This is a genomic window from Mycobacterium sp., from assembly GCF_029961025.1.
Taxonomy (GTDB): domain Bacteria; phylum Actinomycetota; class Actinomycetes; order Mycobacteriales; family Mycobacteriaceae; genus Mycobacterium.
Genome location: NZ_JASBVP010000002.1, coordinates 114,318 through 345,003, shown reverse-complemented (window position 1 = coordinate 345,003; position 230,686 = coordinate 114,318). Strand labels below are relative to the sequence as shown.

Here is a 230,686-nt window from a genome sequence, read left to right as displayed (position 1 = left end):
GGGCGGCGCGCCTGCCGGGCCGCCTACCTCGACGGCAGCCTGCGCGCCGGCACCGCGTCCCCAACCGTATTCGCCGACCAGGCCCAGTGACGAGCCAATTGATGAGCATGTCCGATACCGATGTCCAGGTGAGTTCCCTGCCGGCAGGTCCGGCCGCCGGCGCCACGGGTGCTCCCGCACCCGCGGGCATGACGGTCGCCGAGCTACGGCGCTGGCTGCGCGAGTGGGTGGGCAACGCCACCGGCCAGTCGCCGGACGCGATCGACGAGTCCACGCCGATGGTGGAGTTGGGTCTCTCGTCGCGGGACGCGGTGGCGCTGGCCGCCGACATCGAAGACCTCACCGGCGTCACGTTGTCGGCGACGGTGGCGTTCCAGCACCCGACCATCGAGTCGCTGGCGACCCGCATCATCGAGGGCGAGCCGGTGGTCGCCGACAGCGCCGACGAGGAGGACTGGTCGCGCCTGGGGCCGGTCGACCGGGTCGACATCGCGGTGGTGGGGCTGGCCACCCGTTTCCCCGGGGACATGAACAGCCCGCAGGAAACCTGGCAGGCGTTGCTGGAGGGCCGCGACGCGATCACCGACCTGCCGGAGGATCGCTGGCGGGAGTTCCTGGGGGAGCCGCGCATCGCCGAGCGGGTCGGCAGGGCCCGCACCCGGGGCGGATATCTCAAGGACATCAAGGGGTTCGACTCGGAGTTCTTCGCACTGTCGAAGACCGAGGCCGACAATATCGACCCGCAGCAGCGGCTGGCGCTGGAGCTGACCTGGGAAGCGCTGGAGCACGCCAGGATCCCGGCGTCAAGCCTGCGCGGCCAGGCGGTCGGGGTGTTCGTCGGCGCCTCGGTCAACGACTATGCCTTCCTGGCGATGTCGGATCCGGCGGTCACGCACCCCTACGCGATCACCGGCAACGCCAGCTCGATCATCGCCAACCGGGTGTCCTACTTCTATGACTTCCGCGGCCCGTCGGTGGCGGTGGACACCGCGTGCTCGAGTTCGCTGGTCGCCACCCACCAGGCCGTGCAGGCGCTGCGCAGCGGGGAGTGCGACGTGGCCATTGCGGGCGGGGTGAACGCCCTGATCACCCCGGTGATCACCGTCGGATTCGACGAGGTCGGCGGGGTGCTGGCGGCCGACGGACGGATCAAGTCGTTCTCCGCCGACGCCGACGGATACACCCGCTCGGAGGGCGCGGGCATGGTGGTGCTCAAGCGGGTGGGGGACGCCCGCCGCGACGGCGACCAGATCCTGGCGGTGATCGCCGGTAGCGCGGTCAACCACGACGGCCGCTCGTCGGGCCTGCTGATCCCCAACCCGGATGCCCAGGCGGATGTGCTGCGCCGCGCCTACAAGGATGCCGGCCTCGATCCGCGCAGCGTGGACTACATCGAGGCGCACGGCACCGGCACCATCCTCGGCGACCCGATCGAGGCCGAGGCGCTCGGGCGTGTGGTCGGCAAGGGGCGTCCCGCCGATAAGCCGGCGCTGCTGGGTGCGGTCAAAACCAATATCGGGCACTTGGAGTCGGCGGCCGGGGTGGCCAGCCTGGCCAAGGTGGTGCTGGCCCTGGCCCACAACAAGCTGCCGCCGTCGATCAACTACGCCGGGCCCAACCCGCACATCGATTTCGACGCGCTGCACCTGAAGGTGGTCGACACCGTCACCGACTGGCCGCGCTACAGCGGCTATGCGATTGCCGGGGTGTCCAGCTTCGGGTTCGGCGGCGCCAATGCACACCTGGTGCTGCGTGAGGTGCTGCCCCGCGACGTCATCGAACGGCAGCCGGACGAGCCCGCCGTGACGGCGGGCGAGCCGGCCACCAAGGTGGGTGTGCGCTTCGACGAATACGGCGAATTCGCCGAAGAACAGCCGGCGTCCACCGAAGAGCCCGAGCTGCCCGGGCTGACCGAGGAAGCCAAGCGGCTCAAAGAGATTGCGCTCCGGGAACTCGAGGCCACGCAACAAGACAACCCTCCGCTGGTGCCGCTTGCGGTGTCGGCTTTTCTGTCCTCCCGCAAAAAAGCCGCCGCCGCCGAGCTGGCGGACTGGATGGAAAGCCCCGAGGGGCAAGCGTCCTCGCTGGAATCCATCGGACGGGCGCTGTCGCGGCGCAACCACGGGCGCTCCCGCGCGGTGGTGCTGGCCCGCAACCACGAGGAGGCGATCAAGGGACTGCGGGCGGTGGCCGAGGGCAAGCAGGCCCCGAACGTGTATTCCGCCGACGGACCGGTCACCAGCGGGCCGGTCTGGGTGCTGGCGGGTTTCGGTGCCCAGCACCGCAAGATGGCCAAGAATCTCTACCTGCGCAACCCGGTGTTCGCCGAGTGGATCGACAAAGTCGACGCCTACGTGCAATACGAGCGGGGCTATTCGATCGTCGAGCTGATCCTCGACGACGCGCAGGATTACGGTATCGAGACCACCCAGGTCACCATCTTCGCGATCCAGGTCGCGCTCGGTGAGTTGCTCAAGCATCACGGTGCCAAACCGGCTGCGGTGGTGGGCCAATCGCTCGGCGAGGCCGCCGCGGCCTATTTCGCCGGCGGGCTGTCACTGGCGGATGCCACCCGCACGATCTGCTCGCGCGCCCACCTGATGGGCGAGGGCGAGGCGATGCTCTTCGGCGAATACATCCGGCTGATGGCTCTCGTCGAGTACTCCGCCGAGGAGATCAAGACGGTGTTCGCCGACTTCCCGGGGCTGGAGGTGTGTGTGTACGCCGCGCCGAACCAGACCGTCATCGGCGGTCCGCCGGCTCAGGTGGACGCGATCATCGCCCGCTGCGAGGCCGAGGGCAAATTCGCGCGTAAGTTCCAGACCAAGGGCGCCAGCCACACCTCGCAGATGGATCCGTTGCTGGGGGAGCTGTCCGCCGAACTGCAGGGCATCCGGCCGCATCCGCTCACCATCGGGTACTTCTCCACGGTGCACGAGGGCCGCTACATCAAGCCCGGGGAGATCATCCACGACGTGGAGTACTGGAAGAAGGGTCTGCGGCATTCGGTGTATTTCGCCCAGGGCATTCGCAACGCCGTCGACAACGGCTACACCACCTTCCTGGAGCTCGCGCCCAACCCGGTGGCGCTGATGCAGGTGGGCCTGACGACGGCCGCCGCGGGGTTGCCTGAGGCGCAGCTGATTCCGACGCTGATTCGCAAACACGACGACGTCGACTCGATGATGCAGGCGATGGCGCAGCTCTACGTGCACGGTCACGACCTGGACATGCGCACCCTGTTTCCCCGCGCCTCTGGGGCCGGAGGCCCGGAAGATTTTGCCAACATCCCGCCGACCCGCTTCAAGCGCAAAGAGCACTGGCTCGACGCGCACTTCTCCGGCGACGGATCGCTGATCATGCCGGGTACCCATGTGGCGCTGCCCGACGGGCGCCACGTGTGGGAGTACGCGCCGCGTGGTGAAACCGATCTGGCTGCTCTAGTGAAATCCGCTGCCGCCCAAGTGCTATCGGATGTCCAGCTGGTGGCCGCCGAGCAGCGGGCGGTGCCCGTCGCGGGCGCGCGGCTGGTGACCACGCTGACCCGCCATCCCGGCGGGGCCGCGGTGCAGGTGCACGCCCGCATCGGGGAGTCGTTCACCCTGGTCTACGACGCCCTGGTGAGCCGGGGTGGTCCGGGCGGTGGCGGTTTTCCGGTGTTACCGGCGGCGGTGGGCGCCGGGGTCGGGATCACGTCCGAGGGCGCCTCGGCGGCAACGCCGCAGGCCGCGCCGGCGCCCGGGGAGCCGCAGGCCGAGACCCTGCACGACAGCCTCACGGCACGCCAGATGCCCGCCGGTTTCACCAAGTGGTCGCCGGATTCCGGTGAGACGGTGCACGAGCGGCTGGCCACCATCGTGTCGGCGGCGATGGGCTATGAGCCCGAGGATCTGCCGTGGGAAGTGCCGCTGATCGAGCTGGGCCTGGACTCGCTGATGGCGGTGCGCATCAAAAACCGCGTCGAATACGACTTCGACCTGCCGCCCATCCAGCTGCAGGCGGTGCGTGACGCCAACCTCTACAACGTGGAGAAGCTCATCGAGTACGCGATCGAGCACCGCGACGAGGTCCAGCAGCTGCACGAGTACCAGAAGACGAAGACGGCCGAGGAGATCGCCAAAGAGCAGGCCGAATTGCTCAGCGGCGCAATCAAACCCGTGACACCAGGGCCGACGGTGGAGGTGGTCGCGGCGGCCCAGGGGCCGACCCCGCCGCCGACGGGTGTGCAAGACACTGCAGCGCAACCGGTTCCACCGCCACCGACGGATCCGTCAGGCCCGTCCCCGCGGCCCGCGCCGGTGGGCGGCGAGCGGGACCACAATCAGCGGGCGGTGGCCGAGGCGCTGAGCTCCGACGTGCCCCCGCGGGATGCCGCCGAGCGGGTCACGTTCGCCACCTGGGCCATTGTCACCGGCAAGTCCCCGGGCGGCATCTTCAACCCGTTGCCCGAGCTGGACGACGACACCGCCGCCAAGATGGCGCAGCGCCTCGCCGAGCGCGCCGACGGGCCGATCACCGCCGAGGATGTCAAGGCCGCCGAAACCATCGAGGCACTGGCCGAGAAGGTGCGCGAACACTTAGAGGCCGGACAGCTCGACGGGTTCGTGCGCACCCTGCGGGCGCGCCCGGAAGGCTCCACCGCGGTGCCGGTGTTCGTGTTCCACCCGGCCGGTGGCTCGACGGTCGTCTACGAACCGCTGCTCAAGCGGTTGCCGCCGGAGACCCCGATGTACGGTTTCGAGCGGGTGGAGGGCCCCATCGAGCAGCGGGCGCTGACCTATCTGCCCAAGCTGGTGCAGATGCAGCGCGAGGGGCCTTTCGTCCTGGTCGGCTGGTCGCTGGGCGGTGCGCTGGCTTATGCCTGCGCGGTGGGGCTGAAACGGTTGGGCTGCGACGTGCCGTTTGTGGGGCTGATCGACACCGTGCGCCCCGGCGAGGAAATCCCGCAGACCAAAGAAGAGATTCGCAAACGCTGGGATCGCTACGCGCGCTTCGCCGAACGAAACTTCAACGTCACCATCCCGGAGATCCCCTACGAGCAACTGGAGCAGCTCGACGACGAGGGCCAGGTGAAATTCGTTCTGGAGGCGGTCAAGGCGAGCGGTGTGCAGATCCCGGCCGGCATCATCGAGCACCAGCGCACCTCGTACCTGGACAACCGGGCCTTAGACACCGTCCAAATCCAGCCCTACGACGGGCATGTCACGCTGTATATGGCCGACCGTTACCACGACGACGCGATCATGTTCGAGCCGCGCTACGCCATCCGCCAGCCCGATGGCGGCTGGGGTGAGTACGTCTCCGACCTGGAGATCGTGCACATCGGGGGCGAGCACATCCAGGCCATCGACGAGCCGATCATCGCCAAGGTGGCAGCGCACCTGAGCGCGGCGCTGCACCGGATCGAGGCGGCGCGAAAGGCCCGCGGGTGAGCACCAAGACCACCGCCGAGCTGCTGGCCGAGCTTCGCGAAAAGCTCGACCTGGCCAGGGAGCCCGGCGGCGAGAAGGCGGTGGCCAAACGCGAGAGGAAGGGTATTCCGAGTGCGCGGGCGCGCATCCACGCACTACTTGACCCGGGCAGTTTCCTGGAGGTCGGGGCGTTGGCGCGCACCCCGAATGACCCCAACGCGCTCTACGGCGACGGGGTGGTCACCGGCCACGGCAGGATCGACGGTCGGCCGGTGGGGGTGTTCTCGCATGACCAGACGGTGTTCGGCGGCACGGTGGGGGAGATGTTCGGGCGCAAGGTCGCTCATCTCATGGAGTGGTGCGCGAAGGTCGCCTGCCCGATCATCGGGATCAACGATTCCGGTGGCGCCCGCATCCAGGACGCGGTCACCTCGCTGGCCTGGTACGCCGAGCTGGGCGCCCGCCACGAACGGTTGACCGGGCTGGTCCCGCAGATCTCGCTGATCTTCGGCAAATGCGCCGGGGGAGCGGTGTATTCGCCGATCCAGGACGACCTTATCGTCGCGGTGCGCGACCAGGGCTACATGTTCGTCACCGGCCCCGACGTGATCAAGGAAGTCACCGGGGAAGACGTCACCCTCGACGAGCTCGGCGGCGCCGATGCGCAGGCCCGCTACGGCAACATCCACCAGGTCGTCGACTCCGAAGCCGCGGCGTTCGCCTATGTGCGGGAGTTTTTGTCGTTTCTGCCGTCCAACTGCTTCGACGACCCGCCGATCGTCAATCCCGGCCTGGAGCCGGAGATCACGCCGCATGATCTGGAGCTGGACTCGATCGTGCCGGACAACGACAACGCCGCCTACGACATGCACGAGATCCTGCTGCGCATTTTCGACGACGGCGATTTCCTGGACGTCGGGGCGCAGGCCGGGCAGGCCATCATCACCGGTTTCGCCCGGGTCGACGGTCGTCCGGTGGGTGTGGTGGCCAACCAGCCGATGGTGCTGTCCGGCGCGATCGACAACGAGGCCTCCGACAAGGCGGCGCGGTTCATCCGGTTCTGCGACACGATGAACCTGCCCCTGATCTTCGTCGTGGACACCCCCGGCTTCCTGCCCGGGGTGGCGCAGGAGAAGGGCGGCATCATCAAACGCGGCGGCCGGTTCCTCTACGCGGTGGTGGAGGCCGACGTGCCGAAGGTGACGATCACCGTCCGCAAGTCCTACGGCGGGGCGTACGCGGTGATGGGATCCAAGCAGCTGACGGCGGACCTGAACTTCGCGTGGCCCACCGCCCGCATCGCGGTGATCGGCGCCGAGGGCGCCGCGCAGCTGCTGATGAAACGCTTCCCCGACCCCAACACGCCCGAGGCGCAGGCGATCAGGCAAAGTTTTATCGAGAACTACAACCTCCACATCGCCACCCCGTGGATCGCCGCGGAACGCGGGTTCATCGACGCGGTCATCGAGCCGCATCAGACCCGCCTGCTGCTGCGCAAGGCGCTGCACCTGTTGCGCGACAAGCAGGTTCAGCATGTGCAGCGCAAGCACGCGCTGATCCCGATCTGAACCTCTCGGGGCCGATCAAAGCCTATGGGGCGAAGGCCCCGCCGACGAGTTCGTCGAAGCGCTCCAGCGCCTCGTCGTCGGGCGCGTCGATACCGCGCAGCGGCCCGCGTTCGGCCAGATACCGCTGCGCGTACAACCGGGCGAGCAGGTGTTTACGGTCGGCGTTGCGGGTGGCCCGCTCCCACGCCGCCTGCTCGATGAGCAGGGCACCGGCGTACACGTCCCCCATGAACTGGGCAAGCGGGAACAACCGCGCCTCGGCCACCCCGGACTCGAGTTTGCCCCAGGCGGTGATCGCGGCGGTGAGGTCTTCGATGCGCCGGGAAACCAGCCGGGTGGTGTCGTCGTCGTCGGACACCGAGACCGCGTCGTGCAGGCGGGCCAGCAGCGGCTGGTGCGCTTGGCTCTGCAGGATCCCCCGCCGCACGTCCAGGCACAAGATGTTGTCGGGCCCCTCCCAGATGGTGTTCACCTGCGCATCACGTAAAAGCCTTGCCACCGGCCAGTTTTCGATGTACCCATTGCCGCCGTGGATCTCGATGGCGTCGGACGCCGCGGTGATGCCCAGTCGGCACACCTTAAGCTTGGTCACCGGAACCGCGATGCGCTGACGAATCACCTTGGGCTGCTGGTGGTTGGCGAACCCGATCCCGTCGAACACCAACGCCTGGGCGGCCTCGACATCGACGATCATCTCGGCGAGCTTGCGCCGCATCAGCGGCTTGTCGATCAGCGCCGCACCGAACGCATGGCGCGCCCGCGCGTAGCACAATGACTCGACCAGTGCCCGGCGCGCGTTGCCGAGGGCGAACAGCGCGATGCCCAGCCGTGCGGCGTTGGTCAGCTCCATCATCCGTCCAAGCCCCTTGCCGTCGGCGGGACCGGCGTCGGCGCTCGGTTCCCCGGAGAGCAGGAATGCTTCGGCGTCGACGAACTCGATCTCCCCGGAGGCGACCGAGCGGGTGCCGAGCTTGTCCTTCAGGCGCCGGATCCGCACCCCGTTAGCGGAGCCGTCACGGCGGGTTCGCAGCACCAGGAACGCGGCCACACCGCGGGCCGAGTCGGGCGCGCCCTCGGGTTTGGCCAGCACGACGAAGACTTGCCCGTTGCAGTTCGACGCGAACCATTTGAAGCCGTTGAGCAGCCACACCGGGCCGTCGCGCCCGTCGGCGCGCCGGGCCGTCGTCTCCAGCGCCGCCAAATCGGAGCCGCCGGTGCGTTCGGTCAGCAACTGCGCGGTCTCGCCCTCCCAGTCCCCGCTGTCGAACCGGGCCAGCACGTAATCCCGCACCTCCGCCGGCGCGTAGGCGGCCACCAGCGATTTCACCATGTTGGCGCCGGTGCCCAGGGCACAGCCCATCCCGATGTCGGCCTGGTCGAGCAGGAAATTGGCGGCAAACAGCGCCAGCGCCGGGTTCACCCCGGCGCGCCGCGCCTCGTCGCGCAGCGTTTTCTGGGCATCCAGCACCGCGCGTTTGGACTCAAGGAACGACGGCGGCATCACCACCCGGCTGATGTCGTGGCCCCAACGGTCATAGCGTTCCAGCCGCGGCGGGTTGCGATCGGTCTCCTCAGCCCAGCGGGCGACCGGCCCGCCCATGAGTTCGCCGATGCGCTTCAGATGCGGCTCGGCGAACGCCAACTCGTCGGGCCGCAGGTAGTAGGCCATCATGAACTGCAGGCTGGGATCGGTGGTGTACCAGTTCAGGCCAACCGCTCCGCGGTAGTTCTCGGTGCGGTAGCGCTCGGATTTCTCCGCGGTGGTGAACGGCAGCCGGTCTACCGCCTCGAGGTCGTAGTCGCTCATGGCCGGAACTCCCAGATGCAGGTGCCTACTCGCGCCGTCGCTGCGAGCGTACCTTTCGGTTCCGGCGGGCCGACGGCGGCGCCGCCGGGGCCGCGGCGCGCCGGCACCCGGCATGGGCGCGGGCTACGGGCCGATGCGGATTTTGCCGGGCGACCACCAGCCGCTGCGGGTGGCGCGGCCCAGGTCGAGATCGGCGGGGTGCGCGGCGACGATGGTGTCGAAGCGCCGCAACGAGCCCCAATCCCGCCCCCAGTCCCGCGACAGATAGCTGGCCATCACGTGCGCCCGCAACAGCAGGTCGGTGATGCCCAAAAGCCCCCCGTTGACGCCGTCCTCCCAGGTGTCGGTGTCCTGTTTTTTCGCGGTGTAATCCGGGGTGATGCGGAATTTCGGGATCTCGGTGACGCCGTAGGCGTGCAGTATCGGGTGCTGGCACGGGAAGGCCAGCCCGACCGCCCAGTCCATCAGCACCGGCTGCTGCGAGCCCACGTATTCCTGGAGCGTGCGCAGTTGCGGCACCCGCGGCGGGGTGACCGCGATCCAGTCGTCCGGGGTCAGCGACAGATCCTCGGCGATCACGCGCACCGCGGTCGCGTCGGCGGGAATCGCGTCGCGGGCGAAGCGCAGGTTGCGCCATGCCCTGGGGTATTCGGCGGCCAGGTCGTAGGGCACCAGCCTGCCGGCCGGCAGCACGGCGCCGCCGGGGCCCGCACGCCCGTACTCCAGCGCCACGGTCTGTCCGGTGGTGTGCCCTTTCAGCACGCTGTTTCCGGTGATCGTGCCCGCCGCGGTGATCACCACCAGGGGATGCGCGTCGTCGGGCCGGGGCAGCCGATACCACGCGGAGGTCAGCGTGCTCTGCTGCTGGGGGCCGGTGGTGTAGGTGCCGGCCACCGGCACCCGCGCGGGGTCCAGGCCGTACGGCAGCGGCACCCTGGAACCGTTGATGCCCGGGGTTGTCAACCGCACCGGAGCGTCCCAGTCGAAGTCGGTGCCCGGTTGCGGTGTCTGACGCCGAATCGCTTCGGCGACGATGTGCTCCGGGACACCGTCGGCGGTGAACCCCACCGGGTTGACGCCACCCAGCGGTCCCAACGGCCCGTAGTGGCCGGGCAGCGGCGTCAAAAAGCCCGCGTTGGGGTCCGGTTCGACGAGCACATCGTCGGCGAGCCCGCAGCCGCCGGTGAGCGCCCGCACGTTGGCCCAGCCGTTGGAGTAGGTGGGGTATTGGCGCACCATCCCGGTCACCATCGTCGCGACGAACACCACGGTCATGAATCCCGCCACGATCGGCACCGGGGCGGCCGTCAGCGCCCGCGCCAGCGCGCCCTCGCCGCGGTCCCGCGGTGCGAAATGCAGCCAGACCGCGTACAGCGCGGTGATCGCGAAGAAGATGAAAAATATTGTGCTGATGGTTATTCCATCGATCCGCGGGATCGAGCTATTGAACGGCACGCCGTAGCTGGACACGTACCACCAACCGTTGGTGGTGGCAAAGCACAACGCCAGCAGGAACATCAGCGCCGCCAGGAAGGCCATCCGATTGCGCGACCAGCGCAGCACCGCCGGCGACACCAGCACCGTGGTCAGCGCCGCCATTGCCGCCCCCACCGCGGCGAACAGCCCGAAGTGATGCACCCATTTGGTCGGGGTGAACATCAAAAAGAACATGGTGCCGAAGATGACGCCCATCAACCGCCATGCCGGACCGCGGGCAACACCGGGAATTCGCTTGCGCCGCAACATGATGAACACCGCGGTGAACAGGCACAGCGCGGTGATCAGAAAGCCGAAGCGCCGCGACAGCGACCCGTCGACGGTGGGCAGGATCAGGTAGTAGTAGCGCAAATTCTCCGTGTACCAGGCCTGGCTGGGGCCGATCGCGCTGCGAATCCTGGTGGCTTCCAGCACCGTTGCCAGTGTCTGATCGGCGAACACCACGGTCAGCACCACCACGGCGGCGGCCAGCAGCGGGGCCACCAGCGGCCAGGTGCCCACCAGGCGATGGCGGCGCACCAGGATCCGTAGGATCGGGCGCCCGCCCGCCACCAGCGCAGCCACCGCGATCAGGCCGGTGGGCTGGATGCCCAGCGTGAACGCGGCGGTGATCACCGCCAGCGCCGCCGGGGTCATCCGGCTGTAGCGCATGGACCGCTCGATCAGCACATAGGTGACCAGCGATCCGAGCGCGATGATGGGTTCCGGGCGCAGACCGTTGTTGAACGGCATCCACGCGGTCAGCAGCACCAGGCCCGCCGCCCATGCCGCCGCCTTGCTGGCGGCTACCGCCGGGCCCAGCCGAGGCAGCACCTCACGCGACAGCAGCAGCCAGCACACCAGCCCGGCGACCAGGTCGGGTAGGCGCATCCAGATGCTGGCGTCGCTGACGTGGGTCATCAGCGCCAGCAGGTTGTAGTACCAGCCGAACGGGTCTTCGGGGCTGCCGAACCAGCGGAAGTAGTTGGACATGTAGCCGGCGTGGTCGGCGACCCGGGCCATGCCCAGGATGTAGCCGTCGTCGGAGGAGTTGGCGCCGATCACATGCCAGAGCACAAACCCGGCGATCACCGTGGCGTCGACCGCGGTGACACCCCGCCAGGTCGCCGGGATCAGCCGGCGCATCCGCCGGCCGTCCAGCCGGTCGAGGCGCCACAGGGCGATCAGCGCGACGATGGTCGCGGTAACGGCCAGCGCCATCGCGGTCAGCTTGAGCGCGCTGGGGTGGGTGGAGAACCGGGTGTCGATGGTCGCCGAGAGTGCCAGCCCGAACGGTGCCGGTCCGGTCAGGTCGGTGAACACCCCGACGACCTGCGGGCGCAGGTTGGGGTCGGCGAAGCCGGTGCGCAGGGCCCGGCCCGACGGGTCGGTCAGCCCCTCGAAGGTGGCGAAGGTGCCGGCGTGCGACGAGGTGACCTCGAGGCGCCGGCAGTGCGGGCCGGCGATCTGGGCCCGCGGCACGCTGGCGATCACCACGTTGCGGTCGGTGACGTCCACCCGCGACGCGGTGACAGTGACGAACAATCCGTTGAGACTGGCGTTCTTGCCCTGCTTGGGCGCGGTGCCCAGCAGCATCCCGCCCGCGGGGGGCAGCGCGCGCAGCACCCCGCACGGCACATCCACCGTCATCGCCACCGGTACTTGCGAGATCAACGGCGCCGTCACGTTGTCGAGCCGGCCGTGCTGGGGCCAGCGGAGCGTGGCGGTGGTCTGCACCACGGGCAGCAGCGGGGTCGCCACCGACAGCACGAACCCGATCACCCCGGCGATGATGGCCACCCGGCGCGTCGTCTGCACCCCACGGGTCGCCTCGGGGGCGATGCGGCGGGTGGCCACGCGGTCGACGGTGGTGCTCACGGCAGTGCTCGAATCGGGCCGCTGCGGGCCCAGCCGGGCACCGTGACCACGCCCCGCTCGACGATGGCGTCGGGCGCGCGCTCCGCGGGGACAAGCCGGTAGTACTTTTCCACCGATCCCCAGTCGCGGTACCAGTCACCACGCAGGTAGGTCGGGATCGTCGAGGTCCACAGCAGCTCCCGGGTGAACAGGAACGGCCCGCCTTTTTCGCCGGCCTGCCACAGGTTGGACGACGACGCCGTCTGCTTATGGTCCGGCAGGATGCGGTACTGCGGCAGTTCGGCAACCCCGAGATGCTCGGAGAACGGCCGCTGGCACGGGAAGTTCGCCGCGGTCGCGATGTCCATGAACACCGGGGCGCGCGACCCGATCAGGTGCTGCAGGGTTTCCAGCACCGGCACCCGAGGCGGGGTGAACGCGAACCACTGATCGGAGCTCAGGTTGGGATCCTCGGCGACGATGCGTGCCGCGTCGGCCTCCGGCGGCGCCCAGGCCAGCGGGAACCGCAGGTTGCGCCACGCCGGTGCCGGGCCGATGTCGATGGGCCACACCTGCCCCAGCGGCTGGACACCACCCGGGCGGGTGACGCCCCATTGCAGTTTCAGCGGCTGGCCGTAGGTGAAGGTGCCGTCGTCCTTGTAGGACCAGATGGAGCCGGCCGCCGCCACCACCACCAGGGGGCGGTCCGGGGTGCGCGGCGGCAGCCGGTACCAGGCCGAGGTGGCGGTCGCGGCCACGGCGTTCTCGCCGTAGCTGCCCATCACCGGGGTGCGCGCCGGGTCCAGCCCGAACGGCAGCGCCACCCGCGACCCGTTCGATCCCGCCGGCGCCGCCGCCGGGATCCAGCCGCCGGCGGTGCCCGCGGAGTCGCTGACGGCGGCGCTGGGCTTGTTGGGGGACGCGTCGGAGTTGACCAGCCCGGGTTTGGCGACGACCGGGTCGGAGGACAAGTCGTCGCTGACGCCGTTGGGGGTGAACCCCACCGGGTCCAGGCCGCCGAGCGGGCCGTACGGTCCGTATTTCTGGCCGGGAACCGGTTGCAGCAAGCCCGCGTTGGGGTCCGGCTCGGCGAGCACGTCATCGGCCATCGCGCACGCGGTGTTCGACAGCCCGGACTCCAACGCCATCAGGTTGGCCTTGGCGGTGGTGTACATCGGGTAGCGGAACACGGCCGCCTTGGCCATCGAGGCCACCTCCATGACGACCATGATCGTGGCCACCACCAGCAGCGGGGTGGACGCCAGCACGCGGTTGCGTCGGCTGTCTTTGACCTCGGTGTGTCCGGCGTAGTCCAGCCGGAAGTGCTGCCAGGCCGCCAGCAGTCCGGTCACGATCGAGGCGGCCAAAAACATCGTCGTCACCGGGTGGCTGGCGATGACGGGCTGGATGTCACGCCAGGGCACCCCGTAGTTGCCGACGTAAAACCAGCCGTTGATCCCGGAGGTGGCCCAGGCCAGCAGGAACAGCAGCGCGGTGATATATAGCGACAAGTTGCGCCGGCTGTGCAGCCCGACACGGGCCACGGTGAATGCGGTGACGGCGCCGAGTGCCCCGGCCAGCCCGGCGAACGCGCCGAATTGCACGGCCCACTTGGTCGGCGTGAACGTCAACAGCAGCAGCCCCACCGAGGTGCTGCCGATCAGCCGCCACGCCGGGCCGCTGGCCACACCGGGAATCCGGCCGCGGCGCAGCAGCACCACCAGCACGCCGAACAGGCAGAAGAACAGCACCAGCCAGGCGAACCGCCGGGACATCGACCCGTCTACGGTCTCGACCGTCAGGAAGTAGTAGCGCAGAAATTCCTGATACCAGGCGATCGTCGGCCCGACCGCGTATTTGATGCGTGCCGACTCGGCGACGGTGGCCAGCGTCTGGGCCCGGAACACCACGAGGGCGATCACCGACAACGACGCCGCCAGCACCGCCGCCGGCGCCAGCACCCCGTCGGCGGACCGCCGGCGCGCGACGATCGCCGCGATCGCCCGGGAACCGGTCAGCACCGGGGCGACCGCGACCAATCCCTGCGGCGCCAGGGTCGCGGCGAACACGGCGATCACGATCGCGGCCGCGGCCGGGACCAGTCGCCGGGTGGCGATCGCGTTCTCGACCAGCACCCAGGTGGCCAGCGTGCCGAAAGCGATCAACGGCTCGGGCCGAAGACCGTTGTTGAACGGCAGCCAGGCCGCCAGGAACACCGCGCCGGCGGTCCACACCGCCACCCGGTCGGCCGCCAGCCCCCCCTTCCCGGGGCCCAGCCGGCGCAGCAGGTAGCGGCTGACAAGCAGCCAGCAGCCGATTCCGGCGAGCGTGGCCGGGATCCGCATCCACACCCCGTGCGGGCTCACCGGGGCCAGGTGCGCCAGCACCGCGGGATACCAGTCGAACGGCGCTTCTGTGGTCCCGAAGAACCGGTAGTAGTTGGCGACGTATCCGGCGTGTGGCGCCGTTCGGGCGATGGTCAGGTTATAGCCGTCGTCCGAGGACGTGGCGCCGATGACGTGCCACACCAGCAGCGTTCCGATGACCGCCGCGTCGGCGAGCCGGGTGGCCGTCCCGACGCGCCGCCACCTGAGATGGCGGGGGGTCCGGTGGCCCGATCGCCGATCCAGCGCCGCCAGCGCGACGACGGCCGTGACCACCGCCAGTGCGCCCAGCCCCAGCACCGCCTTTTTGAGGGTGGTGGGCGCGACGATGAATCGGGTGTCGATATCGATGCGTGCGGACAACCCGGGTTGTGCGGGCACCCCGAGATCCGTGAAAATCCCGCCGACCTGTGGCTTTTTCTCCGGCGCCAAGGTGCCGGTGGCACCGGGGATGCCGACGAAATCGGCGCCGGCGCCGGCGGTGTCGGCCCAGATATGCAGGACGCTGCAGCCGCCCGCGGCGATCCGCGGGCGGGACGCCACCGCGGCCACCGTGTCCCGGAATGCCACCACGACCACATCCGTATTGGCACGCACGAACAGCCCGTGTTTGCCGGCCTCGAACCCGTCGGCCGGCAGCGTCGAAAGCACCAGGCCGCCGGCGGTCGGCAAGGTGGCGATCGCCGCGCAGGGCACCGAGATGTCCAGGGCCCGGGGGGCGCCGGACACCAAGGGGGCGGTGATACCGGTGACGAGCCCATCGCCGGTGGTGCCCTGGGGCCACCGTATCGTTGCGGTGGCCTGCTTGACCGGAAGCAACGCAACTGCCCCGCACAACACGACGCCGGAGATTCCGGCGATGACGGCAACTCGCCGCGCGATGCGCTGTGGCGATCGCTCGTTACCGTCGTGGGGCACGAAGGTCGATCGTAGGCGACGGTTTTAGCTCCGGTGACGATGCGGCCCGGCGGGCCGTTGAGGAGCCGGTGTCCCGCCTGGTATCGGCCGACGACGCCCATTTGCCGGCAGTTCCGTGCAAGACCCATTGGGGGTATGGGTATTTGCTATTTGCTGGATCAAACTGGATCAAACCGCTTGTCTCATGGGATAACCCATGCGGTGGGTAACGACCGCGCACAATAAGCGTCAGCGTCGAGAACTCCATCGGCTCGATCATCTCAACCGGCGGCACCGACACCCCGGTGTCGCTCGTCGGGGTATCTCGCCCGGGGCCCGGATACCAGGCGCGGGTTGACGTTTCGCACCCCGCCGTTGTGTCTGCGGAGCGTCGTGTCCGCGGAGCCCGGTCGTTTCGGCCGGTCATCGGCACTGACGGCGCCGACCACCGCGACCGTCCACTGCGACCAACGAGTAACCAACCATGCTGGGCCAAGATGCCGCCGGGAGCAATTGGCCGTATTTTTAAAAGGTGTATTTGTTTCGGGGGCGTATTTCGGTGGTCGGCAACGGGAGGTAGGGACGATGCCGGATCGGATGGCGAGTTCGGCCGCTATTGTGGTGTCGAGGCGGGTATGGACAAAATTGTTCGGTTTTGCTACCCGCGAGGATGAGGAATTGCGAAATGAGCGCTGTCGGTAGCCGCCGTACATCAGACGTCGAGCCCTTCGCGGTGGGCCGCCGCGGCGCACCGCCCCTGGGGATAGCTCGTGCGGGCTGGTGCCGCCGGCTGTGCCGCGGCGCGATGGCGGCCGGTGCGCTCGCGCTGACGGCGGTCCTGGTGGCGTCGTGTGCCGGGGGCAAGCATCCGGGTCATGGGGGTCCGGTCGGCACTTCTACCGTGCCGTCGGCCGGGGCGTCGGCCACCGGGCAGCCCGGTGGCACCGACGACGGTCACGGCGGCACCGGCTCCGGCCTGTCGGCCGCGCACGACGGATTCCAGCTGCAGCTCCTGCGCTCGCCGTCGGAGCCAGGACAGCAGGGTGAGCTCTCATTTCGCATCACCGGCCCCTCCGGGCAACCGCAAACCCGTTTCCAGGTCGAGCAGGAACGGCTGATGCACGTCTACGTCGTCCGCAAGGACCTCGCGGATTTCTACCACACGCACCCCGACATGACCCCCGACGGCACCTGGTCGGTGCCGTTGACCATCCGCAATCCCGGCCCGTACCGTGCGTTCACCGAGTTCGTCGCGGTGGGTGAGCAGAACCGGCCCCATCACCTCGTGTTAGGAACCGACTTCGAGGTCGCCGGGCGGTATTCACCCGAGCCGCTGCCGGCGCCGGCCCCGGAAACCAGCGTCGACGGCTACACCCTGGGGGTCAAGTTCGAGTCGGCGGCCGATATGCCGGCCATGTCCATGCTGATGATACGGATAACCCAGGGCGGCGCTCCGGTGACCGATCTCGAACCGTATCTGGGCGCCCTCGCCCACATCACGGCGTTCCATCAGGGGGATTTAGCGGCCGCGCATGTGCATCCGCACCTGCAGGCGCCCGGCGAGTTGATGTGTCACGTCAGCTTCCCGGAGCCCGGCCTGTACCGGTTGTTCATCCAGTTCCAGACGAAGGGTCAGCTGCGCACCGCGCCGATCACCGTGCGAGCGCAATAGTCGCAATAGTGGCGTGAGCGCCAACCGGTCGCAGATAGATATAGATACGGCACCACCGAGGACCGCGGTCCTCGGTGGTGCCGTTTTGGTTTTCGACGCTGTCAGGTGACCTCCGCGGTGTGCAGCCGCCCGAGCGCCAGGTGCCGGCGGCGATCGGTGGGCGCCAGCCGGCGCAGGGCGTGCTCGTGCAACTCGGAGTCATACGGGTTGACCTCGCCGAGGGCCAGGGCCGGCTCCGGGGAGTCGCTGGCCAGCACCGCGTCGCGAATCGCCACCTCCAACTGGTCACGCCAGGCGATGATGCCCGGCGCCTCCGACTGCGGCAGCAACGGGCCCGCGTAGCGCTGGACCGCCGCCGTGACGTCCCCGCGCGACAACGCCTCGAGCACCTCGACGGCGTCGCATTTCACCGGCGCCAGCAGCGCGTAGGTGCGGGCGGCCAGCGCGCCGCCCAGCAGCCGGCGCACATGGCACACCTCGCTTTTCAGGGTGGTGGCGGCCACCCACCGGTCGCCGTAGATTTCGGCGGCCAGCTCCCCCGGTGAAAAACCGGCCGGGCGCAGCGCCAGCAACGCCAGGATCTCCAGCTGACGCAGCGTGGCCCGCACCGGGCGGCCGTCGATCAGCAACTTCGACCCGCCCAGACACTGCAACTCCACCCGCGCGCCGCTCTCGTCGGCGCGCTCGTCCCAGGTGTCCCGCAGCCGGGTCTCGATCACCGAAGCCAACATGCGCACCGTGGTGAGCCCCAGCGCGTTGGCCCGATCCCAGACACTCGACAGATCGATCACACCTAATTGACGTCCGCACGGATCGTGGATGGGCGCGGAATAGCACACAAAGTCGTGCAGACGCTCCACCACATGCTCGGCCGAATACACCGTCGAGGGTCGATCGGTCCGCAGCGCCAAGCCCAGGGCGTTGGTGCCGGCCGCCTCTTCGGAAAAACAACCCCCGGGGACGAAGTTGACCCTTTCCGCGCGCCGTCGCATGAGCCGGCACCCGCTGGTCCACAAAATGGTCCCACCCTCATCGGTCACCGCGGCGACGTACCCCGCATCGTCGGCGATGCGCTGCAGCTCGTCGGCCAGCTCGGTCACCGGCTGGCGCAGCCGAGACTCTCGCCACCGTGACCAGATATCCAGGTCCTCCCGCACGGGGGCGCACTCGCTGGACGGGTCGATACGGCCGTGCAACAGCGACCATGAGTCGATGATGTCGGCGCGCAACATCCCGGCTACCGCGGGATCGGACGGTTCGCATTCGCCCCGAACCACCCGTTCCCAAATACGTTCCAGCTCCTTGCGCCGGAGCCCCGCCTCCGTCACCGTCGCTCTGCCTCCCATCCTGGGCGCCTGCTCACCACGCAACTGGCGTGACGCTAGTGTGAATTATGCCACACTAGGCCAACACTAGGCCTCACCTGAGGCCGGTCTCGGTCCGCAGGGAGACCGGCGGCAGCGACGTGGCTCGGGAGCACCGTCACCCGGGTACGCACCAGCCAACCTTCGTCCAACCTTAGCTTGCAATTCTGCTCACAGACGCAGCGCGTTGTGAGGCTGCGCACATACCCTACACAGGATATGTACAGGCCCGGAAGCACTGGTGCCGAAGGGTCGACAAGAGAAAACACAGGAAAGGGAAAGTAAGGAGTAGATGATGACATCTGGTCAAACTCTCCATCGGGACACGGCGAAGGGAGGTGCGCGAGGCGGTTCTGCGCCGGAGATGCCGGTGCGGCGAGGTGGGTCGATCCCGTCGATCCTGTTCGCTATCGGCTCGGTGAGTGCGCTCGCCCTCTTCTGGCGCTGGTACCAGCAGGCCTATGCGTTCAGCCACGGCCTGAACTCGCACGACCCTGGCTTCGGCAAGTACTGGCTGGGCATGGCCGCGGCCAACATGATCCTGCTGCCGATCGCGGCCGGGGTGTGGTACGTGTGGCTGTGGGCCTCCGCTCAAAAGTTGCCGAAGGACGTCAGCCGTAAGGAAGAATCCCGGCGGCTGTGGAACCTGTGGCTGCTGGTCGCGGCGTTCACCACGTCGGTGTACTGGGGCGGCAGCTACTTCGCGGAGGAGGACGCCTCTTGGCACCAGATCGTCATCCGCGATACCGCGTTCACCCCGAGCCACTCGGTGCTGTTCTACGGGGTGTTCCCGTTGATGATCTACATGGCCGGTGGGCTCTACCTGTACAGCCGCACCCGCCTGCCGCACATCTACGGGGGCAAGCGGTTCCCGGTGTCCTACGGGTTGATCATCTCCGGAACCGTGCTGCTGTTCTTCCAGGTGACGATGAACGAGTTCGGGCATTCGTTCTTCCAGCCGGAGGAGCTCTTCGCCGCGCCGCTGCACTGGCCGTTCGTGCTGTTCGGCTACCTGCTGGCCGGGACGTTCGCGATTTGGTTTGAGACCCTGCCGCGAATCATGCAGCTGGCCCGCCAGGAGAAGGAGCTGGCGCAAGCCGCTGCCGGTGCGCCGGCGGCAACCGCGGTGGCTGCCGCGCAAACCGGAGACGCCGCAGCGGCTTCGGCCCGCTAAGGCTATGTCTTCGTGCTGCCCGTGGGCAGCGGCCCGCGGGCAGCACGAAGACTCGCCACCCACAGCGAAAACCAACGAACCAGGACGTTTCCTGCGGGTTTGTCCATTGGCCTTGGCAACAAATGTGTATCCGTCCGTCCAATTCGAAGTGGAGTTTTAGGACATGACAACCACGGCAGAGCCGACCAAGCCTGCGCCGCCGGATCAAGCCATCACGATCGACTCGTTTCCGCTGCTCAGCCGGCGCTGGGATTGGTGCCTTCTCGCGGGTGCAGCGCTGCTTATCGCGGGGGCGTATCACCTCAACCAGATGCTGTTCGTCGGCGACTGGGGCTTTTGGGCGGACTGGAAGGACCGCCAGTACTGGCCCCTGCTGGTTCCCGCGCTCGGCATCATCGTTCCCGCGGCCGTCCAGTACATCGCGTGGAGCCAGCTTCGGATCCCGGTGGGGGCGACGCTGTGCGCCGCCTGCCTGTTCCTAGCGGTGTGGATCTCACGGTGGGGTAGCTTCCACCTCTGGTCGCACGAGCCGATGAACTACACCTGGGCGGAGAACTTCCTGCTGGCCGGCATATTGCTGGACGTCGTGCACGGCCTGACCCGAAGTTACCTCATGACGTCGGTGTTCGGCGGGCTGATGTGGGGGTTCTTCTTCTGGTTCTTCAACTTCCCGGCGCTCTCGCCGTTCCTGGCGCCGGTCGACCTCCACGGCTCGCTGATGACCGTGGCCGACACCCTGGGATTCCACTTCACCCGAACCCAGACCCCGGAATACCTGCGCATCGTCGAGGCGGGCCACCTGCGGGCCCTGGTGAGCAACATCACGATCGTGGTGTCGTTCTTCGCCGGCATGATGAGCGCGGCCGTCTACTGGGTCGGCTTCCTGATCGGTAAGTACCTTGCGGTCTGGCCCGTCGGCCGGTTCTTCAGCCTGATCAACGACTGAGTGAGGCGGACGACAATGATGACTCGTTTGCGGTCTTTCCGCCATCGGAGGGCTGTGGGAAGTGACGGGCCGAGGCGCTCCCGCGCCGGGTGGTTCGTGGTGTCGCTGCTGGCCACGGTCGCAATGATCGTGCTGTTCGCTCCCGCGGGCGTGGCGTCCGCGCATGGCGAGGAAAGCCAGCAGTCTTTCGAGCGGACGTCGACGATCATGTTCTACGACGTCAACTTCTCCACCAACGAACTGGACGTCAACCAGGAGTTGACGATCACCGGGAACCTGCGGGTGATGAACGCTTGGCCGGACCACACCATATCGCCGCCCAACCTCGCCTACCTCACGATCAACACCCCGGGAGCGGTGTTCACCGTCGAGGACCGCGAGCTCAACGGGATGTTCACCCCGCAGTCGGTGAAGATCCAGCGGGGCGCCACCTACCCGTTCAAGCTGGTGCTCAAGGCCAGGCTTCCCGGTCGCTGGCATGTGCATCCCGCGATGGCGGCGAAAGGGACCGGCACCCTGGTCGGCCAGGGCCAGTGGGTCACGATCCGAAACGCGGGCGGCCCGTTCACCGAAACCGAGACGCTGGCAACGGGCAAACAGATCAACCTGTTGACCTACGGCATGTCACGCGTGGTGACCTGGCAGCTGATCTGCCTGGCGGTCGCGCTGGCCTACGTGACCTTCTGGTTGTGGCGCCCGCTGCTGCAACGCGCGGTGGTGCTGCGCTACGGAGATCCGTCGGGCATGTTGCCTAAGCGCGACATCAAGGTGACCGCGATCCTGGGGGTGGTCGCACTGGTGGTCGGGATGGGCGGTTACTTCTACGCCAAGATCCACGACGGGCCGGAGGTTCCGATCCAGGTGGTGCGCGTGCAGCCGCCACCGCTGGCGCCGACGGCGCTGCAGCAGGGCCTGCAGACGTCAGTCAAAAGCGCGGTGTTCGACGACAAGGCGAAGACGCTGACATTGACGGTTGCCGTCAAAAACAATTCGAAGGCGCCGACGTCGTTTGACCACGTGCAGTTCGCCGACTACTCGCTGTACAACATGGACGCGGTGGCCAACCCGCCGGAAGGCCCGTACGTTGGGCGGGCGCGGGTCACCCCGAGTAGTCCGATCCAGCCGGGCGAGGCACGCACCCTGACGGTCACCATCAACTCCAAGGATCTGTCGTCACGCAATCTGCTGCCGCTCAACGAGGCCGAGGTGCGGGTCACCGGAGCGATGTTTTTCCGCAGCGGCGGGGAGCAGGCGGTGGCCGAGATCAACGAGTTGTCCACCGGCATCCTGCCGCAGTACGGGGGGGAGTGAGGCACCGATGCTGAATGCGGCCAACCTGGCGGTGGGTGTCACCTATCTCGCCCACGGCGGCGAGATGACCAGCGACGAGCTGGCCGGGGTGGGGTTCGGCATCGCGTTTGCGATGCTGTTCCCGGTGGCGGCGCTGTTCGTGGTGATGCGGCGGATCCGCAAAACCTCGGCGGCAGCGGAAAATCAAGCCAATCAAGCCGACACACCGAGTGTGCCGGCCGAACCCGACCGCGATGACGGGCACCGGCTTGAGCAATCGGCCGGACCGGAGCCCGCCTCGCGGGTCGGGACATCCGGACCAGGTTCAAAGGAGATCCTATGACTATCGGGTACACCGCGACCGACATCGGTGTCGTGGCGGGCGGCCCCTCGAACCTTGACGTGCTGTTGAGCCTCAGCGCGATGTTCTTTGCGCTGGTATTCCCGGTGGCCTTCATCGCCTTCGTCTGCCGGCGGGCGGCGCGATCCTACGGGCTCGATGGCCATCCGGCCGGCCCGGGACTGGGCGAGGTGAGCCTACACGACGAGTTGTGGAGGTTCATCGAAGAATTCGAACGCGGCGAGGTCACGTTGGCGTCGGTCGGGCTGGACGCGGGCCGGGGAGGCGAGTCCGGGGCCGCGACGGAGGCGCCCGAAGCATCGCCCACGCCGGATTGACTGTAAGTGCGCGGGTAGGGCCGGGCGTGGGGCGAAAGTCGCCACGCTAACGTGATGGACAGGGTCGGCGTTGACAACCACCGAGGGTGGTCAAGCCGGCCCTGTCGGCGCAGAAGCCAGATGACAGCGCCCGTGATTAGGCCCAGAAATACCCAGAAATACTTCGGGACCGAAACGACGATAAGAAAGGTGTGGGTATGCAGTGCCCGTTGACGGTCACCGACTTTCTCGACCGTGCGCTCACGGTGTATCCGCGCCGGATCGCGGTGGTCGACGAACCCGCGCAACCGGCTGACTCGTGGTGCGAGCTGAGTTACGCCGAACTTGGGCGCCGGGTGCGAAGCCAGGCGGCGGCGCTGGACCGGCTTGGCGTCGAGCGCGGCGGGAGGGTTGCCGTGGTGTCCCAGAACTCGGCGCGGCTGCTGGCGTCGTTTTTCGGGGTGTGCGGTTGGGGCCGGGTGCTGGTGCCGATCAACTTTCGTCTCACCGCCGAGGAGATCAAATACATCATGCATCACGCAGAGGCCGATGTGCTGATGGTGGATCCCTCGCTGAAACACCTGCTGGACGAGGTTGGCGCCCCGCACACCTTCGTTTTTGGCGAAGACGACGACGTGCTGTGGGGCGGGCCCGACGACCCGAAACCGTGGGATGCCGAGGAGTCGGCGACGGCGACCATCAACTACACCTCGGGAACCACGGCCGCGCCCAAGGGAGCCCAGATCACCCATCGCAACCTGTGGATCAACGCCGTGGTGTTCGGCTGGCAGGCCGGTGTCAACGACCGTGACGTGTATCTGCACACCCTGCCGATGTTCCACGCCAACGGATGGGGGCAGCCGTTCGCGGCGACGGGCATGGGGGTGCCACAGGTGATCCTGCGGAAGGTCGACGGGGCGGAAATCTTGCGCCGGATCGACCGCCACGGCGTGACGTACCTGTGTGCGGCGCCGGCGGTCATCGCGTCCATCCTCGACGCCGCCGGCAGCTGGCCCGGCGAGGTGCCCGGGCGCGGGCGGGTGCGGGCCATCGTCGCCGGCGCGCCACCGCCGACGCGGCTGATCCAGCGGGTGCGCGACGAACTGGGCTGGGAGTTCATCCAAATTTACGGCCTGACGGAAACCTCTCCGCTGCTGACCATGTCACGGATGCGCAGCGAGTGGGATGGCCTGGACCCGCTTGAGCAGGCCCGGTTGCTGAGCCGGGCCGGGGCGCCCGTCCTCGGGGTGAGTCTCACCTGCGCCGACGACGGGGAGATCCTGGCGCGGTCCAATCACGTTTTCGAGGGCTATTGGAACGCCCCCGAGGAGACGGCGGAAGCCCTGGAGGGCGGCTGGTTTCACACCGGGGACGGCGGTGCGATCTCCGAGGGGTATCTGACGATCGCGGACCGGAAGAAGGACATCGTGATCACCGGGGGCGAAAACGTCTCGTCGATCGAAGTCGAAGACGTGCTGATGCTGCACGAGGCGGTGCGGGAGGCCGCGGTGATCGGGATTCCCGACGAGAAGTGGGGCGAGCTCGTCACCGCGCTCGTCGTCACCAACCGGGAGGTCACCGCCGAAGAGCTGATAAGGCATTGCCGAGAGCATCTGGCCGGCTACAAATGCCCGAAGCGAATCGAATTCCGCGATGAGCTGATTCGCACCGCGACCGGAAAGCTGCAGAAATTCAAACTGCGCCAACCCTATTGGCAGGGACGTGAGCGCGCCGTCAACTAATTAGGCCTTAAAAAGGATTAGGGCTCTACCCGGATTCGATCAGTCGGCCAGGATCGCGGCGCAACAGTAGTTGTCGACCGGGTTCGCCGGCGGCACCGGTAACCCATGGCCGGCCAGCAACGCGCCGAAATCCGCACGGTCCAGCACCCGCCACCCGCAGCCCGCCAGGTAGTCGGCCACGTCGTTGCGTTCGCCGGGGCAGCTGAGGTCGTCGAGCTTGACGTCCAAACCGCATTCATACCATTTCTGGGTCGCGGCGCGGCCGGCCTGGCGCCCCTCCGGAGTGGCCCAGAAGATATTCGCGACCAGCCGGCTGCCGGCGGCGCTGAGCGCGGTGACGTTGTCGAGCAGCCGATCCTGAGCGTCCGGCGGCAGGTACGCCAACAGCCCTTCAACCGTCCAGGCAGTGGGTTCGCCGGTGTCAAACCCGGCGTGGCGCAACGCCGCAGGCCAGTCGTGCCGTAAATCGACCGGCACCGCCTGCAGCCTGGCCGTCGGCGCGGCGCCCAGCGCGGCCAGCGTGGCCGTCTTGAATTCCAGCACCTGGGGTTGGTCGATCTCAAACACCGTCGTGCCCGCCGGCCAGGGCAGTCGGTAGGCGCGCGCGTCCAGCCCGCTGGCCAGAATAACCACCTGGCGGATACCCGCCGCTGCCGCCTCGGAGAGAAACGCGTCGATATAGCGGGTGCGGACCGCCATCGCGTCGGTCAGCCGCTGCATTCCCCACGCCGCGCCGGGATCGTCGACCTCGGCGGCGCTCAATTCCCCGTTGGCCCAGCGCGTGAAAAAGTCGATGCCGACGGCGCGCACCAACGGCTCGGCAAAGGGGTCATCGATGAGCGGATTATCGGCCCGGGTGGCGCGGGCCCGTCCGGCGGCCACCATCACCGCAGTCGCTCCCACACTGGTGGCCACATCCCAGGTGTCGTTGTCGGTGCGTGACATTCCTTCACTCCCCGTGCCGTCAGGCTCGTGCCGAGCCTGGTGATATTACCAAGCGGGACATTGGGTCCGGCGATGCACTGACCGAAATCCGCATGCTGAGCCGGCAACGGCCGGCCCCGCCGACACTTATTGTCACTCACTGTCACAACTATGGTCACATCTACTGTCTACGTACCGAGATGGTAGTATCGCTGGAGCATTCCGGCGGGCCGACTCCGATTGGGAGGTAACCGTGTACGCTGAGCGTCCGATCACCGTGGGACCGGCGGGTCGCCTGGCCCGGCCGTTGGCGATCATCGCCGCCGTTGCGTCGCTGACCATCCTCGGCGCGTGTGGGCCGGCGCCTCATCCCGGGACGCATTCGGCAGCCGGGTCGGCCCCGCAACTTGCCGCCGGTAAGGCCGTTCCCGCTCAGCTGCAGTTCACCGCTAAAACCGTTGAGGGTCAGGAGTTTTCCGGAGCTAGCCTGCTGGGTAAGCCGGCCGTGCTGTGGTTCTGGGCACCGTGGTGCTCCACCTGCCAAAGCGAGGCACCGATGCTGGGCCGGGTGGCGCAAGCCCACCCGACGGTGACGTTCGTGGGGGTGGCCTCGGCCAGCCAGCTGCCCGCGATGCAGGAGTTCGTCAAGAAATATCCGCTGAAGTTTGTCCAGCTGGCCGACACGAGCGGGGCAGTGTGGGCGAAATTCGGTGTGACGGAACAGCCCGCGTTCGCGTTCTTGAACCGCGACGGGCGCATCGACGTGGTCAAGGGGCCGATGAACGAGGCTGAGCTAACCCAACGACTCACCGCACTCACCGGTACGTGATCGACACCGCCGCGCTGGGCTTCGCGCTGAGCGCCGGCATGGTTGCGGCGCTCAACCCGTGCGGTTTCGCCTTTTTGCCGGGCTACTTGACGATGGTGATCGCCGCCGGCGGCGCGGAGCGGTCCCGGCTCGCGGCGCTGACCCGGGCGGCCGGCGCCACGGTCGCGATGTCGGCGGGATTCGTCACGGTGTTCGGGCTCTTCGGGTTGGTGATCGCACCGGTGATCGCCTCGGCCCAGAAGTACCTGCCGTTCGCCACCGTCGTCATCGGGGTGTTGCTCATCGCCCTGGCGATATGGTTGCTCGCCGGCCGCGAGGTCAGCGTCGTGCTGCCCAAGCTGTCCCGCGGGACACCGACCGCGCGGCTGGGCTCGATGTACGGCTACGGAGTGGGCTATGCGGTGGCCTCGCTGTCATGCACGCTGGCACCATTCCTGGCGGCCGTCAGCACGAGCTTCAAGCAGGGCTCCGTGCTCACCGGCATGCTGGCCTTCGTTTCCTACGCGGCCGGCATGGCGATCACCGTCGGTGTGGCCGCGATCGCCGTCGCCGTGGCGGGAGCGTCGGCGGCCGGCGCCCTGCGGCGGGTGCTTCCCCACATCGGACGGATCGTCGGCGTGGTGGTGCTGCTCACCGGCCTTTATGTGACGTATTACGGTTACTACGAGATCCGGCTGTTCTACACCGACGCCGGCCCGCGTGACCCGGTGATCCGCGCCGTCGGCATCGTGCAGGGCTGGTTCATCCGGCGGGTCGGCGCGCTGGGGGCGTGGCCGTTGCTCGGCACGCTCATCATCCTGACGGCGGCCATCCTCGGATGGCGTGCTCTGGCCGGGCGCCGGGCGAGGAAAAGGTAACCGTCAGAGCCGGCAGACCAGCGCCAGCGCCATCGGGATCAGCAGCGCCAGGACCATCACCCCGGTCAACAGCACCCGGTGACGCCAGCGGGCTCCCCTCGGCGCGGGCGAGACCAGGCGCTGCGCGCGAGCCACGACCGCCAGATCGGCGGCGCCCAGCGCCGCCGACGCCGTCCGCTGCCGGCCGGCAAGCGCGAGCAGCCCCTCCAGCAACGGCCGCCACCCGTGACGGCGGGCGGCGGCATCGTCGGCGCACATCTCCAGCAGCAGGGCCACGGCGTCGGCGGCCGCGACGAACAGCGGCAGCCGCGACAGCCCGCCCGCCAGCGCCCGCAGCACCAGCAGCAACTCGTGGTGCCGGCCCGCCAGATGCGCCGTTTCGTGGGCCAGCACCGCGGCCAGCTGCCGGGAGTCGAGTCGATCGAGCGCCGCGGAGGTGACGACCACCGCAGGTGAGCGACCCGCCACACAATAGGCGGCCGGCTCGTCGGCGTCGATGACCACCACCCCCGCCGATCGGCGGGGCGGCCGATCAGGCGTGCGGCGACCGCGTGCCGGGAGCTGCGGTGGCGTAGAAGCCGCAGCCGGCGGGCGCAACGCAGTGCGACCGGGGCGGTGACGGCCAGCCCGGCCGCCAACAGGACCGGCATCAGCACCGAGCCGGCCTGCTCCGTCAGCCCCGCCCGGCCGGCGACGCCGAGCGCCCGAGGGCACAGCGCCGACGTCCGGTGCCACGTCACGCCGGCTATCGTCCCCGTGAGCAGGAGGGCCAGCGCGGCGAACCAGGCGACGATTGTCACGCTCACCGCCGTCAGCCAGACCCCCACCGCCAGCCGGGGATGCATACCGTTGCCGGTGGCTCGGCGCAGCAGCCGCGGGCCCGCCCAGCTCTGGGCGATCGCGTAGGCCGCCAGGCACATCGCCGCGATCACGTGGGGTTCCGACCATCGATCAGGCGACGCAACGTCGCCCGCACCCGCATCGACTCCTCCCGGCCGAGCTGGCTCAGAAAATGCGTCAGCACGAGATCGGGGTCACCACCGGCGCCGAACACCTCGCGCATCAGGGCTGCCGAATGTTCTTCGCGTGTCATGGTCGGCCAATAGTGAAACGCCTTGCCGACCCGACTGCGTTGCAGCCACCCCTTGCGGTGCAGGTTGTCCATGGTCGACAGCACCGTGGTGTAGGCGATCCGGCGATGCTCAGCCAGTTCGGTGAAAACCTCGCGCACCGTCGCCACCTCGCCGCGGCTCCACATCCGGTCCATGATGACCGCCTCAAGGTCACCGAATTGCCGCACGCGCACCGCTGCCTTACTCCCGAGTGTCGTAGTGCTCAACTGTTGCATGGTAGCCGCACCGGTACGCCGGGGCAGCCCGACCGGATGCTTCCGAAGCCGCCCGATCCACGCCACTGCCTGGTAGTTTCGGGGCATTCGCATCCTCGGGAAGGAGGATCGGGCGTCGGGGAATTCACTGAAAGGCAAGTTGGCAGCCGGCATTCCCACCGCGGCACGGTAGCGACCTGTTGTGCGCGAGGACGGGACCACTGGTGGCGGGCCGGGCAGGTGAGCAACCTGCCGGCCCGTTCCGGCAGGGCCCGGCGAACGTTGAGACTTGTAGACACTAGTGCGAAGGGGATCGACAATGTATGCCTACCAATTGAATTCGCATGGCAAGATTGTTTTTCCGTCGAACTGTTTTCCCGACTTCGACTTCTCCGCGTTCGACACCCTCGAGCAACTCGACGCGGTTATCCAGCGTGACTTCGACGCCAAGGCGCCGACCGGGACCGACATCCTCGAGCGCATTAAAACCGGTGGCTACCGGACCAAATACGAGCTGATGCGCGACATGGCCCTCAACCTGTTCTGGGCCAACCGCTATGCCATGACGATGTATGACGTCCGGCCGACCCGGTGGGCCGACGTGCCGCGTCACCGCGACGACGTCTTCGTGCCTATCCAGACGCCCTGGGAGGGCAGCGAAACGAAGGTGTCCGCCGTGTCGGCCGCCTACCCGAATCTGCCGGCGCAGTGGGACGCCGAGCGGGAGGACAGCATCTTCGCGATTCTCTACGATGTTTTCGCCCACCGCCGCAACCACGCGACCAGGTTGTCGGCCGTCCTGCCCACGGTTGGGCAACTGTTGGCCGACCCGAAGAACCAAACCCTGCGGCTGTCGAGCTATGACCCGGATTTCCGCCGCTACAGCTATGCCGAGATCATCGATTGCGATGAGGACGTGCCTGAGCTGGAGGCCCTGCACCGCTGGTCGATGGTGCTGCACAACCAGTATCCGTGGTCGCGCCGGCACGCGGCCCTGACCAGGGTCGAGGACTTGAAAGACGACGATTTCGTCGTCGTGTTCCATCCCCGCAGCCGTGATGTCCAGCTGTTTTTGTCCCGGGTGAAATCCGGGCAGGCTCCGAGGAAGACCACGCCCGCCGCCCGCGACGTGATCGCCCCGGTTCGGCCGTACCGGCCCATCGACGTGCGCAAGGACTTATCCGTGTACCCCCGCATCCAGGCCATCGCGGCGGTGCACGGTGAGCAGGTGTGCACTAACGAGGACATCATCCGCAACAGCGCCTATAACTGGTCGCCCATGTCGGCGGAGGAGATCGCGGCGAAAACCGGCATCGAGCAGCGCCGCTACACCTGGGACAGCCTCGAGGAGCTCGCGTTGCGCGCCGCTCGCTCGGCGCTGGCCCACGCCGGGGTGGGTCCCGGCGAGGTCGGGGCGGTCATCGTGTGCACCTGCACCAGCTCCCGGTTGATTCCGTCGATCGCGACCTGGATTTCCGGGCAACTGGGCATCTATCAGACGCACTGCTCATTCGACCTCGTCGCCGCCTGCGCCGGCCTGAGCTACGGGCTGGCCGAGGCCGTGCGGGTGCTGCAAACCGTGCAGCGGCCGGTGGTCGTGGTGTGCGCGGAAAAGTTCTCCGACAAAATCGGCAACGTCCGCCCGTCGCGGATGATCTTCGGCGACGGCGCCGCCGCGATCGTGATTGGCCCCGCACCCGACGGGTCGGCACCGGACATCGATTACATCCAGACGTATGCCAGCGGCCCGACAAGTCAGGTCAACTCCATCTTGTGGCCCAATCCGGCGTTCGCCAACAACATCACCGTCTACGGCCCCGAGGTAAAGGCGCTCGCCGGACGCTACCTCAAACAGATGCTCGACGACATCGCGGCCCTGCCCGACCCGGATGGGGCGGCGGGCTCGCTGCTCGACAGCGTCGAACTCATCATCCCGCACCAGGCGAACAAGACCATGGTGATCGACCTGGCGACCTCGGCCGGCGTTCGCCAAGATCGGCTCTACTTCAACATCGAACGAGTGGGCAACGCCTCCTCGGCGAGCATTCCGCTGGCGATACACGACGCGGTGCGCGAGCGGGTGATCACCAAGCCGAGCCGAATCTTCACCCCCGGTTTCGGTGCCGGCGCGGTTGCCGGCTACACCGTGATGCGGGTCGATCCCGCCGCCGTTGCTCCCGATGAGCAGCCGGCTTTCACCGCCGAGTGGGCGGTACCCGGGGAGGGGCACGCCGTGCCGGCCGCCACCGACGTGGCCGTTGCCTTCGGCTAGCTAGCCCGGCGTCAGCCCGCCAGCCGGCTCTCCGACCCCAAAAACCGGTCGACCAGCCGGGCCACCACGGCCGCCGGCCCGGGCTTTTGCAGATCATGTCCGGCCGCGACGGTAACTAGGCGGGCATCGGGGAGGCGGGCCGCGAGCAGCCCGCTGTTCGCCGGGGGAACCGCCCGGTCGCGATCGCCGCACACCACGAGCGTGGGTGCGCCGATGCGGCCGAGCAGGGGGATGCTCGACCAGGCGGCGATCGCGGCCGTCTGCCAGAGCACGCCCAGCGGGTCCGGCCTGGGCCAGGGCGTTGCCCGCCGCCGCGCCATCCAGAGCCGGACCAGGTCGCGGCCACGCCCCGGAATCGCCCCGGCGCCACAGGATGTCGCCATCAGTACCAGCCGTCTTACCCGGGTGCCATGACCGGCCGCCAGCTGCTGAGCGACGGCGCCGCCGTGGGAAAATCCGACAACATCAGCGCTGCCGATACCGACCGCGTCAAGGACCCGGGCCGCGATATCGGCCAGCATGGGCATCGGCAACGGGAGGATCGGGGTATCGCTCGCGCCAACGCCGGGACCGTCGTAGGTGATGACGGTTCGGCCGGGAAGCCGGGCGGCGAACCACGCCCAGCTCTGCATCGGTCGGGCCAACCCGTTGAGCAGCAACACCGGCCGACCCGATCCGCTGACCCGCGCCACGATACGCAGCCCGTGGGCCGACAGCACGAGCGGGTCCGCGCCACCGCTCGCCGGTGACCGGGTCACGCGGTTTCCCGGACGTAACTACCGGGGGCCTTGCCGAGCTCGGGATAGTCCTTGCTGCCGAGGTGATCGGGCGCGGCAACCAACTGCCCGCCGCGCTCGGCGATCCACTGCGTCCAGTCCTGCCACCAGGTGTCCTCCACCAATTGCGCATTGGCTTTCCATTCGGCCGGGTCGGCGGGCAGGCTGTCGTTTACCCAGTGCCTGGCCTTGGGGTGGGGGGGATTGACGATACCGGCGATGTGACCGGAGGTGCTGAGCACGAACCTGCTTTTGCCGCCCAGCAGCTGGGTCGTCTTGTACGCCGACGTCCACGGCACGATGTGGTCATCGACCGCCGACAACACGTAGGTGTCGATATCGACGCGGCCCGGGTCGAGGCGGATGCCGTTGACTTCGAATTCCCCGCGGGCGAATTCGTTGCGCAAGTAGCACGAGCGCAAGTACTCCGAGTGCATCCGGGCGGGCATCCGGGTCGAGTCGTCGTTCCAGGCCAGCAGGTCGAATGCGGGGGGTTTGTTTCCCAGCAGCCAGTTGTTCGCCACGTAGTTGAAGACCAGGTCGTTGGGCCGTAAAGCACTGAAGGTGCGGGCCATCGCCGCCGAGTCCAGGTAGCCGCGTTTGCGCATCTGCTTTTCCAGCCGCGCGACCGTGTCCGCGTCGGTGAACGCCCCCAGCAATCCCGGTTCGGTGAAATCGGTGTGGGTGTTGATAAAGGTCGCCGACTTGATCGACTCGTCACCTTGGGCGGCGTTGTAGGCCAGCCCGATCGCGGTGAGCGTCCCGCCCAGGCACACCGACAGGGTATTGACGGCGGGCGCGCCGGTGACCTCCCGAACGACCCGCACGGCGTCCAGCGGGCCCTTGAAGAGATAATCACGGAAACCGAGTTCGCTCATCGACTCGTCCGGGTTGCGGTAGCTGATGGCGAAACAGGTGTGCCCGTGCTGGACCGCCCACTCGATCAGGCTCCTGCCCGGCGCCAGATCCATGATGTAGTACTTGTTGATCCACGGCGGGCAAAACAGCAGCGGCGTCTGGTATGTGGTCGGCGTCTGCGGTGCGTACTGGATCAGCTCGATCAGATCGCTACGGTAGACGACGCTTCCCGGGGTGGCGGCCATGTTGACGCCGACCTCGAACCCGGACTTGTCCACCTGCGACGGCCAGCCGCCGTTGTGGCGGAGATCATGCAGGAAGTTCTTGAGGCCCCGGATGACGCTCTTACCGCCGGTGTCGAACGCTTTGCGGATAGCCGCCGGGTTGCCGGCGAACGTGTTCGTCGGCGCCAGCGCATCGACGAGAAAGCTTGCGGCCAAACGCGCCTTGGCTTCTCGCGCCCCACCCGCGTCCGCGGTGTCGAGGAGTTCGGTGACGAGCTGGCTGAACAACAGATACTGCTGCGCCAGCAGAAAGTACGCCGGGTTCTCCTGATAGGCCGGGTCGGAGAACCGCCTGTCGCCGCGGGGTATCGCTATCGGTCCGGGGGCGTCCCGGCCCACCGCGCGTTCGAGCGCGGCCCGCCATGCCCCGGCAGAACCCCACGCCAGCCGGGCGTGGGCGGCGATGAGGCTGGTGGGATGTTTCAGCGTCGTCGCGAACGCGGCCAGCAGCTCACGGAATAGGGAGGCCGGGTCGGTCACGAAGGTGACGTTTTCGGTGATTCCGATCAGGTCCTGCAGCGGACCCGAGCGGGTCGGCGCGTCCGGCGTGGTCATGGGCCTCCTTCAGTACGACCGGGTGGGCGGATTTCCGCTCGCCCCGGCGATGTCAGTATGCCCCAGCGATGTCAGTATGCCGCGGCCGCCACCGAATCCATGGGCGAAAGCGGGAATCCGGGCGATCCGATCAGCGCTCGGCGGTGTCATCGGTGGCCCGGTCGTTGTTCGCCTCGATGTAGCTGCGGTACACCGCCAGCAGCGCCTGCTTCTGCGACGCCGTGAGCCGCGGGTCGGTGCGCAGCGCGGTTTCGGTCGCACTATCGTCCGGTGGGGCGGATTGCGAAATCAAACCGGCCTGGGTGAACAGCGCTTCCGCGGAAAGGTTAAGCGCCTCGGCGATCGCTTTCAGCACCCGCGCCGAGGGCTCGGCCAATCCGCGCTCGATCTGACTGAGATAGGGGTTGGACACCGCCGTCATCGCCGAGAGTTCGCGCAGCGACAGATTGGCCATCTGTCGCTGCGCGCGAATGAACGATCCCAGAAGACTGCGGCTGTTCGCCGGCTCTTCCGACATCGCCGTCCTCTCGTGATCACGGTGCGGTGGCTACCACATGATTATGGCTCAGGCCTTTTCCGGGGTCAGCGCGTCCAGCAGGGACACGGCGAAATCCTTTTGCGCCGCAAGCAATTCGGCGGCAAGGTCGAAGCCGTACGCGGCCACCGCGGGCACGTCGGGCAACCCGGCCTTGGCCGGAAGCTCGGACAGGCTCGAGGGCACCTGGGGCAATTTCTCGGTGAATCGCCGAGTCACGTCCAAAGCCACGCTCTGGCTCTGCTTGACGACCGAAACCCACTGCTCACCGAGCTTCTGGGTAAGGTCGAGGATATCGATCGGGCTAGCGGTGTCAGCCATGTGTCTCCTTAAAGTAGTGGATGGAACCGACAGTGCTTACTATATCACGCAGATGCTAAATCTATCAAATCAGCCCGTGGCCGGCGTTACGGCTGCGGCCCGTTTCGGTGGCCCGGCCGCCGCTTCGATTTCGGGTTCGTGGTGCGGTTTGGCGCATAGGCTTGCCACATGGTTGCCAGTGACGCGTTGACAGTCAGCTTCCCCCGGCGAATTGCGGTCGTTAACCGGGGTGAGGCCGCGGTGCGCCTGATTCGGGCGGTGCGCGAGCTGAATGCCGAATACGGGTGTGGCATCAGGACTATCGCTTTGCACACCGACGCCGAACGCCGGGCGATGTTCGTCCGCCAAGCCGACGAGGCGGTGACCCTGCGGCGCAGGTCGACGGGCGTCGTCTACCTCGACCACGCCGAGCTGCAACGGGCGCTGCTGGAGTCCCAAGCCGACGCGGTGTGGGTGGGGTGGGGTTTCGTCGCAGAAGACATCGCCTTTGCGGAGCTCTGCGCGCGTTTGGGCGTCACGTTCATCGGACCGCCGCCGGCCGCGATGCGCGTCCTCGGCGACAAGGTGCAGGCCAAACTGCTGGCCGAGAGGGTGGGTGTTCCGCTCGCACCGTGGAGCGGCGGGCCAGTGAGCGGCTACCGGGACGCGGCCCGCCACGCGGAGGTCATCGGGTATCCGCTGATCGTCAAGGCCCGCAGCGGCGGCGGCGGCCGCGGCATCCGCAAGGTGTTCTCCCCCGACGAACTCCAAGTCGCCCTGCAGCGCACGGCGGGCGAGGCCGAGCGCGCGTTCGGCGACCCGGTGGTGTTCCTCGAACGCCTCGTCGCCGACGCCCGTCACGTCGAGGTCCAAGTCGTGGCCGACAACCACGGCAACGTCTGGGCGCCCGGGGTGCGGGACTGTTCGATCCAGCGCCGCAACCAGAAAATCATCGAGGAGTCCAGCTCCCCGGTGCTCACCACGGAGCAGGCCGGGCATCTTAAGGCCGTTTCCGCCGAGCTTGTCCGTGCGGCCGGATACCGCGGCGCGGGCACCGTCGAGTACCTCTACCAGCCGCAGCAGCGGGCCTTCACCTTCCTGGAGGTCAACACCCGGCTGCAGGTCGAGCATCCGATCACCGAGGTCACCACCGGAATCGACCTGGTGAAACTGCAGATTCTCGTCGCCGCCGGCGGCGCGTTGCGCGGCGACTGCCCACCCGAGTACGGCCACGCCGTCGAGGCCCGGCTCAACGCGGAGGACGCCGACAAGGGATTCGCGCCCGCGCCGGGAACCGTGCGGCTGCTGAAGTACCCGCTGGGTCCCGGGGTGCGCGTGGACACCGGGATCGCGCAAGACGACGTCATCCCGCCCGACTACGACTCGATGATCGCCAAGGTCATCGCGTGGGGCCGGGACCGTAACGAAGCGTTCGCGCGGTTGCGCGCCGCGCTGCGGGAGACGACCGTCGTCATCGACGGGGGCACGACCAACAAGGCTTTTCTGCTCGACCTGCTCGATCGCGACGAGGTCATCGGTGCCACGGCCGATACCGGCTGGCTCGACCGGACCGGCGTCGGCGTTGCGACCGGACCCGCGGCCACCGCGGACATCGCGTTGACGGCGGCCGCCATCGAAGCGTATGGCGCCGAGGAGAGCCTGGAACGGGCGGGTTTTCTGGCGTCGGCACGCGGCGGTCGGCCGCGCGCGACCCACACCATCGGCAGAACCGTCGAACTGAGCTATCAGGGCCAGCCCTACCGGCTCGCGGTGGGGCAGATCGGGCCGCACAGCTATCGCGTCGAGGGGGACGGCGGCGAACTCGTCGTCGACCTCGAGCGGCTCAGCGAGTACGAAAGCCGCCTTGCCGTCGGCCATCAGCGGTTCCACCTCGTCACGGTCGCGGGACCCACCGGCTACCTCGTCGAGGTGGACGGCATCGGTCACCGCATCAGCCGGGACGAAGCCGGCCTGATCCGGGCTTCGGCTCCGGCGGTGGTGGTCGCCGTGCCGGTGGCCGTCGGCGACGAGGTCGAGGCCGGCGCCACCCTCGTGGTCCTGGAAAGCATGAAGATGGAAACCGCGCTGCGCGCGCCATCGGCGGGGCGTGTCCGTGAGGTGCTGGCGAGCGTCAACAGTCAGGTGGACGCGGGTGCCCCGCTGCTGCGCCTGGAGCAGATCGGGGAGAGCGCGGCGGCACAGGCCGCCCCACGCGTCCAATTCCGCGCCCAGCCCCGGAAAAAGGATGCCGACCCGCACTCCGAAGCCCTGGCCCGCCTGGCCGAACTCCGCGCCCTGATCACCGGGTATGACGTGAGCGCCGAGCGTGCGGGTCTGTTGCTCGCCGAATACGACGCCCTTCGTGACAGCCTGCCCCACGACGACGCGGAACTCGTCGAGGCCGAGCTCGCACTGCTGGGCATCTTCGCCGACATCTGTGAGATTTCCCGCAACCGCCCGACGCTGGACGAACAGGACTCCGATGAGCGGGTGCACAGCCCGCGCGAGCACTTCCATTCCTTCCTGCGTTCTCTAGATGCTCAATTGGAAGGACTACCACCAACGTTTTGCGCGAAACTCGTTCGCGCGCTGCGGGATTACGACGTCCGCACCCTTGATCCGGGACCGGAGTTAGAAGAAGCGGTGTACCGGTTGTTTCTGGCGTTGCAGCGCATGGAGAACCAGGTGCCGGTGATCAGCGCGCTGCTGGGGCGCTGGCTGACCGCCGATGTGGTCTCGGCGTTACCCGCGGCGGTGGGCGAGGTGCTCGAACGGCTGATCGTCGCGACCCAGGTGCGCTACCCGGTCATCGGCGACATCTCGCGTAACCTGCGGTTCCGGTTGTTCGACGAGCCGCAGATCCGGAAGGCTCGTGAGCAAACCTATGACCGGGTGCGCGCGCACCTGCGGTATCTCACCGAGAATCCCGGCGCCCCGGACTACGCATCCCGCATCGACGCCCTGGTCGCAACCCCGGAGCCGTTGATCGACCTGCTGGCGCAACGTATTTCTGATCCCGGCCCGCTGCTCGAGGTGGTCACGCGCCAGTACTACGAGATCCGCGCCCTCGAGGACGTCAAGACCTTCGAACAGGCAGGTGACCAATTTGTTACCGGCAGCTATGAATTGGCGGGTGATCGGTTGCGCCTGGTGTCGACGGTGACCGACCGCGAGCGGCTGCCCGCCACCCTCGGCGCCATTGACGCGATGTGCGGTCCCGCCGCTGAGGATCTCGTCGTCGATATCTATCTCTCCTGGCCGGACGCGCCCACCGACGGCGACGAGTTGTCCACCGAGTTGCGTACGGTGCTGGTGGCGCATCCCCGCACGGCCGGTTGGCGCCGGGTGACCCTGACGGTCGTCGGTCGCCAGCTGCACCAGGTGACGTTTCGCCCGGGGCGCGACGGCATAGCGGAAGACCGGACCATCCGCGACATGCACCCGCTGACCGGTCAACGTCTCGAATTGTGGCGGCTGAAGAATTTCGACGGCACCCGCCTTCCCGCCGCGGAGGGAACGTATCTTTTCCACGTGGTGGCCAAGGACAATCCGGCCGATGAGCGCCTCATCGCGCTGGCCGAGGTTCGCGACGTCACCCCCCAGCGCAACGAGGCCGGCGAGGTGGTCGGAATACCGGCCATCGAGCGCACCCTCGCGGCGTGCCTGGACGGCATTCGCCGGGCGCAGGCTCAGCGGGGAAAAAGGCGGCTCGACAACAACCGCGTCGCGCTTTTCGTGTGGCCGGTGCTCGACATCCCCGCCGACCGGGCTCCGGTGATGGCGCGCCGCACGGCGCCCCTGACGATCAATGCCGGCCTGGAAGAGGTCAGCATCCTGGCACGCGTCAAGGACAGCCCCTCGTCGCCGCCCCGGCGGGTGGCGATCTGCTTTTCCTACCGTCCCGGTGCCGGTGTCGTGGCGAACGTGACCGAGCCGCCCACCGAGCCACTACCCCCGCTCGACGAGTACGCGCAGAAGGTGCAGCGCTCGCAAGCCCGCGGCACGGTCTACCCCTACGAGCTGGTCCCGCTGCTCACCGGTGGTGAGGGCAGTTTCGTCGAATACGACTTCGACACCTCGGGCGTGCTGGTTCCCGTCGACCGGCCCTACGGGCGCAACACCGCCGGCCTCATCGTCGGCAAGGTCTCGCGCCCGACGGACCGCTACCCCGAGGGCGTGACGCGCATCGCGCTGTTCGGGGACCCGACCAAAGCCCTGGGCACGGTGGCCGAGGCCGAATGCGCCCGGGTGATCGCGGCAATCGACCTCGCCGAGGAGCTGTCGCTGCCGGTCGAATGGTTCGCGTTGTCCTCCGGCGCAACCATTTCCATGCAAAGCGGCACCGAGAACATGGACTGGGTGGCGCGCGCGCTTCGCCGGATCGTCACGTTCACCCAGCACGGCGGTGAAATCAACGTCATCGTCGCGGGAATCAACGTCGGCGCGCAGCCCTACTGGAACGCCGAGGCGACGATGCTGATGCACACCAGGGGAATTCTGGTCATGACGCCCGACAGCGCGATGGTGCTCACCGGCAAGCAGTCCCTCGATTACTCCGGCGGGGTTTCGGCGGAAGACAACTTCGGTATCGGCGGCTATGACCGGGTGATGGGGCCCAACGGGCAGGCCCAATATTGGGCGCCCAACCTTCAGGCCGCGTGCGAGATTCTGTTCGCGCACTATGAACACACGTATGTCGCTCCCGGAGAACGTTTTCCGCGCCGTGCCGTGACGTGCGACCCGGTGGACCGCGACGTTCGGGACTTCCCCCACGCGCATCCGGCCAGCGAATTCACCACCGTCGGCGACATTTTCTCGCCCAGCGTCAACAAGGATCGCAAGAAGCCGTTCGACATCCGGACCGTCATGCGCGCGGTGGTCGATCAGGATCATCCGGTGCTCGAGCGGTGGGCCGACATGGCCGACGCCGACACCGCGGTGGTGTTCGACGCTCACATCGGCGGAATCCCGGTGTGCGTCATCGGCATCGAGTCGCGGGTCATCCCACGTAAGGGGTGGCATCCTGCCGACGGGCCGGACCAGTGGACGTCGGGAACCCTTTTCCCGCAGTCCTCGAAAAAGACCGCCCGCGCGATCAACGCCTCCAGCGGAAACCGGCCCTTGGTGGTGCTGGCCAACCTGTCGGGTTTCGACGGCTCACCGGAATCCTTGCGCAAGCTTCAGCTGGAGTACGGCGCCGAAATCGGGAGGGGCATTGTCAACTTCGACGGACCGATCGTCTTCACTGTGATCTCGCGCTACCACGGCGGGGCTTTCGTGGTGTTCTCCAACGCGTTGAACGAGAACATGGAGGTGCTTGCCGTCGAGGGATCGTTCGCCTCGGTGATCGGCGGCGCACCGGCCGCGGCGGTGGTGTTCACCCGCGAGGTCAACAAGCGCACCGCCGCGGACCCGGCGGTGCGCGAGCTGGAGGGGCAGCTTGCCGCCTGCACGGACGCGGCGATCAGCGCGCGGTTGCGGGTAAAGCTCTCCGCGGTCCGGGCGGCCGTGCGGTCGGACAAGCTCGGCGAGGTGGCAGCGGAGTTCGAAGCCGTGCACACCGTGGAGCGGGCCCGCCGGGTGGGTTCGGTTCACCGCATCATTCCGCCGGCCGGGTTGCGCCCGAGCATCGTGGCGGCGCTGGAGCGCGGAATGGCCCGAGTGAAAAAACCGTTTCCGGTGCGCTGACGCTATGAGATCCATCACGGCGCGTTAGGCATAATGTGGGGTAGGGCGTTCGCTCGCCTGTGTGGGGAGAAGGGAGCGGCGTGGGGCGATGGCCTCGGTGATCGGCCATGAGATCAACCGGCTGGGTGCGGGAGGTGAGCTCTCGGCACGCTGGCGTATGTCCCGGCTCCGCGGGTTGGTGACCGAACTGGCGGGGGAACTGCAGCGCATCGCCGACGACGGCGGGTTCGAGGTCGAGGTGACCGATGAGGCCGGGACCGTGCTGTGGAGCAGTGGGCACCTGCCGATGCGGTGGTGCGAGCGGCGTGCGGAAAACGTCGATGTCATCTCCGGTGGCCGCTTTTCACAGGGCGCGGTCGGTGCCGGCGCCGTGGGTGTGGCGGTGCGGACCGGGCGGCCGGCGACGGTGTTTTCGGCCCGGCGCGGTGGGCGGCGGGTTCCCGACCGGGTGCGCTATAGCGCGCCGATCCACGACCCCTATGGGCGCGAGCTGGGCACGATCGAGTTAAACAGCACCGGGAATCGGCCCAATGCGCTGGGGCCGACGGTAGCGCGCATGTTAGCCTCGGTGATCGAGACACGGCTGCGTGACACCTGGGACGAGCGTGACGACGAGAGCGGCGCGCGGGTGGAATTGGAGTGCCTGGGCGGGTCGAAGTTGCTGATCGACGGCCGCCCGGTGCACGCCACGCTGCGTCAGCTGGAGATCCTGGCATTGCTGGCGCTGCGCCCGGCCGGTTTTTCGCCGGGTGAGCTGGCCGCCAAAATTTACGGCGACCGGTGGGTGGCCGCCACCACCCTCAAAGCCGAGGTGTGCCATGTGCGCCGACTGTTGGGGGGCCGGCTGGCCGCCCGCACCTACGCGCTGCTGGCGCCGGTGAAATGCGACGCCGTCGAGGTGCTCGAGGCGCTGTCCCGTGGCGACGTCACTGCGGCGGTTCAGCGCTATGCGGGCCCGTTGCTGCCGCAATCGGAGGCGCCGGGCATCATCGCCTGGCGTGACCAGCTGGAGGTGGCGATCCGCAACGCGGTGCTGGCCAGCGATTCCCCGGAGCCGGCCCTGGCCCTCGGCGAGGTCTATCCCTACGACTCCGAACTGCACGAGCACGCCCTGCGTCGGCTGGCCCCCACCGATCACCGCAGGCACCTGGCGCTCGGGCGGCTCCACGCCGCACAGGCCGGCTGAAGCCGGGGAACCACCCGAATCCACCCGGGTAGCCGTGTGGTGGTCAGAGGGAAAAGAGGGGGAAGAGCGCGAACAGCACTAGCGTCACGGTGGTGACCGCAAGCAGGCCGTGCAAGAGGACGACCGCAACGGGGAACGACTGCTCCGGCTCGGCCGGTGTGCCTACGGTCTTCGGCTGCGCGCCTTCGGTCACCGCCTGGCGTGCGTAGTACGTCGCGGCCCAGCGCGCCAGCATGATGAAGCCCAGCGTCGCCACCAGAAGGAGCACCAGGGAAGCCGCCGCCGCGACCGCGGGGTTGCCGGTGACCAAGTAGGCGATCCAGATCAGCAGGCCCACCGCGGCCGACAGGAAATGCCCGAAAACCATTGACGGCGACAGCTTGGTGTTCTGGCCGTGGTGGCCGCCACCGGCCACCCACTTGGCGAGCATGTAGGAGCCGCCGAGAGCGGTCACTATCCAGGAGATCAGCGCTGCGATACCCATGATGTGTCCTTCCTTCTCTGTGGTCTTCTCGATAGGTCTCTATGGCCCGGCTGGCCCGGCTGATTAGCCAGCCGTGGTGAACCCTTGTGCCTGATCGGCCTCGCCCGCCACGCGCACCCCGTAGCGGTAGGCCAATTTGCCGCCGAGATACCCGGACACGGCCAGCCCGGCGAAGCCGAGCGCGTTGAGCGCCAGCGGCCCGACACCGACCGGGGCACCGGTGGTGTAGTCGCCTCGCCGCCACAAGAAGTTGACCAGGTAGGCGGTCGTAATGATCAGGTTTAGCGCCATGTGCGCCAGGCCGGTGCGAAACGCCGGTGTGCCCGACGGAATCACGACGAGGTCCAGAAAACCGATCATCGCCGCGGCGAACGCCCCCAGGATGCCGATCGCCAACAGCCATTCCGAGCCCTGCGTGAGAAATCCGGGATTGTCGGCGATGCGTGAACCCACGTCGAAGACGAGGCTGCACGCCCACGCCCCGATGGGGATCGTCACCGCAATCGGATGGAACGGGTGCCCGTAGGGACCGGCCAAAACGTTGCTGACCGGCCTTTTTGCATCGTGTAGCCGCGTGGCCATGCCCACCTCCGGGACCATTTGACCAATTAATGCTAGTTTTATTGGATGCGGCCGGTCAACAGCCGAAAAAACGAGCGGGACTCCATCCGGGCCGTCGCCGCTCTCGACGAGGGGGTGCGTCGGCGGCTGTTCGACTTCGTGCGCTCGGCGCGCCGCCCGATCAGCCGGGACGAGGCCGCGGCGGCGGCGGGGATCTCACGTAACCTGGCCGCCTTTCATCTGGATCGGCTCGTCGATGCCGGACTGCTGCGCTTTCGGTTCCGCCGTGAGGGCGCGCCGCGGGTGGGCCGGCGGCCCAAGGTGTACGAGCCGGTGGCCGAGGCGATCCGGATCAGCATTCCGGAACGCCGGCACGAACTGCTTGCCGAGATTCTGGTCGAGGCGGTGCTCGGTGAGAACAGCGACGCCTCGGCGCCGAAGGCCGCGGCCGATGCCGCTCGTCGGCGCGGTCATGCCGCGGGGGCGGCGCTGCGCACTGTTCTGCCGGCCGAAACACGGGAAGCCGAGCATGGACTGGAAACGGCCGAAAAGATCATTACCGATTACGGATTCGAACCGGATCGGATAAGCCCGCTCTGTGTTCGGCTGCGCAATTGTCCATTTCATCCGATCGCCCAGCGCGCACCCGAATTGGTGTGCGGGCTGAATCACGCTTTCATGCAAGGCATCCTCGAGGGGCTGGGCCTGACGACGGTCGCAGCCGTGCTTTCTCCTGGCGCCGGGGAATGTTGCGTCGAACTCCGCTGCGCGGTGAGCAAGAGCCCTGAATAGTATTTGAATAGTATTTGAATAGTATTGCGCCCTCAGGGTTTCGCTCCCGTTGCGGCGCCGAGGAATCGCACCACGGCGGCGATCGCCGGGGAGCTGAGCAAGACGGAATAGTGATCGGCGTCGACGTCGATCACGCTGGCATCAACGGCCCCGGCAAGAAACCGCGCGGCGTCGTCGCGCGTGACCACCAGCCCGCCGTCCGGTGCCATGGGCCGCTTTGCCCGGATCACCAGGACCGCGCAGGCCAATTGCTGCCACAGGCGATAGACGTCGTGTGCCGCCGCGTTCGCGCTATCCTCGGCCACGGCGCCCGGGTCGGTGCGCACCCGCACACCGTCGTCGAAGGGTTCGAGCTCCCACGCAAAGTAGTTGTCCCAGAACTCATTCCATTGCGCAATAATTCCACTGCCCCGCACGTAGGACAGCGCGGCTCCCGCTGACGGGTAGGTACGGCCCAGCCGGCTCACGGATTGCGCGACGGAGCGCAATGCAGCGGGTTCGGGCGTGCCGAGAGCATCGAGGAGCGCAAGCCGCCGGCACCGGCGCGGAAACCGGGCGGCCAGCATCATCCCCAGGAAACCCCCCATGGAGTGCCCGATCACGTCGAACGATTCCAACCCGAGGAGATCGGCGATCTCCGCCAGATCACGGACGTGGGAGTCCCAGCCATAGGAACCGGGCGGGGTGATTTCGCTGCGACCGCGACCGCGTAAATCCACGCTCACCACGCGGTGACCCGCATCCGTCAACGCCGGCACGAATCGGTCGAACGATCGGCAATTGGCAGACAGGCCAGGCACGCACAGAATTGTGCGATTAAGCGGGAGGCCGTGCGATTCCACATGCAGAACACCGGATGTCAGTCGAACCCGGGTGCTGGTCAAGGTGTCACCCACCGGTGCCCGGCGGCGGCAAGGGTGTGCGGACGGGAGCGTCTCACGGTGGGCCATTATCCGCCGCCATCCGATGGCGATCACCGGCTAGACTGAAAATACTGCACAGCAACCGCGATTCGGGCGGATGTCGAGATATCGATGGGCCACTTCTCGCGACGGGACGCGCCTGCGGGTCTGGGACAACGAGGGCAGCGGAGTTCCCGTGCTGATCTCCAACGGGCTGGGCACGCCGCACCACGCCTGGCCCGCCATCAACCGGCAGACCGATCGCTACCGGGTGATGACGTGGGACTATCGCGGTTTGGGAGGGTCGGACCGCCCCGCCGACGAGTCCCGGATCAGTATCGCCGACCACGCCGATGACCTCTTCGCGGTTCTCGACCACTACGGCGTCGACCGTGCGGTGGTGATCGGGTGGTCGGCGGGCGTCAACGTCGCATTCGAGGCCGCCCTGCGCGAGCCCCGGCGGATCGCCGGTGTGCTCGCCGTCGCCGGTGTCCCCGGGGGGACTTTCGAGGCGCTGCTGCACCCGCTGCCACGCTTTCTGCGCCCACGTGCCGGACGGGTGGGGGCACACCTGATGCGCTATCTGGGGCCGGTCCTCAATCGGCTGGGCGACGGCTTGCCCGGCACCCCCGAACATGGATTTGACCTCCGCGGAGCGCCGACGCTCGGGCTCGACCTGATTCACGGTGACATCCTGCTGCAGGTGTTGCGGCAATTCGCCAACCATGATTGGCCCTGGTATTCCCGCCTGGCCCGCGCGGTCGGCGACCATCCGCCCATCGACCCCGGTGCCATCAACATGCCGGTCACCTATGTGGCGGGCACCTGGGACGCGATCACCTCGGCCGAACGAATGCGGGCGGTGAGCAAGCAGACGCCCGGCAGCCGTTACGTCGAACTCCCGGCCACCCACTTCGTGCCGCTGCAGTTTCCCGAGCGCATGTCAGCCGAGCTCAACAGTCTGATCGCCCGATGCCGGCTGTGATGAGCGCAAAAAGTCGGCGATAACCGGGCCGACTTCCGCGACCCGATCCACCACACAGAAGTGCCCTCCTCCACGCACCCGATGCAGCCGGGCGTGGGGAATCCGGGAGGCAAGAATGTCGGCATTCTCCGGCGGGGCCACCGCGTCCGCGGTGCCGGTGATCACCAGGACCTGCTGGGGCAGCCCCGGCAGCCACGGCAGGCTGGACCACAGCCAAGTGGCCGCCATCCGCTGGACGAGCTCGTCTGGGCGCACACCGTCTGACCAGCCGACACCGAATTCGCGCCACACCGTGCGCGCCCACCGCCAAGCCCACCAGTGCGGCAGCAACCCGAGGGGGGCGGGCGGCGTATCCTGCGCCTCCTCCTGGATCGCCTGCCACCAGCTCAACGGGCTGCTCGGTATCGCGCCCAGCCCACAGATAGTGGCCACCAGGATCAGCCCCCGGACCCGCGCGGGCATGTCGTGGGCAAGTTGTTGAGCGACCATCCCGCCGAATGAGAACCCCAGCACGTGGGCGCACTCGATGCCCAGTTCGTCGAGTGCGTCGCTGACCAGTGCCGCGAATTCGGCCATCGTCAGCACCGGTCGCCAGTCGGCAACATCCGGCCGCCCGGGTAACGCCAACTCGATACGCTCGAAACCGTTGAGATATCGCTGCAGCGGTTGCCACGTCGCCGGGGATCCGGCGATTCCGTTCAGCAGCAGCACCGGCGGGCCGGCGCCGCTTCGCCGTAGCCACAGGCGGCGCCCGCCCACGCGGACGAACCCCGCCGATTCCGTCATCACGTCGCGAGCGGGTGACGACGGGATCGGATGCGCCGAGCGCGCGCACGGCTAGGCACTCACCAATTCCTTCACCGATGGGCTTATCAGGGCGTTTAACCGATAGTGGCACCGAACATGATAGACATGCCGGCGGCTATCACAGCCTGGGCCAAGGCCGAGTGACCCGGCGGCCCGCATTCGCTCGCGTGGGGCCGACGTTTCGGATTCCTGCGTGTCCGGACGACCCGGGACATCCAGAACACCGCCGCCAGCGCAAAGCCGAGGGTTCCGATCCAGTTCACCGCGCTGACCCAGCTGGGAGACGCACCGCCGGCGGACATGTTCATCCGGGCTATGTCCATGCCGGGCATCGGGGTATCCAGCGAAGCCCGATGCTGGGTGCCCGATCGGACCGGGAGCAGATGACCGTTCATGAGCGCATACATCCACGCCATCGCCAGCATCATCAGACCGTGATATCCGCACACCCCGCGCTGGGTCGCGGTGCGGGCCGTAGCGATGGCCGTCGCCGCAAACCACATGGCGGCGAGCAGGAAAAACACCGCGGGCCCGGTCGTCGGGAACCCCGCGCTCCAGGGCCAGGCCATCACCGCCATCGCCACCGCCATCACGAAATGCAAGCCATGGTCGACGACCGACGTCCACGGTCGGCGTTCGGTGAGGATCGTCAATCCGCTTTCGGCGGCTCCCAGCACGAACAATCCGGTGACCATCCAACGAAGCAACAGGTCATGGATCATCCAAAGTTGGCCGCTCTTGTCGGGTTTTTGGGGGAGTGATGCGCTTGAGAATCGCTTCCGAATCGGTGGTTGCCGTGCTTACTGTATCCAAGATCGATCTGATGCCCGGCTAAGACTCGCGCCCGAAGCGGCGCAGCCGCAGCGAGTTGCTCACCACGCTGACCGAGGAGAATCCCATCGCCGCGCTGGCGATGATCGGGTTGAGCAACCCCAGTGCGGCCAGGGGGATGGCGGCGGCGTTGTAGCCGAACGCCCACCCGAGGTTTTGATGGATGGTGCGCAGGGTGCGCCGGGAGAGCTCGATCGCGCGCACCACACCGTCGAGCCGGCCGGACATCAGCGTGATGTCGGAGGCCTCGATGGCCACATCGGTGCCGGTGCCGATGGCGATCCCCAGATCGGCCTGCACTAGTGCGGGGGCGTCGTTGACGCCGTCGCCGACCATCGCCACCCTGCGGCCCTCGTCTTGCAGCCGGCGAATCTCGCGCACCTTGTCGGCCGGCAACACCTCGGCCAGCACCCGCTCGATGCCGACCTGCCCGGCGATCGCGGCCGCCGTGCGGGCGTTATCCCCGGTGATCATGGCGACCTGCAGCCCCAGGGCGTGCAGCCGGCGCACCACCTCGGCGGCCTCGTCTTTGATCGTGTCGGCCACCGCGAGCACCCCCACAACCCGCCCGTCAGCCCCGACGAACACCGCGGTGCGCTCCTGCTCTTCGAGCTCCTCGGCCGCCGCGGCCAGATGCTCGGGCAGCAGGCAACCGTGCTCCTCGACCAGGGGGCGCCGCCCGACACACACCGGCCGCCCGTCGACCTCGGCGCGCATCCCCAGCCCCGCGCGGTTGGCGAACCCCGTGGCGGCCGGGATCTGCAGCCCCCGCTCGCGGGCGGCCGCGACGATCGCCGCGCCGATGGGATGCTCCGAGCCCGACTCCACCGCCGCGGCCAGCCGCAGCACCCGATCCGCCTGGTGCCGGTCATCGGCGATCACATCGGTGAGCCGCATCCGCCCGCGGGTGAGGGTACCGGTCTTGTCGAACACCACGGTGTCGATCTTCTTCGACCCCTCCAGCACCTCGGCGCCCTTGATCAGGATGCCCAGGTCCGCTCCCCGGCCGGTGCCCACCATGATCGCCGTGGGGGTGGCCAAACCCAGCGCGCACGGGCAGGCGATGATCAGCACCGCGATCGCCGCACTCATCCCACCCACCGGGTTGGCGGCGACCAGCGCCCACTCGGCGAACGTCAACGCCGCGACGGCCCCGACGGCCGGCACGAACACCGCCGAGACCCGGTCGGCCAGCCGCTGCACCGGGGCCTTGCCGGCCTGGGCCTGCTCGACCAGGCGCACGATCTGCGCCAGCGCGGTGTCGGATCCGACGGCGGTGGCGCGCACGGTCAGCAGCCCATCGGTGTTGACCGTCGCCCCGGCAACGTGATCCCCCACCGCTTTATCCACCGGCACCGACTCGCCGGTCAGCATCGACTCGTCCACGGCGGCGTGCCCGTCGATGACCTCGCCGTCGACGGGGATCTTCTCCCCCGGGCGTACCACCACCACGTCCCCCACCCGGACCCGCTCGACGGGCACCAGGCGCTCCTGGCCGTCGACGAGCAGCCGGGCCTCCTTGGCGCCCATCTCCAGCAGCTTGCTGATCGCCTCCGACGCTTTACCACGGGCCCGGGCCTCGAAGTAGCGGCCCAGCGTCAGGAACGCGATGATCAACGCCGCGGTGTCGAAAAACAGCGGACCCCCGGTGAACAGCTCACGGGTGGAGTAGCCGAACGCGGTCAGGGTGCCCAGCGTGATCAGCGTGTCCATGCTTCCCGCACTGAGCGCCAGTGCCCGCTGGGTGGCGACCCGGAGAAACGGCCACCCGGCCACGAACTGCACCGGTATCGTCGCGGCGAATGCCACCCACCGTGCCCACGGGTGTCCGCAAAAGAACATGGTCAAGGCAAACACCAGCAGCCCCAGGGGCCAGGCCAGCCACACCCGCCAGAACCACGCGCGCTCGTCACGCCTACTTTGCTCACGCGGAGACGGCGGGGTCTCGGTGACCGGTTCGAGGTGATAGCCGATGTGATCGATCACCTGCTGCAGCCGCTCGATATCCACCTCACCGGGCCGGTAATCGACGTGCGCGATGCCGGTGGCGAAGTTCACCTCGGCACCGGCCACCCCGGGCTGCTTGGCCAACGTCCGTTGCACGCGCGCCGCGCACGACCCGCAGGTCATGCCCTCCACCGCGAACTCGACCTGCTGCGTCGGGGCAAGGCCGCTCGCTTGGGCGTGCCGGAAAGCTTCGGTCACCATGCGGATTCACCCCTGGGAGGCGGAGCCGGGACGGTCCTACGGTGGCTTCGCCCACAACACCCGAGCGGACCATCCGGGCCCAGCCGCCTGCGATGCCCGAGGGTACCCTCGGGCCGGCTACTTTGCCGGGCGCGGGCAGGCATGCCGCTCCTTTCGTGCCGGTCTCGTGTCAGGGTTAGCTGGACAACGCTACGGGCAGCGGGTTGGCGTAAGGTTGGCCCCGGCTGCGCGGCGGCGCACCGGGCATCATCGTTCGAGATCGTTCGAGGTGGCCGGGCGGCCCGCTTAACCAACTTTTAACCAACCCTGTCCGGCGAGAATCCTGGTCAACGCAGTAGTGGGTGCTGCGCAAATTGCAGGGCATGTGCAAGCGAGGAGCCAAGATGATTTACGCCAAGCCCGGTACCGAGGGAAGCATTGTCGACTTCGCCCCGCGGTATGAAAACTTCATTGGCGGCAAGTGGGTACCGCCCGTCGAGGGCCGTTATTTCGAGAATCCGTCGCCGGTCGATGGCAAGACGTTCTGCGAGGTCCCGCGATCGTCGGCGGCCGACATCGACCTGGCGCTCGACGCCGCGCACGCTGCGGCGGACAAGTGGGGCAAGACACCCGTTGCCGAGCGGTCGAGGCTGCTGAACAAGATCGCCGACCGGATCGAGGAGCATCTCGAAGAGCTGGCGGTGGCCGAGACCTGGGAAAAGGGCAAGCCGGTGCGCGAGGAGCTGGCCGCTGACCTGCCGCTGACCGTCGACCAGTTCCGCTACTTCGCCAGCGTCATCCGCGCGCAAGAAGGCGGCATCTCTGAAATCGACGAAAACACCGTCGCGTATCACTTCCACGAGCCGCTGGGCGTGGTCGGCCAGATCATCCCATGGAACTTCCCGATTCTGATGGGCGCCTGGAAACTCGCACCCGCCCTGGCGGCCGGTAACTGCGCCGTGCTCAAGCCCGCCGAGCAGACCCCGGTGTCGATCCTGAAAGTAATGGAGGTGATCGGCGATTTGCTGCCACCGGGGGTGGTGAACGTCGTCAACGGCTTCGGTGTCGAGGCCGGCAAGCCACTAGCCTCCAGCCCGCGGGTGGCCAAGGTGGCGTTCACCGGGGAGACCACCACCGGGCGGCTGATCATGCAATACGCCAGCGAGAACATTATCCCGGTCACGTTGGAGCTGGGTGGCAAGAGTCCGAACATCTTCCTGCCGGACGTGATGGCGGCCGACGACGCGTTCCTGGACAAGGCCGTCGAGGGCTTCGTGATGTTCGCGCTTAACCAGGGTGAGGTGTGCACCTGCCCGTCGCGCGCGCTGATCCACTCGTCGATCTACGACGAGTTCATCGCTCGCTGCCTGGAACGCACCAAGGCGATCAAGGGCGGCAGCCCGCTGGACACCGACACCATGATCGGGGCCCAGGCCAGCAACGACCAGTACGAGAAGATCCTGTCCTACATCGACATCGGCAAGAAGGAAGGCGCCGAGCTCCTTCTCGGGGGCAACCCACGGCAGGTTCCCGAGTACCCGGGCGGCTACTACATCGAGCCGACGGTCTTCAAGGGCACCAACGACATGCGGATCTTCCAGGAGGAGATCTTCGGTCCGGTGGTGTCGGTGACCACGTTCGACTCCACCGAGGAAGCGCTGAAAATAGCCAACGACACCCTCTACGGGCTGGGCGCGGCGGTGTGGACGCGGGACATCAACACCGCCTACCGGATGGGTCGTGAGATCAAGGCCGGCCGGGTGTGGGTCAACTGCTACCACGAATACCCCGCGCATGCGGCGTTCGGCGGGTACAAGAAGTCCGGCATCGGGCGGGAAACCCACAAGATGATGCTGGAGCACTACCAGCAGACCAAGAACCTGCTGGTCAGCTACTCACCGAACAAGCTGGGGTTCTTCTGATGGCGACCGGCACGTCCCGGGTCGACATCACACCGGCCGCCGAGGCAGTGCTGCGTCGCCTGATCGAGCAGCACGGACCGCTGATGTTTCATCAGTCGGGCGGGTGCTGTGACGGCAGCGCGCCGATGTGCTACCCGCGGGGCGAATTCCGCGTCGGCGCTTCGGACGTGCTACTCGGCACGGTCGGCGCGGACGACACCCCGTTCTGGATGAGTGGCGACCAGTACGAGTACTGGAAACACACCCACCTCACCGTGGATGTCGTCGAGGGCCGCGGCAGCGGGTTCTCGCTGGAGGCCCCCGAGGGGGTGCGGTTTCTGATTCGGTCGAGGCTTTTGACCGACGAGGAGTTCGAGGCCCAGATCGCCGCGGCGTCGGCCGACCGCAGCGCCAGTGGGTGATCACGAGAGAGGAGCAAGATCGCGCGGCCACACCGTGGCCGGGTGGCAGCCGAAACGCACACCGCAAATCCCCGAGGCGAACCGTCTCCGCGGAAACGCTGGGCCAGCAGCCGGTGAGCGCTGGCCCAGCGTTTCCGGCCAAGTGGGACGAGTCCAGATAGCGGCACTTTCGTCGCGGCGGCGCAGCTGCGGGTGACCCGAGACGCGATGGGCACGATCCCGAGGCTCAACCGGCGGGCGCGGTTTGGCCCTCAACAGACAACGGGAAGTTCAGTCACCGGCGGGCCTTGAGGTCCGTGGGTGGGTTCGATGTGAGCCACAGCCGAAAGACTGTGGGCGGCCAAACCGGTGAAAGGAGAGCAACGGATGAAAACCAAAGCGGCGGTGCTGTTCGAGGGCGGTAAGCCCTTCGAGATCGTCGAACTCGACCTTGATGGGCCGCGAAGCGGTGAGGTGCTGATCAAATACACGCACGCCGGCCTGTGCCATTCCGATTTGCACCTCACCGATGGTGATCTTCCGCCCCGGTTCCCGATCGTCGGCGGGCACGAGGGCGCGGGAATCATCGAGGACGTCGGCGAGGGTGTCACCAAGGTCAAGCCGGGTGATCATGTGGTGTGCAGCTTCATCCCCAACTGTGGACGGTGCCGTTACTGCGCGACCGGCCGTTCCAGCTTGTGCGACATGGGCGCGACCATCCTCGAGGGCTGCATGCCGGACGGGACGTTCCGGTTCCATTTGGGCGATGCCGACTTCGGCGCGATGTGCATGCTGGGCACCTTCGCCGAGCGGGCGACGATCTCCGAGCATTCGGTGGTAAAAGTCGACGACTGGCTGCCCCTGGAGAGCGCGGTGCTGGTGGGTTGCGGGGTACCGACCGGGTGGGGAAGCGCCAACTACGCCGGCGCCGTGCGCGCCGGTGACACGACGGTGGTGTACGGCATCGGCGGGGTCGGGATCAACGCCGTGCAGGGCGCGAAGCATGCGGGCGCGAAGTACGTGATCGCCGTCGACCCGGTCGAGTTCAAACGCGAGACCGCGCTGAAGTTCGGCGCCACGCACGCGTTCGCGACGGCGGCCGAGGCGGCGGCAAAGATCACCGAACTGACCTGGGGGCAGATGGCCGATCAGGCCATCATCACCGTCGGCACCGTCGATGAGCAGGTGGTCAGTGACGCCTTCAACGCCATCGGCAAGGGCGGCACGGTGGTGATCACCGGGCTGGCGAACCCGGAGAAACTGACCGTGCACGTGTCCGGCTGCGTGATGACGCTTTACGAGAAGACGATCAGGGGTTCCCTGTTCGGGTCGGCCAATCCCCAGTACGACATCGTGAAGTTGCTGCGGCTCTACGACGCCGGTCAGCTCAAGCTGGACGAGCTGATCACCAAGAAGTACACCCTTGAGCAGGTGAACGAGGGCTATCAGGATTTGCGGGACGGCAAGAACATCCGGGGGGTCATCGTCCATGCCACCTGAGCCGAGCTACGCGTCGGGACCCGCGGATGTCCCGCTGCTCGGTGACACGATCGGTGACAATCTAGACCGCGCGTCGCGGGCGTTCGCCGCCCGCGACGCGCTGGTCGAATGCTGGACGGGCCGGCGCTGGACGTATCGGGAGCTGGTCGCGGAGATCGACGCGCTGGCACTCGGCCTCCTCGGATACGGGATTAACAAGGGTGACCGGGTGGGCATCTGGGCGCCCAACTGCGCGGAGTGGACCATCACCCAGTACGCGACGGCGAAGATCGGGGCGATCCTGGTCAACATCAACCCCGCGTATCGCGTTCACGAACTGGAGTATGTCCTCAACCAGGCCGGCGTCAGCCTGTTGATCGCGGCGGAGAAGTTCAAGACTTCGGACTACGCCCGGATGATCGATGACGTCCGGCCGCGATGCGCGGCGCTCGGACAGGTGGTGTTACTCGGGAGCGACGAGTGGCGGGCGCTGCTCGACGCCGGCCGGCGGGCCGACCCCGCGCAGCTGTCGCAGGTGGGCAAGACCCTCGGTGCCGACGACCCGATCAACATCCAATACACGTCGGGCACCACCGGGTTTCCGAAGGGCGCCACGCTGAGCCACCACAACATCCTCAACAACGCCTTTTTCGTCGGGGAGACCTGCGGCTACACGCAGGCCGACCGGATCTGCATCCCGGTGCCGTTCTACCACTGTTTCGGCATGGTCCTGGGCAACCTGGCGGCGACGAGCCACGGCGCCTGCATGGTGCTGCCGGCGCCGTCGTTCGACCCGCGCGCCACCCTTCAGGCCGTCCAAGACGAGCGCTGCACCTCGCTTTACGGCGTGCCCACGATGTTCATCGCCGAACTGGCCGAACCCGGTTTCGATGACTTTGACCTGGCCAGCCTGCGCACCGGAATCATGGCCGGCTCGCCGTGCCCGGTGGAGGTGATGAAACAAGTCATCGAACGCATGGGCATCACCGAGATCACGATCTGCTACGGCATGACCGAAACCTCACCGGTCTCGACGCAGACTAGCTCCGCGGATTCCATCGACCGGAGAGTGTCCACCGTGGGGCGGGTGCACCCGCACCTGGAGATCAAGATCGTCGACCCGCAAAGCGGGCTCACGGTGCCCCGGGGCACGCCCGGCGAATTATGCACCCGCGGATACTCGGTGATGCTGGGCTACTGGGAGCGGCCCGATTTGACCGCCGAGGTGATCGACGCCGCTCGCTGGATGCATACCGGGGACTTGGCGATCATGGACTCCGAGGGTTATGTGAGCATCGTCGGGCGGATCAAGGACATGGTGATCCGCGGCGGTGAGAACATCTATCCGCGTGAGATCGAAGAGTTTCTGCATACCCATCCCGATATCGTGGATGCGCAGGTGATTGGGGTTCCGGATCCCCGATACGGGGAGGAGCTCATGGCGTGGGTCCGGATCCGGGAAGGGGCCCCGCCGCTGACCGCCGAGGCCCTGCGGGCCTTCGCCGAGGGCAAGCTGGCGCATTACAAAATCCCGCGCTACGTCCACGTCGTCGACGCCTTTCCGATGACCGTCACCGGCAAGGTCCGCAAAGTCGAGATGCGCGAGATCGCGATCGAAATGCTCGGCCGGCGCCCGTCGTAGCTCGATCGCCCGGCGGCCGCCGGCCCCGGCCGCTTCTCGCCCGGCGGCCGGCTTTCAGAATCGCCTGGTCTCGGTGGCCGAGGTGCAGCTGCGGGCATCGCGTGAGCGTAGCAGTTGCGCGTAATAGTGGTCACAAACCCATAACAGCCGCTATGCTCCCAACCACGCCGAGTCGGGTGCTCGTGACCGAAACCCCGGCGCGGCTAATAAGTCGATACTGAACCAACCTCTAACCAACCTTGCGGTGCGAATGTGTGGCGCCGCGCACGGGGTGAGTTCGTGCCGACGCTGGTGCGATGACAGGATGGACGACCGGGCAACGAGTCGGTGGTCACCCGCCGAGACGGGCAAGGAGGGGACAGGTGCGGCATCACACGGCAGTGGGTGTCGGTGTGGGAGGCCTCCGATCGTGAGGGCACAGCGATGACGGCGCCGAGCGGGGCCGCCACCTATGCCGGTGGTCGGCTGAAGGAACCGGTCGCGCTGGTGGGTGGTTTCGCGCGGATGTGCGCGCTGACCGGCAAGGCGCTGTTCCGCTGGCCACTGGAATGGCGGGAGCTGGTTGAGCAGTGCTGGTTCCTGCTGAGTGTCACCTTGTTGCCGACCATCATGGCCTCGATTCCGCTGACCGTGCTCTTGACCTTCACGCTGAACGTGCTGCTCGCCGAGTTCGGCGCGGCCGATATCTCAGGTGCGGGCGCAGCCATCGGCGCGGTCACCCAACTGGGCCCGCTCACCACGGTGCTGGTGATCGCCGGCGCCGGTTCCACCGCCATCTGCGCCGACTTGGGCGCCCGCACCATCCGTGAGGAGATCGACGCCATGGAGGTGATGGGCATCGACCCCATCCACCGGCTGGTGGTGCCCCGGGTGGTCGCCGCGACTGTGGTTTCCGGCTTGCTCAACAGCCTGGTCGTCATCGTCGGGCTGGTCGGCGGGTTTCTCTTCAGCGTGTATCTCCAGCACGTTTCGGCGGGCTCATTCCTGTCCACGCTAACCCTGCTGACCGGGCTGCCCGAGGTGGTCATCGCCACGGTCAAGGCCGTGACGTTCGGGCTGATCGCCGGCCTGGTGGGCTGCTACCGGGGGCTGACGGTCTCGGGCGGCGCCAAAGGCGTCGGCACCGCCGTAAACGAGACCATCGTGTTGTGCGTGGTCGCGTTGTACGCGGTCAATGCGATTCTCACCACCATCGGCGTGCGGTTCGGGACGGCGCACTGAGATGGCCAACGCTCCCGTTCTGCGCGCACGCTTCCCGCGTCTTGCCGCCGGCCTTGACCACTACGCCGGAAGCCCGGCCAGGTTCCTGGACGCCTTCGGGCGGATGGTGTGGTTCTCCCTGGTGAGCCTGGGCCAGATCGCGTTCACGCTGCGCCGGTACCGCGCGGAGACGCTGCGGTTGATCGCTCAGATCGGCATGGGTACCGGCGCGCTGGCGGTTGTGGGTGGCACCGTCGCCATCGTCGCCTTCGTGACGCTGGCCGGTGCGTCGCTGGTCGCGATCCAGGGCTTCGCGTCACTGGGCAACATCGGCGTCGGCGTGTTCACCGCGTTTTTCGCCGCGCTGGTCAACGTGCGCATCGCCGCGCCGGTGGTCACCGGAATCGCGCTGGCGGCCACGGTCGGCGCCGGTGCCACCGCCGAACTGGGGGCGATGCGCATCAGCGAGGAGATCGACGCGCTGGAGGTGATGGGGGTCAAGTCGATCGCTTATCTGGCGTCCACCCGGATGATTGCCGTGATCGTGGTGATCGGCCCGCTGTACGCGTTGGCGATGCTCATGGCGTTCCTGTCCCCGCAGCTGGTCACCACGGGGTTGTACGGACAGCCCACCGGCACCTACAACCACTACTTCCGGACGTTTCTGCGGCCCGACGACGTGCTGTGGTCCTTCGTCGAGGCCGTCATCATCGCGCTGCTGGTGATGATCACCCACTGCTACTACGGTTACACCGCCGCGGGTGGCCCGGTCGGCGTCGGCGAAGCCGTCGGCCGGTCCATGCGCTTCTCGCTGGTAGCGGTGGTGGCAGTGGCCATGCTCGGCTCGTTGGCGCTTTACGGTGTCAACCCGAACTTCAACCTCACGGTGTAGGTGCCATGACGACACAGATCACCGCGGTACCGCAGCGAACCCCGCCGTATAAGACCGTGGCCGCCGTCGCGCTGGCGGTGCTCACCCTCATCGGCGTCCTCATCTATGTGCAGTTTCGGGGCGGTTTCACGCCGAAGGCGCCGTTGACGCTGGTGGCCGACCGGGCGGGCCTGCTGGTGGGCCCGGGGTCGAAGGTGACCCTCAACGGCGTCCGGATCGGTCAGGTGGCGAACATCGCCGAGATCGATCGTGACGGCAAGCCGGCGGCGAAGTTCACCCTGGACGTGTCACCGCAGTATCTGCCGCTGATTCCCGACAATGTGGTCGCCGCGATCAAGGCGACCACATTGTTCGGCGAGAAGTACGTGGCGCTGCACTCGCCAAAGCACCCGGGACCGCCGATCACCAGCGGCACCGTGATCGACGCCAGGTCGGTGACCACCGAGATCAACACGGTGTTTGAGACCCTGACCGCCATCGCGCAGTCGGTGGATCCGGTCAAGCTGAACCTGACGCTGGGCGGCGCCGCGGAGGCCCTGTCCGGGCTCGGCGACAAATTCGGCAACTCGCTGATCAACGGCGACAGGTTTCTCGACAACCTCAACCCGCGGATGAGCCAGCTGCACCACGATGTGCACCAGCTAGGGCGGGTGGTCGATGTCCTGGCCGACGCGTCTCCGGATCTGTGGAGCTTTCTGGCCAACATCAGCACCACGGCGCGCACCCTCAATGAGCAGCAAAAGGATCTGGATGCCACGCTGCTGGCGGCCACCGGTTTCGCCAACACCGGTGCCGACGTGCTGGACCGCAGCCGCCAGCACCTGGTGCAGACGCTGACCGAGCTGGTTCCCACCACCGGCCTGCTCGACACCTACAGCCCCGAGCTGTTCTGCACCATCCGCAACGCCGCGGAGGTGGCGCCCGCGGTCGCCAACACCGAAGCCGGCAACGGATATTCCGTCCGGGTGCACACCCAGGTCGTCGGCGGCCTGAACCCCTACGTCTATCCCGACAACTTGCCCCGGGTCAACGCCCGCGGGGGCCCCGGCGGGGCGCCGGGCTGCTGGCAGAAGATCACCCGCGATCTGTGGCCGGCACCGATGCTGCTGATGGATACCGGCGCCAGTATCGCTCCCTACAACCATTTCGAGATCGGCACGCCGTGGGCGATCGAATACGTGTGGGGCCGTCAGATGGGGGAGTACACGATCAACCCATGAACATCACTCCGAGCGCGATCAAACTCGCTGTTGTTTCCGTGGTGTTGCTGGCCTTCACCGCGATCACCGTGGTGGTGTTTGGCCAGGTCCGATTCGAGAACACCGTCGGGTACTCCGCGGAGTTCTCCTCGGCCAGCGGGTTGCGTCCCGGCCAGTTCGTGCGGGCCTCCGGAGTGGAGGTCGGCAAGGTCAAAAACGTGCGACTGGTCGACGGCGACAGGCGGGTGCGGGTGGACTTCGACGTCGACCGGTCGCTTCCGCTGTATCAGTCGACCACCGCGCACATCCGCTACGCCAACCTGATCGGCGATCGCTACCTGGAGCTCCAGCGCGGCACCGGCGAGGGCGCCGACCGGCGGTTGCCGGCGGGCGGGTTTATTCCGCTGGCGCGCACCGCCCCGGCCCTGGATCTCGACGCGCTGATCGGCGGTTTCCGGCCGGTGTTCCGGGCGCTGGATCCGCAGAAGGTGAACACCATCGCCTCGGCGATCATCACGGTGTTTGAGGGGCAGGGCGGAACGATCAACGACATCCTGGACCAGACCGCGCGGCTCACCTCCGCCCTGGCCGACCGGGATGAGGCGATCGGCTCGGTGGTGAAGAACCTGAACACCGTGCTGGACACTATCGTCAAACACGCGGGAGAGGCCGACGCGACCGTCGTCAAACTCGAGACGCTGATCACCGGGCTGTCGGATCAGGCGAACCCGATCGCACAGAGCGTGGCGAACTTAAGCGATGCCACCGGTCAGCTGAACGGCCTGCTGGCGGAGAACCGGCCCCTGCTGCAGAAGACGGTCTCATCCGCGCAGGGCGTCTTGCAGCCGCTGGTCGACCAGGCCGACCGCCTCGACGATCTGGCCCATAAATTGCCGACCGCGCTCACCCTCATCGGACGCAGCGCCGGCACCTACGGCGACTTCGTCAACCTCTACATCTGTGACCTCACGCTCACGCTGAACGGCCTGCAGCCCGGCGGCCCGGTCCGCACGGTCAGGCTTTTTCAGCAGCCGACCGGAAGGTGCACACCGCAATGAGGGCACTTGAGCCGGCAAACCGGGTGCGGACCGGGACCATTGCGATCATCCTGGCGGTGCTGGCCACGGCGGTGGGCCAGAGCTTCACCAGTGTGCCGATGCTGGCCGCGCAGCCCCGTTACTACGGGGAATTCAAGGATTCGGGCGGGTTGCACGTCGGCGACAAGGTGCGCATCACCGGGGTGGACGTCGGCACGGTGCAGGACTTGAAGATCGCCACCGGCCACGTGGTGATCGGGTTTACCGCCGGCGACCACACCATCGGCACCAAGAGCCGGTTGTCGGTCCGCACCGACACCATTTTGGGCAGGAAGCTGCTGGAGATCGAACCGGGCGGCGGTGAGCGGCTACGCCCCGGCGGGACGTTGCGGTTGGGTCAAACCACGACGCCCTACCAGATCTATGACGCGTTCTTCGACGCCACCAAGGCCGCCTCCGGCTGGGATATCAACACCGTCAAGCAATCACTGCACGTGCTGTCGCAGACGGTCGACCAGACCTATCCGCACCTAAGTGCCGCGCTCAACGGGGTGCAACGCTTCGCCGACACCGTGGGCAAGCGCGATGAGCGCGTTCAGCATCTCATCGGTGAGACCAGCAAGGTGGCCGGCGTGCTCGGGGTGCACGGCGAGCAGCTCAACCGGCTGCTGGTGAACGCCCAGACCCTGCTGGTGGCCATCAACCAGCGGGAACAGGCGGTGTCCGCGCTGCTGGGCAATCTGCGCGCGGTCTCCGCACAGGTTCAAGGGCTGATCACCGATAACCCCAACCTGAATACCGTGCTCCGGCAGGTGAACACGGTCAGTGACGTGCTGGTCAAGCGCAAGGACGATCTCCGGGCCGCGGTCACCGAACTCGGCCAATTCGTCGCGTCGCTGTCGGAGGTGGTGTCGTCGGGACCCTATGTCAAGATGGCGACCTACAACTTCATCCCGTCGTACCAGATGATGCAGCCATGGGTTGACGCCGCGTTCAAGAAACGTGGCATCGACCCGGAGGAGTTCTGGCGCAACGCCGGGCTGCCGGCGTTCCGCTACCCGGATCCCAACGGCACCCGGTTCCCCAACGGCGCGCCGCCGCCCGCACCACCGGTGCTGGAAGGCACCCCGGACCATCCGGGACCGGCCGTCCCGCCGGGAACGGCGTGTTCCTACGCGCCGGCGCCGGGCGACTTCCCGCGGCCGGGGAACCCGCTGCCATGCAGGGGCGTGGACACCGCGCCGTTCGGCGGCGTTTTCCCGGCGCCGATCGACGTGCTGACGTCGCCGCCGAACCCGAACGGCCTGCCGCCCACCCCGGGGATTCCCATCGCCGGGCGACCGGGTGAGCCGGCGCCGGACGTGCCGGGCACCCCGGTGCCGCTGCCGCCGAACGCGCCTCCGGGCGCGCGCACCGAACACCTGGCGCCGGCCGGACCGACACCACCGCTGTCAACCTTCGCGCCCATGCTGCCGCCGGGGCCACCTGCGCCTCCGGGGCCCGGGCCGCAGTTGCCGGCCCCGTTTATCACCCCGGAAGGGACGGGTGGCAGCGGCGTCACGGGAGGTAGCCAGAATTGAGCACGATCTTTGACCGCGGCGGGTTGCGGCGGTTACGCGGCAAGTCGGTCGTCGTCGCCGCGCTGGCGGTGGCGGTGGTTCTGGCGGTCGGTTTCGTGGCCCGGCTGGGGTATCAGAAACTGACGACCAACACCATCGTCGCCTACTTCACCCAGGCGATCGCCCTGTATCCGGGCGACCAGGTGACGATCATGGGCGTGCCGGCTGGCGCGGTCGACCGGGTGGTGCCGGCCGGCGACAAGATGAAAGTGATCTTTCACTATCAGAACAAGTACAAAGTGCCCGCGGACGCCTCAGCGGTGATCGTCAACCCCACCCTGGTTGCGGCGCGCAACATCCAGTTGGAACCGCCCTACAACGGAGGTCCGGTGCTGACGAACAACGCGGTGATCCCCCTAGAGCGCACCCAAGTACCGGTGGAGTGGGACGATTTACGTGACAGCATCAGCAAGACCGTTAAGGCGCTCGGGCCGACCCCGCAGCAGCCCAAGGGACCGTTCGGGGATGCCATCCAAGCCCTCGCCGACGGGCTGGCCGGCAAGGGTGAGGAAATCAACAAGTCGCTGAACAGCTTGTCCACCGCGCTGTCGGCGCTGCACGAAAGCCGCGGAGAAACCTTCGCGGTGCTGCGCGGCCTGGCCACATTCCTCAATGCGCTGCACATCAGCGAGCAGCAACTGGTGTCGCTGAACCACAACCTGGCCCAGCTGACGGCCAGCCTGACCCCGAACGACCACGCCGTCGCGGACGCGGTCACCCAGCTCAATGCCTTGCTTCCGGTGCTGCGCAAGTTCCTCAACGACAACGGCCAGGTGGCGATCCGCGACGTCAACAACCTGTCCGAGGCGACCACCCCGCTGGTGCAGCCCGACACCGCGAACGACCTGGAGACGTTCCTGCACGTCTTCCCGACGTTCGCGGCCAACGTCAGCAACGTCTATCACCCCAGCCACGGCGCGTTGACGATCATCCCGATCATCCCGGGGGTCAGCAGTTACGCGAATCCGTTGCAGTTCATCTGCAGCACCATCCAGGCCGGCAGCCGACTCGGCTATCAGGAATCGGCCGAGTTGTGCGCTCAGTATTTGACCCCGGTCTTAGACGCGATCAAGTTCAACTACCTACCGTTCGGCATCCTGCCGTTCAGCACCGCCGAAACGTTACCGAAAGAGGTCGCCTACTCCGAGCCGCGATTGCAGCCACCGCCGGGCTACAAAGACACCACCGTGCCCGGGATATTCGCACCGGACACCCCGCTGTCGCACGGCAACTTCGCACCGGGATGGGTGACCGCACCCGGGATGCAGGGGGTGCAGGTCAGCCCGGCCACCAGCTTCCTGCTGACGCCGGAGTCGATGGCCGAGTTGATGGGCGGACCGGATATCCCGCCGGTGCAATCCAACCTGCAAACCCCACCGGGTCCGCCCAACGCCTACGACGAATACCCGGTGCTGCCGCCGATCGGGTTGCAGGCCCCGCAGGTGCCGATACCGCCGCCCCCGCCCGGCCCGGAGGTGATCCCCGGCCCGGTGCCGCCCACGCCGGCCCCGGTGGCGGGTCCGCTGCCCGCCGAGGCCCCGACGGGAGTGGGTCAGTGACCGCCGGGGGCGGGGTGCCGTCACCGCGGGCGGTGGGCACCGGGCGCCGACTTCGTCGGGCCGCCGGGCGCGCAGTCGCCGTGCTGGCGAGTGCCCTCACGCTGAGCTCATGCGCCCAGTGGCACGGCATCGCCAACGTGCCGATCCCCGGCGGTCCGGGCACCGGACCCGGCTCCTACACCGTCTACGTGCAGATGCCCGACACGCTGGCGCTCACCACCAACAGCAAGGTCATGGTCGCCGATGTCTACGTCGGGCGGGTGCGGGCGATCACGCTGAAAAACTGGGTCGCCGTGTTGACGCTCGACCTGCAGAAGGGGGTGCGGCTGCCGCGCAACGCCACCGCGAAGATCGGTCAGACGAGTTTGCTGGGCACCCAGCATGTGGAGTTAGCGCCGCCGGCGGAGAACCCCTCGCCGCAGCTCCTGGAAAACGGCGACACCATCCCGTTACAGAACTCGTCGGCATTCCCCACCACCGAGCAGACGCTGGCCAGCATCGCGATGGTGCTGCGGGGTGGGGGCCTGGCGAATCTGGAGGTGATCCAGGACGAGGCCTACAAGATCGTCAACGGGCGCGCCGATCAGATTCGCACCCTGCTCGGCAGGCTGGACACCTTCACCGCCAGGCTCGAGGAGCAGGTCGGCGACATCACCCACGCGATCGACTCGGCCGACCGGTTCCTGGCGATGGCCGCGGAGCACAACAGCACCCTGAATCGGGCGCTGACCGAGTTGCCGCCGCTGGTGACCTACCTGGCGGACTCCCGCGGGCGGGTCATCGACGCGGTCGAGGCGCTGGGGCGGTTCAGCGACGTCACCGCGCGAATGGTCGGGCCGGCGCGGGCGCCGCTGCACCGCGACCTGGTGTCTTTGCAGCGTCCGCTCACCCAGCTGGTCCGGGCGGCGCCGTACGTGGTTCCCGGGCTGAAGATCGCCCTCACCGCGCCGTTCGACATCGACGCCGTTCCGAAGTCCTTCCGGGGCGACTTCTGGAACGTCTCGCTGAACCTCGATCTCACCTACGCCGCTCTGGACAACGGGCTGCTCACCGGGACCGGCTTCTCGGGAGCGCTGCGCGCGCTCGAGCAGTCCTTCGGCCGCGACCCGAACGCCATGATCCCCGATGTCCGATACACGTCCAACCCGAACGACGCACCGGGCGGGCCGCTGGTGGAAAGAGGTCAGTGAGCCGTGATCACCCCGTTCGTCAAGAAACAGCTCATCGTGTTCACCATCCTGGGGGTGATCGCGCTGCTGGGCCTGGGCGGCTACTACCTGCGGCTGCCGGCCGTTGTCGGTATCGGCCAATACACCCTGAAGGCCGATCTGCCGTCGTCCGGCGGCCTGTATCGCACCGCCAACGTCACCTACCGCGGCGTCACCATCGGCAAGGTCACCGCGGTGGAGCCGACGAAAACCGGTGTGGTCGCGACGATGAGCATCGACAGCCGCTACAAGATCCCGGTCGACGCGACCGCCAACGTGCATTCGGTGTCGGCGGTCGGCGAGCAATACCTGGATCTGGTGTCCACGGGCGCGCCGGGCAAGTACCTGTCGCCGGGGCAAACCATCACCAAGGGCACGGTGCCCGCCGAGATCGGGACGGCCCTGGATGCCCTGGAGCGCGGCCTGGCCGCGCTGCCGAGAAACAAGATCTCCCAGTTGCTCGACGAAACGGCGCGGGCGTTCGGCGGTCTGGGCCCGGCGCTGCACCGGCTGGTTGACTCGACGCAGGCGCTGGCCGGTGACTTCGCGAACAACACCGCCGACGTCGACGACGTCATCGCCAACATCGCCCCGCTGCTCAACAGCCAGGCCGCCTCCGGTGACCAGATCCGGCGCTGGGTGCACAACCTGAACCTCGTGGCCGCCCAGACCGCCCACACCGATCCGCAGCTGAAAAGCGTGCTGACCAACGCCGCCCCCACCCTGGACAACGCCAACGATGTGGTCAGCGGTGTGCGTGAGTCGCTGCCGCAGACACTGGCCAATCTCGATATCGTTGCCGGTTTGCTGATGCGCTACCAGAAGGGTGTCGAGCAGGTGCTGGTGCTGCTGCCACAGGTCCCTGCGGTCGCCCAGACGACGACGCTGGCATTCCCCGGTGAGGCCCGTGTTGACCTGGGGTTGGCGATCAACCAGCCGCCGCCCTGCCTGACCGGTTTCCTGCCGGCGCCGCAGTGGCGATCCCCGGCCGACACCAGCATCGCACCGCTGCCGGCCGGGACCTACTGCAAGATTCCGCAGGACACCAAGGGCAACGCGGTGCGCGGGGCGCGCAACATCCCGTGTGTCGATGTCCCCGGTAAGCGGGCCGCGACACCGCAGGAGTGCCGCAGCAACAAACCCTACACGCCGCTGGGCACCAACCCCTGGTACGGCGACCCCAACCAGATCCGCAACTGCCCGGCTCCGGGAGCACGCTGCGACCAGCCGGTGAACCCGGGCGAGGTGATCCCGGCACCGACAATCGACACCGGGTTGAATCCGCTTCCCGCCGACAAGTTACCCGGGACGCCGCCGCCGGTCAGCGATCCGCTGTCGCGGCCCGGGTCGGGCACCGTGGAATGCAACGGACAGCAGCCCAACCCGTGCGTCTACATCCCCGCCCAGCCGCCGGGCCTGGCCTTCAGCCCCCAGGCCGGCCAGGTCACCGGCCCCGACGGTGTGCGTTACTGGGTCCAAAACTCAGTCTCAGGAGACGACGGATGGAAGAGGATGCTGGCCCCGGCCGGCTGACACCTCGCGATGACGACGCGGCCACCGCCGCCGACGGCCTATCACGCCGGCGGCGGCGTTGGCTGATCGCGGTAGCGTCGGTGCTGACGCTGCTCGCTACCGGCGCCGCGGTCAGCGGGTTGATGCTGCTGCGAGCCCACCAGATCAGCACCGCCGTCGCCGCTGCCAACGCCGCGGCTATCACGGCCGCCAAAGATTGCATCGCGGCCACACAACCCGCCGACGTGACCGCGCTGCCCATCAGCCAGCGCAAGCTCGACGAGTGTGCCACCGGCGAATTCAAAACCCAGGCGGCGTGGTACAGCGCGATTTTGACCGAGGCCTACCAGGCGCAGAACCTCCATGTCCGGTTGCCGGGCATGGATGCCGCCGTCGAACGCACCAACGACGACGGCTCGATCACCGCGTTGGTGGTCTTTCGGGCCACGATTTCCCAGGAAGGCACGCCCGACCGGGAAAATAGCTACCGGGTGCGGGTGAAGATAGTACGCCAGGATGGGCAGTTCAAGGTCGCCAAGCTCGATCAGGTGGCCAAGTGACGGCGCTCGCAGCGGACCCGACGAGCGGCGGGGTAAACGACGGGGCGGCGCCGGTGTCGGCGCCGTGGACGGCGCGCGCCGGGGCGCTGGCCGTAGACATCCTGCCCGGCGCCGCGGTGTTGGTGGCGACGGTGCTGGTGGCGCTGGCGGTGCCGCTGCGCGGCGGCTGGTGGTGGGTGTGCGTCTCGATTGGCGCCATCGCGATGCTGTGGACGGCGATCAACCGGCTGCTTTTGCCGGTGATTCGCGGGCAGAGCCTGGGACGGGCCGTTTTCGGTGTCACGGTCGTGCACCGCAACGGCGGGGGCCCCGGACCGTGGCGGCTGCTGCTACGCGATCTGGCGCATCTGCTGGACACCGCCCCGCTGCTCCTCGGGTGGTTGTGGCCGTTATGGGATTCCCGAGGACGGACCTTCGCGGACATGCTGGTGGGTACCGAGGCGCGCCTCGGGCCACCGGGGACACCGGATCGCACCCGGCGTCGCCTGGCCGCGGCGGTGATGGCCGCCGCCGCGGCGCTGTGCACGGTCAGCGCCGCGATCAGCGACACCGTGGTGCGCCGACACGACCGGGCGATCACCGACGCCCGCGCGCAGATCGCGGTGCAGGGTCCACGGATGGTCGCCCAAATGCTCAGCTACGGCCCGGAGACCATCCGCGGGGATTTCGACCGCGCGCTGTCTTTGGCGAGCGACAACTACCGCGGCAAATTGTCCGCCCTGCAGCGGGCGGCGCAGCGGGCAGGCCCGGTGCGCAACGAGTATTGGGTGACCGACAGTTCGGTGCTGTCCGCGACACCCCAACGGGCCACGATGCTGTTGTTCTTGCAGGGTGAGCGGGGCGCACCACCCAATCAGCGCTACCTCGCCGCTGCGGTGCGGGTGACCTTCGTCAAGCCCGGTGGCGCGAGCGGGTGGCGCGTCGATGACATCGCGGTCTCCACCGAACCCAAGACAGCCGGGGCAAAACCGTGAGCCCGCGACGCAAACTGACACCCGGTGGCGAGCCGCGCTATCCCGCGCCGCCGCCACCGCCCCGGCGCTGGGGCCTGCCCGTCGTGGCGATCCTCACCACGGCCACCGCGGCGGCCGCGATCACGGTGTGCGCACTGGACCTGTATTCCCACGAAACGCAGCGGCAAGCGACAATCCGCGACGCCGCGGCGCTGACCTACGTGCGGTCCTTCATGACGGAATTCACCTCGCCGGATCCGTTTCACGCCAACGGCTACACCGATCGCATCTTGGCCCAGGCGACGGGTGATTTCGCCCAGCAGTACCGGCAAAACCGGAACGAGATACTCCTGCAGGTGGCCAGGGTCGAGCCGACGACGGGCAGCGTTCTTGACGCCGGAGTCTCGAGGCAAAACGATGACGGCAGCATCGACGTGCTGGTGACGACGAAGTTCACCGCGAAATCCCCGGACGGCAAACTCCAGGTCGAACGAACAAACCGGTGGGTGGTCACGGCGAAGCAGGAAGGGGAACGGTGGAAAATCGCCAGACTGAACCCGATGATCTGACCGACGAAGGCCCCGACGCCGGTGCTGCCGCCGAGGCTCATGCCGGCGACAACGACGCCGGCCTGCCGGCGCACGAAGCCCCCGGTGGTGCTGGTCGCCAGGGGTGGCGGGACAGCTGGCTGTTCGGCGCGGTCGCAACAGCGGCGGTGGTGTTCGTCGGCTCGGCGGCGTTCGCCGCCGCGGCATCGCAGCCCTATCTGGCCGACCGCGCCACCGCGGCCAATAAGATGAAGGTGGCGCGCACCGCGGTGGCCGCGGTCACCACGTTGTGGACTTATACACCGGAAACGATCGACACCCTGCCCGACCGCGCCGGTCGATACCTCAGCGGCGACTTCGATGCGCAATACCGCAAATTCCTCGAGGCGGCGATCACGCCCAACAAGCAAGCACGGGTGACCGACAACACAAAGGTCGTCGGGGTGGCCGTGGAATCGTTGAACGCTCCGGACGCGGTGGCGCTGGTTTTGACCAACACCACGGCGACCAGCCCGTTGACCAAAAACATTCCGTCGCTGAAATACGTGGGCTACCGGCTGGATATGAAACAGCGGGGGCCACGATGGTTGGTGACCAAGATGGCGACCATCAGCTTTTTGGATTTGACACCGCAGATCTAGCCGCAAGGAGACCAAGGTGCGCATGGGTCACAGAAAAGTTCCGTTGGCGTGGGCCGGCGTGGTGGCAGTGGGGGTGATTGTGGTCATCCTCGTGGTGTCCTGGCAGCTCTTTCCCCGGTTGATCGCCGCGCAGCACCTGATCAACGACCTCAATCCGGCATTCGTGCCGGATCGGGTCAAAGGCGACCGTGCGGGTGTTCAGATGGTCTCCGCCGCGACCAACGCCGCCGACGCGATGATGCATCAAGACGGCGCGAAGGCCGAAGTGCCCGCGTTTATTGATTTCGTCGCCGAACAGACCGGACGTCCCAGATCAGATGCCGAAGCCATGCTTAAAAAAGACTATTCGCATATCAACGGTATCTTGACTTCGCTGACCCTCCCCGAGGTCAGCGCCGAACTGCCCAAGCTGGTCCACTACCTGAGCACCGCCCTGCTCATCACGCCGGACCAGGTGGACCACCTGCTGCAGACCGATTACCCGAAGATCTACCAGGTGATTGTCAATCTGCCGAAGCTGACGTCGGGTTGGGACGATATTCCAGGCACCGAAAAACTCACCCGCTTCAACGGCACGCCGGTGCGCACCATGCCCCAGCTGCGCGACTACTTCAGCCAGGAGCTGGTGGCCCCCGTCGAGCAACAGCAGGGCAACTTCCGGCCGTTGGGTACCCGCGGCGGAGTCGAGTTCCTGGCCCCGCTGCTGCTGGCGTTGGGTATCGTGGTGATCCTCTTCGGCACCACGATGGTCGTGGCAACCTGGCGGGGAGTGCCGGAAAATCCGCTCAAATTCGCGTGGGTGGTCGTCCCGGTGGTCGGTGTCGCCGTGGTCGGGCTGGTGCTCGGCCTGAATTTGTTCCCGCGGCTGATCGGGGGGCAGGTCTTGCTCAACCACACCCGCCCGATGTTTGCGCTGGACCGCGTGCAGGGGGATCGCGCGGGAATCGAATTCATCTCGGTGTTCGTCAATGCCCTCGGTCCGGCGGTCTTGCCCGACGGGGGTGTGACCGAGGAGTACCCGAAGCTACTTGATTACGTGGCAAAGGAAGTCGGTGTTCCCGTGACAGTCGTCGAGGATTTGGTGCACCTTGATTTCCCGCACACCGCCAGGCTGCTGGACGGGGTGCCGTTCTCGGCGTCCACCGCCGACGCTATCCGGTTGATCGACCACTTGGCTTCCGTGTCACACGTGACTTCTACCCAGATGTGGGACACCCTGCACTCAAAATTCCCGAAGATTTATCAGCTGATCACCAATCTGCGGACGGTGACCGACGGCTGGGCGAACGTGCCCGGCGCCGGCAAGCTGACCCGCTTCAACGGCTCACCGGCTCACTCCGTTCCGCAGATCCGGGATTATTTCCGTGATGACGTCATCCCCGCATTGGAACGTCAGCAGAAGAACTACGTGATCGTTGACACCAACTGGCCGCCGCTGACGGTGTTCGCGCCATTGCTCACCGCGGTGGGCATCCTGGTGGTCGGCTACGGCCTCATGCTGGGGGCCTTGACCAGAAATCAGCTTCGCCGGCAACGGGAGCTGCCGAGCCCGCCTGCGCCGACACCCGATGAGCCGGTCCCGGTCGATGTCGGCTGACGATCGATCGGTGAACACCCGTCGGCCCGGCTCACCGGTATATCGGTGGGCGGGCTCGGCCGGGAACAGATTGAACAACAAAACGAATCAACTACCCGCTGAAGGAGAACGGCCATGAGTTATGACGCGATGGTAGAGCCCGCCCGCCTCGCAGGCCCGCCCATCGAGGCGGCGGTCGCGACGTTCATGCTGCACCCGGAGACCTTCGCCGAAAGCGCCGCGGCCGGTTACGAGGATCCGTTCGCCGCGTATGTCGCCGGTCGCGGCGGGGTGCTGGGTGAGGCCAGCGGCACCACGGTCAGCGCGGTGTTCGCGGTGTTCGAACCCCATTTCCTTGCCGGGTTGTGGGACAAAGGCGTCGCGGTACGCGGCGCGGCCGGCGCCGCGAAGGTGTACTGGGACCAGGTTGCCGGTTTCGCCCGAAAGTACCTGGCGGGCGGCGAAGGCCTGGACCGCCTCGCCGCTTTGGGGGAGAAGATCATTGCGGGGACGCCCACCGCGGGCCTGCCGTTGTACGCCGGCTGGCGCACCATGCCGCTGGCGGATGACGCGCCGGCCCGGGCGCTGCAGGTGATGTTCGTCCTGCGGGAGCTGTGGGGCGGTGTTCACGTCAGCGCCCTGACGCTCTCGGGAATCACCCCTATCGAGGCCCACATGCTCAACAAGGGGTACGAGTACGCCAAGATGTTCGGCTGGCCCGAGCCGTTCGCCGACGGCGCGGACAAGAAGGATCGCTACGCCGAGGTGCAGCGGACCACCGATCGCCGGATGGCCGAGATTTTGGCGGCCACCCTGGACCGCGACGAGGCCGACGAACTCGCCCGGCTGAGCGCCGCCGCCCTGGCGACGCTGAAAGCCAACGTCCCGGGGTGAGGCGGTGAGCCCCATCGTGGTTGTGCGCGTTGACAATTGGCTATTGACCGGTTTTGTGCCCGCTTAGCGGCTAAGGTTAAGACAGGGCCGGGCGGAAAACGCCGGCCGCATGAAGGGATTCCACCGTGGCAAAGAACGCCTATCGCGGCAGCAAGATCGAGGTCACCTACGACTCGGATGTCTGCATCCACGCGGGCGAGTGCGTCCGAGGTCTGCCCCGGGTCTTCGACACCACGAAAGACCCGTGGATCACTCCGGATGCCGCGTCGGCGGAAGAGGTGGCCGCCCAGGTCAGACGGTGTCCATCTGGCGCGCTGCAGTATCGGATGCTCGACTGACCTCCAGCCGGTTCCCGCTGTCTCGTCGTCACCGGGTGACCGGTGCTAAGGCGTCGTGGCCCTAATCGCCGCGGCCGGCCGCGCCCCTCACGCAACCCGCAACGCAACAACGAAATTAACGAAATTAAAGAATCAAAACCGGTGACCGTTACGACCCGGCGACGCCCAGCGGTTCGGGTACCCGGTGTTGCCCGCGGCTTCCCGCGGCCGACGAATGGCGCGGTGGCGGCGCCGCGGCCGGCTCGAATTTGCGCAGCCGCAGGCTGTGCCCGACGACGGCCACCGACGAGAACGCCATCGCCGCGCCGGCAAGCATCGGGTTAAGCATTCCGGCGGCCGCCAGCGGCAGCGCGGCGATGTTGTAGGCGAAGGCCCAGAAAAGGTTGCCCTTGATCGTGGCTAACGTCTTGCGCGAGAGTCGAATCGCGTCGGCAACCACCCGCAGGTCACCACGCACCAATGTCAGGTCGCTGGCCTCGATGGCCACATCGGTGCCGGTGCCCATGGCCATCCCCAGGTCCGCTTGGGCCAGCGCCGCCGCATCGTTGACACCGTCGCCGACCATGGCGACAACTTTGCCCTCGGCTTGTAGCCGCTTCACGATGTCGACCTTGTCCTGCGGCAACACCTCGGCGATGACCCGGTCGATACCGACCTGCGCGGCGATGGTGCGGGCTGCGGCCTCGGTGTCACCGCTGAGCATGATCGGTGTCAGCCCGAGGGCGCGCAATTGCGCGACCGCGTCTTTGGAGGTGGGCTTGACCGCGTCGGCCACCACCAGCACCCCGCGGGGTTTATCGTCCCAGGCCACCGCAACCGCGGTCTGACCCGCCGCCTGTGCCCGCTGTAACGCCCGCGCCAAGGTCTCCGGCAGCTGCCCGCAGCGCTCCGCCAGCAGCCGTCGGCGACCGATCACCACGGCGTGCCCGCCGGCGACACCCTGCACGCCCAGGCCTTCCAGGTTTTCAAAACCCTCGACGGCGGGCAGCTCACCGAACCGCTCGCGTGCCGCCTTGGCGATCGCCCTGGCGATCGGGTGTTCCGAGGCGTCTTCGAGCGCACCCGCCAGCCGCAACACGTCATCGGGCTGGTCACCGTCGGCGGCGACCACCTCGAGCAGGGTCATGGTGCCGGTGGTGATGGTGCCGGTCTTGTCCAAAACGACGGTGTCGATGCGGCGGGTGGTTTCCAGCACCTCGGGGCCTTTAATGAGAATCCCCAGTTGCGCCCCGCGACCGGTGCCGACCAACAGGGCGGTCGGTGTGGCCAGGCCGAGCGCGCATGGGCAGGCGATGATCAACACCGCGATCGCCGCGGTGAACGCCGTGGTCAGCGACCCGCAGGTGCCAATCCAAAACGCCAGCGTCGCCAGCGCTAAGGCGATGACGAGCGGCACGAAGATCCCGGAGATCGTGTCGGCCAACCGCTGCGCCCGCGCCTTACCGCGCTGCGCCTCGGTGACCAGCCTGGCCATCTGCGCCAGTTGGGTGTCGGAGCCGATCCGGCTGGCCCGCACCACAATCCGTCCGCCCACATTGATCGTCGCGCCGGTCACCGGGTCGCCGGGAACAACCTCCACGGGCACCGATTCCCCGGTCAGCAGCGCCGCGTCCACCACCGCGGAGCCCTCGATCACCCTCCCGTCGGTGGCGATCTTCTCGCCGGGGCGCACCACAAACTCATCGCCCACCGCCAGCTGATCGATCGGGATCCGCTGCTCCAGGCCGTTGCGGCGCACCGCAACGTCTTTGGCGCCCAGTTCGAGCAACGCGCGCAACGCGGCGCCCGCGCGGTGGCGCGAGCGGGCCTCGAAGTAGCGACCGGCGAGGATGAACGTGGTGACACACGCGGCAACGTCCAAATAAATGGTGGCCCCGCATTCGGTGCGGGCGCTGGTCAGCACGAACTGATGCCGCATTCCCGGCATTCCGGCCGTGCCGAAGAACAGCGCATAAATCGACCAGCCGAATGCCGCCAGGGTGCCCATCGAGATCAGGGTGTCCATGGTGGCGGTCCGGTGGCGCAGATTCGCCCACGCCGCCCGGTGAAACGGCAGCGCCCCCCACACCGCCACCGGGGCGGCCAGCGTCAGCGACAGCCACTGCCAATTGGGGAACTCCAGCGCCGGAATCATCGCCATCGCCACCACCGGCACGCTCAGTACCAACGAGATCAGCAGCCGCTGCCGAAATGCCACGACAGGATCCGGTTCGCCCGGCGCCGCTTGGGCGGCTGCGGGCGGCGCTGCGGGCTGCGGCAGTTGGGCGCTGTAGCCGGCCTGCTCAACCGCGGTCACCAGGTGCTCGGGTGAAAGCCGCCCGGAGTAGTCGATGCTGGCCGTTTCGGTCGCAAAGTTCACCGCGGCGACGACGCCCTCGATCTTATTGAGCTTCCTCTCGATCCGGGCCGCGCACGAGGCGCAGGTCATGCCGCCGATTCGTAACTCGATATGCCGAGTCATGTCGGCGCCGACCGTCATCCGTGCAGCCTCTCATCCACGCAGAGCAATTTGTGACCAAATTGACACGCAAAGGTTGGCTAAACGTTGATCACCGCTCCCGTGGGCAGCACCTGTCCCCGCCTCAGGGCCGGCCGGCCTGGTGCGTAAGCCGCGGTACGCGCCCGGCCAGTGGGCCCTCAGCCGGCCAGCTGGTAGCCGGCCTCTTCCACGGCGTTCTTGACCGCGTCGGCGTCGATCGGGCCATCGCTTTCGACGGTCATTTTGCCGCTGGCCAGATCCACGTCCACCGCCGTGACACCGGGGATGTTGCCGACCTCCTCACGTACCGATTTGACACAGTGTTCGCACGTCATCCCGGTGACCGTAACCGTCAGTGCGCTCATGGGTGTTCCTTCCCGTCCTTTCCGGACCGAATGCCTGCATCCAATGGCACGAATCCATCCCGGTGGGCCAGGGTGGAAATCCGGCTCATCGCCTGACCTTACGCTGACCGGAAACATCGGTGCGGAAAATCCGACACCGGGTTGGCACGCCGCCGCGAGGCGTGCCGCGGCCGCCGGCCCGGCGACCCCCCACCGCCAGCCGCAACACCGGTGTAAAGCGGGCGCTGCCAACGATGGTGTCGCGGCGCGCCCCGATGGCCGCCTTGGGTGGTTTGCCGCCGCCGGCGGCATCGGCTCAGGTGACGATGAAGGTGCTCAGCTCGGGAAGCTGCGCCAGATTCCAGGCCTTGATGCGGTCGGAAATCACGTCGCGCAGGGTGTCCGGGCCGAATATGCCGGCCTCGGCGACGCGGCGGACCTTGTCCTTATAGGCGTCGATGTCCGCACCGACCACCTGCAGTTCGAGGGCACAGGCAACGATCGCGGCGATCGTCGCCGCCGGCACGATGCGCAGGCAGGCCCGGACCATCTCGGCAAAAAACGTCTCATGGCGCTCCTCGTCGGCGGCGATCACCTCGACCAGGCCACGCAGCACGGGTTCGTCGATCCGGGTGGCCAGCCGCCGCAGAAACACCGCGTGCGCGCGCTCCCACAACGTCATGAACACCAGCGCCTCGACCTGGGTATGGTCGTCGGGCGGGCGGCCTTTCATCACCTGCTCGACGCGAACCCCGTCGCTGGCGACGGGGTCGATCTGGCGGGTCAGCACCAGGTTTTGACGCAGCGCGAACGCGTGCAGGGCCTCGTCGGCGGTCCAGCGGCCGATCCACTTGCCCCACCAGCCCGCTAACACGAAATGCTCTGCCAGCCGGTGATAATAGCCGGCGAGGTTATCCTTGGTGATCAGCACGATCTGCAGCGCGTCGGTGACGTGATCTGGCAGCGTAACCTGCGACGGGTCCCAATCGCAGCCGCCGAGCGACTTGAAATTCCGGCCACGGTCAAACGGCACATAGTCATGCGCATACCACGGTGCGGCCGTCTCGATGTGGCGGGAATAGGTGTCGATGATGACCGGCTCGAGTTCGAGCATCAATGGCGACGCGACGCGTTGGACTGGCATGCAGTCAAACTAATCCACCTCGCCGGCGCCGCGGACAGCACCCGGCGCCGATGTCTGTCGTTCCGCGATCCTCACCGCGCGGGACTGTCCGGCCGGGGCCGCAAGCCGGCGGGTCGCGGCCCGGCGGACTGCACCAGATGCCGCGTTATCCCTTGGGCTGCAGCGTATACCGGACGGTTTGGACCCTGATCAACCCATCGGCGAACACGAAAGTGTCGGTCCCGTCATCGACTCGGGCTTTCGCGGAATCGGCCGCCCATTCCAGAAACAGCACGTCGTCGGCGAAGATTTGGGTTTTCACATCCCACACCGCGTTCGGAATGCCGTCGAGCAGCTCCGCAAACGCGGCACGAACGCCGTCCCGGCCGCGACGGACCCCGCTCGGTGAGATGAAGATCGCGTCATCGGCGTAATCGGTGACGATCTCATCGAGGTTGCCGGCGGCGAGCGCCTGGGCGTGATGGGCGAATACTTCCTCGGGAGTGCGGGTCATCGTAGGTCCTTCACCACGGTGTGCGACAGTTCCCGACGCGGCGCCGCCGGGCTGCAGCCAATGCTAGCCACCTCCGCCGGGTCGGAGTCGGGGAGTGCCAACCTCCATGAATCGCCTGACGTTGCGGCCGGCCGAACGTCACCCCACCACAGCCGGCTGGGCGGACGCGCTGAGCAGTACCTTGAGCGCCGCGGTGTCGGCCGGCCGGCCGAACACGTCGTAGGCGGTTTCGAACTCGTCGAGAGTGAACCGGTGGGTGATCATCGGCGCGGTGTCCAGCCGGCCGCTGGCCACGAGTTCGATCAACGTCGGCGTGGAAAAGGTGTCCACCAAACCGGTGGTGATGGTGAGGTTTTTGATCCAGATATCCTCCAGGTGCAGCGTCGCCGGCTCGCCGTGGACGCCGATGTTGGCGACATGTCCGCCGGGGCGGACCAATCGCACCGCCTGCTCGAACGTCTCCGGCCGGCCGACGGCCTCTATCGCGACATCCGCCCCCAAACCCCCGGTCAGCCCGGCGATCACCGCCGCGGGGTCGTCGACACCGGGGTTAACCACCACGTCGGCGCCGAACCCCTGCGCCGCCTTCAGCCGTGAATCCGCCACATCGATCGCGACGATGTGGCTGGGGCTGAACAATTTCGCCGTCAGGATCGCCGCCAACCCGATCGGGCCCGAGCCGACGATGGCCACGACATCGGCGGGACGGACCCGGCCGTTGAGGACACCGACTTCGTAGGCGGTGGGCAGGATGTCGGCGAGCATGAGCATTTGCTCGGCACCGACCCCGTCGGGCAGCTTGTGGGTGGAGTTGTCGGCGAACGGCACCCGCACGTACTCGGCCTGGGTGCCGTCCACCAGATGACCGAGGATCCAGCCGCCCCCGCCCAAACACTGCCCGTAGCTGCCCCGGCGGCAGTACCGGCAGCTGCCGCATGAGCTGATGCACGACACCAGTACCCGGTCCCCGACCGCCAGGGTATGCACGCCGGAGCCGACCGCGGTGACGGTTCCCACGGCCTCATGCCCGAGTATCCGCCCGGGGGTCACCTCGGGCACGTCGCCGCCGAGGATGTGCAGATCGGTGCCGCAGATCGTGACCGCTTCGACGCGCACCACCGCGTCCGTCGGGTGCTCGATGCCGGGGTCGGGGACGTCTTCCCACGCTTTCTTTCCGGCTCCGTGATAAACCAGCGCCTTCAACTGCACCCTCCTCCAGTGGCTTGATGGGGTTTTGCTGCGGCTCAAGGCCGCAGGATCGGCTTTAACGCCTCCAACACGTTTGGGTCTTCGATGGTGGACGGGACCGGCTCGTCTCTGCCGTGGGCGATGCCGCGCATGGTCTTGCGCAGGATTTTGCCCGAGCGGGTTTTCGGCAGCGCCGCAACCACCTCCACCTGCTTGAAGGCGGCGACCGCGCCGATTTCCTCGCGCACCAGCGCGATGAGCTCCTCGGCCAGGCCGGCGGCGGAAGCCCCGGCCTTCAGCACCACGAATCCGCGGGGCACCTCGCCCTTGATCTCGTCGGCGATACCGATCACCGCGCATTCGGCCACAGCCGGATGCGTTGCCAGCACGGCTTCGATGGCCCCGGTGGAAAGCCGGTGTCCGGCAACGTTGATGACGTCATCGATACGGCCCATCACGAACAAGTAGCCGTCCTCGTCGAGGTACCCGCCGTCCCCGGTGAGATAGTAGCCGGGATGCTCGCACAGATACGACGCCTGGTAGCGGTCGTCGTCACGCCACAGGGTGGGCAATGTGCCCGGCGGCAGCGGCAACCTGATGCAGATCGCGCCCTCCTCACCCGGTTCACACCCGGAGCCGTCGGCCCGCAAAATGCGCACGTCATAGCCCGGCATCGGCACGGTGGGTGAGCCGGGTTTGATCGGCAGCGGCTCGACGCCCATCGGGTTGGCGGCGATCGCCCAGCCGGTTTCGGTCTGCCACCAGTGGTCGATCACCGGAATGCCCAGCTTCTGTGAGGCCCAGTTGTAGGTGTCGGGGTCCAGCCGTTCCCCGGCCTGGAAGAGGTAGCGCAACGCGGACAGGTCGTAGCGGGCGATGTGCGCGCCTTCCGGATCCTCCTTGCGGATCACCCGGATCGCGGTCGGGGCCGCGAACAGGGCCTTCACCCGGTGTTCGGACGCAACGCGCCAAAACGCCCCCGCGTCCGGGGTACCGACGGGTTTACCCTCGTAGAGCACCGTCGTCGCGCCGTGCAGCAGCGGGCCATACACGATGTAGGAATGGCCGACCACCCAACCGACGTCTGAGGCCGCCCAAAACACCTCGCCGGGTTCGATGTCGTAGATGTGGCGCATGCTCCACAGCAGCGCGACGGCGTGCCCGCCGTTATCCCGGACGATGCCCTTCGGCGCCGCGCTGGTGCCCGAGGTGTAGAGGATGTACAGCGGGTCGGTGGCCGCCACGGGCACCGGATCGACGGGCTGGGCGCCGGCGACCAGCTGGTGCCATTCCAGGTCACGGCCGGGGGTCAACGGGCAGCGCTGTTGGTCGCGTTGCACGATGACGCACGCCGCCGGCTTGTGGGTGCACAATTCCAGCGCGGCGTCCAGCATCGGCTTGTACTCGACGACCCGGGTCGGCTCGATGCCGCACGAGGCCGAGACCACAACGCTCGGCTGGGCGTCGTCGATGCGGGTCGCGAGTTCGTGGGCGGCGAAGCCGCCGAACACCACCGAGTGCACGGCGCCCAGCCGGGCACTCGCCAGCATGGCCATGACGGCCTCGGGGATCATCGGCAGGTAGATCACCACGCGGTCACCCTTGCCCACCCCGAGCGCGCGCAGCGCCCCGGCAAACCGCGAGGTCGCCTCCAGCAGTTCGCGGTAGCTGTAGGTGCGTCGAGTGCCGGTGACCGGCGAGTCATAGATCAGCGCCGCCTGGTCGCCGCGCCCGGCGGCGACGTGACGGTCCAGCGCGTTGGCGCAGGTGTTCAGTTCCGCGTCGGGAAACCACCGGTAGAACGGGGGATTGCTGTCGTCGAGTACCCGCTGTGGCTCACGGGTCCAGGTCACCGCCCGCGCCGCGTCGGACCAGAAACCCGCGGGATCTTTCAGGCTGGCCTCGAACAGCTCCCGATATCTGCCGGTGCTCATCGCGCAAACACCTTCGACGAAGGACACCGCCATCGACTGGGTCGCGGGCGGTTGATCATCGACGGTTCATCCTGATTGCCCCTTCGTGTGGCGCGTCCGGCGGCCGTGGATGGCGTCCAGGGTAGGGTCGCGAGGTTGGTTTCACGTTGGTTCACCCACCGCGCACCCCGGAACCCGGTGCGCCCGGGCCCGCGGCGGCGGCCCAGCTGCCCGTCAGCGGTGCCGGTCGGGGCCGGGTCGGTGGGTGACCGGGTCGGTGGCGTCGGCGCACTCCGGGACCAGCACCAGCCAGCCGCCGTGATGTTCGAAGACGGCACAGCGGGTCCCCAGGCCGCGGCCGATCTCGGTGAGCGCGGGCAGGTCGAATGTCTGCCGGTGACCGAACGCCGGGTTGGGTTCGGGCTCGAAGGGCACCGCGACGATCACCCTGCGGCGGGCCAGCCGAAGCGCTTCGCGGAGCACCGCCATCGTGTGCTCGGGGGTCAGGTGCTCGAGCAGATGAATGGCGGTGACGGTGTCGACGGCGTTGTCGGGCAGCGGGACTCGAGCGGCGTCGCAGGCGATCGTTTCGATGCGCCGGCCCAAAGCGTGCGCGACGGTGGCCAGCAACGTCATCGTGGGCGCCGAAATATCGCTGGCCGTGACCGTGTGCCGCCGCGTCCCCGTCAGCAGCAGCGGCAGAAAACCGAAGCAGGAGCCCAGATCCAGCACCCGGCCCGCCGGCACCAGCGTCAGCGCGCGGTCGTAGACGGGAGCCATCCCGGCCGTTGTGCCCGCAGGGCGGCCACCGGAATGCGGGCTTCGGGCGTGCTGGAGGTCCCCGAGGGTGTTTCGGTAGAACACCAGCCACGCCCGGAGCGGATCGTCGATCGTGGTGCGCACCAATCCGGTGAACGCGCTTTCGAATGTCGGGTTGCCCTGCAGCCAGCCGGGCGCGAACAACTCATCGACGAGCATCCCGGTGAGGTCGTTGCTCAGCTGGTCTGGGTGCAGCTCGTGGATCAGGCACCAGCGTTCGGGGCTTCGGTACAGCTCGAAGTGCGCGGTTCGGGTGACCAGCGTGCCACCGCCGTCCCCAAGGCCCGCCCGGCGGTGGCCGACGTGAATCCGGGCGTCCTGGTACACCCCGGGCGGGAACGCGCGAAACGGCTCCGCGGGTGCGGACCCGAGGCCCGGGATCGGCATTGCGGGTCCGATTATGCCGCCGCGGTGCGGTCGGCGATGGCGGCCGCCGCGCGCTCCAGCCCGGACAGGTCGCGCACCACCTCCACTCGGCTGCAGTGCTGCGCGTAGACCGGCAGGTCACAGCCGCCGAGCCGCCACGAATGCCGCGGCTCGGGGGTGAGCCAGATGACTTCCCTCGCGGCCCGCGCGATCGCCTCAAAGGCGGCCAGGTTCGGGTCGTTGCCGTTGCCGCGGCCGTCCCCGAGCACCAGGACGGTGGTGCGGCGGGTGACGGCCGAGCGGTGCTCAGCCAGAAACCGGCCGAACGCCAGCCCGTAGTTCGAGTTGGCGTCCACGTCGAGCAGCTCACCGCCGAACACCGCGGCCAGCGCCTCGTCGGCGGCGCGGTCGGTGAACAGATCCGTGGTCTCGACGATCTCGGCAACGAAGGCGAACGACCGGACCTGGGAGAACAGGTGCTGGAGTCCGTGCACGAGGTGCAGCGTGAACCGGGCGGTTGCCCGCACCGACAAGCTCACGTCCGCCAGCACGACCAGCCGGGGCTTGTCTTCGGCGTGCCGGACGGTTACCGGGGTAAACGGGATTCCGTCGTAGCGCATGTTGCGGCGCATGGTGCGGCAGGGATCGATCCGCCCCCGGCCGACCGACACCCGGCTGGTCAGCGCGCCGTGAAAGGTCCGGGTCAGGCGCCGCAGCGACTCCTCGAGTTCGGCGCGCTCGGCCTCGCCGATCGTCGCCGCGGTCGTCTGATGACGCTGCGCGGACTCGACGATGCGCTGCTCCAGGGCCAGCAAGGCCTCCAGGTAGCGTTTGATCGCCTCCGGCAGATTCGCCAGGGCGCCGGCCAGCCGCCGCTGCGCGGTCTCATCCGCGCCGTCGGTCTCGTCGTCGATCGCATTCAGCCAGGACAGCAGCATCTCCTGCTGGGCGACGCTGAGATCGGCGTCGACCTTCGTGCCGGATGCCCGGGACAGCTTTCCGGGAGCGCCCGCGCCGTGCAGCCGGTTGGTCTCCAACTGGACCCGCGGCAGCTCCGCCGTCGTCGGGTCGTTGCCCTTGGCGAACACCACCTCCTCGGTGAGCGCCGCCAGGTCGATGGTGTTGGCTTCCTGGTGCAGGTTGTATCGCTGCGCCAGGTCATCGGGGTCGAAAAATTCCCGGATATCGACGGGCGGCCCATGCTGATGGGTTTGCAGGGGGAGATCGCTGGGCCGATCCGACATCGTGAACGACTCCAGCTGGCCGGTATCCGTGAGGTCGTCATGGCTGTGACCATGGGTGTGCTCGTCGGGGGCGCCGACGCGAATCAGCGCGAAAAACGCCTCGAAGACCGATTCGAATGTCGGCAGGTCGCGGCGATCCTTCACCAGCGCCAGGCGCAACGCGCAGCGCAGCGCCTCCCGGTCGGCCAGCATCCCCGGCTGGCCCGCACAGCGCATCGCGTCCAGCGCCTCCGACACCGAGATACGCAGCCCGGAGAGCCGAAGCAGCCGGACAAACCGGTGGATCGCGGCTTCCATGGCCGGCCTAGAACTTCCGGCGGCGAGCGAATGAAAGGTTCGCCTGGCCCGGACTGACGTTCCCGTTGGATCCGCGACGCGGTGACGCTGCCGCCGGCACGCGCGGGGGGCCGGCGGTGTCGGGCCGCTCGCTAGCGGCCTGGGTTGCCCGCCCCTCAGCCGCGTCGTCGTGCACGTGGGGGTGCTTGTGATGGACGTGGTCGTGGTGGTGGTGCGCCGCGAGCGAGTCGGGGATTGTCGCGTTGGGGTCCACCAGCCGCGGCAGCACCTGCAACGCCTTGTGGACGTCCTTTTCGTACTTGGCCACCACCGATATCGTCGCGGCCAGCGTCGAGGCGGTGATCTCCTCGGCGCCCAGCACCGCCAGCGTGCGGGCCCAGTCGATGGTCTCGGAAATGCTGGGCGCCTTGCGCAGGTCCAGTTCGCGCAGGCCGCGCACGATGTCGACGAGTTGCGCCGCCAGGGCGTCCGGCAGCCCGGTTTTCTTGCTTTTGACGATCTGCAGCTCGCGCTCGGCGGATGGATAGTCGAGAAACATATGCAGGCACCGCCGTTTGAGCGCGGCGGCGAGATCCCTGGTGTTGTTGGAGGTCAGCACCACATACGGCGGTTGTTTTGCGGAGAAGGTTCCGATTTCCGGCACCGAGACCTGGTATTCGCCGAGCATCTCGAGCAGCACCGCTTCCAGGGCTTCGTCAGCCCGGTCGATCTCGTCGATCAGCAGCACGACCGGCTGTTCGGAGCGAATCGCCTCCAAGAGGGGGCGAGGGGCGAGGAACCGTTCGGAGAAAAAAACGCTTTCCTGCGCGCCGATCCGCTCGACCGCTTCTCTCAAATCCGCGGCATCGGCAATGACCTGACCGATTTTTTCCCGCAGAATTTGGGTGTACAGCAGCTGTTTGCCGTAGTCCCACTCGTAGAGCGCCTTCGTTTCGTCTTGACCCTCATAGCACTGCAGCCGAAGCAGGCGTCGCCCCGTCGCCAGCGCCAGCACCTTCGCCAACTCGGTCTTGCCGACCCCGGCCGGTCCCTCCAGCAGCACGGGCTTGTCCATGCGGGTGACCAGGAACACGGTGGTGGCCAGCGCGCGGTCGGCGATATAGCCGTGCTCGGCCAAGGCGTCGATGACATCGTCGACGGAGTCGAACGGGGCTGCCGCCAGGGTGTCCACCCAAAGTCCTTTCACTAGTCGTGGCCGCGACCCTCCGGAATGGCCCGGGGGTGCCGACCAGGAGATCGGCACCCCCGAGTCGGCGACCCTCAGCTCAGCAGGTCGTCGAGGTCGCCGTTGAGGCAGTGCTCGACCACGGGTCGTACCGTCTCGAAAGTACACTCCTTGGGGTTCCCCGGTGTGCACGCGTCTCCCAGCACGTGGTTGGTGATGTTGTCGATGTCCTCCTGGTCGCCCTTGATGACCTTGCGTTGTTCGTAGAACTTCGTCGGCCCCTGCCCCAGGCGATTCTTGATGTAGCTGTCCTGCTTGACGTCGGTGAACTTCTCGGGAATGCCGACGTCGCGCAGCAGCCGCACCGCGGCGGCCAGCGCCTGATCGGCGGCCTGCACGTCGGTCAGGCCCGAGGTGTCAACCCCCATCGCCTCGGCGATCTCGGCGAAGCGCTTGTACATGACCGGCATGTTGAAGGCCCAGACCCGGGGCAGCGCGATCGCGTTGTTGAGCCCGTGATGGGTGTCGTAGTAGGCGCTGACGGCATGCGAGATCGAGTGGATGATGCCCAGACCGCCGGAGTTGAAGGCCTGGGCCGCGATGTATTGGGCGTACATCATGCCTTGGCGGCCGGGCAGGTCCTGGCCGTTCCAGGTCGCCTCCCGCAGGTTCTCGGCCGTGAGCTTGATCGCGTAAAGGGCGCTGCCCAGCGACGGCGCGAAATTCAGCCGGGAGACGTAGGGCTCCGAGGCGTGGGCCAACACGTCGAAACCGCACTGCGCGGTGAAGGCAATCGGGCAATCGTAATAGAGCACCGGGTCATCGATTGCCAGCGTGGTCACGCAGGCGTCGTCGAACGCGACGTATTTGTGCGGTTTGTCGGGATTCGTGGTGGTGTCGGTGATCACGTACGCCCACGAGGTTTCCGATCCTGTTCCCGCGGTCGTGGACACCGCGATATGCGGCGGGTTCTTGGGATTTTCGGATTTGTTGAACCCCTCGAATTCGTTAATATTGCGACCGTCGTGCGCCACGGATATCCGGGCACCCTTACAGGCGTCGTGCGACGAGCCTCCGCCGATCGAAATGAAGCTGTCACAGGAATTTTTCTGATACAGCTCGACCGCTTCCATGACGTTGTAGTCTTTGGGGTTCGATTCCACTTTGTCATAGACCACGACCTCCAGGCCGTGCCACTTGCACGATTCCACGATCTTGTGCACGGTGTCCGAACCGCGCAATCCGGTCGTCATCACCAGCGTCTTCTTGAAACCGAGCTTGAGCGCCTCGGGGCCGATCAATTCATGCGCACCGGGCCCGAGAAGCGCCCGGGGAAACGGGTGGAATTCCTTGATCGGAAACGGCTTGAGGAGTTCCTCGACCTGCATTGTCTCATCGGACCTTTCTGTGCGACACCAATGTCGCGACGCGCGTCGTGCCGAAGTCGTCGAGCGTCCCGACATATCCGTGCCGGCTGCGCAACACTGACGCCAACGCGCCTCGCTGGGCGCGTTCTAACTTATAGCCAACCCCGGCGCCGGGAAAGACCTTCGGCAACGATCCCGCGGGCAAGCCGGGGCCGGTGACCGAACGGATGCGCCAACGCAGACTCTAGACTCCCGTGATAGGTCGATCGTGATAGGTCGATAACGTGGCGCCGGCGCCGGCTGTGACGTCTTTCCCGTCGATGGGGGATTGCTGCAGTGAGACACCCACTGCCTGAAGGCTTTTCGGTTGTCCTGGATGCGAGGACCACACTGCTCGACGCCCAGACGTTCCTGGGGGGATCGCCGCCGCGGGTGCTGCGGCTCACCCGCGCGGGGCGGGAGGCCTGGGCCGAGTTGACCCGAGGCCCGGCGCACTCGGCGGGCGCCCGGGTACTCGGGCGACGGCTGACCGACGTCAGCGCGGCCCATCCCCGCCCGCCGGAGCTCCCCGTGGCGCCCGCGGTGACGGTCGTCATCCCGGTGCGTGATCGCGCCGCCATGTTGCGCCGCTGCCTTGCCTCGGTGCCGTCGCACTATCCGACGATCGTCGTCGATGACGGGTCGGCCGACCCGGCCGAGATCTCGGCCACGGCGAAAGAGTTCGGCGCGACGGTGATTCGGCGGGAGAGCTGCGGTGGCCCGGCGGCGGCGCGAAACACCGGGATCGCGGCGGTCCGAACCGATGCGGTCGCCTTTTTGGACAGCGACTGCGTTTGCGCAGACGATTGGATCCGGCTTTTGGCCGCCCATTTGGCCGATCCCCTGGTCGCCGCGGTGGCGCCCCGGATCGTGGCGGTGCCGTCTCGCACGTCGGCCGGGCGGTTCGCGGCGCGCCTCGGCGCGCTGGACATGGGTGACCGGGAGTGTCGCGTCATGCCCGGGACGGCGGTGCCGTACGTTCCCACGGCCGCGCTGCTGGTGCGCCGCGCGGTGCTCCAGGAGATCGGCGCCTTCGACGAACGCCTGCGCTACGGCGAGGACGTGGATCTGATCTGGCGCATCCACGAAGCGGGCAAACTGATTCGCTACCAGCCCCAAGTCCAGGTCATGCATTCCGAACCCGAGGACTGGGCGGGCCTGCTGGCGCGGCGCTTCCGCTACGGTACGTCCGCGGCGCCACTGGGGCGTCGGCACCCGTCGGCGATTGCCCCACTCGTCGTGCACCCGTGGCCGGCCGCGGTGCTGCTGGGTGTGATGGCCCGCCGCCCGGTGCTGGCGGCCCTGATCGCGACGCTGTCGGTGGTGTCGGTCACCGGCCGATGGCGCCGCCGCGGGCTGCCGGGTTCGACGGTCATCAGGCTGGCTTTCGACGGTATTGCACAAACCTGGTTCGGCCTCGGGCGGTACTGCACTCAATTCGCCGGGCCGGTGCTGCTGCCGGTGGTGCTGGCAGGCCACGGCCCGGCACGCCCGGGGAGACGGTATCGGCGGCTGGTGATCGCCGCACTGGTATTGGCGCCACCCCTACGGGCGCTGCTTTCCGGAGGATGCACACCGGATCCCGTCCGATTTCTTGCCGGACACTTGGCGGCGAACATCAGCTACGGCGCCGGGGTGTGGGCCGGATGCCTGCGGCAGCGTACCCTCATTGCCGTTCGGCCGGCCGTGGTCTGGCCGGAGTGGTGCACCCTGCGGGGAGTGCTGAGGGCTCGACGAAAAGTTCGACGATAAGGACATCGGTGATGAGCGGTGGGTGGTTCGAGACGGTTGCGCAGGCTCAGCGGCTGGCCCGGCGCCGATTGCCGAAGTCGGTTTATGCGGCGTTGATCGCCGGGTCAGAAGCCGGATTCACGCTGGAAGACAACGTGGCCGCGTTCCGTGAAGTGCAGTTCGCCCCGCATGTGGCCGGCCAGTCGGCGCAGCGTGATTTGACGACAACCGTGATGGGTCAGCAGATCGCGCTGCCGGTGATCATCTCGCCCGTCGGCGTGCAAGCCGTGCACCCCGACGGGGAATTGGCGGCGGCACGCGCGGCCGCGTCCCGGGGGACCGCGATGGGCCTCAGCTCGTTCGCGAGCAGGCCGGTGGAACAAATCGTGGCGGCAAACCCGAAGACGTTCCTACAGATCTACTGGTCGGGGGGAAAGGAACGCATCGCCCAACGGATCGACCGGGCGCGCGCGGCCGGCGTCACAGGGCTCATCCTGACGCTGGATTGGTCCTTCTCCCACGGCCGGGACTGGGGCAGCCCGGTGATCCCCGAGCGGATGGATTTCCGTGCCCTGCTGCGCTACGCCCCGGAAGCCCTGTCCCACCCGCGCTGGCTGGCGTCGTTTGCCCGGGCCCGCAGCATGCCCGACCTGACCGTCCCCAACATGGCCGTTCCCGGGCAGGCGCCGCCGACCTTTTTCGGCGCCTACGGGGAGTGGATGCAAACGCCGCCTCCCACCTGGGAGGACATCCGCTGGTTCGGTGAGACGTGGGGCGGGCCGTGGATGCTGAAGGGTGTGATGCGCGTCGATGACGCGAAGCGTGCCGTGGACGCCGGAGCCACCGCGATCTCGGTGTCCAACCACGGTGGTAACAACCTCGACACCACGCCGGCCTCGGTGCGGGCGCTCCCGGCGGTGGCCGAGGCGGTCGGCACCGAGATCGAGGTGCTGCTCGACGGGGGAGTGCGGCGGGGCAGCGATGTGGTCAAGGCGATCGCGCTCGGCGCCCGCGCGGTGATGATCGGGCGTGCCTACCTGTGGGGGCTGGCCGCCGCCGGCCAGGGTGGGGTGGAGAACGTCCTGGACGTCATTCGCGGCGGCATCGATTCGGCCCTGCGCGGCCTGGCCCGCTCCTCGGTCACCGAATTGAGCAGCCAAGACGTTGTCGTGCTGCCGGGTTTCGCCAGAAACCTGTGAGCAGCACCGCCGGATCGGCCCCGATGGGCCTGGCGACGAACGCGACCCGCCGGGCGGTGCCACCCGCGCCGGGGCTCTGCGGCCAACGTTGCGGCAACCTTGGATGGTTACCCTGCGGACATGGCCGAGGCTGATACCGCGACGTCCTCCTATCCACCACCGGCAGAGTTCGCCGCCAACGCGAACGCGACCGAAGAACTCTACCGAGAGGCCGAGAGGGATCGTTTGGCGTTCTGGGCCAAGCAGGCCGGTCGGCTCACCTGGGACACCCCGTTCACGGAGGTGCTGGACTGGTCGAACGCGCCGTTTGCCAGGTGGTTCGTCGGTGGCAAGCTCAACGTGGCCTACAACTGCGTTGACCGTCATGTGGAGGCCGGCAACGGCGATCGGGTGGCGATCCACTGGGAGGGTGAGCCGATCGGCGATCGCCGCACCCTGACCTATTCCGAGCTGCTGGCCGAGGTTTGCAGGGCCGCCAACACGCTGGGTGAACTCGGCCTGGGCCCTGGTGATCGCGTGGTGATCTACATGCCGATGGTGCCCGAGTTGATCGTGGCCATGCTGGCGTGCGCGAGGTTGGGGGTCATGCACAGCGTGGTGTTTGCCGGGTTCTCCGCGACGGCGCTGCGGGCCCGCATCCAAGACGCCCAGCCGAAGCTGGTGATCACCACCGACGGCCAGTACCGGCGCGGCAGCGCGGCGCCGCTCAAGGCGGCCGTCGACGAGGCGGTGGCCGATCAGAAATCGGTCGAGCATGTCCTGGTGGTGCGGCGCTGCGGTCTCGACGTCCCGTGGACTTCCGGGCGTGACCTGTGGTGGCAGGACACGGTCGAAACGGCGTCACCGGTGCACACGCCCGCGGCGTTCGACTCCGAGCAGCCACTGTTTTTGCTCTACACCTCGGGGACCACCGGAAAGCCAAGGGGAATCATCCACACCTCGGGCGGGTATCTGACCCAGGCGGCGTACACCCACCACTGCGTGTTCGACATCAAACCCGAGACCGACATCTATTGGTGCACCGCCGACATCGGCTGGGTCACCGGGCACACCTACATCGTCTACGCCCCGCTCGCCAACGGCACCAGCCAGGTGGTGTATGAGGGCACCCCGGCCTTCCCGGACCAGCACCGCCATTTCCAGGTGATCGAAAAGTACGGTGTGACCATTTATTACACCGCTCCGACGTTGATTCGCACCTTCATGAAGTGGGGCCGCGAGGTTCCCGATGCCCATGACCTGTCCAGCCTGCGGCTGCTCGGCAGCGTCGGCGAGCCGATCAATCCCGAGGCGTGGCGCTGGTATCGAGATGTGCTTGGCGGCAACCGGACTCCGATCGTGGACACCTGGTGGCAGACCGAGACCGGCGCCGCGATGATCGCCCCGCTGCCCGGAGTCAGCACCCTGACGCCCGGTTCGGCGATCGCGCCGTTGCCCGGCATCTCCGCGCGTGTCGTCGACGATCACGGCAACACGGTGGAGCGCAGCCACGAATTTGGCGAGCACGCGCAGGGATATCTGGTGCTGGACGAGCCGTGGCCGGCCATGCTGCGCGGCGTTTGGGGGGATCCGGAGCGGTACCGGGAGCAGTACTGGTCGCGATTCGCCGAGCAGGGCTGGTATTTCGCGGGTGACGGGGCGCGCTATGACGATGACGGCAACATCTGGGTGCTGGGTCGTATCGACGATGTGATGAACGTGTCCGGGCACCGGATTTCCACCGCAGAAGTCGAGTCGGCGTTGGTGGGCCATTCGCATGTGGCCGAGGCGGCGGTGGTGGGAGCCAGCGACGAGCAGACCGGCCAGGCGATCATCGCCTTCGTGATCCTGGAGGAGCACGCCAAACACCGCGGTGCAGACATCGCGGACGAACTGCGGGCAGAGGTGGCCCGGGAGATCTCACCGATTGCCAAGCCCCGGGAGATTCACGTGGTGCCCGAACTGCCCAAGACGCGCAGTGGCAAGATCATGCGACGGTTGTTGCGTGACGTTGCCGAGGGCCGCCCGCTCGGTGACACGTCGACCTTGTTGGACCCCGGCGTGTTCGAAGCGATTTGTGCCAGCAGGAAGTCGAAGGCCTCCTGATTTCGCCGCCGGGCGTGTCTCAGCGCAGGAGAAGCCCATGGCTTATCCGGCGTTGTCGCGCGCCCGCCCGCATGCGGTGCTCCTCGAGGCATCCCCGTTTCGGGTAGCTAAGCTAACAGCCACCCCACGACATCGGCGGGATGCGCGGATACGTTCGTCGGTACCGTGCTTGCTTCGGCTCGCATCGGCGGGCAATACCCGGTTTCCCGGGAACATAGCGTGCCAGAAAACCGGGATGTGCAAACCAAATATGGGTACTATGCCGTTACGGCTGTTCATCCCTCGCCGAAGCGATTGTGCAGTCGATCAGTGATGCGCGCCGAAACCTTTAAGGGAGGTCAAGATGTCTCGCAGCGCCGGAGACCGATACGAGTGTGAATCTTGCGGTGCCGTGCTGGTGTACGAAAAGCCGTGTCCGTGCCCACCCGAGATGGAGCATCGCGAGGTCTGCTGTGAGCAGCAGATGAAGCAGGTGGCAACGGCCGGCTAGCCCACGGCTAGTCCCAATGCCGGGTGTATTGCCGAGGCAAAGTAATCGGATTCCGCGGGCACACAACCTCATTCGTGGCTCGTTCGAGCCGTCCCCTCGGCTGCTTTATGCTTAACGAGTCGTTCGGCCGGTTCGCCGTCGGGCGGATCGTAAGGTCAGTGGCGCAGCGGCCCGGGGCTCCACAGCCCGCTGCGGGTCATTGAGCCAAGCTCCAGGCGAGCCGGTTGGGCGTCCGGGTAATAAGGCGTTAATTTCTGCAAGGCGCCCCAATCTCGAAACCAGTCGTCCTTCAGATAGCTGGCGACGGTGGTCGCGCGCAGCAGCAACTCGGTGATGCCCAGCGGCCCGCCACCGTTTTTATCCATGACCGGTGAGTTGGCTTCGGCGCCGAAACGGTCGGGCAGGATTCGCCACTTCGGCGTTTCGATGACACCGTTTTGATGGCCGAACGGCCGCTGGCATGGGAACGCCAGGCCAACCAACCAGTCCAGTAACACCGGGTCGGTGGAGCCGACCACGCTCTGCAGCGTGCGAAGACGAGGAATCCGCGGGGGAGTCAGCGCGATCCAGTGTTGCGGAGCCAGGTCGTCGTCGTCGGCGATCAGCCGGACCCGGGTGGCGCTGCGCGGGACCGCGGCCAATGGCGCCCGCAGGTTGCGCCACGCCGGTGCCGCCCCCACATCGGCGAATCCCATTGCTCCGGTGGGTTTTCCGTCGTCACCTGCCCACTGCACCTGGACTTCGCCGGGATCGAATCGCCCGGCGGCCGACACCACCAGCAGCGGCCCGGCCTGGTCGCGGGGCGGCAGCCGGTACCAGGCCGATCGCAGCCTGGCCGGGATCTGGACCCCGGGCCGCCAACTGCCCAGCACCGGTGTGCGGGCCGGGTCCAGCTCGTAGGGCAGCCGGGCCCGGGAGCCGTTGAGGCCCGGCGCTGCGGTGGTACCGCCCTCGGTGCCGGCCTCGCTGCTGGTCACCAGGCCGTCGTCGGCCAGGAAGCTGCGGTCGCCGGGGCGTTCCATCACCGGGTCGGCGGAGACGTCGGCGGGAATCCCGTTGGGCTCGAACCCCTCGTCGAGGCCGGCGCCCAGGGCGTCCTTTACCGACGCGCCGATGGGTGCCAGCATGCCGGCGTTGGGGTCCTGCTCCACCATCACGTCGTCGGCCATCCCGCAGGTCTTGCCGGTTCCCACAACCGGCAGCGCCTGCAGATTAGACCGCCCCACCGACCACGCGGGATACTGCTCGGTCATCCCCAATGTCAGCGACAGCACCTCGAAAAAGACCAGCGTCCAGGACGCAATCGCCAACGGGGACTCGACGATGCCCGCCAGCCGCCGAAAACGCCGAGGCGGCGGGCCGCCACCGTCGTAGGCGAAGTGAAACCACGCGGCCACCAGCAATGTCAGCACCGTCAGCCCGAGCAGCGCGGTGGTGAAGCCAAACTTCCATTCCGGGAACGCGTTCGACCACGGCACACCGAAATTGGACACGTACCACCAGCCGTTGACGCTGGCGAACGACAACGCCATCACGAACAGCACCAGGGCGGCGAACACCGTGCGGTTGCGCGGGGAGCGCATCGCGTCCGCGGTCACCGCGACCGCGGCCAGCGCCCCCAGGGATCCGGCCAACCCGGCGAACACCCCGAAGTGGTGTGTCCATTTGGTCGGGGTGAACATCATCGCGACGAAGGAGATGATCGTGATGCCGATGATGCGCCGGCTGGGTCCTGCGGCGGTGCCCGGAATCCGGCCCTTGCGCAACGACATCGCCACCGACACCGCGAGCGCGACCACCAACGCGAGCACGGCGAAGCGCCGCGCCACCGACCCGTCGGGACTGGCCATGAACAACCGCTCGTAGCGGATGTGCTCGTCAAACCAGCTCAGGCTGGGTCCCACGGCGCGTTTGAGCATGGTCGCCTGGACCTCGCCGGCGAAGGTCTGGTCGCGAAAGATCAGGATCACGGTGACGGTCACCGCGGCCATGATCGGCGCCAGCAGCGCCGGCGCGCCGAACCGTTTAGAGCGACGGTGGACGATAGTGCGCAGCGGCCCGATCGCGACCAGCAGGGCGCCGATGGACGCGATACCCGTCGGCCCGGAAAACAACGTCAGCGCGCCGGTGATACAGGCGATCGCGACCGGCAACAGCCGGCTGGTCGCCACCGCGCGCTCCACCGAACACCACGTCAAAAGGATGCCCAGGGCGATGATCGGCTCGGGCCGCAACCCGTTGTTCAGCGGCAACCAGACGGCCAGAAACATGCCCGCCGCCGTCCATTCAGCGGCCCGGCTGCGCTTGACGGCGTGGCCCAGCCGGGGGATGACTTCGCGACTGATCACCCACCAGCACGTCAGCGCCATGGCCAGGGTGGGCAGCCGCATCCAGATGCTGGCGGTGCTGACATGGGCCCACAGCGCCAGCAGGTCGTAGTACCAGCCGAACGGCGCCTCGGGTGTGCCGAACCAGCGGTAGTAGTTGGCCATATACCCGGCGTGCTCGGACACCCGGGCCATGGTCAGGATGTAGCCGTCGTCAGAGGTGTTGGCGCCGACGAAATGCCACCACACCAGGACCGCGGTGACCAGGCCGTCCACGGCGCCGAACGACCACCAGCGCGGCGGCAGGACGCGCCGGTGACGCAGACCGTCGGAGCAGTCCAGGATGTGCAGCGCCACCAGCGCCACCACGGTCAGCGTCACCCCGAGGATCATCGCGGCCAGCTTCAGCGGCGTGGGCGAGCTGCTGTAGCGGGTGTCAACGGTCGCCGAGAACCTCAGCCCCGCCGGCGCCGGCCCGGAAAGGTCGGTGAAAACCCCGACGATCTGCGGCCGAAAGTCATAGCCACCGCGTTCGCCGCGCAGCGGCGCTCCGGGGTGGTCGGCGTGCGGGCCCTGGGTGAGCCCGACAAACTCGCCGGTCACCTTGTCGGCGTGCGCGGTGAAGGTCACCCGCCGGCAGGCCGGGCCGAGGACCTGGCTCATCGGGGCGCTGACCACCGGGGTGTTGCGCACCACCACCACCAAGTCACCGTTTGCCCGCTCGATGAGCAGCCCGCGATCGACGGCGTTGGGCGCTTGCTTGGGCACCGTCGACAGCAACACGGTTTTGGTGGTGCCGGGCGTCAGGCCGGCGGCCGCCCGGCACGGGATGCTGACGGACAGGTCGGTGGCCACGTAGCCGATGAGCGGCGCCGCCACGCTCTCGAAGACGCCGTTTTGCGGCCAAGTCAGTCGGGCGGTGGTCTGTGTGACCGGCAGCAGCGGCGTGAGCAGCGCGAGCACGGCGCCGGTGAGGCCGGCGACGATGGCGACCTTTCGGGCGATGCGGTAGTCCCGGCCGGTCCGGGCGTCGCAGGTGATCCGGGTGTCGAGGTCGGTCCGGTCGACCTCGACGATCGGGCCGTCCCCGGCCGTCCGGTCATCCCCGGTGGTCCGGTAGTTCGCGCCCGCGGTGGTCACGGACCTAGATGGTAATTGTGTGACTCGTCACGTGCGGTTTCGGTGGTCATCGGGGCCCCGGAACGGGCTTGCGGATGGCGAGCACGAACGGGCCGATGTGCTCGACGACGAACCGCGGGTCGGCGAACAGGGTGGCCCGCAAGTCCACGGTGTAACGACGGACATTGGGCTGGTTGGGGTAGACGTCCGCGGCCAGCCGCAGCGTGTAGCTGGCCCTCGGGCCAGAACCAGCGCCGCGGCGCATCAAAAACACCGTCGGCGGCTGCCAGGGCAGCGTGTCCAGGGCATGCAGGAACTGGTCGGCGGTGTGCAGGCCGGACCAGCTTTTGATCTGGGCGGCCCGCCGATCGAAGTGCGCCAACGGGTTGGCGTAATGCGGTGTCAACCCTTGAAAGCCCCAGTAGGGGTAATAGGAAAGAAAGCTGTAATCGGCCGTCAGCACGACGAGCTGGTCGGGGGGTTTCCCGGTGGTCCGGGCGATGACGGCGTTGATGGCCGGATAGTACTTCTCGGCGCCGGGCGGGCGGCGATCGCCGCGCTGGCCAAAGCCGTCGGTGTCGGTGTAGGCAATCGTGAGGTCGGGTCGCAGCACCTCCGGAATGTCCTGGCTGAACGCAATCGCCGCGGCCAACCCCACCGCGGCGGCCACCGGGACGACACCGCGTCCCCAGCCGCGCTCCCGGCCGTTTTCGCGGGCCCGCGCGGTTAGCGCGAGAACCACCTCGATGAACCCGAATACGCCGGCGGCGGTGAGCAGCACGGTCAACGTCGGCTGCAGCCGAAACGACAGCAGCGTGGTGCGCGCCAGCGTGGCCAGCATCGACAGCAGCGACCACAGGTACACCGCGAGTACGCCGATCGCCAACGCGGCCGCCCGGGCGGACGAGCGGGCCCGCGCCACCAGCCACAGGGTGCCCAGCATGCAGACCGCGCCCAGCACGGTGAACTGCAGCATCGGGAAGGGCAGCGCAGCGCCGTCGGCGGGCAGGTAGTGCTGTGCGCTGCCGGCATTGCCGACCGGGTCGCGCGCGGCCCGCAGCACAAACGGCAGCCAGGTGCTCGACCCGATACCCGCCGCGATGACGGCGATGACGCTCAGCCGAGCCAGCGGGTCGGCTGCGCTGCGCAGCCCCCGGCGCCGGCGGGATCCGGCCAGCAGGACCGCCATCAACACCACCGTGAACGCGGTGAAGGCCAGCAGCAGGGTGTAACAGGTGGCCGTGACGCCCAGGAAAAGCCCGGCACCGATGACCGCGGCCCAACCGCCGGATCGGCTGCCCGACCGCAGGCCCGACCAGGTCAGGATCAGCACCGGTGGCAGCAGCAGCGTGATCATCGCCGCGTACGGCTCCGGCGAGGCGTAGGCCAGGGTCACCGCCGCGGTGGCCGTGGTGACCATCAGCGCGTGCTCGAAGCGGATCATTCGCCACCACAGCACCAGTGCCGCCGCGGCGGCGATGGTGATCGAGGTGATGGCCCACGGCTTGTACATCTCCCAGGCCGGTGTCCCGGTCAGCGCCGCGGCACGCCCGCCGACCCAGAACCAGCCCGGCGGATAGAACGGCGGCAGGCCGATGTAGGTCATGTCGCGCAGCGCGGCGGTGTCGGTCAGCCGGGTCAGATATTCGGTGCGGAACTGTTGGTCCACCGAGATGCCGAACAGATACAGCCTGGTCGCGCCCAGCGGCATGGCCAGGGTCACCACGCAAAACGCCGAGATAAACACCAGCGCCGCGAGCCGAGCCGAAAGCCGCCACCATCTCCCGGCGGCGCCCCGCCCCCGCCGCCACATCCAGCCGGCGGTGATCAGCCCGAGGATGCAGCCGACTTGACCGACGGTGGTCAGGGCATGCAACTGGTTGGACGACGGGTAGGCGGGCCAGTTGACCCCGGCGATGGCCTGAAGCGAAATCACCGCCACCGCAACCGCCGCCACCACCGCCGCAGCCATCTGGCCCAGGACGGCCAGTGCATTGCGCATGATCAAAGGGGCAGCTTGCGGAAGACTCTGCGCGGGATATGTCGTAAGATCATCATGACGTAGCGGAATGCCGGTGGTGCCCAAACCAATTCCTTGCCTTTTGCGGATGCGGTGACCGCCAGTTCGGCGATATATTCCTTGTCGACGGTCAGTGGCGCCTCTTTGAGGTGCGCGCTCATCCGGGTGCGCACCTGCCCCGGGCGGACCACCAAGACACGAACACCGAACTCGCGTAACGCTTCGGAGAGGCCCAGATAGAAGCCGTCCAGACCCGCCTTGGTGGAGCCGTAGACGAAGTTGGACCGCCGCACCCGCTCGCCGGCCACCGAGCTCATCACGATAATCTGACCGAAACCCTGGGCGCGCATTTTGTCACCCAGCAGGACTCCGACGGAAACCGCTGCAGTGTAATTGATTTCAGCGATCTGTACCGCCTTGCGCTGGTTGCGCCACAGTTCCTCGGCGTCGCCGAGCAGCCCAAAAGCGACAATAGCCACGTCGATATCGCCGTTGGCAAAAGCCCGCTCGATCACCTTCGGATGGCTGTCGGTGTCGAGAGCGTCAAAGTCGATCAGCTCCACCGCCTTAGCGCCTGCGGCCGTCATCTGTGCCACCGCATCGTCGCGGCCGGGATCATCGGGCAGCGCGGCCAGCACCACACGCGCGGGCGCGTTTTGCAGGTAGCGCTGGCAGATGGCCAGCCCGATCTCGGAGGTGCCGCCGAGCAGCAGAATGGCTTGCGGGTTTCCCAGCGCGTCGAGCACCATTACAGCAGCTCCAAGCGCCGGGCCAGGTCGGAGACGAAAACACCGACGGGATCGACCTTGCGGCGCAGCGCGATCCACTCGTCGATGCGCGGATACATGGCGTGGAAGGTCTCAGCGGTGGTGCGGGAGTCTTTGGCGGTGTACAGCCGGCCACCGAATTCCAGGATGCGGCGGTCAAGTTTGGCAAGGAATTCGTTAAGGCCGGGCTTGATCGGGAAATCGACGCAGATGTTCCAGCCCGGGAAGGGAAAGCTCAGCGGTGCCCGGTTGGCCTCACCGAACAGCTTGAACACGTTCAGAAATGAATAGTGCCCGCTGGCCTGGATATCCCGGATGACCGCCTTGAACTCGGTGACCGCCGCGGTCGGAACCACGAATTGGTACTGCAGGAATCCGGCCCGTCCGTAGGCCCGGTTCCATTCCCCGAACATGTCCAGCGGGTGGTAGAACCGGGTGAGGTTTTGGATTTCACCGCGATATGTTCCGGACTTGCGGTACCACAGCTCACCGATCGCAGCGAACGTATACTTGCCGGCCAGGCCTCCGGGAAAGATATCGGGGAACGTAAATAGTTGCGGCGCATCAAACTTCAATGGATTCTTCCGAATCTTTTTCGGCAACTGGTCCACGGTGGCCAGCGAGCCGCGTGAGATCGCGGCTCGTCCCAGCTTCGGTGGTGCGCTGATCGCGTCGAACCAGGCCGACGAGTACGGGTAGCGGGCTTCACTGCCGTCGCTGTGAAAGGCGATCGTCTCATCGAGGCCGGCGGTGATGTCGCCGTCGGCGATGAAATATGCCGTCTGGGTGGGTGTCATCTCGATGGTGGCCCGCAAGATGATGCCGGTCAGGCCGTTACCGCCGACGGTGGCCCAGAACAGCTCGGAGTCCTCACCGTCGGGGGTGAGGTGACGTATCCGGCCGTCCGCGGTCAGCAGGTCCATCGACCGGACGTGGTTGCCGAAGCTGCCCGCGCTGTGATGGTTCTTGCCGTGTATGTCACAGGCGATCGCCCCGCCGACGGTGACCTGGCGGGTTCCCGGCAGCACCGGAACCCACAGCCCGAACGGCAGCGCCGCCTTCATCAGCTGATCCAGGCTGACGCCGGCGTCGACATCGGCGAGGCGGGTGTCGGCGTTGATCGCATGGATGGTGTTCAGCGGGGTCATGTCGATCACCAACCCGCCGCCGTTCTGGGCGTTATCGCCATACGAGCGACCCAGGCCCCGCGCGATCACCCCTCGGCCGCCCGCGTCGGCGGCCCGGACCACCGCCGCGGCGATTTCCTCGGGGTCGCGGGTGGACAGTACCGTGGCCACCGAGGCAGCGGTGCGGCCCCAGCCGCTGAGCCGTTTGGTCGTCAACATCGTCACAGAGGGTACCGCCCCACCGGGTGACGGTGCGGGATGCGCCGCGTCCGGGGAGCTGCCGGGCCATGCGGCCCGCTGGGGTGGGCCGGTGAGCGTGCTCAGCGGGCCCGAAAAATCACCGACCGCTGCACGATGAAGTTGATCACCGTGGCGGTTCCCTGCGCGATCACGAACGCGACGGGCACCGCCCAGGCCCGGTAGCCGAGCAACGCCAAACCCAGGTGGTTGAGCCCGACCTGCACGGTGAAGGTGAGCCCGTAGAGCGCCATGACGGCGACGAAGCGCGCGGTGCTCGGCGACGCCCGAAACGTCCACCGGCGGTTGATCAGATAGGCGGTGACCGTGCCGGCGACGAAGCCGGCCGCTTTGGACAGATCGACCTGCACCCCAAGCACCCGGTAGAGCGCCACGTAAAGACCGAAATCGATGACCGCCGCCAGGGCGCCGGTGACGACGAATCGCCACACCTGTGTCGTCAACCTCAGGGGTGCACGCGGGGCGGCGAGGTCAGCGGACGGTCGGGTCATCGCGGGCAGTCTACGGGCGCGCGCCGGCCCGCCGCCGGGCAGCGCGAGGCGGTCACGCCGGGAACTTGACGTCGAGCAACTCGACCTGGTTCTCGCCCTGGGGCGTCGGGTAGGTGATGATGTCGCCGGGTTTGTGCCCCACCAATGCCCGTCCCAGCGGGCTGCCGGCGGTCAGCGTCTCGGCTTCGCCGCCGGCCGGAGTTTCTTCCACGATCGATATCACGTGCATCGTGGCGACCGTGCCATCGGCAAACCGCAAGGTCACTTCGGTGCCGGCGGGCAGCGTCTTCGTGTCGTCGGCCAGCAACCGTCCACGCCCGGTGCGCAACATCCGGTCGAGTTCGAGGATCTGCTCATCGAGCAGGGCCAGCTCGTCAGCGCGCTGGATCGCTTCGGCGGCGTCCCCGTGATCGCCCACCATCCCACGGTCGCTTTTGACCTCGACCTCCAGCCGGCGGCGTCGTTCCCGCAGTCGGGCCAGCTCAGCCTCTAACCGATCCCGGGTGGTGTCGGGGAGCCGTTTTGGTTCGAGTTCCTCACCCACGTCCGCCAGCCTTTCGGGACGCGACCGCGAGGGCCGTCGCGGAGCGCCCACATCGTGTCGTTGTACGTTCGCCAATTATTCACACGCTGCGCATCCGGTTGGGTGTTTCGGTGCGACACCACCACGGCGCGACGATCCGCCGGGTGAAACGCCTGCGGCAACGAGGGCGGCAAACACGTGAGCAAGGGTACCCAGCGTGCCGGTCGCCGGCTGTTCGGGCCGGCCGGCCTTCCCGGGCGGGGGTGGGTCGGGCCGTCCGGCCCCCCGTGGCCGTCCGGGCCGGCACGAGGGCCGCCAGCGCACACCGTCGGACCATGCCGAGTTCACGCCCGGGGGCATTCCCGGGGACCCGGCGGGGGAGTCGGCGGGGGAGGAGGATGGCGTCATGCGCGAGTATGTGAAGTTTTATATCGACGGCCGATGGGTCGACCCGGCCCAACCCCACCTGTTTGATGTCGAAAATCCTGCCACCGAACAGATCACCGGAAAAATCTCGCTCGGTTCGGCGGCCGACGTCGACGCAGCGGTAACCGCCGCGCGCCGGGCCTTCGCCAGTTGGTCGCAGAGCAGCCGTGCGGAGCGCCTTGATCTGCTGCAGGCGATCCGTTCTGAATATCAAAGGCGTGCAGGAGATCTGGCAGAGGCAGTGACCGAGGAGATGGGTGCTCCGCCGTCGCTGGCGGCCGGGCCGCAGGTGAAGCTTGGCCTGAGTCATCTAGTGACCGCCATCGACGTGCTGAAAAATTTTGCGTTTGAGGAGCAACACGGGGAAACCCTGCTGGTCAGCGAGCCGATAGGGGTGTGCGGGCTGATAACACCGTGGAACTGGCCGCTCAACCAGATCGCGGTCAAGGTGTATCCCGCGCTGGCGACCGGGTGCACGATGATCTTGAAGCCCTCCGAGGTGGCGCCGTACTCCGCCTACATCTTCAGCGAAGTCCTTGACGCGGCGGGGGTGCCGGGCGGTGTGTACAACCTCGTCAACGGCGACGGTCCGGGCGTGGGTGCGGCACTGTCCGGCCACCCCGGTATCGACATGATCTCGTTCACCGGGTCGACCCGCGCCGGCATCGACGTGGCCGCCAGAGCCGCCCCGACCGTCAAACGGGTCACCCAGGAACTGGGGGGAAAGAGCCCGAACATCATTCTTGACGACGCACAATTCGAGAGCAGCGTCCGTGCCGGTGTGGTCAACATGATGCTCAACACCGGCCAGAGCTGCAATGCGCCCTCGCGGATGCTGGTACCCAATTCGCGTCTGGCGCAGGCCATCGCAATAGCGCGTGACGCCGCTGAACAGGTTCCGGTCGGTAACCCCGAGGCCAGCCGCGCCATCGGACCGCTGGCCTCAAGGGCGCAGTTCGACAAGGTGCAGCGCTTGATCCAGCAGGGCATCGACGAGGGCGCCACACTGGTCACCGGCGGCCTCGGTCGTCCCGAGGGCCTGGATACCGGCTACTACGCCAAGCCCACCGTCTTCGCCGGGGTCACCAACGACATGACCATCGCGCGCGAGGAGATCTTCGGGCCGGTGCTCTGCATTCAGGGCTACAACGATCTCGATGAGGCCATCGAGATTGCCAACGACACCGACTACGGTCTGGCGGGCTATGTTTCGGGAGCCGACCTGGCGAAAGCGCGGGAGGTGGCCGCTAAGATCCGCGCCGGCTGGGTGACGATCAACCACGCCTTCGACATCCAGGCTCCCTTCGGAGGCTACAAGCGAAGCGGCAACGGTCGCGAATGGGGCAGCTTCGGCTTCCATGAGTACCTGGAAACCAAGGCGATCCTAGGTTACGCGCCCCGGTGATGCCCGAGTCGTGCCCAGGTTTTCGACTAGTTTCGGAATAGTTTGCGAATAGTTTGCGAATAGTGGTGGTATCGCCGTGTCTTCCGCAACGGTGGGTCGATCGCGGCTAAGCTTGCTGCGACCCGACAGGTAGGGGGAATCGACGTATCGGCAGCACCGACAGCGCTGTTCGCGCGGACCGGCCGGGTGCGGGGCGAGCGGGCACTGAACCGGCCAGGTCCTACCCTGCGCCGGTTCACTATGCCCGCCGGACCCGCTGGGTCGCCCCCGTCCGGTCACCGGCTCGCCCGGGGTCCGGGCGCGGCATCCCGGCATTGGACGGGCTTCGGGGTGTCGCGGTCGCGCTGGTGCTCGCCGAACACGGCGGCATCCCCGGTATGGGTGGCGGGTTCATCGGCGTGGACGTGTTTTTCGTCCTGAGCGGTTTTTTGATTACCTCGCTGCTGCTCGACGAACTGGGGCGAACCGGCCGCATCGATCCCGCGGGGTTCTGGGTGCGCCGGGTCCGTCGGCTGTTGCCGGCGCTGGTGCTGCTGGTGGTAACTCTCGCGGTGGCTCGCGAGTGGTTTCCGCAGGAGGCCGTCGCCGGGCTGCGAGAGGACGCCGTCGCCACCTTGTTGTGGGTGGCGAACTGGAGATTCGTCGCGCAGAAAACGGACTATTTCACGCAAGGCGCCGCACCCTCGCCGCTGCAGCACGCCTGGTCGCTCGGTGTCGAGGAGCAGTTCTACGTCCTCTGGCCGCTGGTGCTGATCGCGGTGGCCGTGTTGTTGGCGGCGTGGGCCCGGCGCTACCGGCTGTGGGCAACGGTGAGCGGGGTTCGGCTCATCGTGTTCGTGATGGCCGCGCTGGGCGCACTGGCCTCGGCCGCCGCGGTCGTGGTCTTCTTTCCGCAGGCCTCGCACCACCGAATCTACTTCGGCACCGATACCCGTGCGCAGGCCCTGCTGACCGGTGCTGCGGCGTCGGCTCTGCTGGTGCGTGACTGGCCGGCACTGAACCGCGGCCGGTGCGTGCTCCGCTCCCGCCGGGCGCGGTGGGCCGCCCGGGTGCTGCCGGTCATCGGCCTGGCGGGGCTGGCGGCGGGTGCGCACTATGCGACGGGCGGTGTGCGGGAACTTCACACGGGACTGCTGGCCGCGGTGGCCGTCGCGGCGGTCGTGGTGATCGCTCCGGTGGCGCTGGAGCAGCGTGGGCCGGTTGCCCGGTTGCTGGCTTGGCCTCCCCTGGTGTGGCTCGGCGCCATCTCATACGGTGTCTATCTTTGGCATTGGCCAATCTTTTTGGTGCTCAACGGCGAGCGGACCGGATGGTGCGGCTGGCGGTTGTTTGCGGTTCGCTGCGCCGCCACCGTGGCGATGGCCGCCGTGTCCTGGTGGTTGATCGAGCAGCCCGTCCGGCGGTGGCAACCGGTTGGGGTGCCGCTGCTGCGGTTGGCGGGCGCCACGGTCGCCACGGCCGCCGCGGTGACGGTGCTACTTGTGCCCGCCGGCGTTGGTCCCGCGCCGGTGCCCGATCGCAGTGTTCCGCCCGGGGTGTCGCCGGTGGCGGTGGTTTCACCGGCGCCATCGGTGGGATCTCGGCCCGTGCCGGCCGTGGCGCGGCGAGATCCCGCCCGGCCGTTCACGGTTTCGGTCTTCGGCGACTCGATCGCCTGGACGTTGATGCACTATCTGCCCGCGACGCCAGGGTTTAATTTCGTCGACCACACCGTCATCGGATGCAGCATCGTCCGCAGCGGCCCGTACCGGTATTTCGGCCAGGTCATCGATCAGAAGCCGGAATGCGATAGCTGGCCCGCCCGGTGGGCCGCGCAAGTGAGCCGGGACCGGCCCGACGTCGCACTGCTGGTCATCGGTCGCTGGGAAACGATTGACCGGGTCAATGAGGGACGCTGGACCCACATCGGCGACCCGGCGTTCGATTCCTATCTGACCGCAGAACTGCAGCGGGCGCTGGACATCCTGGGCTCCACCGGGGCCCGGGTGGTGGTTGCCACCGCACCGTATAGCCGGCGCGGTGAAAAACCGGACGGCAGCCTGTATCCCGAAGACCAACCGGAGCGGGTCGATCGATGGAACGGGTTGCTTCGCCGCACGGTGCGGGATCGGCCCAACATCGCGGTACTGGACCTGAATAAAAAGCTCGCCCCCGACGGGGTCTACACCGCGAAAGTCGATGGCATACCGGTGCGTAGCGACGGCGTGCACCTTACTCCGGAGGGGGTGAAGTGGCTGACCCCGTGGCTCGAGGAATCGATACGGTAGCCGCTGGCCCCTCCCCGGATGGAAACGTTACCGGGGACATCGGCGTGAACCCGGTGCCGCTCAGCTCTCCACGATGATCGGATCACCGATATGCACGGTGTCGAAATACCAGGCGGCATTGTCCGGGCTGAGATTGATGCAGCCGTGACTGACGTTCGCGTAGCCCTGTGAGTCCACCGACCAGGGAGCCGAGTGCACGTACACGCCGCTCCATGTCACCCGGACGGCATACTGACCCTGGATCAGGTAGCCCTCGGGAGAACTGAGCGGGATGCCGATGGTTCGCGAATCGAAGGTCACGGTCCGCTCTTTGGATAAGGCGCTGAAATGACCAACGGGCGTTGGGCGGCTGGGCTTGCCCATCGATGCCGGCATGACGCGGACTACCTGGTCGTTGATGCTGACGGTGAAGGTGTGCGCGGAGATGCTGGCAACGGCTTTCACCGCGTCTCCGGTGTCGAATCCGGTGGATAAGCCGCGGACCCGCACAGTCACCGTCGTATGGGCGGGCCAGTACGCCACCGGAGTCCATTGCACGGCATTGTCGGCCACCCAGGTGAAGCGCCCGGGCGTCCGGCTCGGAGAGACGATCTTGATGGTCCGTTGGGCCGCGGTTCGGTCGGCGACCGGGCCGTTGAAGGTGACGATGACCGGATGCGCGACACCGACCACCTCGCCGCTCGCCGGCTGAATCGAGGTCACACCGGGCACCGCGCTGGGTGTCGCAACGGCCGCCGAGCCCGGCCCGGTTGATAGCGCCACGGCCGTCGCGAGGACACCTGCGAGGACGAATAGCGACCTGGCTGCCCTTAGCACGTCCACCCCTTTCGCATCGCAGGCAACTGTGCCCGTTTCCGATTCTCGCTGGCGGGCCGACAGCGATTCCAAGGCCGGCCGGCGAAGGTTGACGGGGTCTCGGGTTCAGCGGTGTTCACGAAGCGCCGCCATGCGCCGCCGGTATTCCTCTTCGTCGATTTCACCGCGCGCGAAGCGTTCGGCGAGCACCTCTTCCGCGCGTGAGAGCCCATAGCCGGGCGGTTCTGCGGGGGCTGAACCGCCCAGATAACGGATCGCCAGGGCAACGGCCGCGATCACCGCCGTTAAGAACAACGCCATCACAATGACCATCACGATCCAGCCTCCCCAGCCGCCGCCATCCCACATCCAGCCGTCCCCGTCATACATCATTGGCGCATCCCTTCGACCGCTTCTCCAACACTCTCATGTAGTGACTTCAGCCTGGGCGGGAACCGCAGGCCCCCATAGGGTCGATAGTCCCTTCTTCTGATGGCGCGCGCAGCCGCAGCGGGCGTCGGGCGCAAACGCTTCGGCTTTACTCTTGGCCCTGCCGCAAAAAAGCCAGGGCCTCGGCACGCAGTCCGCGACGTCGAGGCCCTGGCCGGAGGGGATCAGTTGTTGCACCGGCAATCGGCGTGACCGCACCTACAGCCGGATGCCCGGGTGCACGCGTGGTCGGCGCACCGACAACCAGTGGACTTACAGTGGCAGGTCCCGGTTTCCTTCATCGTCTCGTCCTTCCTGCAGAGTGCTGGCGGTCCGTGCCATCAGCTACCCTACCCCGGTAGGGTATATTCGCCAACCGACCGGCCCTTCCCTCGGCCGGGGCGATCGGCCGCCGGTAGTCACGAGCGGTGCATTCCCGGGCGTGGCGCTCACCCGGGTCGACTCGGTGGGGCCGGTAGATCAGGAGCGGACCAGCCGTGCGATGGCGGCGGAGGCTTCGGCGAGTTTCACCTCGGCCTCCTTGCCGCCCTCGGCGAGCGCGTGGCTCACGCAGTGATCAAGGTGCTCGTCGAGCAGGTTTAACGCCACCGATCGTAAGGCGCTGCTGACCGCGCTGATCTGAGTGAGGACGTCGATGCAGTACTTGTCTTCTTCGATCATCTTCGCGATGCCGCGGACCTGACCCTCGATTTTGCTCAGCCGCTTAGCGTAGCTGTCCTTGTGCGCGACATATCCATAGGTGGCGTGCCGCTGCTGTTCGAGCGTGTTGGTCATCGGGCTGGACCTTGCCTTCCTGCGCTGAGGCGACCTCCCCGTCGCCCGCCGACGCCTCGGTGGTTTTCGCCGTCGCCGGCCCCGGACCCGGCCGCCGCAACGGCGTCCGGGTGGCTGATCGTCGGCCGCCGCCGCGTGTCCGGGCACGGACGCGTCGAGGCGGCGCAACCTCGGGTCAAAGTGGGCGGCATGTAACCACTATAGCTGGCTACCCCGTGGGGGTACGGGTAGCCAATGTGGGTCACCCAAGGTCGCGGCGTAGCCCACCCGGCGATGGGCACCGAGGCGTGCCGGGCCGGAGGCGGCTCGTCATAACCGATCACCGGCGGGCGCCCGACACGCCTTATCCCCGACGAGCCACGGATTCATGTTGGGCGGCAGCCGTTTTCACCAACGGTTCGATCATCGACGGCTGGGCCGCGGGCAACGGCTCGACGTGATAGCGGCGCAGGCGGTTGGCGTTGGCGACCACCGACAGCGAGGATAGGGCCATCGCGGCGGCAGCGATCATCGGTGAGAGCCGCAGCCCCAGCAGCGGGTACAGCGCGCCCGCCGCGACGGGGATGCCGATGGCGTTGTAGACCAGGGCGAAGAACAGGTTTTGCCGGATATTGCGCATGGTAGCGCGGGAGAGCCGGATCGCGGTGACCACGCCGGCCAGCGCCCCGGAGATCAGGGTGACGTCGGCGGATTCGATGGCGACGTCGGTGCCGGTCCCGATGGCAAATCCGACATCGGCTTGGGCGAGGGCAGGGGCGTCGTTGATGCCGTCGCCCACCATCCCGACCCGGCGTCCCTCGGCTTGCAGCCGGCGGATCTCGCCGGCTTTGTGCTCAGGCAGGACCTCGGCGAGCACCCGCTCCACGCCGACCTGGCGGGCTATCGCCTTCGCGGTGGCGGCGTCGTCCCCGGTGATCATCACGACCCGCAGGCCCAGCTTGCGCAGGGCGGCGACCGCCGCGGCCGAGTCCTCCTTGACGGTGTCGGCGACGGCGAGCACCCCGGCCGGTTGCCCATCGGCGGCCACCAGGATCGGGGTGTTGCCCACGGCCGCGAGGTCGACAGCGATTCGCTCGAGTCCGCTTGTGTCGATTCCGTTTTCGGCCAACAAGGCGGCGTTGCCCACCAGCAGGCTGTGGTCCGCGACCGTTGCCCGGACTCCCTTGCCGGTGATCGAGTCGAAGGCGCTGGCCGCGGGAACACTTAGGCCGCGGCCGCGGGCCCCGGCGACGACGGCGGCGGCCAACGGGTGCTCGCTGCCGGCTTCGGCGCCGGCGGCCAGCGCAAGAAGCTCGCCCTCCGGCAGCGTCCCGCTCGCGTGCACCGCGGTGAGGACAGGTTTGCCGGCGGTGATGGTGCCGGTCTTGTCCAGCACCATGGTGTCGAGTCGGTGTGCGGTTTCCAGAGCTTGCGCCGAGCGGATCAGTATGCCTGCGCGCGCGCCCTTTCCGGTGCCGACCATGACCGACAACGGGGTGGCCAGGCCCAGCGCGCACGGGCAGGCGATGATCAGCACCGCCACCGCCGACACCAGCGCCGGCGTCAGTGCGGGTGCCGGGCCGGCGACGAACCAGACCGCGAAAGCGGCGACGGCGATGGCGATCACCGCCGGCACGAAATAGGCCGAGATCGCGTCGGCCAGGCGCTGGATCGGTGCCCGGGATGCCTGAGCCTGCTGGACCATGCGAATGATCTGGGCGAGCAGGGTGTCCGCGCCCACCTTGATCGCGCGTACCCGCAGCGAGCCGGTGGTGTTGACCGTCGCGCCGATGACGGTGTCACCGACGTGTTTGGTGACGGGCATCGGTTCGCCGGTCACCATGGACTCCTCCACCGCGGACTGGCCGGACAACACGATGGCGTCGACCGGGATTTTCTCACCGGGGCGGATGAGGATCTCGTCGCCGACCACCACCTCCTCGACGGGGAGTTCGGTTTCGGCGCCCCCGCGCACCACGCGGGCGGTGCGCGCCTCCAGGCCCAGCAGGGCGCGGATGGCTTCGCCGGTGCCGGCCTTGGCGCGGGCTTCCAGCAGCCGGCCCAGCATGATCAGGGTGAGGATCACCCCGACGGCCTCGAAATACACGCTGCGCAGCCCGGTGGGCAGGGCCGTGGAGGCGAGCGTCACCAGCAGGCTGTAGCCGTAGGCCGCGAAGGTGCCGAGCGTGATCAAGCTGTTCATGTCGGCGCTGCGATGGGCCAACGCGAGCCAGCCACTGCGATGGATTGGCCAACCCACGTAGAACATTACCGGTGTGATCAGCGCCAGCTGCAGCCAGTGGTTGAGCAGCACGGTGGGCACCCACCGGGCGCCCGACGGTTGCAATGGTTGAGCCATCACCGCGTACAGCACGGGCGCGGTGAGCAGCGCGCCGATCAGCACCCGGCGGGTCAGGCCGGTGATCTCGGCCCGCCGTTCTGCGGTCTCGGCGGCCTCGGTCTCCGCGGCGTTCGACTCGGCAGCGCCGTCCGCCGGTGTGGGTCGCGCGCCGGGGCCGACCCGCTGCTGACGTTCGGGTGGCGAGGCGGCCGTGGCCTCGGGGATGACGACGAGCGTGCCGTGGGTCATGTTCATCCCGCAGGCAAAGTCGAATGACCCGGCCCGCCGGGGGGTGAACCGTACCCGGGTGCGCCGATGTGCCGGCAGTGCCGCCCCGACCTGCAGGTCGGGGAAGACCACCCGCGACGTGCAGTCCCCGCTTTCTTGCCGGTCGAACTCGATCTCCACCGGAATGCCCTGACGGACCTCGACGACGTTGGGGCTATAGCCACCCAGGACGGTTATTCGGACGTGCTGAACCCCGTCGGTCAGCGCAGCGGCGCGGGCGCGGCGCGGGGCGAAGAAAAACCACGCCAGCACGGCGATGGCCAGGGCCGCACCCGTCAGGACGATAACGTCAACGCCGGACATCGCGAACTCCTCATTCGTTACCCACGGCCAGGTGCCGTGGCCGTGCGGGGCGCTCGGGGAACGCGCTGCGGAGAGCGTGTCATCCATCACCCGCTCCGGGCGGGTCGTGGTTGTCCTGTGTTCGTTGCCCCGAACCCGGGACACAACCAGCCGCCGCACGATAATATACCCCCCAGGGGTAACGACCCGGTTGCCGGATGCGGAACAAAAGGGCTGCCGCAGCTCCAGTGGGCCACGACGGTCCCGGGCCGTCTCCCGGACACGCAGGCGAGAGGGTGCCGAGATGACATGTCTTTCGCTTTCGCCGCGCGTTTCCCCGCGTCGTCAACCGGTTAGCACGCTGATGCCCGATGGGCACGCTCTGGCTCGTCTTGGCGAACACGTCGGTCTACCGCCCGGCGGCGTCGCTTGCCCATCCACCGGTGCCGTGCCGCGCACGGATCGCGAAAGCCGGCCGCGAAGAACACGAAGAGCGCGGTGTCATGACGCTGCGTCAGGTGATAAGCGGTGTCATGACGCTGCGTCAGGTGATAAAATTATTGCTGTCCTTGATATTACGCTTGTTCATCGTCGCCTACGGGTGCTGTCCTGTGCAACGCCACGGTGGACCAATTTGAAGCGGGCACAGCTATCGTCGCTATCGTCCGCGACAGATGGATCCCGCCGAGTTCCCCCTGGAACAACAGAAAATATTTCCTACCAACAATATTCGTTAGCTATCAGGGTCATCAAAGGGCACCGTGAACTGTTTGTGACTGTCCTGGGTGCCGGTACCGATTCACATCCGGCCGCCGAGGCCGCCAATGCCATCACTGTCAGCTAGAAAGGTGTGCGGCAATGGATTACGCGTTATTACCACCGGAAGTCAACTCCGCGCGGATGTATGCCGGACCGGGGGTGGGGCCGATGCTGACCGCCGCGGCGGCCTGGGGCACGCTGGCCACCGAGCTGTATTCGGCGGCGGCATTGTATAACTCGGTGATCTCGGAGCTAACCGCCGGGCCCTGGCTGGGCCCGTCCTCGGCGTCGATGACCGCCGCGGCGGCCCGCTACGCGGCGTGGCTGTCGGCTACCGCCGCGCAGGCCGAGCAGGCCGCCGCCCAGGCCGAAGCGGCCGCGGCCGCCTACGAGACCGCGTTCGTTTCGACGGTGCCACCATCGGTGGTCGCGGCCAACCGCAGCCTGCTGATGGCGCTGGTGGCGACGAACGTCCTCGGGCAGAACACCCCGGCGATCGCGGCCACCGAGGCGCAGTACGCCGAGATGTGGGCGCAGGATGTCGCGGTCATGTATGGTTACGCCGGCTCGTCGGCGTCCGCGACCGCGCTGACGCCGTTCACTCCGCCCGCCCCGATCGCCAATCCGGGCGGAGTCTCCGGGCAAGCCGCCGCGGTCGCCGGGGCCGGGGGCGGGTCGGCCGCGACCACCACGCAGACGGTGCTGTCGCACCTGCCGTCCGCGGTGCCCACCGCGCTCCAGGGGCTCGCGTCGCCGTTGCAGGCGGCACCGGCGGCCACGCCGCCCGCGTCGGGACTCACCGCGCTGCTGCAGAGCCTGGATTTGGCATCTTTTCCGGGCAATGCGGGTGCGGGCCTGGCGGCGGCCGATCTGGGCGCGACGTCGGGCGCATGGGGGTCCGCATCGGACGCCGACGCGAAAATTATGGCCGAACAAGGAGAAATCACCAGCACGCACGAGCTAATCACGGGCACGCTGAGCGAACTTACGGGCATGGAAGGCCGAATCATGGACCGGTTCGACCAGTTGGGTGCGGTGCGCTCGGCGGTGTCGGCGGGCATGGGGGAGGCGGCCTCGATCGGCGGGCTGTCGGTGCCGATGAGCTGGGCGACGGCGATCCCGGCGGTACATCCCGTCGCGGTGGCGTCGCCGACCCCTGGCCTGAGCGTGGCCCCGGAAGCCTTCGCGGACAGTCAGGGAAGCTTGTTCGGTGAGCTGGCGGTGGCGAGTATGGCCGGGCGCGCGATCGGCGGCACGGTCAGCCCGGGCCGGCGGGAGCGTGTTCGGCCGGCCGGCGAACCCGCGGCGTCGCCGGGGGCGGCGGCTACCCATGAACCCGCACAGCCACCCAAAACGTCGCCGGGCGTTCCGGGGAGGGGAATCACCGCCGAGGTACGTGAACGCGTCGAACTCCTGCGCGAACTCGCCGCGCTCCGCGACTCGGGGATTTTGACCGACGAGGAATTCAGCGAGGAGAAACGACGCCTTTTCGGTCATTAATTTCGGCCGCTAATTTCCACACGGGCCGACCCAGGGTCGATGACTCACAGATCACGTTCGGCGATGGCGCCGGGCCGAAAGACCCGCGTCGAAACACCCCACCCGCATGTGGAGTGCAAATAAGCTGCCCGACCCCGCTACAGAAAGTGAGGAATGCTCATGTTCGCCAAGGCTATCCGGGTGGCCGCTGCCGGGGCCACCGTCTGCCTCGGGTGGGTGACCATTCTGAGTCCGGGCGCGGCACGCGCCGTGCCGCCGCGCATGCCCCAGGACACCGATTTCACCTGCCCTGACATCGCGGGGATCAATTACGTGGCGGACCCCAACGATGCGAATGCGTACTACCTCTGCGTGGATGGATTGCCGCAGCACCACTACCAATGTCCGCCGGTGACCAAATTGATCATGACGACACCGCCCAGATGTATTCCCTGGAGTTCTCACCACATGCCGTGATCGACGAGGGTGAACCGGAACTCAGAGCGTGTTGGGAAAGCCTCGGGCAGCGGTTGAGGCTTTCTGCCGGGGCCGACGCCCAGGCGCCGGTTCCAGCCGGCGGACCATCAGCCCGATCATCGCCCGTGGGCACGGATGTGATCGTCCCACGCACCGGCCTGTCACCGGCTCGCAGGAGTTGACCACACTTGGCCACCGGCGGCCGTTTCAGAGGCTCGAATTTCCTTTTTCCTTTTTCCTTGAGCTTGAGGGGGAGGCTACGGGCGAGGCGCGCTCGGGGCTGTCGGTGTCGGCGAATGCTGGCCGGGACCCATGCCACCGGGCCCCATGCCACCGCCGGGACCCATCATGCCGCCGGGCCCCATCATGCCGCCGGGTCCCATGCCACCGGGTCCCATGCCACCGGGACCCATCATGCCGCCGGGCCGCATCTGGCGGCTATAGTCCGCCGGTCCACCCGGGCCCCGATGCGAATACGCGCACACGTAGAACCCGGAAAAGAAAATCACCGCGACAACGAAGGTGACACCGGCGACGATGCCCACCCAGGCCAGCGCCTGGTTCAGCCGGCTGATCCGGTCTTCACGGCGTACCGCTTCAACCGCGCGCGGCCCGTGGGTCGCTCCGGCGCGGGATTCGGGTGTCTCAGTCATGGCGTCGATAATGTCTACGCCGTCAAGCTGTGAACAGTGCCTTTGGTCCTAATAATCCAGGGACTTGTTCCTCACGCGGGCGACCAGAAGACAAACCGGCGATTCCATCAACCGGCAGCCAGCGATCCGAGATGGGAAACCGGCTCCGGTCGGTCCCCAGACTGACCCAAAGGCAAGCGGCGAATGTGCGGCGCGGTGCATGTCTCACGGCCGTAGCGGATTCCCAACGCCGCGTTGTTTTCCTCCCCGCTGAGCTGGTTTCACCCGCACCGAGCGGGATCGCCCCGACGTCGATAGCGGCTTCGACCGCAATATCCGCAATATCTATGCCACACCAGCTATTCCGTTACTTCGTGGGGCACTAAACGCCAATGGACCTCCCCAAACAGCCCTCGCGCCCGACACGCCGATGCGGTACACCTGGACCGTCACGGCTGCCGCGGCAGCGAGCACCAACACGGTAATCAGCAGTTGCACGAGGGGTTTAACCGCACGCCCGCGTTCCTGATACCGGTGAACCAAGCCCAGGAGGACGGCCGCGGCCAGCAACATGGTGGAGAAGTAGATCATGGTGTTGCCGAGTGCCGTGTGGGTATCCACGGCGGGTGACTGATGAACCCGCTCCTGCAGCCACCAGCCCGCACTGGTGGTCAGCGGGGTCAAGACAAGGGTGACCACAGCCAGGGCCAGCACCGGCCAGACCAGTCGCCGGCGCGCCGCCGGCCACACCGCGCAGGTGATCAGCAACACCGCGGTGAGCGGGGCCAAAACGATGATGAAGTGGTTCAGCAAAATATGGGCGGGAAGCCCATGCAGTGTGGACAAGGATCCTCCCTGGTCACTTTGGGCCGACCGCCGGGCGGCGAGATCCACCCAGCGCCGGACGAATGCCCCTGATGTGTGGCGGTCGGTAACTTTCGGCCTTACGGCCGCCCGGCAGGCGCCAATTCACCGAGCTTGCCCGGATCCTCACGCCGTGGACATCACCCGGGCGGCAGCGGACTCCGGCATGGGCTCGTAGCGGACAAACGATCGGGTAAACGATGCCGCGCCGTGCGACAGCGATCGCAGGTCGATCGCGTAACGGGTGAGTTCAATCTGCGGCACCTCGGCTTTGACCACCGTGCGCTCGTGCCCGGCGGTGTCGGTCCCGAGAACCCGCCCGCGGCGGCCCGACAGGTCGCTCATCACCGCGCCGACCAGGTCGTCGGGCACCAACACCGCGATCTCGTCGATCGGCTCGAGCAAGATCACCTTGGTGGCCGCCGCGGCCTCCTTCAGTGCCAGCGCACCGGCCATCTGAAACGCGAAGTCCGATGAGTCCACGCTATGGGCCTTGCCGTCAAACAGGGTGACTCGAATGTCGACCACCGGGTAACCGGCGAGCACCCCTTTTTCCATCTGCGCGCGAACGCCCTTCTCCACGCTGGGGATGAACTGCCGCGGCACCGCACCACCGACCACCTTGTCGACGAATTCGAATCCCGAGCCTTCCGGTAGCGGCTCGACCTCGATGTCACAGACCCCGTACTGGCCATGACCGCCGGACTGCTTGATGTGGCGGCCGTGGCCTTTTGCTTTGCCGGCGAAGGTTTCCCGAAGTGGCACCCGGAGCTCCACCGTGTCCACGGTGACGCCGTACCGGCTCGCCAGCGCGTCGAGAACCACACCGGCATGAGCCTCGCCCATGCACCAGAGCACCACCTGGTGGGTCTCCTGGTTCTGCTCGATCCGCAGTGTCGGGTCTTCGGCGGCCAGCCGTCCCAACCCGACCGCGAGCTTGTCCTCGTCGGCCTTTGCGTGCGCCTGCACCGCCACCGGCAGCAACGGTTCCGGCATCGTCCACGGTTTGAGCACCAGGGGGTCGGATTTGTCGGACAGCGTGTCCCCGGTTTCCGCGCGGCTGAGCCGGCCGATTGCGCAAATGTCGCCCGCCACAACGGCCGCGGCGGGTCGTTGCTGCTTGCCGAGCGGGTAAGTGAGGATACCGATGCGCTCGTCCTCGTCGTGGTCGGCGTGGGTGCCGGTGGCGCCCGTCGACGGCGCGAAAAAGGACGAAAAATGACCCGACACATGAACCGTGGTGTCGGGCCTGATGGTCCCGGAGAACACCCGCACCAGGCTGATTCTGCCGACATAAGGGTCTGACGTCGTTTTCACCACCTCTGCAAGCAGCGGCGCGTCCGCGTCGCATTTAAGGTGGGTGCGTGCCACTCCATTGGTCGTAAAAACCTCCGGCAGGGGATGTTCCAGGGGAGGGGGGAATGCTCTGGTGGCGATCTCCAGCAGTTCCAGCGTGCCGACACCGGTGGTGCTGCACACCGGGATCACCGGGAAAAAGCAACCGCGGGCAACCGCCGTCTCCAGATCCTTGATCAGCACCGACTCGTCGATCTTTTCGCCATTCAGGTAACGCTCCATGAGGGACTCGTCTTCAGACTCCTCGATGATCCCCTCGATCAACGTCCCGCGAGCCTCTTCGATCTGATCCGCGGATGAGGCGTCCGGCGGGTGCGCTGTCCGCGTGCCGCCGACGTACTCGTAGTGGGTCTGCGACAACAGTCCTATCAGCCCGTCACCGGCGGGCAGATAGAGCGGTAACACCTTGTCGCCAAACGCTTCCTGGGCGGCAGAGAGCGCGCTCTGGTAGTTCGCCCGGGGGTGGTCGAGTTTGGTGATCACCACGGCGCGCGGCATGCCGACCTGGCTGCACTCTTGCCAGAGGGACTTGGTGGGCTCGTCGACCCCCTCGTTCGCCGCGATCACGAAAAGAGCACAGTCTGCGGCGCGCAGCCCCGCGCGCAACTCTCCCACGAAGTCGGCGTAGCCGGGCGTGTCGATCAGGTTGACCTTGACGCCATCGTGCGCCAGCGAGGCCACGGCCAAACCCACGGACCGCTGTTGGCGGATCTCCACCTCTTCGTAGTCGCAGACCGTGGTGCCGTCGACGATGGAGCCGGGCCGGCTCAAGACGCCGGCTGCGACCAGCAGGGCCTCGACAAGGGTGGTCTTGCCGCCGGCCGACGGCCCCACCAACGCCACATTACGAATAACGGCCGGACTCTTTGCGGCGGGAGCGGCTTTGCCGCCCTGGGAATTAGTCGTCTTGTCTGCCATGGCGTTCCTCTCCTTCTACCCTGCATGGTTTTCGCTTGCCGGCGTGCCCAAGGCTCTCGGACCCCATAAGTCACCATTCCCTTAAGCGCCGTTCAGCACAAGGGCACATGCTGTTCAAGTCGGGGGCAAGCGACGCTCGCCGCAGGGTTGCCGGATGGGTGGGCCCCGCACGCCTGCCGGCGCGCCGTGAAGGGCAGCTGTCAGACAGCGGTGCCGGATGGCGCCGCCGGACTCAAAGGACCCGCGACGCTTGTCCGCCCGCGGATTCTTGTTGAAGGCGCATGACCGCCGGTGCCAGAATCAAAGGCATGAACTCGGGCCCGGGTTGCGGCGCGAGGATGGCGCACTCGCCAATCCGCCACCGGAGCTGACGCCCGGAAGTGGAGACACCGATGATCACCTGGTACCTGCTGGCCACCGCGTTCGGCCTCGGGGCGCTGTGGCTGGCGGCGTCTGTTCGCGTCGTCAAGCAATTCGAGCGAGGCGTGGTGTTCCGGTTGGGTCGTGTGCAGCCGCGGGTTCGCGGCCCGGGGTTGACCTGGCTGATTCCGGTGGCTGACCGGCTGCAAAAGGTGAACATGCAGATCATCACCATGCCGGTGCCCGCCCAGGACGGCATCACCCGCGACAATGTCACCGTGCGCGTGGACGCCGTCATCTACTTCAAGGTTTCGGATCCGGTGCGGGCCGCCGTCGATGTGCAGGACTACATGTCGGCGATCGGGCAGGTCGCGCAGACCTCGCTGCGGTCGATCATCGGCAAGAGCAACCTCGATGACTTGCTGTGTAACCGTGAAGGTCTCAACCAGGGCTTGGAATTGATGATCGACAGCCCGGCGCTGGGCTGGGGGATCCACATCGACCGGGTGGAGATCAAGGACGTGGTGCTGCCCGACTCGATGAAGCGCTCGATGTCACGCCAGGCCGAGGCCGAACGCGAGCGACGCGCCCGGGTGATCACCGCGGACGGCGAACTGCAAGCCTCCCGCAAGCTGGCCGAAGCGGCGCAGGTCATGGCCGAGCACCCGGCCGCGCTGGAATTACGGCTGTTGGAAACGGTCGTCGAGGTTGCGGCCGAAAAGAACTCCACGCTGGTATTGCCGTTCCCGGTTGAGTTGTTGAGGTTCTTGGAGCGGGGAACGCCGTCGCGGCCCGGCGCAGCCGAGCAGGCAGCCACCCGGCCGGCGGAACCGGTGGCGGTGGCTAACGGCGCGGGTTCGCCAAGCAGATCCCCGGATTAGGCGTGCCAGCTGGCCCAGTGCTTCACCGCAACCGCGATCACCGGTCCCTCAAGCGAAATTGCTTGGTACTGAGGATATTTAGTGCGCAGCAGCCGGAATCCGATCTGCATTGGCGGTCCGGCGCGATGGATGGTCGCCAGGCCGTCGGCGCGGACCCACCACAGCTGTGCCCAATCGTCGGCGTAGTGGTCGACCAGGATGCTGGCCCACGGGTTGCGTTCAAGATTGGTCAGCCGGCGCAGGCGGCGGGTGGTCTTCGGTTTGGCATCGACGGCGGTGTAGACCACATCGTCCTGCAGCGCGAACACCACCGGCACCAGATGCGGCATGCCTTGGGGTGTGACGGTGGCCAGTCGCGCCACCGCGGCTCGGGCGAAGCTGGCCCTGGGGTCGAAGTCGACCACCGAGCCAGCTTAGACGGTATGGGGGGCTGGGGCCTCGCTCACATGTGAACGTGGGTTGCCGACAGGAAACGGGTCCTGGCCGGTAGAGCCACAAGATGTGGGAGGCCCCAGTGAAGGTTCAGCGTACGAGTGTTGGTTTGGATGTGCATGCGCGGTCGGTGGTTGGGTGCGCGTTGGACGGAGATACCGGTGAGGTATTCGAACGTCGGTTGACCCCGGATTATCAGGAGATTTTGGAGTGGTTGCGATCGTTGCCGGGCCGGGTCGCGGTGGCCTATGAGGCTGGCCCGACGGGGTTCGGTCTGGCGCGCTTTCTGGTGGCGGCTGGGGTGATGTGTCTGGTGGCCGCTCCGTCGAAGCTGCAACGCCCGACCGGGGATCGGGTCAAGACCGATGCCCGTGATGCGGCGCATCTGGCCCGGTTGCTGCATTTGGGTCAGATTGTGGAGGTCACGGTTCCCAGCGCCGAGCAGGAGGCGGCCCGAGATCTGGTGCGGGCACGAGAGGACTGCCGCGGGGATCTGATGAGTGCCCGGCATCGATTGTCGAAACTGCTGTTGCGGCAGGGGGTTATCTATTCCGGTGGAGGAACTTGGACCGGCAAGCACGAACTGTGGCTGCAGCGGCAGCGGTTTGACGCACCGGCGTTGCAGCTCACCTACGACACGGCACTGGACACGATGCTGGCCACCGTGGATCGCCGTAACCGCCTCGACGAGGCGATCGCCAAGTTGGCCGCCGACAGCGCCTACACCCCGGTGGTGACCCGGCTGGGTTGTCTGCGCGGGGTCTCGACGCTGACGGCGTTTGGGCTGGCCGTCGAGATCGGCGACTGGCACCGGTTGACCGGCCGCTCGATCGGCGCCTACCTGGGTCTGGTGCCATGCGAGTACAGCTCGGGGGCTTCCCGCTCGCAGGGGGCGATCACCAAGACCGGCAACGGCCACGCCCGCCGACTGCTCATCGAGGCGGCCTGGCATCACCGCCAGCCCTACCGACCCGGAATGGTGATGCGGCGCCGCTGGGACGCGGCCAGCCCGGCAGCACGGGCGCGCGGCCAACAGGCCAACCGGCGCCTGCACGAGCGCTGGTGTCGCTTCGATGCCCGTAACAAGCGCCCGGTGGTCGCCAACACCGCGATCGCCCGCGAACTGGCGGGCTGGTGCTGGTCACTGGCGGTCCTCGACAGCTAAACCCGCGCCCTCCACAACTGCCCGAATCGAGCCTGGTGGCGGCAGCGCCTGGGAGTGACCCGCGAACGCTTTATGAGCAATCCTGTTGCCTGACAACATGATGACGCTCGACCTCTAGATCCGCGATCCACTCCAGCAGAACAGTCCGTCCTGCGGTAACCAACCCGCGAATATCAGACTTGACACCCGCGTCGACAACCTCGACACGCTCGCCAACCGGGACGATTCGGTCAACCGGAAGCAGGCGCCCGGCGACGGCCGCGGCGCCTGCTTCCCCCTGCCTGGTTGACAAAACGAATTACATATCAAAGCGTGTCGACCGGGAGCGATGGCGGCCGCACCGGTGTGCCCTCAGGCGGTCCGGGCCGTCGCAATCCCGGGATCGCGGTCCGCGAGCGGCGCACGTGCCGCGTGGTAGCGCCCGCGACCAACGCGCACCAAGCGGGCCAGGACATAACCGCCGAACGCGAAAGCGGTGACGAAAAAACCGATCGGCCAGTTTGTTTGGTATGCGGCGGCGATCGACGACCACGCGGTCGCGACCGCGATGGCCACGGACCAGGCCATGGCCCGCAGCGGCTCGCCGGTGAGACAGCGCGCGGCGGCCGGCGGCCCGACCGAGAGGCTGACCATCAGCAGCGCCCCGGTCACCGGGACGGCAACGGTGGTGGCCAGCGCGACGAGCACGAGGAAAGCCAAGTCCATCCGATGGCCGCGCACCCCGCGCGCCGCGGCGATTTCGGGAACAAGGGAGCTGAGGAGCAGTGGGCGGTAGAGCACCGCCACCGCGAGCAGGCACAGCGCGCCGAGCAGCGCGGTGATGCCGATCTCGGTGTTGCTCACCCCGAGCACCTCTCCGAAAAGCAGGGAGTAGACCTCCAGGGAGTACTCGGAGCTCCAACTGAGGAAGAGCGACCCGAGGCCGAGCATCAGCACCAGGGCCAGGGCGATCACCACGTCGTGGCGTCCGCGCCGGCCGAGCATACCGATGGCGAGCGCGGCGACCAGCGCGAACACCCCCAGCCCGAAGACGGTGTTCAGGCCGAGCAGGCTCGCCCCGGCGGCGCCCGCGAAGGCGGCCTCCGGCACCGCGTGAGCGGCGAACGCCGAGCCGCGCAACACGATGAAGAAGCCGACCACGGGCGCGACGACGGCCACGATGGTCGCTACCTTCCAGGCGTTGAGCATGTAGTCGGCGAACACGTCAGCCCCGCCGGGTGCTAGCCGGCCGATTCGGACGCTGTCGCCGGCACGCCGGTGAACGTGGCGCGGCCGCGTCCCCCCCGGATGCGGCCGGCGAACGCGGCGAGCAGGTAGGCGGTGCAGACCACGGCCACCACGAAGAAACTCACCGGCCACCCCTTTCCGTTGGGCGGCCAGGTAAAACTGTCGTAGGCGAGGACAACCCCGACCCAGGTCGACGCCACCCCGACCGCCGCGGCCGCTAACATCGCCGTCGCGGGTTTCCTGGTCAAACGCAGCGCGGTCGCTGCCGGGCCGATCAGCAGCGCGGTGCTCAGGATCGTGCCCACCGCCACCGAGGACAGCGCCGCCGAGAGAGCCAGCAGCATCAAGAAAGCCTGCCCGAGTGGACGTCCCGCGATCCCCCGGGCGGCCGCCAGCTCGGGGCTGATCGAGCTGAGCAGCAGCGGTCGGTAGAGCAGCGCGAGAACCAGCAGGCAGAGCAGGCCCAACAGGAGCATCGCCGGTGCGGTGACGCCGCTCAGCGCGAACAGCGACCCGAACAGGATGGTCATGGTCACGCCGGTGGTGGTGTCGGCCACGGTGATGAGGTAGAGGAAGAGCGCCGAGAGACCCAGCGCGGCGCTCAACACCAGCCCGGTGGCCACGTCGCGCCCGCTTCGCCGCTGCGTGCCCGCCATCTCGATGACACCGGCGACGAGGAACCCGCAGCCCAAAAAGCCCCACAGCGGGGGGATGTGGAGCAGGAAGGCGCCGGAGCCGCCGAGCGTGCCCAGGGCCCCCAGGGCGTGCCCGGCGAACGACTGGGCGCGCACCACCGTGATCACCCCCACCGCACCGGAGACGACCGGCACGATGGTGCCGATGAGGATCGCCTGGCGCACCGGCTGGCTGTGGAAGAAACCGGGTGCGAAGAGGGCCTGCAGAACGGCCGCCATCACACCGTCACCGCGGGCTCGCAGACATCGTGGCGGCGGGTCGGTTCGGGCGCCGGGGTCGGGGACTCGGCCCCGGCGCCGACAGGCGAGCCGGACACGACCAGGATCCGCCCATCGACCCGCAGGACGTGCACCGGGTGCCCGTACAGCCTGCTCAGCACCTCGCTGCGCACCACCTCCCGGCACGTCCCACTCGCCACCCGCCCACGGGCCACATACACCACCCGGTCCATGACCGGCAGCAGCGGGTTCATGTCATGCGCGGAGAGCAGCACGGCGACGCGCTGCTCGGCGGCGATCCGGGCCAGGAGGTTCACAATCTCCTGGCCGCTGTGGATGTCGAGGTTCGCCAGTGGCTCATCGGCAAGCAACAGCCGGGGGCGGCTGATCAGCGCGTGCGCGATGAGCACCCGCTGCTGCTCGCCGCCGGACAGGGTGCCTACCCGGGAGTCGGCGAAACGCGTGGCCTCCACCGCCTCCAGCATCTCGTCGGTGAGCCGGCGGCGCTGCCGGGACGGGAGACGAAAACCCAGGCGTTGCCCGTCCAGTCCGAGGGCGACCAGGTCACGGGCGCGCACCGGGGCGTCGGGATCGATCAGCAGCTTTTGGGGCACATAGCCGATCGAGCGGTGGCGCCGGGTCAGCGGGCGGCCCTGGATCAGGATCCGTCCCCGGGATGCGGCCTGCAGACCCAGGATGACCCGCAGGATGGTGGTCTTGCCGGCGCCGTTGGCTCCGATCAAACCGGTGAACTCACCCGCGGCGAGGCGAAACCCCACCTCGTCGAGGATCAGGCGTCCGCCCAGCGAGACGCTGACGCCCTCAACGGCCAGGACGTCGGGCACGTCGCCGGGTTCCCGGCTCGTCCCGTCGGCGACGCTCATTGCAGGGTTGGCGCGGACTGGTGCCGGCCGATGGCGTTGCGCAGCGCGGACACCTCGGCGGTCATCCAGGCCTGGTAGTCGTATCCGGCGGGCATGGTCTCATAGACGCCGACGATCGGGACGTTGTTCTGCTTGGCCAGGGCGATCAGCGACTGCGTCAGCGAGTCGGTGACCTGTTGGTTATAGACGAACGCCTGCGCCTTATGCCCGGTGAACAAGCCTTTCTCGACGGCCACATCCTGCGGTGAGGGATCGACGCCGTTCATGATGTCGGCCTGAAACGCCCACGGCGTCAGATTCTTGATGCCCGCGGCTTGCAGCAGGTAGTCGGCCACCGGTTCGGTCGTCGCCACGGCCGCGCCCGGGTAGGCGGCCTTAAGCTGCGCGATCGCCCGGGTCCAGGACTGCAGCGAGTCGTCGAAGGTGGTGACGTTGCGCTCGAAGTACGCCCGGTGCGCGGGGTCGATGGTGGCGAGGCCGTGGGCGACGGCCGTCGCCACCGCGGGCATGGTCGATGGCTTATACCACAGGTGCGGGTTGGGTGTGGAGTCCGGCAGGCCCAGCAGCTTCTGCACGTCGATCACCTGCCGGCCGGCACCACCGGCATCCCGTTCGATCTTGGTCATGAAGTCGTCGTAGCCCAGACCGTTCTGCACGATCAGCCGGGCCGCGCTCACCGTCCGCGCGACCTGGGGGTCCGCTTCGAAAGTGTGCGGATCGGTGTTGGGATTGCTCATGATCGCCGTTACCGCCACGTACTGGCCGCCGATCTGGCTGATCACGTTGGCGTACTCGTTTTCCGCCCCCACCGCGGCGATCTTCGCCCCCGACGCCTGATTCGGCGGCCCTGCGGGACTGGAGCAGCCGGCAACGCACAGCGCCGTTGCGGTGAGGGCCGCCCCCACGGTCACGCCGAAGCCACGCGGCCCGACGGTTGCCGTCATCCCGGCGCGCAGAGCTTTGACACGGGCGGCGTAGCCGAGTTTGCCGACCTGGGCCGATATCACCCGGGAACGATAACCATTTGCGGTGAACGGCGATGGACTCGTCCATGAACTTTGAGTGGCCGGCGGGTCTCACCGGTGCGGGCCCGGCGACGGCCGGGTTCGATCGCGACCCACAGGGCTCGGCACCCCCCGAGGCGGCGGACCGACACGCCGCAGCGGCATCGGCACCGGCCGGAGTTGTTTGCCGCGGCGGTTCGCCGATTAGTCTGGGCTCTGACGTCTGGTCTACGGTGTGGTGGACTCGACAATCGAGCCGGGCCTTCGAGGCTGTGCAGGAGGTAGCAGATGAGCGGATCGCACCGCTGCGCACGGTGGCGGTCGTGGCGGGTACTGGGTCTGACGGCGGTGCTGGCACTGGGTCTTCTCGCGGCACCGGCCTATGCCTCGCCGTCGACACTGTCGCTGGATTTGTTCAGCGAAGCGCCGCCGCTCGACCCCGCAGCGATGGTGGCGCAGGTGGGTCCGGCCCTGGTCAATATCGACACCAAGATGGGCTACCAAAGCGCGGTGGGGGCCGGAACCGGCATCGTGCTCACCCCCAACGGGCAGGTCCTGACCAACAACCACGTGATCGAGGGCGCCACGAGCATCACGGCCACCGACATCGGCAACGGCCAGACCTATGACGTTGACGTGATCGGCTATGACCGCAACCAAGACGTCGCGCTGCTGCAGCTTCGCGGGGCCGGCGGCCTGCCCACCGCCAACCTGGGTGACTCGTCTTCGGTCGCCGTCGGGGACCCGATCGTCGCGATGGGGAATGCCGAAGGCGCCAACGGAACACCGAGCGCGGTCCCGGGCACCGTCGTGGCGCTGAACCAGACGATCTCGGCGGCCGACTCGCTGACCGGCAGTTCGGAAACGCTGACCGGGATGATCCAGGCCAACGCCCCGATCCGGCCCGGCGACTCCGGGGGGCCCATGGTCAACAGCGCCGGACAGGTCATCGGGATGAACACCGCCGCCTCCGGCAACTTCAAGTTTTTCTCCCACGGCGGGCAAGGCTTCGCGATCCCGATCGATCGGGCTCGGGCCATCGCCGGGCAGATCCAGTCGGGAGCCGCGTCGGGCACCGTGCACATCGGCCCCACCGCCTTCCTCGGGGTGGGGGTCAGTAGTCAGGGCAACAACGGCGCCAAGGTGGTGCGGGTGCTGCCGGATGCGCCCGCCGCGCAGGTCGGCATCACCGCCGACGACGTGATCACCTCGATCGACGGCCAACCCGTTAACTCCGCCACCGAGCTGACCAACATTCTCGATCGGCATCACCCCGGCGACACCGTCTCCGTGGGTTGGCGCGGTCCGCTGACCGGTGAGCACACCGCGAACGTGACGCTGGCGGCTGGCCCGCCCGGCTGATACCCGACCGACGTCACCAATTCGTTTGGCACCGCCCGTGATTGGGTGCCCGGTCGCGGGTGATCGTGGCATCGTGGACGTTGATGGACCACGCAGCGGATAGCGTCGGACACGATCCGGCGGACGGCAGCCACGTCGAAGGCGGCGTGGTCGAGCATCCCAGCGCCGACGACTTCGCCGATGCCGCCGCTCTGCCCGCCGACCCGGCCTGGTTCAAGCGCGCGGTGTTCTACGAGGTGTTGGTGCGGGCGTTCTACGACGCCAACGCCGACGGTTCCGGTGACTTGCCGGGGTTGATCGATAAGCTCGACTATCTGAAGTGGCTCGGCATCGACTGCATCTGGCTGCCCCCGTTCTACGACTCCCCGCTGCGGGACGGCGGCTATGACATCCGCGACTTCTACAAGGTGTTGCCGGAATTCGGCACCGTCGACGATTTTGTCGCGCTGGTCGACGCCGCGCACCGGCGGGGCATCCGGGTGATCACCGATCTGGTGATGAACCACACCTCCGACACCCACCCGTGGTTTCAGGAGTCCCGGCGCGACCCCGACGGGCCCTACGGGGATTTCTACGTGTGGAGTGACACCAGCGACAAGTACGCCGATGCGCGGGTCATCTTCGTCGACACCGAAGAGTCCAACTGGACGTTCGATCCGGTTCGCCGCCAGTTCTACTGGCACCGGTTCTTTTCGCACCAACCCGACCTGAACTACGACAATCCGGCCGTGCAAGAGGCGATGCTTGACGTGATCCGCTTCTGGCTCGACCTGGGAATCGACGGGTTCCGGCTGGACGCCGTTCCCTATCTCTTCGAACGTGAGGGCACCAACTGCGAGAACCTTCCCGAGACGCATGCGTTCCTCAAACGGGTTCGCAAAGTGGTCGACGACGAATTTCCGGGTCGGGTGCTGCTCGCCGAGGCCAATCAGTGGCCTTCCGATGTTGTCGAGTACTTCGGTGACCCCGACACCGGCGGCGACGAATGCCACATGGCGTTTCATTTTCCTTTGATGCCACGCATTTTCATGGCGGTCCGTCGTGAGTCGCGTTTCCCGATTTCGGAAATCATGGCGCAGACCCCGCCGATCCCCGAGATGGCCCAATGGGGAATCTTTTTGCGCAACCACGACGAGTTGACGCTGGAGATGGTCACCGACGAAGAACGCGACTACATGTACTCCGAGTACGCCAAGGATCCTCGGATGAAGGCGAATGTCGGCATTCGCCGCCGGCTGGCCCCACTGCTGGAAAACGACCGGAACCAGATCCAGCTGTTTACCGCGCTGCTGCTTTCCCTGCCCGGTTCACCGGTCATTTACTACGGGGACGAAATCGGCATGGGTGATGTCATCTGGTTGGGTGATCGGGATGGGGTGCGCACGCCGATGCAGTGGACGCCGGATCGCAACGCCGGCTTTTCCAGCGCCAACCCCGGCAGGCTTTACCTGCCGCCCAGCCAGGATCCGGTGTACGGCTACCAGGCCGTGAACGTCGAGGCGCAAATCGCCACCTCGACGTCGCTGCTTAACTGGACCCGCACCATGCTGGCGGTGCGCCGTCGGCATGACGCATTTGCCGTCGGGTCGTTTCGTGAACTGGGCGGCTCGAACCCCTCGGTGCTGGCGTATGTGCGCGAGACCGCGGGGGACACGGTGCTGTGCGTCAACAATCTGTCACGCTTTCCACAGCCCATCGAACTGAACCTGCAGCACTGGAACGGGTACACCCCGGTGGAGTTGACCGGGCAGGTGGAGTTTCCGCGCATCGGCCACCTGCCGTATCTGCTGACACTGCCGGGGCACGGGTTCTACTGGTTCCAGTTGAGCGCCGCCGAGGAGACGCCATGAGTTCGCCAGCCAATCTGCCCTGGTCAGAATGGTTGCCACAGCAACGTTGGTATGCCGGACGGGGTCGGGAACTGTCGCGTGTCGAACCCGGTGTCGTCGTCGCCCTTCGTGAGGACCTCGATCTGGTGCTGCTCGATGTCGGGTACACCGACGGTTCGTCGGAGCGCTACCAGGTGATCATCAGTTGGAGTTCCGGACCCATCGCGGAGTACACCGCGATCGCCACCATCGGCGCGGACCGGGACCGCACCGCCCACGACGCACTCTACGAGCCGGCCGCGGCTCAATACCTGCTGTCGTTGATGGACTCGTCGGCGGTGCGCGGTGCGGTGACGTTCACCAAGGAGCCGGATGTCGTGCTGCCCTTGGACACGGAGTCCTGGGTGGCCGAAGCCGAGCAGACCAACACCAGCGTGATCTTCGAGCAACAGGCCATTCTCAAGGTGTATCGCCGGGTCACCGGCGGTATCAATCCCGACATCGAACTAAACCGGGTGCTCGCCCGGGCGGGCAATCCGCACGTGGCGCGGCTGCTCGGCTCCTATGAGGCGCTGCTGGGGGGCGATGCCGGGGCCACCCGTTACGCGTTGGGCATGCTGACGGCATACGCGGCGAACGCGGCGGAGGGGTGGGCGATGGCCACCGCGAGCGTGCGTGACTTGTTCGCCGAGGGGGATCTGTACGCCCATGAGGTGGGCGGTGATTTCGCCGCTGAGTCCTATCGGCTCGGGGAAGCGGTCGCCTCGGTGCATGCCACCCTGGCCGATCAACTGGGCACCGCGCAGGTCGCGTTCCCGATCGACACCATGCTGGGCCGGCTGTTCTCGACGGCGGCGGCGGTGCCGCAGCTGGAGCCGTACGTCCCCGCCATCGAACAGCGATTCCAAAAGCTTGCCGACGAGACGATCACCGTTCAGCGCGTGCACGGGGACCTGCACCTGGGACAGGTGCTGCGTACCCCGGAGACCTGGCTGCTGATCGACTTTGAGGGCGAGCCGGGCCAGCCGTTGAGCGAGCGGCGGGCGCCGGATTCGCCGCTGCGCGACGTCGCCGGGGTGTTACGGTCCTACGACTACGCGGCCTACGGGCCGCTGGTGGACCAGATCCCCGACAAGCAGCTGGCTGCGCGCGCCCGGGAATGGGTGCAGCGCAACAGCACCGCGTTCTGCGATGGCTACACGGCCGGGGCGGGGGTCGACCCGCGGGATTCGCCGTTGCTGCTGGCCGCCTACGAACTGGACAAGGCGGTCTATGAAGCGGGCTATGAGTCGCGGCATCGACCCGGGTGGCTGCCCATCCCGCTGCGGGCGATCGGCCGGCTGTGCGGAGATCAATAGGCCAGGCCCGGGCGGGGTTACCGGCGCGGGCACCGATGGCCCGCAGCAGCGAAATGCAGGACGAAAACATCGGCGGCAGCGCCCGGATGCGCTGCCGCCGATGTCGGGCGGGCATCAGGCCGGGTTAGGCGCACTATTGAGAACCCGCTGGATGTCGGGTTTCATCGCAACCAGCTGCTCGTTCCAGTACGGCCAGGAATGCGTCCCGTTGGCCGGGAAGTTGAACACCCCGTTGCGCCCGCCGGCGGCGAGATAGTTGTCCCTGAAGCTTTCGTTGGTGCGCAGGGTGAAGCTTTCCAGGAACTTGGCCGGCATATTGTCGCCACCGAGGTCGTTGGGGGTGCCGTTGCCGCAGTAGATCCAGATGCGGGTGTTGTTGGCGACCAGCCGGGGAATCTGGACCATCGGGTCGTTGCGTTTCCAGGCCGGATCACTTGTCGGCCCCCACATGCTGTTGGCGTTGTAGCCGCCGGAATCGTTCATCGCCAGGCCGATCAGGGTCGGCCACCATCCTTCAGACGGGTTTAAAAAGCCCGAAAGCGATGCGGCGTAAGGGAACTGCTGCGGGTAGTAGGCGGCAAGGATCAGCGCGGGACCGCCCGACATCGACAGGCCCACCACGGCATTGCCGGTCGGCGAGACCCCCTTGTTGGCTTGCAGCCACGGCGGTAGCTCCCTGGTAAGAAACGTTTCCCATTTGTACGTGTAGTTTTGGCCATTACCCTGCGACGGCTGGTACCAGTCGGTGTAGAAGCTGGACTGCCCGCCGACCGGCATGATCACCGACAGGCCCGACTTGTAGTACTCCTCGAACGCCGGTGTGTTGATGTCCCAGCCGTTGTAGTCGTCCTGGGCGCGCAGGCCGTCGAGGAGATAGACGCCGTGCGGCCCGCCGCCCTGAAACTGCACCTTGATGTTGCGGCCCATCGACGGCGAGGGGACCTGCAGGTATTCGACCGGCAGGCCGGGCTTGGAGAAGGCGCCCGCGGTCGCCGAAGCGCCGACGGCTCCCAGCAGACCGGGCAACAAGGCAGCCCCGACGGCGGCGATCATCAGCCGGCGCGGCAAGCCGGCCGCGGTGCCGCGCAACCTTTCAACGAACTTCATAGCTCCCACCCATCCCAACTGTCATCGGCCGCAGGATGCGGCCGAATGTGGTTCTTCGGCAGTCAAACACAGCGCCGCCACGTCTTCGGGTTGTCACCGCCGAAACCACGGATCGCGGTTGGCTAACGATTCGGAGACGGTGCGGACTCAGGCGGCCCCACAAGCAGCCGCGCGGCGCTCGCCCACAGCGGACGACGCCCGTTCGCGGTGACGACACCCTTGGCCGGCCGGTATGCGGCCGGTTAGATTCGATTGCCGGCAATTGCCGGTCAATCGGCCGGTCGATTGCCGGTCAATTGGCCGGCTCCTTCACGGGTGATGTGGCGCGCCGATGCCGCGTGTGAGCAAAGGAGAAACCCATGCGTACCTTCGAGTCAGCCGCTGATCTCGCCGCGGCCAAGGGCCAGCGCATTGGAGAGAGCGACTGGGTGGCCATCACCCAGGAGGATGTCGATCGGTTCGCCGAGGTGACCGGGGATCACCAATGGATCCACGTGGACCCGGTGAAAGCGGCCAACGGACCGTTCGGGCGGACCATCGCGCACGGTTTCTTGACGCTGTCGCTGCTACCGCGGTTTTGGCAGCAGATATATGCGGTCAACGGCATCAAGCTCGCCATCAATTACGGGCTGAACAAGGTTCGTTTTCCGGCGCCGGTGCCGGTCGGCGCCAGGGTGCGCGCCCAGAGTTCGCTCGTCGACGTCGCGGACGTCGGTGACGGTGCGGTACAGGCGACGCTGTCGACCACCGTCGAGGTCGAAGGGTCGAGCAAGCCGGCGTGTGTCGCCGAGAGCATCGTCCGCTACCTCTTCTGAGTCTGATCTTCTGCAATGATTCGGATGATTCTGATCTTCTCAACCCGGCGGTGTCCGCGCTCATCCGGGCCCAGGCAGTGCCTGCCCGGCGGTCCCGGCCCTTAGCTTCGCTGGTGGTCGTGGTGCGGGCGTCGCTAACCTGGCCGGGTGAGTATTCAGACGCGCCCGGCACGGAAAGCCGATATCCGCGGGCTGTCCCGCGTTTTAGGGAGGGCGTTCTACGACGACCCGGTCGCGGCCTGGATGATGCCCGACGCGGGATCACGCAAGGCGCGCCTGCCGCGCTTGTTCGCGACGCTGACACGGCACCACCATCTTTCCGGCGGCGGCGTGGAGATAGCCTGTGACGGTCCGGTAATCGGCGCTGCGGCGCTGTGGGATCCGCCCAACCGATGGCAGCAGTCTGCGCGCGCGCAGTTGGCGATGTTGCCGGCGCTCATCGCCGCGTTCGGGTTTCGGTTGGCGGTGGCGCGCGACACGATAGCAGTGCTCGACCGTCACCACCCCGAAGAACCGCACTGGTATCTGGCGGTCATCGGAAGCGACACGACGGTGCGCGGGCAGGGATTCGGGCAAGCCTTGATGCGCTCCCGGCTTGATCGGTGCGACGCCGAACACTGTCCGGCCTATCTGGAGTCGAGTAAACCCGAAAATGTCCCGTACTACGAGCGTTTCGGCTTTACCGTCGTCGGGGAGATCGTGCTTCCCGGCGGTGGTCCGCCGCTGTGGCCGATGTGGCGGGCACCCCGGTAGCTATCGGCCGCCGCGAGCATCGAGGCGATCGTTTTGGCACGGTCGTCGCCCATGCCGACGAGTAGGTCAACGGTCATCGGCCCGAGGATCTGAGTGAGTCCGTGGCCTTCGTGTCCGAAAAACCCGGCGATCTCCAGCATCACCGCTCCATGGATGAGACTCCACAGTCGCCCGGCGATCGCCAACTCACCGTCGTCGCGGATGCGGCCCGCCGCGATCATCCGGCGCACCACGCTCAGCAGCGCTTCGAACGAGGCCGCCCGGCTTGCACCGCCGGTGACGCTGCCGGTGACCGTGAGATCGGTGCGTTTTCGGGTGATCGTCTCCGGTGAGGAGATGCCGAAGATGAGCTGATAGCGCTGCGGGTGGGCCAGCGCGAAGCGGCGGTAGGCGGCGCCCATGGCGAAGAAGTCCGCCACCGGATCCTCGGTCCGGGGGATCTCGGTGAGGGCTTGCGCAAAGCGCGCGAATGCCTCGCCGGCGATCGCATCGAGCAGGCCGGTCATTCCCCCGAAATGGGTGTAGACCGCCATCGTCGAGGCGCCGATCTCCGCGGCCACCTTTCGCGCCTGCAGCGCCTGCGGGCCCTCTCGCTCCAGCAGACGAATTCCCGCCTCGATCAGCCGCTCGCGCGGGCCGCCGCTCACGGTTGCCATCCTGCCATAACCGTGTTATACCTAACTATCGGCATAACACCGTTATAGGAGCCGCGATGACGAACCGCTACCTCGAGGGCGAGTTCGCCCCGATCAGCGAGGAGTACACCCTCACCGACCTCCCGGTCAGCGGGACGATCCCGGAGTACCTCAACGGGCGGTATCTGCGCAATGGACCCAACCCGATCGGGGAGGTCGATCCCGAGCTCTATCACTGGTTTGTGGGCGACGGCATGGTGCATGGCATCCGCCTGCGTGACGGCAAGGCGCGGTGGTACCGCAACCGCTGGGTGCGCGCCCCACTGGCGGCCCGGGCGTTGGGCGAACGGCCACCGGCCGGGCATTTCGGGCCGGCGAATATCGGTGCCAACACCAACGTCATCGGCCACGCCGGCAAGATCATCGCGCTGATCGAGGGCGGCATCGCCAACTACGAGCTCACCGACGAGTTGGACACCGTCGGCGTCTGCGACTTCGACGGCACGCTGACCGGCGGCTACACCGCCCACCCCAAACGCGACCCCGACACCGGTGAGCTGCACGCGGTCTCCTACAGCATGAACCGCGGCAACACCGTGCAGTACTCGGTGATCGGGGTCGACGGTCGGGCACGGCGCATCGTCGACGTGGAGGTGGCCGGCAGTCCGATGATGCACGACTTCTCCCTGACGCAGCGCCACGTGGTGTTCTACGACCTGCCGGTCACCTTCGACGCCCGACAAGCCGCGGCCATGAGCGTGCCGGCCGGCCTGCGCCTGCCCGCGCGGCTGGTGCTCTCGGCGTTGATCGGCCGGGTTCGCATCCCGGATCCGATCGCCGCGCGCCAACGGGTCCGAAACGACTCTGACCGGCGGCTTCCCTACTCCTGGAACCCGAACTACCCGGCGCGCATCGGGGTGATGCCCCGCGACGGCGGTAACGCCGATGTTCGCTGGTTCGACGTTCAACCGTGTTACGTCTTTCACCCGATGAACGCCTACGACGACGGCGACACCATTGTTCTGGATGTGGTGCGACACCCGAAGATGTTCGACACCGACCACCGCGGGCCCAACGAGGGCCCGCCCACCCTGGAGCGCTGGACGGTGGATTTTAGCGACGGGAAGGTGCGCGAGACGCGCTTCGACGAACGCGGACAGGAGTTCCCCCGCATCGACGAGCGCCTCGTGGGCAAGCGGTATCGCTATGGGTATGCCCCCATGTTCGGCGTGGATGCGCACGACGGCGATGCGTTGCTCAAGCACGATTTCGTCCGCGGCAGCACCCAGTCGCGTTCGTTTGGTCCCGGAAAAGTGCTGGGCGAGTTTATCTTCTGTCCCTCATCGGCTGACGCCGCGGAGGACGACGGTGTGCTCATGGGCTACCTCTACGACCGGCCTACCGATCGCAGCGAACTGGCCATCCTCGACGCCCAAACCCTGCAGACCATCGCCAGCGTCGCGTTGCCGCATCGGGTGCCCGCCGGATTCCACGGCAACTGGATTCCCGACACCGCCTGACGGCTAACTAACACGCGTCACGGACGAACAGCGCAGACAGCCCGATCGATGGCTGCGGTTACCGGTTGACCGAGTCCGGCTGTTCGCGACCGGACTGGGTGGTATCACGCAGCGTCGCGCGGAATTGCATCGCTCGGTAGGGCCAGCCGTGTGCGGTGTTCCACTGCGACACCACCAGGCCGACGCCGCCGGCGACATCCAATCGCGAGCCCGGAAGGACATATCCGCCGTATAACTGTGCGACCCGATTGTTGTGGTGGTCCTCGGCGTTCCACGCCGACCCCAGAACCGGCAGCTGCAGCGTCGCCTCAGACACATCGGTGGGGGAGTGGATGACCCGATAGCCCAATGCGTACTGCGATGACAGAAATCCGCCGAGGATCCACTTCCCCGCAGCCAGCCGTCGCAACGACAACTCGCCCCACGTTTCGCCATCGGGCGTGATCGGGGTCGGCTCGTTGCCCCACGACCATCGACGGTCGGCATAGCCCCACCCCGAGTATTTCGACATGTCGCCGAGATCGGCGGGACGCACCCGCCTGAGGACGATGCCCTTGTCGCGCTGAAACCCGGTCGAGACGACATATACCCAGCCGTCGTCAGGGTCGTAATCCCACGACCAGCACTGTGCATAACCGCGATGCAGGCCACCCGGAAATTTCGCCCGCTCACCCAAATGGTGCCAGGAGATACCACAGTCATCCGATCGCCAGATCTCCGTCCAGACGACGTTGCCGAAACCGCGGTTGACGATCGCGTGCAGGTACAGCGCGTCTTCCACCCGCAGCAGATCCGAGGGGATTACCGTGCTGATCCCGCGGCGCGCCCGGCCGGAGAAGCCGGTGCGGTGCGGGTAATGCCAGAGCTGGCGCGCGTAACCGGGGTCGTCGCCCCCGGCGCGCTGGTAGCTGATCTGATGATCGGCGTCCCCGGTGCCGATAAGCATGACCGGCGAACGCCAGTCGCCATCACCAACTTTGTTGCCGGAGAATGTGTCTCCGAACACCGATACCAGCGCGCCGTTGAGCGCCAGTACCGACGCGCCCAGGTCAGCGCACGTCACACCCCACCGGTCGGTGAGCCCGGGACCCGTGATGTCGGCGAGCTTGCCGACCGCGCGTCGACGCGAGCCGGCCACTGTCAGCCTGACCACGCCGTCACCGGGCGCTGTCGGCGCTCGCCGTCGACGATGACGTCCACCCGCTCGTCGAAGAAGGCGATGCGGTCTCGCACCGGCTCGGCATCATGCAGCGGCTCGTGGTACGTCCAGGCCACATCCGACGGGCCGTCGGGCACCGAGAAGTAGGACGCCCGTCCCTTGTATGCGCAGTAGGTGACGGTGTCGCTCGGCTCAAGGTGAACGACGACGTCGCTACGTGGCAGATAGAACCGGACCGGCAGTAACGTCTCGAACAGCAACAGCGGCCGCGACGACTCGGCCAGCAGCCGCCCGTCCAACTCGATGCGGACGTGTCGGCTGCTGGCGAGGATGTCGATACGGGTGAACGGGTCGTGCGGGTGCGCGATGATGGGCTCGTCTTCTTCGCGCCAGTCGAACGCGCCGAAGTCGAGCACCACATAGCCGGCCAGGTCGGGATCCGCCGGCCGGAACGCCGCCGCGGTGCGCCTGGCCCCGCTGCCGGCAATAACGTCGAGCACCTCGCCCGCGCAGGCGTGCGCAGCCGCTGCGGCCGTCGGATACCGCGGTGGTTTTCCGCCGGGGTCCGCCACGACGCCGGCAGGTTCCAACCGCGCCACGACATCCGATTCCGGTACCGCGTATGTCGGGACCACGCGGCCCGGTTCCCAGACCAGCCGCCCGGCACCGGTCTGCGCGATCAGCTCGCCGGCGAGGTACACGCGTAGCCGCTTCTCGGTGGGTTCATAGCGCAGGGCATCCCGCGTACCGCCGAGCAGATCGGCCATCCTGACGCCCATGCCTTATCCTGACGCCTTGTCAACGGCTCGGCTAGTGGGTTTGCCGGGTTGCCCGGTACGCCGGCGGTGGTGATCTGTGCGAGCCCGCATGGTGCTTCCGCGGGCGGGCATCCGCTAAGTTCTCACCCCATGGTCACTATGCCGGCCCTGCAGGGCGTTGAGCACAGGTTTGTGGATCTGGGTGGCGGTGTCACGATTCACGTCGCGGACGCCGGTCCTGCGGACGGGCCGGCGGTGATGCCGGTCCACGGCTTTCCGCAGAACTGGTGGCAGTGGCACCCGCTGATCGGGCCGTTGGCCGCCGACGGCTATCGCGTGCTGTGCCCGGATCTGCGTGGGGCGGGCTGGAGTTCGGCGCCGCGTTCGCGTTACCTGAAGAGCGACATGGCCGAGGACCTGGCGGTCGTGTTGGATCGGCTGGGTGTGGGGCCGGTGAAACTGATCGCCCACGACTGGGGCGGGCCGGTCTCCTTCATCATGATGGTGCGCCACCCGGCGAAAGTGCGCGGCTTCTTCGGGCTGAACACCGTGGCCCCCCGCACGATGCGCGACCTGAGGATGCTGCGGCAGCTGTGGCGGTTTTGGTATCAGATCCCGATCGCACTTCCGGTCCTCGGCCCCCGCCTGATCGCCCGTCCCGGCGCGCGTTACTCGCGGCTGCTGATGGTGTGGGCGGGTTCCGGATTCACGCTTCCCGACGAGGATGTCCGGATCTACGCCCAGTGCATGCGCGAACCCGGACATGCGGCGGCCGGGTCACGCTGGTATCGCAGCTTTTTGACCACCGAGGCGCTGCGCTGGTTGCGCGGTGAATACGCAGACGCGCGGGTCGACGTCCCGGTGCGCTGGCTGCACGGCACCGGTGACCCGGTGATCACGCCGGATCTGCTACGCGGATATTCGCGGTGGGCAACCGATTTCGAGCTCGAGTTAGTCGACGGTGTCGGCCACTGGATTGTCGAGCAGCGACCCGATCTGGTGTTGGACCGGGTCCGCAGCTTCCTGCGGGGCTGACGCGGCCCGCCTTTGGGCACGTCATTCCACGCCGATCGTCACCTCGGTGGATTTGATGAACACCGTGGCGGGCTGACCGGCCTTGAGGCCGAGTTCAACCGCCGCATCCCTGGTGAGCGACGACGTGACGACCTGGTCACCGCCGTCGAGCCGCACCTTCACAATGGCCATCACACTGCCGAGGTCCACCTCGGAGATGGTCCCCTTAAGCTGATTTCGGGTCGATAGCCGCATCGCAGTCCTCCAATCGCCGCAACCAAGTCGAGCCTAGCCACGAGCGTGGCCGGTGTCGCGGCTCAGCGTCGAGGGCCGAGCAGCGCACGGCATGCGTCGAGCGCCGGCTCGACGATCTCGCGGACGTTTTTGCCGTCTTCCACGGCGAGCGCGGTCAGTTCCCGCAGCCCACCCAGCAGGATCACCGCCGACGGCGCCGTCAGTGGCGGCAGGCTCGCCCGGCGAAAGCCGGGGCTGCCGCTGAGCTCGATCAGCAGGTCTGTCAACAACCGCAACCCATCGCGCTGCACGGGACGCGCCGCCGCACCCAGCGAGGGCAAGTCACGGATCCAGCTCAATGTGATCGCCGGACGGGACTCGATGGTGCCGACGTAGGCCTCCAGCGCCTGACGGATCTGGTGACGCCAGTCGGCGTCGGGATCGACCGCGGACCGGATATTTTCGGCCAGCCTCTCGGTTTCGGCACGGAGCAACTCGAGGAAGCACTGCTCCTTGCCGGCGAACCGGTCGTAGAAGGTGCGCTTGGAGGTGCGGGCATGACGCACGATGTGGGCCACGGTGGTGGCGCGGTATCCGCGCTCGCTGATCGACGCGGCCAGCCCGTCGAGCAGCCGTCGCCGAAACGGATCGACGTCGCTGGGACGGTCGGCGGGCACCGCTGTCATGACCGCGCCCCCTTCGGGGGAGTCAACGCTTGTCAAGTCTGGTACTAGAGAGTACCGTACCTGGGAAACCTGGTACACCGCCGTACCACGTCGCTGTCGGGAGTCGTGATGACTGACGCAGTCACCGCCGTGCCGGTGTTGCCGGCAACCGTGTTGCCGCCGGGAGTCCGGATCCCCAAAGCGGTCCTGGGAGCGGCGTTCTTGATGTCACGGCGGCATACCATGCGATCGCTGGCGCGCCGCTACGGCGATGTTTTCACCGTGGATCTGCCCATTTGGGGCCGCACCGTCGTGGTCGCCGACCCGCAGCTGGCCAAGCAGATCTTCACCACCGGCCCGGAGGATCTCGGCAATATCCAGCCCAACCTGAGCCGGTTGCTCGGGTCGGGTTCGGTGTTCGCGCTCGACGGCGACGACCACCGCCGCCGGCGGCGGCTGCTGGCACCGCCGTTTCACGGCAGGAGCGTCAAGAGCTTTGAAAGCATCGTCGAGGAAGAGACGCTGCGCGAGACCGCCGGCTGGCCCGACGGCACGCAGTTCGCCACGCTGCCGTCAATGATGCGCATCACGCTCAACGTCATCCTGCGCGCGGTGTTTGGTGCCGGCGGCGCCGAGCTTGACGAGCTACGGCGGCTGATCCCGCCGTGGGTCACCCTGGGTTCGCGGCTGGCCGCGCTCCCGAGGCCGGCGCGGACCTGTGGCCGTTACAGCCCCTGGGGACGGTTGGCCGAGCGGCGGCGCAGGTATGACATCGTCGTCGACAAGCTGATCGAGGGCGAGCGCGCGGACCCGCACTTCGCGGAGCGCACCGACATCCTGGCGCTGCTGCTGCGCAGCACGTATGAGGATGGCTCAACCATGTCGCGCAAGGACATTGGTGACGAGTTGCTGACACTGCTGGCGGCCGGGCACGAAACGACCGCGGCGACCTTGGCCTGGGCGTTCGAACGGCTGAGCCGCCACCCGGACGTGCTGGCGGCGCTGGCCGCGGAGGCCGCCACCGACGCCGACGAGCTGCGCCGGGCGGCGATACTGGAAGTACAGCGGGCGCGAACGGTCATCGATTTCTCCGGGCGGCGTGTCATCGCGCCCGGGTACCAGCTTGGCGAATGGGTTATTCCCCGGGGCTATTCGGTCGTGGTCAACATCGCCCAAATACACGCCAACCCCGACGTGTTCGTCGACCCCGAGCGATTCGACCCGCAGCGCTACCTCGGGACCAAGCCACCGGCCTTTGGGTGGATTCCGTTCGGCGGCGGGACCCGCCGCTGTGTGGGAGCCGCGTTCGCCGCCATGGAGATGGACGTGGTACTGCGAACCGTGCTGCGGTACTTCACTATTGAAACGACTACCGCACCAGGGGAGAACTGGCACGCCCGTGGCGTTGCCTTCACACCGAAAAACGGCGGGCGTATCGCGGTGCATCGGCGCCACCGCTGAGATCCGGGCCGCTTCGGCGGGTTCGGACTGGGGTGAGCGCCGATCAGGTGGGTGTTTTCGCGTGTCTCGGTAGTTCGGCGCGGGCCATTAACCACGCCAGCACCACCCCGATGACGAGCAGCGTCGCCACGTCACCGGTAAAGTGCGCCCGCTCGGTCGCGTCGGCAACCGCCTCGGCCGCCATGATGGCGCCGTGCACGATGCTCGAGACCGCCGTGAACCAGATCAGGCTGCGGTGGGCCAGCGGATTGCGCGCCGCGACCAGCAGGAAGACCCCGAGTGTGACGTAAATCCCGAGAAGCATCAACGGGTAATGCGAGTGCCCGTGGCCCCATCGCCAGGCGGAAGGCCGCATCTGGCCCTGAGCGTAAATCCCGAAAATAAAAAACAGCCCGATTACCAGAAGCGCGACGCGCAACGGCAGCAGCGCCCGGGCGGTTTTCCCGTCCTCCGACATCGTGTACCCATTCCGTAACAGCAGCCTGGGGAGGTGAGCCAGTATACGGCCCCGGCGCCGGGGTGTGCACCATTGAGCGGTGCCGGACGGCTGCGGTCAGCGTTCGGCGGCAGCTTGCCGTGGGAGCCTCCAGTGTGGCCGCGGGTAATGGCAGGTGTACCCGCCGGGGTGACGCTCCAGGTAATCCTGGTGCTCGGGCTCGGCTTCCCAAAACTCCCCGGCCGGGCTGACCTCGGTCACCACCTTGCCGGGCCAAAGCCCCGACGCGTCGACATCGGCGATAGTTTGCAGCGCGATCCGCTTCTGCTCATCGTCAAGGTAGAAGATCGCCGACCGGTAGCTGGTTCCGACGTCGTTTCCCTGCCGGTTCTTCGTGGTGGGGTCGTGGATCTGAAAGAAGAATTCCAGCAGGGTGCGGTAGTCGATGCGGGCGGGGTCATAGACGATTTCGATCGCTTCGGCGTGTGTGCCGTGATTGTGGTAGGTCGCGTTGGGGACATCGCCCCCGGTATAGCCAACCCGGGTCGACACCACGCCGGGCAGCCTGCGGATCAGGTCCTGCATGCCCCAAAAACAACCGCCGGCGAGAATGGCCTTGCCGTACACCGTCATGTTTCTCCCTTCCGGCCATCGTAATGGTTACCGGCTGAGGATCGGCGCATCCACCGCGTGGCGTGCGACTAGCGTCAGCACCCGTGATGACCGAACGGGTGAGCGCCCGCTTGAGCGGGCCGCTGCCATCCATGCATGGCAGCCGACACCCCTGGCCGGCAACTGAGGGTGCGAGCAGCCGGTCTGCACCAGCTGGGCGACGAATGCGAGAAGATCGGCGGCGAGTTGGCCGCGGCTGCCGTGCCCATGGCGGTCGCCGCTTCGCCGTGGCAATCCAACACCGGCACCATAAATATCGCCGCGGCGGCGGGCAAAGACGTGGTGGCCATGACGCAGCGCATCGCCACGCGCGGAGCTGACTATCACGCGGCGGGCACCGCCTACACCGCAACCGATGACGACGGCGCGGCCCGGTTTCGCGGGCTGGCGCACTGATGGCCGGTGTCCCGGGGGGCTGGCCCACCCTCTCCGAGCTGAAGGCCTCGACATTCAATCACCTGGGGCGCTTCGCCGACTGGTGTGAGCGCGTCGGCGGGGAGGCCGAGCACGTCTTGGAGCAGCTGGCCCACAAGGTGCGCGCGCCCGGCGGTGTGGAGTGGGAGGGCGCGGCTGGGGATGCGGCGATCACCCAGGCCGAGATGGATGTGTTTCGGGCGCGCCCGTTTGTGTGGGGCTTGTCCGACGCGGCGGCGATCGCCCGCCGCGGCCAAGACATCCTGGAGGCCGGCCAGCGTCTGGCGCAGGAGGCGGTCGATGATGCGCAGCGCGACGGCTTCGAGGTGACCGAGGACTACCGCTGCACCGATACCCGCGAGTCCACCACGCGCGAGCAGTTGGTTGAGCGCCGAGCCCAAGCCGAGGCGCACACCAACTTCATCCGCCACCGTGTCGGTGGGCTGGTGGCCAACGATCAGCGCCTGACCGCCCAACTTAAAGAGGTGACCGCGAGCTGGGGCACCCTGACGTTCGAGGAGCCGCCCGGTGCCGGGCGGTCCCCGTACGGCAAGCGTGACGGGCATGTTCAGCTCGTTGACTGGAAGACCGGGCCCGACCAGCCCCCGCAGCCGTCCACCCCCTCGGCTCAAGACATACGCGAGGCGATCAAAGACCTCCCTCAAGGCACCACCTCGTTCATTAAAGAGATTCGCAGCGAGCACGACCTTCGCAACCTCTGGGATTGGCTGACCAAAAACGCAAAAGGGTTCGACGGGAGCAGCACTTACCCAGGGGACGAATTTGTACTCAGTGACGGCACACGGGTCGGGTTTCGCGAAAGCGATGACCACGGCTCCACCATCGACATCCGCACACCCGATGACAAATACGTGAAGGTTCACGTCAACACCGCCAGGGGTGGTGTGCCGAACATCCCGGCTCCGCCCGGTGCGCCGGTCGCGCCCAAGGCGGCACCAGAGCCACCAGCTCGCGCGCCTGGCGAACCTCCTCCTGGACAGCCCTTGCCCCGAGCGCCTGCCGCTCCGGGCCCTGCACCTGCTCCCGCTCAGCCGTTACCCAAAGCGCCTGTTGAGCCGGGGCTTCCGATCTTCGGTGCACCCGGGCAGGCTTTCGGTCCTCACGTGGTGCCCCCTCCGCACGCTCACCCCCACTGGCTTGGCGAGACGCCCGAAGACGAATGGATGGAAGGCCCCGCAAGCGGGCATTGATATGCTGCCCGTCCGGAAACGCGGCGGGTTCCAAGAGGGCGTGTCGGACAGTTCAGGCTGCCGCGCTCTGTCACCGGCAACCTGCGTGCGCCTCGCTAAGCTGGATCAATGACCGAATCGAAGCTGGTCTCACGCGAGGACATACGCCGAGAACTGATACTCGGTGCTGTGGATGATGTCTTACCCCTCGCTGCTGTTTCTTCAACTGTGACTCAGTGGAACCCGTCCTCGTCGTTGGCGGAGATTCAAAACGAAACCCTGGCTGTGATTCGCTCCCTGGTCAGCGACGGGTTGTTCGTGCTCGGTGCGATGACGGGTGAGGGCAGACGGTGGGAACCCTGGAATGAGCCGCTTGAGGAGTCGATGCGCAAGATCGCCGAGGTCTATCTCAACCGTTACGATGATCCGTCGGCTTGGATTTGGTACGCCTGGATGAAACTCACCGACGAGGGCCGAAAGGCCGCGCAAGCCCTGCAAGAAGGGGTGGCTGATACACGATGATGTGTCGCGCGGATTGTGAGGCGAGGTCACACTTGCGTCCGAGGGACAGCGACACCTCGACTATAAAGTGTTCACCCGATCTCGTCCAACGGCGTGCCACCGCATCATCTCGTCTCCTCGTGGTTCGGTGACCAACAGTCTGTCCAAGGGAACGGGTATCCCTCGTCCGGCAGGCTGCAATGGGCGTTCCTTAACGGAGCGACGAAAAATCATTGGGTACGGGTCCACCGTGGTGGGCGCGGCCGCCTCCGGCGCGATCCGGCTGCAGGCCGACCCGGGACCCGCCGGGCCGCTGGGGCTGCCCAGCGTCGACGCCCACAGCAGCTACTGGAACCCGGGAAACAAGGCGCTGGACAACATCAGGGTGCGCGTCGCTGTCGTCGTGCTGGTGGCGGCGGTGCTCGCCGGCGGGTGCGCCCATTCAAGCCCGCTGGGCCCGCCCATCCCCACCGGGGCAACCATCATCGAAGGACCAGACGTGTATCCACCACCGCCGCCGGGCTGGAAACAGCACCCCGTGATCCCGAAACACCAGCAACAAGCCCAAGACACCATCCTGGGCTATCTGAAGAAAACGCTGCGGGCGCTGCCAGCGGGGACAACGCTGGACGCCACCCTGGCCTCGCCCGCCCTACGCGCCGCGTACGACAAAGCGATGGGCAAGATGCGCCGCCAGTTCACCCTCATCCAGTCGGCAGGCCCGTCCTGTCGGACAAGATCAGCTGTCTGCACAGCGAGATGCTGAAAACCCGTGTCGCTCACGGTTACTGTGCTCGCCATCCGGCCGCTGGCACATGCCCGTATGCCAATATCTGTGTAACCTGCGACAACTACATCACCGCGGGTGCCCTCACCGACCAACTTGACGGCAACCTACATTCACATGCGAGCGGGGCCCCAGCCCCCCATCCCGTCTAAACCGAAGTTGCGGCGGTTTGGGTGGGTGGATTCGTGGCTGACGTGGGTTTTTGCTGGTGGTGTGGGGTCGTGGTTCTGGCTACGCGGCGGTCAGCGGGATGGGGGTGCCGATAAGGTCGAAGGCGCGGCGTTGGTCGGGGGTGGGTTCGGCCAGTGTGGGTACCGTGGCGTTGGTGCCGTGGTAGTGAATGTCGTTGCGGGTCAGGGTCGCTAGGTGATCGAGCAGGCCGCGGAAGCTGCGCAGCGGGTTACCGTCTGGGTCGTGCTGGGTCGAGGCTTTGGCCTGGGCCTGTGGTGAGCGTTGTGCGGGCGCGACGGGGTTGTCGCGGGCGGGTGGGTGTTCGTCGGTGAAGGTCAGCGACGCCCAGGCTTTACGCAGGTGCCAGACCAGGTAGCAGGCCAGCAGGCAGATCAGCACGTGGGCGCGGACACGCTTATCGAGGCGGTGATGGATGGGCCGCAGATCCAGATCATCGGCCTTGATGCTGCGGAAGTCGCGCTCGACGTGGGCGAGGTTTTTGTAGCTTTCCACCACGGCTGCTGGGGTGAGGGTATCGGCGTCGACGCTGGTGCGCAGCACGTAGATGCCATCGAGGCTGGCCTCGGCATCGATGCCGGCCTGGTCACGCTGGTAGGTGAAGCTGGTGTCGGTGATGGTGCGGTGAAAATGCTTGCCCACGTTGTGTTTGACGATGATCCGCCCAACGGCTTCACCGATCTTGCCTGCCCCCTTGAGGGTGCCGCGGGCCACCCGCTCGGCGATGGCGGCCAGGTCGGCCTCGGTGGCGGCTAGCAGCGCGGCGCGTTTGCGGGCCCGCTCGGCGGCCAGGGCGGGGTTGCGGCAGGCGATCAACCGTTCCCCGGGGTAGTCGGGGTGGGCGATCTCGGCGAGATCTTGGGTGTCGAACAGGCTCATCTGCAGCGGTCCCTTGTCGGCGGCCAGGGTGGCGATCTGGGGTGCACGCAGGGCGGTGATCCACCCGAAACCGGTTCCCGCATCGGTGTTAAGCTCTCTCAGTGCGCTGATGCGTGCACTGGTGATCATGCCGCGATCCCCCACCAGCACCAGCCGGGTCAACCCGAACGTGTCGCGCAGCACCTCGACGATGTCGGTGAACGCGACCGGGTCGGCGGTATCTCCGGAAAACACCCGCACCGCCACGGGGCGTCCGGCCGGGTCGGTGAGCACCCCGTAGTTGATCTGCGGCAGGCCCTTTTTGCCGTCGCGGGAATAGCCATGGGCGGCCAGCTCACAGCACCGCCCGGTCACCCATGAGCTGGTCAGATCGAACAACGCCATCCGTGACGGGTTCGCCGCTGGCCCAAGGTGTTTAGCGGCCAGCTTCTTCTCGATCGCGTCCTGACGATTCGCCAGCCAGTCCATCGCGGCATACACCTCATCGGTGGAGGCGCCAGCCACGTCCAGGTCGGGCCCCAAGGTGGTATCGGCCCACCGCGACAACGTTGACAGCTTGGACGCCGGACGGATCACCCGCGAAATAACCAACCCCAGCACCAGATCGCGGGATCGACACGCCGGACCCAGGAGCGCCGGAAACCCCAGCCGACGCGCCATCGCCGCCACTGCGGCCACATGCCCGTGCGGCAGCGAGCGGGTGATGGTGCAGGCCGACTGGGCAGGCACCATCACCTGTCCCTTCAGCGTCGCCTCGATCGCGGCGATCACCTCCGCGGGCAACTTGGACAGGTTGGCCAGGGTCTCGTGGCGGACCTTCGTCCCGTCGCGGTAGGTGCGACGCACCAGCACCGACTCATAGCGGTGCACGTTGCCGGCCTTGTCCACATATTTGCTCGGAGTCCGGGCTACGTGCATCCGCACAGGTTTGACCATAACTGAATATTACAAGGCGAACTCGTCAATCAATAGCATCAACACACCATATTCACTGGCTACACCTTCGGCAGACCAACCCGCACAGACCCCAGCTCAACCCCCAAATTGCCTAACTGACCCGCCGCAACTTCGGTCTAAACTGCATCCCGAAGGGTCACGCGATCGAGCGAACTCATACACCACGTCCGTGGGCTTGGCCTTCGGGCCGGCCTGAGTCACGCACCACGGGAATGTTTGCCGCCGATCGGCGTTACATCTGCAATCCACACGTAAAGCACGCTCAAGGAGACGTCGCAGATGAGCGATCGCATCGTCTTGGAATCCGGCACCGAGCACCCGATCACCATCGAACCGACCACGGCGCGGGTGCGGGTGCGGGTCAACGGCGAACTCGTTGCCGACACCACGGCGGCGTTGCGGTTGCAGGAGTCCAGTTACCCTGCCGTGCACTACATTCCGATGAACGATGTCGTCCAAGAGAGGCTGCGGCGCACCGACACCACCACGTACTGCCCCTTCAAGGGGGAAGCCCGCTACTACAGTGTGACCACCGCGGCGGGCACCGTCGACGATGCGATCTGGACCTATGAGCAGCCCCATCCTGCGGTCGCGGCGATCGCCGGGCATGTCGCCTTCTACCCCGACAAAGCCGAAATCACCCTCAGCGCCGAGTAAGCGGCGATTAAGCGAACACCTCTTCCGCCAGCCGGGTATCGCTGTACTCCCGCAGTGAGCGAATCAAGCCGTCACGGGTTTCAAAGAGGAAGACATACGGGCTGGCGTAAGGCACGCCGTCGGCGGTGACCCCCTCGTTTTGCGCCTCGATGACCACGCTGTCGCCGTCGGTGACACAACGGATGAGCTCGAGGGTGGTCTCGACGCGGCGATTGTGCCGGTCGATCTCCCGCCGCAGGGCGGCCTTGTCGATCGCAGTGCGGGTCACCGCGCTCCAGTAGGTGAAGTCGTCGCTGAGCAGCGCGAAACACTCGTCGACGTCCCCACCCTGGCACAGGCATTGCAGGAATGTCCACGCCAGTTCGGCCTGTGGGTTGTCGAACGGCGTGGTCATCGGCGCCGTCCCCGACCTTGGCGTCGCCCTGCATCCTCACCGGCGCGGATCACAGTGTCATCCTGTCGCTGAGGCCGGCCGTGGTCAATCATGCGCGTGCCGCCGGGCACCGCGCCGCGCCGAGCCTATGATCTGGTGCGATTCGCGTTGCGATCTGCGGTGAGGGGACGCGAGTGGTAGCGACGAGAACCCGAAGGGTCACGTTCCCGGGCGTGGTCGCCATCGGAATCACCTTGGCGCCGCTGCGCCGCGGACCGCGCGACCCCTGCTTTCGGGTTGCCCCCGATCGCACGATCTGGCGCACCAGCCTGTTGCCCACCGGGCCGGTCACGGCCCGCATCAGCCGTGCGGAGGCCACCGCCGTGGACTGCGTCGCGTGGGGAGACGGCGCGGAGGAATTTCTGGACGGTCTTCCGGCGCTCCTGGGAGCCGACGACGACGCGTCGGATTTCACGCCGCGCAACCCGACGGTCGCCGCCGCACACCGGCGGGTGCCGCACCTGCGGCTGGGCCGCACCGGCCGGGTGCTGGAGGCACTCATCCCGGCGGTCCTCGAACAGCGGGTGCCCGGCGTGGACGCCTTCCGGTCGTGGCGCATGCTGGTGTCCACGTTCGGTACGCCGGCGCCCGGGCCGGCGCCGGCGGGGATGCGGGTGCCGCCGTCCGCCGACGGGTGGCAAAAGATTCCGGTTTGGGAGTTTCACCGGGCCAATGTCGATCCGCGACGGGCCCGCACGGTCGTTAGCTGCGCGCGCCGGGCGGCGTCGCTGGAGCGGCTGGTGTCGCGCCCGGCGGCGCAGGCGCTGGCGGCGCTGATGTCGGTGCCGGGGGTGGGGGCGTGGACCGCGGCCGAGACCGTTCAACGGGCGTTCGGTGACCCCGACGTGGTGTCGGTGGGTGATTACCACATCCCGAAAATGATCGGCTGGACGCTGTTGGGTCACCCCGTCACCGACGCGGTCATGCTCGAGTTGCTGGAACCGATGCGACCGCACCGCCATCGGGTGATCCGCTTGCTGCAAGCCAGCGGCCTGGCCCGCGAGCCGCGGCGCGCGCCGCGCTTGGCGGTGCACAACATCGGCTCGCTGTAAGCCATCACCCCGGGGGACCCGCTCAGCGCTGCGCCGCGCGTTGACGTTCGGCCTCGGCGGTCTGGCGATTGAGCCGTTGCGCCCGGTAGATGGTCACCGGGCTGCGGGACATGAGCAGCGAGGCGAATCCCACCGCAATGATCGCTCCCGGCACCACCGCGAACGATCCGGTCATTTCGGCGACCATGATCATCACGGCCAGCGGTGCGTGGGCGACACTGCCGAAGCAGGCCATCATGCCGACTACGACGAATATCCCTGGGGCGTCGGGTATCCCAGGCAAGTGTAATAGCGCGCCCAGCCGCCAGACCGCGGCCCCCACAAATGCCCCGATCACCATCCCGGGTCCGAAGATGCCGCCGGAACCGCCGGTGCCGATCGACAGCGATGTGGCGATGATCTTCGCGAACGGGAGGACGACGACAATCCACAACGGCAACGCCGACAGTGACTCCTTGCCGGTGGCCAGCTGTATCCAGCCGTAGCCGCTGCTGAGGACCTGCGGGATCAGCAATGCCAACAATCCGACCGCCAGCCCGCCTATCGTGGGTTTGAGCACCGGACCGCCGGGCAGCCGCTCGGTCAACGCATCGGCGGCGTAGAAAACGCGGGCGTACAACCAGCCAACCCCGGCCGCCGCCACACCGAGGACGACGAACCACAGCAACGGCCAGGCTTCTTCGAATCGGTACTCGGCATCGATGTAGCCGAACATCGGGTCAAAGCCCAGAAACGAGCCGAGCACGGCGTACGCCGTGGCCGAGGTGATGAAACCCGGGTAGAGCGTGCGGTACTCGAAATCGTCGCGGTAGATGATCGACGCCGCCAGCACCGCGCCGCCCAGGGGAGCGCCGAAGATGGCCCCGATGCCCGCGCCGATGCCCAAGGAAACCAGGATGCGGCCGTCGTCGTCGGTCAGGTGCAGTCGGCGGGTCAGCAGCGAGCCGAAGCCGGCCGAGATCTGGGCCGTGGGCCCCTCCCGACCACCGGAGCCACCCGAGCCGATGGTCAGCGCGCTGGACACGATCTTCACCAGCACGACCCGGGCGCGAATGGCCCGCGGGTCGGTGTGGACGGCCTCAATCGCGCTATCGGTGCCGTGGCCTTTGGCTTCCGGGGCGAACCTGGCCACGATGAACGCGGAGACCAGCGCACCCGCCGTCGTCACCAGCGGGATCGCCCACGGCCGACGGTAGCCGGCCGACCCGGGGTTGTTGCCCTCGCCGAGCGGCGTGGGGACGCGGTAGCCGCCCAGGTCCCCCAGCAGAAATCCGGTGGTGTATTTCAGCGCCAGATAAAAGGTGAGCGCCCCCAAACCGGCGATGACGCCGACCAGGATGCCCAAGACGAGCCACTTACGCAGGTATTCGGCATCGCGAACAAACGCGCCGAACCGCCCACCGGCATTGTCACGGCCGTTTCCGTCCGCGTCTGGCATGACTTCAGACCTTAACCGGTGGTGCCGGTGCGCAGCGGCTCAAGACGGGTCGCCCCGTGCCGATCGAGACCGGCGACGGCGCGGCGGCCGTTTGCCCGGGGAGTCGGCTTAATTTCGGCTTCATTGATCTGTGGCACAATTCGGCTGTGCCGCAAACGGCGAGGCGGGGGCCGGGGCGTCCCCCTGCAGCGAAAGCGGCGGAAACGCGAAAACGGATTGTTCGCGCAGCTCGGGAGGTATTCAGCGAACGCGGCTACGACGCCGCGACGTTTCAGGCCATCGCGGTCCGCGCGGATCTGACCCGCCCGGCCATCAACCATTACTTTCCCAACAAGCGGATGCTGTATCGGGAGGTCGTGGAGCAGACCAACGACCTGCTCGTCACCACGGCCATCGAGCGTGCCCAGCGTGAGACGACGCTGCCCGGACGGTTATCGGCGTTTATTGCCGCCGCGATTCAGGCCGATGCCGAGAATCCATCGGCCGCGGCGTTTCTGATTACCTCCGTGCTGGAATCGCAACGGCATCCGGATTTCGGCGGTGGCGAAAACGAAGCGTTGCCGGTGGTCCGGTCATTCTTATCCCGGGCGGTCAACGACGCGGTCGATCGTGGTGAACTCGCCGGCGATGCCGACGCTCCTTCGGTGACCGAGACGTTGCTGGCGGTGCTGTGCGGCATCGGCTTCTACGCCGGATTCCTGGGGGATCCTCCGCGGGTGCGGGCCATCAGTGAGGTGTTGCGTCAATTGCTGGCCGGCACGCTGTGGCGGGCCGAACCGGAACCCTGAGTTCAACAACGCAATCCACTGCGACATGGCGGGCCCGCAGTGACGTCGCCCACACAACGTATAGCTTTCCTAAGTTATTTGATAGGGTGGCTCACGACATGACTGATCTGAATGACGTGGTGAGGGTGCGCACCGAAGGGGACAGTTGGGCCATCACCGAGAGTGTCGGCGCCACGGCGTTATCGGTCGCCGCCGCCCGGGCGGTCGAGACGGCGTCAGCGGCTCCGCTGATCCGCGACGAGTTCGCCCACCTGCTGGTGTCGTCAGCCGGGCCGGCGTGGGCGCGGCTCGCCAGCCCCGATATGGGCTGGATCGCCGATGACGAGAACGGGCGTCGAGCCCACCGGGTGAGCTGCGACTACCAGGCGGTGCGCACCCACTTTTTCGACGAGTACTTCGAGGTGGCGGTTCGCGACGGCATTCGTCAGGTGGTGATCCTCGCCGCAGGACTCGACTCCCGCGCTTACCGCCTGAACTGGCCGGCGGGCACCACGGTTTATGAGATCGACCAGCCTAAAGTCCTGGAGTACAAGACCGGGATACTGCAAGCGCACGGGATAGCGCCCAGGGCGACGCGGCGCGCGGTCGCGGTGGACCTGCGTGACGACTGGCCGGCGGCGTTGACGACTGCCGGTTTCGGCCACACCCAACCGACCGCGTGGCTGGCTGAAGGGCTGCTGCCGTACCTGCCCGCCGACGCTCAAGACCGGCTTTTCGAGAGGATCACCACGCTCAGCGCACCGGGCAGCCGGATCGCCGTCGAAGTGTTCAGTTTCGACGCCAACAACCAGCGCTCCCGGGCGGCGCGCCGGGCCCGGTGGGCGCGGATACGCGAACGGCTCGGTCTGGATGTCAACGTCGAGACCCTGACCTACGGCGACGCCGGCCGTGCGGACGCCGTACAGTGGCTCGCCGACCACGGTTGGCAGGTGCAGGCCGTCAACAGCCGAGACGAGATGGCCCGACTGGGCCGGCCGATACCCCAGGACCTGCTTGACGCAACCGTGAACAGCACACTGGTGCGAGCATATTTCGGCGCGGCCGGCGTTGCGGCCGGCTGATCGCGAAAAGCAGTCGCAGAAAGCGGGACTCGATGAGCACGATGCGCACCGACAACGACACCTGGGACATCACCACCAGCGTCGGCAGCACCGCGGTGATGGTGGCGGCCGCCCGGGCCATCGAAACCGACCAGCCCGATCCGCTGATCCGCGACCCCTACGCGAAGCTGCTCGTCGCCGACGCCGGCACCGGCGTATGGGAGGCGATGCTTGACGACTCGATGGTCGCCAAGCTGGAGTCCATCGACGCGGAGAGCGCGAAACTCTTCCACCACATGCGCAACTATCAAGCCGTGCGGACGCATTTCTTCGACGCTTACTTCACCGAGGCGGTGCGGGCCGGGGTCCGGCAGGTGGTGATCTTGGCTTCCGGGCTGGATTCCCGCGCTTACCGCCTGAACTGGCCGGCGGGCACCACGGTTTATGAGGTCGACCAGCCCAAGGTGCTCGCCTACAAGGCCCAGACACTTGCAGCGCACGGCGTCACGCCGTCCGTCGAGCGCCGGGAGATTCCCGTCGACCTCCGGCAAGACTGGCCGACCGCGTTGCTCGGCAAGGGTTTTGACCCAGGGGCCGCGACGGCGTGGCTTGCCGAGGGGCTGCTGATGTATCTGACCGCCGAGGCGCAGGATCGGCTGCTTGAGCGGATCACCGAACTGAGTTCGCCCGGCAGCCGGATCGCGGTCGAGACCGCGGCCAGCCACCCCGATGAGCGGCGACGGGAAATGCGGGAGCGGTTTCAGAAAGTGGCCGACGCGTTGGGCATCAAGCACAGCGTCGATATCCAGGATCTGATTTATCACGACGAGAACCGCGGGGTCGTCGTCGAGTGGCTCAATGCGCACGGCTGGCGGGCTGTCGCCCAGAATTCGGCGGACGAGATGCGTCGGCTGGGCCGATGGATCGACGGCGTGCCGATGGGCGATGACAAGGATGCGTTCGCCGAGTTTGTGACGGGGCAGCGGCGGTAACACTCAGCCGGCGACGATCCCGGTCGACCGGCTGCGGGTTCGCTGGCAAAAACGGTGAGCCACGGGATTCCTGCCCCGGGTGAAAGGCGTGTCTAGCGGTCGGCGGCACCGTGACGGCGGAAAAGCGCCGACGGCGGCGGTGGTCGGTATCGGCCCACGGACATCTGTTGCCCAACCGAGCGGTTGGTTAGGATGGGCATTCCGGCGGTCAGAAAGGGGACCCCAATGACGACTGAAACCACCGCACAAACCGCTGAGGCAAAGGTATCGTCCGGTCCGGATATCCCCAAGACAGTGGCCCACTTGCGGGAAACATTCGCAACCGGTCGCACCCGGACTCTGGAGTGGCGGCGCACCCAGCTCCGTGCCATTGAACGAATGATGGCCGAGAACGAGTCCGCGATTGCCGGCGCGCTCGCGGAGGATCTCGATCGCAAACCTTTCGAGGCCTGGATGGCCGACGTCGCGGGCACCGCCGCCGAGGCGAGGTATGCGGCCAGGCACGTAGGCCGCTGGATGCGTCGTAGGTACCGGCTGCTCGAACGTGCGCAACTGCCGGGCCGCGGCTGGGTGGAGTACGAGCCCTACGGGACGGTGCTGATCATCGGGGCATGGAACTACCCGTTTCTGCTGACGCTGGGTCCGGCTATTGGGGCGATCGCGGCCGGAAACACAATGGTGCTCAAGCCTTCTGAGATCGCCGCGGCGTCGTCACGGTTGATTGCCGAACTGGCGTCACGCTACCTGGACACCGACGCAATCGTGGTGATCGAGGGTGACGCCGCGGTGAGCCAGCGCTTGATCGCCGAGGGCTTCGATCGAGTGGCGTTCACCGGCGGCACCGAGATCGGCCGCAAAGTCTACGAAGCCGCCGCGCCCCACCTGACCCCGGTAACCCTGGAATTGGGGGGTAAGAGCCCGGTGATCGTCGCGGCGGACGCAGACGTGGATGTCGCGGCGAAGCGGATCGCCTGGATCAAACTGCTGAACTCCGGTCAGACGTGCATCGCGCCCGATTACGTGCTGGTCGACGCGAAGATCCGCGATCAGCTGGTGGCCAAGATCGGCGAGGCCATCACCACGTTTCAGGCTGACGAACCCGGCGGAATGCGCATTGTCAATCGGCGCCAGTTCGATCGGCTGGCCGACTGCCTGGCCAAGACGAAGGGCACCATCGTTCTCGGCGGTAAAACCGATGCACCCGGTCTGCGGATTCAGCCGACCGTGGTCGTCGACCCCGATCCCGATGAGCCGCTGATGGTAAACGAGATCTTCGGCCCGATTTTGCCGATTGTTTCTGTCGAATCGCTTGATGAGGCAATACGTTTCGTCAATTCTCGGCCAAAGCCGTTGTCAGCGTACCTGTTCACCAGAACACGTGCGGTGCGCGAGCGGGTGATCAGAGAGGTGCCCGCAGGTGGCATGCTGGTCAACCACCTGGCTTTCCAATACTTCACCTCCAAGCTGCCGTTCGGTGGTGTTGGCCCCTCGGGCATGGGTGCCTACCATGGGCGCTGGGGATTCGAGGAGTTCAGTCACCGCAAGTCGGTGCTCACCAAGCCGACCCGACCCGATTTGTCGAGCTTTATCTACCCCCCGTATACAGAGAGGGCGCAGAAGTTGGCGCGCCGGTTGTTTTAGTCCGGCGACGACGAGGGCCGGGCGGCCCGAGGAGGAGCCGGACCATGAGACCGGTCGGCGACGACGAGGGCCGGGCGGCCCGAGGAGGAGCCGGACCATGAGACCGGTCGGCGACGACGAGGGCCGGGCGGCCCGAGGAGGAGCCGGACCATGAGACCGGTCGGCGACGACGAGGGCCGGGCGGCCCGAGGAGGAGCCGGACCGATACCCGTAGAAAGGACGCTTATGCCCGGAGTGCAGGACCGTGTCATCGTCGTTACCGGAGCCGGTGGGGGACTGGGCCGCGAGTACGCCCTGACCCTGGCGCGCGAAGGCGCGTGTGTCGTGGTCAATGACCTCGGCGGCGCCCGGGACGGCACCGGTGCAGGCTCCGCGATGGCCGATAACGTGGTCGGCGAGATCAAAGCGGCCGGCGGCCGTGCTGTTGCCAATTACGACAGCGTCGCCAGTGCGGAAGGAGCGGCCAATATCATCAAGACCGCGCTCGATGAGTTCGGCGCGGTGCATGGTGTGGTGAGCAACGCCGGCATCTTGCGCGACGGCACCTTCCACAAGATGTCGTTCGACAATTGGGACGCCGTGCTCAAGGTCCATCTCTACGGGGGCTACAACGTACTGCGGGCGGCCTGGCCGCACTTCCGCGAGCAGAGCTACGGCCGTGTCGTCGTCGCCACCTCGACCAGTGGTCTGTTCGGGAACTTCGGGCAGGCCAACTACGGGGCGGCCAAGATGGGGCTAGTCGGCTTGATCAACACCTTGGCGTTGGAAGGTGCCAAATACAACATTCATGCCAACGCGGTCGCGCCGCTGGCGAAGACCCGGATGACGCAGGACATTTTGCCACCGGAGGTGTTGGACAAGCTCAAGCCCGAGTTCGTCGCGCCGGTGGTCGGGTATCTGTGCACCGAGGAATGCAGCGATAACGGATCGGTGTTCATCGTGGGCGGCGGCCAAATACAACGAGTGGCGTTATTCGAGAACGCGGGCGTCAGCTTTGAAAATCCGCCGGCGGTGGATGAGGTGGCTGCGCGGTGGGCGCAGATTACCGACCTGTCCAACGCCAAGCAGGCCAGCTTCGCGCTGCGCTAGCAACGCCTTGGCGTTGATGACCGGATGGATCGTCTCGAGGCGTTGCCGCGCAGGGAACCGGCCCGCCGGACGGCGGGCCGGTTGTGACGTGTCACGAGTTCAGCTGAGCAGTGCACCACGCACCCGGGCGACGTCGGTCGCAGTGATGCCGGCGGCATGCAGGTAGCCGTCTAGCGAACCGTAGGCTTGGTCGATTGCCTGCCGCGCGGCCGCCAGGTACTCCTCACGGACACCGAGCACCTCGTCGCAGAGGCGGGCCTGGGCGAACGCCACCACCTCGGGGGTCAGCCCGGTGTCCGCGTTCTGTCGCATCATCTCCACAATCCGCGAGCGCAGGCTGGGGGCCGCGTCGTTGCTGCGCAGGTAGTCCGCCAGGATCGCGTCACGCTCGACACCGATCGCCTCCAGCACGACCGCGACGATAAATCCGGTGCGGTCCTTGCCCGCGAAGCAGTGCGCCAGCAGCGAACGGCCGGCAGCTAGCAGCGACATCACCTGTCGCACCGCGTGTTCTGCACCGTTGGCGGTGGGAAATCGACGGTACTCTTCGATCATGTAACGGGCCGCGGCCTGCTCGGGCGGTTGGTTGTCGAGCGCGCCGGCCAGCAGCTGCCGGAATGCCCGCTTATGCGGTGCCGCGCCATTCGCGTGGGTTTGGTCGGTGCCGAGGTCGGGGAACGGCAGCAGGTGGGTAATTACACCGTCGGGAACCCGGCCCGGTCCCCGGCGGGTGACCTCGCGGGGTGAGCGCAGGTCGGCCACATCGGTGATGCCCAGCCGAGCCAAAGCGGCCCGGCCGTCGTCGTGGAGGCGGCTCAGTTCGCTGGAACGAAAAAGCCGCCCAGGGCGCAGTGCACCGACACTCTCTGCAACGTCGCGAAAGTTCCACGCCCCCTTCAGTTCTCGAACAGTCGCAGCCATATCACGTGACCGCCGCAGCCAAAGCGCTTTTCTCCCGGGTGAGTTCAGCACGGGCGATGGTTCGCAAATGCACCTCGTCCGGACCGTCGAAGATCCGCATCGCCCGATGCCAGCCGTAGAGCCGAGCCAAGGGAGTATCGTCACTGACTCCGGCCGCACCGTGTACCTGGATGGCTCGGTCGATGACATTGCAGGCTACCTGCGGAGCCACCGCTTTGATCTGCGAGACCAACAGGTGGGCCGCCTTGTTGCCGTGCTGGTCGATGGTCCAGGCTGCCTTCTCGCACAACAGCCTGGCCTGGTCTATTTCATTGCGGGACTTGGCAATTTCTTGTTGGACCACACCCTGATCGGCTAGCGCACAACCGAACGCCACCCGATTACGGGCTCGGTCCACCATCAGCGCCAGCGCGCGTTCAGCGGCGCCCAACGCACGCATGCAGTGGTGGATTCGGCCCGGCCCCAACCGCGCCTGAGCGATCGCGAATCCGGCACCTTCTTCGCCGAGCAGATTGCTGGTGGGCACCCGGACGTTGTCGTAGATCACCTCGCAGTGCCCGTGCTGGTCCTGCCAGCCGAACACCGGGGTGGAGCGCACGATCGTCACCCCCGGGGTGTCCGTCGGCACCAGGATCATCGACTGCTGGCGATGGGCGGCGGCGTCGGGGTTGGTGCGGCCCATCACGATGAGCAGCTTGCAGCGGGGGTCGGCCGCCCCCGAGGTCCACCACTTGTGGCCGTTGATGACGTAGTCGCCACCGTCGCGGATGATGGTGGTTTCGATGTTGCGGGCATCGCTGCTGGCGACCCCCGGCTCGGTCATCGAGAACGCGCTGCGGATCTCGCCGTCGAGCAGTGGGCGCAGCCATTGGGCGCGCTGCTCCTCGGTGGCGAACATCTGCAGGATCTCCATGTTGCCGGTGTCCGGTGCGGCACAGTTAAGCGCTTCCGGGGCGAGTTCCATGCTCCAGCCGGTTTGTTCGGCCAGCGGGGCGTACTCCAGGTTGGTCAGGCCTGACTCGGCCGGCAGGAACAGGTTCCACAGGCCACGCTCTTTGGCTTTGCTTTTGAGCTCTTCAATGATCGGCGGCACGCTGTGGTCGTGGGGACCGGCTTCCCGCCGGTAGCGGTCGTAGTCGGCCTCGGCCGGAAAGACGTACTCGGTCATAAAGTCAGACAGGCGCTTCTGGTAGTCGGCGGCCTTGGCTGACATTGCGAAATCCATGCCCGCCACGATAGGACACCGCGGGACGGCGCGTCGTCGGGCCGGCAGCAATCCGGCAGCAATGATGACAGCTCCCGGACCTTCCCGGGAGCGGTCCCCGCGAAGCGGCCGCGCGCAACCAAAGCGGTACCATCCCGCTTCCGGCGGGAGCACGCCGGGTTCCGCGGGCCGCGAGCATCTTTGCGGACGGCGGCCGAAACCCGAGACGGTGGTCGTCGCCAATGGCACGCCCACCGAAGCGGCGAACGGCACGTCTGGGATCGACGAGCCCGGGAAGTCAAAGGGCTGGCGAAGACGGTGGCGCAACGGGCCGAGATGAAACATCAGTAGCCCCCGCCGAGCGGGCTATGGCTTCGCTCACACAAGCTGATTTTGTGATTTCACAGGATTTCTATCCCTACCGATTCCGGTCGGGGTGACTGACCATGAAAAGCATGGTTTTACCAGCGGCCTCTTTGCGATCGTCCACTGTGTCCTACCCGTTTTGCAACAGCCGAGGAGAACGGCCGGCGGTGATACTAGACCCGCAACCACCAGGTGTTTTGGTCAGGTAGCAGGTAGGAGCGGCAGCTCGGAGGTGTCCAGTACGTGCGTGCCTTGAATATCACAAATATCACAAATAGGAAATATGAGGTTAGCTTGTGACGGTCGTGAGACCCAATCGCTGGGCAATCTGTCGGCACGGCCAGTGCAGTTGTTGCCCGGCCCCTGGTGGTGCCTACAGAGCGTGCCGGCTGCCATCGAATCGAGAAGACCGAGGAGTGGTGTGCCTTTCATCGACTACCCGAATGCCATGAAACCCGAAACCGCGTGGACGCGTCACCCGCGCCAATCCCAAGACCGGCGCCAGTGGCTCGAACCGTGCGGACCATCCGGTTTGACATCCACCACCACGAGTACCACTGCCGCGATGCCGCATGTACTTACCGCCCGATCACGGGGAACTGGCCACCAATCCGGCCACCAGCCTGGAACTACCCGGAATTAGGGTATTGCGCAGGAGCGGTCGAGGGGGCAGCCCAAAAGGATTCCAGAAGGTAGATGCGCACGTGATGACACAGACAGAGACAACGGTTGGGGTGGTTGCCGAGTCCCGGCCCGACGAGCGGCGGGTGGCACTGGTGCCGAAGGCGGTGGCGCCGCTGGTGAACAACGGTGTGGCGGTTGTGGTGGAGTCGGGTGCGGGGAGGCGGGCGATGCTTCCCGACGACCTCTACACCGCGGCCGGCGCCAGCATCGGGGATGCGTGGGCGGCGGACATCGTGGTCAAGGTCGCGCCGCCGACCCCTGAGGAGGTTGGCAAGTTGCGCCGTGGGCAGACGTTGATCGGTTTCCTCGCGCCGCGTGTTGCCGACAACCAGATCGGCGCTTTGGCCGCAGCCGGTGTGCAGGCGTTCGCCCTGGAGGCGATCCCGCGGATTTCGCGGGCGCAGTCGATGGACGCGCTCTCGTCGCAAGCCAACGTGGCCGGGTATAAGGCGGTATTGGTGGCCGCCTCGGAGTTGACCCGGTTCTTCCCGATGCTGACGACGGCCGCAGGTACGGTGAAGCCGGCCAGCGTGCTGGTGCTCGGTGTTGGTGTCGCCGGGCTGCAGGCGTTAGCCACCGCGAAACGGCTGGGTGCACGCACCACCGGCTACGACGTGCGTCCGGAGGTTGCCGAGCAGGTGGAGTCGGTCGGTGCACAGTGGCTGGACCTGGGCGTCACGGCGTCCGGCGAGGGCGGGTACGCCCGGGAGTTGACCGAGCAGGAGCGGGACCAGCAGCAGAAGGCACTGGAGCAGGCGATCACGGGTTTCGACGTGGTGATCACCACCGCGCTGGTGCCGGGACGGCCGGCGCCGCGCCTGGTGACCGCTGAGGCGGTGAAAGGGATGAAGCCCGGCAGTGTCGTGGTGGATCTTGCCGGGGAATCCGGGGGCAATTGCGAACTCAGCGAGCCCGGCCGGACCGTGGTCAAACACGACATCACCATCGCCGCGCCGCTGAACTTGCCGGCGAGCATGCCGGAGCACGCCAGCGAGCTCTACAGCAAAAACATCACGGCGCTACTGGACTTGCTGATCAAGGACGGCAGACTGGCACCCGATTTCGACGACGAGGTGGTCGCTGCGACCTGCGTGACCCGCACCGGCGACGATGCAGCGCGCAGCGATGCGAAGCGGCGCTAATCGCTGATAACCGAGGGAGAGGCCAGCCATGTATGACGAACTACTATCGAATCTGGCGATCCTGGTGTTGTCCGGGTTTGTCGGCTTTGCGGTGATCTCCAAGGTGCCCAACACGTTGCACACCCCGTTAATGTCGGGCACCAATGCCATCCACGGGATCGTGGTACTGGGCGCACTGCTGCTGCTCGGCCGCATCGAGCATCCGTCGGTGACACTGCAGATCATCCTGTTCGTCGCGTTGGTGTTCGGCACGCTGAACGTGATCGGCGGATTCATCGTCACCGACAGGATGCTGGGGATGTTCAAGGGCAAGAAGCCACAACGTGTCGATTCCGGCGCTACCGCCCGGCAAGCGGTTCGCGATGGCGGCCTTCCCGGCCGCGAGCCGGTGGCGGGCGGAGCCGGACAATCCGGCGTGGCCGACACGGATGGGCAACGTCGATGAATTACCTGGTCACGCTGCTTTACATCGTGTCGTTCGCGCTGTTCATTTACGGCCTGATGGGTTTGACGGGACCCAAGACCGCGGTGCGGGGCAACCTGATCGCCGCGGTCGGGATGGGGATCGCGGTGATCGCCACCCTGATCTTGATTCGGCATACCACCCAATGGATGCTGATCGTCACCGGCCTGGTGCTCGGTGTGGTGCTGGGTGTCCCGCCGGCCCGGTTCACCAAGATGACCGCGATGCCTCAGCTGGTGGCCTTCTTCAACGGTGTCGGCGGCGGCACGGTGGCGCTGATCTCCTTGTCGGAATTCATTGAAACGACCGGGTTTTCGGCGTTCAAATATGGCGAGTCACCGACCGCGCACATCGTGGTGGCGTCGCTGTTCGCCGCGATCATCGGGTCGGTGTCGTTCTGGGGCTCGTGCATCGCGTTCGGCAAGCTGCAGGAGATCCTGCCCGGCCGGCCCATCGGGGTCGGCGCCGCGCAGCAGCCCCTCAACGTGTTCCTGCTGGCCGCCGCGGTGACGTGCGCCGTCGTCATCGGCGTACACGCGCATCCGGGCAGCGGCGGGGCTCCGCTGTGGTGGATGATCGGGCTCTTGGCCGCCGCCGGGGCGCTGGGGCTGATGGTCGTGCTGCCGATCGGCGGCGCGGACATGCCGGTCGTCATCTCCATGCTCAACGCGTTGACCGGGCTCTCGGCGGCGGCGGCGGGGCTGGCGCTGAACAACACCGCGATGATCGTGGCCGGCATGATCGTCGGCGCCTCGGGTTCGATCCTGACGAACCTGATGGCCAAGGCGATGAACCGCTCCATTCTGGCCATCGTCGCCGGTGGCTTCGGTGGCGGGGGAGTCGCCGTGGCCGGCGCCGGCGGTGACAGGCACGTCAAGTCCACCTCCGCCGCCGACGCAGCCATCCAACTGGCCTACGCCAATCAGGTGATTGTGGTGCCCGGCTACGGGATGGCCGTCGCGCAGGCCCAGCACGCCGTCAAGGACCTGGCGACGCTGCTCGAAGCCCGTGGGGTACCGGTCAAATACGCCATCCACCCGGTCGCCGGGCGCATGCCTGGGCACATGAATGTGCTGCTCGCCGAGGCCGAGGTCGACTATGACGCGATGAAGGACATGGACGACATCAACGACGAGTTCGCCCGCACCGACGTCGCGCTGGTCATCGGCGCCAACGACGTCACCAACCCGGCGGCGCGCAACGAGCCCAACTCGCCAATCTATGGAATGCCGATTCTCAACGTGGACAAGGCGAAATCGGTGATCGTGCTCAAGCGGTCAATGAACTCCGGGTTCGCCGGCATCGACAACCCGCTGTTTTACGCCGACGGCACCACCATGCTGTTCGGCGACGCCAAAAAGTCAGTGACCGAAGTGACCGAGGAACTCAAAGCCCTGTAGTGCGCCGACCGCTCCTGCCGACGCGGGTGGGTGAGACGGATCAGACCGGAGGATAGGCCGGCGGCGGGTAGCCATTGCCATCGACCACACCACGAAAACCCCACGTCATGTAATTGAAGAAGAACTCGATCTCGTCGCTCATGTCGTAGTCCGGATTCGGATCCATCGGCTCACCTCTCGAGTCGCAACTTCGTGCAGCAGTGTACCCCCATCCGGGAACGGGACGACAGCGAACAATCGCATTGCCTAAACTGTCCAACTAGTTGATTGAGACCGCACCACCAGCCGGCCGCGCCGATAGTGCTCCGATAGTGCTCTGACAGTGACTCTGATAGTGAGTAGCCATGCCATCCGAAAACGGGGTCTCCCGCCGTGAAGAGCTAGTGGCGGTAGCCACCAAGCTGTTCGCGGCCCGGGGGTATCACGGCACCCGAATGGACGACATTGCCGATGTGGTCGGTCTGAACAAGGCGACGGTCTACCACTACTACGCCAGCAAGTCGCTGATCCTGTTCGATATCTACCGCCGCGCCGCCCAGGCAACGCTGGCCGCCGTACACGACGATCCGTCCTGGACCGCCCGCGAAGCGCTGTATCAGTACACCGTCCGCCTGCTGACCGGGATCGCGCGAAATCCCGAACAGGCCGCGGTGTATTTCCAGGAGCAGCCCTATATCACCGAGTGGTTCACCGAAGAGCAGGTCGCCGAGATCCGCGAGAAGGAGGCCCAGGTCTATGAGCACGTGCACGGCCTTATCGACCGCGGCATCGCCAGCGGCGAGTTCTACGACTGCGACTCGCACGTGGTGGCCCTGGGCTATATCGGGATGACGCTGGGCAGCTACCGCTGGCTGCGGCCCAGTGGGCGGCGCACGGCCAAGGAAATCGCGGCCGAGTTCAGCACCGCGCTGCTGCGGGGATTGATCCGGGACGAATCCATCCGCAGGGAGTCGCCGCTGGGCCCGACGGTCGAAAGCGACACACGCCGATGATCTGGATTGTCTTGGGGTGCGTCTCGGGGCAAGTCGAGCACCGCTGACCGGCGTCTCGCCGGGCCGCGGCCGAAACCGTCATCCTAGTCCGCCGACGTCCGCATCCGCGGCTGTGATACACCGGCGCCATGACAGCGAGCATTCTGCGGCGGCTGGCGGCCACGGTGGGCGCAGCCCATGTTCTCACCGATCCCGACGTGTTGGCCAGCCGCAGCGTCGACTACACCGGCCGCTACCGGGGCCGCGCCAGTGCGCTGGTCCGGCCGGGGTCGGCCGAGGAGGTCGCCGAGGTGCTGCGGGTGTGCCGCGACGCCGGGCGGCATGTCACCATCCAGGGGGGTCGCACCTCGTTGGTGGCGGGCACCGTGCCGGAACACGACGATGTGCTGCTGTCCACCGAGCGGCTGTGCGCCGTCGGCGATGTCGACGCCGTCGAGCGGTGTGTCCGGGTCGGCGCCGGCGCCACGCTTTCCGCGGTGCAGCGTGCCGCGGCCGCGGCCGGTTTGCTGTTCGGTGTCGACCTGGGGGCCAGAGACTCCGCGACCGCCGGGGGCATGGCCGCCACCAACGCCGGAGGCCTGTGTACCGTCCGCTATGGAAACATGGGGGATCAGGTGGTCGGCCTGGAGGTGGTGCTGCCCGACGGGTCGCTGCTGCGCCGCCACAACCGGGTGCGCCATGACAACACCGGCTATGACCTGCCGGCACTGTTTGTCGGAGCCGAAGGCACGCTGGGTGTCATCACGGCATTGGACGTGCGTCTGCGCCCCGTTCCCAAGTATCGGGTGACGGCGATATGCGGGTTTGCCGAACTCGACGCGCTCGTCGCCACCGCTCGGGTGTTTCGCGACCTCGAGGGGATTGCGGCACTGGAACTGATCGACAGCCGCGCCAGTGCGCTGACCCTCGAGCACTTGGGCGTGTCCGCGCCTGTTCGGGGCGATTGGCTGCTGTTGGTGGAGCTGGCCGCCGATCATGATCAGACGCAGCGGCTCGGTGCGGCGCTGAGCGGCGCGGGGATGTGCGACGAGCCCGCAGTCGGTGTGGATGCGGCTTCCCGGCAGCGGTTGTGGGCGGTGCGGGAATCGCTCACCGAGATCCTCGGTGTGTCCGGGCCGCCACTGAAGTTCGACGTTTCGCTCCCGTTGTCCGCGATCGGTGAGTTTGCCCGCAAAGCGATGGGGCTGATTCAGACGCGCGTTCCCGAAGCCTTGCCGGTGCTGTTCGGGCACGTCGGCGAGGGCAACCTGCACCTGAACGTGCTGGGGTGCGCGCCGGAACGCGAGCCCGAACTGTACCCGGCGATGATGGATCTCGTCGAAGAGTCCGGTGGCAACGTGAGTTCCGAGCACGGCGTGGGCAGCCGCAAACGCGCGTATGTCGGCATGTCACGCGAGCCGGCCGACATCGCCGCGATGCGGACCGTCAAGGCCGCTTTCGATCCAACTGGTTACCTCAACGCCGCGGTGTTGTTCGACGAGCCGTAGCCGGCCCCTGGTTCGCCTTGTTTGCATGCGGGTGAGCCGGCCGTGCGATACCTCGCCCGCGTCGTCGCACCCTGACCCCCGGTTTCAGGACCCGAAATCCTCGTGAATTACCTTGGAAGAAAGCCGATCCGGTGAGCGCTGGACAAACCTATAATCGGCCCTATAGTCCGCGACTTCGCCGGTTTCCGGCCCGATGGCGGGGCCCCGATATGCTCGGCTTATGCCGTTCGTGAGCAAGACCGTTGAGGTCGCCGCCGATGCGGCCTCAATTATGGCCATAGTGGCCGACTTCGAGTCGTACCCCCAGTGGAACGAGGAGGTCAAGGGTTTGTGGGTGTTAGCCCGCTACGATGACGGGCGGCCCAGCCAGCTGCGTATCGACACCGTGGTCTCCGGCGTGGAGGGCACCTACATCCAGGCTGTGTACTATCCCAGCCCGACCCAGATCCAGACCGTCATGCAGCAGGGTGACCTGTTCACCAAACAAGAGCAGCTCTTCAGCGTGGTGGAGATCGGCCCCACGTCGTTGCTGACGGTGGACATGGATGTCGAGCCCGCCATGGCGATACCTTCACCGATGGTGAAAAAGGCGATCAACAACGCGCTGGACTACCTGGCCGATAACCTCAAAAAGCGCGCCGAGCAGCTGGCGGCCGGCTGGTAATCGGTCGATGGTGCCGGTGGGCCCGACGAGGATGCCGCTCCCCTCACGGCGGTCGCCGTAGGCCAAGCCGGCGCTGAACGGCTGCTCGGCGTGCTGGCGGCGGAGTGGGTCACCGGTCCCCGGTCGCCTGCGTGCTGCTCGGCGAGGACGCCGTGAAATTGTCTCCCGGGCACCGACATTGATGAGCGGTTACCGGAACCCGGACGCGACCGCCGTTGAGCTCGACGTCATTGGCCGGGCCGAGGTGTGGCCCAGTCGCGCTGCGGGATTGACATCAGGCTAATAGTGCCGATTGGCCACTTCCCCAACCAACTATCGGGTAGAGTCCGGTGGTCTCCGTTACTACCTGCGAGTAAGGAGCCGGCGGTCACACACCTGGGGCTGAGACAAGCGGGAGGCGCGGGGCACGATGTGCCGCGACGCCGGGGCATTCGCGGCCGGGCCGCGGGGGGACGGCGATGACGGCACCGACCAGGGTGGGTCCGCTCGATTACCTGCGCGACCAGATGCGGGTACCGCTGATCATGATCGGCGGATTTTTCCGGATGTGTGTGCTGACCGGCAAGGCGCTGTTTCGTTTTCCGTTCCAGTGGCGCGAGTTCGTCTTGCAGTGCTGGTTTCTCATGAGGGTCGCGATCCTGCCGACCATGGCGGTGTCGGTGCCGGTGACGGCGCTTTTCATCTTCACCTTCAACGTTCTGCTGATCCAGGTCGGCGCCGCCGACATCTCGGGGGCGGGCGCGGGCATTGCGGTGATCACCCAGATCGGCCCGATCGTGACCGTATTGGTGATCGCCGGCGCAGGGGCCACGGCGATCTGCGCCGACCTGGGCGCCCGCACCATCCGCGAGGAGATCGACGCGATGGAGGTGCTCGGCATCGACCCGATCCACCGACTGGTGGTGCCCCGGGTGCTCGCCTCGGCTGTGGTCGGGACGCTGCTCAACGGTCTGGTGAGCATGGTGGGGCTGGTCGGCGGCTACCTCTTCGGTGTCTACCTGGAAAACGTCTCGGGCGGGGCGTATCTGGCCACGCTCACCCTGGTCACCGGCCTTCCTGAAGTGGTGATCTCGACGATCAAAGCCCTGACGTTCGGCCTTATCGCCGGCCTGGTCGGCTGCTACCGGGGCCTGACCGTACGCGGGGGCGCCAAGGCGCTGGGCACCGCCGTCAACGAGACCGTGGTGCTGTGTGTGGTCGCGCTGTATGCGGTCAACGTGGTGCTGACCGCGATCGGGGTGCGGTTCGGATCGGGGCACTGAGATGACGACGGCCCAAGTCCTGCGCGCCCGCTTCCCGCGCACCGTCGCCTACTTGCGTCGCTACGGCGGTGCCGCGACCCGCTCACTGGACGAAGCCGGGAAGCTGGGCTGGTTCACGCTGGTCGGCGGTCGCGACATCGCGTGGGCACTGGCCCGTTACCGCAGGGAAATCCTGCGGCTGATCGCCGAGGTGGGCATGGGAACCGGGGCCATGGCCGTCGTCGGCGGCACCGCGGTGATCATGGCTTTCGTGACGCTGTCCTCCGGGTCGCTGGTCGCTATCCAGGGCCTGGCGTCACTGGGCCAGATCGGTATTCAGGCGCTCCTCGGATTTGTCGCCGCCCTGATCAACGTGCGTCTCGTCGCGCCCGTCGTCGCCGGCGTCGTGCTCGCCGCCACGGTCGGCGCCGGTGCCACTGCCGAGTTGGGTGCGATGCGGATCAGCGAGGAGATCGATGCGCTGGAGGTGATGGGCATCAACTCGATGGCCTATCTGGTGTCCACCCGGGTGCTGGCCGGGCTGGTGGTGATCATCCCGCTCTACTCGCTCGGGCTCATCATGTCGTTCCTGTCGCCGGCGGTCATCACGACGGTGCTCTATGGACAGGCCGCCGGAACCTATAACCACTACTTCCGGACATTTCTGCGCCCCAATGACGTTTTCTGGTCCTTCGGAGAGGTCGTCATTCTCGCCGCGGTCGTGATGCTGACTCATTGCTACTACGGCTATAACGCCGCCGGCGGTCCGGTCGGTGTCGGTGAGGCCGTGGGCCGCTCGATGCGCTTCTCGCTGGTCTCGGTGAACGTTGTGATCCTGCTGGCCGAAATGGCGCTCTACGGGGTCGATCCGAACTTCAACTTCACGGTGTAAGCCAACAGGAAAAGCCATGACCGTGCCGCGAGGGAAGCCGAACAAGCCGCCGGCCCGACCGTATCGAGTGATCGGGGTGGGGGTTTTTCTGGTTCTTGCACTGGTGGTGTGGCTGGTATATCTGCAATACAAGGGGGACTTCACGCCGAAAACGCCGTTGACCATGCTTTCCTCCCGGGCGGGATTGGTGATGGATCCGGGGGCGAAGGTCACCTACAACGGGGTGCAAATCGGCCGGGTGGCAAGCATTTCGGAAGTCAGTCAGGACGGCAAGCCGGCAGCCAAGTTCATCTTGGACGTTTATCCGAAATATTTGAAGCTGATTCCGGCAAACGTGGACGCGAGGATCGTGGCCACCACCGTGTTCGGACAAAAGTATGTGTCCTTGATGTCTCCGAAACATCCTACACCACAACGGATCACGCCACAGAATGTGATCGATGCCAGGTCGGTGACAACGGAGATCAACACGTTGTTCCAGACGATCACCTCGATCGCCGAGCGGATAGATCCCGTTAAGGTCAACCTGACACTGAGTGCGGCCGCGCAGGCGTTGAGCGGGCTGGGGGATAAGTTCGGCCAGTCACTGGTCGACGCCGACGCTGTGCTTGACGACGTCAATCCGCAACAACCACAAGTCCGTCACGACATCCGGCAGTTGGCGGCACTGGGGGACATCTACGCCGACAGTGCACCGGATCTGGTGGATTTCCTCACCAATGCGGTGATCACGGCGCGCACCGTGCACCGCCAGGAAAAAGATCTGGACGAGGCGTTGCTCGCGGCGGCCGGGTTGGGTAACACCGGGGCCGACATCTTTCACCGGGGCGGCCCATACCTGCAGCGGGGGGTCGCCGATCTGGTGCCCACCGCCCAGCTGCTGGACACCTACAGTCCCGAGCTCTTCTGCACGGTCCGCAACTACCACGATGTCGAACCCAAGATCTTTCAGGTAACGGGCGGCCGCGGCGGCTACGCGCTGCGGACCAATACCGAGGTGCTGTCCGGATTGGGGGCGATACTGACCCCCGCCGGCCTGACCGGCACGGTGCTGAGCCAGGGGCTTTTAGGACTGGCCGGGCTGGTGGGCGGGGCGCCAAATCCCTATATCTACCCGGAGAATTTGCCGCGACTGAACGCGCACGGCGGGCCGGGGGGCGCGCCGGGCTGCTGGCAGACGATCACCCGTGATTTTTGGCCCGCGCCGGCGCTGGTCATGGACACCGGCAACAGCGTGGCACCGTATAACCACATCGAGACCGGTTCTCCGTACGCCATCGAGTACGTGTGGGGCCGCCAGGTAGGGGATAACACGATCAACCCATGAAAATCACCGGCACGCTCATCAGACTCGGCATCTTCTCGTTGGTGCTGCTGCTCTTCACCGCCGTGATCGTGGTGGTGTTCGGTCAGCTGCGCTTCGAGCGGACGTACTCCTACTCCGCGGAATTCAGTAACGCCAGCGGGTTGCGTGACGGTCAGTTCGTGCGTGCCTGCGGGGTCGAGGTCGGCAAGGTCAAACACGTGCGGCTGGTTGACGGCGGCAGACGGGTGCGGGTGGATTTCACCGTCGACCGTTCGGTGCCGTTGTATCAGTCGACGACCGCGACAATCCGTTATCTGAATCTGATCGGTGACCGCTACGTGGAGCTCAACCGCGGGCAGGGCGAGGCCGCCGACCGGATCCTGCCGCCGGGTGGCTTCATCCCGCTGTCACGGACGCAGCCCGCCCTGGATCTCGATGCGCTCATCGGCGGCTTCAAACCGCTGTTCCGGGCGCTCGATCCGGAAAAAGTCAACACCATCGCCTCAGCCATCATCACCGTGTTTCAGGGTCAGGGCGGGACCATCAACGACATTCTCGATCAGACCGCGCAGGCCACATCGCGCATCGCCGAGCGGGACCGGGCGATCGGGGAGGTGATCAAGAACCTCAACACCGTGCTGGACACCACGGTCCGGCATCGCCAGGAGTTCGACCAGACCCTCGAGAACTTCGAAAGACTGATCAGCGGGCTGCGCGATCACGCCGACCCGCTGGCCGCGGGCACCGCACACATCAGCAACGCCGCCGGAACTCTCGCCGATCTCCTGGGCGACAACCGCGCCTTGCTGCACAAGGAATTGAACTACCTGCAGGCGGTTGCGCAACCGATCATCGACCAGCGCGATAGCTATGACGATCTTTTCCGCCGGGCCCCGGTCGCGCTGAACACGATCGGGCGTGTCGTCGGCACATACGGCGACTGGGTGAACTTCTACGCCTGCGACGTCACGATCAAGTGGAACGGGCTGCAGCCGGGCGGCCCAGTCCGCACGGTCAGGATTTGGCAGCAGCCCAGCGGTAGGTGCACGCCGCAATGAGAACACTGGAACCGCCCAACCGGCTTCGCATCGGGCTCATGGGCATTACCGTGACGGTGCTCCTCACCGCCGTGGGCCAAAGCCTCACCAGCGTCCCGATGCTGTTTGCCCAGCCCAGCTACTACGGGCAGTTCACCGACACCGGCGGGGTGAACACCAATGACAAGGTGCGGATCTCCGGCGTGGACGTCGGCATCGTGGAGGCGCTCACGATCGCCGGTGACCACATCCTGATCAAATTCTCCACCGGCGGCACCCCCATCGGCACCCAGAGCCGGTTGGCGATCAAGACCGACACCATCTTGGGTAAAAAGGTGCTCGAGATCGAGCCCCGGGGCGCTCAGGCGTTGCGGCCCGGAAGCGTGTTGCCGCTGGGCCAAAGCACCAGCCCCTACCAGATCTACGACGCGTTTTTCGATGTCACCAAGGCCGCCGCCGGCTGGGACATCGACACCGTCAAACGGTCGCTGAGCGTGTTGTCGCAGACGGTCAACGAGACCTATCCGCACCTCAGTCCGGTCCTGGAGGGGGTGGCCAAACTCTCCGACACCATCGGCAACCGTGACGAAGACGTCAAACACCTGCTGGCGCAGGCCAACAAGGTGGCCGGCGTGCTCGGTGACCGCAGCCAGCAGATCGACCGGCTGCTGGTCAACGCGAAGACGCTGCTGGCCGCCTTCAACGAGCGCAGCCGCGCTATCGACGCGCTGCTGCGGAATGTATCCGCGGTCTCGGCGCAGCTGCAAGGGCTCATCGAGGACAACCCGAACCTGAACCATGTCCTGGAACAGTTGCGCAGCATCAGCGACTTGCTGGTGGCGCGCAAGGACGACCTCGCCCAGGTGCTCAGGGCCCTCGGCAAAGCCGCCGCGGCCATCAACGAGGCCGTCGCGTCGGGACCGTACTTCAAAGTGGTCCTGGCCAACCTGCTGCCGTCCTGGATTCTGCAGCCCTGGGTCGATGCCGCGTTCAAAAAACGCGGTATCGACCCCGAGGAGTTCTGGCGCAGCGCCGGACTGCCGGCGTTTCGCTGGCCGGACCCCAACGGCACCCGCTTCCCCAACGGCGCCCCGCCGCCCGCACCACCGGTGTCGGAGGGCACCCCGGATCACCCGGGACCGGCCGTCCCGCCCGGCTCGGCGTGCTCGTACGCGCCGGCACCCGACGCGCTGCCGCGCCCGTGGAACCCGTTGCCGTGCGCGGGTGTCGACGTGGGCCCGTTCGGGGGCGGTTTCCCGGCGCCGATCGACGTGCAGACCTCTGAACCGCGTCCCGACGGTCTGCCGCCGACACCCGGGATCCCGATCGCCGGGCGGCCCGGTGAGGCTCCGCCGGACCTGCCGGGAACACCGGTGCCGCTGCCGGCGAACGCGCCGCCGGGGGCGCGCACCGAGCATCTGGCGCCGGCCGGCCCGACACCGCCGCCGTCGACGTTCGCGCCCATGCTGCCGCCGGGACCACCCGCAGCTCCGGGACCGGGACCCCAGCTGCCGGCCCCGTTCATCACACCCGGGGGCACCGGCGGCAGCGGAGCCGAGACCGGAGGGAGTCAGAAGTGAGCACCGTCTTCGATATCCGCAACCTGCGGTTGCCGAGCATGTCGCGGGTCTCGGTGATCGTCGGATCCCTTGCGGTGGTGCTGGCTCTCAGTGCGGCGTTTGTGGGCAGACAGCTCTACCGGGAGTTGACCACCAACACCGTGGTGGCTTATTTCCCCGAGACGAACGCGCTCTACGCCGGCGACAAGGTGCGGATCATGGGGGTGCCGGTGGGTTCGATCGACGCGATCGAGCCGGCCGGCGACAAGATGAGGGTGACCTTCCACTACAGCACCAGGTACCGGGTGCCCGCCAACGCCTCGGCGGTGATCCTCAACCCCACCCTGGTGGCGTCGCGTTTCATCCAACTGGAGCCGCCGTATCGGGGGGGTCCGGTGATGGGCGATCACGCCGTGATCCCGATCGAGCGCACCCAGGTGCCTACGGAATGGGACCAGTTACGCAACAGCGTCACCACCATCGTCGACCGCCTCGGCCCGACGAAAGAGCAGCCCAAGGGGCCCTTCGGCGAGGTGATCGAGTCGTTCGCCGACGGGCTGGCCGGCAAGGGTCAACAGATTGCCGTCACCTTCGAGAGCCTGTCGCGCGCGCTGGGCGCGCTCAACGAAGGCCGGGGAGACTTCTTCGCGGTATTGCGCAGCCTGGCGCTGTTCGTCGACGCCCTGCACCAAGACGATCAGCAGTTCGTGGCGTTGAACACCAACCTGGCCCGGTTCACCGACAGCCTGACCCATTCCGATCGGGACCTGGCGACCGCGACACAGCGGTTCGACGGCCTGCTTGCGACGCTGCGGCCGTTTTTGCAGAAGAACCGCGAGGTGCTCACCCACGACGTTGACAACCTGGCTGCGGCCACCACGGCCCTGGTTCAGCCCGAGCCGCTAAACGGTTTGGAGACCGGCCTGCACGTTCTGCCGACGGCGGCGGCCAACGTTAACCAGATCTATCACCCGTCGCACGGCGCGGTCGTGGCGATCGCGGCCCTGCAGAACTTCGCGAACCCGATGCAGTTCATCTGCAGCTCGATTCAGGCAGGTAGCCGGCTGGGCTATCAGGAGTCCGCCGAGCTGTGCGCGCAGTACCTGGCGCCGATCCTGGATGCGATCAAGTTCAACTACCCGCCGTTCGGGCTCAATCTGTTCAGCACCGCCGAGACGCTCCCCAAGGAAGTCGCCTACTCCGAGCCGCGGCTGCAGCCGCCCAACGGGTATAAAGACACCACGGTGCCGGGGATCTGGGTGCCGGACACGCCGCTATCGCACCGCAACACCCAGCCGGGCTGGGTTGTTGCGCCGGGCATGCAGGGCACCCAGGTGGGGCCGGTCACGGCGAGCCTGCTGACCCCCGAGTCGCTGGCCGAACTGATGGGCGGCCCCGACGCGCCGCCCCCACCGGGAGGGTTGCAGACCCCGCCGGGGCCGCCGAACGCCTACGACGAGCACCCGGTGGTGCCGCCGATCGGCGTGGCGGCCCCGCGGGTGCCGATCCCCCCGCCGCCACCGGCGCCGGGGGTGGTCCCGGGACCGGTCGCCCCGACACCCGCGCCCGCCGGAGCGGCGGGGTCCAGGGGGCCGGGCTCATGAACGCGGTGCGTACGTTGGCCCGCCGCGCCCGAGACCGGACCCGGCGGGGGCTGGCCTTGCTGGTAACCGCGTTGATGGTGAGTTCCTGTGGCTGGCATGGAATCTCGAATGTGTCGATCCCCGGCGGCCCGGGCACCGGTCCCGGCTCCTACACGGTTTACGTGCAGGTCCCGGAGACGTTGGCGATCAACGGCAACAGCAAGGTGTTAGTGGCCGACGTCTTCGTCGGCAAGATACGCGCGATCCAGCTGAAGAACTGGGTCGCCACGCTGACGCTGAGTCTGGACAAAAACGTCAAGCTCCCCAGGAACGCCACCGCCAAGATCGGGCAGACGAGCCTGCTGGGTACCCAGCATGTGGAGCTGGCCGCGCCGCCCAACCCCTCCCCCCAGTTGCTGCAGGAGGGCGACACCATCCCGCTGCAGAACTCGTCGGCATACCCCAGCACCGAGCAAACGCTGGCCAGCCTGGCCTTGATCCTGCGCGGCGGAGGTGTGCCCAACCTCGAGGTGCTGCAGAACGAGATCTACTACCTCGTGAAGGGGCGCGCCGAGAAGATACACGCTCTGCTCGGCAAGCTGGACGCTTTCACCGCCCAGCTGAACGGGCAACGCGACGATATCGCCCGCGCCATCGATTCCACCAACCGTCTGTTGGCGTACGTCGGCCCCCGTTCGGCGGCTATCGATCGGGCGCTCACCGAATTCCCGCCGCTGATCAAGCATTTCGCCGACAAGCAGGACCTGTTGATCAACGCGGTCGGCGCTTTGGGCCGCCTCAGCCAGGAAGCCGACCAGTACCTGTCGGCCTCGCGGGACGGCTTGCGCCAAGACCTGCAGTCACTGCCATGCCCGTTGCGAGAACTGGGCCGCGCCGCGCCGTATCTGTTGGGGGCGCTGAAGATACTCGGTACCCAGCCGTTCGACGTCGACAGTGTGCCGAAGTCGATGCGAGGCGACTATATGAACTTGTCGCTGACGCTCGACCTGACGCTGAGCGCCGTGGACAACGCGTTTCTTACCGGAACAGGATTTTCGGGTGCGCTGCGCGCGCTGGAGCAATCATACGGCCGCGATCCCGAGACCATGATTCCCGACGTTCGCTACACGCCGAACCCCAATGACGTGCCCGGCGGGCCGCTGGTGGAAAGGGCGGATCGACAGTGCTGAGCATCTTCATCAAGCGCCAGCTGATCCTGTTCGGCATCCTGACCGTGGTCGCGACCGTCGTGCTGGGCTGGTATTACCTGCGGATCCCCACCCTGATGGGAATCGGGCAATACACACTGATGGCGGACCTGCCGGCGTCGGGCGGGCTGTATGCCACCGCTAACGTGACCTACCGCGGGATCACCATCGGCAAGGTCACCGCCGTCGAGCCGACCGAGACGGGAGCGCGGGCGACCATGAGCATCGCCAGCAGGTACAAGATCCCGGTCGACGCGTCGGCGAACGTGCATACGGTTTCCGCGGTCGGTGAGCAGTATCTGGACCTGGTGTCGGTGGGCAACCCGGGCAAGTACTTTTCGCCGGGACAGACGATCACCAGGGGTAGCGTGCCGTCGGAGATCGGGCCGGCGCTGGACACCGCCTACAGGGGGCTGGAAGCGCTGCCCAAGGACAAGATCGCCGCGCTGCTCGACGAGACGTCGCACGCGGTCGGGGGGCTGGGGCCCGCCCTGCAACGGCTGGTCGATGCCACCCAGGCCATCACCCGTGATTTCAAGACCCACATCGGCGATGTGAACGACATCATTTCACACTCCGGGCCGATCCTCGACAGCCAAGTCAGCTCCGGCGACGCGATCCAACGGTGGGCGCGCAACCTCAACAGCCTGGCCGCACAGGCCGCGCACACCGACGAGCAGGTGCGCGGAATCCTCACCCAGGCTCCTCCGACAGCCGATCAGGTCAACGCGGTGTTCGGCGATGTCCGCGAGTCGCTTCCGGCGACGCTGGCGAATCTCGCGATCGTGCTCGACATGCTCAAGCGCTACCACAAGGGCCTCGAGCAATATCTGGTGTTTTTGCCGCAGGGGGCAGCCATCGCCCAGGCGGTCACCGCGCCGTTTGACAAGGAGGGTCTGGCATCGCTGGACCTGGCGCTGACGATCAACCAGCCGCCCCCATGTCTGACCGGCTTCCTTCCGGCATCCGAATGGCGGTCACCGGCGGACACCAGCTCACAGCCGGTGCCGACGGGGTTGTATTGCAAGATTCCGCAAGAAACCCCAGCGAACGTGGTGCGCGGATCCCGCAACGTTCCCTGTGTCGACGTCCCCGGCAAGCGCGCCGCCACGCCGCGGGAATGCCGCAGCGACAAACCGTACATTCCGTTGGGCACCAACCCCTGGTATGGCGATCCCAATCAGGTCCGTAACTGCCCGGCACCCGGGGCGCGTTGCGATCAGCCGGTGGATCCGGGCCGGGTGATACCGGCGCCGTCGGTCAACAACGGCCTCAACCCGGCTCCGGCCGACAGGCTGCCTCCGGGCGGCTCACCGCCACCGATCAGCGATCCGCTGCAACGCCCGGGCGCAGGCACCGTGCAGTGCAACGGACAGCAACCCAACCCCTGCGTCTACACTCCCAGCCTGGGCCCCACGGCGGTCTACAGTCCCCAAAGCGGTGAATTGGTGGGGCCTGACGGTATGAAGTGGACGGTCGAAAATTCGAGCAATACAGGAGACGACGGGTGGAAGGAGATGCTGGCACCGGTCGGTTGAACCCTACCGGTGACCACGATCCGTCGCTTTCGGAGGCGACGACCGAGGATTCGGAGGAATCCGAGGGCGGAGCCGACCGGACCGGCATCGGGGCGACGACCGAGGATTCGGAGGAATCCGAGGGCGGAGCCGACCGGACCGGCATCGGGGCGACGACCGAGGATTCGGAGGAATCCGAGGGCGGAGCCGACCGGGCTGAGATCGGGGCGACGACCGAGGATTCGGAGGAATCCGAGGGCGGAGCCGACCGGGCTGAGATCGGGGCGACGACCGAGGATTCGGAGGAATCCGAGGGCGGCCATAAGGATGCGTCCGAGGGGGCACCCGAGGTCAAGCGGGGACTCTCGCGCCTGGGCGGCGGCGGATGGCTGGCCGGCATCGCGGCCGCGCTTTTGCTCCTCGCCGGTGGTGTCGGGGCGGGTGGCTATCTCGCGTTGCGCGCCCATCGTGCGGACCAGACGATCGCCCGCGCCGATAAGGCGGCCGTCGCGGCGGCCAAGGACTGTGTCGCCGCGACGCAGGCGCCCGATACTGCCGCCATGGCCGCCGCGGCACAGAAGATGATCGAATGCTCTACCGGTGCTTTCGGTACCCAAGCCGCGCTGTATAGCGGATTGCTCGTCGAGGCGTATCAGGCCGCCAACGTCCATGTTCAGGTGTCGGACATGCGCGCCGCGGTGGAGCGCAACAACCGTGATGGTTCGGTCGACGTGCTGGTGGCCCTCCGCGTCAAGGTGTCTAACGCTCAGGCCAAAGACCAGGAAAACGGCTATCGCCTGCGGGCGAAGATGACGCCCGATAACGGGAAGTACAAGATTTCCAAGCTCGAGCAGGTGACGAAATGACAGCGGTGGTCGAGCCGACGACGGCCACCCAGGACGTTCGGGAAGCATCGCCGAATGATTTGGCGCGCTGGCACTTACGTGCCGGCGCTGTTGCGGTAGATCTGCTGCCGGGTGTCGCGGTGGTGGTGGCGATGGGGTTGACCGCCCAGGCTTTGGCGGCGCCGCTGCGCAGCACATGGTTTTGGTCATCTGTCGGCATCGGCGGACTGGCGATCCTGCTCATGGCGGTCAACCGGCTGTTGGCGCCGGCTATCACGGGTTGGAGCCTGGGTCGCGCGGCCGCCGGTATCCGGGTGGTGGGCCGTGACGGCGCACCGGTCGGACCGTGGCGGCTGCTGCTCAGGGATCTCGCCCATTTGCTGGATACCGTGTCGGTATTGGTGGGCTGGCTTTGGCCGCTGTGGGATGCGCGACGGCGTACCTTCGCCGACTTGTTGTTGCACACCGAGGTGCGGCGCGTCGGGCCGTCCCAGCGTCCCGCCGCGATCCGGCGGTGGACCACAACACTGGTGGCGGTGGCGGTGCTGGTATGCGCATCGGGTGCCGCGGTGAGCTATTTCGTGGTTTACCAGCGTGACCGCGCCGTCGATCAGGCCCGCACGCAGATCGCGGTGCAGGGCCCCAAGCTCGTGGCGGAGATGCTGAGCTACCACCCCAAGACGCTGGAGAGGGATTTTGAGCATGCGCGCTCGCTGACGACCGATAAATATCGTGAGCAGCTGGCAACCCAGCAGCGCGCGGTAAAAAGTGGCCACCCGGTCGACAACGAATATTGGGTGACCAACAGCGCGGTGCAGTCGGTGACACCAGATCATGCGACCATGCTGTTGTTTTTGCAGGGCCGGCGCGGCGCGCCGCCTGGCGAACGGTTTATCAGTGCGACCGTCCGGGGAGCCTTTGTCAAAGGAGCAGATACACGTTGGCGCATAGACGACCTCACCGTGCTGACCAAACCTGTACCGTCCGGGAACGGTAAATGAGTCCGCGCCGTAGGATTCAGCCCGGTGAACGGTCGCTTGTATTCGAACGGGAAAACCGGTCGCGGAGACGATTGCGGATTCGACCCCCGACGCAGTGGAAGCCACCACAACAGTGGCGCGCACCGCTCGCGATCAGCCTGGCAACGCTTGCTGCGGCAAGCGCCATCTCGGTGTGCGCATTAATCCTGGCACTTCATGAATCCCATCTACGAGCGGCAGCACACGACAAAACGGTGCTCGTCGCCGTCGGATCGTTCATGACGGAGTTCACCTCCGTGGATCCGTTTCATGCCAACGACTATGTAGATCGCGTTTTAGCGCACGCTACCGGCGACTTCGCCAAACAGTATCAGGACAGGGAGAACGAGATCCTGCTGCAGGTCGCCAGGGCGGAACCAACCAAGGGAACCGTATTGGACGCCGGCGTGGAAAGGTGGAATGACGATGGCAGCGCCAATGTACTGGTGGCTACCGAAATGACGTCGAAATCCCCGGACGGCAAGCGAATATTCGAGAAGACGAACCGCTGGGTGGCAACGGCTAAGCAGGAAGGGAATCAGTGGAAGATCAGCAGCCTGCTGCAAGTGATCTGATCAACGAGACTTCCGATATCGCCTCCGTGACTGGAGCAGCATCCCAAGGTGAAGCTGCCGAAATCCCCGCAGAGCGAGTCGAGCCGCCAGCGCAGGCCGATGAATCCGCGGATGATCTCATCGAAAACGATGCCACATCAACCCAATCCGCCGATATCAGCCTGGGCAGAGCGGATACCGCCGTGGACGATATGGCGCCCGACGAGGAAACGGCCACAGCCGCGACGGCCGCCGAACCGGATAACGCAGTCGTTCCTAGCAGTCCGGTCCGCAAGCGTCTGGCCATCGCAATTGGTGTGGCGGCAGTGTTGTTCGTGGGATCGGCGGCCTTCGCAGGTGCAACGGTGCAGCCCTACCTCGCCGATGAAGCCGCCGTGGCTACCAAAATGAACATCGCCCGGACGGCGGCCAATGCCGTCACCACGTTGTGGACGTACACCCCGGATAACTTGGATAAGCTACCCGACCGCGCAGCGAAGTATCTCAGCGGCGATTTCGAAGCCCAGTACCGCAAATTTATCGATGCGATCGCGCCGGCTAATAAACAGGCGAAGGTAACCAACAACACCCAGGTGGTCGCGGCGGCGGTGGAATCGTTGGATGGGCCCGAAGCAGTCGCTCTCGTATACACCAACACAACGTCCACCAGCCCGGTGACCAAAGGTGTTCCCTCACTGAAATACCTGTCCTACCGGTTGTTCATGAAGCGTGACCACGCACGCTGGCGGGTAACCAGGATGACCACCATTACCTCGCTGGATTTGACACCGCGGATCTAAACACCCGATTACCCAGGAACAGCCGATTAAACGGGATCGCACCCGCGTTGTCTCCAACCTGATTCAGGGCATTGCGGTGGATCGGTCGAAAGGCTGTGCGCCATCTTGGGCTCGGGGCAGAATACCCAATCACGGATCGCCGCAAAAGCGGCGCAAACCCGAAAACTCCAGCGGCTGGGGTCAGTTGAACGCGAGCCAGCCGGGCAGCGCGCGTTCGTGGGAATCGCACAACACCTGGCGGGTGTCGCAGTTTCCCTTCGGTGCTCCCGCACCGGCCCACATCCCTCCGGTATCGCGGCGGAGAACGATCGCCGAGGATCCGCCGCCGTCGAGCAGAATCGCGGTGTCGCTGCCCAGACCGCGGAACAAATCCTGCATGTTGTCCGGCGTGTAACTACCGCCCTGGAATATGTACATTTCATCTTTCGCGTTCGAATAGCCGATGGCGGTTCGTGCCGCGCTGGGCCCCCCGTCGTTAAGCTGCCCGGTGTCGCCGGGAGACAATAGCCCGATCCCGCTCACCGCCACAAACCGTGCGCCCTTGTCCACCAGTCCCTGAACGACGGGACCGGCGGCGTCGTAATCGGTTTTGCTTTTGGGCCGCACCACATATGGCGCGCCGTCGGCGGGCAAGATCATCGTCGCCAGCGCACTCCAGTGATCATCTCCACCGGTGAGTGCTTGTTTGCCGGCGTAGGCGATGGTACCGGTGACCGCCTGGTTGGCCCGGCCTTGACCCCGGGTGTTGTCGACGTAGGCACCCACCGGTGAGCTGCAGCCCGTCTGTCGCCACGAGCCGCCCCTTTGTGGACGTACGTCGAAGAAGTTGGCGTTGATGGCGATCGTCGGTTGCCCCAACACCTGCCAGGCCGTCAGTGGGGGATAGGTTTCTGAAGCCTGCCATAACCCTTCGGATGTCCGCGCGCCCGGGTTGTGTTCGCAGCGGGCCTGGTAACCGGTATGGGTATCGACCAGCAGGTGCGGTGAAAGCCGCTGTGACGCCGCTTTGATGATCATCAGATGACCGCCGTTGTTCATGTCATACCAGTTGCCGCTGGCGTTTCGCATCGGTGCGGGATGACCGGGCCCGAAGTTGTAGACCAGGTATGAGCCGCGGGTGGTGGCGATGGCGGTTGCCAGTTGGTCACGCCCTTCGGCGTGGGCAGGGGGGTGGCCGATGGTGGCCCACAGCACCAGCACGGCACAGCAGGTCACCAGACGCCGCACGCCGGCCGCACGACGCGGCCCGGCAGCCGTTTCCGCGCAGACACCCATACGACAACCACAGCATCGGCCGCACGGGCGACAGCGTTGATTTGAGTAACGGTCTTATGACGCTTTGGCGGCGGGGCAATTACCTTCAGCCGCTGGGTCTTTCTTGGGTTAGTGGGTGATCGCTCGGGGGGTACGCCCGCTCGGCTAGCCACCGAGAGTCGCGTTCATCTCCCAGACCAGGATTTCCGACGGTGTGGTGGCCGTTATCCGCCGGCTGTCGGAGGCGGTGAATCGCACGGCGTCACCCTCGTCGAGGCGGCCGCCATCGTCCAGGCCTTCCAGGACCAGTCGCCCACGCGCGACGAACAGGTGCACGTAGGGAGCCGACGGCAAGTCAACTCCTTTACCGGGGTCCAGCCGCGCGCAGAGCAGGGCGGCGTTTCGGTTATGGATCACAATGGCGGCGTCCCGACCAGGTATTCCCGAGGCGACCGGCGTCAATGCGTTGTGCAGGACCCGGCTGTCGATGTGGTGCTGTTGGTAACCCGGCGGGAGCCCGGTCTCATCCGGGACAACCCACATTTGCACAAAATGCACTGGCCGCGTGGCTGACTCGTTCTTTTCCGAGTGCATGATGCCGCTGCCTGCCGACATCAATTGAGCCAGGCCGGGATAGATCACCCCGCGATTGCCGGTGGAATCCCGATGGGTCAGTGAACCCTGCAGCACCCAGGTGGTGATCTCCATGTCCCGATGCGCGTGGGTGTCAAACCCGGCGCCCGGCTCGACGATGTCGTCGTTATTCACCAGCAACAGCCCGTGGTGGGTATTGTGCGGGTCGTAGTGATCACCGAACGAGAAGGAGTGCCTGGAGTTCAGCCAGGGGGTCTTGGTAACGGCCCGGTCCGCGGCGCGCCGGACCTCGACGACGGCAGGCATGGCTCCAGGCTAAGCCGTCCTACCGCGGGCGGATGGCGCGCGGAGAACAGCGCCGTTAAACGCGGTTTCGTCGTGACGTGAGGATCGCCCCGGTCGGCCGTTCACGGTGATACCGGCGGCCTGACGGAGAGAATCCCGGGGTGGGGAAGCTCGCCGAATACGGTCTACGCTGCCCTGATGACTATCAGCCGGCGTGAAGGGGCCTTCGACGGTGTGGGTGGTGTGCGCATCGTCTACGACGTCTGGGCACCTGACCCCGCGGACACCGCCCCGAAGGCCGTGGTCGTGCTCTCTCACGGCCTGGGTGAGCATGCCGGCCGCTACGACCACGTCGCGGGGCGGTTCGCCGCGAGCGGGCTGGTGACCTACGCACTCGACCATCGGGGACATGGGCGCTCCGACGGCAGACGCGTGCTGCTGAGGGACCTGTCGGAATACACCGGGGATTTCCACACCCTCCTCGGCGTCGCCGCCAAGGAATATCCCGGTCTCAAGCGTGTCGTGCTGGGCCACAGCATGGGTGGCGGCGTGGTCTTCAGCTACGGTGTCGAACACCCCGACAATTACGACCTGATGGTGCTGTCAGGCCCGGCGTTGGCGGCCCAGTCCTCGGTGCCGGCCCTGCTGGCACTCACCGCCAAGGCCCTGGGCCTCGTCGCGCCCGGCCTGCCGCTGCGGGATCTCGACGTCAGCGCGATATCCCGCGATCCCGCGGTGGTAAACGCGTACCACACCGACCCGTTGGTACACCACGGCAAGGTTCCCGCCGGCATTGCCCGCGCGCTGCTGCGGCTCGGCGAGAGCATGCCCCGCTGGGCGGCGGCTCTGGGTGCGCCGCTGCTGGTGGTGCACGGTTCCGAGGACCGGCTGGCGCCGGTCGAGGGCAGCCGCCGCCTGGTCGAATGCGTGGGATCCTCCGATGTCGAGCTGAAGGTCTACCCGGGGCTGTATCACGAAGTCTTCAACGAGCCGGAGCGCCACCGGGTGCTCGATGACGTCGTCTCATGGATCACGGCGCGGCTGTGAGGCGACGGTACCCGGAAATGTCGCGCCGCTCCTTTAGATTGACGCTATGACCGACGAGAAGATGCTCTCACGCATCGCCGCCTTGTTGCGCCAGGCCGAAGGTACCGACAATCCCCATGAAGCCGAGGCGTTTATGGCGGCAGCGCAACGACTGGCCACGGCGACATCCATCGATCTGGCGGTGGCCCGATCGCACGCGACTCGGCGGCCGGCCGCCCAGAGGCCGATCCAGCGGACCATCACCATCGGTACGGCGGGAACCAAGGGTTTGCGCACCTACGCGCAGTTGTTCGTGCTGATCGCCGCCGCCAACGACGTCCGCTGCGACGTAGCGTCGAATTCGACCTTCGTCTACGCCTATGGCTTTGCCGAGGACATCGACGTCAGCCACGCCCTCTACGCCAGCCTGGTGGTGCAGATGGTGCGGGCATCCGACGCCTACATCGCCTCCGGGGCCTACCGGCCCACACCGGCGATCACGGCCAGATTGAACTTCCAGTTGGCGTTCGGGGCCCGGGTCGGACAGCGGCTGGCCGCGGCCCGGGAGCAGACCCGGCGAGCGGCCGAGAGGGATCACGGCCGTCCGCCGGGCACCGCGATCGCGCTGCGGAACAAGGAGATCGAATTGCGTGACTACTATCGCAGCGCGTCGAAGGCGCGCGGCATCTGGCGGGCGAGCAGGGCGTCGGCCGGGTATTCGTCGGCGGCGCGGCGGGCCGGCGACCGGGCCGGCAGGCAGGCACGTCTCGGGAACAACCTGGAACTTTCAGCGGCGCGTGCCGCGCTGGACCGGTGAGCGCACGCCGGGGTGCCGGAGCGCCCCTGGCCCGCGATGCCCAGCGGTCCAGGGTGTATGCGGCCGAGGAATTTGTGCGGACCTTGTTCGACCGTGCCGCCGGGCACGGTTTACCCGCTGTGGAGTTCTTCGGAACTCGGTTGACGCTGCCGCCGGAGGCGCGGTTCGGCTCGGTCGCCGCGGTGCAGCGCTATGTCGACGACGTGCTGGGCTTGCCCGCGGTGCGCCGGCATTGGCCCACGGCAGCTCCGCTGACGGTCCGGGCACGGCGGGCCGCCGCCGCGGCGCACTACGAAAGCCGTGAGGGCACAGGGATTATCGCGGTGCCTGACCGTGACGGCACGAACTGGGCGATGCGCGAGCTGGTAGTGCTCCATGAACTCGCACATCACCTGTGCAACACCCGGCCGGCGCACGGGCCGCAGTTCGTCGCGACGATGTGTACCCTGGCCGAGTTGGTGATGGGACCGGAACTCGGGTACGTGTTGCGCGTCGTGTACGCCAAGGAAGGTGTCCGATTAGCGTGAGCCGGTGAACGCTGGCGGCCCGTGCGGCACCGACGAGTCCGCGCAGCACCCCGGCCACTTCGCCCGGGGGTGAGGCCGTGTTGGACGCGGTCGTGGTCCATCGGCGCGGCGAGCACCCCATCGACACGACTCACGGGCTTGCCGCGCTCTGACAAGCCCGTGAGTGCATGCCGGATCGGTTTACCCGACGGGAACCATTTCACTACCGCATGTGCATCGATACGGGGCACCTGCACCGGAGCAGTGGCATTCATCCTCGATGCGTACCCGACAGCCACAGCCTTCGTGCGCACAGGTCAGGACGGTTCCGGATTCATAGCTTGCCATTGACGTAACCCCTTATCTGTGTTGGGACCTGCGGTCATTTCATTACTCATTACTCGCGGCCGTCCTCGACGGGCCCAGACGGCCAATAAGAGCATATACCCCATACGGGTATAAAGTAACCACCTGTTGCCGGCGCCAATCACGAGTTCCTCCCTGCCGGCGCGGGGCGTGCCGTCGTGCCACCGGGCATCGTCGCCGGGCGGGCCGTGATGGCCCGGCTCCTTCTCGGGCCCTGCGGGCCCGCATCGTCGCCGGGCTAATGTTGGCTGAATGAGCCAGAAGCCAACCGCACGGGACGTCGACGCGTATTTGGATCGCACCCTGGTGGGTGAGGATCCGACATGGTCGGCCGTGCTGGAAGCCAGCGACGCCGCCGGGCTGCCACGGATCGCCGTCTCGGCCCAGCAGGGCAAGTTCCTCTGCTTGTTGGCCGGCGCCATGCGGGCGCGCCGGATCCTGGAGATCGGCACGCTGGGTGGCTACAGCACCATCTGGCTGGCACGCGGCGCCGAGCCCGACGGACGGGTGGTGACCCTGGAATATGAACCCAGGCACGCCGAGGTTGCCCGCGCCAACCTGGCTCGGGCGGGTGTCGGTGACCGGGTGGAGGTGGTGGTCGGTGCCGCATTGGACACCTTGCCGGCGGTGACCGGCGGCCCCTTCGACCTGGTGTTCATCGACGCCGACAAGGAAAACTATCCGGCATATGTGGAATGGGCCATCCGGCTCACCCACCCCGGCTCAGTTATCGTGATAGACAATGTCATTCGCGAGGGGGAGGTTTTGAATCCGCCCGTCGACAGTCGGGAAGCGCAGGCGACGCGCCAAACACTGCAGTTGATGGGGGAGCATCCCCGCCTGGACACCGCCGTGATCCAGACCGTCGGCGCCAAGGGATGGGACGGGTTCGCGCTCGCTGTGGTGAAGTAGCGCCCGCGGTGTCATCCGCGCGGCGTCAGATCCTTGACGGCCTGCTCCGCTGAGGTGATCTCGCCAATCCGCAGTGCCGTTTCCCCGGCGTAGAGCGCGGTGCGGTCAACCCAGCTCGCCGGCATTCCGGAGAGCGGCGGCAGCGGCGTGAACAGCGGAAGGGTGGGCGACTGCAGCCGGATCAAGGTACCGGCGTCGAGACGGCCGAGCACCGATAGCGGACGGCTGCACGCGTTCAATGCGGCGGGGAGTTTCTTGGCCCTGCCGTCCGGGCGGCACCACCGTTGCGTGGCGGCATTGGGGACGACGCGGTGCCGGAGCGGCCAGCTCGTGCCGAACAGTGTGGTCTCTATCGTCGTCTCGGCGTCGATTACTCGTCGCTGATATTCGGGATGGGCGTTGGCCTCGTAGGTCATTAAGAACCTCGTTCCGGCGATGACGCCGTCGGCGCCCGCATCCAGTGCGGCCCGGGTGTCGGCGCCGGTCGCAATCCCTCCGGCCAACAACACGGGGCGCCCGACGGCCACCGCGCGAGCCTGCGGCAGGAACTCGAGCGCCGGCATGGTTCCCACCAGATGACCACCGGCCTCCCTGCCCTGAGCGATCAGGCCGTCAGCGCCCCAGCCCACGGCTTGGCGCGCTTGAGCTGGGGTACCCACCATCACGAAAACGAAGATCCCGGCATCGCGAAGGTGCCCGACCAGCCGTCGGCTTCCGCCGAACGCCAGCACCACGACGTCGACGCCGGTGTCGACGCACGTCGCGACGTGGCTGCGACGCAGGAAGGGCGCTAACAGGTTCACCGCTACGGCGCGGCCCGGGGCCGCGGCGCGCACGTCGCCGATCGCCGTTCGGAGCTTGTCGGGCGCCGCCAGCCCCAGTGTTCCAAGGCCGCCGGCCCGGGCGACCGCAGCGGCCAGTGCCGCACCGGCCAGACCGCCCCCCATACCGGCTTGTCCCACAGGGGTATCGATGCGAAGCCGATCCGCGAAGTCCATGGCTCACCTCGGTTCCCGCCGTGCAACTGCGCATCGAAGCGCCCGACAACGGTATGGATACCACCGCGGATACGGTGCGCGTGCAATCGGTACGGCGCCGAGCCGACGGGCTTTCGTGCACGCCAGCACCGGTGACGGCAACCGTGCGCGCCCGGCCGATTTGATGGCCGTGAACCCGCCCGCTCGTCGTTGCTGGCATCCGCCGTGCCTCACATAAAAGTGAGCGCGAAGCGGGGGCTGGTGCCTCACACATAGTGAGCGCGTGGATGCTTGCACTACTTCGCCTTGGCCAATCGGTTGATTGACAGCTGTAATGCTTCCAGGTCGATGTGGCGGGCGGCGGCCAGGGCCTCGGTCTTGACCTTGGCCAGGTCCAGCAGCTGCATCTGGATGGTGTTGATCTGCCGAGTCAGATCGGCTGGATTGATGCCTTCGATCCGGGCAGCCACTTCCGACAGCTGTTGGGCATCAAGCACTCCCGATGCCTGCAGGCGCTGCCACGGGGTGGCTGGCTTGTCGTAGATCCGCTTGCGGCGACCGTTGGCGGTGGTGGTGTAGCCGACGGCCTTTTTGGTCGGGGTGAAGAAGTTCAACCGCAGCGACACCAGCGCCCACAGCTCGTTGAGCAGCTCCAGCTCTGCCGGGGTGTCGTAACGCCAGTAGAACGCGTGTTTGCGCACCACGTGGTTGTTCTTCGACTCCACGTGCGCCTGGTCGTTCTTCTGGTAGGGCCGCGAGCGGGTCTGGGTGACGTCGCGGTCCTGCAGCCACTTGGCGACGTCGTGATTGATGAATTCACCCCCGCAATCGCTGTCGAAAATCACCATGGGAAACGGGAACCGCTCCTGCAGCTCCTCGATGCCGGCGGTGATCCACTTCGAGGCGTTGTTGCGGATCGAGTGGTTCTCGGTCCAGCCGGTCACTAGGTCGGTCATCGTCAGCGTGCGGGCGAACTCGCCGATCAGCGTCGGGCCGCAATGCGCCACGGTATCGGCCTCGATCACCCCGGGGGCCTCCGGTGCCTCATCAGCGCAGGTACGGATGCTGATCGAGTTCCGCAGCAGCGGAGACGGTTTCGTTGTCGAAATGCCCTTGATCCGCATCTTGGCCCGGGCCGGTTTGAGGTAGCGGTCCACGGTGGCCGCGCTCATCGCCTTCAGCTGCGCCAATGCCGCCTCGGTGGCGAACGGCTTGTCGAGATCACCGGCTTCGGCCAGCAGCGGCAGCCACAGCGGAAGCATGACCACCAGGTACTTGCCGCACGGCATGCCCATCAACGCCCACACATGCTCCAAAAGCGCCCTGGCGTCGTCGCTAAAGCCCCGCGCCCGCAATGTGCGCCCGTCGACCTGCTCGGCCGGGTCCAGCAGTCTCGGGCCGGTCAGCATCCGCCGGGCCGTCGAGCGGCCCATCCCCGTGGTGGCCACCACCCGATCCAAGATCTTGCCCTTGTCCGCCTTCGACGCCTTGCGGTACTGACCTCGCAGTTTGTTCGTTACCTGTCGCCTGGCAGCCATATCGATCTTGCCTTCCACACCAGGCAAGCCTTCCGGGTCACGCGCTCAAAATAGGTGAGGCACCACCGTCGGCCACGCGCTCAAAGTAGGTGAGGCACGCCGGCATCGTGATAGCAAGCGTAATCTTGGGACAGGTGGAGGGGTTGCGGTAAGCCCAAAAGGCTTGCGGTATAACAGAAAGGTCACGAAATGAGCACCGTACATCCATCGATCGAACAGCACCCCGATTTGTTGGCTCTGCGGGCCGGTTATGAGCGCGCAGCCGAATCGATGACCGCGCAGTTCACCTTCGGCCTGGCCTTGCTGACCGGCCTTTACACGGCGTTGTCGCCGTGGATCGTGGGATTTGCCACGACGAGACCGCTGGCGCGCAACGATCTGATCGTCGGCATCGCGGTCGCGGTACTGGCATATGGGTTCGCGGCGGCACTGGACCGCACCCATGGCATGACCTGGACGTTGCCGGTTTTCGGTGTCTGGCTCATGATCTCGCCGTGGGTCGTGCACGGCGTGCACCCGACCGCCGGCATGATCTGGTCGAATCTCGTCGCCGGTGCGGTGCTGGCCTGCCTGGGTATAACCGCCGTGTACTTCGGTATGCGGGCGCGCAGCTCAGCCGGCAGGCATGAGTAGGCGCAAGTACGGCCAGCCGGCAAGCTAACCTCCGGCTGCCCTTGCCCGGGCGGGTCTTCCGGCCGGGCAAGGGCGCGCCCTGCGACGGCCAGGGCATAACCGCGGTCTAACCGCACACCGCTCCGATCGCGGCCGAGCCCACGAGTTTGACGTACTTGGCCAGGACACCGGTGGTATAGCGTGGCTCCAGCGGCGTGAAGCCTGCACGGCGGGAGGCGAATTCATCGCTATCGACTAAGACGTCCAGGGTTTCATTGACGACGTCCAGGCGGATCCGGTCACCGTCGCGCAGGAATGCAATCGGTCCGCCGTCGACCGCCTCCGGGGCCACATGCCCGACGCATGGGCCGGTGGTGCCTCCGGAGAACCTCCCGTCGGTCAACAGCAGCACCTCTTTGCCGAGGCCCGCTCCCTTGATTGCGCCGGTGATGGCGAGCATCTCACGCATTCCGGGACCCCCTTTAGGGCCTTCGTAGCGAATCACCACCGCATCGCCTGCGGTGATAGTGCCATCCTCCAGAGCATCCAGTGCGGCCCGTTCCCGGTCGAAAACCCTTGCAGTGCCCTCGAATACATCACATTCCAGGCCAGCGGTCTTGATCACCGCGCCCTCCGGGGCGAGCGATCCGTGCAGGATGGTGATCCCGCCGGTCCGATGAAGTGGGTTGTCCAGTGCCCGCAGCACCTTCCCGTCCGGGTCGGGTGGGGCGATGGCTGCGAGGTTCTCGGCCATGGTCCGGCCGGTGACGGTCAGACAGTCACCGTGCAGCAGACCGGCGTCCAGCAATGCCTTCATGACCACCGGGACACCGCCGACGCGGTCGACGTCGAACATCACGTGACGACCGAACGGCTTGACGTCGGCGAGGTGGGGAACCCGCGCGCCGACCCGGCTGAAATCCTCCAGCGACAGCTTGACGTTTGCCTCGTAGGCGATGGCGAGCAGGTGCAGCACCGCGTTGGTGGAGCCCCCCAACGCCATCACCACCGCAATCGCGTTCTCGAAGGCCTCTTTGGTGAGGATGTCGCGCGTGGTGATGCCGCGGCGCAGCAGTTCGACCACGGCCTGGCCGCTGCGGCGCGCGAAACCGTCGCGTCGCCGGTCGGTGGCCGGCGGGGACGCGCTGCCCGGCAGCGACATGCCCAGGGCTTCAGCGGCACTGGCCATGGTGTTGGCGGTGTACATACCGCCGCACGCGCCCTCGCCGGGACAGACGGCCCGCTCGATGGCGTCGACGTCTTCGCGCCGCATCAGACCCCGTGCACAGGCCCCCACCGCCTCGAAGGCGTCGATGATGGTGACCTCGCGCGCACTGCCGTCGGATAGCTTGGCCCACCCGGGCAGAATCGTGCCCGCATACAGGAACACCGCCGGCAGGTCCAGCCGTGCGGCCGCCATCAGCATCCCGGGCAGCGACTTGTCGCAGCCGGCCAGCAGCACCGAGCCGTCGAGCCGCTCGGCCTGCATCACGGTCTCGACGCTGTCGGCGATCAACTCCCGCGACGGCAGCGAAAAGTGCATCCCCTCGTGACCCATGGAGATGCCGTCGGACACCGAAATCGTTCCGAACTCAAGAGGGTAGCCGCCCGCGGCGAACACCCCGTCCTTCGCGGCTTGGGCCAGCCGGGCCAACGACAGGTTGCACGGCGTGATCTCATTCCAGGACGACGCCACCCCGATCTGCGGTTTGGCGAAGTCCTCATCGCCCATCCCCACCGCCCGCAGCATTCCGCGGGCGGCGGCTTTCTCCAGACCGTCGGTGACGTCTCGGCTGCGCGGTTTGATGTCGACGGCCTTGCGCGTGTCGGGTGTTTCGACCATCGTCCAAGTATGCGCGCTGCGCTATGCTCTCCAAAATTGGGCGAGATACCCCGTGGGGGTATCTATTACGGAGGTGGCAGATGACGGCTGGTAACCCCGGCGCCTTCGGATCGCTGGCGGCACCGAGATCGACGCCGAAGACGCTGGGAGGAAAGATGGCATCCGCACACGGGTATTCGCAGCGGAAGGACGACTACGCCAAGCGGCTGCGCCGGATCGAGGGCCAAGTACGGGGCATCGCGCGGATGATCGAGGAGGATCAATACTGCATCGACGTCCTCACCCAGATCAGCGCCGTGAACAGTGCCTTGCGGTCGGTGGCGCTGAACCTGCTGGACGAGCACCTGGGCCACTGCGTCACCCGCGCGGTGATCGCCGGCGGCGACGAGGCCACGGTGAAGCTCGCCGAGGCGTCTGCGGCCATCGCACGACTCGTGCGCTCCTGATGTGCTCCTGATGTGGGTGGATACCCCGACCGCGTGATTGAGTAGGGGCCGTGGGGCCAACCCGTGCGATAGGAGCGGCGCGGTCGCGCCGCCGGGTGCCCGGCGCCGGGTCGCCCGGGGCCACCGCCGAAACCCGGCCCGGCCGCACGTGGACGCCGCGGATCGCCGCCCAGCTGATGGTGCTGGCCGCGGCGACCTTCATCTATGTCACCGCGGAAATCCTCCCGGTGGGCGCGCTGCCCGCGATCGCGCGCGACCTGCACGTCAGTGTGCCGGTGGTGGGAACCCTGCTGGCGTGGTACGCCCTGGTCGCGGCGCTGACGACGATCCCGTTGGTGCGCTGGACCGCACACTGGCCGCGACGCCGGGCGTTGCTGCTGTCGCTGGCCTGTCTCACCGTCTCCCAGGCGATCTCCGCGCTGGCGCGCGACTTCCTGGTACTGGCCGGCGGGCGGGTGCTGTGCGCGATCACCCACGGCCTGCTGTTGTCGGTGGTCGCCCCGATCGCCACCCGGCTGGTGCCTGCCAGCCACTCCGGACGGGCAACGACCGCGATCTACGCGGGTATCAGCCTGGCCGTGGTGGTCGGCAGCCCGCTTACCGCGGCGCTGAGCCTGTCGTGGGGCTGGCGGCAGGCGGTCGCCGCCGTCACCGTGGTCGCCGCGGCCGTCACGCTGGCGGCGTGGGCGGTGCTGCCGCCGCTGGCGCTGAGCCCCGACCAGCTCGTGCGCGTCGGATCCCGTGCGCACCACCACCGCAACCTGCGGCTGGTCACCGTGAGCGTGCTGACGTTGATCGCCGTGACCGGCCACTACATCTCCTACACCTACATCGTGGTGATCATTCGCGACGTCGTGGGGGTGCGCGGACCGAACGTGGCCTGGCTGCTGGCCGCCTACGGTATTGCCGGCCTGGCGGCGATGCCGCTGGTGGCCCGGCCGGTGGACCGCCACCCCAGGGCCACCGTCATCGTGTGCATGGCCGGGATTTCGGGGGCCTTCGTGGTGTTGAGCGCGCTGGCTTTCGGCACTCGGCCGACCAGCACGACGGTTCTGGTGGGGGCCGGCGCCTTCGTGCTGTGGGGCGCGGCGGCCAACGCCGGGTCGCCGATGCTGCAAGCCGCGGCGATGCGCGCCGGAGCCGACGATCCGGACGGCGCGTCGGGTCTGTACATGGCCGCGTTTCAGGTCGGCATCATGGCCGGTTCTCTGGCCGGGGGGCTGCTGTACCAGCACAGTGTTCCGATGATGCTGGTCGCATCGGCGATGCTGGTGGGTGTCGCGCTGGCCGGGACGACGGCGAGCCGACACATGTTCGACGTCCCGACGCTCAGCTGCGACACTGGGGGCAGGAGCTGACTGGAGGTATGCATATGTCGCGATCGACGAGGGGTACGCTTCTCGCCGCTCTCAGCACGGCCGGCCTGGCCCTCGGGCTGACATTGGTCAGTGGGCCGGCCACGGCCGACCCCGACCAGCCGCTTCCCGGTGATCCGTCGGCGGCGGACACCCCACCCGCCGGCCCGCCGCCGTTAGCGGCTGACCCGTTGGCCGGTTCCCCGGCCCCCATCCAGCCCGCCGCGGCACCCGTGGGCCCCGTCGCCGGGCAGAACCCCGCGCCCTTCGTCGGTGAGCCACCGTTCCTGCCGCCGACGTTCAACCCGGCCAACGGCGCGACGGTGGGTGTGGCTCAGCCGATCATCATCAATTTCCAGCGGCCCATCGCCGACCGGCCGATGGCCGAGCAGGCGATCCACATCTCCTCGGATCCGCCGGTTCCCGGCAAGTTCTACTGGTTGACCCCGACTCAGGTGCGGTGGCGGCCGCTCAGCTTCTGGCCGGCCAACACCACGGTGAGAATCGATGCGGCCGGTACCACCTCGAGTTTTCGGACCGGGGACGCGCTGGTGGCGACGGCCGACGACGCGACCCACCAGCTGACCGTCACCCGCAACGGGAAGGTGGAGAAAACCATCCCGATGTCAATGGGTATGGCGGCGGGCAACCATCAAACACCCAACGGTATTTACTACGTTCAAGAGAAGATGCCCACGGTGGTGATGGATTCCTCGACATACGGGGTCCCCGTCGATTCCGTTTGGGGCTATAAGGTGACGGTCACCGATGCCGTGCGCTTTGACAATAGCGGTGATTTCGTGCATAGCGCGCCGTGGTCGGTGTCGGATCAGGGCTATCGTGACGTCAGCCACGGCTGCATCAACATCAGCCCCTCCAACGCGAAGTGGTTCTACGACAACTTCGGCGCCGGTGACCCCATCGTGGTGAAGAACTCCGTTGGCACCTACTCGAAGAACGACGGATCCAACGACTGGCAGATGTGAACCGGTGGCACGGCACCGAGGGTGCAGCTAGAGACCCTGTGAGTCGGGTGAGTCGCGCAACGCGTTGCGCCGCCGGCTGCGTATTGGCATGAGCGTGACGGCTAGTTCCAAATCTTGACCCGTCGCTGCGGATCCAGGTAGAGCCGGTCGCCTGAGGTGACACCGAAGGCGTCATAGAAGGCGTCGATGTTGCGGATTACGCCGTTACAGCGAAATTCCGGCGGTGCGTGCGGGTCCACCGCAAGCCGGCGGATCGCTTCAGCCGCACGTGATTTGGTGCGCCACACCTGGGCCCAGCCGAAAAACACCCGCTGCACCCCGGTCAGGCCGTCGATCACCGGGGCCGGGCGGCCGGCCAGCGACAACTGGTAAGCCAGCAGCGCGATGGACAGTCCGCCGAGATCCCCGATGTTCTCCCCCACCGTCAACGCGCCTTGGACGTGAGGCGGGCCGGGTTGGCCCACAAGGTCTCTGGGAACGTACGCGTCGTATTGCTCGATGAGCGCCTTGGTGCGGGCGCCGAACTCGGCGCGGTCCTTCTCGGTCCACCAGTCGGCCAGGTTGCCGTCCCCGTCGAATTTGGCCCCCTGGTCGTCGAAGCCGTGACCGATCTCGTGGCCGATCACCGCTCCGATACCGCCGTAGTTGGCGGCGTCGTCGGCCTCGGGGTCAAAGAACGGTGGTTGCAGAATCGCTGCGGGGAAAACGATTTCGTTCATCCCCGGGTTGTAGTAGGCGTTGACCGTCTGGGGCGTCATAAACCACTCGTCGCGGTCTACCGGTCTGCCGAGCTTGGCCAGCTCCCGGTCGTAGTTGACCGCGTAGCCGCGTTGGTAGTTGCCGTAAAGGTCGCCGCGGTCGATCACCAGCCTGGAGTAGTCCCGCCATTTCTTCGGGTAGCCGACCTTGGCGGTGAACTTGTCCAGCTTGGCCAAGGCGCGCTCTCGGGTCTGCGGAGTCATCCAGTCCAGATCGCTGATGCTGATCCGGTAGGCCGTGAGCAGATTGTCCACCAGGGCGTCGATGCGGGCCTTGGCGTCAGGCGGGAAATGCCGCTGGACGTAAAGCCTTCCGACGGCATCGCCCATCAGCCGCTCCACCAGTGACACGCCCCGCTTCCAGCGATCGCGGATCTGCTCGGCGCCGGTGAGCAGCCGGCCGTAGAACGCGAAGTCCTCGGCGACCAGATCGCGGGTCAACCACGCGGCGCGGGCGTGGATCACCCGCCAGCGCGCCCAGTGTTTCCAGTCGTCGAGGTGTTCGCTGTCCCACAGTCGGGCGAACGCGCTCAGGTAATCGGGCTGGCGCACCACCAGCTGCGCGGCCGACTCCGGCGAGCCGCCCAGCGCGTGCACCCAGCCGGCCCAGTCAAATCCCGCCGCCCCGGACTGCAGTTCTGCAAAGGTTCGCAGGTTGTAGGCGAGATCCGCGTCGCGGCGTTTGACCACGTCCCAGTGCGCGGCGGCGATCTTGGTCTCCAGCGCCACGATCCGTGCCGCGGCGCCGGCGTGGTCCGCGGGCGCACCCCCATACACCAGAGCAAGCATCCGGGCGACGTGATCCGGGTAGGCCGCCAGCACGGCGGCATGCCGCTCGTCGCGGTAGTAGGACTCGTCGGGCAAACCGATGCCGGACTGGGTGAGGTTGATCAGATAGCGCGTCGAGTCCTTCGCGTCGGTGTCGACGTACAGCCCGACGCCACCGCCGACCCCGGTGCGTTGCAGCGCGCCGACCACCGCCGCCAGGGCGGCGGGATCGGCGGCGTCGTCGATCAGGGCCAACTCGTCCAGTAACGGCTGCACACCCCGGCGCTCGACGGTGTCCTCGTCGAGGAAGCTGGCGTACAAGTCACCGATGCGCCGCTCGTCGGTCCCCGCCGGCGCCGCGGTTTCGCTGGCCTCGGTCAGCAGATCCCGCACCTGGGCTTCGGCGCGGTCGAACAGCGCCCGGAAGGCGCCGTCGGTCGCGCGGTCGGCGGGGATGGCGTAGTCCGCCAGCCAGCGGCCGTTGACGTGACCGAACAAGTCGTCTTGGGGGCGGATGTCGGCGTCGAGATAGCTCAGATCGATGCCGGATCGCAGAACCTGTGCCGTCACGCTGCCATCGTCGCATGCCCCGCGATGCGGGCCAGTCGCGACGGCCGCCGCCGGGGTCGAAACCCGCGCCCGAAGGCGGGTACCCTCACGGCCATGCCAGAGGCGGGGCCCACCGAGTCACCCGACGACGACGCCGCCGCGGCCGCGAACGGCCGGGTCTTCTCGGCCTACGGAATCGCGTCCGCGGCTTTGGGAGCGTTGTCGGTCGGCGCGGTCGCGATGGCCGCGGTTATTTGGCTGGCGCACCGCGACGACGTCGATGAGCGCCACTACCAGAGCCGTGTGCTGCAGACCGCCGCCGAGTGGACGGGCGTGCTGATCAACATGAACACCGACAACGTCGAGGCCAGCCTGCGGCGGCTGCACGACGAAACCGTGGGCGAGCTCAACGTCGACTTCGATGCGGTAATGGCGCCCTACCGACAGGTGGTGCAGCGGCTGCAGGCCCGCAGCACCGGCAGGATCGAGGCGGTGGCCATCGAATCGGTGAACCGAGACCCGGACGCTCGGTCCGATGTGCGCCCGTCGGCCCCGGACCCGCTGCCGCGCGCGGTCGCCACCCGCACCGACACCGTCATGGTGGTCGCCACATCGGTCGCCGAGAACGCCGGCGGTAAGCCCTCGACGGTGCGCTGGAATCTGCGCCTGGACGTCTCCGACGTGGACGGCAAGCTGATGATCTCGCGGGTCGGGTCCATCCGATGAGAAACCTGTGGCGGGTGCTGGCGTTCGACCTCGCGGCACCGCTGGGTGCCGTCGCCGCGCTGCTGATGATCGGCGTGGTCCTTGGCTGGCCGCGGTGGTGGGTCGCGGCGTGCTCGGTGCTGGTGCTGCTGGTCGTGGAAGGAATGGCGGTCAACGTCTGGCTGCTGCGCCGGGATGCGGTGACCCTCGGCACCGACGACGACGCACCCGGGCTGCGCCTGGCGGTCGTCGCGGTGTGCGCTGCCGCCCTGGTGGCGGCGGTGTGGACCGGGTATATCCGCTGGTCGATACCCGACCGCGAGCTGAAGAGCGACTCGCAGGAGGTGGTACGGATCGCCACCGGTATGGCAGAGGCGACGGCGACGTTCTCCCCGCATGACCCGATGGCCTCGGCCGACCGGGCCGCGGCGATGATGGTTCCGGAGCAGGCGACCGCATTCAAAGACCAACTGGCCAAGTCCACGGCCGATCTCGCCCGCCGCGATGTCACCGCGCAGGCGCAGACGCTGGCCGCCGGCGTGGAGGCGATCGGGCCGTCGGCGGCCAGCGTGGCGGTGATCCTGCGCGCCACCCAGGACACCCCGGGCCAGCAGCCCAGCCGGGCGGTGCTGGCGCTGCGGGTGGCCCTGACCAAGCGCGGCGGCCGCTGGCTGGTCCTCGACGTGTCGCCGATCAACACCCGTTAATGCCTCGCGCCTGCCGGCCCGACCCGCTGCGCGCCACGCCGCTCAGGTGTCCTCCCCGGAACGCCGTGACCTCACCTTGGCGAATCGGTCAGACAACCGACGCATCCGGATCATCAACGACGCCGAGGGGCTGACCTCGGCGTTGAGGTATGCGGCCAACTCTTCCGGGAGCACACCGATACGAGACGCGAATTCCGGCTGACCCAAGCCCGACCGGGCGATCAGCAGCCGCACGTGGCGGGCCACCTCCGCGCGTTCGTCGGCCTCCAGGTGCATGCGAGCGCGCTCGAGCACCTCCCGCAGCGCTTTGCAGATGCCGTAGGGCCGGCTGCACTCCAGGATCTCTTCGACTTGACGGGCGGTCCGCCCGTAGGGGTCGCGTTTGAGGGCCGAGGCGATGCGTTTCCAGGTCGCGATGTCCCCGCCCTCCAACGCCGAGCGGATAGCGGCCGTCGACCAGAATTCGACGGGCCGGTTGGTATCGCGCGGCGGGGCGGCGCCGGACGACTGGGGCATCGTGTCGGCAGCCGGGTCCCCCCCCGGCGGCTGGGCACCCGGCGGATGCCGGTCCGCCGCGGGCGACCGGGGAGCCGGGCCGCGGCGGCGGTCCGCTGCCAACGTCACCTCACCTCACCTCGCCTTCCTCCAGCATCGCCACGGCCACCGCCAGGCAGCGCCGTCTGACCTGCTCCCAGTCTGCAGTCTCCGCGGGGGGACGGAGTTCGTCATCGGCGTCAGACGGATGCGGATCCGCGAGCCGGCGAACCAGTTGGGTGGCGATCCACAGCTGCCGGGGCGGTTGACAACAGTAATAGCCATCCATCCCGGCCAGCACTGCGGCGGCGGTTTCGGGTTGCACCGCCTCGGCCAGCTCGGCGAATTCCACATAGTCGCGGCTGCTGTTGCGGCAGAGGACCAGGTAGGCCTGGAGCCGCAGCGTCTCGGCGGCGGTCGGGACCGGTAGCCGATCACCGGTGGGCAGCTGGACGGTGGTGGTTTCCACCGGGCCGCGCCGGGTGTATGCCGGAGCGATCCCAGTGCCCGCCGCCTCGGTTTCCAGCGCGTCGAGGGCGACGGCCAACCGCCTTCGCCACAGGGTGACCGGATGAAGCGCCCGGACCGTCCGCGGCTTGGCGCGACCGTTGCGGTGCGGCAAACCGCTGACACGCTTTCCGGCCGGTGGGTGTCCGTCGACGGTGGCCGTCGCCCCAACCAGGGCCGGTCGCCGCGCCACGGACTCGGCACCATTTGTCCGGGCCTGCGCATCCCCACCGGGCAAACAGCCGGTGAAGGCCAGCGGATCGGCCACGCTAACGGTGTCGGGAGCCAGGTGCGAAAACTTGGCTGCCGACTTGAGGACCGCCCGCAAATCGGATCCGGACACCGCCGCCGCGGAGAAGTCGTCGGGGATGACCATGACACCGCACAGGTCTACCTCGGGCAGCGGCCGCTCGAAGTCCACCGAGGGCAGAATGCGGGCCAGCCAGCGGGGCAGCCACCAGTTCCACTGGGCGAACATCGCCATCAGGGCGGGAACCAGCACCAGTCGCACCACGGTGGCATCTACCGCGATCGCGACGGCGTTTGCGACCCCGAGTTCGGCAACCAGCGGCATGCCGGCGAAGGCGAAGCCGATGAACACCGCGATCATGATCAACGCCGCGCTGGTGATGGTGCGGGCGCTGGTGCTCACGCCACAGGCGACCGCGTCACGGGTATGACCGGTTTGCAGGAAGCGTTCCCGGATGCGGGTCAGCAGGAAAATCTCGTAGTCCATCGACAAACCGAAGGTCAGCGCCAGCACCAGGGGCGGGATCGTGCTGTCGATCGAACCGGTGGGCGGAAAACCGAGTTTCTCCAGCCAGCCCCACTGGAAGACCATCACCAGGCTGCCGTAAGCGGCGGCCACCGACAGCGCGGTCATCAGGACACCCTTGAACGCCAAGAACACCGAGTGGATGGCAATCAGCAGCATCACGAACGCGATCGACGCCACGAAGACCAGCACCAGCGGTTCGGTTTTCGACACCCGGTCATCGAAGTCTTTGATCAGCGCGGTCGGGCCGCCGACATCGATCCGCGCCGACCCGATTCCCGCAACCGCCGGCAGGTGCTTTCTCAGCCACTCGACGGTCTCCCGGGCACGCAGATCCTCGGGATCCACCGATAACACCGCGGTCAGCAATGCGCTGCCGTCGTCGTCGGCGAAGGCCGGGGAAGACACCGAGACGATGCCGGGGGCACGGGCCATCTCGCGGCGGACCGCGGCCAGTGTCCGGCTGTGCGCGGGTGCGGACGCGTCGGCGTGGGGAAACGTCACCAGCACCTGAACCGGCCCGAGGGCGCCGGGCCCGAGCGCCTGGGCCGCCGCCGCCGTCCCGGCGCGGATTTCATGTGACGAGTCGAACTGCCGGAGCAGGCTGTTGCCCAGTGTCATCGACAACGCCGGCGCCGCCATGGCGATCAAGAACGCCGACGCTATCAGCGCGGACACCCACGGCCGGTGCATCACCCCGCCGATCCAGCGGGCCCAAAAGCGCGACTGGGTGCTCTCCGGCCGCCGTGACCAGTGCAGGATCGCCGCCCTCTTGGCGACCGCGCGGCCGAAGGTTGCCAGCACCGCCGGGGTCAGGGTTGCCGACGTCAGCATCGCGACCGTGACCGCGAGGATCGCGCCGGTAGCCATCGACGCCAGTGCGGGGGTATCGATCAAGTAGATGCCGGTGAGCGAAGCAATGACGGTCATCCCGGACAGCACCACCGCGAGCCCCGAGGTTGCCATCGCCGCGTCGACGGCTTCCTGCGGCTGACGTCCGGCGCGCAGCTCCTCGCGGTAGCGCATCAGAATGAACAGGGAGTAGTCGACGGCGAGCGCAATGCCGAACATGGACACCGTGGAGGTCACAAACACCGACATCGTGAGGTAGGTCGATAGCCGGTAAACCAGCCCCATGGTGACCACCACCGTGAAGACACCGAGGGCCAGCGGGATTGCCGCTGCGGCAAGCGAACCGAAGACCGCAAGCAGGACGATCAGGATGATCGGCAGGTTCCAGCGTTCGGCGTCGGCGATGTCGTGCTTGGTGTTGGCCGCCGCGGCCGCGCTGAGCGCACCTTGCCCGATCACGTACAGCCGCACATGGCCGTTGCCGATCCGCCCGGGCTGATCCCCCTTGACGCCGATCTTTTCGCGCAGCTTTTTAGCGACGTCGCTGGTGTTAGGGGTGGTCATCCGCAGCGACACCACGTAGGGCCGGTCGGGTTGTGGGGCCGGCTGGCGGGGGTCGGGCACAACCGTCACACCAGGGACCTCGCCGGCGACCCGCTTCAGCAGGTCAACGGCGGCGGCCATGTCCTGGTAGCTGGCGTCGGCGCGGGGCGCCGCGACCAGCGCCAACGGTGACGCCCCTTGCTCGCGGTAATGCTCTTCGAGCTGGTCGTGGACCCGCAGTGACTGCGATCCGGCCACTTCGAAACCACCGCCGGTGAGGTGGCCCGATTGGGTGATGGCCAAATAAATCGCCGGCACCAACGACAGCAACCACCCTGTGAAGACCAGCCAGCGGAGTCTGCGCAGGGTGCCGCTGAGGTGCATCATGAACTGCTGGATTTTCGGTCTCCCCCTCGGGTCTTCTCCGGCGTTCTCGGGCGTTCTCCGGCATTACGTGCCCGCGAGCCTACCGCAGCGGGCGCTAAAGCAATCCAGCTTTTCGGCCGCTGAACTGCAACGACTTGGCGGCGACGGATCGCGCGGCGACGACGGGTACCCGCGGGAACGGCCATCGGCGCGGGTATCGGCGAGCGCACCACGGAAAATGGCAGGATGGCGCATGGTCACTCGATTGGAGATCAGCCGCCCCGATGCCCACGGACGACGATACCCGCCGGGGAGCGCCGGGAGCACGGGCCGGGGAATCTGACCAGCGGCGTTTGCCGGGGTCGACGGTGGTGTCATCTGTTCATCTGTGAGGAGTAATCGATGAAGACAAGGGCTGCGCTTCTGGGCCTCTTGATCACCGCCGGGCTGGGTGGTGGTGCGGCTGGCGCCCCGACTGCGCCGTCGGTGAGCGCGGCATCCGATCCCTGTGCCGCCAGCGAGGTTGCCAAAACCGCCGGCTCGGTCGCCAAGTCGACGGGTGATTACCTCGATTCGCATCCGGAGACTGACCAGGCGATGACCGCCATCTTGCGTCAGCCCGCCGGTGCCCCGTCGGTTACTTTGCTGAAGAGCTATTTCGATGCCCACCCGAAGGTGGCCGGCGATCTGCAGACGATTTCGCAGCCCCTGGCGGGTCTGTCCGCGCAGTGCAACCTGCCGATCACGATTCCGCAGGTGCTCGGCTTCATGCAGGCGACACAGGGCCAGGGCGGGCCACCGGGCTCGCCGGGTGCGCTCGTAGCGCCGCAACCGGTGGCCGGCATCCCGGTCGGCCCGCCCGGGGCACCCAAACCCCCGTCGCCCCCGCCACCGGCGGGGCCCCCTCCGGGTCCCCCGCCGGTGGCGCCGAGCGCTACTGGGTAGGTCCACCCCGAACCCCGGCCGGCGGGCCGGGGCCCGGGGTCACCGGTTTAGGCCGGTTTAGGCCGACGGCATCGTCGGGCCCGGAGCGCCGTTCGCGGGGGCGGGATCGGCCTCGTTAGCGGTGCGGAACATGAGGAAGAACACCACCCAGCCGACCGCTGCGATGAGCAACCAGCTGATCGCGCGGTAGATCAGCATGGCCGAGACGGCATCCGGCAGGGACATGCCACTCGATACCAGGCCGGGCACCAGCACCGCCTCAACGACCAGCAGGCCGCCCGGCATCAGCGGGATCGTGCCGACCGCGCGGGCGGCCGCGTAGGCAACCGTCAGCCCGGCCACCGACGCGTTACCGCCGGCGGCGTACGCGGCGAAGCCGAGGCAAGCGACGTCGGCGCCCCAGTTGACCAGCGACCAGCTGAACGCCATCGTTAAGTCGCGGCGATTCAAGGTCACCGACTCCAGCTGGGTCAGCATCTCATGCCACGTGTCCACACCGGCGTCGGGAGCCTTGCCGCGAATGGAGTTGACCCACGATAAGACCCGCACCCCGATTCCGTCGATCAGCTCGGGCCGCGACGCCACCGTCTGAGCCAGCAGCAGCAACGCGCCGAAGCCGCCGAGCGTGAACAGCAACGAGAACGGGTTGTTCTTCGCACCCAGGAAGAAGGCGCCGCCCAGGCCGAGCACCGCCAGCCCGGCGGCCTGCAACACCCCCGACATCGCCAGCTGCCACGACGCCACCAACGTCGAAGCGCCCCACAGTCGTTGCTGCCGAAGCAGAAACGTCGCCGAGAGCACCGGTCCACCGGGCAACGTGGTGCTCAGCGCGTTTGCGGCATAGTAGGCGGCTTCCGACCGCCATTGCTTGACTCGCACCCCGGCGGATTTCAGCAACGTGCGCTGGATTTGGGCGAAGCTGTGCATCGAGGCGCCTGCCGCCAGTCCGGCGGCGACCAGCCACCACCAGTTGGCCGAGAACAGACTCGTCCACGCCTTGGTCAGCTGGTCCCACACCAGCGCAATCTCCACCGCGAGCACGGTGGCCACGATGGCCAGGGTGACCCACCGGAGCCACCAGTATCTGCCGCGAGCGGCCTCCTCCTGCTGACGGTGGACATTGCGGGCCGGTGCGTTAAAAGGCACGTCGTTTAGGGTAGCCGCGCGGACGCCCCGATAATCGCTTTCGCGGCGCGGCGGTCGTGTCGCTGGTCGCTGCCCCGCGGAGCGGCCGGCCGCCCGGGAACCTCCGGATTACGCTTACCGTCATGCCGGCGAGCCGCGACGACGACTCGGTCGAACCGATAGTTCGCAAAACCGCAGCCTGGGCTTGGCGCTTGGTGGTGATCCTGGTGGCGCTGGTGGTGTTCCTCTGGGCGGTCAAGCAACTGGAAATCATCGTGGTTCCGGTGCTGTTGGCTTTGATCCTGTCGGCGCTGCTGGAGCCGGCGGTGGACTGGCTGGTCCGGCGGGGCGTGCCGCGTGGCGGTGCGGTGGCCGTGGTGTTACTCGCGGGCGTTGCGGTGGTCGGCGGCATCCTGGCGTTCGTCATCAGCCAGTTCGTCATCGGTCTGCCCGCTTTGGTTGCCGAGGTGACCCGCAGCATCGAGTCCGCCCGCAGCTGGCTGATCCACGGTCCGTTGCATCTGAGCCGCCAGCAGATCGACAACGCCGGCGACGCGGCGATCGAGGCGCTCCGCCGCAATCAGGCCAAGATCACCAGCGGCGCGGTGTCCACGGCGGCCACCCTCACCGAAATGGTCACCGCCGCGTTGCTGATGGTGTTTACGCTGATCTTCTTCCTCTACGACGGCCGCGACATCTGGCACTACGTCACCACGATCTTCCCGGTCAGCGTCCGCGATCGGGTGCGTGCGGCGGGCCGTGCGGGATTCGGGACGTTGATCGGCTATGTGCGGGCCACCTTCCTGGTAGCTCTGGTGGACGCGGCGGGGGTCGGCACCGGCCTGGCGATCATGGGCGTGCCGCTGGCGTTGCCGTTGGCCTCGGTGGTGTTTCTCGGCGCCTTCATCCCCCTGGTCGGCGCCGTGATCAGCGGGTTTCTGGCCGTCGTGGTGGCCCTGCTCGCCAAGGGATTCCTGTACGCGCTGTTCACGCTCGGTTTGCTCATCGGGGTCAACCAGCTGGAGGCGCATGTTCTGCAGCCGTTGGTCATGGGGCGGGCGGTGTCGATCCATCCGCTGGCGGTGGTGCTGGCGATCTCGTCCGGCGGGGTGCTCGCCGGGGTGGTCGGCGCGTTACTGGCCGTTCCGACCGTCGCGTTCCTCAACACCGCCTTCCAGGTTTTGCTGGCGTCGCGCCCATCCGCTGCAGCTGCGATGCGCCCCCTAGGGCCGCCCACGGACGAGCAGCGGGTAGACCACGTAACACCGGACCCGCAGCGGCAACACGGCTCCAATCCGGCGAGCTAAAACCAGCCTTCTCGGCGCAACAGGTCCTGGGCGCTGAGACCACCGCCGCGGCGCGGACGGGCCTTCTCAACCTCACCGCCGCCGTCACCGTATCCGCAGCTGCGGAGTTTTTCGGTGGACGGTTCGGAGTCGCCGCCCTCAGCGGGTCGATCAGTGTGCTCGGGTTTGTTGCGCAGCTCGCTGAGCCACGATTCGATGTCGCGGTCATCCCGGCGAGCCGACGATGCCCCCGGCCCCGGTCCGGTATCCGGGTGACGCCGGGCGGACGGGCGGGTGTCGGGCGCGGCCTTCCCGGGCGCGAAGAAACGCGTCGTCGGAGGCTCCTGAGATTCCCTGTTTCCGGCCGGCGTCGGGGTGGCGCTCCCTCCGGACGGGGCGGTCGGGGGGAGCGGCCGCCGGGTGGGAGGGTGCTCGGGGGCCGCGCCGGGCCGGATGGGGTTGCGCGGTGTGCGCCGCGGCGCCGTGGCAACAGACGCGTGCGCGGCCACGGCGGACCGGTCAACCCCGGAAGCGAGCGGCGGTCGCGTCTTGTGCTCGGCGGGCAGGTGGATCTCGCCGAGCCCGATGCGGGTCTGCAAGCGTTTCATCCAGCGTGGGGCCCACCAACAATCGTCGCCGAGCAGTTTCATCACCGAGGGCACCAAGAACATCCGCACCACCGTGGCGTCCAGCAGCAGCGCCGCGATCAGCCCGAAAGCCAAATACTTCATCATCACCAGGTCGGAGAACACGAACGCCCCCGCCACCACCGCCAGAATCAGCGCGGCGGCGGTGATGATGCGGCCGGTGGTCGCGGTGCCGACCCGAATGGCCTCAGCGGTGGACATGCCGCGTTCCCGGGTTTCGACCATCCGGGAGACCAGAAACACCTCGTAGTCGGTGGCCAACCCGTAACCCACCGCGATGACCAGCCCGATCACGGGTGCCGTCAACGGGGTGGGCGTGAAATTCAACAACTTGGAGAAGTGCCCGTCGACGAAGATCCAGGTCAGGATGCCCAGCGTGGACCCCAGCGTGAGCGCGCTCATCACCGCGGCCTTGACCGGCAGCACCACCGATCCGAACGCCAGGAACATCAACAACGTCGTGGTGCTAATGAGAATCACCAGCATCAACGGCAGCTTCGCGAACAACACGTGGATGCTGTCTTGCTCCAGCGCCGGGGTGCCGCCGACCCACACGGTGACCCCCTTGGGGGGCGTGATGGCGCGCAACTCGCGGACCTTTTTCGCCGCGTCGTTGCGGTTGACCAGGCCGTTCTGAATGACCCGGACCGACGGGTTTTTCGACGCGCCCGGCGCGTAGGGGCGCTCCTGCCACATCTGTGCCGGATCGTGGCTCGGCTCGGTGAACCCGCTGATCGCCATCGCCTGATTACGAATGTCAGCGATCTGCTGTGGGGTGACGGGCTTGTGGTTGATGGTCTGGATCACCAGCGTGAGCGGTTCGGTGCGGTAGCCGGGGAACAGCCGGTCGAACTCTTCCTGCGCCTGGCGCACCGGGTTGCCCGGCGGCAGGTATTTTTCGCTGATGCCTCCCAGGCGCAAATTGCCCAACGGGATGACCAGCAAAACCATGGCGATGACGATCGGGATGGCGAACATCAACGGCCGCTTCATGACGCGGTTGACCAGCTTGCCCCAGAAGCCGGCCTCCACTTCTTCACGCGTCTTGGTGCGTTGCAGGAGGTTAGCCAGCCGGTTCACATACGCGCGGGAGAGCGTCCAGTTCGCCAGGAAAGGCACCCGAAGCAGCGTTCGAACACCCAGGGCGTCCACGTGGCGGCCCAATACCCCGAGACAGGCCGGCAACACCGTGATGGAGAGCACCGCAGAGAGCATCACCGAGGCGATCATGGCGTAGGTCAGCGACCTCAGGAAGCCCTGTGGGAAAAGCAGCAGTCCGCTTGCCGAGGCCACGATGATCACGGCCGAGAACGTCACCGTGCGCCCGGCCGTCATAACCGCGCGGCGCACCGCCGCCTCGGTGTCATAGCCCTCGGCGATTTCCTCCCGGAACCGGCTCACCACGAAAAGCCCGTAGTCGATGGCCAGGCCGAGGCCGACCAGCGTCACCACTGGCTGGGCGAAGTAGTGCACCGGTCCGAACAGGGCGATACACCGCATGATGCCCAGCGCACCCGCGATGGCGAGGCCGCCGACCATCACCGGCAGCGCGGCGGCGATCACCCCCCCGAAGACAAAGAACAGCACCACCGCCACCAGTGGCAGCGCGAGGACTTCGGCTCGTTGCTGGTCTCGGGCGATGGTGCCGGTCAACGCGTTGGCCACCGGTTCCAGGCCCGCGAGTTTGACCTTGCCGTCATCGAGTTTCTGCAGGTCGGGCGCGATGGCCCGGTAATTGTTGAGGATGGTGTCGTCGTCGTTGCCGTTGAGCGGGATGCTGACGAACGTATATTTTTTATCCGGAGTCACCATGCCCTGAACGACCGGGCTCTTCGAGTCGGGTGCTCGCAGGTAGCCGGCCCATCCGAGGACCTGCTTGGGATGCTCCTTCTGGAACCGGTTGAGTTCGGCGACGATCTTCTTCGACCATGCCGGATCGGTGACGGTCTGGCCCTTGGGGGCGCGGAAGATCGCCACGATGTGGCCGGTCCGATCGCGGCCGTAGACCTCGTCGGCCAGTTTCGAGGCTTTCACCGACTGGCTGGCGTCGTCATAGAATCCGCTTTGGGTTACGTGCTTGCCCAGACTCATCCCGAAGACGCCGCCCGCGAGGCACAGCGCCACCATGACCCCGATCACGATGAACCGGTATCGGTAGACAACTCGACCCAACCAGGCGAACACGTAGTCTCCTAATCGGTTAGTAGGGATGGGTGCTGGTCGTGTTGACCGGGGTCTGTTTCTGGCGGGGTCTGCCGCCGGGTTGATGCCTGGTGTCTCCCGGCGTTCGACGCCTTGTGAAAGAGCGGCGCGCCTGGCGGCAGGTCACGTGTGTGGGTGGTGGGATGCTGTTGCCCGAGCTTGCCGCGGGGTTGACTTCCTGATGGTTGTTCCCGAGCCTTGAGCTCTTCGATAGAACGAGGTCTCGCGGTGGGCTGGAGTCACGGACGGCTACTGAGATGACGGACCATCGAGTCCTGCGATTAGGGCGCCGCACAACTCCGCCGGGGACAACACAATCACCGAGTACCGGAGGGATGCCTTGGCACTGTTTTGTGGAATTGATTGGGCCACTGATCATCACGATGTCGCGGTCGTCGACGACGACGGGCGTGTGGTGGCGCGCGGACGGGTCAGCAATGACGCGGCCGGCTTCGCCCAGCTGTTGACGCTGTTGGCCGATGCCGGCGACACCGCCGATGATCCGATCCCGGTGGGGATCGAAACCGACCGCGGGCTGTGGGTCGCTGCGCTGCGCGAGACCGGTCGGGTGATCTATCCGATCAACCCGCTGGCGGCCTCCCGCTATCGGGCGCGGTATGCGCTGTCGGGGGCCAAATCCGATGCCACCGACGCGGTGCTGCTGGCCAACATGGTGCGCACCGACCCCGACGCGCACCGCCCGCTGCCTGCCGACACCGAGCTGGCCCAGGCCATTAGGGTGCTGGCCCGGGCTCAGCAAGACGCGGTGTGGGCGCGCCAGCAGATCGGCAACCAGATCCGTGACCTGCTCAAGGACTTCTACCCGGCCGCGATCATCGCCTTTGCCGGGCTGCCCAGCGGGGGTTTGGCCCGCGCCGATGCCCGCGCCATCCTGGCCGCCGCACCCACTCCCGCCGAGGCTGCCCGGTTGACCCCGGCGCGGCTGCGCCGACTGCTGATCAAAGCCGGCCGCCGCCGCGACCTCGACCGCGACGTCGAGCGGCTGCGCGCGGTGTTCACCGGCACCTACCTGCACCAGCCGCCCGCAGTCGAAAACGCCATGGGCATTCAGCTGACGGCGCTGCTGCGCCAGTTCCAGGCCGCCAGCGCCGCCGCTGATGAGTTGACTGAGGCGGCGACCGCCCATTTTGAGCGACACCCGGACGCCGAGATCATCACCAGCTTTCCCGGGCTGGGGAAGCTGGCCGGCGCCCGGGTGCTGGCCGAGATCGGCGACGACCGAACCCGCTTCGCCGACGCCCGCGGATTGAAGGCCTTCGCCGGATCCGCCCCCATCACCCGAGCCAGCGGCAAGAAAACCATAGTGACACACCGCCATATCAAGAACCGGCGCCTGGCAACTGTCGGGTCGATCTGGGCGCTGGCCGCGCTGCGCAGCTCCCCGGGAGCCCGCCGCCACTACGACGCCCGCCGCGCGGCCGGAGACTGGAACCGCCAAGCCCAACGGCACCTGTTCAACAAGTTCCTCGGCCAGCTTCACCACTGCCTGCAAACCGGCCAGCCCTACGACGAACACCGGGCGTTTCCACCTCCTCTCCCACTCACGGCTTGACTTTCAACTTCCTGAGATGTCTTACTGGTTCTGTGGCGACCCCGCGCGGTGGTTTACCAGTCTCACATACGAGCGCTCAGGAGCGAGGACAACGGCCGGAACGGCTGCAGCCACGCCCCCTGCTCAGGCAGCGAATCCAGGCCGATTCGCGGCAGCGGCTCCCGGAAAACACCGGCGATGTCCTCCAGGTCGATGAATTCCAAGGTATCCGACGCTAGCGCCCAACTGGCGTGTTCGCGAAATCCGAGCACCTGGACGGGAACCCCGACCCCCGCGATTTCCTCCAGTGGCTGCCGGAAGGCCTGACCGTCCGCGGAGGCCACTGCCAGCGCCGCCAGCCCTTCTTTACGCCGCAGGTCGATGTGGCGAAGCATATCGGCGTCGATGTCGCTATCCTCGTCGACCTTGGGTTTGGCGAATACCGCGAACCCTACGTTGCGCAATGCGTCTACCCACGGCCGGACGACCTCGGCGCTGCCGGGGGTGACGTTGGTGAACACCGTGGCCTCGGGTTCGATCGCGACATCCGGACGTCCGGCCGCGATCTCGGCGGTGCGGGCCAGCAGCCAGCGGCCCAGCGCGTCAAACCGGGGGCGCTCCAGGGCGGTGGGCCGACGCCCGAGGATGGAGCCCAGGCCCATGTCCAGGTTGGGAGCGTCCCACACCAGCAGCACCCGGTGGCCGGGCGCAGCGAACCCGCACCCCCCGTCGAGCGACGGGACCGCCGAGGGAGGCGACATCGCGCTAACGACATCGGGTGTTGCCATGGCGGCTTGTTCGGTCATGGTCATGGTCAGCGTCGCTCCCAGATCAGCTCGAAGACCGGGCGGCCAGCATTCCGGGCCTTCGTCTCGTACTTGGTGGTCGGCCGCGCGACCGAAATCGCCAGCGGTTGACGGTCCGTACCGACGCGACGCAGCCGGGGTTCGGCAGCTGTGGCCTCGACGATCTGTCCGGCATAACCGGCATGGTCGGTGGCGACATGCAGGATCCCGCCGGGCCGCAACCGGTCGGCGATCAGGCTGATCGCGGTGGGCTGCAGCAGGCGGCGCTTGTGGTGGCGCGTCTTGGGCCAGGGATCGGGGAAAAACACCCGGACGCCGGTCAGTGAACCCGGCGCGATCAGACGTTCGAGGACGTCGAGGGCGTGCCCGCGGATCAGCCGGACATTGCCGACGCGCTCCCGGTCGAGCGCCGACAGCAGCTGTGCCAGCCCCCTGCGATACACGTCTAGCGCGATCACGTCGACGTCTGGCTCAGATTTCGCCATCGCCAGCGTGGACGTGCCGCTGCCACAGCCGATTTCTAGAACTACTGGGGCGCTGCGGCCAAACCAGGCCGTGGTGTCCAGCCGCGCGGTCCCCCCGGCGCCCAGCGCCGCGGCTTCCGCGCCCAGCTGGGGCCATAGTCGGTCCCAGGTGTCTTTTTGAGCGCTCGAGAGGGCCGAACGGCGGGACCGGAATTCGGTGGTCCGGGGGTAGCGGCTGGCAGCACATCGCGCGCGTGGTTGGGTCTCAGGGGCCTGTGGCAGGCTGACCGATCCCGCCTCGCGCCGCGCGTGCATTGGTCCATGGTGGCTCATGCACCCATGATGTAGGTGCTCGGTGGCGCGGATTGATATCCAACAGTTGTTTTCAACCGATAACGGGTTCGGTGGGTTCTGGGCCGAGGACGGCGGCATTGCACGCCTCAGTCGGCTTTGAGCACCATCGGGAAGGGGCTCCGGTCATCGGGCAGATCATCGGGGAAACACGGGGAGATACCCTCAAGGGTTGGCGGGTCGGTGACGGGATCTTTTGCCTTGATCTGCAAGCTGTAGCTGTCCGGTGCATACCCGAAGCGGTTGGGTTTGCGGAAACCATCACGCTCGATGACGTACCAGTCCCAGCTTTTCCAGACATCGCCGGCCTTGCCGACAATGGCGACGGGATCGGTGCCGGGAGGAAGCTTGAGCTCACCGATCGTCTCGAGGTCCTTCGGCGGGGTGCCGGTGATGACGTCCTCGCACGGCGGTGTGTTGGGAACGGCATAGCCGGTGGCGTCGAGCGTGGTGCCCGCCGGCAGGGCCCGCAGCGTTTTCTTCAGATAGCCCAGGATGGTGTCTTGGGCTTGCTGCTGGCTTTTCGGGATCACGGGGCGCTGTTTCCAGCCCGGCGGCGGTGGTGGATACGATTCCATGTCTGGTCCTCCAATGATGGTTGCCCCAGAAGGAATCGGCGGGCCGAGCCTGCTGGGATGAGCACACCCGCCGGCCAGCACCACCGCCACCAGCACGACGGCAGCGGCGCGCGCCGTGATGGGATGGCTCATCGGCCTCCGATAACGTAGGGCGGCGGCTTGCCCGCGACGATGCCCCCCATGTTGTCCAGCGCCTTGTTTCCCGGGTTCCAGTAGCTGCTGTGGGGCGTCGACGCTGGGCAGCCCCAGCGGCCCGGCGGGGCCGGAGTCGGCCTGCAGGGGGATCGCGCCGAACCCGGGTGTGTCGGGCTCTGGGCCGAGGGCGGCGGCATTACAGCCTCAATCGGCTTTGAGCACCATCGGGAAGGGGCTGCGGTCATCGGGCAGATCAGCGGGGAAGCACGGGGAGACGCCAATGAGCGTCGGCGGGTCGGTGACGGGATCTTTTGCCTTGATCTGCAAGCTATAGCCGTCCGGGGCATACCCGAAGCGGTTGGGTTTGCGGAAACCCTCGCGCTCGATGACGTACCAGCCCCAGCCTTTCCAGACATCGCCGACCTTGCCGACAATGGCGACGGGATCGGTGCCGGGAGGAAGCTTGAGGTCACCGATCGTCTCGAGGTCCTTCGGCGGGGTGCCGGTGATGACGTCCTCGCACGGCGGTGTGTTGGGAACGGCATAGCCGGTGGCGTCGAGCGTGGTGCCCGCCGGCAGGGCCCGCAGCGTTTTCTTCAGATAGCCCAGGATGGTGTCTTGGGCTTGCTGCTGGCTTTTCGGGATCACGGGGCGCTGTTTCCAGCCCGGCGGCGGTGGTGGATACGATGCCATGTCTGGTCCTCCAATGATGGTTGCCCCGGTGGGGATGGGCGGGCCCAGCGGGCTTGAATGGGCGCACCCGCCGGCCAGCACCGCCGCCAGCAGGATCACGGCAGTGCGTGCCGTGATGAGATGGCTCATCGGTCTCCAGTAACGTAGGGCGGCGGCTTGCCCGCGACGATGGCCCCCATGTTGTCCAGCGCCTTGTTTCCTTGGTTCCAGTAGCTGCTATGGGCCGCCACCGACGGCAGCCCCAGTGGGCCGGCGGGGCCGGGGTCGGCCTGCAGCCGGATCGCGCCGAACCCGGGGTCGTCGGGTTCTGGCCCCAGCGTCCACTCGGTGGCGATGCCGGCCACGCCGATGATGTCGTTCTGCGCGCGCATCGCATACACCTGGGCGCCGGGATCCAGGCTCAGCTCCCCGGCGTGGCCGGCCAGCATACCCGGGCTGCCCACAGCGATCACGTTATCGGCGTCCAGGTGATGCCCGCCCGAGGCGGCCGCGCCCACCACCGTGGATCCGTAGCTGTGCCCGATCACGGTGTCGATCGAGGGTGCCCCCACATGGGAGGCGCGCTGGCCGGCTTCAAACGCATCCAGGTTGGCGGCGCCTCCGCGCGCCAGATCGGGGAACTCGGCGTGATCGAGGCTCATCGGGCGGTCATAGCCCATCCACGTCGTCACCGCCACATCGCCCGGCTTTAGGCTGTGGTTGGCGTCCCGCGCGGCGTTGTACATGGCTGCTGCTTTGGAGTCGCTTCCGTTGATCGCCAGTGTGTCTTGGCCGGTGCCGGGCACCAAGATGGCGTTACGGGTGGCGGTATCGGGGTTTCCGATGGAGATCGCGGCGTGACCCTGGTCGTCGATCAGTCCCAGGTAGCGCTTCATCCCGTCGTTGCGATTCAAATCGGCTTGCACGGCTTTGTAGCTCTCGAGGGTGTGTTTCGCCGCTGCCAGCTGAGGGATTAGGGCGCTGAGTTGGGCGGCGCTGTCGTGATCACCCATGTAGGCCTTACTCGCCAGCTCATCGGCTTGGTGTTGGAGCCGGTCAACCTCGCTTTGGGCATGCTGTTGCAGCTCCTGCAGGTGCAGCCGGTTTAGTGGTCCTTGCCCAAATGATCCGGCGGGTCCCACGGCATCCCGGGATGGTTGCCGATGTCGTGGGCGTGGCTGTAGACCTGGTCTTTTTGTTCCGGCGTCAGGCTTTGCCACCAGTCGTGGAATTTTTTGGGATCCTCAGGCGGCAGATCGCTTGGCCCGCCGTCTTTTTTCCAATGACGGTCAACTGGCTGAGCCTTCCCGGGGCCCGATTCCTCGAAGGTGAGGGTGCCCCAGCCGCTGGTGGCCTGCTTGAGCTGGCTGTTAAGCCACCGCTCGTTGCCGACCAGCTGAGCGACGCGGTGGCGGATGTAATCCGAGTGCGCGGCGCCGATCCCCAGACGCTGCTGGTAGTCGGCGCGGGTGGCGCACCGGCGGGTGTCGGTGACGCTGTAGTCCTCCTGGACCACAAAACCGTCGCGCTCGGCGTCATCAACCGCGTCCAAGACCGCCCGCCGGCCGGCCTCGAGCATGTCTTGGCCGTTGCGGGCGATGACCGCGGCATCGGCGACGCTCCACAAAAACGGGCGCGCCCGAAACACATCCGTCTCGGCCTGGGTGATCGCGGCGTCGGCGGCCTCACCCTCCCACTCCACACCCCCGGGGGCGCGCACCTCGCGGGCTAGCCGCTGCAGCGCTGCCTCCACCCCGGCGATGCGCTCACACCAGTCGGCGAAGCGCCCCAGGTGATCGAATGTCGAGGCCTTCAGCTCCGAGAGCGTGGGCCAGCCCCCCGGCACACCGGCCATCAGCTCACCAGCCCGCGAAACCGGGCCGCGCCGTCGTCATCGGTGGCGGTGTAGGCGGTGCCCGCCGCGTGATAGTCAGCCCCGCGCGTGGCGATGCGCTGCCTTATGGCCACCACGTCTTTGCCCGCCGCCGCCGCGGCGATATTTATGGTGCCGGTGTTGGATTGCCACGGCCAAGCGGCGACCGCCATGGGCGCGCCAGCCGCGGCCAGCTCGCCGCCGATCTTCTCGCATTCGTCGCCCAGCTGGTGCAGACCGGCTGCTAGCACCCTCAGTTGCCGGCCAGGGGTGTCGGCCGCCATGCATCGATGGTAGCCAGCCTGGATACGATGCGAGGGCCAAGCCCACGGACGTGGTGTATGAGGACGGCCACCCCGAGGACCTCGCGGGAGCCCTCGGCGTGGACGCCGGTGGCGATCAGGGTGTGCACCCCGATCACGCACCCGTTCTCGCGGACCCCAGCAGGTAGCAGGTGGCCACCACGCTGGTCAGCGCCCGCTCGGCGCGTGCGCGGCGCGCCAACGGCCACTCCGGGAAATAGCTGCCTTGCCGCAGCGTGGGGATCGCCAGCTCGATCGTGCCGGCGCGGGTGTCGAAATCGCGGTGCCGATAGCCGTCACGCGATTCGCGGCTCGGATCGTTCGCGTCACAGGTTGCGATCGGTGCCTTGGGCGGTGCCGGCGGGAATATCCTCAGCAACCGAGTTCCGCGGCCAAACCACATGGCCCGGGTAACCGTCTGAATCGTGCTGTCGCACGGGTCCGTCAAGCACAGCTGGCCCGGCGATATTGGCCGAAGCTTTTGGTGGAGCCACGGGGAATCGAACCCCGATTTGAGCCTTGCAAAGGCCCCGTTCTACCGTTGAACTATGACCCCGTCGCGGGCATGACCGTGACAGCGTCCCTGCAGGTCAAGCCCCCTTTCCCCTCCCCCTCCTCCAGATAACGAGCGATAACGGCTACGGTGGCTCGCGTCTCGCGGGCATCGGTGACACCATGCGGGTACGGCTTACCCGGGCGGGCCGGGGGCGGTCCCCGCGGCAGCCGGGGAAGCCGGGCCGACGAAGCGGGGTGGCGGGATGCGACATGCGTGAACAGGGACACCAGATTTTCGTCAACGAACTGAACCGGTTCGCTGCCGACGCCGCCGATCCGCGGGTGGCCGCGATCGCCCGTCGGGTCGCCGCGCCGCTGCGGGTCAGGGTGTCGGGGCGTCGCGGAGTTGGCCGTGGCACCGTGGCTCACGCCCTCGACCGCGCGGGGTCCCCTCGCGGGATCACCGTGACCTCAGCGTCCTGCGCCGCGGACGTGGAGGTGGACGTGGAGGTGTACGTCATCGCGGAGGTGGTCAAACCCGAGGACCGCGACGCGATCGCCGCGGCGTGTCAGCCGGTGCTGGTGGTGCTGAACAAGGCGGATTTGACCGCTCCGCCGTCCGGCCGGGCGCCGGACCCGATCGCGGCGGCCGGCAACGCCTGCGGCCGTTTTTCGGTGCTCACCGGAGCGCCGACGGAGCCGATGGCCGGGTTACTCGCCGTCGCCGTGCTCGACGACCTGCTCGATGACGCGGCGTGGGAAGCGCTGCGAACCCTCGCCCGGAGCCTCGACTCGGATTCACCGGATGCCGGGGTGGCGGGCCGGCATCCCGTGCCCGCCGAGGTGTGGCGGCGGCTGGTGGGCACCCTCGACGTGTTCGGCATCACGCTGGCGGTCGCCGCGGTGCAACAGGGCCGGGCGGATCACGAGGTGTGCGCCCTCTTGCGCCGCGTCAGCCGTGTTGACGCCGTCGCCGAGCGGGTCACCGACCTCGGCGCAGAAGCGCGCTACCTGAGGATTGTCGATGCAGTCGCCGAACTGGAGGCGCTGGCCGTCGCCGACGGCCGGCTCCGGGAGTTGCTGTCCGGCGACGCTCTGGTGATCGCCCGGATGGCCGCCGCGCAGCGGGTCGTGGCCGGGACCGGCCCGCAGGCGGGCCAGTCCGGCGAGCCGGCCGGGAACCTGCTGCGCGCGGTGCGCTGGGAGCGCTACAGCCGGGCGGCGGTGAGCGCCGTGCAGCGGTCTTGCGGTCGGGATATCGTGCGGGGATCGCTGCGGCTGTGGTCGCGTTCCGGCGGGTCGCTTCGGCCCTCCGCTGGTTTCACCGTCGGCGGATCCGAGGACTCGCCATGAGCGATGCGGCCCCCGATGACCCGGTCGCCGAGGTCGACGCGCTGGTGTCCGCGATCAGGCCCCGGCTGGCGGCACCGACCATCCGCCATCGTGACCTCGTGCTGGTGACGGGCCCGTGGCTGGCCGGGGTCAGCAGCGTGGTCGCGGCGCTCCGTGAGCGGCTGCCCCGGTGTGTCTTCGTCGAGTCGAATGCCCTGGCACCCGGTGACGCGCCACGGGCGGTGGTCTTCGTCGTCTCGGCGGCCGCCGTCCTGACCGGGTCGGACTGTGTGGTGCTCGACGCCGCCGCCGCCAACACCGATGTGGTGATCGGGGCGGTGTCCAAGATCGACGTGCACCGTAAGTGGCGCGACACCCTCGCCGTTGACCGCGAACTCCTGGCGGCGCACGCACCGCGTTACGCCACGGTGCCCTGGGTCGGGGTGGCGGCCGCACCCGCTGTCGGCGAACCCCAAGTCGATGATCTGGTCGCCGTGCTCGAAGAGCAGCTCGCCGATCCGGGTTGTGAGCGGCGAAACAGGCTGCGAGCGTGGGAATCCCGACTGCAGGCAATCGCCCTTCGCTATCACCGCGACGCCGAGGGCGCCGAGCGGCGGGCGCGGGTCGACGCACTGCGCGAACAACGCAACGCCATCCTGCGGCAACGGCGGCTCTCCAAATCCGAACGCACCGCCGCGCTGCGCGGTCAGATTCAGCAAGCGCGGGTCCAGCTGTCGTATTTCGCGCGCAACCGGTGCGCGTCGGTGCGCTCTGAGCTGCAAGAGGACGCGTCCGGTCTCACCCGAAGGACACTGCCGGAGTTCGCCGGCTACGCGCGCGGCCGGATGCAGACCGTGGTCACCGAGGTCGACGACGGAGTCAGCGCTCACCTGACCGATGTGGTGCGGGCGCTGAACCTGCCGGTGGACGTGCCTTCCGGCGGGGAGCCACCGCAGCTCGACATCGCGGACCCGCCGTTGAAATCGCGGCGGCTGGAGGCCCGGCTGACCATGGTGCTGGGTGCCGGTTTCGGGCTCGGGGTCGCGCTGACCCTGACTCGGCTGGTAGCCAACCTGGCCCCCGGGCTGGCGGCCGCGGGGATCGTCGGGTGTATGGCGATCGGGCTGGCGGTCACGGTCTGGGTGGTGGGTATTCGGGGGCTGCTGCAGGACCGAGCGGTGCTGGACCGGTGGGTGGGCGAAGCCGTCGGGTCGCTGCGCTCGGCGGCCGAACAGCTCGTCGCGACCCGGGTGCTGGCCGCCGAGACGGCGCTGAGCGCGGCCCTGGGCGCACAGGAGGAGGCCGAGAACACCCGGGTTGCCGGGCAGATCAGGGCGATCGACAGCGAGTTGCGCAAACTGGCTATCGCGGCGGCGCGGGCTGCGACTTTACGCGACCGGGAGATGCCGACATTGCAGGCCGCGCTGGATGCGGTGCGGGCGGAGTTGGCCGGATCGAACCAACCCGACACCGACCAAGCCGACACCGCGGTGCCGGCAAAATCGCGGGGCAACACCGGCGGCGAGGACGGTCGGTTGGCCGCGACGAGCGCGAACGATAACAGCGATAACGGCTCAAAATCGTTCCCGTGAGCCGGCCGATACCAGCGATACCAGACCCGAGCATTCCCGATTACCGACCCGCGATAGCCTGTAACAAGGCCATCGTAAAAGCCGTGTGGGCAAAAAGCGTGCACAACGATGCCGACGCCGCGATGAAACCGAGTAGGAGAGATTGATGACGTCAGCGACCATTCCCGGGCTGGATAGCGCACCGACAAATCACCAGGGGCTGTTGTCTTGGGTGGAAGAGGTGGCCGAACTCACCCAGCCCGACCGAGTGGCCTTCGCCGACGGTTCCGACGAGGAGTGGCAGCGGCTGTGCGAGCACCTGGTCGAAGTGGGCACGTTCACACGGCTTAACGACAAGGAATACCCCAACTCCTATCTCGCGCTTTCCGATCCCTCGGATGTGGCGCGAGTCGAAGCCCGCACATTCATTTGTTCTGAGCGGGAGATCGACGCCGGACCGACTAATAACTGGATGGACCCTCAGGAAATGCGGTCCATCTTGACGGAGTTGTACCGCGGATGCATGCGTGGCCGCACAATGTGGGTGGTGCCGTTTTGCATGGGCCCGCTCGGTGCCGAGGATCCCAAACTGGGTGTGGAAATCACCGACTCCGAATACGTTGTCGTCTCGATGAAGATTATGACCAGGATGGGAACACCGGCCCTGGAGAAGATCGGCGATAACGGGTTTTTCGTCAAGGCGCTGCATTCCGTCGGCGCCCCGCTGCAGCCGGGCCAAAAAGACGTGCCGTGGCCGTGCAACGACACCAAGTACATCACCCATTTCCCCGAAACCCGCGAGATCTGGAGCTACGGCTCCGGCTACGGCGGCAACGCGCTGCTGGGCAAGAAGTGTTACTCGCTGCGCATCGCGTCGGTGATGGCCCGCGACGAGGGCTGGCTGGCCGAGCACATGTTGATCCTCAAACTGATCTCCCCCGAGAACAAGGTGTATTACATCGCGGCGGCCTTCCCGTCGGCGTGCGGCAAGACCAACCTGGCGATGATCCAGCCGACGATCCCGGGCTGGCGCGCCGAAACCCTGGGCGATGACATCGCCTGGATGCGGTTCGGCAAAGACGGCCGACTGTACGCGGTCAATCCGGAGGCCGGGTTTTTCGGGGTGGCGCCGGGTACTAACTGGAAGTCCAATCCCAACGCGATGCGCACCATCACCGCGGGAAACACGGTGTTCACCAACGTCGCGCTCACCGACGACGGCGAGGTGTGGTGGGAAGGCCTGGAAGGCGACCCGCAGCACCTCATCGACTGGCGGGGTAATGACTGGTATTTCCGGGAGACGGAAACCACTGCCGCCCACCCGAACTCACGCTACTGTACGCCGATGTCGCAATGCCCGATCTTGGCGCCCGAGTGGGATGATCCGCAGGGCGTGCCGATTTCGGCGATCTTGTTCGGGGGTCGCCGCAAAACCACCGTGCCGCTGGTCACTCAGGCCCGTGACTGGCATCACGGGGTGTTCATCGGCGCCACCCTGGGCAGCGAGCAGACCGCTGCGGCCGAAGGCAAGGTCGGCACCGTGCGGCGCGACCCGATGGCCATGCGCCCGTTCTGCGGCTACAACATCGGTGACTACTTTCAGCACTGGATCGACATCGGGAAGAACTCCGACGAGTCCAAGCTGCCGAAGGTGTTTTTTGTCAACTGGTTCCGCCGCGGTGACGACGGGCGCTTCCTGTGGCCCGGATTCGGTGAGAACAGTCGCGTGCTGAAATGGGTCGTCGACCGGATTGAGCACCGGGCCGGTGGCACCACGACGCCCATCGGCATCGTTCCCGCCGTGGGGGATTTAGATCTCGACGGGCTGGATATCGACCCCGCTGATGTCGCGGAGGCGCTTGAGGTCGACCGCGACGAGTGGCGCCGGGAATTGCCGCTGATCGAGGAGTGGCTGGAGTTCGTTGGCGAAAGGCTGCCCACCGGTGTGCGAGACGAATTCGAAGCGCTTAAACAACGGCTCGCGTAGTCACCGCGGTCAGACATCCTGACGTCGGCACCGCTACTTCACCGGAGTCCGCAGCGGCTATCACCTGACATCTGACCCGTTAAAGTTAGACGGCTCGAGGAGCCGGAAGCCCGCGCGAGGCGCAGCTGCCGCGCACCGATACCGGACTGCTGTTCAAAGGCGGGCCTGGGACGATTCCCCGAGCGGGTGGCACCGTGAACGTGACGCCGCGGACCGGACGGTGGTGCACAACGTATTTTGCCCTCATGAGCACGAGCATCGTGGCAACGATGCGGTTGGGTGAGGACTGGTCGATGCCGTGCGGTCCGGCGAGTCGCTAGGAGGCACCGCTGTCGATTGCGGCCGGGCTTAGCGCCTCGATCTGGCGCGCGATTTCGACCGCGTGATCGCCGAGCCGTTCCAGCACCCGCGCGATCAAACCCATTTCCAGGAGAACCGGCCGTCGGATATCGGCCGAAGCCAACTCGGCGCTCAGGCTGGCATGAAGCTCGTCGAGTTCGTCGTCGTCTTCCTCGGTGTCGTCGGCGATCTCGGCGGAGCCGCTCAAATAGACCGCTGCGACCCGTTGCCACATCTGCGCAGCGGCATCGATCAGTTCACTGATCAGGCAGCGCACCCGGTCGGGAAGCTCGCCCGCCAGCCCGGTGAGGCCTCTTCGAGCCAGTTGTGCGGCCTGCTCATGCGCACCGGCCAACTCCGGCAAGATCCGAAACACCGTCAGCAGAAACCTCAGCTCCCCCGCGAAAACCGGGGCCTGGCGAATGAACTGGCCCATCACCAGGTGCTCGACCTGCTCGTAGGAGTCCTCGATGTCGCGTTCGCCGGCTTCCACCGCATCGGCGGCCTCCTCATCAGCCTCCAGGAACGCCGCACCCGCGTTGCGTATGTCCCGTTCGACCAGCGCGATCATCTGCTGGATCGCCGCGTCGATGTCTTTGTGGCGTTGGTAATACTGCACCTGCAACTCGGTCACGGGACGAACCATATCGCCTTGTCGGCGTGAGCGCGCGAACGATCTCGCTCAATCCCTGGAACCGTTGCCTGCCATACCTCTCCCGTTCACCGGCTGGCTATGTCGCATCCACCATTGCTGGAGTGATTCCGTGTCAGCCGAGGGGCGCCCAGTGCCCGCGGCCAGCGTCGGATCGACGATGACTGTGCGCGGTGCTCGATCGGGACACACCGGTGCACAAGCGCACCAGGTCTCGGTAAGCGCAGCGCGCTAGCCGTCGAGTATGCCGTGCTCACGAAAGAACCGCACGATCGCGTCGATCATCGCGGGGCCCTCGAGCAGTTGAGGACTGTTGTGGTCCGCTCCCGGAACGAGCACGAATTGCTTTGGTCCGCAAGCAGCATCGTAGAGCCGTCGGCTGAGTTCGGCAGGGACCAGGGTGTCGCGGTCGCCGGCGATCACCAGCAGCGGCACGGTCAGCCCGGCGATCCGGTCGATCGACGGATACCGATCGGTCAGCATTGCCGCGACCGGTAGCCACGGGTAGTGCAACCGCCCGACGTCGGTCAGCGAGGTGAACGGCGAGCGCAGCACCAGCGCGGCGGGTGGCGCCTCGAGTGCCAGCCGGACCACCACCGCCGTCCCCAGCGACTCACCGAAGTAGACGATGCGGTCGGGGTCGACGTCCGCGCGAGCGGCCAGGAATGCCCGCGCGGCTCGAGCGTCGGCGGCCAGCCCGTGCTCCGAGGGACGGCCGGGGTTGCCGCCGTAGCCGCGATAGTCGAACAGCAGCACCGACAAACCCGCTCTGTGCAGGGCGACGGCCAGCGGTGCGCGCATCATTCGGTCGCCCGCGTTACCGTTGCAGACCAACACCGCCGGCCCGCCACGGCGGGCCGGCAAAAACCAAGCGCCCAGCCGGATTTCGTCTTGGGTTTGCAGCACGACGTCTTGGCCGCCGGGCAACACGCCGGTGACGGTGGGCACCGGCGCGCGCGACGGAAAGTAGATCAACCGGCGTTGCAGCGATGCCAGCAGCGGGACGTCAATCATGAAGCGACGCAATTGCGAACCTGCCCAGATTCGCTCGCCGGTCGATCGTTGCCCCGCGCTCCGGAGGTGCTGATCATCATGGCCGACAACATCAGCCGCACCGCTTCCAGCTGCGTCAACAGCACCGACTTTTGCCGGGTCGTCAGCGCATGTAGCGGCAGCACGGCGATGCGATCCAGCACAGCATCGAGGTCGTCGATCGCGGCAGGGGCCTTCTTCGCTTCATTGGTAGTCATGGGGGAACGCTATCCCTCGGCACCGACATTTCGGCGAGCCGATAACTCCAACCATCCCCGGGCCCCGGGGGAGCGGTCGCTTAACGGCGCCTACGGCCCGCCGTCGTCTTATCCCCGTGCAGCAGTTTCTCGGGGTGGTGGTAGTGCTTGGTGCGGGCCCGGCCGTGGTCGAGCTCGGCTCGGGGGGTCGGCATAGCCCGGCGGCGGGGTGTCTCGGGGGTCTTAGCCGAGCGGACCGGCTGGCCCGCATCGCACATCGCATGCCTGCCGGAACCCTTAGTTAGACGCCGCCGCGGGCGACCAGCTGCCCGGCGATGACGTTGCGCTGGATCTCGTTGGTGCCCTCCCCGACGATCATCAGGGGCGCGTCGCGGAAGTAGCGTTCGACGTCGTATTCGGTGGAGTAGCCGTAGCCCCCGTGGATCCGCACCGCGTTCAAGGCGATCTCCATCGCCACCTCGGAGGCGAACAGCTTAGCCATCCCGGCCTCCATGTCGCAGCGCTCACCGCTGTCATAGCGCTCGGCGGCATAGCGGGTCAGCTGACGCGCGGCGGTGAGCTTGGTCGCCATGTCCGCCAGGTAGTTGCCGACGGCCTGATGCTTCCAGATCGGCCGGCCGAAGCTCTCCCGCTGCCGGGCATACGCGAGCGCGTCCTCCAATGCCGCGGTCGCGACCCCCAAAGCCCGCGCCGCCACCTGGATGCGACCGGTCTCCAGACCCTTCATCATCTGTGCGAAGCCCCGGCCGGGCACCCCACCCAGGATCGCCGACCGGGGCGCCCGGAAACCGTCGAACGACAGCTCGCAGGCTTCCACACCCTTGTATCCCAGCTTCGGCAGATCCCGTGACACCGTCAGGCCGGGCCCGGGCTCGGCCAACAGCACCGAGATGCCCGTATGGCGTGGCGTGGCCGTCGGATCGGTCTTGCACAGCAGTGCGATCAGCCCGGAGTGCCGGGCGTTGGAAATCCAGGTCTTAGACCCGTGGACCACCAGCTCATCCCCGTCCGGCAACGCTGTGGTCGACATGTTCTGCAGGTCTGAGCCGCCGCCGGGTTCGGTCAACGCCATGGTGGCCCGCAGCTCACCGGTGGCCATCCCCGGCAGATAGCGCCGCTTTTGGTCCTCGGTGCCGAACAGCCCGAGCAGCCTGGCGACGACGGTGTGTCCGCCCATCGCGCCGGCCAGGCTCATCCAGCCCCGCGCCAGCTCCTGGGTGACCAGCACATAGCACGGCATCGACACCGGTGACCCGCCGTACTCCTCGGCGATGGCCAGCCCGAAAATGCCGATGCGTTTCATCTGCTCGATCCACGCCTCGGGGTAGGTGTTGGCGTGTTCGAGTTCACGCACGCTCGGCTTCACGTCCCGCTCGATGAAAGCCCGTACGGTTGCGACCAGCATGGCTTCTTCGTCGGGCAATCCGTTGCTCACCACTGCCACCTCCAAACCAGGGCCGTGTTGACCCGCCGTTCAAAAGACTGCCAGCATGTGGCGTTGTGACTTCCGATGGTGGGCAGGCCGGGGTGCTCGTGGGCGGGCCCTACTTCGACGACCTCTCGGTGGGCCAGGTGTTCGATTCGGCGCCGGCGATGACGCTGACCTCCGGGCTGGCCGCGGCGCACCAGGCGATTGTGGGGGATCGACTGCGCCTGGCCCTGGACGCCGATCTGGCCGCCGCGGTGACCGGCGCGCCGGCGGCGCTCGCACATCCGGCGCTGGTGTGTGATGTGGCGATCGGGCAGAGCACCGTGGTCACCCAGCGAGTCAAGGCCAACCTGTTTTACCGGGGGCTGGTGTTTCACCGGTTCCCGGTGATCGGCGACACGCTTTACACCCGCACCGAGGTGGTCGGGCTGCGCGCCAACAGGCTCAGGCCGGGCCGCGCGCCGACGGGCCTGGCAGCGCTGCGGATGACCACCATCGACCAGGCTGACCGGTTGGTGCTCGACTTCTACCGCTGCGCGATGCTGCCCGCCAGTCCCGGCTGGCGCCCCGATGACACGGCGCCCGGCGACGATCTGTCCACCATCGGCGCCGGCGCCGCGGCGCCGGCGTCCGACCCCGCCGCCGACTGGGATGGCCGGGCGTTTCGGGCGCGGGTCCCGGGCCCGCATTTCGACGCGAGCAGCGCCGGCACCGTGTGGCGCAGCACCGCCGATGTGGTTTCCGGCGCGCCGGAGCTCGCCCGTCTTACCCTGAACATCGCTGCCACCCATCACGATTTGCGGGTCGGCGGGCGCCGCCTGGTGTACGGCGGGCACACCATCGGGCTGGCGCTGGCTCAGACCACCCGGCTGCTGCCGAACCTGGCCACGGTGCTGGGCTGGCGGTCCTGCGACCACACCGGCCCGGTGCACGAGGGCGACACCCTCTATAGCGAGCTGCACGTCGAGTCGGCCGAGCCGACCTCCCGGGGCGGCGTGTTGGAGCTCCGGTCGTTGGTCTACGCGGTCGGCGAGTCCCAGGACCAGCCCGACCGACAGGTGCTGGACTGGCATTTCACCGCGCTGCAGTTCTAAGGCGAAGGTGCGCGCGCCCAGCGCGTTAGGCCCACGACAATCGGCACACCAGGAGGAGGCTCAGCTCAGTCGGTCGGCAGCGCCTTGGCGTCGGGTGCCGAGTGCTTCCGACGACGACCGGTGGCCCGAGCACGGCGGGGACGCGGAATCGTTCTCGGCCGCTTGGGATCCCACCAGGTAGAGAAGCCGCTTGAACTCACGGCGCTCGGCCGGTGTCAGGGGAGCCAGCAGGCGCTCGTCGGCGGCACGCACCGCCGTCTCGGCGCGTTTCAGCAGGGCTCTGCCCTTGCCGGTCAGTCGGGCCGGCAGCGCCCGCCCCGACGACACCCCGGACGGCCGGGTTACCGCGCCGATGTCTTGCAGCCCCCGCAGCACCAGGTTCATCGCCTGCGGTGAGACATTGGTGCTACGGGCCAGCTCGGCGTTGGACTGCCCGGGCGCCAGGGCCAGGATCCGCAAACACACGAACTCCGGCAGCCCGAGCCCCACCGGCCCCAGCTCCGCGGTCATTTGGGGTCGCAGCACCGACATCACCCGGTACAGCAGGTAACCAAGCGGCTGATCCTGGAAATCGCTCATGTCAAACATCTTGACATATATCAACCATATTGATAGGCAAGACGCCATGACTGAGGTCTTCGATTTCGATTCGGTGTACCGCGGTGAATCCACCCAAATCGGGGTGGGGGAGCGCCCTCCGTGGAGCCTGGGCGAACCCCAACCGGAGTTGGCCGCGCTCGTCGAGCGGGGCAAGTTTCACGGCGACGTGCTCGATGTCGGCTGCGGGGAAGCCGCCCTCTCGCTTCATCTCGCCGAACGCGGCTACACCACCGTCGGGCTGGACTCATCACCCGCCGCCATCGACCTGGCCCGCCGCGAGGCGGCGAGACGCGGCCTGCGCAACGCCCGTTTCGAAGTGGCCGACGTCAGCTCGTTCACCGGATATGACGGTCGGTTCGGCACCATCGTCGACAGCACCCTGTTCCACTCCATCCCGGTCGAGGCCCGCGAGGGATACCAGCAATCGATTGTCCGTGCCGCCGCACCGGGCGCGTCCTACTTCGTGCTGGTCTTCGACAAGGCTGCCGTGCCGGAAGGTCCGCCGTTTGCGGTCACCGAAGACGAACTGCGTCGCGTGGTGTCCCGGTACTGGGTGATCGACGAGATCAAGCCCGCCCGCATCTATGCGAAATTGCCCGAGGGCTTCGCGGCCGGGCCGGGCGCACCCCAGATCCGGTTCGACGACGAACCGAACGGCCGAAAGTCGGCTGCCGCCTGGCTGTTATCGGCACATCTGGGTTGACCTGCGGCTCGGCGAGCACCGCAAGGCAGCATCAAGATTAGATCAACTAGCTTGACCTATATCAACTATCTTGACTAGCCTGGGTGGTGGTTTCCGGTGATCGGTTGCCGCCACTGCTGGGGGCTACTGCTCAGGATGCTCAGGAAAGGAAGGCAGTTATGGTTTACGGTGGATTTTCCGGGGGGCCCGGTTTCGGCGGGCCGGGTTTCGGCGGTCTCGGCTTTGACGGACCTGGTTTCGGGGGGTTCGGCCCCGGCTGGGGGTTCGCTGGGCCCGGTTTCGGCGCCAAAGGGCCCGGTTTCGGCGGGCCGGGTTTCGGCGGACCCGGTTTTGGGCGGGGGTTCGGCAAGCCACGCTTTCTCAAGCGCGCGGCGTTCGGCACCCTGGCACTCTTGCTCGACGGCCCGGCCGATGCCGCACAGATCGTGCAGCGCACCACCGAGGCGACCGACGGCGCATTTACCCCGCCGCGGGAACTCGTCGAGCTCGCCATCGGGGTGCTCGCGGGCCGCGGCCTGGTGAGCGTCGACAATGGCGTGGCGTCCCTGACCGAGCTCGGCAAAAACCTGTTGGCCTGGCGGGGTATCAGCAGCGAGACCACCCACGCCTTTTTCGCGCGAGCGGCCCAGTTCGGCGATGTCATCAAGATCCGCTGGGGGCTTTTCGAACTCGCCGGTCTGGCGCGCAAGATCGTGTGGTCTGGCACCGACGAGCAGAAGGCAAAGCTCGCCGACGCCAGGGCCAAGGTCTTGGCGGCGATCACCGAGGCCAATAAGTCGCTGCACGGCGCGCTCGCGGAGACCTGAGCGCACCCGGTCGGCGCGACCCGGCGCGACCCGGCAGGTGTGCCTGTTGGCGGGCGATCTGAGAATCTACCCAGATCGGCTCGACGACAGGATGACGACATGCAGCTGCTCTTGGTCCGGCACGCCCTACCGCTGCGTAGCGATCACGGCCGGGGCTCCGACCCGGAGCTGTCCGACGAGGGGCTGGCACAAACCGCGCGGTTACCGCAGGCCCTGGCCAGATACCCCATCGCCCGGGTGGTCAGCAGCCCGCAGCGCCGCGCGATCCAGACCGCGGCACCGGTTGCGGCGGCTCGCGGCCTGCCCGTCGAGGTTGATGAGCGGTTCGCCGAATATGACCGCGATTTACCGGTGTATATCCCCGTCGAGCAGATTCGCGCCGAGCACCCAGAGCAGTGGGCGCGCCTGGCGGCCGGGCAGTTACCCAGCTCGGTCGATGAAGACGTCTTCCGGGCCCGGGTCCGGGCGGGTCTCGAGGACGTTGTCGGCGCAGCCGATCATCTGGACACCGTGGCGGTGTTCAGCCACGGCGGGGTAATCAACGTGGTGCTGCACGAAATCCTGGGAACCAAGCGGCTGCTGTCCTTTCCCATCGACTATGCGTCGGTGACCCGGTTGCTGTTCTCCCGTGCCGCCACGGCCAGCGTGGTGTCGGTCAACTGCACCGAACACGTCTGGGACCTATTGCCGCGGAGCCGTCGGCACGGCGACGCTGATGCCCGGCCGTGACGCGGGCACCGGCGATCGCCAGGGCAGGTTGACGCCACCGCTGCAACCGCGTGCCTAACGCCGGGCGGCAGCGCCCTTTTTGGCCGCCCGGCGCAGCTGATAGATCCGCGCAGTACCGACCAGCACGGTGATCAGCCCACCGCCCACCGCCGCGAGCAGGATAGCCACCCCGAGCGGCAGGCTCCAATGCCAGCCCAGAAAGGTGAACGGCGCCGACGCGGGGTTTTGGGTGATGAAGATCAGGAGCACGATCAGGATCAAGAACCCCACGGCCAGCGACGTCCACACGGCGCCCGTGCGGGTGAACGTGACCGTCGGGCTTGGTGCCGCGTCGTGTTCCGCAGCGGGCGGCGCGGTGCTGTCCGGCTGATCGGACGGGGCAGGGGGATTGCTGCTCATAGTGTCATCTTTGCCCTTTCCTGCGGCGAAGGTAACCCAACAAGAGGGTCGTCGCCGGCCCGGGAGCCGTAGCCTACGGTAGACCCGTGAACGCAGCCTCCTCCGATTCGGCGCAGCGCGTCTGGCCGGCGATTTTGACCTGGCGGGCACCCGACAGCTCGCGCATGGAACAAGTGCGGGTGCAGTTGTCGGGGAACCGGATCAAGGCCAACGGCCAGATTGTGGCCGCCGCCACCAAAACACAGCCGGCGTTCAGCGCCTACTACGACGTGCAGACCGACGAGACCGGCGCCACCAAGCGAATTGGGTTGACCGTCACACTGGCCGAGCGGGAACGCCAGCTCTCCATCGCCCGCGACGAGGAGAACATGTGGTTGCTGACAGACCATCGGGGTGAGTCGCGCGCCGCCTATGACGGTGCCCTGGACATCGACGTGGTCTTCAGTCCCTTCTTCAACGCCCTGGCGATTCGCCGCACCGGCCTGCATGAGCGGGCGGGCTCGATCACGGTGCCGCTGGTTTACGTGTACCTGCCGGACATGGCCGTCACCGCGGCCACCGTGAGCTACCGCAGCGTGGGCCCGGGCAATCCGCAGTCGATCACGGTGAAATCGCCGGTCGCGGACACCACCGTGCTCGCCGATGCCGACGGATTCATCGTGAACTATCCAGGCTTGGCAGAGCGGATCTGATCACCCCGCCGGCCCGGCCCGCGGCCGCCAGCTCCTCGCGCCAGTTGGGCGCACCGATGACCACGGTGATGATGTCGGTCCGTGGGAAGCTGTGGTAGCGGGTTCGCGCGGCATGGCCCGCTTCGACAAGCTCTGCGAGCGAGCCGTTTCCGGCCAGCGAATCACGGGCATGGCGCAGCAGCCCGATGACCCGATCGAGTTTCGGCAGCAGTTGCGCGGCGTTGCCTTCACACATCGCCCGTACCAGATCGGGTGGGCTGGCCGCGACCCGGGTGCCGTCGCGGAAAGATCCGGCGGCCAGCGCGAAGGCCAGCGGTACCTCGGCCGCGGTGATGGCCAGCGCCTCGGCCAGCAGGTGCGGCAGGTGCGAGATGGCGGCTGCGGCCGCGTCGTGCTCGTCGGATCGGGCCGGCACCACCAGCGCCCCGCAATCCAGCGCCAAGGTCATCACCATCGACCACACGGCGGCGTCAACGTGATCATCCACACTGAGCACCCAGGGAGCTCCGGAGAACAATCCGGCGTGCCCGGCCGACCAACCCGAGTGCGCGGTGCCCGCCATCGGGTGACCGCCGACAAACCGGGCTTGCAAACCGGCGGCGACGACCTCCTTGAGTACCGGGGTTTTGACGCTGGTGACGTCCGTCAGCGGACAGTCGGGGGCCGACTCGCGGACACGCGCGAGCATGGCCGGCACCGCCGGCATCGGAACCGCGAGCACGATCAGCGCTCCGCTGCGGGCGGCGCGGAGCAGGGCCTCGCCGATGTCCGTGGTGGCATCAAAGCCGTCGGATCGGGCCGCCTGGGCGCCTTCCACCGAGCGGTTGTAGCCGAAGACCTCTCGGCCCGCCGCGGCGGCGGCCCGCATGATGGAGCCGCCGATCAGACCCAACCCGAGTACGCACACCGGTGTCCTGGCCACCCTGTAAGGTTGGCACATTTGCCGACGGTATCCGGCTGCAAGGCGGTGTGAGGCCTTCCCCTCGGGGACGATTCGGCCCGGGCAACGGGTCGGTGAGGAGGCGGGCATTGCGCGTCCCGCTGCGCATTTCGAAACCCTGGATCTGCTGGTCAAGAGGACTGGTCAGCGACTAGCGTTGCGCGCATGGGAGCACAGGGTGTCTCCGCGCGCGCCGACAAGCCCGATGGCTTCGGCGTCGCCGTCGTGCGGGAAGAGGGGAAGTGGCGGTGTTTCCCGATGCGGCCCGCGGCGCTGACGAGTCTCGCCGCCGCCGAAACAGAGCTACGTGAACTACGCAGCGCGGGAGCGGTTTTCGGCCTTCTTGACATCGACGACGAATTCTTCGTGATCGTGCGCCCCGGGCCCTCGGGAACCCGGTTGCTGCTATCGGACGCCACCGCTGCGCTGGACTACGACATTGCCGCCGAGGTCCTAGAGAACCTCGACGCCGACATCGATCCCGAGGATCTCGAGGACGCCGAGCCGTTCGAGGAAGGCGATTTGGGGTTGTTGTCCGACGTCGGGCTGCCCGAGGCCGTGCTGGGCGTCATCTTAGACGAGACCGACCTGTACGCCGATGAGCAGCTCGGCCGGATAGCGAGGGAAATGGGGTTTGCCGAGGAACTGTCGGCGGTGCTTGAGCGTCTCGGTCGGTGATCGACGACGAAGAGCTGATCCGGGCAGCCTTGGCGGTGGCCGCTACGGCCGGGCCGCGCGACGTGCCGGTGGGTGCGGTGGTGGTGGGCCCCGATGGCAGCGAACTCGCCCGAGCGGTCAACGCCCGGGAAGCCCTCGGCGACCCCACCGCGCACGCCGAGATCCTGGCGTTGCGGGCGGCGGCACGGGCGCTCGGGGACGGTTGGCGGCTGACGGGAACCACCCTGGCGGTCACCGTCGAGCCGTGCACGATGTGCGCGGGTGCGCTGGTGTTGGCACGGGTCGCGCGACTGGTGTTCGGCGCCTGGGAACCCAAGACGGGCGCGGTGGGCTCGCTGTGGGATGTGGTGCGTGATCGCCGGCTCAATCACCGCCCGGCCGTGCGGGGCGGGGTCTTGGCCGATGAGTGCGCCGCGCCGCTGGAGGAATTCTTCGCCCGCCAGCGGGTGCGGTAAGCGGCGTGCGGTTCGGTAAGCTGCTCGGCGGTGGTGTGTCCGAGCGGCCTAAGGAGCACGCCTCGAAAGCGTGTGACGGGTAACCCCGTCCGAGGGTTCAAATCCCTCCGCCACCGCTATGATGGCCGCCGTGCCGGGTGGATGCGCGGGGGCACTGCCGGGGGACACCAGTGGGCACTATGCCCGGCTGGCGTGCGTCTACGACCGGCACTGGGCCTGCAGCTCGGCGTTCCTCGACTGGATGAACGGGCTGATCGTGGAGTACCTACAGCCGGTGGCGTCCTCGCAGGTCGTCGATGTGGGTTGTGGAACCGGCCTTTACTGCCGCGGGCTCGGCGACGTCGCCGCGCGGGTTATCTGTGTCGATCCCTGCGCGGACATGCTCGCACAGCTGCCCGAGAAAGCCGCCTACGTTCCGGTGCAGGCAACGGCCGAAGACCTGGCCGCAGGCCGCGCGACGCTGCCGGTGCACCCGGTGAACCGCTTGCTGATCAAGGAGGCGGTGCACCACTTCTGCGACCCGGGGTCAACGCTGGCGGGCCTGGCGCGTTTGCTCGCCGAAGATGGGCGGCTGCTGATCATCATGCTGCCGACCCGCATCGAGTATCCGCTATTTCGGTCTGCCCTTAAACTTTTCGAATCGCTGCAGCCCGAACCGGAGGTGGTCGCGGGTTATCTGCGCGACGCGGGGTTGCGGACGTCGGTGAGCTATGAGTCCTTCCCTCGCCGCTTCCCCACACCCAGGTATCTGGAAATGGTCAAAAGCCGATACCTGTCGGTGCTGTCGGAATTCGGCGACGACGAACTGGATGCCGGCGTCGACGAGATCCGAAAGACCCACCCATCAGAGGTCTTGTGCTTCACCGACCGTTTCGCGTTTGTGTTAGGAAGCAAGCGGGCACGGTGATGCACCTGCGGCACCGCGAGTTCGAGCTGCTCTGGAATCACGCGTAGGGGTGAAGTGGCCGCAAGCATGCCGAAGCGCCGCTAAACAACCGCTGGCACGGGTGTAATGAGCTCATGGAGCTGATATCGCCCGTTGACGCCATGTTTCTGTTGTTCGAAACCCGTGAGCACCCCATGCACGTGGGCAGTTTGCAGCTGTTCGAGCCGCCCGAAGACGCCGGTCCGGAGTTTATCGCGGAGATCTATAAAGAAATGATCGCCAGTCGAGACGTTGCGCCCACGTTCCGCAAGCGCCCCGCGACCCTCTTCGGCGGTATCGCCCACTGGGGCTGGGCCTACGACGACGAGGTCGACCTCGACTATCACGTCCGGCGGTCCGCACTGGCCTCCCCGGGGCGGGTCCGTGAGTTATTGGTGCTGACCTCCCGGTTGCACGGCAGCCTGCTCGATCGCCATCGCCCGTTGTGGGAACTGCACCTGGTGGAGGGGCTCGACGACGGGCGGTTCGCGGTGTACGCCAAGCTGCACCACGCCCTGATCGACGGCGTTTCGGCGCTGAAGCTGATGCAGCGTGCGCTTTCGACCGACCCGAACGACCCTGAAGTGCGCGCGATGTGGAGCCTGCCTCGACGTCCCCGGGAGCGGGGCCTTTCATCCCGGCTGCACACGCTGGCGCGGACAACGGGTTCCATTGTGGGACTTGGTCCGTCGATGTTTCATCTCGCCCGCGCCGCGCTGTGGGAGCAACAGCTGACGCTGCCGTTCGCAGCGCCGCGCACCATGCTCAACGTCAAGATCGGCGGAGCCCGCCGGTGCGCCGCCCAGTCGTGGCCGTTGGCGCGCGTCAAAAGCGTCAAGCAAGCGGCCGGGGTGACGGTCAACGACGTGGTGCTGGCGATGTGCGCGGGTGCGCTGCGCTACTACCTGACCGAGCAGAACGCGCTGCCGGACACGCCGCTGATCGCGATGGTGCCCGTCAGCCTGCGCTCCCAGGATGAGTCCGACAGCGGCGGCAACCTCGTCGGAACCATCCTGTGTAACCTGGCCACCAACACCGCCGACCCGGCGAAACGGCTGGAGACTATCAGCGCATCGATGCGGCGCAACAAGAAAGTTTTCGCCGAGTTGCCCCGGCTTCAGGCACTGGTGTTGTCGGCGTTCAACATTGCGCCGTTGGCCCTGGTGGCGGTCCCCGGCTTCATCGCGGCCACGCCACCGCCGTTCAATATCGTCATCTCGAATGTGCCGGGACCGGCCAAGCCCATGTATTGCCGGGGTGCACGGCTCGACGGCAACTATCCGCTGTCCATCGTGTTGGACGGCCAGGCGCTGAACATCACACTGGTCAACAATGCGGGCAACCTGGATTTCGGTTTGGTGGGGTGCCGCCGCAGTGTGCCGCATCTGCAGCGGTTGCTCACCCATCTGGAAGTGTCGCTGGAAGACCTGGAACGCGCCACCGGGGTGTAGCGCGCATGCCCAGACTCAGCGCGGGCCTGCTGCTGTATCGGATCAGCGACGGGGTCGTCGAAGTGCTCATCGCCCATCCCGGCGGCCCGTTTTGGGCCGAGAAGGACGATGGGGCGTGGTCGATCCCGAAAGGGGAGTACCCCGAAGGTGAAGATCCCTGGGCCGCCGCGCAGCGCGAGTTCGTCGAAGAGATCGGACTGCCCCCACCCGCCGGGCCGCGAATCGACTTGGGGTCGCTGAAACAACCCAGCGGCAAGATTGTCAGCGTCTTCGCCGTGCCCGGTGATCTCGATGTGAGCGACGCGCACAGCAACACCTTCGAGATGGAATGGCCCAAGGGGTCCGGGCGCATCCAAACCTTCCCCGAGATCGACCGGGCTGCATGGTTTCCGGTGGCGCAGGCCCGCCGGAAACTGGTCGGCGGTCAGCGCCCGTTTCTCGATCGGCTGATGGCCCATCCGACGGTTGCGGGCCGCGGTGAGGGGAGCTGACCGCGTGGCGCTATCTCGCCGGGCGCCGAATGGGGCCGCCATTTTTTCGATCCAGGTCGAAGAACATTGCGCACCATGCTGCCGACGCTGACGGTAGCGGTCTAAAGGCCGGGAACGATGTCGCCGAGGCCGACGGTGAGCGGATGTTCGAGTTGCGCGTAGGTGCAGGAGCGGGGGTCGCGGTCGGGTCGCCAGCGGTTGAATTGGGCGGTGTGGCGGAATCGTTCGCCTTCCATGTGGTCGTAGCGGACCTCGACCACGCGCTCGGGCCTCAGCGGTACGAAGGAGAGGTCCTTGCCGGCGTTCCAGCGTGAGGTTTCGGTTGTGCGAGGGGTGCGTCCGCCGGCGTGGAGGGCGGCCCAGCTCCACGGGTGGGCATCGACGGTGGTGACCAGGGGTTGTAGCTCGGTGAACAGTCGCCGTCGGTCGGCCATCGGAAAGGCGCCGATGACACCGACCGGGACGAGGGTGCCGCCGTCTCGGTAAAGCCCCAGCAGCAGCGAGCCGATGGCGTGCTCATCGGAGGTGTGCACCCGGTAGCCGGCGATCACGCAGTCGGCGGTGCGCTCGTGCTTGATCTTGAACATGGCACGCTTGCCCGGCTGGTAGGTGAGGGTCGGTGGCTTGGCGATGATCCCGTCCAGGCCCGCGCCTTCAAACTTGTCGAACCAGCGCCAGGCGGTCGCTAAGTCGGTGGTCGCCGGCGTGAGGTGAATCGAGCGGCCCGAACGGGCCCCCACGGCGGCCATCGCGTCGACGAGCGCGGCCCGGCGGTCACCAAACGGCCGCCCGGTGTAGTCGTCATCGCCGAGGGCGAGCACATCGAACACGATGAAGGAAGCCGGCGTCTGCTCGGCGAGCAGACGCACCCGCGATGCGGCCGGGTGGATGCGTTGTTGCAGCGCCCCGAAATCCAGGCCACGACCGGTGGCGATGACGATTTCGCCATCGACCACGCACCGCACCGGCAGCTCGGCCTTGATCGCCGCGACCAGTTCGGGGAAGTACCGGGTCAGCGGCCGCTCGTTGCGGCTGCCCAACTCGACCTCGTCCCGGTCGCGAAAGCAGATCGACCGGAAGCCATCCCATTTGGGCTCATACCACGCGCCGGGCGGGATCGACGAAACCGCTTTGGCCAGCATGGGGGCGACCGGTGGCATGACGGGCAGCCGCACCGGCTCATTGTGCCCTGCGCAGCCACCGTCGTTTACTTGCGCCGTGACCGGGCATCGGCACGGTGGTCGGCGGGTGTGGCCGTGCCCTGATACCGCTACGCTGCTGCAGGATGATGACGTGGGCTTTTGCGTGCCCAGACCGGTGAATCACGCTTACCGGCGCCCACACCACCTCCAGCCCTTAGTCGTTGGAGCCGTAATGGCAAGCGCCGCAGAACAACTCGATATCGACGGGGTAACGGTCCGGGTGACCAACCCCGACCGGGTGTATTTTCCCAAGCTGGGTCTCAACGGAACGAAGCGCAGGCTTGTCGAGTACTATCGCGCCGTTGCCGGCGGACCGATGCTGGCCGCGCTGCGCGACCGTCCCACCTATCTGCAGCGGTTCCCCGAGGGCATCGACGGGGTCGAGATCTACCAGAAGCGGATACCGCCGCACCATCCCGACTACCTGCACACCTGCCGGGTCACGTTTCCGTCGGGAAGAACCGCCGAGGCGCTGAAGGTCACCCATCCGGCCGCCATCGTGTGGGCGGCGCAGATGAGTACCGTCACGCTGCACCCGTGGCCGGTGCGCTGCCCCGACACCGAGCACCCCGACGAGTTGCGCATCGACCTGGACCCGCAGCCCGGTGTCGGGTTTGCCCAGGTGCGCGCGGTGGCCGTCGACGTGTTGCGGCCGCTGCTCGACGAACTCGGCCTGGTGGGTTTCGCGAAAAATCCGGCGGGCGGGGGGTGCACGTGTTTCTGCCAATCGCCGCCGCCTGGGATTTCATCCTGGTGCGCCGGGCGGGTATCGCGCTGGCCCGGGAACTGGAACGCCGCGCTTCCGACGCGGTGACGACATCGTGGTGGAAGGAGCAGCGCGGCCCGCGTGTCTTCGTCGACTTCAACCAGAACGCCCGCGATCGCACCATGGCATCGGCGTATTCGGTGCGGCGCACCCCGATTGCCACGGTGTCGATGCCGCTGACCTGGGATGAGCTGGCGGGTGCCGAACCCGAGTTCTACACCATGGCCACCGTGCCCGGGCTGGTGGCACGCCGCGAGGATCCATGGGCCGGCATGGACGGGCTCGACCAGTCGATCACCCCGCTGCTGGCACTGGCGCGGGCCGACGAAGAGCGTGGCCTGGGTGACATGCCCTACCCGCCGAACTACCCGAAGATGCCGGGCGAACCGAAACGTGTGCAGCCGAGCCGAAATAGGGACTTGAACTGGGGTAATGAGCGCGACTGATGGGAAAATCGAGTTAGCATGAGTGGTACTCGCCCGATAACATGGTCACCGTGTCCCTTCCCGAGACCTTGGAGTCATTGGCCGCCAGCTTCGATCGCGTCCTGTACGTCGAAGGCAAGTCAGAGCGCACCCGGGTGCTCTACGGTCAGTCCGTCCGCTACTTCTGCGGGTGGCTGGCCGCACATGGTCACCCCACAGACCTCTCTGCCCTGTCGCGGGATAACGTGCAGGCCTGGCTGGAATCGCTGCGGCGGCGCAGGCTCAGCGATGGCACCATCCTCACCCGCTGGCGCGGACTGCACCGATTTACCAGCTGGCTGCTCGCAGAGCAGATCATCTGCACGGACCCGCTAGCCGGGCTGACGGTCGACAAGCCCGAGCCGCCACCGGTACCCGTGCTTGCCGACGAGGAGTTGGCCGCACTGCTAAATGCCTGCAAGGGCAGGACGTTCATGGACTTCCGGGACGCCGCAATGATCCGGCTGCTCATCGACTGCGGGTTGCGGGTGAGCGAGCTAACCGGTATCGGTATCAAGCACCTAGACCTCGACACCGGGACCGTGCAGGTGACCGGTAAGGGCAGCCGCGTCCGGGCCGGCTACTTCAACTCGAAGACGGCGGTGGCCCTAGACCGCTACCTGCGGGCGCGGCGTGGGCATCGCTACGCATCCGATCCTGCGCTGTTCTTGGGTGAGCGCGGGCGGCTCACCCCCGACGGTGTGCGCGAGCGCCTGAAGGTGCGGGCGGTTATGGCCGGGCTCGACCCCGCCGCGATCCACCCACACCGCTTCCGGCACACCCACGCCCACGACTTCCTGCTTGCTGGTGGCCAGGAGCGTGATTTGAAAAGGCTGATGGGGTGGCGGTCGGACACCATGCTCGAACGCTACGGCGCTAGCGCCGCCGACCATCGCGCCCGCGAGGCCGCACGACGCTTACGCCGGGGTGATCGGGTATGAAGAAGTACTCAATCTTCAACATGCCGCAACCGATGGTGCTTGTGCGCTGCCGCCGCTGTCGCAAACCCGTTGCGACGTATTGGGCATGTCCGGATGGTACTGACGGTGAATGGAGGCGTCGTGATATCCGCCCCTGCAGATGTGATCCGCCGCCGCCACTTCCGGAGGGCGACAAGCTGGCGAAGCTAGTGGAGCGAGCACAGCGCAGCCCTCGAAGTGACGGACGCGCTCCGGTGAGCCGGTTCGTCTAGCCGCCCCGGCACCGCTACTGTAGCATATAGGTACCAAGTTCATCATCGTCGGCTCCTGCGACACGAGCTGCGCGCGGCAGCACCTCCGGGCGAGAGCGGCCCGCTTCCCGATAAGGGTGGTGCCGCATGCCTATAACACCCCTGTCCCCCGCCGAGCGGAGTCTGCGTGCGCGGATCGCCGCCAACGTCCGCTGGGCCAACGAGCCCGACCGGCTAGCAGCGACCGCACCTGGACGCCGGGCGATGCTCGACGCGTTCGAGCGCCAAGTCGACCCCGACGGCATTCTTTGTCCCGAAGAGCGCGCTAAGCGTGCTAAGAACGCACGCCTGGCCGCCTTGCAGCGGGCCCAATTGAAGGCCTCGAGGCGCGCCAGGCAGCGCCGTGAGGCGGTCCACGATACCGGTGACGTCGGGCCCGAGCGCGGGGCAGTCGAGCCCGACGGCGGCCAGCTGGAGGCGCAGCTGCTGCAGATCATCTCCGACGTGACGCTATCCAAAAAACAGCTCATCCGCATCAGCGAGCTACTGCGCACATCGCATCAGGCGGGTGGTGGCAGTTCCGCATGACAAAACCAAAAAGAAGCCACCCCCGGGGAAGAGGCGGCCCCCAACACCCTCATCACCACCTGGACATTGACTCCGGGCACGCCAGCACCAGCAAGCAGAGGGCTGCTGTGAGCGACTGCGCCGTCACCTGCGAGTGGATCGGTGAGCACTACGACGATGTCCTGGTCTACTTCGACTATTACGACAAGCGCGAGGTAGCCGCGCTTAAAGAATTGCTGTCGCGGGCCGGGCAGTGGGACGCGGCCTTCAGGGTTTGGCGCATCCACCCGGGCTATGCCGAACGGCTCGTAGCCGACCTACGGCACCTTAGATACACCGTTATCGAGGAGTGGCGAGCCAGGGTGAGGACGAATGGGGCCCAGTGAAGCCGAGAGAATTTTCCCGCAAAACGTTTACGTGCAATCAACAAAGTGGTCGCTCTCGGTACCGCTGGGTGATGGACAGGCGGGTTGATGGCTTTTCAGACACTCCTAGTGGGGCTCGACGAGGCTCACCAGCTTGTGGAGAGTGGCGGGTGGGCCATTACGGAACCGCAGATCGGAGCTGCGCTGTCTTCTCGCGGGGGCAATCTTCGGCAGGCGAGACCTAGTAGTCGCGCTTGGACGGCCTGAGATGGGGTTCCAAAATCTCTTCGATGATCCCCTGTTTGGGGACCACTGTCCGCTGGTTCTCCGGTGGAGCGACGACCAACTAGAGCGGGTGGTGGAAATACTTGCGCCGTTGTTGCCAGATACCCTGACCGACCGGATGCGATTCGCCGCAGCGGCTATCGCACGGTCGATCGTCACCGAAAAAAAGATCACCGGCGGTGGGGTGCACTACCCCCGGGGGAAAGATCCCTATAGCCGACCGAAGCGGTACCGCGACGGGGACCCCCTCTACACCTGGCACTACGTTACGCATGCAATGGACGCCCTACAGGGTGCTGGCTTAATCGATCACACGCTCGGACGCTGGTATCCCAATCACCGGGGATGGCAGTCGGTGGCTTGTGCTACCGAGCGGCTCATGTCCCTGGTCGGACCTCTAGTCGACGCGTCGGAGCGCCGTGGAATCTCCAAGCGGGTGGAAACAATCGTCCTCCGTGACCGTGCCGACCAGACCGAAGTCGATTACGTGGATACGGCAGACACGGTAGCCATGCGCGAGCAGGTACGGTTCTTGAACGACCACTTGGCCCAACTCTACCTCCGCCATCGTGGACAGAAGTTCGACATCCCCATCGGACGTCGGATCTTCAACGAGTCTTTTGATCGTGGAGGCCGGTTCTACTGCCACGGCACATCATTCCAAAACATGCGCGCCGAGCAGCGCTGTGAACTTGAGTTAATCGTTGATGGCGCAGCGCATCCCATGGTTGAGGTCGATTATTGTAATTTGCACATCACGATGGCCTATTCAGAAGCTGGTGAGCCGATCCCCGACGGTGACCAGTACATCATTGGCCAATTTGACCGAGCCTTGGTCAAGATCGCAGTCAATACGTTATTCAACGCTTCTAGCGTCACTAGCGGCATCCTTGCTATCACCGAGGAACTGCGTGATTTGCCTGAGCTACGAGCGGCGAGTGGCATCGAGTCGAGTAATCGCAAACCATGCCGAGCCCTTGCGGAACGAGTAGTAATCGCTATCCAGCAACAGCACCATCGTATCGACAAGTACTTCGGATCAGACTGCGGGGCACGGTTCCAGCGCCAGGATTCTGACATGGCCATAGACGTGATGACAAGAATGGTCCAAATAACTGGAAGATGTCCACTACCTGTCCATGATTCGTTTCTGGTACCCCAGATGGATACCGATATCCTTAGCCGGACGATGATTGAGGTAGCGGAAAATTACGGGCTTAAACTCGAGCTTAAGCATAGTGGGGGCGGCTGATAAATATACCAGTCTTTCTCGTCTACCTGGGTAACAACTGAGATTTTTTTCAAACCTTTCTCTAGCTTGTCCATATTCATTTTCTAATCTTTTTTTCTCAATTTTTTCTAATTTGTTCATACAGCACTCCCGTCCCCCTGGGTCCCCCCCATCCACTTCCCTCCCATTTGGAGGTAACACCGACTGACCTGCGAGGACGTGGCCGCAGATTCGGTGCGCTAAATGCACCCTTTCGGATGGCACCTGGACACTTGCGGAAATTACTAATGCTTTGATACCTGAGGCAACACTCAAGGCATCGGTTAATGCGGGCCTGCTGTCAGAGGAACGGCTCTAGATCGCTAAAAAAGAGCCCTAGAATCGCTTCTGACGGTCTTTTCGCACTGAGGCTGGGAAAAGTACCCGGAGTTCTGCTGGAGGCTCGTCACAGGCCAGGCCGTTGCTATTCCACCGATTGAACGTTCGCGTTGGCGGGGCGTTCAGCTCGGGATCTTGTACTCGCCGTCCCGGTAGGCCGCGACCAGGATCTGACGGTAGACGGCCTTCAGTTTGTCCATCGAAAACCAGCGGTGCCGGTAGCAGCATGCGGCTATTTCTTTGAGCACCGGGACGGTGAAACACCGGTAGCCACCCGGTGAGCGCAGCGGCTGTATCACCGTACCGTCGGGCT

Annotated in this window: 196 protein-coding genes, 2 tRNA genes and 6 pseudogenes (2 of these 204 only partly in view); 115 read left to right on the top strand and 89 right to left on the bottom strand. The window is 67.0% G+C overall.

Annotated features, from left to right (window positions below):
- From fadD32 to QJR12_RS02370, 3 genes are all read left to right on the top strand, one after another.
- Positions 1–90, top strand: the final stretch of a protein-coding gene (fadD32, locus tag QJR12_RS02380; RefSeq protein WP_300575769.1) for a long-chain-fatty-acid--AMP ligase FadD32. It extends 1,803 nt beyond the left edge of the window; only the last 90 of its 1,893 coding nucleotides appear in the window; the start codon falls outside the window, past its left edge; the stop codon is at positions 88–90.
- 98 nt (positions 91–188) lie between these two features.
- Positions 189–5,432, top strand: a complete 5,244-nt coding sequence (gene pks13 / locus QJR12_RS02375; RefSeq protein WP_300576505.1) for a polyketide synthase Pks13 — start codon at positions 189–191, stop codon at positions 5,430–5,432.
- Positions 5,429–6,979 carry an acyl-CoA carboxylase subunit beta gene (locus QJR12_RS02370; protein WP_300575766.1) on the top strand — a complete coding sequence of 517 codons (1,551 nt, stop codon included), beginning with the start codon at positions 5,429–5,431 and terminating at the stop codon, positions 6,977–6,979. The genes pks13 and QJR12_RS02370 overlap by 4 nt, the downstream gene beginning before the upstream one ends.
- 22 nt (positions 6,980–7,001) lie before the next feature.
- Here the strand turns inward: QJR12_RS02370 and QJR12_RS02365 are convergent, their stop codons facing one another.
- The 3 genes from QJR12_RS02365 to QJR12_RS02355 form a co-directional block, all read right to left on the bottom strand.
- A complete protein-coding gene (locus QJR12_RS02365; protein ID WP_300575763.1) occupies positions 7,002–8,786 on the bottom strand; it encodes an acyl-CoA dehydrogenase family protein in 1,785 nt (594 codons plus the stop codon).
- 123 nt (positions 8,787–8,909) lie between these two features.
- A complete protein-coding gene (locus QJR12_RS02360) occupies positions 8,910–12,119 on the bottom strand; it encodes an arabinosyltransferase domain-containing protein (RefSeq protein WP_300576502.1) in 3,210 nt (1,069 codons plus the stop codon).
- A 17-nt stretch (positions 12,120–12,136) separates the two neighbouring features.
- The gene (locus QJR12_RS02355; RefSeq protein WP_300575761.1) at positions 12,137–15,421 is read right to left on the bottom strand and encodes an arabinosyltransferase domain-containing protein; all 3,285 of its coding nucleotides are present in this window, start codon (positions 15,419–15,421) and stop codon (positions 12,137–12,139) included.
- 664 nt (positions 15,422–16,085) lie between these two features.
- Between QJR12_RS02355 and QJR12_RS02350 the strand changes: the two genes are divergently transcribed.
- Complete coding sequence (locus QJR12_RS02350; RefSeq protein WP_300575759.1) at positions 16,086–17,072, top strand: hypothetical protein; 987 nt, start codon at positions 16,086–16,088, stop codon at positions 17,070–17,072.
- 101 nt (positions 17,073–17,173) lie between these two features.
- Here QJR12_RS02350 and QJR12_RS02345 read toward each other — a convergent pair whose 3' ends face one another.
- A complete protein-coding gene (locus QJR12_RS02345) occupies positions 17,174–18,400 on the bottom strand; it encodes a helix-turn-helix domain-containing protein (protein WP_300575757.1) in 1,227 nt (408 codons plus the stop codon).
- 400 nt (positions 18,401–18,800) lie between these two features.
- Between QJR12_RS02345 and QJR12_RS02340 the strand changes: the two genes are divergently transcribed.
- From QJR12_RS02340 to QJR12_RS02315, 6 genes are all read left to right on the top strand, one after another.
- A complete protein-coding gene (locus tag QJR12_RS02340) occupies positions 18,801–19,610 on the top strand; it encodes a methane monooxygenase/ammonia monooxygenase subunit C (RefSeq protein ID WP_300575755.1) in 810 nt (269 codons plus the stop codon).
- A 163-nt stretch (positions 19,611–19,773) separates the two neighbouring features.
- Positions 19,774–20,556, top strand: a complete 783-nt coding sequence (locus QJR12_RS02335; RefSeq protein WP_300575753.1) for a methane monooxygenase/ammonia monooxygenase subunit A — start codon at positions 19,774–19,776, stop codon at positions 20,554–20,556.
- Between the two features lie 54 nt (positions 20,557–20,610).
- Entirely contained in the window at positions 20,611–21,867 is a 1,257-nt protein-coding gene (locus QJR12_RS02330) for a methane monooxygenase/ammonia monooxygenase subunit B (protein ID WP_300575751.1), read from the top strand.
- Positions 21,868–21,874: 7 nt separating this feature from the next.
- Positions 21,875–22,189, top strand: a complete 315-nt coding sequence (locus tag QJR12_RS02325; protein WP_300575748.1) for a hypothetical protein — start codon at positions 21,875–21,877, stop codon at positions 22,187–22,189.
- Positions 22,186–22,524, top strand: coding sequence for a hypothetical protein (locus tag QJR12_RS02320; protein WP_300575745.1), 339 nt, complete (start codon positions 22,186–22,188; stop codon positions 22,522–22,524). Before QJR12_RS02325 ends, QJR12_RS02320 begins: the two co-directional genes overlap by 4 nt.
- Before the next feature lie 197 nt (positions 22,525–22,721).
- The gene (locus tag QJR12_RS02315; RefSeq protein ID WP_300575742.1) at positions 22,722–24,245 is read left to right on the top strand and encodes an AMP-binding protein; all 1,524 of its coding nucleotides are present in this window, start codon (positions 22,722–22,724) and stop codon (positions 24,243–24,245) included.
- A gap of 39 nt (positions 24,246–24,284) precedes the next feature.
- Here QJR12_RS02315 and QJR12_RS02310 read toward each other — a convergent pair whose 3' ends face one another.
- Positions 24,285–25,190, bottom strand: a complete 906-nt coding sequence (locus QJR12_RS02310; protein WP_300575738.1) for a class I SAM-dependent methyltransferase — start codon at positions 25,188–25,190, stop codon at positions 24,285–24,287.
- A gap of 313 nt (positions 25,191–25,503) precedes the next feature.
- Here QJR12_RS02310 and QJR12_RS02305 point away from each other — a divergent pair, with 313 nt between their 5' ends.
- Positions 25,504–25,998: a protein disulfide oxidoreductase gene (locus QJR12_RS02305; RefSeq protein WP_300576499.1), complete on the top strand. Its 495-nt coding sequence runs from the start codon at positions 25,504–25,506 to the stop codon at positions 25,996–25,998.
- Entirely contained in the window at positions 25,995–26,855 is an 861-nt protein-coding gene (locus QJR12_RS02300; protein WP_300575735.1) for a cytochrome c biogenesis protein CcdA, read from the top strand. The genes QJR12_RS02305 and QJR12_RS02300 overlap by 4 nt, the downstream gene beginning before the upstream one ends.
- A 3-nt stretch (positions 26,856–26,858) precedes the next feature.
- On the opposite strand, the gene QJR12_RS02295 is transcribed toward QJR12_RS02300, so the two are convergent.
- Both QJR12_RS02295 and QJR12_RS02290 read right to left on the bottom strand, forming a co-directional pair.
- Positions 26,859–27,362 carry a M56 family metallopeptidase gene (locus QJR12_RS02295; protein WP_300575732.1) on the bottom strand — a complete coding sequence of 168 codons (504 nt, stop codon included), beginning with the start codon at positions 27,360–27,362 and terminating at the stop codon, positions 26,859–26,861.
- A 421-nt stretch (positions 27,363–27,783) separates the two neighbouring features.
- Complete coding sequence (locus QJR12_RS02290; RefSeq protein ID WP_300575730.1) at positions 27,784–28,194, bottom strand: BlaI/MecI/CopY family transcriptional regulator; 411 nt, start codon at positions 28,192–28,194, stop codon at positions 27,784–27,786.
- Between the two features lie 307 nt (positions 28,195–28,501).
- On the opposite strand from QJR12_RS02290, the gene QJR12_RS02285 reads away from it, so the two are divergent.
- Positions 28,502–30,454, top strand: a complete 1,953-nt coding sequence (locus tag QJR12_RS02285; protein ID WP_300575727.1) for a 3-oxoacyl-[acyl-carrier-protein] synthase III C-terminal domain-containing protein — start codon at positions 28,502–28,504, stop codon at positions 30,452–30,454.
- Positions 30,455–30,465: 11 nt separating this feature from the next.
- Here QJR12_RS02285 and QJR12_RS02280 read toward each other — a convergent pair whose 3' ends face one another.
- From QJR12_RS02280 to QJR12_RS02265, 4 genes are all read right to left on the bottom strand, one after another.
- On the bottom strand, positions 30,466–31,212 hold the full coding sequence (locus QJR12_RS02280) for an alpha/beta hydrolase (RefSeq protein WP_300575724.1): 747 nt from the start codon (positions 31,210–31,212) through the stop codon (positions 30,466–30,468).
- Positions 31,209–32,927, bottom strand: coding sequence for an alpha/beta fold hydrolase (locus QJR12_RS02275; protein WP_300575721.1), 1,719 nt, complete (start codon positions 32,925–32,927; stop codon positions 31,209–31,211). Before QJR12_RS02275 ends, QJR12_RS02280 begins: the two co-directional genes overlap by 4 nt.
- 130 nt (positions 32,928–33,057) lie before the next feature.
- Positions 33,058–33,444, bottom strand: coding sequence for a helix-turn-helix transcriptional regulator (locus tag QJR12_RS02270; RefSeq protein WP_300575719.1), 387 nt, complete (start codon positions 33,442–33,444; stop codon positions 33,058–33,060).
- Positions 33,445–33,492: 48 nt separating this feature from the next.
- Entirely contained in the window at positions 33,493–33,783 is a 291-nt protein-coding gene (locus QJR12_RS02265) for a hypothetical protein (RefSeq protein WP_300575716.1), read from the bottom strand.
- Positions 33,784–33,951: 168 nt separating this feature from the next.
- On the opposite strand from QJR12_RS02265, the gene QJR12_RS02260 reads away from it, so the two are divergent.
- The gene (locus QJR12_RS02260) at positions 33,952–39,450 is read left to right on the top strand and encodes a biotin carboxylase N-terminal domain-containing protein (RefSeq protein ID WP_300575713.1); all 5,499 of its coding nucleotides are present in this window, start codon (positions 33,952–33,954) and stop codon (positions 39,448–39,450) included.
- A gap of 88 nt (positions 39,451–39,538) precedes the next feature.
- Entirely contained in the window at positions 39,539–40,636 is a 1,098-nt protein-coding gene (locus QJR12_RS02255; protein ID WP_300575710.1) for a helix-turn-helix domain-containing protein, read from the top strand.
- 43 nt (positions 40,637–40,679) lie between these two features.
- On the opposite strand, the gene QJR12_RS02250 is transcribed toward QJR12_RS02255, so the two are convergent.
- Together QJR12_RS02250 and QJR12_RS02245 are read right to left on the bottom strand one after the other, a co-directional pair.
- Entirely contained in the window at positions 40,680–41,120 is a 441-nt protein-coding gene (locus QJR12_RS02250; protein WP_300575707.1) for a hypothetical protein, read from the bottom strand.
- Between the two features lie 63 nt (positions 41,121–41,183).
- Entirely contained in the window at positions 41,184–41,702 is a 519-nt protein-coding gene (locus QJR12_RS02245) for a DUF2231 domain-containing protein (protein WP_300575704.1), read from the bottom strand.
- Between the two features lie 45 nt (positions 41,703–41,747).
- Between QJR12_RS02245 and QJR12_RS02240 the strand changes: the two genes are divergently transcribed.
- Positions 41,748–42,473 (top strand): helix-turn-helix domain-containing protein, encoded by a 726-nt coding sequence (locus QJR12_RS02240; protein WP_300575701.1) that lies wholly within the window; start codon positions 41,748–41,750, stop codon positions 42,471–42,473.
- A gap of 32 nt (positions 42,474–42,505) precedes the next feature.
- Here the strand turns inward: QJR12_RS02240 and QJR12_RS02235 are convergent, their stop codons facing one another.
- Positions 42,506–43,423: an alpha/beta hydrolase gene (locus QJR12_RS02235; RefSeq protein WP_300575698.1), complete on the bottom strand. Its 918-nt coding sequence runs from the start codon at positions 43,421–43,423 to the stop codon at positions 42,506–42,508.
- Between the two features lie 70 nt (positions 43,424–43,493).
- On the opposite strand from QJR12_RS02235, the gene QJR12_RS02230 reads away from it, so the two are divergent.
- The gene (locus QJR12_RS02230; RefSeq protein WP_300575695.1) at positions 43,494–44,360 is read left to right on the top strand and encodes an alpha/beta hydrolase; all 867 of its coding nucleotides are present in this window, start codon (positions 43,494–43,496) and stop codon (positions 44,358–44,360) included.
- Here QJR12_RS02230 and QJR12_RS02225 read toward each other — a convergent pair.
- The 3 genes from QJR12_RS02225 to QJR12_RS02215 all read right to left on the bottom strand — a co-directional run bounded on the left by QJR12_RS02225 (position 44,319) and on the right by QJR12_RS02215 (position 48,206).
- A complete protein-coding gene (locus QJR12_RS02225; RefSeq protein ID WP_300575691.1) occupies positions 44,319–45,119 on the bottom strand; it encodes an alpha/beta hydrolase in 801 nt (266 codons plus the stop codon). The genes QJR12_RS02230 and QJR12_RS02225 overlap by 42 nt on opposite strands.
- 122 nt (positions 45,120–45,241) lie before the next feature.
- Positions 45,242–45,889, bottom strand: a complete 648-nt coding sequence (locus tag QJR12_RS02220) for a DUF5134 domain-containing protein (protein ID WP_300575688.1) — start codon at positions 45,887–45,889, stop codon at positions 45,242–45,244.
- A gap of 109 nt (positions 45,890–45,998) precedes the next feature.
- The gene (locus tag QJR12_RS02215) at positions 45,999–48,206 is read right to left on the bottom strand and encodes a heavy metal translocating P-type ATPase (protein ID WP_300575685.1); all 2,208 of its coding nucleotides are present in this window, start codon (positions 48,204–48,206) and stop codon (positions 45,999–46,001) included.
- Positions 48,207–48,589: 383 nt separating this feature from the next.
- On the opposite strand from QJR12_RS02215, the gene QJR12_RS02210 reads away from it, so the two are divergent.
- The 19 genes from QJR12_RS02210 (at position 48,590) to QJR12_RS02120 (ending at position 69,344) form a co-directional block, all read left to right on the top strand.
- The gene (locus tag QJR12_RS02210; RefSeq protein WP_300575683.1) at positions 48,590–50,107 is read left to right on the top strand and encodes an aldehyde dehydrogenase family protein; all 1,518 of its coding nucleotides are present in this window, start codon (positions 48,590–48,592) and stop codon (positions 50,105–50,107) included.
- Positions 50,107–50,508, top strand: coding sequence for a DUF779 domain-containing protein (locus QJR12_RS02205; RefSeq protein ID WP_300575680.1), 402 nt, complete (start codon positions 50,107–50,109; stop codon positions 50,506–50,508). The genes QJR12_RS02210 and QJR12_RS02205 overlap by 1 nt, the downstream gene beginning before the upstream one ends.
- A gap of 366 nt (positions 50,509–50,874) precedes the next feature.
- Positions 50,875–51,987: an NDMA-dependent alcohol dehydrogenase gene (locus QJR12_RS02200; protein WP_300575677.1), complete on the top strand. Its 1,113-nt coding sequence runs from the start codon at positions 50,875–50,877 to the stop codon at positions 51,985–51,987.
- On the top strand, positions 51,977–53,608 hold the full coding sequence (locus QJR12_RS02195) for an AMP-binding protein (protein WP_300575674.1): 1,632 nt from the start codon (positions 51,977–51,979) through the stop codon (positions 53,606–53,608). The genes QJR12_RS02200 and QJR12_RS02195 overlap by 11 nt, the downstream gene beginning before the upstream one ends.
- Positions 53,609–54,031: 423 nt before the next feature.
- Entirely contained in the window at positions 54,032–54,829 is a 798-nt protein-coding gene (locus tag QJR12_RS02190; RefSeq protein ID WP_300575671.1) for an ABC transporter permease, read from the top strand.
- A 1-nt stretch (position 54,830) separates the two neighbouring features.
- Positions 54,831–55,700, top strand: a complete 870-nt coding sequence (locus QJR12_RS02185; RefSeq protein WP_300575669.1) for an ABC transporter permease — start codon at positions 54,831–54,833, stop codon at positions 55,698–55,700.
- 5 nt (positions 55,701–55,705) lie between these two features.
- Positions 55,706–56,920, top strand: coding sequence for an MCE family protein (locus QJR12_RS02180; protein WP_300575666.1), 1,215 nt, complete (start codon positions 55,706–55,708; stop codon positions 56,918–56,920).
- Positions 56,917–57,957, top strand: coding sequence for an MlaD family protein (locus QJR12_RS02175; RefSeq protein ID WP_300575663.1), 1,041 nt, complete (start codon positions 56,917–56,919; stop codon positions 57,955–57,957). The genes QJR12_RS02180 and QJR12_RS02175 overlap by 4 nt, the downstream gene beginning before the upstream one ends.
- Entirely contained in the window at positions 57,954–59,516 is a 1,563-nt protein-coding gene (locus QJR12_RS02170; RefSeq protein ID WP_300575661.1) for an MCE family protein, read from the top strand. The genes QJR12_RS02175 and QJR12_RS02170 overlap by 4 nt, the downstream gene beginning before the upstream one ends.
- The gene (locus tag QJR12_RS02165) at positions 59,513–61,114 is read left to right on the top strand and encodes a virulence factor Mce family protein (RefSeq protein WP_300575658.1); all 1,602 of its coding nucleotides are present in this window, start codon (positions 59,513–59,515) and stop codon (positions 61,112–61,114) included. The genes QJR12_RS02170 and QJR12_RS02165 overlap by 4 nt, the downstream gene beginning before the upstream one ends.
- A 32-nt stretch (positions 61,115–61,146) precedes the next feature.
- On the top strand, positions 61,147–62,304 hold the full coding sequence (locus tag QJR12_RS02160; protein WP_300576496.1) for an MCE family protein: 1,158 nt from the start codon (positions 61,147–61,149) through the stop codon (positions 62,302–62,304).
- Between the two features lie 3 nt (positions 62,305–62,307).
- On the top strand, positions 62,308–63,855 hold the full coding sequence (locus QJR12_RS02155) for an MCE family protein (RefSeq protein WP_300575655.1): 1,548 nt from the start codon (positions 62,308–62,310) through the stop codon (positions 63,853–63,855).
- Positions 63,825–64,394 (top strand): Mce protein, encoded by a 570-nt coding sequence (locus QJR12_RS02150; RefSeq protein WP_300575652.1) that lies wholly within the window; start codon positions 63,825–63,827, stop codon positions 64,392–64,394. Before QJR12_RS02155 ends, QJR12_RS02150 begins: the two co-directional genes overlap by 31 nt.
- Positions 64,391–65,368 (top strand): RDD family protein, encoded by a 978-nt coding sequence (locus QJR12_RS02145; protein WP_300575649.1) that lies wholly within the window; start codon positions 64,391–64,393, stop codon positions 65,366–65,368. The genes QJR12_RS02150 and QJR12_RS02145 overlap by 4 nt, the downstream gene beginning before the upstream one ends.
- Entirely contained in the window at positions 65,365–65,916 is a 552-nt protein-coding gene (locus QJR12_RS02140) for a mammalian cell entry protein (RefSeq protein WP_300575646.1), read from the top strand. The genes QJR12_RS02145 and QJR12_RS02140 overlap by 4 nt, the downstream gene beginning before the upstream one ends.
- Complete coding sequence (locus QJR12_RS02135) at positions 65,883–66,536, top strand: mammalian cell entry protein (RefSeq protein ID WP_300575643.1); 654 nt, start codon at positions 65,883–65,885, stop codon at positions 66,534–66,536. Before QJR12_RS02140 ends, QJR12_RS02135 begins: the two co-directional genes overlap by 34 nt.
- A 22-nt stretch (positions 66,537–66,558) precedes the next feature.
- A complete protein-coding gene (locus QJR12_RS02130) occupies positions 66,559–68,133 on the top strand; it encodes a hypothetical protein (protein ID WP_300575640.1) in 1,575 nt (524 codons plus the stop codon).
- Positions 68,134–68,247: 114 nt separating this feature from the next.
- Positions 68,248–69,006: an evbL gene (locus tag QJR12_RS02125; protein ID WP_300575638.1), complete on the top strand. Its 759-nt coding sequence runs from the start codon at positions 68,248–68,250 to the stop codon at positions 69,004–69,006.
- A 125-nt stretch (positions 69,007–69,131) separates the two neighbouring features.
- Positions 69,132–69,344, top strand: a complete 213-nt coding sequence (locus tag QJR12_RS02120) for a (4Fe-4S)-binding protein (RefSeq protein ID WP_300575635.1) — start codon at positions 69,132–69,134, stop codon at positions 69,342–69,344.
- Positions 69,345–69,492: 148 nt separating this feature from the next.
- Here QJR12_RS02120 and QJR12_RS02115 read toward each other — a convergent pair whose 3' ends face one another.
- The 10 genes from QJR12_RS02115 to mdo all read right to left on the bottom strand — a co-directional run bounded on the left by QJR12_RS02115 (position 69,493) and on the right by mdo (position 82,184).
- Positions 69,493–71,823: a heavy metal translocating P-type ATPase gene (locus QJR12_RS02115; protein ID WP_300575632.1), complete on the bottom strand. Its 2,331-nt coding sequence runs from the start codon at positions 71,821–71,823 to the stop codon at positions 69,493–69,495.
- 158 nt (positions 71,824–71,981) lie between these two features.
- Positions 71,982–72,188 carry a heavy metal-associated domain-containing protein gene (locus QJR12_RS02110; protein WP_300575630.1) on the bottom strand — a complete coding sequence of 69 codons (207 nt, stop codon included), beginning with the start codon at positions 72,186–72,188 and terminating at the stop codon, positions 71,982–71,984.
- 295 nt (positions 72,189–72,483) lie between these two features.
- A complete protein-coding gene (locus QJR12_RS02105) occupies positions 72,484–73,311 on the bottom strand; it encodes an acyl-ACP desaturase (protein WP_300575627.1) in 828 nt (275 codons plus the stop codon).
- 145 nt (positions 73,312–73,456) lie between these two features.
- On the bottom strand, positions 73,457–73,804 hold the full coding sequence (locus QJR12_RS02100; protein WP_300575624.1) for a nuclear transport factor 2 family protein: 348 nt from the start codon (positions 73,802–73,804) through the stop codon (positions 73,457–73,459).
- Positions 73,805–73,942: 138 nt separating this feature from the next.
- The gene (locus QJR12_RS02095; protein WP_300575621.1) at positions 73,943–75,007 is read right to left on the bottom strand and encodes a zinc-dependent alcohol dehydrogenase family protein; all 1,065 of its coding nucleotides are present in this window, start codon (positions 75,005–75,007) and stop codon (positions 73,943–73,945) included.
- A 41-nt stretch (positions 75,008–75,048) separates the two neighbouring features.
- Positions 75,049–76,926: a propionyl-CoA synthetase gene (locus tag QJR12_RS02090; protein WP_300575619.1), complete on the bottom strand. Its 1,878-nt coding sequence runs from the start codon at positions 76,924–76,926 to the stop codon at positions 75,049–75,051.
- A gap of 213 nt (positions 76,927–77,139) precedes the next feature.
- Positions 77,140–78,111, bottom strand: a complete 972-nt coding sequence (mftM, locus tag QJR12_RS02085) for a mycofactocin oligosaccharide methyltransferase MftM (protein ID WP_300575616.1) — start codon at positions 78,109–78,111, stop codon at positions 77,140–77,142.
- A gap of 11 nt (positions 78,112–78,122) precedes the next feature.
- Positions 78,123–79,631: a VWA domain-containing protein gene (locus tag QJR12_RS02080; RefSeq protein WP_300575613.1), complete on the bottom strand. Its 1,509-nt coding sequence runs from the start codon at positions 79,629–79,631 to the stop codon at positions 78,123–78,125.
- A 7-nt stretch (positions 79,632–79,638) separates the two neighbouring features.
- Positions 79,639–80,802, bottom strand: coding sequence for a MoxR family ATPase (locus QJR12_RS02075; protein ID WP_300575610.1), 1,164 nt, complete (start codon positions 80,800–80,802; stop codon positions 79,639–79,641).
- A gap of 89 nt (positions 80,803–80,891) precedes the next feature.
- On the bottom strand, positions 80,892–82,184 hold the full coding sequence (mdo, locus tag QJR12_RS02070) for an NDMA-dependent methanol dehydrogenase (protein WP_300575608.1): 1,293 nt from the start codon (positions 82,182–82,184) through the stop codon (positions 80,892–80,894).
- A gap of 315 nt (positions 82,185–82,499) precedes the next feature.
- On the opposite strand from mdo, the gene mftF reads away from it, so the two are divergent.
- The 3 genes from mftF to acs all read left to right on the top strand — a co-directional run bounded on the left by mftF (position 82,500) and on the right by acs (position 87,217).
- A complete protein-coding gene (gene mftF, locus QJR12_RS02065; protein WP_300575606.1) occupies positions 82,500–83,954 on the top strand; it encodes a mycofactocin biosynthesis glycosyltransferase MftF in 1,455 nt (484 codons plus the stop codon).
- Between the two features lie 11 nt (positions 83,955–83,965).
- Positions 83,966–85,132, top strand: coding sequence for a pre-mycofactocin synthase MftD (gene mftD, locus QJR12_RS02060; protein ID WP_300575603.1), 1,167 nt, complete (start codon positions 83,966–83,968; stop codon positions 85,130–85,132).
- Between the two features lie 120 nt (positions 85,133–85,252).
- On the top strand, positions 85,253–87,217 hold the full coding sequence (gene acs / locus QJR12_RS02055) for an acetate--CoA ligase (protein WP_300575600.1): 1,965 nt from the start codon (positions 85,253–85,255) through the stop codon (positions 87,215–87,217).
- 645 nt (positions 87,218–87,862) lie between these two features.
- Here acs and QJR12_RS02050 read toward each other — a convergent pair.
- The 6 genes from QJR12_RS02050 to QJR12_RS02025 all read right to left on the bottom strand — a co-directional run bounded on the left by QJR12_RS02050 (position 87,863) and on the right by QJR12_RS02025 (position 96,360).
- Entirely contained in the window at positions 87,863–91,111 is a 3,249-nt protein-coding gene (locus tag QJR12_RS02050) for an arabinosyltransferase domain-containing protein (protein ID WP_300576494.1), read from the bottom strand.
- 109 nt (positions 91,112–91,220) lie between these two features.
- Positions 91,221–93,155 carry a galactan 5-O-arabinofuranosyltransferase gene (locus QJR12_RS02045; RefSeq protein ID WP_300575597.1) on the bottom strand — a complete coding sequence of 645 codons (1,935 nt, stop codon included), beginning with the start codon at positions 93,153–93,155 and terminating at the stop codon, positions 91,221–91,223.
- A gap of 2 nt (positions 93,156–93,157) precedes the next feature.
- Positions 93,158–93,922, bottom strand: coding sequence for a decaprenylphospho-beta-D-erythro-pentofuranosid-2-ulose 2-reductase (locus QJR12_RS02040; protein WP_300575595.1), 765 nt, complete (start codon positions 93,920–93,922; stop codon positions 93,158–93,160).
- Positions 93,922–95,286, bottom strand: a complete 1,365-nt coding sequence (locus tag QJR12_RS02035; protein WP_300575592.1) for an FAD-binding oxidoreductase — start codon at positions 95,284–95,286, stop codon at positions 93,922–93,924. The genes QJR12_RS02040 and QJR12_RS02035 overlap by 1 nt, the downstream gene beginning before the upstream one ends.
- Positions 95,287–95,387: 101 nt before the next feature.
- Positions 95,388–95,816 carry a GtrA family protein gene (locus tag QJR12_RS02030; RefSeq protein WP_300575589.1) on the bottom strand — a complete coding sequence of 143 codons (429 nt, stop codon included), beginning with the start codon at positions 95,814–95,816 and terminating at the stop codon, positions 95,388–95,390.
- A 52-nt stretch (positions 95,817–95,868) separates the two neighbouring features.
- Positions 95,869–96,360 carry a GreA/GreB family elongation factor gene (locus QJR12_RS02025; protein ID WP_300575586.1) on the bottom strand — a complete coding sequence of 164 codons (492 nt, stop codon included), beginning with the start codon at positions 96,358–96,360 and terminating at the stop codon, positions 95,869–95,871.
- A gap of 385 nt (positions 96,361–96,745) precedes the next feature.
- Between QJR12_RS02025 and QJR12_RS02020 the strand changes: the two genes are divergently transcribed.
- Together QJR12_RS02020 and QJR12_RS02015 are read left to right on the top strand one after the other, a co-directional pair.
- Positions 96,746–98,170 carry an aldehyde dehydrogenase family protein gene (locus tag QJR12_RS02020; protein WP_300575584.1) on the top strand — a complete coding sequence of 475 codons (1,425 nt, stop codon included), beginning with the start codon at positions 96,746–96,748 and terminating at the stop codon, positions 98,168–98,170.
- Between the two features lie 305 nt (positions 98,171–98,475).
- Entirely contained in the window at positions 98,476–100,437 is a 1,962-nt protein-coding gene (locus QJR12_RS02015; protein ID WP_300576491.1) for an acyltransferase family protein, read from the top strand.
- A gap of 60 nt (positions 100,438–100,497) precedes the next feature.
- Here QJR12_RS02015 and QJR12_RS02010 read toward each other — a convergent pair whose 3' ends face one another.
- From QJR12_RS02010 to QJR12_RS01995, 4 genes are all read right to left on the bottom strand, one after another.
- Positions 100,498–101,199 (bottom strand): L,D-transpeptidase, encoded by a 702-nt coding sequence (locus tag QJR12_RS02010; protein ID WP_300575582.1) that lies wholly within the window; start codon positions 101,197–101,199, stop codon positions 100,498–100,500.
- A gap of 159 nt (positions 101,200–101,358) precedes the next feature.
- A complete protein-coding gene (locus tag QJR12_RS02005; RefSeq protein WP_300575578.1) occupies positions 101,359–101,625 on the bottom strand; it encodes an SHOCT domain-containing protein in 267 nt (88 codons plus the stop codon).
- 516 nt (positions 101,626–102,141) lie between these two features.
- Positions 102,142–102,456 carry a metal-sensitive transcriptional regulator gene (locus QJR12_RS02000; protein ID WP_300575576.1) on the bottom strand — a complete coding sequence of 105 codons (315 nt, stop codon included), beginning with the start codon at positions 102,454–102,456 and terminating at the stop codon, positions 102,142–102,144.
- A 343-nt stretch (positions 102,457–102,799) separates the two neighbouring features.
- Complete coding sequence (locus QJR12_RS01995; RefSeq protein WP_300575574.1) at positions 102,800–105,454, bottom strand: heavy metal translocating P-type ATPase; 2,655 nt, start codon at positions 105,452–105,454, stop codon at positions 102,800–102,802.
- 263 nt (positions 105,455–105,717) lie between these two features.
- Between QJR12_RS01995 and QJR12_RS01990 the strand changes: the two genes are divergently transcribed.
- The 3 genes from QJR12_RS01990 (at position 105,718) to QJR12_RS01980 (ending at position 108,061) form a co-directional block, all read left to right on the top strand.
- Complete coding sequence (locus QJR12_RS01990) at positions 105,718–105,984, top strand: hypothetical protein (protein ID WP_300575571.1); 267 nt, start codon at positions 105,718–105,720, stop codon at positions 105,982–105,984.
- A 220-nt stretch (positions 105,985–106,204) separates the two neighbouring features.
- Entirely contained in the window at positions 106,205–107,605 is a 1,401-nt protein-coding gene (locus QJR12_RS01985; protein WP_300575568.1) for a PPE domain-containing protein, read from the top strand.
- 159 nt (positions 107,606–107,764) lie between these two features.
- The gene (locus QJR12_RS01980) at positions 107,765–108,061 is read left to right on the top strand and encodes a hypothetical protein (RefSeq protein ID WP_300575565.1); all 297 of its coding nucleotides are present in this window, start codon (positions 107,765–107,767) and stop codon (positions 108,059–108,061) included.
- Positions 108,062–108,318: 257 nt separating this feature from the next.
- On the opposite strand, the gene QJR12_RS01975 is transcribed toward QJR12_RS01980, so the two are convergent.
- The 3 genes from QJR12_RS01975 to QJR12_RS01965 form a co-directional block, all read right to left on the bottom strand.
- Positions 108,319–108,714, bottom strand: a complete 396-nt coding sequence (locus tag QJR12_RS01975) for a hypothetical protein (protein WP_300575562.1) — start codon at positions 108,712–108,714, stop codon at positions 108,319–108,321.
- A 324-nt stretch (positions 108,715–109,038) separates the two neighbouring features.
- Positions 109,039–109,539, bottom strand: a complete 501-nt coding sequence (locus QJR12_RS01970) for a DUF2231 domain-containing protein (RefSeq protein WP_300575559.1) — start codon at positions 109,537–109,539, stop codon at positions 109,039–109,041.
- Between the two features lie 144 nt (positions 109,540–109,683).
- Positions 109,684–111,831 carry an elongation factor G-like protein EF-G2 gene (locus QJR12_RS01965; RefSeq protein ID WP_300575557.1) on the bottom strand — a complete coding sequence of 716 codons (2,148 nt, stop codon included), beginning with the start codon at positions 111,829–111,831 and terminating at the stop codon, positions 109,684–109,686.
- Between the two features lie 392 nt (positions 111,832–112,223).
- Between QJR12_RS01965 and QJR12_RS01960 the strand changes: the two genes are divergently transcribed.
- A complete protein-coding gene (locus tag QJR12_RS01960) occupies positions 112,224–113,072 on the top strand; it encodes a slipin family protein (RefSeq protein ID WP_300575554.1) in 849 nt (282 codons plus the stop codon).
- On the opposite strand, the gene QJR12_RS01955 is transcribed toward QJR12_RS01960, so the two are convergent.
- Entirely contained in the window at positions 113,069–113,476 is a 408-nt protein-coding gene (locus tag QJR12_RS01955; RefSeq protein ID WP_300575552.1) for a TIGR03668 family PPOX class F420-dependent oxidoreductase, read from the bottom strand. The two genes, QJR12_RS01960 and QJR12_RS01955, sit on opposite strands and share 4 nt — an antisense overlap.
- Positions 113,477–113,571: 95 nt before the next feature.
- Here QJR12_RS01955 and QJR12_RS01950 point away from each other — a divergent pair, with 95 nt between their 5' ends.
- Entirely contained in the window at positions 113,572–114,669 is a 1,098-nt protein-coding gene (locus QJR12_RS01950; protein WP_300575550.1) for an IS110 family transposase, read from the top strand.
- Positions 114,670–115,020: 351 nt separating this feature from the next.
- On the opposite strand, the gene QJR12_RS01945 is transcribed toward QJR12_RS01950, so the two are convergent.
- The 4 genes from QJR12_RS01945 to QJR12_RS01930 are packed head-to-tail and all read right to left on the bottom strand — an operon-like array spanning position 115,021 to position 118,701.
- Positions 115,021–115,872 (bottom strand): metal ABC transporter permease, encoded by an 852-nt coding sequence (locus QJR12_RS01945; protein ID WP_300575548.1) that lies wholly within the window; start codon positions 115,870–115,872, stop codon positions 115,021–115,023.
- A gap of 17 nt (positions 115,873–115,889) precedes the next feature.
- Positions 115,890–116,810 carry a metal ABC transporter permease gene (locus QJR12_RS01940; protein WP_300575546.1) on the bottom strand — a complete coding sequence of 307 codons (921 nt, stop codon included), beginning with the start codon at positions 116,808–116,810 and terminating at the stop codon, positions 115,890–115,892.
- Complete coding sequence (locus tag QJR12_RS01935; protein WP_300575544.1) at positions 116,810–117,694, bottom strand: metal ABC transporter ATP-binding protein; 885 nt, start codon at positions 117,692–117,694, stop codon at positions 116,810–116,812. The genes QJR12_RS01940 and QJR12_RS01935 overlap by 1 nt, the downstream gene beginning before the upstream one ends.
- Positions 117,691–118,701 (bottom strand): zinc ABC transporter substrate-binding protein, encoded by a 1,011-nt coding sequence (locus QJR12_RS01930; protein ID WP_300575542.1) that lies wholly within the window; start codon positions 118,699–118,701, stop codon positions 117,691–117,693. Before QJR12_RS01930 ends, QJR12_RS01935 begins: the two co-directional genes overlap by 4 nt.
- A 285-nt stretch (positions 118,702–118,986) precedes the next feature.
- Between QJR12_RS01930 and QJR12_RS01925 the strand changes: the two genes are divergently transcribed.
- From QJR12_RS01925 to QJR12_RS01915, 3 genes are all read left to right on the top strand, one after another.
- Entirely contained in the window at positions 118,987–120,060 is a 1,074-nt protein-coding gene (locus tag QJR12_RS01925) for a trypsin-like peptidase domain-containing protein (RefSeq protein ID WP_300575539.1), read from the top strand.
- An 83-nt stretch (positions 120,061–120,143) separates the two neighbouring features.
- Entirely contained in the window at positions 120,144–121,910 is a 1,767-nt protein-coding gene (treS, locus tag QJR12_RS01920) for a maltose alpha-D-glucosyltransferase (RefSeq protein WP_300575537.1), read from the top strand.
- Positions 121,907–123,247, top strand: coding sequence for a maltokinase (locus tag QJR12_RS01915; RefSeq protein ID WP_300575535.1), 1,341 nt, complete (start codon positions 121,907–121,909; stop codon positions 123,245–123,247). The genes treS and QJR12_RS01915 overlap by 4 nt, the downstream gene beginning before the upstream one ends.
- 114 nt (positions 123,248–123,361) lie before the next feature.
- Here the strand turns inward: QJR12_RS01915 and ag85C are convergent, their stop codons facing one another.
- Entirely contained in the window at positions 123,362–124,354 is a 993-nt protein-coding gene (gene ag85C / locus QJR12_RS01910; RefSeq protein ID WP_300575533.1) for a diacylglycerol acyltransferase/mycolyltransferase Ag85C, read from the bottom strand.
- A gap of 359 nt (positions 124,355–124,713) precedes the next feature.
- Here ag85C and QJR12_RS01905 point away from each other — a divergent pair, with 359 nt between their 5' ends.
- Entirely contained in the window at positions 124,714–125,169 is a 456-nt protein-coding gene (locus QJR12_RS01905) for a MaoC family dehydratase (RefSeq protein ID WP_300575531.1), read from the top strand.
- 147 nt (positions 125,170–125,316) lie between these two features.
- On the top strand, positions 125,317–125,922 hold the full coding sequence (locus QJR12_RS01900) for a GNAT family N-acetyltransferase (RefSeq protein ID WP_300575529.1): 606 nt from the start codon (positions 125,317–125,319) through the stop codon (positions 125,920–125,922).
- Here the strand turns inward: QJR12_RS01900 and QJR12_RS01895 are convergent.
- Complete coding sequence (locus QJR12_RS01895; RefSeq protein ID WP_300575527.1) at positions 125,832–126,578, bottom strand: TetR/AcrR family transcriptional regulator; 747 nt, start codon at positions 126,576–126,578, stop codon at positions 125,832–125,834. The genes QJR12_RS01900 and QJR12_RS01895 overlap by 91 nt on opposite strands.
- A gap of 56 nt (positions 126,579–126,634) precedes the next feature.
- Here QJR12_RS01895 and QJR12_RS01890 point away from each other — a divergent pair, with 56 nt between their 5' ends.
- A complete protein-coding gene (locus QJR12_RS01890) occupies positions 126,635–128,077 on the top strand; it encodes a carotenoid oxygenase family protein (protein ID WP_300575525.1) in 1,443 nt (480 codons plus the stop codon).
- Positions 128,078–128,135: 58 nt separating this feature from the next.
- On the opposite strand, the gene QJR12_RS01885 is transcribed toward QJR12_RS01890, so the two are convergent.
- The gene (locus QJR12_RS01885) at positions 128,136–129,230 is read right to left on the bottom strand and encodes a DUF4185 domain-containing protein (RefSeq protein WP_300575523.1); all 1,095 of its coding nucleotides are present in this window, start codon (positions 129,228–129,230) and stop codon (positions 128,136–128,138) included.
- Complete coding sequence (locus tag QJR12_RS01880; RefSeq protein ID WP_300575521.1) at positions 129,218–130,015, bottom strand: DUF427 domain-containing protein; 798 nt, start codon at positions 130,013–130,015, stop codon at positions 129,218–129,220. Before QJR12_RS01880 ends, QJR12_RS01885 begins: the two co-directional genes overlap by 13 nt.
- Positions 130,016–130,144: 129 nt before the next feature.
- On the opposite strand from QJR12_RS01880, the gene QJR12_RS01875 reads away from it, so the two are divergent.
- Entirely contained in the window at positions 130,145–131,029 is an 885-nt protein-coding gene (locus tag QJR12_RS01875; RefSeq protein ID WP_300575519.1) for an alpha/beta fold hydrolase, read from the top strand.
- Positions 131,030–131,050: 21 nt separating this feature from the next.
- On the opposite strand, the gene QJR12_RS01870 is transcribed toward QJR12_RS01875, so the two are convergent.
- Both QJR12_RS01870 and QJR12_RS01865 read right to left on the bottom strand, forming a co-directional pair.
- Positions 131,051–131,263 (bottom strand): TOBE domain-containing protein, encoded by a 213-nt coding sequence (locus QJR12_RS01870; RefSeq protein ID WP_300575517.1) that lies wholly within the window; start codon positions 131,261–131,263, stop codon positions 131,051–131,053.
- Positions 131,264–131,325: 62 nt separating this feature from the next.
- On the bottom strand, positions 131,326–131,928 hold the full coding sequence (locus tag QJR12_RS01865; protein WP_300575515.1) for a TetR/AcrR family transcriptional regulator: 603 nt from the start codon (positions 131,926–131,928) through the stop codon (positions 131,326–131,328).
- Between the two features lie 108 nt (positions 131,929–132,036).
- On the opposite strand from QJR12_RS01865, the gene QJR12_RS01860 reads away from it, so the two are divergent.
- A complete protein-coding gene (locus tag QJR12_RS01860) occupies positions 132,037–133,368 on the top strand; it encodes a cytochrome P450 (RefSeq protein WP_300575513.1) in 1,332 nt (443 codons plus the stop codon).
- Between the two features lie 43 nt (positions 133,369–133,411).
- Here the strand turns inward: QJR12_RS01860 and QJR12_RS01855 are convergent, their stop codons facing one another.
- Positions 133,412–133,825 (bottom strand): DUF6632 domain-containing protein, encoded by a 414-nt coding sequence (locus tag QJR12_RS01855; RefSeq protein WP_300575511.1) that lies wholly within the window; start codon positions 133,823–133,825, stop codon positions 133,412–133,414.
- A 96-nt stretch (positions 133,826–133,921) separates the two neighbouring features.
- A complete protein-coding gene (gene msrA / locus QJR12_RS01850) occupies positions 133,922–134,437 on the bottom strand; it encodes a peptide-methionine (S)-S-oxide reductase MsrA (RefSeq protein WP_300575510.1) in 516 nt (171 codons plus the stop codon).
- Between the two features lie 135 nt (positions 134,438–134,572).
- Here msrA and QJR12_RS01845 point away from each other — a divergent pair, with 135 nt between their 5' ends.
- The 4 genes from QJR12_RS01845 to QJR12_RS01830 all read left to right on the top strand — a co-directional run bounded on the left by QJR12_RS01845 (position 134,573) and on the right by QJR12_RS01830 (position 137,347).
- Complete coding sequence (locus tag QJR12_RS01845; protein ID WP_300575508.1) at positions 134,573–134,872, top strand: hypothetical protein; 300 nt, start codon at positions 134,573–134,575, stop codon at positions 134,870–134,872.
- The gene (locus QJR12_RS01840; protein WP_300575506.1) at positions 134,872–136,101 is read left to right on the top strand and encodes a hypothetical protein; all 1,230 of its coding nucleotides are present in this window, start codon (positions 134,872–134,874) and stop codon (positions 136,099–136,101) included. The genes QJR12_RS01845 and QJR12_RS01840 overlap by 1 nt, the downstream gene beginning before the upstream one ends.
- Positions 136,102–136,209: 108 nt before the next feature.
- Complete coding sequence (locus tag QJR12_RS01835) at positions 136,210–136,602, top strand: hypothetical protein (RefSeq protein ID WP_300575504.1); 393 nt, start codon at positions 136,210–136,212, stop codon at positions 136,600–136,602.
- 229 nt (positions 136,603–136,831) lie between these two features.
- Positions 136,832–137,347 (top strand): hypothetical protein, encoded by a 516-nt coding sequence (locus QJR12_RS01830; RefSeq protein ID WP_300575502.1) that lies wholly within the window; start codon positions 136,832–136,834, stop codon positions 137,345–137,347.
- A gap of 252 nt (positions 137,348–137,599) precedes the next feature.
- Here QJR12_RS01830 and QJR12_RS01825 read toward each other — a convergent pair whose 3' ends face one another.
- The gene (locus tag QJR12_RS01825; RefSeq protein ID WP_300575500.1) at positions 137,600–139,372 is read right to left on the bottom strand and encodes an IS1634 family transposase; all 1,773 of its coding nucleotides are present in this window, start codon (positions 139,370–139,372) and stop codon (positions 137,600–137,602) included.
- Positions 139,373–139,672: 300 nt separating this feature from the next.
- On the opposite strand from QJR12_RS01825, the gene QJR12_RS01820 reads away from it, so the two are divergent.
- Entirely contained in the window at positions 139,673–140,050 is a 378-nt protein-coding gene (locus tag QJR12_RS01820; RefSeq protein WP_300575498.1) for a DUF427 domain-containing protein, read from the top strand.
- A gap of 7 nt (positions 140,051–140,057) precedes the next feature.
- Here QJR12_RS01820 and QJR12_RS01815 read toward each other — a convergent pair whose 3' ends face one another.
- Positions 140,058–140,444 carry a nuclear transport factor 2 family protein gene (locus tag QJR12_RS01815; protein WP_300575496.1) on the bottom strand — a complete coding sequence of 129 codons (387 nt, stop codon included), beginning with the start codon at positions 140,442–140,444 and terminating at the stop codon, positions 140,058–140,060.
- A gap of 173 nt (positions 140,445–140,617) precedes the next feature.
- Here QJR12_RS01815 and QJR12_RS01810 point away from each other — a divergent pair, with 173 nt between their 5' ends.
- Positions 140,618–141,535 carry a DNA-3-methyladenine glycosylase 2 family protein gene (locus tag QJR12_RS01810; protein WP_300575495.1) on the top strand — a complete coding sequence of 306 codons (918 nt, stop codon included), beginning with the start codon at positions 140,618–140,620 and terminating at the stop codon, positions 141,533–141,535.
- A 22-nt stretch (positions 141,536–141,557) separates the two neighbouring features.
- On the opposite strand, the gene QJR12_RS01805 is transcribed toward QJR12_RS01810, so the two are convergent.
- Positions 141,558–142,973: a chloride channel protein gene (locus QJR12_RS01805; RefSeq protein WP_300575493.1), complete on the bottom strand. Its 1,416-nt coding sequence runs from the start codon at positions 142,971–142,973 to the stop codon at positions 141,558–141,560.
- Between the two features lie 146 nt (positions 142,974–143,119).
- Between QJR12_RS01805 and QJR12_RS01800 the strand changes: the two genes are divergently transcribed.
- The 5 genes from QJR12_RS01800 to QJR12_RS01780 all read left to right on the top strand — a co-directional run bounded on the left by QJR12_RS01800 (position 143,120) and on the right by QJR12_RS01780 (position 148,523).
- Positions 143,120–143,761, top strand: coding sequence for a TetR/AcrR family transcriptional regulator (locus QJR12_RS01800; protein WP_300575491.1), 642 nt, complete (start codon positions 143,120–143,122; stop codon positions 143,759–143,761).
- 98 nt (positions 143,762–143,859) lie between these two features.
- On the top strand, positions 143,860–144,822 hold the full coding sequence (locus tag QJR12_RS01795; protein WP_300575489.1) for a class I SAM-dependent methyltransferase: 963 nt from the start codon (positions 143,860–143,862) through the stop codon (positions 144,820–144,822).
- A 41-nt stretch (positions 144,823–144,863) separates the two neighbouring features.
- Positions 144,864–145,793 (top strand): class I SAM-dependent methyltransferase, encoded by a 930-nt coding sequence (locus QJR12_RS01790; protein ID WP_300576489.1) that lies wholly within the window; start codon positions 144,864–144,866, stop codon positions 145,791–145,793.
- A gap of 225 nt (positions 145,794–146,018) precedes the next feature.
- Positions 146,019–147,434, top strand: a complete 1,416-nt coding sequence (locus QJR12_RS01785) for an aldehyde dehydrogenase family protein (RefSeq protein WP_300575487.1) — start codon at positions 146,019–146,021, stop codon at positions 147,432–147,434.
- Positions 147,435–147,659: 225 nt separating this feature from the next.
- The gene (locus QJR12_RS01780; RefSeq protein ID WP_300575485.1) at positions 147,660–148,523 is read left to right on the top strand and encodes an SDR family oxidoreductase; all 864 of its coding nucleotides are present in this window, start codon (positions 147,660–147,662) and stop codon (positions 148,521–148,523) included.
- A gap of 99 nt (positions 148,524–148,622) precedes the next feature.
- Here QJR12_RS01780 and QJR12_RS01775 read toward each other — a convergent pair whose 3' ends face one another.
- Both QJR12_RS01775 and QJR12_RS01770 read right to left on the bottom strand, forming a co-directional pair.
- Positions 148,623–149,444: a tyrosine-protein phosphatase gene (locus tag QJR12_RS01775; RefSeq protein WP_300575483.1), complete on the bottom strand. Its 822-nt coding sequence runs from the start codon at positions 149,442–149,444 to the stop codon at positions 148,623–148,625.
- Between the two features lies 1 nt (position 149,445).
- The gene (locus QJR12_RS01770) at positions 149,446–150,657 is read right to left on the bottom strand and encodes an acyl-CoA dehydrogenase family protein (RefSeq protein WP_300576486.1); all 1,212 of its coding nucleotides are present in this window, start codon (positions 150,655–150,657) and stop codon (positions 149,446–149,448) included.
- A gap of 1,064 nt (positions 150,658–151,721) precedes the next feature.
- Here QJR12_RS01770 and QJR12_RS01765 point away from each other — a divergent pair.
- From QJR12_RS01765 to QJR12_RS01755, 3 genes and pseudogenes are all read left to right on the top strand, one after another.
- Positions 151,722–152,840, top strand: coding sequence for a Re/Si-specific NAD(P)(+) transhydrogenase subunit alpha (locus QJR12_RS01765; RefSeq protein WP_300575481.1), 1,119 nt, complete (start codon positions 151,722–151,724; stop codon positions 152,838–152,840).
- A gap of 28 nt (positions 152,841–152,868) precedes the next feature.
- A pseudogene (locus tag QJR12_RS01760) lies at positions 152,869–153,159 on the top strand (proton-translocating transhydrogenase family protein); the annotation flags it as partial.
- A 122-nt stretch (positions 153,160–153,281) separates the two neighbouring features.
- The gene (locus QJR12_RS01755) at positions 153,282–154,703 is read left to right on the top strand and encodes an NAD(P)(+) transhydrogenase (Re/Si-specific) subunit beta (protein ID WP_300575479.1); all 1,422 of its coding nucleotides are present in this window, start codon (positions 153,282–153,284) and stop codon (positions 154,701–154,703) included.
- Positions 154,704–154,743: 40 nt separating this feature from the next.
- On the opposite strand, the gene QJR12_RS01750 is transcribed toward QJR12_RS01755, so the two are convergent.
- On the bottom strand, positions 154,744–154,869 hold the full coding sequence (locus QJR12_RS01750) for a hypothetical protein (protein ID WP_213440583.1): 126 nt from the start codon (positions 154,867–154,869) through the stop codon (positions 154,744–154,746).
- A 178-nt stretch (positions 154,870–155,047) separates the two neighbouring features.
- Between QJR12_RS01750 and QJR12_RS01745 the strand changes: the two genes are divergently transcribed.
- The 15 genes from QJR12_RS01745 (at position 155,048) to QJR12_RS01675 (ending at position 171,407) form a co-directional block, all read left to right on the top strand.
- Positions 155,048–155,695 (top strand): TetR/AcrR family transcriptional regulator, encoded by a 648-nt coding sequence (locus tag QJR12_RS01745; protein WP_300575475.1) that lies wholly within the window; start codon positions 155,048–155,050, stop codon positions 155,693–155,695.
- Between the two features lie 140 nt (positions 155,696–155,835).
- A complete protein-coding gene (locus tag QJR12_RS01740; RefSeq protein ID WP_300576483.1) occupies positions 155,836–157,182 on the top strand; it encodes an FAD-binding oxidoreductase in 1,347 nt (448 codons plus the stop codon).
- A gap of 220 nt (positions 157,183–157,402) precedes the next feature.
- Positions 157,403–157,846: an SRPBCC family protein gene (locus tag QJR12_RS01735; protein WP_300575473.1), complete on the top strand. Its 444-nt coding sequence runs from the start codon at positions 157,403–157,405 to the stop codon at positions 157,844–157,846.
- 458 nt (positions 157,847–158,304) lie between these two features.
- Complete coding sequence (locus QJR12_RS01730) at positions 158,305–159,108, top strand: ABC transporter permease (protein WP_300575471.1); 804 nt, start codon at positions 158,305–158,307, stop codon at positions 159,106–159,108.
- A 1-nt stretch (position 159,109) separates the two neighbouring features.
- Positions 159,110–159,979 carry an ABC transporter permease gene (locus QJR12_RS01725; RefSeq protein WP_300575469.1) on the top strand — a complete coding sequence of 290 codons (870 nt, stop codon included), beginning with the start codon at positions 159,110–159,112 and terminating at the stop codon, positions 159,977–159,979.
- A gap of 16 nt (positions 159,980–159,995) precedes the next feature.
- Positions 159,996–161,306: an MCE family protein gene (locus QJR12_RS01720; protein WP_300575467.1), complete on the top strand. Its 1,311-nt coding sequence runs from the start codon at positions 159,996–159,998 to the stop codon at positions 161,304–161,306.
- Positions 161,303–162,343, top strand: coding sequence for a virulence factor Mce family protein (locus QJR12_RS01715; protein ID WP_300575465.1), 1,041 nt, complete (start codon positions 161,303–161,305; stop codon positions 162,341–162,343). The genes QJR12_RS01720 and QJR12_RS01715 overlap by 4 nt, the downstream gene beginning before the upstream one ends.
- Positions 162,340–163,902, top strand: a complete 1,563-nt coding sequence (locus tag QJR12_RS01710) for an MCE family protein (protein ID WP_300575463.1) — start codon at positions 162,340–162,342, stop codon at positions 163,900–163,902. Before QJR12_RS01715 ends, QJR12_RS01710 begins: the two co-directional genes overlap by 4 nt.
- On the top strand, positions 163,899–165,485 hold the full coding sequence (locus QJR12_RS01705; RefSeq protein ID WP_300575461.1) for a virulence factor Mce family protein: 1,587 nt from the start codon (positions 163,899–163,901) through the stop codon (positions 165,483–165,485). The genes QJR12_RS01710 and QJR12_RS01705 overlap by 4 nt, the downstream gene beginning before the upstream one ends.
- The gene (locus QJR12_RS01700) at positions 165,482–166,654 is read left to right on the top strand and encodes a virulence factor Mce family protein (protein WP_300575459.1); all 1,173 of its coding nucleotides are present in this window, start codon (positions 165,482–165,484) and stop codon (positions 166,652–166,654) included. Before QJR12_RS01705 ends, QJR12_RS01700 begins: the two co-directional genes overlap by 4 nt.
- The gene (locus QJR12_RS01695; RefSeq protein WP_300575457.1) at positions 166,648–168,210 is read left to right on the top strand and encodes a virulence factor Mce family protein; all 1,563 of its coding nucleotides are present in this window, start codon (positions 166,648–166,650) and stop codon (positions 168,208–168,210) included. Before QJR12_RS01700 ends, QJR12_RS01695 begins: the two co-directional genes overlap by 7 nt.
- Positions 168,180–169,055, top strand: a complete 876-nt coding sequence (locus QJR12_RS01690; RefSeq protein WP_366526280.1) for an Mce protein — start codon at positions 168,180–168,182, stop codon at positions 169,053–169,055. Before QJR12_RS01695 ends, QJR12_RS01690 begins: the two co-directional genes overlap by 31 nt.
- Entirely contained in the window at positions 169,052–170,035 is a 984-nt protein-coding gene (locus QJR12_RS01685; protein ID WP_300575455.1) for an RDD family protein, read from the top strand. Before QJR12_RS01690 ends, QJR12_RS01685 begins: the two co-directional genes overlap by 4 nt.
- Positions 170,032–170,628, top strand: a complete 597-nt coding sequence (locus QJR12_RS01680; RefSeq protein WP_300575453.1) for a mammalian cell entry protein — start codon at positions 170,032–170,034, stop codon at positions 170,626–170,628. Before QJR12_RS01685 ends, QJR12_RS01680 begins: the two co-directional genes overlap by 4 nt.
- The gene (locus QJR12_RS01675; protein WP_300575451.1) at positions 170,595–171,407 is read left to right on the top strand and encodes a mammalian cell entry protein; all 813 of its coding nucleotides are present in this window, start codon (positions 170,595–170,597) and stop codon (positions 171,405–171,407) included. Before QJR12_RS01680 ends, QJR12_RS01675 begins: the two co-directional genes overlap by 34 nt.
- Positions 171,408–171,587: 180 nt before the next feature.
- Here the strand turns inward: QJR12_RS01675 and QJR12_RS01670 are convergent, their stop codons facing one another.
- Both QJR12_RS01670 and QJR12_RS01665 read right to left on the bottom strand, forming a co-directional pair.
- Complete coding sequence (locus QJR12_RS01670) at positions 171,588–172,682, bottom strand: phosphodiester glycosidase family protein (protein WP_300575449.1); 1,095 nt, start codon at positions 172,680–172,682, stop codon at positions 171,588–171,590.
- 144 nt (positions 172,683–172,826) lie between these two features.
- Positions 172,827–173,561 carry a pirin-like bicupin family protein gene (locus QJR12_RS01665; protein WP_300575447.1) on the bottom strand — a complete coding sequence of 245 codons (735 nt, stop codon included), beginning with the start codon at positions 173,559–173,561 and terminating at the stop codon, positions 172,827–172,829.
- Between the two features lie 177 nt (positions 173,562–173,738).
- On the opposite strand from QJR12_RS01665, the gene QJR12_RS01660 reads away from it, so the two are divergent.
- The 3 genes from QJR12_RS01660 to QJR12_RS01650 are packed head-to-tail and all read left to right on the top strand — an operon-like array spanning position 173,739 to position 175,910.
- Positions 173,739–174,587 carry an alpha/beta hydrolase gene (locus QJR12_RS01660; RefSeq protein ID WP_300575445.1) on the top strand — a complete coding sequence of 283 codons (849 nt, stop codon included), beginning with the start codon at positions 173,739–173,741 and terminating at the stop codon, positions 174,585–174,587.
- A gap of 46 nt (positions 174,588–174,633) precedes the next feature.
- Complete coding sequence (locus QJR12_RS01655) at positions 174,634–175,383, top strand: DUF2786 domain-containing protein (protein ID WP_300575443.1); 750 nt, start codon at positions 174,634–174,636, stop codon at positions 175,381–175,383.
- Positions 175,380–175,910, top strand: coding sequence for a TIGR04338 family metallohydrolase (locus QJR12_RS01650; protein ID WP_300575441.1), 531 nt, complete (start codon positions 175,380–175,382; stop codon positions 175,908–175,910). The genes QJR12_RS01655 and QJR12_RS01650 overlap by 4 nt, the downstream gene beginning before the upstream one ends.
- A gap of 180 nt (positions 175,911–176,090) precedes the next feature.
- Here QJR12_RS01650 and QJR12_RS01645 read toward each other — a convergent pair whose 3' ends face one another.
- Positions 176,091–176,237 (bottom strand): metallothionein, encoded by a 147-nt coding sequence (locus tag QJR12_RS01645; RefSeq protein WP_300575439.1) that lies wholly within the window; start codon positions 176,235–176,237, stop codon positions 176,091–176,093.
- A 270-nt stretch (positions 176,238–176,507) separates the two neighbouring features.
- On the opposite strand from QJR12_RS01645, the gene QJR12_RS01640 reads away from it, so the two are divergent.
- Positions 176,508–177,167 (top strand): O-methyltransferase, encoded by a 660-nt coding sequence (locus QJR12_RS01640; protein WP_300575437.1) that lies wholly within the window; start codon positions 176,508–176,510, stop codon positions 177,165–177,167.
- 11 nt (positions 177,168–177,178) lie between these two features.
- Here the strand turns inward: QJR12_RS01640 and QJR12_RS01635 are convergent, their stop codons facing one another.
- From QJR12_RS01635 to QJR12_RS01625, 3 genes and pseudogenes are all read right to left on the bottom strand, one after another.
- A complete protein-coding gene (locus QJR12_RS01635; protein ID WP_300575435.1) occupies positions 177,179–178,165 on the bottom strand; it encodes a nitronate monooxygenase in 987 nt (328 codons plus the stop codon).
- A 275-nt stretch (positions 178,166–178,440) separates the two neighbouring features.
- Positions 178,441–179,268, bottom strand: a complete 828-nt coding sequence (locus QJR12_RS01630; RefSeq protein ID WP_300576477.1) for a transposase family protein — start codon at positions 179,266–179,268, stop codon at positions 178,441–178,443.
- A gap of 42 nt (positions 179,269–179,310) precedes the next feature.
- Positions 179,311–179,577, bottom strand: a pseudogene (locus QJR12_RS01625) (transposase); the annotation flags it as partial.
- Between the two features lie 294 nt (positions 179,578–179,871).
- Here QJR12_RS01625 and QJR12_RS01620 point away from each other — a divergent pair.
- Positions 179,872–180,315 (top strand): SPW repeat protein, encoded by a 444-nt coding sequence (locus QJR12_RS01620; RefSeq protein ID WP_300575433.1) that lies wholly within the window; start codon positions 179,872–179,874, stop codon positions 180,313–180,315.
- A gap of 106 nt (positions 180,316–180,421) precedes the next feature.
- Here the strand turns inward: QJR12_RS01620 and ilvD are convergent, their stop codons facing one another.
- Positions 180,422–182,137, bottom strand: a complete 1,716-nt coding sequence (ilvD, locus tag QJR12_RS01615; protein ID WP_300575431.1) for a dihydroxy-acid dehydratase — start codon at positions 182,135–182,137, stop codon at positions 180,422–180,424.
- A gap of 155 nt (positions 182,138–182,292) precedes the next feature.
- On the opposite strand from ilvD, the gene QJR12_RS01610 reads away from it, so the two are divergent.
- The 3 genes from QJR12_RS01610 (at position 182,293) to QJR12_RS01600 (ending at position 184,924) form a co-directional block, all read left to right on the top strand.
- Positions 182,293–182,583 (top strand): metal-sensitive transcriptional regulator, encoded by a 291-nt coding sequence (locus QJR12_RS01610; RefSeq protein ID WP_300576475.1) that lies wholly within the window; start codon positions 182,293–182,295, stop codon positions 182,581–182,583.
- Between the two features lie 176 nt (positions 182,584–182,759).
- Positions 182,760–183,941 carry an MFS transporter gene (locus QJR12_RS01605; protein ID WP_300576472.1) on the top strand — a complete coding sequence of 394 codons (1,182 nt, stop codon included), beginning with the start codon at positions 182,760–182,762 and terminating at the stop codon, positions 183,939–183,941.
- Between the two features lie 14 nt (positions 183,942–183,955).
- Complete coding sequence (locus tag QJR12_RS01600; RefSeq protein WP_300575429.1) at positions 183,956–184,924, top strand: Ig-like domain-containing protein; 969 nt, start codon at positions 183,956–183,958, stop codon at positions 184,922–184,924.
- 101 nt (positions 184,925–185,025) lie between these two features.
- Here the strand turns inward: QJR12_RS01600 and QJR12_RS01595 are convergent, their stop codons facing one another.
- A complete protein-coding gene (locus QJR12_RS01595) occupies positions 185,026–187,020 on the bottom strand; it encodes a M13 family metallopeptidase (RefSeq protein WP_300575427.1) in 1,995 nt (664 codons plus the stop codon).
- A gap of 93 nt (positions 187,021–187,113) precedes the next feature.
- Between QJR12_RS01595 and QJR12_RS01590 the strand changes: the two genes are divergently transcribed.
- Together QJR12_RS01590 and QJR12_RS01585 are read left to right on the top strand one after the other, a co-directional pair.
- Positions 187,114–187,725 (top strand): hypothetical protein, encoded by a 612-nt coding sequence (locus tag QJR12_RS01590; RefSeq protein ID WP_300575425.1) that lies wholly within the window; start codon positions 187,114–187,116, stop codon positions 187,723–187,725.
- Complete coding sequence (locus QJR12_RS01585; RefSeq protein ID WP_300575423.1) at positions 187,722–188,411, top strand: hypothetical protein; 690 nt, start codon at positions 187,722–187,724, stop codon at positions 188,409–188,411. Before QJR12_RS01590 ends, QJR12_RS01585 begins: the two co-directional genes overlap by 4 nt.
- A 42-nt stretch (positions 188,412–188,453) precedes the next feature.
- Here QJR12_RS01585 and QJR12_RS01580 read toward each other — a convergent pair whose 3' ends face one another.
- Both QJR12_RS01580 and QJR12_RS01575 read right to left on the bottom strand, forming a co-directional pair.
- Positions 188,454–188,927, bottom strand: a complete 474-nt coding sequence (locus QJR12_RS01580; RefSeq protein ID WP_300576470.1) for an XRE family transcriptional regulator — start codon at positions 188,925–188,927, stop codon at positions 188,454–188,456.
- Positions 188,928–189,036: 109 nt separating this feature from the next.
- Positions 189,037–192,009, bottom strand: a complete 2,973-nt coding sequence (locus QJR12_RS01575) for an MMPL family transporter (protein ID WP_300575421.1) — start codon at positions 192,007–192,009, stop codon at positions 189,037–189,039.
- Between the two features lie 381 nt (positions 192,010–192,390).
- Between QJR12_RS01575 and QJR12_RS01570 the strand changes: the two genes are divergently transcribed.
- Positions 192,391–192,933: a hemophore gene (locus tag QJR12_RS01570; protein WP_300575394.1), complete on the top strand. Its 543-nt coding sequence runs from the start codon at positions 192,391–192,393 to the stop codon at positions 192,931–192,933.
- Positions 192,934–193,038: 105 nt separating this feature from the next.
- Here the strand turns inward: QJR12_RS01570 and QJR12_RS01565 are convergent.
- Positions 193,039–194,079 (bottom strand): annotated as a pseudogene (locus QJR12_RS01565) (YbhN family protein); the annotation flags it as partial.
- 122 nt (positions 194,080–194,201) lie between these two features.
- Here QJR12_RS01565 and QJR12_RS01560 point away from each other — a divergent pair.
- Entirely contained in the window at positions 194,202–195,365 is a 1,164-nt protein-coding gene (locus QJR12_RS01560) for an AI-2E family transporter (protein ID WP_300575392.1), read from the top strand.
- Here QJR12_RS01560 and QJR12_RS01555 read toward each other — a convergent pair.
- On the bottom strand, positions 195,362–198,175 hold the full coding sequence (locus QJR12_RS01555; protein ID WP_300575389.1) for an MMPL family transporter: 2,814 nt from the start codon (positions 198,173–198,175) through the stop codon (positions 195,362–195,364). The two genes, QJR12_RS01560 and QJR12_RS01555, sit on opposite strands and share 4 nt — an antisense overlap.
- A 364-nt stretch (positions 198,176–198,539) precedes the next feature.
- On the opposite strand from QJR12_RS01555, the gene QJR12_RS01550 reads away from it, so the two are divergent.
- Positions 198,540–199,766, top strand: coding sequence for an IS110 family transposase (locus QJR12_RS01550; RefSeq protein ID WP_300576469.1), 1,227 nt, complete (start codon positions 198,540–198,542; stop codon positions 199,764–199,766).
- Between the two features lie 62 nt (positions 199,767–199,828).
- Here QJR12_RS01550 and QJR12_RS01545 read toward each other — a convergent pair whose 3' ends face one another.
- The 9 genes and pseudogenes from QJR12_RS01545 to QJR12_RS01505 form a co-directional block, all read right to left on the bottom strand.
- Positions 199,829–200,506, bottom strand: coding sequence for an NYN domain-containing protein (locus QJR12_RS01545; protein ID WP_300576466.1), 678 nt, complete (start codon positions 200,504–200,506; stop codon positions 199,829–199,831).
- A gap of 53 nt (positions 200,507–200,559) precedes the next feature.
- The gene (trmB, locus tag QJR12_RS01540; protein WP_300575387.1) at positions 200,560–201,348 is read right to left on the bottom strand and encodes a tRNA (guanosine(46)-N7)-methyltransferase TrmB; all 789 of its coding nucleotides are present in this window, start codon (positions 201,346–201,348) and stop codon (positions 200,560–200,562) included.
- Positions 201,349–201,455: 107 nt separating this feature from the next.
- The gene (locus QJR12_RS01535; protein WP_300575385.1) at positions 201,456–202,076 is read right to left on the bottom strand and encodes a hypothetical protein; all 621 of its coding nucleotides are present in this window, start codon (positions 202,074–202,076) and stop codon (positions 201,456–201,458) included.
- 207 nt (positions 202,077–202,283) lie between these two features.
- Entirely contained in the window at positions 202,284–202,901 is a 618-nt protein-coding gene (locus QJR12_RS01530; protein WP_300575384.1) for a hypothetical protein, read from the bottom strand.
- Positions 202,898–203,893: an alpha/beta hydrolase gene (locus tag QJR12_RS01525; RefSeq protein WP_300575382.1), complete on the bottom strand. Its 996-nt coding sequence runs from the start codon at positions 203,891–203,893 to the stop codon at positions 202,898–202,900. The genes QJR12_RS01530 and QJR12_RS01525 overlap by 4 nt, the downstream gene beginning before the upstream one ends.
- Positions 203,857–204,606, bottom strand: a complete 750-nt coding sequence (locus QJR12_RS01520) for a hypothetical protein (protein ID WP_300575380.1) — start codon at positions 204,604–204,606, stop codon at positions 203,857–203,859. The genes QJR12_RS01525 and QJR12_RS01520 overlap by 37 nt, the downstream gene beginning before the upstream one ends.
- Positions 204,606–204,908 (bottom strand): hypothetical protein, encoded by a 303-nt coding sequence (locus QJR12_RS01515; protein WP_300575378.1) that lies wholly within the window; start codon positions 204,906–204,908, stop codon positions 204,606–204,608. The genes QJR12_RS01520 and QJR12_RS01515 overlap by 1 nt, the downstream gene beginning before the upstream one ends.
- A gap of 62 nt (positions 204,909–204,970) precedes the next feature.
- Positions 204,971–205,227 (bottom strand): annotated as a pseudogene (locus QJR12_RS01510) (transposase); the annotation flags it as partial.
- A gap of 181 nt (positions 205,228–205,408) precedes the next feature.
- Positions 205,409–205,482, bottom strand: a tRNA-Ala gene (locus QJR12_RS01505).
- Positions 205,483–205,691: 209 nt separating this feature from the next.
- Here QJR12_RS01505 and QJR12_RS01500 point away from each other — a divergent pair.
- The 3 genes from QJR12_RS01500 to QJR12_RS01490 all read left to right on the top strand — a co-directional run bounded on the left by QJR12_RS01500 (position 205,692) and on the right by QJR12_RS01490 (position 210,311).
- The gene (locus QJR12_RS01500) at positions 205,692–206,774 is read left to right on the top strand and encodes a hypothetical protein (RefSeq protein WP_300575376.1); all 1,083 of its coding nucleotides are present in this window, start codon (positions 205,692–205,694) and stop codon (positions 206,772–206,774) included.
- Positions 206,771–208,345: a hypothetical protein gene (locus QJR12_RS01495; RefSeq protein WP_300575375.1), complete on the top strand. Its 1,575-nt coding sequence runs from the start codon at positions 206,771–206,773 to the stop codon at positions 208,343–208,345. Before QJR12_RS01500 ends, QJR12_RS01495 begins: the two co-directional genes overlap by 4 nt.
- A gap of 145 nt (positions 208,346–208,490) precedes the next feature.
- Entirely contained in the window at positions 208,491–210,311 is a 1,821-nt protein-coding gene (locus QJR12_RS01490; RefSeq protein WP_300575373.1) for a phosphoenolpyruvate carboxykinase (GTP), read from the top strand.
- A gap of 316 nt (positions 210,312–210,627) precedes the next feature.
- Here the strand turns inward: QJR12_RS01490 and QJR12_RS01485 are convergent, their stop codons facing one another.
- The 4 genes from QJR12_RS01485 to QJR12_RS01470 form a co-directional block, all read right to left on the bottom strand.
- Complete coding sequence (locus tag QJR12_RS01485) at positions 210,628–211,284, bottom strand: PhoU domain-containing protein (RefSeq protein ID WP_300575371.1); 657 nt, start codon at positions 211,282–211,284, stop codon at positions 210,628–210,630.
- Positions 211,285–211,533: 249 nt separating this feature from the next.
- Entirely contained in the window at positions 211,534–212,316 is a 783-nt protein-coding gene (locus QJR12_RS01480; RefSeq protein ID WP_300575369.1) for an alpha/beta hydrolase, read from the bottom strand.
- A complete protein-coding gene (locus tag QJR12_RS01475) occupies positions 212,313–212,552 on the bottom strand; it encodes a hypothetical protein (protein ID WP_300575367.1) in 240 nt (79 codons plus the stop codon). Before QJR12_RS01475 ends, QJR12_RS01480 begins: the two co-directional genes overlap by 4 nt.
- Positions 212,553–212,832: 280 nt before the next feature.
- Complete coding sequence (locus tag QJR12_RS01470; RefSeq protein ID WP_300576463.1) at positions 212,833–213,957, bottom strand: acyl-CoA dehydrogenase family protein; 1,125 nt, start codon at positions 213,955–213,957, stop codon at positions 212,833–212,835.
- A gap of 95 nt (positions 213,958–214,052) precedes the next feature.
- Between QJR12_RS01470 and QJR12_RS01465 the strand changes: the two genes are divergently transcribed.
- Positions 214,053–215,075, top strand: coding sequence for an acyl dehydratase (locus QJR12_RS01465; protein WP_300575365.1), 1,023 nt, complete (start codon positions 214,053–214,055; stop codon positions 215,073–215,075).
- 165 nt (positions 215,076–215,240) lie between these two features.
- Here QJR12_RS01465 and QJR12_RS01460 read toward each other — a convergent pair.
- Positions 215,241–215,654, bottom strand: a pseudogene (locus QJR12_RS01460) (MarR family transcriptional regulator); the annotation flags it as partial.
- A 46-nt stretch (positions 215,655–215,700) separates the two neighbouring features.
- Between QJR12_RS01460 and QJR12_RS01455 the strand changes: the two are divergent.
- From QJR12_RS01455 to QJR12_RS01445, 3 genes are all read left to right on the top strand, one after another.
- The gene (locus QJR12_RS01455) at positions 215,701–216,378 is read left to right on the top strand and encodes a class I SAM-dependent methyltransferase (protein ID WP_300575363.1); all 678 of its coding nucleotides are present in this window, start codon (positions 215,701–215,703) and stop codon (positions 216,376–216,378) included.
- Positions 216,379–216,536: 158 nt separating this feature from the next.
- On the top strand, positions 216,537–217,184 hold the full coding sequence (locus QJR12_RS01450; RefSeq protein ID WP_300575361.1) for a hypothetical protein: 648 nt from the start codon (positions 216,537–216,539) through the stop codon (positions 217,182–217,184).
- Positions 217,185–217,283: 99 nt separating this feature from the next.
- Entirely contained in the window at positions 217,284–217,913 is a 630-nt protein-coding gene (locus QJR12_RS01445; protein WP_300575359.1) for a histidine phosphatase family protein, read from the top strand.
- Between the two features lie 54 nt (positions 217,914–217,967).
- On the opposite strand, the gene QJR12_RS01440 is transcribed toward QJR12_RS01445, so the two are convergent.
- The gene (locus QJR12_RS01440; RefSeq protein ID WP_300575358.1) at positions 217,968–218,312 is read right to left on the bottom strand and encodes a lipopolysaccharide assembly protein LapA domain-containing protein; all 345 of its coding nucleotides are present in this window, start codon (positions 218,310–218,312) and stop codon (positions 217,968–217,970) included.
- Between the two features lie 86 nt (positions 218,313–218,398).
- Between QJR12_RS01440 and QJR12_RS01435 the strand changes: the two genes are divergently transcribed.
- Positions 218,399–219,004, top strand: coding sequence for a putative glycolipid-binding domain-containing protein (locus tag QJR12_RS01435; RefSeq protein WP_300575357.1), 606 nt, complete (start codon positions 218,399–218,401; stop codon positions 219,002–219,004).
- Here QJR12_RS01435 and QJR12_RS01430 read toward each other — a convergent pair.
- The gene (locus QJR12_RS01430) at positions 218,967–219,911 is read right to left on the bottom strand and encodes a prephenate dehydrogenase (protein WP_300576460.1); all 945 of its coding nucleotides are present in this window, start codon (positions 219,909–219,911) and stop codon (positions 218,967–218,969) included. The genes QJR12_RS01435 and QJR12_RS01430 overlap by 38 nt on opposite strands.
- A gap of 198 nt (positions 219,912–220,109) precedes the next feature.
- Here QJR12_RS01430 and QJR12_RS01425 point away from each other — a divergent pair, with 198 nt between their 5' ends.
- The 6 genes from QJR12_RS01425 (at position 220,110) to QJR12_RS01400 (ending at position 223,944) form a co-directional block, all read left to right on the top strand.
- Entirely contained in the window at positions 220,110–220,622 is a 513-nt protein-coding gene (locus tag QJR12_RS01425) for a tRNA adenosine deaminase-associated protein (protein WP_300575355.1), read from the top strand.
- A complete protein-coding gene (locus tag QJR12_RS01420; RefSeq protein ID WP_300575354.1) occupies positions 220,619–221,077 on the top strand; it encodes a nucleoside deaminase in 459 nt (152 codons plus the stop codon). The genes QJR12_RS01425 and QJR12_RS01420 overlap by 4 nt, the downstream gene beginning before the upstream one ends.
- 29 nt (positions 221,078–221,106) lie before the next feature.
- Positions 221,107–221,193: transfer RNA gene (locus tag QJR12_RS01415), tRNA-Ser, on the top strand.
- 14 nt (positions 221,194–221,207) lie between these two features.
- Positions 221,208–221,984, top strand: coding sequence for a class I SAM-dependent methyltransferase (locus tag QJR12_RS01410; RefSeq protein WP_300575352.1), 777 nt, complete (start codon positions 221,208–221,210; stop codon positions 221,982–221,984).
- 113 nt (positions 221,985–222,097) lie between these two features.
- Positions 222,098–223,453, top strand: coding sequence for a wax ester/triacylglycerol synthase family O-acyltransferase (locus QJR12_RS01405; protein WP_300575350.1), 1,356 nt, complete (start codon positions 222,098–222,100; stop codon positions 223,451–223,453).
- A gap of 5 nt (positions 223,454–223,458) precedes the next feature.
- Positions 223,459–223,944: an NUDIX domain-containing protein gene (locus QJR12_RS01400; RefSeq protein ID WP_300575348.1), complete on the top strand. Its 486-nt coding sequence runs from the start codon at positions 223,459–223,461 to the stop codon at positions 223,942–223,944.
- Positions 223,945–224,045: 101 nt separating this feature from the next.
- On the opposite strand, the gene QJR12_RS01395 is transcribed toward QJR12_RS01400, so the two are convergent.
- On the bottom strand, positions 224,046–225,119 hold the full coding sequence (locus QJR12_RS01395; RefSeq protein ID WP_300575345.1) for an ATP-dependent DNA ligase: 1,074 nt from the start codon (positions 225,117–225,119) through the stop codon (positions 224,046–224,048).
- Between the two features lie 199 nt (positions 225,120–225,318).
- Between QJR12_RS01395 and QJR12_RS01390 the strand changes: the two are divergent.
- The 5 genes and pseudogenes from QJR12_RS01390 to QJR12_RS01370 all read left to right on the top strand — a co-directional run bounded on the left by QJR12_RS01390 (position 225,319) and on the right by QJR12_RS01370 (position 230,016).
- A pseudogene (locus QJR12_RS01390) lies at positions 225,319–226,358 on the top strand (DNA polymerase domain-containing protein).
- Between the two features lie 50 nt (positions 226,359–226,408).
- Complete coding sequence (locus tag QJR12_RS01385) at positions 226,409–227,317, top strand: tyrosine-type recombinase/integrase (RefSeq protein WP_300575343.1); 909 nt, start codon at positions 226,409–226,411, stop codon at positions 227,315–227,317.
- A 377-nt stretch (positions 227,318–227,694) separates the two neighbouring features.
- The gene (locus QJR12_RS01380) at positions 227,695–228,135 is read left to right on the top strand and encodes a hypothetical protein (RefSeq protein WP_300575341.1); all 441 of its coding nucleotides are present in this window, start codon (positions 227,695–227,697) and stop codon (positions 228,133–228,135) included.
- 107 nt (positions 228,136–228,242) lie between these two features.
- A complete protein-coding gene (locus QJR12_RS01375; protein WP_300575339.1) occupies positions 228,243–228,500 on the top strand; it encodes a hypothetical protein in 258 nt (85 codons plus the stop codon).
- 247 nt (positions 228,501–228,747) lie between these two features.
- Complete coding sequence (locus QJR12_RS01370) at positions 228,748–230,016, top strand: hypothetical protein (protein ID WP_300575337.1); 1,269 nt, start codon at positions 228,748–228,750, stop codon at positions 230,014–230,016.
- A 479-nt stretch (positions 230,017–230,495) separates the two neighbouring features.
- Here the strand turns inward: QJR12_RS01370 and QJR12_RS01365 are convergent, their stop codons facing one another.
- Positions 230,496–230,686, bottom strand: the 3' portion of a protein-coding gene (locus QJR12_RS01365) for a hypothetical protein (RefSeq protein WP_300575336.1). 136 nt of this gene lie beyond the right edge of the window; the window shows 191 of its 327 coding nt (coding positions 137–327); its start codon lies beyond the right edge, outside the window; its stop codon occupies positions 230,496–230,498.

Coding starts and splice junctions, on each gene's coding strand:
- pks13 (WP_300576505.1), top strand. CDS start 189: ATGACGGTCGCCGAGCTACGGCGCTGGCTGCGCGAGTGGGTGGGCAAC.
- QJR12_RS02365 (WP_300575763.1), bottom strand. CDS start 8,786: ATGAGCGACTACGACCTCGAGGCGGTAGACCGGCTGCCGTTCACCACC.
- QJR12_RS02350 (WP_300575759.1), top strand. CDS start 16,086: ATGAGCGCTGTCGGTAGCCGCCGTACATCAGACGTCGAGCCCTTCGCG.
- QJR12_RS02340 (WP_300575755.1), top strand. CDS start 18,801: ATGCCGGTGCGGCGAGGTGGGTCGATCCCGTCGATCCTGTTCGCTATC.
- QJR12_RS02335 (WP_300575753.1), top strand. CDS start 19,774: ATGACAACCACGGCAGAGCCGACCAAGCCTGCGCCGCCGGATCAAGCC.
- QJR12_RS02325 (WP_300575748.1), top strand. CDS start 21,875: ATGCTGAATGCGGCCAACCTGGCGGTGGGTGTCACCTATCTCGCCCAC.
- QJR12_RS02320 (WP_300575745.1), top strand. CDS start 22,186: ATGACTATCGGGTACACCGCGACCGACATCGGTGTCGTGGCGGGCGGC.
- QJR12_RS02315 (WP_300575742.1), top strand. CDS start 22,722: ATGCAGTGCCCGTTGACGGTCACCGACTTTCTCGACCGTGCGCTCACG.
- QJR12_RS02310 (WP_300575738.1), bottom strand. CDS start 25,190: ATGTCACGCACCGACAACGACACCTGGGATGTGGCCACCAGTGTGGGA.
- QJR12_RS02285 (WP_300575727.1), top strand. CDS start 28,502: ATGTATGCCTACCAATTGAATTCGCATGGCAAGATTGTTTTTCCGTCG.
- QJR12_RS02275 (WP_300575721.1), bottom strand. CDS start 32,927: ATGACCACGCCGGACGCGCCGACCCGCTCGGGTCCGCTGCAGGACCTG.
- QJR12_RS02270 (WP_300575719.1), bottom strand. CDS start 33,444: ATGTCGGAAGAGCCGGCGAACAGCCGCAGTCTTCTGGGATCGTTCATT.
- QJR12_RS02265 (WP_300575716.1), bottom strand. CDS start 33,783: ATGGCTGACACCGCTAGCCCGATCGATATCCTCGACCTTACCCAGAAG.
- QJR12_RS02260 (WP_300575713.1), top strand. CDS start 33,952: ATGGTTGCCAGTGACGCGTTGACAGTCAGCTTCCCCCGGCGAATTGCG.
- QJR12_RS02255 (WP_300575710.1), top strand. CDS start 39,539: ATGGCCTCGGTGATCGGCCATGAGATCAACCGGCTGGGTGCGGGAGGT.
- QJR12_RS02250 (WP_300575707.1), bottom strand. CDS start 41,120: ATGGGTATCGCAGCGCTGATCTCCTGGATAGTGACCGCTCTCGGCGGC.
- QJR12_RS02245 (WP_300575704.1), bottom strand. CDS start 41,702: ATGGCCACGCGGCTACACGATGCAAAAAGGCCGGTCAGCAACGTTTTG.
- QJR12_RS02240 (WP_300575701.1), top strand. CDS start 41,748: ATGCGGCCGGTCAACAGCCGAAAAAACGAGCGGGACTCCATCCGGGCC.
- QJR12_RS02235 (WP_300575698.1), bottom strand. CDS start 43,423: ATGGCCCACCGTGAGACGCTCCCGTCCGCACACCCTTGCCGCCGCCGG.
- QJR12_RS02230 (WP_300575695.1), top strand. CDS start 43,494: ATGTCGAGATATCGATGGGCCACTTCTCGCGACGGGACGCGCCTGCGG.
- QJR12_RS02220 (WP_300575688.1), bottom strand. CDS start 45,889: ATGATCCATGACCTGTTGCTTCGTTGGATGGTCACCGGATTGTTCGTG.
- QJR12_RS02215 (WP_300575685.1), bottom strand. CDS start 48,206: ATGGTGACCGAAGCTTTCCGGCACGCCCAAGCGAGCGGCCTTGCCCCG.
- QJR12_RS02210 (WP_300575683.1), top strand. CDS start 48,590: ATGATTTACGCCAAGCCCGGTACCGAGGGAAGCATTGTCGACTTCGCC.
- QJR12_RS02205 (WP_300575680.1), top strand. CDS start 50,107: ATGGCGACCGGCACGTCCCGGGTCGACATCACACCGGCCGCCGAGGCA.
- QJR12_RS02200 (WP_300575677.1), top strand. CDS start 50,875: ATGAAAACCAAAGCGGCGGTGCTGTTCGAGGGCGGTAAGCCCTTCGAG.
- QJR12_RS02195 (WP_300575674.1), top strand. CDS start 51,977: ATGCCACCTGAGCCGAGCTACGCGTCGGGACCCGCGGATGTCCCGCTG.
- QJR12_RS02190 (WP_300575671.1), top strand. CDS start 54,032: ATGACGGCGCCGAGCGGGGCCGCCACCTATGCCGGTGGTCGGCTGAAG.
- QJR12_RS02185 (WP_300575669.1), top strand. CDS start 54,831: ATGGCCAACGCTCCCGTTCTGCGCGCACGCTTCCCGCGTCTTGCCGCC.
- QJR12_RS02180 (WP_300575666.1), top strand. CDS start 55,706: ATGACGACACAGATCACCGCGGTACCGCAGCGAACCCCGCCGTATAAG.
- QJR12_RS02175 (WP_300575663.1), top strand. CDS start 56,917: ATGAACATCACTCCGAGCGCGATCAAACTCGCTGTTGTTTCCGTGGTG.
- QJR12_RS02170 (WP_300575661.1), top strand. CDS start 57,954: ATGAGGGCACTTGAGCCGGCAAACCGGGTGCGGACCGGGACCATTGCG.
- QJR12_RS02150 (WP_300575652.1), top strand. CDS start 63,825: ATGGAAGAGGATGCTGGCCCCGGCCGGCTGACACCTCGCGATGACGAC.
- QJR12_RS02130 (WP_300575640.1), top strand. CDS start 66,559: ATGGGTCACAGAAAAGTTCCGTTGGCGTGGGCCGGCGTGGTGGCAGTG.
- QJR12_RS02125 (WP_300575638.1), top strand. CDS start 68,248: ATGAGTTATGACGCGATGGTAGAGCCCGCCCGCCTCGCAGGCCCGCCC.
- QJR12_RS02115 (WP_300575632.1), bottom strand. CDS start 71,823: ATGACGGTCGGCGCCGACATGACTCGGCATATCGAGTTACGAATCGGC.
- QJR12_RS02110 (WP_300575630.1), bottom strand. CDS start 72,188: ATGAGCGCACTGACGGTTACGGTCACCGGGATGACGTGCGAACACTGT.
- QJR12_RS02105 (WP_300575627.1), bottom strand. CDS start 73,311: ATGCCAGTCCAACGCGTCGCGTCGCCATTGATGCTCGAACTCGAGCCG.
- QJR12_RS02100 (WP_300575624.1), bottom strand. CDS start 73,804: ATGACCCGCACTCCCGAGGAAGTATTCGCCCATCACGCCCAGGCGCTC.
- QJR12_RS02090 (WP_300575619.1), bottom strand. CDS start 76,926: ATGAGCACCGGCAGATATCGGGAGCTGTTCGAGGCCAGCCTGAAAGAT.
- mftM (WP_300575616.1), bottom strand. CDS start 78,111: ATGCCGATCCCGGGCCTCGGGTCCGCACCCGCGGAGCCGTTTCGCGCG.
- QJR12_RS02080 (WP_300575613.1), bottom strand. CDS start 79,631: ATGGAAGCCGCGATCCACCGGTTTGTCCGGCTGCTTCGGCTCTCCGGG.
- mdo (WP_300575608.1), bottom strand. CDS start 82,184: ATGCAGGTCGAGGAACTCCTCAAGCCGTTTCCGATCAAGGAATTCCAC.
- mftD (WP_300575603.1), top strand. CDS start 83,966: ATGAGCGGTGGGTGGTTCGAGACGGTTGCGCAGGCTCAGCGGCTGGCC.
- acs (WP_300575600.1), top strand. CDS start 85,253: ATGGCCGAGGCTGATACCGCGACGTCCTCCTATCCACCACCGGCAGAG.
- QJR12_RS02045 (WP_300575597.1), bottom strand. CDS start 93,155: ATGCGCAATGCACTGGCCGTCCTGGGCCAGATGGCTGCGGCGGTGGTG.
- QJR12_RS02040 (WP_300575595.1), bottom strand. CDS start 93,922: ATGGTGCTCGACGCGCTGGGAAACCCGCAAGCCATTCTGCTGCTCGGC.
- QJR12_RS02035 (WP_300575592.1), bottom strand. CDS start 95,286: ATGTTGACGACCAAACGGCTCAGCGGCTGGGGCCGCACCGCTGCCTCG.
- QJR12_RS02030 (WP_300575589.1), bottom strand. CDS start 95,816: ATGACCCGACCGTCCGCTGACCTCGCCGCCCCGCGTGCACCCCTGAGG.
- QJR12_RS02020 (WP_300575584.1), top strand. CDS start 96,746: ATGCGCGAGTATGTGAAGTTTTATATCGACGGCCGATGGGTCGACCCG.
- QJR12_RS02005 (WP_300575578.1), bottom strand. CDS start 101,625: ATGATGTATGACGGGGACGGCTGGATGTGGGATGGCGGCGGCTGGGGA.
- QJR12_RS02000 (WP_300575576.1), bottom strand. CDS start 102,456: ATGACCAACACGCTCGAACAGCAGCGGCACGCCACCTATGGATATGTC.
- QJR12_RS01995 (WP_300575574.1), bottom strand. CDS start 105,454: ATGGATGACACGCTCTCCGCAGCGCGTTCCCCGAGCGCCCCGCACGGC.
- QJR12_RS01990 (WP_300575571.1), top strand. CDS start 105,718: ATGGGCACGCTCTGGCTCGTCTTGGCGAACACGTCGGTCTACCGCCCG.
- QJR12_RS01985 (WP_300575568.1), top strand. CDS start 106,205: ATGGATTACGCGTTATTACCACCGGAAGTCAACTCCGCGCGGATGTAT.
- QJR12_RS01980 (WP_300575565.1), top strand. CDS start 107,765: ATGTTCGCCAAGGCTATCCGGGTGGCCGCTGCCGGGGCCACCGTCTGC.
- QJR12_RS01975 (WP_300575562.1), bottom strand. CDS start 108,714: ATGACTGAGACACCCGAATCCCGCGCCGGAGCGACCCACGGGCCGCGC.
- QJR12_RS01965 (WP_300575557.1), bottom strand. CDS start 111,831: ATGGCAGACAAGACGACTAATTCCCAGGGCGGCAAAGCCGCTCCCGCC.
- QJR12_RS01960 (WP_300575554.1), top strand. CDS start 112,224: ATGATCACCTGGTACCTGCTGGCCACCGCGTTCGGCCTCGGGGCGCTG.
- QJR12_RS01950 (WP_300575550.1), top strand. CDS start 113,572: ATGTGGGAGGCCCCAGTGAAGGTTCAGCGTACGAGTGTTGGTTTGGAT.
- QJR12_RS01940 (WP_300575546.1), bottom strand. CDS start 116,810: ATGGCGGCCGTTCTGCAGGCCCTCTTCGCACCCGGTTTCTTCCACAGC.
- QJR12_RS01935 (WP_300575544.1), bottom strand. CDS start 117,694: ATGAGCGTCGCCGACGGGACGAGCCGGGAACCCGGCGACGTGCCCGAC.
- QJR12_RS01925 (WP_300575539.1), top strand. CDS start 118,987: ATGAGCGGATCGCACCGCTGCGCACGGTGGCGGTCGTGGCGGGTACTG.
- treS (WP_300575537.1), top strand. CDS start 120,144: ATGGACCACGCAGCGGATAGCGTCGGACACGATCCGGCGGACGGCAGC.
- QJR12_RS01915 (WP_300575535.1), top strand. CDS start 121,907: ATGAGTTCGCCAGCCAATCTGCCCTGGTCAGAATGGTTGCCACAGCAA.
- ag85C (WP_300575533.1), bottom strand. CDS start 124,354: ATGAAGTTCGTTGAAAGGTTGCGCGGCACCGCGGCCGGCTTGCCGCGC.
- QJR12_RS01905 (WP_300575531.1), top strand. CDS start 124,714: ATGCGTACCTTCGAGTCAGCCGCTGATCTCGCCGCGGCCAAGGGCCAG.
- QJR12_RS01895 (WP_300575527.1), bottom strand. CDS start 126,578: ATGGCAACCGTGAGCGGCGGCCCGCGCGAGCGGCTGATCGAGGCGGGA.
- QJR12_RS01890 (WP_300575525.1), top strand. CDS start 126,635: ATGACGAACCGCTACCTCGAGGGCGAGTTCGCCCCGATCAGCGAGGAG.
- QJR12_RS01880 (WP_300575521.1), bottom strand. CDS start 130,015: ATGGGCGTCAGGATGGCCGATCTGCTCGGCGGTACGCGGGATGCCCTG.
- QJR12_RS01875 (WP_300575519.1), top strand. CDS start 130,145: ATGGTCACTATGCCGGCCCTGCAGGGCGTTGAGCACAGGTTTGTGGAT.
- QJR12_RS01870 (WP_300575517.1), bottom strand. CDS start 131,263: ATGCGGCTATCGACCCGAAATCAGCTTAAGGGGACCATCTCCGAGGTG.
- QJR12_RS01865 (WP_300575515.1), bottom strand. CDS start 131,928: ATGACAGCGGTGCCCGCCGACCGTCCCAGCGACGTCGATCCGTTTCGG.
- QJR12_RS01860 (WP_300575513.1), top strand. CDS start 132,037: ATGACTGACGCAGTCACCGCCGTGCCGGTGTTGCCGGCAACCGTGTTG.
- QJR12_RS01855 (WP_300575511.1), bottom strand. CDS start 133,825: ATGTCGGAGGACGGGAAAACCGCCCGGGCGCTGCTGCCGTTGCGCGTC.
- msrA (WP_300575510.1), bottom strand. CDS start 134,437: ATGACGGTGTACGGCAAGGCCATTCTCGCCGGCGGTTGTTTTTGGGGC.
- QJR12_RS01845 (WP_300575508.1), top strand. CDS start 134,573: ATGGCAGCCGACACCCCTGGCCGGCAACTGAGGGTGCGAGCAGCCGGT.
- QJR12_RS01840 (WP_300575506.1), top strand. CDS start 134,872: ATGGCCGGTGTCCCGGGGGGCTGGCCCACCCTCTCCGAGCTGAAGGCC.
- QJR12_RS01835 (WP_300575504.1), top strand. CDS start 136,210: ATGACCGAATCGAAGCTGGTCTCACGCGAGGACATACGCCGAGAACTG.
- QJR12_RS01825 (WP_300575500.1), bottom strand. CDS start 139,372: ATGGTCAAACCTGTGCGGATGCACGTAGCCCGGACTCCGAGCAAATAT.
- QJR12_RS01820 (WP_300575498.1), top strand. CDS start 139,673: ATGAGCGATCGCATCGTCTTGGAATCCGGCACCGAGCACCCGATCACC.
- QJR12_RS01815 (WP_300575496.1), bottom strand. CDS start 140,444: ATGACCACGCCGTTCGACAACCCACAGGCCGAACTGGCGTGGACATTC.
- QJR12_RS01805 (WP_300575493.1), bottom strand. CDS start 142,973: ATGCCAGACGCGGACGGAAACGGCCGTGACAATGCCGGTGGGCGGTTC.
- QJR12_RS01795 (WP_300575489.1), top strand. CDS start 143,860: ATGACTGATCTGAATGACGTGGTGAGGGTGCGCACCGAAGGGGACAGT.
- QJR12_RS01790 (WP_300576489.1), top strand. CDS start 144,864: ATGCGCACCGACAACGACACCTGGGACATCACCACCAGCGTCGGCAGC.
- QJR12_RS01785 (WP_300575487.1), top strand. CDS start 146,019: ATGACGACTGAAACCACCGCACAAACCGCTGAGGCAAAGGTATCGTCC.
- QJR12_RS01780 (WP_300575485.1), top strand. CDS start 147,660: ATGCCCGGAGTGCAGGACCGTGTCATCGTCGTTACCGGAGCCGGTGGG.
- QJR12_RS01775 (WP_300575483.1), bottom strand. CDS start 149,444: ATGGCTGCGACTGTTCGAGAACTGAAGGGGGCGTGGAACTTTCGCGAC.
- QJR12_RS01770 (WP_300576486.1), bottom strand. CDS start 150,657: ATGTCAGCCAAGGCCGCCGACTACCAGAAGCGCCTGTCTGACTTTATG.
- QJR12_RS01765 (WP_300575481.1), top strand. CDS start 151,722: ATGACACAGACAGAGACAACGGTTGGGGTGGTTGCCGAGTCCCGGCCC.
- QJR12_RS01755 (WP_300575479.1), top strand. CDS start 153,282: ATGAATTACCTGGTCACGCTGCTTTACATCGTGTCGTTCGCGCTGTTC.
- QJR12_RS01750 (WP_213440583.1), bottom strand. CDS start 154,869: ATGGATCCGAATCCGGACTACGACATGAGCGACGAGATCGAGTTCTTC.
- QJR12_RS01745 (WP_300575475.1), top strand. CDS start 155,048: ATGCCATCCGAAAACGGGGTCTCCCGCCGTGAAGAGCTAGTGGCGGTA.
- QJR12_RS01735 (WP_300575473.1), top strand. CDS start 157,403: ATGCCGTTCGTGAGCAAGACCGTTGAGGTCGCCGCCGATGCGGCCTCA.
- QJR12_RS01730 (WP_300575471.1), top strand. CDS start 158,305: ATGACGGCACCGACCAGGGTGGGTCCGCTCGATTACCTGCGCGACCAG.
- QJR12_RS01725 (WP_300575469.1), top strand. CDS start 159,110: ATGACGACGGCCCAAGTCCTGCGCGCCCGCTTCCCGCGCACCGTCGCC.
- QJR12_RS01720 (WP_300575467.1), top strand. CDS start 159,996: ATGACCGTGCCGCGAGGGAAGCCGAACAAGCCGCCGGCCCGACCGTAT.
- QJR12_RS01715 (WP_300575465.1), top strand. CDS start 161,303: ATGAAAATCACCGGCACGCTCATCAGACTCGGCATCTTCTCGTTGGTG.
- QJR12_RS01710 (WP_300575463.1), top strand. CDS start 162,340: ATGAGAACACTGGAACCGCCCAACCGGCTTCGCATCGGGCTCATGGGC.
- QJR12_RS01700 (WP_300575459.1), top strand. CDS start 165,482: ATGAACGCGGTGCGTACGTTGGCCCGCCGCGCCCGAGACCGGACCCGG.
- QJR12_RS01685 (WP_300575455.1), top strand. CDS start 169,052: ATGACAGCGGTGGTCGAGCCGACGACGGCCACCCAGGACGTTCGGGAA.
- QJR12_RS01680 (WP_300575453.1), top strand. CDS start 170,032: ATGAGTCCGCGCCGTAGGATTCAGCCCGGTGAACGGTCGCTTGTATTC.
- QJR12_RS01670 (WP_300575449.1), bottom strand. CDS start 172,682: ATGGGTGTCTGCGCGGAAACGGCTGCCGGGCCGCGTCGTGCGGCCGGC.
- QJR12_RS01665 (WP_300575447.1), bottom strand. CDS start 173,561: ATGCCTGCCGTCGTCGAGGTCCGGCGCGCCGCGGACCGGGCCGTTACC.
- QJR12_RS01660 (WP_300575445.1), top strand. CDS start 173,739: ATGACTATCAGCCGGCGTGAAGGGGCCTTCGACGGTGTGGGTGGTGTG.
- QJR12_RS01655 (WP_300575443.1), top strand. CDS start 174,634: ATGACCGACGAGAAGATGCTCTCACGCATCGCCGCCTTGTTGCGCCAG.
- QJR12_RS01645 (WP_300575439.1), bottom strand. CDS start 176,237: ATGGCAAGCTATGAATCCGGAACCGTCCTGACCTGTGCGCACGAAGGC.
- QJR12_RS01640 (WP_300575437.1), top strand. CDS start 176,508: ATGAGCCAGAAGCCAACCGCACGGGACGTCGACGCGTATTTGGATCGC.
- QJR12_RS01635 (WP_300575435.1), bottom strand. CDS start 178,165: ATGGACTTCGCGGATCGGCTTCGCATCGATACCCCTGTGGGACAAGCC.
- QJR12_RS01630 (WP_300576477.1), bottom strand. CDS start 179,268: ATGCGGATCAAGGGCATTTCGACAACGAAACCGTCTCCGCTGCTGCGG.
- QJR12_RS01620 (WP_300575433.1), top strand. CDS start 179,872: ATGAGCACCGTACATCCATCGATCGAACAGCACCCCGATTTGTTGGCT.
- ilvD (WP_300575431.1), bottom strand. CDS start 182,137: ATGGTCGAAACACCCGACACGCGCAAGGCCGTCGACATCAAACCGCGC.
- QJR12_RS01610 (WP_300576475.1), top strand. CDS start 182,293: ATGGCATCCGCACACGGGTATTCGCAGCGGAAGGACGACTACGCCAAG.
- QJR12_RS01605 (WP_300576472.1), top strand. CDS start 182,760: ATGGTGCTGGCCGCGGCGACCTTCATCTATGTCACCGCGGAAATCCTC.
- QJR12_RS01600 (WP_300575429.1), top strand. CDS start 183,956: ATGTCGCGATCGACGAGGGGTACGCTTCTCGCCGCTCTCAGCACGGCC.
- QJR12_RS01590 (WP_300575425.1), top strand. CDS start 187,114: ATGCCAGAGGCGGGGCCCACCGAGTCACCCGACGACGACGCCGCCGCG.
- QJR12_RS01585 (WP_300575423.1), top strand. CDS start 187,722: ATGAGAAACCTGTGGCGGGTGCTGGCGTTCGACCTCGCGGCACCGCTG.
- QJR12_RS01580 (WP_300576470.1), bottom strand. CDS start 188,927: ATGCCCCAGTCGTCCGGCGCCGCCCCGCCGCGCGATACCAACCGGCCC.
- QJR12_RS01575 (WP_300575421.1), bottom strand. CDS start 192,009: ATGATGCACCTCAGCGGCACCCTGCGCAGACTCCGCTGGCTGGTCTTC.
- QJR12_RS01570 (WP_300575394.1), top strand. CDS start 192,391: ATGAAGACAAGGGCTGCGCTTCTGGGCCTCTTGATCACCGCCGGGCTG.
- QJR12_RS01560 (WP_300575392.1), top strand. CDS start 194,202: ATGCCGGCGAGCCGCGACGACGACTCGGTCGAACCGATAGTTCGCAAA.
- QJR12_RS01545 (WP_300576466.1), bottom strand. CDS start 200,506: ATGTCGCCTCCCTCGGCGGTCCCGTCGCTCGACGGGGGGTGCGGGTTC.
- trmB (WP_300575387.1), bottom strand. CDS start 201,348: ATGAGCCACCATGGACCAATGCACGCGCGGCGCGAGGCGGGATCGGTC.
- QJR12_RS01535 (WP_300575385.1), bottom strand. CDS start 202,076: ATGAGCCATCCCATCACGGCGCGCGCCGCTGCCGTCGTGCTGGTGGCG.
- QJR12_RS01530 (WP_300575384.1), bottom strand. CDS start 202,901: ATGAGCCATCTCATCACGGCACGCACTGCCGTGATCCTGCTGGCGGCG.
- QJR12_RS01520 (WP_300575380.1), bottom strand. CDS start 204,606: ATGGCCGGTGTGCCGGGGGGCTGGCCCACGCTCTCGGAGCTGAAGGCC.
- QJR12_RS01515 (WP_300575378.1), bottom strand. CDS start 204,908: ATGGCGGCCGACACCCCTGGCCGGCAACTGAGGGTGCTAGCAGCCGGT.
- QJR12_RS01500 (WP_300575376.1), top strand. CDS start 205,692: ATGCGTGAACAGGGACACCAGATTTTCGTCAACGAACTGAACCGGTTC.
- QJR12_RS01495 (WP_300575375.1), top strand. CDS start 206,771: ATGAGCGATGCGGCCCCCGATGACCCGGTCGCCGAGGTCGACGCGCTG.
- QJR12_RS01490 (WP_300575373.1), top strand. CDS start 208,491: ATGACGTCAGCGACCATTCCCGGGCTGGATAGCGCACCGACAAATCAC.
- QJR12_RS01480 (WP_300575369.1), bottom strand. CDS start 212,316: ATGATTGACGTCCCGCTGCTGGCATCGCTGCAACGCCGGTTGATCTAC.
- QJR12_RS01475 (WP_300575367.1), bottom strand. CDS start 212,552: ATGACTACCAATGAAGCGAAGAAGGCCCCTGCCGCGATCGACGACCTC.
- QJR12_RS01470 (WP_300576463.1), bottom strand. CDS start 213,957: ATGCTGGTCGCAACCGTACGGGCTTTCATCGAGCGGGACGTGAAGCCG.
- QJR12_RS01455 (WP_300575363.1), top strand. CDS start 215,701: ATGACTGAGGTCTTCGATTTCGATTCGGTGTACCGCGGTGAATCCACC.
- QJR12_RS01450 (WP_300575361.1), top strand. CDS start 216,537: ATGGTTTACGGTGGATTTTCCGGGGGGCCCGGTTTCGGCGGGCCGGGT.
- QJR12_RS01445 (WP_300575359.1), top strand. CDS start 217,284: ATGCAGCTGCTCTTGGTCCGGCACGCCCTACCGCTGCGTAGCGATCAC.
- QJR12_RS01440 (WP_300575358.1), bottom strand. CDS start 218,312: ATGAGCAGCAATCCCCCTGCCCCGTCCGATCAGCCGGACAGCACCGCG.
- QJR12_RS01425 (WP_300575355.1), top strand. CDS start 220,110: ATGGGAGCACAGGGTGTCTCCGCGCGCGCCGACAAGCCCGATGGCTTC.
- QJR12_RS01405 (WP_300575350.1), top strand. CDS start 222,098: ATGGAGCTGATATCGCCCGTTGACGCCATGTTTCTGTTGTTCGAAACC.
- QJR12_RS01400 (WP_300575348.1), top strand. CDS start 223,459: ATGCCCAGACTCAGCGCGGGCCTGCTGCTGTATCGGATCAGCGACGGG.
- QJR12_RS01380 (WP_300575341.1), top strand. CDS start 227,695: ATGCCTATAACACCCCTGTCCCCCGCCGAGCGGAGTCTGCGTGCGCGG.
- QJR12_RS01370 (WP_300575337.1), top strand. CDS start 228,748: ATGGGGTTCCAAAATCTCTTCGATGATCCCCTGTTTGGGGACCACTGT.